The following is a 228,901-nucleotide window of genomic DNA, read 5'->3' on the forward strand; positions in this document are numbered from 1 at the left end:
TTTTTAGTATTTCATTATGCTCTTCAAGGCGAGCCAACTTCTTTTTCAATTCCCGAATTTCTATTTGCTCAGGGGTCATAGGAGAAGCTTTCGGTGTTTTCCCTTGGCGCTCTCCTCTAAGTTGGCGAACCCATTTATCCATCGTGGATTTACCCACATTCATGGCTTGGGCTGCTTCAGTCACTGAGTAGTTCTGGTCTAGGACTAACTGCGCTGCTTCTAACTTAAATTCTGCGCTAAATAGTCGTCTTGTGCGTTTTGTCATAGTGTCACCTGTTAACTTATGAGGTGATGATATCACCTCTAACTAAGTGACCAAATTCACTATGCCACTACAGTAAGAGAGCGTTAACCACTTCTGAGCGGCAACGAATTATTGATATTTGCGGGAGCCCTAGACGCAACTCAGGACGTTATGAGCGAGCTTACTACTTTGAAAGTCTTGATAGATTCTTTGATGTCTATGGAGAGTTTGTTGAGAGCCGCTACCGTAATAATCTGTTAACTCAATTACGGAGCAAAGAGGTACAAAGTAAGTTACTAGCTAGCTTCGATATATTTGAAAATGGTAGGTTCAACGATAAGGGATATATCGAGCTTTCAGATATCGATAAGTTGATTCGATCCAATGAAGCAGACGAAGTTTTTGAGCGATACAGCTCATGGCTAAGAGAGGAGGATGGAGCAAGACAACCAAAAATGGAGTTCATGGACTCAGATGTGGTTTTGGATGATAAAAAGGCCTTCCATTTACTCTATCAACTGTGGTTTCTTGTGCAAAGCGAAACGAGTTTTTACCTATGTAATGAAGAGCCTCATAACATTGCTCAGCTCAGCCACTGTGAAGACATCATAATGACTGGTGAAAAAGTACTGTTAATGAGTAATGAAGGTGAGCTTCGACCCGTAAATGAGCCAGTTTTAGATAAATTTGGTTCTCTTAACCGTTACCCCGATTCATTGAAACCAGAGATTTGGCAAGCCGTACGTGTTGAGTTCTACCTTAGCGAGGAAATGAATTACCACCTATTCATCCAACTCTCACCTAAACGTAACATATCTACCTACCTAGATGTTGAGAAGTATGGGGACAATGCTGCTTATATGGATGAATTGTTCCAGATAGCCGAAGTAGACTCTGAGGACCTTTTGATTGTGATCGAAAACCTCAATGCATCGGCACTTTGGTCGAGTGTCGAGAAGGTGCGTAAATGGTGTGCGTTACCTTCAGACTCAAACTACAAACTGAAGCAGAGAATTGCGAAATTTGGTGGCTATGTCCCTGGAGCTCGTGTTCTTGTTTAATTATCTGCTTATTGAAAGAGTCCATCACTAAATAGTGAATGGGCTCTCTGTGTAGTGGCTAAGCTAAGTGAATCTGGCCTCTACATTAGAGGCTTTGCCATACGTCAAGTAATCCGCTAAATGCTAATTTAGCTATGCATGTAACATAGAGTTGTCCAAAAATGAGTTAGCCCTTAGGTCAATTTAAAGACAATCAGCTGCGAATGAGCACTTTACTCGTAGCTACCTTCTTCTTCAGTTTCATCTAAATCCATCTCTGCCTCAACCAACTCCGCTAACTCATCAACATGCGCAGTATAAGCATCTAACCCTTCGAGTAGCTCTTGTTCGGTATAAGTCTTTTTATCCATTTTTGTAGCCTCACCAGTAAGCGATTTAATAGGAAGTATATCACTGATATGGGATTTACTCTGAAGCTTGACAGGGGCTCTGTGAGGCTCTTTCAGATATGTTCTAGAGCGAAAGAATAAAGTAGGGGGAGTGGGGCTGCGATTTGAGTAGTAGTGAAAATGGGTCTAAGATAGATGAGAGAGAAACTACTGTATAAGTCCACTATTCGTCCACACTTAATCCACCCAGAAATGATGTGGTTATTGTCGGTTCACGTAAAGTGGCGAAGTTTCAGTAAGTTGAAGAGAATTGAGAGCGTTTTTGAGGGCTCAAAAACGGTGAAACCCCGATGTTGGTAGCATCGGGGTTTCGAATTTCTAGACTTCTCGGTTGGTAATTCCGATTATCTTATATGCAAAAGGCTGGATTTTATCCGAATAATTCCTGGTAGGAATTAGATACGGATGAAGTCCATGTGCTCAACTTTTGGCTTGAACGCGTGACGTTGAACGTCTTGTGGCTTAACTTTAACTTCAGCGCCGTCAATTACTAGAACGATACCTTCGTAGAACTCAGGCTTGTCCATTTGGTTGATAACGTCATCGTGCTTAAGAACGATAGATACTGGCGCAGCTTCACCACCGTAAACGATAGCAGGGAATTTACCAGCGTGACGTAGGCGGCGGCTCGCACCTTTACCTAGTTCAGTACGTACTACTGCTTCAAATTTCATAGTATGACTCTCTAAAAATACAAATTGATTTATACGTCCGCAATGCGACCTCGCGGACATTGAACGCTCAAGAGAAATTGGTAGTAACTCCATAAGCGAGCGCGGATACTAACATTCTCTCTCTTTTGCCGCAACTCAAAATCCTCTAATCCCTTTGTTTTAAGGCGATGCACTATCAATTGGTTAAGTCTAAAGCACTGTCTGTATTACGCTCTGATAATAGAAATCTTGCCTATGAGTAAAATGCTGCCTGAAAGTAGGCAAAACCTTGCTTGATTTTAGCGGTTCATGCGCTGGATATCAGCAATAGGCACAAGTTGTTTGTTGGCGCTATCTTTGCAACATCGCGTAGATTCACTAAATGGTCTCGTGAGTTGCGAGCAAAGAAAGGAAGCGTTATGCCAACACTGCATTACCGGATAAAAATTGAAGGGCTAGACGATGATTCGCTGGTAGTTCGACAGTTTTCAGGTACTGAGTCGTTATCTTCGACGCGTTTAGAATCTGGCCAAGAGTGCTGTGGTTATCGTTTCAACATTGATTTAGCCAGCCGACGTCATACTCTTCATCAAGATGATGTTGTTGATCAAAATGTACAGCTCGAGCTGTATCGTAATAATGTTCGCGAGCGAGTTGTACATGGCGTGGTAAGAAGCTTTACCAAAGGCGATACTGGCCATCATCATACCTTTTACTCGATTGTTCTTGTTCCCGCTCTTGAGCGTTTGTCGTTACGACATAATAGCCGCATATTCCAATCGCAGACGGTGCCAGAAATCGTCTCTATCCTTTTGCAAGAGATGGGAATTTCAGATTACGGCTTTGCACTAAAGAAAGAGTATGCAACTCGAGAATACTGTGTGCAGTACAGAGAGACAGATTTGGCGTTTATTCATCGTCTGTTGGCCGAAGAGGGCATCACGTACTACTTCCAGCATGAAGATAACAAGCATAATGTTGTTTTTTGTGATGCCACTGAGTGTCTAATCGAGTATCAGACACCGATTCCTTATAATGCAGTTTCTGGTGGCTCTGCAGATATTGCGCATGTTTTTGGCTTGGCAGAAACCAAACGTGTACAGGTAAGTCACGTTCAAACCGGCGACTACAGTTTTAAAAAGCCAGCTTATCGCTTTTTACAAGATCAACAAGCATCGCAAGTTGAATATCAAAACAGTCACCTTTACGAGCACTTTGATTTTCCGGGACGTTACAAACAAGAGTTAGTCGGTGCTGCGATTAGTCGTACTCGTTTAGAATATTTACGCAGGATGGCGCATTCAGCGGTTGCTCAGAGTAACCATTTACAAATGCAAGCCGGGCTCAAGTTTCAACTTGAAGATCAATTAGAAAACTTTTCTACTAACCTGTGGCAAGTGATTAATCTTGTCGTGACCGGAACCCAACCTCAAGCTCTTGAAGAAGAGGGAGGTAATGGTGCCACAACGTACCAAAATGAACTTATTTTGATTCCAGCCAATACTATTTGGCAAGCAGAGCCGCAAGCGAAACCTAAAGTCGATGGTGCTTGTGTTGCCCTAGTCGTTGGCCCAGAAGCTGAAGAAATCTATTGTGATGAATATGGGCGAGTGAAGCTACATTTCCCTTGGGATCGTTACTCAAATGGCGACGAGTATAGTTCTTGCTGGGTAAGGGTTTCTCAAGGTTGGGCGGGTTCTCAGTATGGAATGGTTGCGTTGCCAAGAGTGGGGCAAGAGGTCATCGTCTCTTTCTTAAATGGCGATCCAGATCAGCCGATTGTTACTGGCCGAACTTACAATGCAACCAACGCCTTGCCTTATCCGTTGCCAGACAACAAGAGCAAAACGGTGATTCGAACTGAGTCACACCAAGGAAGTGGTTTTAATGAACTGAGCTTTGAAGACCAAGTCAACCAAGAGAAAATCTACTTGCATGCACAAAAAGACTTTCAAGCTGAAGTTCTCAATGACGCAAAAACCCATATCCGCAATGACCTCCATGTTCAAATTGATAATGATCAGTTTGACTCAATCACTAACAACTATCATGCAGTGACACAAGCTGAATCAAGGCTGACCGTTGTAGGCTCAAACACGGAAATAGTCGAGAGTAACCTTGAGCAAAAAATTGGCACCTTATTCGCAGCCGAGGCGGGGCGCGAAATTTCATTCAAGAGTGGCGCCAAAATCGTTGTAGAGGCTGGGGCTGAAATTACCCTCAAGGCCGGTGGCAGTTTCGTCAAAGTTGATGGCGGTGGTGTTCATTTAGTTGGTCCTGCGATCAATCTAAACTCTGGAGGCAGTGCAAGTTCAGGCAGCGTCTATAGTGGCAGCGAGCCAATACTACCGATTGATGTAGAGTCGCCGCCAGTTCCTGAAGTTGCAAAAACCATCCGTTACCAATCTCTTTTACAAGCTGAAGAGTCAAGTATTCCAGCGGTGAAAATGTGTCCATTAGCAGGTGATGTTTGATGTTAGCCGCTTATTTACCGTGGAGTGACAGTAACGCCTATTGGTTAGTCGATAGCAAAACGCATCGTCTTGCTGTGAAAGCGCTTGGTTTCGGGTTTGATGAGGCGGTACCACTCTTCTTTGGAGAGAGTTTTGCGCCAGCGATGGACTTATCACCTTGGTTGATCCCCGTAACCGAGCAAGTCACGTCATTGGATGATGTTGTATTGGATCTAGGTATCCTATTACGAAGTGAAAGGCCAGTTGATGAGGTGATTGATCACCTACGCAGCCTTTTAATCGCATCGTTAGACGGTGAAGAAGTCATGTTTCGCTATTACGATAAAAAGGTCCTTCTCGCGATGCTTCAAGCCATGGATGAAAGTGAACGTTATGCATTTATGGGCAATATCGACACTATGATACTCGCAGAGCAAGAAGTTCATGAGTTTAAAAATAACGCGAGTAAGCCTTTTGAGCTCAATGTGGACGTTTGGTGGCGTCTATTGCCGCATCATATGGATGCGCTCTACGACGTTCAAAACCATGCAAAAATTCTTGAAAGACGTCTGTGGGAACTGATACCCAATGCGTTAGCGCAATTCGATAGTCCATCCAATGTGATCATTCATGCGCTTGAAAGTGCTATTGAACGCAACTATGAAAAGTCGCAGCTAGAGTCGTGCGTGATCATTGAAGTGGCTAAACAAGCGAATCTACACCTTTCAGAACTATCAATGCCCCTTCGTTTAACATTTGATGAGCTTAAAGCATTACAAAGCATTAAGGAGACTTGGTCGTGAGTAGTGAAACAGGAACCAGTCCTTACTGCTATCCGTGTGAAAACAGTAATCACTGGATTGAAATCCTTGTTCGGGATGAGTTCAATCAGCCCTTTTCAGGCGTGAGTGGCGTTTTAACTGACGGCGCTGGTAATGAATTTCCAATATCACTAGGTGAAGCCCCAATTTTATTGGAAGAGCTCGCAGCGGGTGTTGCCACTCTTAAGCTAGACAGTCAATCTTGGTTGATTGAAGCCCAAGGTGACAAGCGCACACCGAATTCAGAAGCCAATCCGACAAAAGAGTTCGCCAGTGAATATCAGGGACATCAAGATTCTACACCAAAATACGTCGAGATAACCGCCGGAGATGTAACCGAACTTGCGGAAGGGGAAGTTCTGCCTTCTCGCCATCAAAAAGGTAAAGCAGACAGCTTAAAGTTGGTAGTAGATAATAGTTATGTACTGCAAGTACGCGGCTTTAACTTTATTACTCTCCGTGTAGGGATGTTCTTTGATGGAACCGGTAACAATACGTACAGCGCCCAGTGGGGTAAAAAGCAGTTAGAGAAATACTATACCAAGTGGCGTAACAAGCACATTGTACATAAAGATAAACCAGTCACTGAGTGGCCGGATGAGATGTTCGAATACCCTGACGACGAAAAGTTTCATTTTTTCTGGGAAGAGGACTTTGTCGTAGACGGAAGTGCAGCAAATGAACTGACGAACATCCAGAAGTTACATGATTTGTATTTGAGGGACGAATACCTAAAAGAAAGCCGAACATTTGTTCATCCAGAATATGTTACAGGTATAGGTACAGGGAACGAAGTTGATAATACTCAGCCCTCAGACGAATCCGTTGTGCCAGGACAGGCATTTGGAACGGGTGACTATGGCGTAGTAGCAAAAGTTGATACTGGTATAAGTGCACTGTGCGATAACCTCAATCAGATTCGTCAATCTCAAGCTTATGTGGAAGCTATGGCTGATGGCATATCTAAATTGGAACTCGATGTTTTTGGGTTTAGTCGAGGTGCGGCAGCAGCGAGGCACTTTAGTAATGATGTAGTGGATGGTGAGAAAGGAACATTTGCGACTAAATTTACTCAGGCTTGTAAAGCAAACTCAATCGATATGAAAGCGGGATTTGATTGGGGGGATAATGAATCGTGTTGCATTAAGTTTGTTGGTCTGTTTGATACTGTTGCCGCTATTTTTGACCCATGGAGCGGCGATTTTACCCCACACAATGATAACAATGGTGACATAAGGCTTTGGCTCGACCCTGAACGGATTGACAAAGTAGTTCACATGACCGCGCATAAGAAAACCGAGTATCGATATAACTTCTGTTTAAATAAAGTCAATCCGAATGGAAAGTTTGATGAGTATGTTGTTCCTGGTGCTCATTCTGATCTTGGTGGCGGCTACCAGTCCACACTGGCCTATGACACACTCGCCGGACAAAGCCAAGGCCGATACAAACTACCACTACTAGAGAAAAAACCGATTAAAAGATTGCGTCGAAATGTCAATCGTTGGAACTACGATAAGGTCAAAGCTTCACTAGATGAAAGGTTCAAAAAAGTTATCGACCATGAGTTGTGTTTAGGTTGGAATGCAAATGATTATATCATTGACTACAAGACAGTTGCCCGAGGGGGCAACGATCAAACTTACTTGGAAGGGACACTTCACAACAAGCGAGTTGTAGAAGGGGACTTATCGCGTTTATATCTGCGTGTTATGTTTGGTCTTGCTGAAAATGCGGAAGTTCCTCTGGATGATCAACAAGGTAAAGTTTGGGATGAGCAAGGAGACAGCTATTACTCGGTTCCAAAAATAATAGGTGGATATGAATTTGGCGAGCTCTGTGAAAAAGCGTTATCTGCAGCCAAGAGTGGGAAGATGTTAAGTGCGCTAAACGTGAAGAGTGTTGAAGAAGTAAAAGATAGCGCTATTATGTCGAGTTTTATGAAAGCGAATTTGATTCATCACTCTGCTGATTGTTCTATAGCCAATAAACCGCACAAATCTGGAGATACCTTTGTTCGTGAAATATTTGAATGCAAAAAGGAAAGCTAAGATGAAACAATTAATGGCGACAATGCTGCTCATAGCGCCAGTCGCTTCCAATGCATTTGCAAAAGTACCTAGCGTTCCAGAAGACATGCCTAAATGGCGCATTGGTTATGCCATGTCTTCATTGTATCCAGCAAAGGTGACTAAAGCTTATGGTGTTAATAATGAAGCTGATTGGACGTCATTAATTCACAACGATCTACAATTTATTCGTAGAACAGAATTGGATAGAATTTTAGGTAAGCTACCAAACTATAATGGCTTTGGTATTCCGCTAGGTTCGGCCGTTGGGATCTTTCCTCAGGTAGCAGGGACCAAAACACTACCAGACAGCGTATTTATATATTGGGCATCAATAAGTAATGCAAGATTCTTTGTGACTAAATTTGACTTAACAAAAGAGGTTAAATCATTGATGGTTACAAAAAGGCAAATGACTACATGGGATGGTGCTGTCCTAGATTGCTATCAAAATGACATTGTTTTTGGATTTTTGCCCAATGGAAACACTAAGGTTTGGTTAGATGGCTGCGGCGAGTATAAATACGTAACAGAACTAATGCCAGATGCTGAGCTTGAAGCAGACTCGCGTGGTAACAATGCCGAAATTTACAAAGCTAACTATGGCGCACGAATTACTAAAAGAACAGAAGAAGTAGGTGAGACTTTAGACCCAATCCCATGGGACAAAGTGAACAAAGTGTACTTCAGCGAAAAAATCAAACAAGTAAACTGATGTGTTGTAGCCGGTTACTCATCGGGTTGCCGAAAGTGGTGATAGTGCAAAAATTATTGTCTAGCGTGTTGGTGATGTTGCCGATGGCCTCTTATGCATTTACAAAAGTACCGAGTGTTCCTGAAGATATGCCTAAATGGCGTATTGGATATGCTATGTCTTCGTTGTATCCGGCAAAAATAACCGAAGCTTATGGAGTGAATGAGGAAAAGGATTGGACATCGTTTGTTCACAACGATATGCACTATATGCGCAGAACAGAGTTGAGTAGGATAAGGCAAGATATAGCTGATTATGATGGTTTTGGTCTAGTTCTAGGGACACCTGTAACTAAGATTGGTCAGGTCGCTGGCACCCAAACATTACCGGACAGTATCTACATTTACTGGGCTTCCATTTCAAACCAAAGATTTTTCACGACTAAATGGGATTTGTCACCCAATATCAAGACGGTGATGAGTACCAAAGAAACGTACACCAGATGGGATGGTGTTGTGAGAGATTGCTATCGCACCGATATGATTTTTGGTTTTTTGCCCAACGGGAACAGTAAAGTTTGGTTGCGTGGTTGTGGTGAATATAAATACATCACCGAGATAACACCAGATGCTGAGCTTGATGCTGATACTTTTGGCAATAACGCTGAAATTTATAAAGCGAACTACAGCGATAGAATTGCTGAAAGAGCTAAACAAGCGGGTGTGTCGATAGATCCCATCCCTTGGGACAAAGTCAATAAAGTCTACTCAGACATCAACTAGTTAAGTTCATTTAGTTAATCAGAGTCTCGGCAGTGCTTTTCGTGGTTAGGCGGAAGCTTCAATGATAGAGTGACTTTTAGTCCACCTAAGTGACTCGTAGAAAGCGACAGCTTACCACGGTAACTATGAGCCATTTCGCTGACAATATTGAGGCCAAGACCGCTGCCGGGTGTTGTTTCATCTAACCTGACACCGCGCTGCGTGACTTGATTAACATCCTCGTTAGGAATTCCCGGTCCATCATCTTCAATAATAATATTAATGTCGCCGATTTCACCGGGCTCGGAGTAAACACGAATAATCGTATTCGACCACTTGTAGGCGTTCTCAAGTAGGTTGCCGACCATTTCATCTAGGTCGGTTTGCTCTACAGCGACATCGATTTCAGAATCTAACTCGTTAACCAAAGTGATTTGACGGTTCGCATAGAGCTTGTCAAATGCCATCGAAATCGCATCGACCCTTGATGCTACGTTGCTACGCACGGAAAGAATATTCTTCGATCCTGCCATGCGGGCTCGGCCAAGATGATAATCAATCTGGCTTTGAATTTGTTCGACAGAAGGCAGTAAGTGCTGTTGAGTATTAGAGTCCAAGTTATTGATTTCGTTTTTGAGTACCGAAAGGGGCGTTTTTAATGCATGGGATAAGTTACCACCATGATGCCGAGCGCGTTCGAGTAACTCTTGATAGTGGAACAGTAGCGCATTGAGATCAGAGACGACGGGCGAGACTTCTTTCGGATAGTCTTGGTCAAGGCGTGTTTTATCTCCGCTGCGCAGTTGAGCCAACTCTTTTTGCATTTTGGTCAATGGACTCAGCGACCACTGAACTTGCAACATGATGACGAGAAGTACGCCAAAATAGAGTAGCGCAAGAATGACCCACAACTGACTCATAAGGTCGCGCACCGTATCTTTAATCGGTTGCTCATCGATACCAATTAGTACTTGAATTGGCCCTTTGTAATCGGGGTAATAGAGATTCGTTTTGACGAAAATTAGTGTCTCACCGCGCGCGCCGAGCATCTCTTTAGCGTTACGTTCAGACACCATGGTTTTATCCCACAATGAGCGCGAACGCAGTAAATCAGAGTCAGTCTGAGCAGACCAATAAAGCCCGCTGTAAGGTCGATTAAAACGCGGATCAGAAAGCGCATTAGCCAGTGTGATATTGCCGGTTTCATCCGCCTCAATCGACGCGGATATTTCGTCGATAAATAGATTTAATTGTCCTTTAGTGTCATCGACCATGTAGTTGAGTACTTGGTTCGGGACACTGATTCCAGCAGCAAAAACCATCGCGGTTAGCCACACAATGGCAGCCAGTACTAAGCGACTTTTAAGGCTCAGGCGCTTGAGAGTTGGACGTATTTTATTTGGCATTCAATTGATACCCTAAACCGCGGACAGTCTTTATTACTTTAGGGGCGATTTTTTTTCGGATTCGGCCAATGAAGACTTCAATTGTATTTGAGTCACGATCGAAATCTTGTTTATAGATATGCTCGACGAGCTCAGTGCGTGAAATGACTTTTTCTGGGTTATGCATAAAATAGGCAACAACTTTATATTCCAAGGCGGTTAAGCTTACCGCTTGTCCTTGCCACATTACTTTTGACGTACGAGTATCTAGGCTCAAGTTGCCGACTTGTAGAATAGGTGAAGCACTGCCTGAAGCGCGGCGCAGTTGAGCACGAATACGAGCGGTGAGTTCGACCATCTCAAATGGCTTGGTAAGGTAGTCATCGGCGCCAGCATTGAGACCTTCAACGCGCTGAGTCAAGGTGTCACGGGCGCTCAAAATAATCACTGGGGTATTGATGTTTTCATCGCGAATGCCATTTAATACAGTTAAACCATCCAGTTTTGGTAACCCAAGATCTAATACAATCGCGTCCCACTCTTCAGATGTCGCGCGGTATAAAGCATCAATGCCGTCTTGGGCAAGTTCTGGCACCCAGCCCGTCTGTTCCAGTGACTCAATAATTTGTTGGCCTAAACGTGGGTCATCTTCAACAACAAGAATTTTCATAAGCGTTAGTCTTCTGTATTTTTAAGTGCTTGTCTGATGTTTCTGCCTTTAATTTGCAGCATTTCCAACGTCTGGGCGTTGTATTCAACTTTCAGAATGTTGTTATTGTGGTTTAGTTTTAGCTCGTAAATCCACATATCATCATCCTCTTCAAGTTCAACCTGAATAATTCGACCATGCAAGTCGCGCTCAACCACGGCGTACATTTCAGAAAATGGCTGAATATAGCCTTTTTTTACGGCGTCGTAGACTTCGTCTTGGTCCTCATCGAATTCAATACGAGTGCCCGGTTTGTGGACGTCTTGAACTAATGCATGACCATCATAGTCGTCGTGATCTTTTGCTATCGTAGGCCAAGCGAACAGTGTACATACCATCAAGACTATAAAATGTGTAATTGGACGTTTAGACACAATGGTACCCCTTTAAAGTTTCTCAATATGAGTATATGGACTCAAATATGAACGCCAAGTGAATTATCGATTACTGGGTTAACTCATCGGCGAAGATTTTGTCGCGCATTTTCCAAAATCGGCCAGATTTTCTGGCAATAACAAATTGTGGCGGTCGAAAGCGGTGTTGATTGTTCACCACTTTAGTTGGTGAAGCGTCTTCAAATGGGCGGTGTTTGTCAGCAAGATGAGGACGAACAAACTGATCTTTAAAGCGCTGTTTCTGATTTTTAGTTGTGAGTGACCAAAATTCGCTGACTTTAGCCTGATTTTCGCCGATATAACAAACCTTAAGACTACTTTTTCCCTTGTCATCTTTATGCACGGTTAAATCCATCTCGATGCACTCGAAAACCAAGGCATCTTTTAGATTTAATGCCTCTTTAAGCTTTTTGTCAGGGTCGACTAAGGTTGCGTCACATTCATGACATATACGCGCGGCAATGTCATTGTCTGCGCCACATTCACCGCAGTATTTGGCGCGAAAACGGTAGTTGCAATGCTCACGCTCTCCCGTTTCATCGTCTTCGAGAAAGCCCTGACATTTACGACCAAAGTGTTCGATAAGAAAACCGTTGCTATCAAGCTTGCCCCAAAAGTTATTATTGAACCCGCAAGCAGGGCAGGGAATGGTAATGATTTCGCTGTCAGAATCGGGTTTGGGATCGCCAACTTCAGGCTGATAAAGATCGTAACTGTTACCCGCATAATCAAGCACTAAACACTCTTTTTTTCCGGGAGATAACCGTAATCCACGCCCAACAATTTGCTGATAGAGGCTAATTGATTCGGTTGGGCGTAAAATAGCAATGAGATCAACGTGGGGGGCGTCAAACCCAGTCGTCAGTACTGAGACGTTAACCAGAAACTTAATCTGACGCTGTTTGAATTGGTCAATAATGCTATCGCGTTCGGGTGTCGGGGTATCACCGATAACAATGGCTGTTTGGCCGCTGGGTAAAAGCTGATAAATCTCTTGAGCGTGCCTGACGGTAGCGGCAAAAATCATCACACCTTGTTTCTCTTTAGCCATGCTAATGATCTGCTCAACAATTTGCGGGGTGGCTCGCTTGGCCTTGTCGATCACCATGTCGAGTTCTGCCTCTTTGTAGCGTCCTGTGCTTGCAGGTTTAAGCTGCGAGAAATCGTAACTTAACACGGGAGTATCCATCATTTTCGCGGGCGTCAGGAACTGTTCGTCAAGCAGGTAACGAATCGGCAGTTCAAAAATGCAATCTTTAAAAAACCGAGGTTCTTCACTACGCACTAAGCCGCGTGTGTGGTATTGGTAAATCCATCCCATGCCTAAGCGATAAGGGGTGGCCGTTAAACCGAGTACTTTGATGCCAGGGTTCTGTTCGCTGAGATGCTGAATGACTTTCTGGTAACTGGTGTTTTTGTCATCGGGAACGCGGTGGCACTCATCAATCACCAGCAATGAGAATTGATTTTTGAACTGTTCAAGGTTACGAACGACCGATTGAACCGAGGCAAAGACCACTTGTTGATCGGTCTCTTTGCGGCCAAGTCCAGCCGAGAAAATGGCCCCTTTAAGATCATACCCTTCGTATTTTGCGTGGTTTTGTTCCACCAATTCTTTGACGTGGGCGAGAACAAGCACGCGTCCTTTGGCTAGCCGGGCGAGTTCTGCAATCACTAAGCTTTTGCCCGCTCCGGTAGGAAGCACCAATACCGCAGGTGTCGAGTGTTTACGAAAGTAATGGATGACAGCTTTGACAGAGTCAGCTTGGTATGGGCGAAGTGTATACATAAATTGTGTGAAATAGCTCAACTATTTGGTCCAGTCGCACTATAATACCTCACCTAAGAAAGATGAGGTATTCATGCGTTTAGATAAATATCTATGCGACGCACTTGGTGCGACGCGAAAAGAAGCAACAAAAATCCTTAAAAGTGGTGAAGTCACGGTGAACGACGTCGTGCAAAAAAGTGGGGCGTTCAAAGTGACCGATGACTGCTGCGTAGAGTGGCAGGGCAGAGAAATTCACAAACTGGGTCCGCGCTATATCATGTTATTTAAACCAGATGGTTTTGTGTGCTCGCATGAAGATGGCTTCAATCAAACGGCATTTATGTTGCTAGATGAAGTGAAAATGGACGAACTTCACTTTGCTGGACGATTAGACGTTGATACCACAGGTTTGGTTTTAATTACCGATGATGGTCAATGGTCACACCGTATTACATCACCAAAACACAAGTGTGAGAAAACCTACCGTGTTTGGCTTGTTGACCCGATATTAGATGATTACGTCGAAAAATTTGCCGAAGGCATTCAACTGCGGAGCGAAAAAGATCTGACGCTTCCTGCCAAGCTTGAGATTGTGGATCGTGAAGAGAACCAAGTATTACTGACCATTACCGAAGGTAAGTACCATCAAGTGAAGCGTATGTTCGCGGCATTGGGCAATAAGGTCGAGCATTTACACCGAGAGCGAATTGGTGCTATCGAATTATGTGATTCTCTAGAGCCTGGTGAATATCGCTACCTCACTCAAGATGAAATCGACTCTGTTTGGAAATAATTCTAGGTTTAGGAAATGGTTTATTTCCAAATAGGAACTAGTCTTTTTGCTTTAAATGTTTGAGGATAGAACGCTCAAATATCTTTTTTAGGTGTCGATCGTCATGTGTCTTCGCGATGAAGATACACGGCACCGTGATTCCATTCTGTTTGGTTGTAGCAAGGAGGCTGCACCTAATCCACAGCCGAGTAGGAGACTTATGTCCGAGAATACCTCACCGCCATCTAATGTTAATGCGCCACAAATCAATTTGCTTTTATTTATTGTTCTCGGTGCCATCGGTGCACTAACGCCTCTGGCGATTGATATGTATTTGCCAGCGATGCCAACGATTGCTCGCGATCTTGGTGTGCAACAAGGCGCTGTTCAGATTACGTTGACCGCTTATACGGCCGGTTTTGCTATTGGGCAGCTTATTCATGGCCCACTTGCAGATAGCTACGGGCGACGCCCAGTATTGATTTTAGGTATACTGTTCTTTGCTTTAGCATCCGTTGTCAGTGCAACAACCGAGGGTATTGAAGCATTGATGTGGATTCGTACCGCGCAAGGCTTTGCAGGAGCAGCCGCGGCCGTTGTGATTCAAGCGGTCGTACGAGATATGTTTGATCGCGAAGACTTTGCACGAGCGATGTCATTTGTCACTTTAGTGGTCACGCTTGCTCCTTTGGTCGCGCCAATGATTGGTGGTTATGTTGCTATTTGGTTTGGTTGGCGAGCCATTTTTTGGATATTAGCCGGCTTCTCTTTGGTTGTGATTGCTTTGGTATTGTGGAAGATCCCAGAAACATTGAGCGCTGAGAATAAGCAACCGTTCAGATTGCGAAATACCTTAAGAAACTATTCACGTCTGTTCCAAAACCCTCAAGCGCTTGGTTTGATTTTCTCGGGGGCGTTTTCGTTTGCAGGTATGTTTGCCTTTCTAACGGCGGGCTCGTTTGTTTATATTGATATTTATGGCGTGCGTCCTGACCAGTTTGGTTACCTGTTTGGTATGAACATCATTGCGATGATCGTGATGACAAGTATTAATGGACGTTTGGTTAAAAAGGTTGGCTCACATACCATGTTGCGCTTTGGTTTAGCGGTGCAATTGTTGGCCGGATTCGGATTGTTCGCGACATGGTTATTTGATTGGGGACTGTGGGGGACCGTGATTTTTGTTGTGATGTTTATTGGCACACTATCAACCATAGGTAGCAACAGTATGGGGCTACTTTTGAGCGGATACCCAACCATGGCAGGCACAGCATCTTCACTGGCAGGCACATTGCGTTTTGGTACCGGTTCGATCATTGGTGCCGTTGTCGCATGGTTGCCAGGCGGTGTAACATGGCCAATGGTATTAGTTATGAGCGCGTGTTCGATTATTTCGGCCGCGTGTTATTGGATGTATGGAAGAAAGGCGTGATGTCGCAATATACCGTAGAAATACAAAAACTCGTGGATCAAGCACTAGAAGATATTGCTAAAGAGCATAAAGCGGGCAGGCTAAGCAATGGCTCGGTGGCTAACAATCTCTATCTGGTACGTTGGGTGACTAAAGCAATTAAATCGCAGCAGTTTCCGCGTATTGTTGTTGATGATCTTGTTCGTTGGCAAAAAATGGGTCGCTCAAAAGGCGATCAGGCCGGATTGATGACAACCTTCCAACGGATCTCGACTTATTATCAGCAGTTTTTCCCGCAAGGTGAACCAGAGCGTGTGATCAAAGATAAAGAGATCGATGCTTTTCTCGATATGATGGAAGCAAACGGTTGGGAAGTGTCGACGTCAGAGCCTTTGGTTGGCTGTGGCAAGGTGCAGATATTTATCGAAGGTTCTAATTCGTTGGCGCTTTGCTCGGATCAATGTGACGACTGCTTTGATGGTGAAGAACTGGTCAAACCGATGAATTGGTTTGTTCGTGGTCACCATGCTGATTTTATTGAAAAAGCATCAGCGGCAGGTTTTATGGTGCATAAAGTGACCGACTACAAATCAAATGTGAAATATCATGGTGAGTACCTGATTTTTCCTGCCAACCGCGGTAACCAGTTAGCTGAAATTCCCCTGAGCTTAACGGTCTAGCTGAAACGATAAAAGAGCTTCCATTACGGAAGCTCTTTTGCTTTACGCACAATGGCTTTAACCATACCTTTAAAAATAAACAGGTGCGCTGGCATCATCGCAAACCAATAAAGTAATCCTTTAAAGCCTTGTGGGTGCCACCACGCGGTGACATTCAACGTTCTTTTATCGCCAAGATCTTGAATAGTGAATTCGAGTCGGCCAAGCCCCGGCCCTTTCATGCCAAATAAGAGTGAGATAAATGCCTCGTCTTCACAACGAATAACTTTCCACGAATCAATAAAATCGCCCACTTTTAGTTCCGGGCCTGGCGGGGTGCGTCTGATAGGTTTACCGCCGCCAAAGAAAATATCGAGCCATTCACGTGTGCGCCAGAGGCTATTAGCAAAGAAGTAACCTTGTTCTCGGCTACCAATTGTTTTCACGATTTGCCATAGTTGTTTCGCCGTTAAGTCCGTGGTTATTTCAGCACCAGTTTGTTTTGGATAGTAGCCAAATCCGGGTTGCCAACGTGAAAATGCTGCAGGGTCGAACCCCCAGACATTGCTGCGAACAAAGGTTCCTTCGCGCTGAATACTGTTGTTGACCATCTGCTCGAATCGAATCAAAGGCTGTGGGTATTTAGCTTGAATATCTTCGCAATTAGCAATGAAGTCATGCTCTAGGCCTGACAACAAAGCAGCGCCGATACTGGAAGGTACCGAAGTCACAATCCCCAACCAACGTGATGCCATTTTAGGTGTCAGTAGTGATGTTGGCCAAATCGTGATCGGCTTATTGACCGCTTTAGCGATTACTTTAAATTGATCGCGGTAGCTAAGGGTGTCAGGACCGCCGATTTCGTATAGCTGATGAGTCGACGGCTGCTCTTGAGCGATTTCAAGAAGGTAGTGATTAAGATTTTCTAGGGCGATAGGATTGGCTCTAGAGTCGACCCATTTCGGTGTGATTAATATCGGCATGTTATAAACAAAATCGCGCATTATTTCGAATGCTGCCGAGCCAGGACCAATGATCACTCCAGCGCGAAGTTCTGTAATAGGGATATTGGCTTGGCGGATGATGTCACCGGTCATACGCCGAGCTTTCAAATGATAAGAATCGCCAGTTTGCGGTTGAATCGCACTAAGGTAGATCACGTGCTTAACCGAGCTTTGCAGCAACGCTTGTTTGAAGTTCTCTGCGAGTGAGATTTCGTAGTCGAGAAAATCATGTCCATGGGCCATGCCATGGACAAGGAAATAAACTAAATCAAAGTTTTGGATAAGCGTTTGAGTAGCTTGCTTGTCGGCTAGATCAAGATATTTCAGTTGCAGGTTCGGATGAGGAACAACCCGAGCGCGCAAATAGTCTATTTGACGTGCGGCAGCCGTGACATTGTAACCTTGGGCGCACAGTTGGGTAAGCAATTGCGAGCCGACATAACCAGAAGCTCCTAAAACCAGCACATTCTTCATCACGACCCTCTGTTATTTTATTGGTTTCATATCAGGAGTGATCATATAATAGTCGGCCGCTTTTTTCTCTTTTTTCATGCTGTTGCAATTTAAGGTACGGTCACTACGATGTTTTCACAAGTGTTACACCACACCCGTGGTGATTTTATTCGCCGTTTGATTGCGATCGCGATGCCAATAACGCTACAAAGCATTATGTTTTCGAGCCGTAGTTTGGTTGACGTTTTAATGCTCGGTCAGCTCGGCGAGGCTGAAATTGCCGCCGTTGGGGTAGCCGCTCGAGCCACGTTTGTGACGACCATTATGCTGGTCGGCGTCACCACAGGTGGTGCAATGCTGACGGCGCAGTATTGGGGAGCCGGCGATCGTCAAGGGGTTCGTGAAAGTACGGCGCTCACTTGGTTAGTTTGTACACTCTTTGCCGCGTTGACAGCGATTTTGTTTATTTTGTTCCCTACACAGATAATGGGGCTTGCGACCAACGATCCTGAAGTGAATCGCTTAGGCAGTGAGTACTTGGTGATTACTTCTGTGACAATGTTTGCAGTTGCGAGTGTTGCCAGTATGTCTGTTGGGCTACGAGCTATGCATCGGCCTGGTATTAGCACCTTCTTTAGTGGTATCGGGATTGTATCGAACATTTTCCTCAACTGGGTATTGATCTTCGGTCAGTTCGGTATACCTGCAATGGGAATCAAAGGTGCTGCGATGGCGACGGTATTGAGTGGCGCGATAGAAGTGACGACACTTTTTGGCTATCTGTACGCTAAAAAACATCTTCTCGCGTTTGGCCTTGATGATATTCGCTCGGTCATTGAGTTACCACGAGTGATTAAATTTCTTAAACTCTCGCTACCGACTACGTTTAATTTTCTTGCTTGGGCTGGAGGGTTGTTTGCCTACCATGCGATCATGGGGCAGTCGGGTGTACAAGGTTTAGCGGCACTGTCGGTAATGACTCCGGTTGAGTCGATTTCCTTGGCACTTTTGATTGGTATGTCTAATGCTGCTGCGGTGTTAGTGGGAAATCAGATTGGCGCCAAAAATTACGAAGCGGTGTACTACCAAGCGATTGGTGTGACGTTACTTAGCTTAATCGTCGGTATTGTGGTCGCAGTAATACTCTATTTTGTGCAGGGTAGCGTGTTGGATGCCTTTAGTGCCTTAACCCCTGAAACCAGAGCGCTGGCTGAAAAGTTTATGATTGTGTTGAGCTTGAGTATTATTCTGCGTTCCGTACCAATGATGACTATCGTTGGCATATTGCGTGCTGGCGGCGATGTGAAGTTCTGCCTCTATCAAGACTTGGTTGCGCAATGGCTGATCGGAATTCCATTAGCGGCGTTCGCCGCGATCGGGCTAGGTTGGGAGCCGCAGTGGATTTATCTGCTGTTTTTAACCGAAGAGCTTATCAAGTGGTTTGGTTCACTTTATCGCACCCGTACTCGCAAATGGATTCGAAATTTGATTGAAAATTAGACGTTAGGCGTGATTTTATATCACTTGAGTGCATATCCTGTGATCTAGAGTCCAAAATACTTTCTTGAGAGTGAGATTTAGTGTAGATTCACAGCCTAAATTTACGTTATTGAGAGTTTCAATGTTACAACTGACAGACCTATGTAAAGGCTATTTAGACGGGGGAGAATTCCACCCAGTTTTACAAGGTGCTGAGTTGTCTTTGAAGCAAGGTGAGCAAATCGCTTTGATGGGTGAAAGTGGGTCAGGTAAAAGTACCTTGCTTAACTTGATCGCAGGTCTTGATACGGTCGATTCTGGTGAAGTGCTGTTTCCGGACTTTTCGATGCATCAGGTCACCGAAAACAAACGTACAGCTTATCGAAGAAATAATATTGGTCTTATTTTTCAGCAGTTTAATTTACTTCCGACTTTGAATATCGCAGACAATATTCGTTTTTGTCGTCAGTTAAAAGGGCTACCTGAAGATCAAGGCTTAGGGCGTCAGATTCTCTCCTCACTCGATTTGATGCCGCTGCTGGGTCGTTATCCTGAAGAAGTCTCAGGTGGGCAGCAACAACGAGCGGCGATTGCACGCGCACTGTATATGGAACCCAAACTGCTATTAGCGGATGAGCCTACTGGCAGTCTCGATGAACGTAATGCCGAAGCAGTGATGCGCTTGTTGACATCACTAACCAAACAGCTTAATTGCACACTGTTACTGGTTACTCACAGCCAACGTGTGGCAGAGCACATGGAAGGAAAAGTGAGGCTGCAAGGAGGGCAATTGCATGTTATGGCCCGTACTTAAGGCGTTACTGGGTCACTATCGACGTTATCCGTTGCAAATATTGCTGGTGTGGCTGGGTTTGACACTTGGCGGCTCATTGCTTGTTGGTGTTACTTTAATTAACGACCATGCTCGTGCCAGTTATGAGCATGGTGAAAAACTGTTTGATAACCCTCTTCCTTACCGAATTCGTTCTAAGCACTCTCCTAACAAAATACCTCAAGGTTTTTACGTTCAACTACGTCGCGATGGTTTCCAGCAATGCGTGCCGTTTGATAATGTTCGGGTTAAAACCGTCGATGGGACCGATATTACTCTAATGGGTATTGACCCTGCGGCCATGATGCATTTCAAGCAAGAGGCTCAACTCAGTCAATTTAAGTCTTTGGTTTTGATGCGCCCTCCTTATCCCATTATGGTCAGTAGCGAGTTAGCTGCGCATATGGGTTGGAAGGCAAATGACGCCATCCAATTGCAAGACGGTCGCATGATAGGCCCTATTGTCATTGATTCGGAAGGCGTGATCTCTGGAACCCGCATCGTGGCGGATATTGCACTACTACGCATGATAGAGCGCAGTGCTGGTATCTCTTTTATTGCTTGTAGTGAAATGCCACAAGAGAAGTTGGCAAGGCTTAGAGCTATGTTGCCAAACGGGATAGAGATCAGCCATAGTTCGCGTATGGAGCTTGAGTCTCTTACCCAAGCTTTTCATATCAACCTCAGTGCGATGGGGATGCTGGCATTTCTGGTCGGACTGTTTATTTTTTATCAAGCAATATCACTCTCTTTGACTCAACGTCAGCGTTTGGTCGGCTTACTTAGACAAATGGGCGTTTCAGGCTGGCAGCTTGCTCAGGCGCTGTTTTTAGAGCTGATTGTGTTGGTCGTTGTCAGTTGGATGTGCAGTAATTTGTTTGGTATGTTGCTCGCCAAGCAATTGATTCCTTCTGTATCGGCAAGCTTGGCCGATCTCTATGATGCCAATGTCGGTTTGTCAGTGGCTTGGAGTTGGCACGCAAGTTTGTATAGTCTAGCGATGTCGGCATTGGGCGCTGTAACCGCTTGTGCATGGCCATTGGTTCGTCTGCTGCGTTCACCGCCTTCACGGTTAACCACAAGGCTGTCGCTGACTCGCTTTACTGGTAAAGAGTTTACCTTCCAAGCATTACTCGCATGTGTTTTTTGTGTCTCAGCGGTGGCTATCTATCAGGCGCCAAGAAGCCAGGAGTTGGGCTTTGTAATCATCGTGCTGATGCTGCTGAGTGTGGCACTGTTTACGCCCTACATTATCTGGCGGGTATTTGAAGGTTTTTCTTACTCGCTTCGTTGGGTTAAAGCACGTTGGTTTTTTGGTGATGCGGCTGCGAGCATGAGTTATCGCGGGGTTGCGACGATGGCTTTTATGTTGGCGATGGCAGCCAATATTGGTATCGAAACCATGGTCGGGAGCTTTCGAGATACAACCGACAAATGGCTGAGTCAGCGTTTAGCTGCCGACTTGTATATCTATCCAAATAGTCAATCAGCGACAAGAATAAGTGCTTGGTTAACCGAGCAACCTGAAGTTAATTCGGTTTGGTGGCGCTGGGAGAAAGAAATATCAACCGATAAAGGTTTGTTGCAAGCGGTGAGCACTGGACCATCAGAAGGCGAACTTGACTCGTTAACGGTTAAGCTTGGAATTCCTAATTATTGGTATTATCTTCATCAAGCCAAAGCCGTGATGATCAGTGAATCGATGGCGCTTAAAATGGACATACGTCCCGGTGATATCATTAACCTCAATGGTGAGTTGGGTGATGGCTGGTTGGTGAGCGGAGTTTATTACGATTATGGTAACCGCTATAACCAAATACTGCTTTCTCATCGGAATTGGCTTTATGCTTTTGGTGGCACTGGCAGTATTGCCTTAGGTGTTGTGCTTGACCCTAAAGCAGAGACAAAAGCATTGCAGCACCGCCTCGAAAACCTGTTCAGAATCGACTCTCAACGCATTTTTGACACTGGCTACATTCATGATCAAGCAATGCGTGTATTTGATAGAACCTTCTCTATCGCAGATTCTTTGGGCAACATTACTTTGGTGATTGCGGTGTTTGGTATTTTCTTTGCGACAGTGGCCGGGGAAATCTCGCGTCAACGGCATATTTCGTTATTGCGCTGTTTGGGAATGTCTGGACGAGAGCTGATCGTGATGGGCAGTTTGCAGTTGTTTGTCTTTGGCGCAATCTCAATACTGATTGCGATGCCTCTCGGGCTGGCTTTGGCGAGCCTTGTGGTCGACATTATCATCAAGCATTCATTTGGTTGGACCATTGAGCTGCAATTTATTCCTCAAGAGTACTTTTATTCGGTCACACTAGCGATGGGCTCTTTGATGCTGGCAGGTGCAATCCCCGTTTTAAGAATGGTTCGAAACACACCCATGAAGTCTCTGCGAGACTCGTTGTAAATGGAGGTTGTGGTGAAGAGGCGTTTAGTATCCACCTTGGTTGTGATAACCATCATCGTCTTAATCGCTGCCGCTTTTCAATCGCGCTTTTTTGATCTCTTTGCACAAAGTCACGACACTGCTGTCAATGAAGACATCTACCTACCTAATGGCAATGTATTCGAGCCGGTTTTACCTGATAATCCTGTCGTTCTACCGCGTGATTTCGCTTTTCATTATGAATATCAACATAGCTGGTGGCACTTTTTTGCTAACGTGTTTGATAAACAAGGTAATCAATACTCAGTGCAATGGAGTTATTTCCGGATTGCCAATCATGATACTAACCTTAAGGGGTGGTTAAATTCACAGCTCTATATTGCTAACGTTGTGATATCAAACCAACAACAGGTATGGCGTGAGCAGAGAATTGCCCGAGGTGGTATTGGACAAGCGGGAATGTCACAGAAACCTTTCAAGATATGGATTGATAATTGGTATTGGCGCTCACTTGGTTTAAATCCATTCCCTGGCATGCTGAGCATTGAGACCGACCAGTTAAAATTAAGTTTGCATACCTCAACATCGGGTCCTTTGGTTGTACCTGGAGAGCGTGGCTATGTACAGAAACACGATTTGCTGCCCGTGGCGTCGCACGCGATAACCGCGCCCTTTTTGTCAGTACGTGGTGAACTGCAACTGAATGACGGCCAACCTTTTCAAGTGGAAGGCAAAGCATGGATGAGCAAAGAGTGGGGAAGTGGTCTGCTTGGTCAAGGGCAACAAGGATGGGATTGGTTTGTTATCAATTTAGACAATCAAACCACATTATCTGTCAGTCGGTACAGACAAGATAAGCAGATACCCTATCTGTTTGGGACTCTTGCCAGCAACGACGGTAAAGTGATTGAACTTAATAATGAACAATTGACTATCGTACCTCTTAACACAACGGTTATCGCTAACGAAAAATCGATTCCCACTCAGTGGCAAATTGCTGTACCTGAGTATGGAATTAATGTCGAGGCGACGACACTGAATGACGAGCTTTGGCTACCTTTTGCCCTTCCTTATTGGCAAGGCCCCATCGAAACGCAAGGCAGTCACCAAGCGCAAGGCTTTATGCAGCTAGTTGGTTACTAGTACAACGTTGTAGAGCAGTATTTAAACGAGCCACAGGTCAGGAAATGACAAGTGGTTTTTGACTTGCCTAGGGAAAATGGTCAATATTGCCTATAATTACTGAAAGAAAATAAGTGGTTTAAAGTTGTTTGTATCGGTTTTTCCGAAGTTACAACTCTAAACAAGCGATTATTATCAAGGTGGCTTACTCTATACACTCAGAGTTATTCTTTGCTACTCGCTTATGTAAATAATTAATATAAGGGCAATATCATGACTGATGCTATTCGCGATTTTTTCAAAATGGAGTCTGCCGGAGGCATACTTCTTGTGATAGCTGCGGCTATCGCAATGACTATCGCAAATACTGATCTCAACGATGCATACCAAGGTTTTCTGCACACTTACTTACTGGGTATGTCAGTTTCTCATTGGATTAATGACGGCTTAATGGCTGTGTTTTTCTTACTTATTGGCTTGGAAGTAAAACGAGAGCTGCTCGAAGGGGCGTTAAAATCTAAGGAAACCGCAATCTTTCCAGCCATTGCCGCAGTCGGCGGTATGTTGGCTCCGGCCCTCGTATATGTTCTGTTTAACTATAACGATCCACAAGCCATTCAAGGTTGGGCAATTCCAGCAGCTACTGACATCGCGTTCGCACTTGGTATCATGGCATTACTAGGTAATCGTGTTCCTGTTAGTTTAAAAGTATTTTTACTCGCGCTTGCGATCATTGATGATTTAGGTGTGGTCGTCATTATCGCCTTTTTCTACACAGGTGATCTTTCTACCACAGCGCTTGCGGTAGGCTTCGCGATGACGGCGGCGTTAGTTTTACTCAATAACAAAAAAGTCACTAAGTTAACTCCGTATATGATTGTCGGTGCGATTCTCTGGTTCGCGGTTCTCAAATCTGGTGTGCACGCGACCTTAGCGGGTGTTGTGATTGGTTTTTCTATTCCATTGCAAGGCAAGGAAGGGGAGCACTCGCCGCTTAAACATATGGAACATGCGCTGCACCCTTACGTCGCTTTCGGTATTTTACCTTTGTTCGCTTTTGCTAATGCTGGTATTTCTCTTGAGGGCATTTCGATTGATAGTTTAGGTGCTGCGCTGCCTATCGGTATTGCGCTTGGCCTGTTGATTGGTAAACCATTAGGTATTTATACCTTCAGTTGGGCGGCAGTGAAGCTGGGTATCGCTAAGTTACCTGAAGGGATTAACTTCAAGCATATTTTTGCGGTATCTGTGCTGTGTGGTATTGGCTTTACGATGTCAATCTTCATCTCTTCACTGGCCTTTGGCCAAGCGAACGCTGAGTTTGATACCTATGCTCGACTTGGTATTTTGATGGGATCGACGACGGCTGCCGTGCTTGGTTATTGCTTGTTACGATTGTCACTACCAAAGAAAGCCGTTAATGTCGCTCAGTAGGTAGTTCCGAGCAACAATCATCGTGCTAATTCCTAGACGAAACAAGCGCTCCAACTGGAGCGCTTGTTTATTTTCAAATGAACATTATGATTTATTTTTCGATTACAGTGAAAATTGTCCACTCTTCTATCACCTCTTCTTTCAGTCCAACCACTTTTGCTGTAACTCTTCGATTTAGAGCGTGAGAGGTTTCATCGTCACCCTGAGCTTCGAGCCTATTTTCGCCATAACCAACAATGGTCACCCGTTTGGGAGCAACATCATAAGAGAGCAGTTGATCTTCGACCGCATGTGCGCGTTTCTTCGATAGCTCAAGGTTGTAATCTGGGTCACCTACTTGACTGGCATAACCTTGAATTTGGATTGAAGCGGATTTATACCTTTCAAGAAACTCTGCCATGGTTTGGATCTGGTTGGCGAAGATAGGATTAATCTCATAAGAATCATTAGCAAAAAGAATTCTTAGTTCACGTTCCTCTTGCGCATTGACCGCAGCACCACAACCATCGTTATCAACTTGCGCACCCATTGGTGTTCCAGGACAGATATCGCGCGCATTAACAACGCCATCTTTATCATCGTCTGTAAGATCAGAAATCTGGTCAGCGATGGGTGTTTCTATATAACGGTACTCATCTTTCGCGTTCACCATAACGAACGGTATGCTTGCGATAAGTGCACAAGGAATCAGTTGTTTGATTTTCATGTTAATACTCCACTGGCTCTGCCCATTCTTTTGGTGTGTCGACCAATAATGCATCAAGCAGCCCGCCGCTCGCGTTCATCACACGATACTTTGCATATTGCTCAGCGTAATGCGCATCAAGGTAGTCTTTTCTCGCTTCAAAAAGTTCGTTTTCGGTATTAAGTAGATCCAGTAGGGTACGTTGGCCGATACCATACTGTTTCTTATAGGCAATAACGGTTTCTGATGCCGAATCGACGTGGTCAGCAAGGAAGTTCTTTTGTTGTAGGGTTAAGTCTAATGCGCTCCATGACAGTCTTAGGCTCTCTTCAACTTGTCGATAAGCGTCGTCTCTGAGATCTTTCGCTTTATTAAGTTGGTAGGCTGATCTTTCAGATAAGTCACTGTCAGTACCACCGTTGTACAAGTTGTAGCGCATTCGAAGCATGGCTAAGGTTTCTTCACTTTGTCCTCGATCACCGCCTGCATCATCGCGCCATGTCTGGCTGGCTTCAATTGAGAATGTTGGAAAATAGTTGCCTTTTGATTGCTTATATTGGAAGCGGGCTGCATCCACATCAACCATAGAGATACGAATAACAGGGTGTTTATCGAAGGCTTCGACTAATGCGTCCGATAATGACAGCGGCAGTTTAGACTCATCGGCACGAGGATAAATAAGGCCAAGTGGGGCTTGTCCCACCAAACGTTTAAACTGGGTGTGAGTGTCGATGAGGTTATTCTGCGCGGCCAGAAGATTACCGTGCGCTTTGGCAATACGGGCTTCAACTTGGGTTACGTCAGCTGTTGAGCCAATCCCCGAAGTCGCTCGTCTCTTGATGTCGCGATAGATATCTTTATGCACAGCGAGGTTACTCTCTGAAAGCGCCAGTACTTCAGTCGCCTTTACTGCGTTAAGATAGATTTGAGTAATTTGCAGCGCAAGATCGGACGCATTCGATAAAAGTTGATAGCGAATTGACTCGGCGTCTGCGGCGGTTCTATCCATATCATTTAAGGTGGCGTTACCATCCCACAATAATTGGGTAAGGCTGATAGTTGCTTCTTTTCGAGTTAAGTCTGTGTCGTTGCGCCCAGTCGAGGAAGCAGGATCAATGCCTTCATAGCCAATACCGGCGTCTAAGTCTAGGCTTGGAAGATAAGCACCGCTGGAGGCATCGGCTTGTTTGACCGCACTCTTAAACTCGTTATAAACACTTTTAATTTCGGGGTTGGTTGCTAGGGCAATAGCGACGGCTTGTTCGAGTGTTTGCGCGTACGATGGCGCATGAGTCGCCATAATGACACTGCATGCTACAAGTGACTTTTTCCAGTTCAAGGTGGCCTCCTTACTATAGTGCCAAGACTTAGTCCGCTTTAATGAGGGCAGAGAAATCCCCAAAGCCAGCTAGGTAAAAGAAGCTGGCTAGGTAAAAAGATCTTAGTTGACTTGGGGATGTTTTGTGAGCTTGTTGTCAATAAAATGTTCTAAAAGTTTTAAACCCGCGACACATTTCGTTAGGACTTTCTTGTTATTAACTAGATTGTCATTAGTAACGGGTCTAGTTTTTAGCATGTAGAGGTATGCGAATTTTTCATTCTCATAGGGTAGAAGGAACTATTTAGCATAGACGCAGCAGGGGAACTGGGTTATGAATGCGAAAAGTCTAGCGACATTAATGCTCGCTAATACCAGCGTGGTTATTGATGTAAACGGGGAAATCCGCGCGCTACTTCCGGGTGAGGTGCCAGCGCCGGGAGAAGTAGTCGTAACGGTGGGACAAGATACGACAGCAGAAGTTGGAAGCACGATTGATGCTCAGCTATTTGGTAATAACGTTGATGGGATTGGTTTAGATCTCGATAACGAAATTGCGTCAATAATTGAGCAAATTGAACAAGGGGTCGATCCAACTCAGAATGATGAATTTGCCACTGCCGCCGGAGGACAAAATGGGTCGAGTCCTACCAATACGGGTGCGATTGAGCGAACAGGGGCAGAAACCTTAGCGCAAACTCAGTTTGACACCGCGGGGCTTGAGTCACAGGGGCTGTCAGAGACACAAAGTTTGGCCGTATTGGATCTCGTCACGGCGCAATTGATCTCTGAAGTAGAAGCTCCGCAATTTGATTTAGACAGTTACAGCTTTTCCTATGATGAAAACTCACTAGCGGGTGCTGTTGTTGGCACTGTTTCCGCAACCGACCTTGAAGGGGATAGTGTTACTTACTCACTCGTTTTTGAAGACGGTAATCCCCTTGCTGATTTCTTTACCATCGACCCTGTTTCGGGAGAAATTTCTCTAACATCAGCAGGCGCTGCCGCTTACACCAATGATTTTGAAGATCAAGGCGCTATCAATACGCACCAGCTAGTGGTGCAAGCAAGCGATGGCAATAACATTTCTCAAGTGCTTGTCACTCTCAATGAACAAGATGTCAATGAGCCGCCGACGTTCCAGCCTCCAGAAGATGAAGAGCAAGGCTATGTGTTTAGCTATCCGGAAAATAGCCCAGCCTATGATGAGAACGATGTCGAGGGCACTCGAATCGCGTCTGTGTCAGCAAGCGATCCTGAAGGAGTGACAATTAGTTATCGATTAGATTTTGCTGAAGGTGATCCACTCGCGGATTACTTCATGATTGATGACAACGGCAATATTTTCCTCACCGAGGCGGGCGCGGAGGCGTTCACCAATGATTATGAAGATCTCAATGTATTAAATGAGCATGGGTTAACCGTGGTCGCCAGTGATGGGGTCAACGACACCTCGATCAACGTGGCGTTAAGAGAAACCGATGTCAATGAGCCGCCGACGTTCCAGCCTCCTGAAGATGAAGAGCAAGGCTATGTGTTTAGCTATCCGGAAAATAGCCCAGCCTATGATGAGAACGATGTCGAGGGCACTCGAATCGCGTCTGTGTCAGCAAGCGATCCTGAAGGAGTGACAATTAGTTATCGATTAGATTTTGCTGAAGGTGATCCACTCGCGGATTACTTCATGATTGATGACAACGGCAATATTTTTCTCACTGAGGCGGGCGCCGAAGCGTTCACCAATGACTATGAAGATCTCAATGTATTGAATGAGCATGGGTTAACCGTGGTCGCCAGTGACGGGGTCAACGACACCTTGATCAACGTTACGCTCAAAGAAGAAAACGTAAACGAATTGCCAGTGTCGGAAGATTTCAATATTGATGCGGGTAATGCGGTATTTGTACCGATTGTGTTTGATTCAGATGATCCAGCCCTTGACCACATTTCAGATGAGGATGATGATTTTAATAAGGTTGATTTGAATGTCATGATCACCTCTTTACCTACATACGGCACTTTGCTCTACACCGATGATTTCGGCGAAAGCCGTGTGATCACCACTGAAGACTTGCATGTAGTAGGACAAGAGATTGATGCGGCTAAACTATTTAACCCGGATAACTTCACCTACGTACCCGGAGAAGGAGAACCGTTCGAAATTGGTTACAGTGGCGATCCTGAAACCATCATTGGTAGTCTTGATGATGATGGATTTTATAACTGGGGGGCTTACGTTAGCGATACCGAGCGCCTGATAACACTCGATAATGGCAACACCATCGGCGTAGCATTACTCGACAATAACGATAAGGAGCTAGTTCAATATCTCGGTGGTACACCACACACCGGATTCGGTATTGGTGATGAAGACGGCCAAGGCCTGAATATGCAAGAAACACTGGTGTTAAATTTGTCAGATAATCCTCTAGGCGTTGTTACCTTCGGACTAGATGGCCTAGGAGGCTCATTTACTACTAACAGTGCAGTATATGTTGCGGTCACTTATACCTTGGCCGACGGTTCTACTCATATAGAACACTACCAAAAAGATGAAGGTGATGTAGGTAACAGTGAAACGTTGTACGAATTTAGCTATTCATCACCAGACAATCCAGTTGTCGAAATGGAAATGACATCGACAGGTGGCAACTGGGTATTAAGCTATCTTCAAGGCACTCAGGAGATAACTGAAAATGACAGCTTCGATTATGTTGCCGTAGATTCAGACTTAGCAGTGAGTAACGAATCTTCAGTCTTCATTGATGTCTCTGATTCGCCTGAATACAGTGTTGTTAGTGCTGATGATACAGGTGAGGTTAACGCTGAACTTGGTAATCAAGTCATGTTAGGTGATGAGCAAGATAATGTATTTGTTTGGTTAGATGACATTATCGATAACGGTAGTGATGTGGTCGATAACTTTATCCTCGGAGAAGACTTACTCGACTTACGCGGGATTTTAGAAGAGGCGGAGAGTGTTGATCTTGAAGATCTGGTTGGCAAGATTGATAGCGAAATCGTTGATGGCGATATCGTGTTAACGGTTATCGACAATGAGGTGGAACAAAGCATTGTACTTGACGGTGCTGCAAGTGATCCAAGTTTCGCTGTCTTCATTGATAACGGCACACTTAACGAGATGGAGATGTTAACGCAAATTCTAAAGACTGATACTGTGTAATCTCGACGGCAAAGTGTAACAAAAGCTGGCCTCAATTAGGCCAGTTTTGTTTTGATAGTTAGATAAAAATTTTGCTTCTTGACTACAAATTATTATTGCCAGTGCGTCGCATTTTATGATAATTTTCGCCGCAATCTCGGAGATGAGTCGAAAAGATATTCTGGGGGATACGCGTGATGACATTCGGGCTGAGTGAGCATCACGTAGGGTAGGTATCGACAAGTCCTTTTGTCGATAGACGGGATACTAATGTCGCTTAGCGGCATGTGAATGGGAAACCCAACATTGAATTCACATAAAAAACAACCATTAATCAGCTTCGTTCTTCCTCAATGCCCTGTTCTACAAGACAGTTGCATTACTGAACCTTGATTTAATTACCAGTATATAGTCCATCTTTGATGGAGCGATTTGTCGTACACGCTACTTTATTTTAGTGCGTGACTCTTTGCTTTGCCCTCATTCTAGAATCGGTTTCTGAATAGGGAAATAAAACTATTTCAAGGGATTACATCATGAGCACCGCCTTTGAAGTCGATAATTCATTTATCGCAACACCTTTTTCTACTCAGGTTCCCGTTCTGGAAGGTATTTACGATCTTACTCCAGACCAGGTTCTTCTTGACCAAGAGCAGCATGAATCTGCCGTTCGTTCATACCCTCGTCGACTCCCTATTGCTATTAAACAGGCATACGGGGCGCTCGTGGAAGATACGCGTGGTCAATTATTTCTCGATTGTTTGGCTGGAGCTGGCACGTTGGCAATGGGTTATAACCACCCAGAGATCAACCAAGCGCTTAAAGACCAACTTGACAGCGGTTTACCATATCAAACATTGGACATCGCCACTGAAGCGAAAACCAAGTTCATTAAGGCCGTTAAAGACTTTTTGCCTGAGCAATTGGGTAATCACTGTGTGATTCAGTTTTGTGGCCCATCAGGCGCAGATGCGGTTGAAGCAGCGATTAAACTGGCTAAGCAGACGACTGGGCGTAATACCATGTTTGCTTTTCGTGGTGCCTACCATGGTATGACCAATGGTACCATGGGAATGATGGGGAATTTAGGTACAAAAGCACGTCGTACAGGTTTGATGTCTGACGTCCACTTTATGCCATTCCCATATAACTTGCGTTGCCCGTTTGGTTTAGGCGGAGATGAAGGCGCTAAAGCGAGCATTCGTTATATCGAACGTCTTCTTCACGATGATGAAGCAGGAATAATGAAGCCTGCCGCTATCGTGGTAGAGCCCGTTCAAGGCGAAGGCGGCGTTATCCCTGCTCCAGCGTTCTGGCTGCGAGAGTTGCGCCGCATTTGTGATGAGCATGGCATCCTACTTATCTTTGACGAAATTCAGTGTGGCGTTGGCAAAACAGGTTACAACTTCGCTTTCGAAGAAGCAGGTATCGTACCCGATGTGCTCTGCTTATCGAAAGCGATCGGCGGTGGTATGCCGATGTCGCTATTGGTGATTAAAAAAGATCATGATACGTGGAAGCCTGGTGAGCATACGGGTACGTTCCGTGGCAACCAACTTGCGATGGTTTCAGGCGCCAAGGCTCTTGAAATTATTCAGCGTGATAACCTTGTTGAGCATGCCAATATTGCTGGTCAATATTTACGTCATGGTCTTGAAGCGATCCAAAAACGTGTTGACTGTATTGCTGAGGTCCGAGGCAAAGGGTTGATGCTGGGTGTTGAAATCCGTAAGCCGGGCAATGAACTGAACAAGTTTGGAGAGCCTGCATCGGATGGTGAGCTTACCCTAAGAATTCAACGTGCGGCGCTAGAGCGTGGATTGATGATCGAAAAGGGTGGTCGTGACGGCTCGGTGATTCGTTTCCTTGCGCCTTTGATTATCTCTTTTGAGCAGATCGACTTTGCACTGCGTGTGATTGAAGAGGCTATGTTAGTCTCAGGCGCCAATAAAGTCGATGCTGAGCAGGCCAATCAAAGTTGGAAGCAGCACTTTATCCATACCGGAGAGATGGGAAGTCACGAGTTTGCTAAGGTGATGAACCACACCACGGCGACAATGAAGTCGGTATTTGAACAAGTAGACGCGCCATACTCTGGTCTTGATCCTAAGCTTTTGCAAAGTGCGATCAACGCCGTTGACCTCGATAACAAGAATGCTTCGCTTATCGATGTGATTGGCGAAACAGCAGATCTTGTGGCGAAGAATGCTATCTTTACCCAACATCCCAACTGTATTGCGCATTTGCATACTCCGCCGTTAATGCCAGCCGTGGCAGCGGAAGCAATGATTGCGGCGTTAAACCAATCGATGGACTCTTGGGATCAGGCGTCATCAGCGACCTATGTCGAGCAGAAAGTCACCGACTGGCTATGTGAAAAGTACGACCTTGGCGAGCAGTCAGACGGTATTTTTACCAGTGGCGGCACGCAAAGTAACCAAATGGGACTCATGCTCGCACGCGACTGGATTGCCGATAAGTTATCGGGACATTCGATCCAAAAGCTTGGTCTTCCTGACTATGCAGACAAACTGCGTATTGTGTGTTCAAAGAAATCTCACTTTACGGTACAAAAATCCGCCTCTTGGATGGGATTAGGTGAAAAAGCGATTTTAGCAGTAGATGCCAACGTAGACGGTACGATGGATGTCACTCAGCTTGACGCAGCCATTGAACAGGCAAAAGCTGAAGGTTTGATTCCTTTTGCTATCGTGGGTACCGCTGGTACAACCGATCACGGAGCGATTGACGATCTTGATTTTATCGCTGATATGGCTGACAAGCATCAGATGTGGATGCATGTTGACGGCGCGTACGGTGGTGCATTAATTCTAAGTAGCCACAAGAATCGTCTTAAAGGCGTTGAGCGCGCAGCGTCGGTAAGCGTTGATTTCCACAAGCTGTTTTACCAAACAATTAGCTGCGGTGCTTTACTGGTCAACGACAAAGCTAACTTCAAGTTTCTTCTGCACCATGCAGATTACTTGAACCGTGAACATGATGAGCTGCCAAACTTGGTCGACAAGTCTATCGCGACAACTAAGCGCTTTGATGCATTGAAAGTGTTTATGACAATGCAGAATGTTGGCCCAGACACTTTAGGTGAAATGTACGATCATCTCTTGGCCCAAACTCAGCAAGTGGCATATTTAGTGCGCAGTAATGACAGTTTGGAGTTATTGGCAGAACCTGCTTTGTCGACAGTTTTGTTCCGCGCAGTGCATGGGAATACCGACCTAGATGAACTCAATAAAACTCTAAGACTAGAAGCGCTAACACGTGGTGTAGCGGTACTTGGAGAAACTGTTGTGGATGGCAAATCGGCCCTTAAATTCACAATACTAAACCCTTGCTTGAAGATCTCGGACTTCGAATCTTTGCTAAATAAAATTAATACTCTAGCGGTTGAGCTAGCGAAATAAAGGTAACGAAAACTATGGCAATTCTACAAATTGGTGCAGGCGGCGTTGGCTGGGTAGTTGCACATAAAGCAGCGCAAAACAACGACGTTCTGGGTGATATCACCATTGCATCACGTACCGTGGGCAAATGTGAAAAAATCATTGAATCTATTCAGAATAAAAACAACCTGAAAGATCCATCGAAGAAATTAGAAGCTCGTGCAGTCAATGCCGATGACGTTGACTCTCTCGTTGCTCTTATTAAAGAAGTTCAGCCTGATCTTGTGATCAACGCAGGTCCTCCATGGGTCAACATGTCAATCATGGAAGCGTGTTACCAAGCTAAGGTATCTTACCTAGATACTTCGGTTGCAGTCGACTTGTGCAGCGAAGGCCAACAAGTACCACAAGCGTACGACTGGCAATGGGGCTACCGCGAGAAGTTTGAACAAGCAGGCATCACAGGTATTCTAGGTGCCGGTTTCGATCCGGGCGTGGTATCCGTATTTGCCGCTTATGCTGTAAAACATCTGTTTGATGAAATCGATACTATTGACGTCATGGACGTTAACGCTGGCGACCACGGCAAGAAGTTCGCGACTAACTTTGACCCAGAAACCAACATGTTAGAGATCCAAGGCGACTCTTTCTACTGGGAAAATGGCGAGTGGAAACAAGTGCCTTGTCATTCTCGTATGCTTGAGTTTGATTTCCCGAACTGTGGTTCGCACAAAGTTTACTCAATGGCACACGACGAAGTGCGTTCAATGCAAGAGTTTATTCCGGCAAAACGTATCGAGTTCTGGATGGGTTTTGGTGACCGTTACCTAAACTATTTCAATGTAATGCGTGATATCGGCCTGCTAAGCCCTGATCCGCTCACACTCCACGACGGTACCGTGGTTCAGCCGTTACACGTTCTTAAAGCACTGCTTCCAGACCCAACGTCTCTTGCGCCGGGTTATACAGGCTTAACGTGTATTGGTACTTGGGTTCAAGGTAAGAAAGACGGCAAGGAGCGCAGCGTATTTATCTACAACAACGCTGACCATGAAGTGGCATATGAAGACGTTGAGCACCAAGCGATCTCTTACACCACTGGTGTTCCTGCGATCACGGCGGCACTACAATTTTTCCGCGGCAAGTGGGCAGACAAAGGCGTGTTCAACATGGAACAGCTAGACCCAGATCCGTTCTTAGAAACGATGCCTGCTATCGGCCTAGATTGGCATGTACAAGAACTAGATCCGAGCCAGCCTGTGATCCACAAGTTGAAATAAGAACGTCACTGCTCTTATTTGAAATCTAAATGTAAGCCGATGCACCTGCGTCGGCTTTGTTCGATTTTATATTTATAGTGCCTTCGTTTACGCGAGGGAGCTTAAGGTATTTAAATGCAACACAACGAACTTAAAACTCCGTACTTCATGATTAATGAAGATAAGTTGATAGAGAACCTAGAGAAAGCCAAACAACTCAAAGAGATCTCTGGCGTAAAGCTTGTTCTGGCGCTGAAATGCTTCTCAACTTGGGGAGTATTTGACATCATCAAGCCATATTTAGATGGCACCACGAGTTCGGGCCCGTTTGAAGTTAAGCTTGGCCATGAAACCTTTGGTGGTGAAACACACGCTTATAGTGTCGGTTACAGTGAAGATGACGTGCGTGAAGTGGCAGACATTTGCGATAAAATGATCTTTAACTCACAGTCTCAACTCGCAGCGCACCGTCACATTGTGGAAGGTAAAGCATCGATTGGCCTTCGTTTGAACCCTGGCGTGAGCTATGCGGGGCAAGATTTAGCCAATCCCGCACGTCAGTTCTCTCGCCTTGGGGTTCAGGCTGATCACATCAAGCCAGAAATTTTCGATGATATCGATGGCGTGATGTTTCACATGAACTGTGAGAACAAAGATGTCGATGCGTTTATTGGCTTGCTCGATTCCATCTCACAGCAGTTTGGTGAGTATTTAGACAAACTTGATTGGGTCAGCATGGGCGGCGGTGTCTTCTTTACTTGGCCTGGATATGATATCAGCAAGCTTGGTTTAGCGCTGAAAGCGTTCGCTGAAAAGCATGGCGTGCAAATGTATCTAGAGCCGGGTGAAGCTATTATTACTAAAACCACTGATCTGGTCGTGACTGTGGTTGATGTGGTTGAAAATGTGAAGAAAACGGCAATTGTTGACTCAGCCACTGAAGCACATCGTTTAGATACTCTGATTTACAATGAGCCGGCTTCGATTCTAGAAGCGTCTGATAATGGTGAACACGAGTACGTTATCGGCTCATGTTCATGTTTGGCGGGTGACCAGTTCTGTGTGGCGAACTTTGATCAGCCATTAGAAATCGGTCAACGTCTGCACATTCTTGATAGCGCTGGTTACACCATGGTGAAACTAAACTGGTTTAACGGTCTGCGCATGCCGTCGGTTTACTGTGAACGTTCAAGCGGTGAGATTCAAAAACTTAACGAGTTTGACTATGCTGATTTTAAGCGTTCGTTATCGCAGTGGTCTGTGACATAACGGGATAAAATGACAAGAGAGCGTTCATTTCGCTCTCTTTGTTGTTGCAGTATTCGCCAAGTCGCGGTTTTAGCTTTCAACAATCACTCGGGTATCTTCGCTAAGAGACTCTAATTCGTTAGCGACATCGTTGATGTCAACTTGTTGGGGAATACGAATGGCTAAGCTGGCAGTAAATAGACTCGAGCTGACGCCACCGCCACCTGCGATAAAGACTCGTTGACAGTCCATATCGAGAATACTGATGCCTTGGTCATCAAGGACGTGAGTAATTTCATTAACGATACCAGCCCTGTCGTTAGAATCGACTCTAACTTGATAGATGGTATCGGCATTGTGACTTGTGGTATCTGAATCGGTAAATTGAACCATCAACTCTGGATGTGAACTAAACGCCTCTTTCACGATATCCATATTGCTTGTCGGCAAATCAACTTTGATCACCGCGGCAACTTGGTCTTCAATAAAGTTAACTTTACTGATAAGCCATTTACCACCATTTTCGTGAGTAATGGTCGCCAATTGTTTAATGGTTGTCGGGGTTGCTCGGCCGACAAAGTTTACGATAAATGTACTGTTCATAGTGGGGCCTCCTAGCGCTGAAGTAGATATTGCAAACCAATCTTTTCAGCGTCGAAAAACGGATTGGTGCCTAACCTCAGTGTAGAAGAGCTCAAAGGCTAAGGTTTGATGTAAATCAACTTTTAAACCTAATGCCTTGTCAGTCTTACCAATATTATACCGCGAGCACAAAAAAGGCGCATCAAGCGCCTTTATTTCACCAAAATCTGTTGTTACGGCGATCAGAAGGTGACCTTCATTTCTACACCATAGAAAATATCGTCGTAGCTCGCACCCGCATCAAGGGCAAATTTGGCTGCATCTTGATTGCCAAACCAAGGATTGCTGCTGTACTGAAATTCTGCACTGCCGCCCCAAGCACCACTGACCCAACCGTGAATATGCCCGACAGGGTTCAAGAAGAAGAGTGTGATATCGCCCATGGTTTCCGAGCCCATGACTTCACCACCAGTGTTGACAATGTTTTGCTCGGCTTCGAACATCATTTCACCGACGATCGCACCAAAGAATGGTGTGATAAAGAGATCTTGCCATGAAGGGATCTCAGCAAAGGCTTCTACACCATATTCCCAGAAGAAAGTAGACATGGTGGCAGAGTAGAGGAAGGATTCAAACTCGTTAAACCCGGCATGGCGCGCTGCCGTGTAATACACGCCACCAAAATAGGGGTGCATAACGTAGTTGAGAAAGTGTTCATCGCGATCCCAAACTGGGCCTGCGGTGACGTTGTCTTTCCATTTTGAGCCTAAACCACTTAAGTTACGGTCTTCTTCATCCCATTTAGTGATAGATTCTGGCAGAAGTGTCATCAATCCGACGGTTGCGACGCTCAAACCTAAAATGGTGTAGGTTTGACCTTTTAAATAATCCCAATCCTTCTCCTCAGACATGGTTAAATATTTTGGTAAGCCTGGTGCTTCTAATTTAAACGTGCTCTCAGTTAGACTTAGAGAATAAGGATCGCTGATCTGATACTGATAGGAGTTGTGAAATATGCTGTCAGGTTGCGCTTGATCTACTTGATACGAAAGCTCAATATGTTGATTCGACTGATAAACATTGGCATTGGCGTAAGTGCAAGCTGACAACATTAAAGCGGAAATGCTTTTTTGGAACACGAAAGACTCCATCGTTATTATTTTTTGATGATCAGGTTCACAATTATCCAACAAAGTCAGCATAATGGGAACTTGAAATTGTCCTAAATAAGAAACTGGGTCCATTTTTCACCAAAACGCATGATTATTATCAGTTAAACTCTACAAATATGTGACAATTTCCCACAAAGGATATAACAATGTTAAAGATAGCAATGCTCAGCACTGGGGAAGAGGTCCTTCACGGCGATATTGTTGACACCAATGCTGCCTGGTTGTCGCAACGCTTTTTTGAACATGGCTATAGCATGACCAAACGTTCAACCGTCGGTGATGAAATGGCGGCGTTAATTGAAGAATTATTAATGCTCAGTTTTAACTGTGACATTGTGGTAGTGAACGGTGGACTAGGTCCAACATCAGATGATTTGAGTGCTCAAGCGGCAGCGCTCGCGCTAGACACTGAACTTGTGCTGTTTCCACAGTGGTTAGAGACATTAGAGGAATTTTTTGCTGCCCGCGGCATTACCATGCCAGAAAGTAATCGCAAGCAAGCAATGTTGCCTAAAGGCTCAATATTGCTAGATAATCCTGTCGGAACGGCATGTGGCTTTAAGCTCACGCTTAACGACTGCGATTTTTATTTTACTCCTGGCGTTCCCAGTGAGTTTAAACTCATGATTGATCAACAAGTGCTGCCTGACATTAAAGCAAGTCACCCTCAAGTGACAGGACAAGATTGCAGCAAGCTTTATACTTTCGGTACGTCAGAATCAGCACTCTCTGACAAACTCGACAAGATCAAACTGCCACCAGGTTATACGCTTGGTTATCGCTCCTACTTACCTTATATCGAAGTAAAGTTGTTCGGTCCCAAAGAGGACTTGGATAATCGCGTCAAACTACTACAAATCATCTTTAAACTTATCGAAGAGCATGTAGTGAGCGTCGATGAGTCGATGCAGAAACATGTTGCTTACTTGATCCAAGAGAAAAAAATGTCTATTTCGACCGCAGAACAATCTACGTTTGGTGCGCTTTCTCAGTGGATCCAGTCAAATGCTTTGGCGGCAGAATTTTGTGGTCATGGTTGGGTCTTAGGTGAGCGAATTGCGGTTGGAGAACAAGCGGATGACAAGCTAGCGGCAGCGTTGGCGTTGGTTGGTGCGACTAAGGACAAATGCGGTACCGATGTAGCGATTGTGACGGGGAAGGTTACCGATAATGCGTTCTGCGTTACGCTTGCTGCGCCAGAAGGTGAATGGGGACAAACACTAACCTTGAAGCGAAATTACTCCCGTGATGAGCAAGCATTGGTGATAACCACTGTCGCCGCCGATATGTTGCGCCGTTATTTGAGTAAGAAACCGATGTTTGTCGGTTACAGCTCATTATCGAGAGTCAAAGAGATGTTCGTGCCTCGTAGCGTAATTAGTGAATAAAAATTCAGCTAGGGCAGTGCGCTAAGTTTGTCAAACACTAACCGTTTTGCGTTCTGTAATAAGTGAATGAAAGCTCTTCTTATTACTCATCGAGCGAGATAATTAATTTTTATTCGAATTTCATATAATAGCTAACTGAATGATTTTTCATAGAAGACGTTTTTGTCTTAGATTTGCAACGTGCATTCGTCAGAATAACCTTTAAAATGACAATTCGGTTGCCAATTGCACAAGGAGGTTAGCATGTTAAATCAGTCCAAGATTTTGGTTTGGTATCAAGTGGCTAGCCAAAAAGTTATTTTGGGTGAAGCGCTGAATAATCAGCACCAAGACTTGATTTCGAGATGGTTGCAGGCGCCAGAGGAGCCTCTCGCTACCGATTGCCTAGGGTACCGTCTTTCTTTATATGATGATGATGGCAGAGAGATTGGTGGTAAGTCAGTATCAATGCTGACAGCAGATGAATTTTTATCCGGTGTTCGAGTGCAGATATAAAAAAGGCCAGCGTTTCTGCTGGCCTTTTTTGAATGATTATGCACGTCTTTCTTTGAGCGTATATTTGACATCTTTGACTTCAATGTCAGATTTTGCACGGCAAATGCACGGCAAAATCTCTTTTTCTTGAGTGTAAGCCATCGCAAAACCAACGTACTCAACTTCTCCAGAAATCAAGGTGCAGCGACAAGCACCACAATGCCCATCGCGACAATTGTATTCTGGCTCCAGCTCTGCCCGCTCTAGAGTTTCTAGAATGGTATTAGACGGGTGGGACTGAATCGTTGTAATTCCGTTAATTTTGATACTGGGCATTACAGTTCGAAATCCTTAAAATCATCGGCGCGAACATCACTGTCGATCTGGCCGACAAGATAAGATGAGATCTCTGCTTCTTGTGGTGCAACTTGGACGTTGTCTGATGATAACCACGCGTTAATCCAAGGAATTGGGTTAGACGTCGCTTCTGGGTAAGCCGTACCTAGGCCAACCGCTTGCATACGAATGTTAGTGATGTATTCAACATACTGGCTAAGAATATCTTTGTTAAGGCCAATCATAGAGCCATCTTTGAATAGGTATTCTGCCCACTCTTTTTCTTGCTCAGCAGCGGCTTTAAACAGATCGAAACACTCTTGCTTACACTCTTCTGCAATCTGAATGAAAGCAAAGTCATCTTGTCCATTACGCAACAAGTTAATCATATGTTGCGTGCCAGTGAGGTGCAGCGCTTCATCGCGAGCGATAAGCTTGATTATTTTAGCATTGCCTTCCATCAATTCACGTTCAGCAAAAGCGAATGAACAAGCAAAACTCACATAGAAACGAATGGCTTCAAGTGCGTTGACTGACATCAGACACAGGTAAAGCTTCTTCTTAAGCCCATGCAGTGAAACCGTTACATCTTCACCGTTGATTTGGTGAGTGCCTTCACCATAGCGGTGGTAGTCGTTGGTCAGCTGAATAAGCTCATCGTAATAGCGAGAGATATCGTCAGCACGCTTTAGGATATGCTCGTTCTCAACAATGTCGTCAAACACCACACCCGGATCATTAACAATGTTACGGATAATGTGAGTGTATGAACGCGAGTGAATCGTTTCTGAGAACGACCAAGTTTCAATCCAAGTCTCGACTTCAGGCAATGAAACCAATGGCAACAGTGCAACGTTAGGGCTACGGCCTTGGATTGAATCCAACAACGTCTGGTATTTTAAGTTCGAGATGAAAATATGCTTTTCATGATCTGGAAGCTTGTTGTAGTCGATGCGATCACTTGAAACGTCGACTTCTTCTGGGCGCCAGAAGAACGAAAGTTGCTTTTCGATCAACTTTTCAAAGATTTCAAATTTTTGTTGGTCGTAACGTGCCACGTTAACGGATTGACCTAAGAACATTGGTTCTTTTAATTGGTCATTTTTATTTCGATTAAAAGTACTGTAAGCCATGATGCCTCAATTCCTTTTATGCCCCTTAATCATAAGGGGCGAATAATTTGTTAAACCTGATAACTGTATAAGGCTATCGATTAGATCTTACAACCGCCGCCTGCACAATCGTCATCTTGTGGTTGTACTGCGTCTTTTTGGTCATCGCTCGCACCATCACGTGTGTTGTGGTAGTAGAGTGTTTTGACACCAAATTTGTACGCAGTCAGCAGATCTTGAAGCAATTTCTTCATTGGAACTTTGCCACTCTCAAAACGAGTTGGGTCATAGTTCGTGTTGGCAGAAATGGCTTGGTCAACGAATTTTTGCATAATGCCGACAAGATGCAAGTAGCCCTCATTTGAACCAATGTTCCACAGCAGCTCATAGTTATTCTTGTATTCAGTGAATTCAGGAACCACTTGCTTAAGAATGCCATCTTTAGATGCTTTAACTGAAACGTAACCACGTGGTGGTTCGATACCGTTGGTCGCATTTGAAATCTGAGAAGAAGTCTCAGATGGCATAAGCGCCGTTAAGGTAGAGTTACGTAAGCCATGAGTCATTATTTCTTGACGTAAGTTTTCCCAGTCATAGTGCAGCGGCTCATCACACACTAAATCGATATCTTTCTTGTAGGTATCGATAGGCAATAGACCTTTTGCGTAGTTGGTTTCGTCGAACAAAGGACATTTACCTTGTTCTTTAGCCAAGCCAACAGACGCTTTCAACAAGTAGTACTGCATTGCTTCAAATGTACGGTGAGTCAAACCGTTGGCACTACCATCCGAGTACTTAACACCATTTTTCGCTAAGTAGTAGGCGTAGTTAATCACACCGACACCAAGAGTACGACGGTTCATACTTGACTTATAAGCGGCCGGAAGTGGGTAGTCTTGGTAATCAAGTAGGGCATCTAGTGCACGTACAACCAGATCAGCCAACTCTTCAAAATCATCCAGTGACTTAATGGAACCTAAGTTAAACGCTGACAGAGTACATAGCGCGATTTCACCTGAGTCATCTTCAACGTTCGTCAGTGGCTTAGTTGGTAATGCAATCTCAAGACATAGGTTTGACTGGCGAATAGGCGCAACTTCAGAGTCAAATGGGCTGTGCGTATTACAGTGGTCAACGTTCTGAATATAGATACGACCCGTTGAAGCACGCTCTTGCATTAAGATTGAAAACATCTCAACGGCTTTTACGGTCTCTTTCTTGATAGAAGGATCGTTTTCGTACTTAACATATAGGCGTTCAAATTCATCTTGGTTTTCGAAGAATGCGTCATACAGACCTGGAACATCCGAAGGTGAGAACAGTGTGATATTACCGCCTTCAACCAAACGTTGGTACATCAGACGGTTCAGCTGTACGCCGTAGTCCATATGACGGACGCGGTTCTCTTCAACGCCACGGTTGTTCTTGAGCACCATTAATGCCTGAGACTCACCATGCCACATTGGGTAGAAAACGGTTGCAGCACCACCACGAACACCACCCTGAGAACAACACTTAACGGCAGTTTGGAAGTACTTGTAGAAAGGAATACAACCAGTATGGAATGCTTCACCGCCACGGATTTCTGATCCTAGGGCGCGGATGCGTCCAGCGTTAATACCGATACCAGCACGCTGAGACACGTAACGAACAATCGAGCTCGCTGTCGCATTGATCGAATCTAGGCTGTCACCACATTCAATCAGTACACAAGAGCTGAACTGACGAGTAGGAGTACGCACACCAGACATGATCGGCGTTGGTAGCGAGATCTTGAAAGTAGATGTCGCATCGTAGAAACGCTTGATGTAGTCAAGACGAGTCTCTTTTGGATACTTCGCAAACAAACAAGCGGCAACTAAGATATAAAGGAACTGAGCACTTTCATAAATTTCACCGCTGACACGGTTTTGGACAAAGTACTTACCTTCTAGCTGTTTAACGGCCGCGTAAGAAAAATCGAGATCGCGTCTGTGGTCGATATACGAATCCAACTCATCCAGTTCCGCCTTACTGTAGTCTTCGACAATATGCTTGTCGTACTTGCCCTTATCAATAAGGCGAGTAACGTGATCATACAGCTTTGGTGGCTCATATTGACCATAAGCTTTTTTGCGCAAATGGAAAACCGCTAAGCGTGCTGCAAGATATTGGTAATCTGGCGTTTCTTCCGAGATAAGATCGGCGGCTGATTTGATGATAGTTTCGTGAATATCAGAGGTCGTAATGCCATCATAGAACTGAATGTGAGCGCGTAGTTCTACTTGTGATACAGAGACGTTGTCTAGGCCTTCGGCAGCCCATGTAATCACGCGATGGATCTTGTCGAGATCGATACTTTCTTTGCGTCCGTTACGCTTAGTAACGGTAAGTTGTTGGTTCATTCTGCTTCATTTCCCTAACAAAACTGATTAAAGCCGATTTTATGTGTAATTCTTGTAAAAATCGTTCCGGCTTTGTGATCAAAGTCTATCTATATATTGTAGTACAAACACAACATATAGGGGTGCACTGCGGTGCGGATTACAAGATAGTGCTATCTCGGGTAGTTTTCAAGTTACAGATCTTGGATGACTTGTGGATAACTAACAAAATTAAAAAAAACAGTAAGTGACTACTAACCGATGAGAATAGTGCTGGCAAGATTGCATAAAATTACCGTTTTAGAATCGGTTTATAACTAACCATAAACAAAAAAAAATACCTTGATCTTTAGATAAATTTGAGACCGTTTTTTAGGTTGTTTAAATTGGAATCAAATCGACAAAAATCGGTTAAAAAAGCACTAAAAAAGGCGGTGAGCTTGTGCTACCGCCTGAATCGTCATCACTTAGAGTAATGAGTGATGGTTGGTTAAAATTTCTGGGTATGGACGATGTAATTTACGTCGACGTTGTGGCCGAGCTTGTAGCTATCGGTGAGCGGGTTGTAATGCAGCCCAGTGATGCCTGTTTCGGTTAAATCGGTTTGATCGACCATTTTAATTAGTTCAGCAGGGCGAATGAACTTGTCATGGTCATGGGTGCCTTCTGGAACGATCTTTAATAGCTTCTCTGCGCCGACAATAGCGAACAGGTATGACTTTATGTTTCGATTTAAGGTCGAGAAAAACACATGGCCACCAGGTTTTACCAACGCTGCACAAGAGCGAACGACCGAAAGTGGGTCAGGAACGTGCTCAAGCATCTCCATACAAGTTACTACGTCGTAGGTACCCGCATTGTGCTGCGCGTGATCTTCGATCGTACTCTGAATGTAAGTCAGTGTTGTGCCTGTTTCTAGTGCATGAAGGCGAGCAACTTCGAGAGGCTCTTTACCCATATCTAAACCTGTCACCTTGGCGCCTTCTTTCGCCATGCTTTCAGCAAGGATACCGCCGCCACAACCTACATCAAGTACTGTTTTGCCAAACAGACCATTACAATTGTCGAGCACATAGTTCAAACGCAGAGGGTTAATTTGATGTAGAGGTTTAAATTCACCCTCTAAATCCCACCAGCGAGAGGCCATATCCTCGAATTTTTTAATTTCATTTGGGTCGACGTTTTGTGATTGGGTCATAACAACTCTGCTAATAAACTGCTTTCCTTAAGATAGGCATTATACCTGACTCGATAAATGAGGCCACTTTTATCCAAATGTGGATAAAATGTAGCCACTTATCAGCAGCATATAGTCCAAATGTGCATTTTGTCGGCGTTTGATTCACAACCAATCTCACAACCTTGTAAAAGGAGAGGGAAAGTGATGCCGAACAAATGAATTCTATGTTATATTTTTGCACCTTAAGCGTATTGTACATACGATCTATAGAATAGAGGGATAATGGCTCTATGAGCGATCTAGCGAAAGAGATCACGCCCGTAAACATTGAAGATGAGCTGAAAAGTTCGTACTTAGACTATGCGATGTCAGTTATCGTTGGTCGAGCTCTTCCAGATGTGCGTGATGGCCTAAAGCCAGTGCATCGCCGCGTATTATTTGCGATGAATGTGCTAGGTAATGATTGGAACAAACCATATAAAAAATCTGCCCGTGTTGTTGGCGATGTAATCGGTAAATATCACCCACATGGTGATAGCGCAGTGTACGACACTATCGTACGTATGGCTCAACCGTTTTCACTTCGTTACATGCTAGTCGACGGTCAAGGTAACTTCGGTTCGATCGATGGTGACTCAGCGGCGGCAATGCGTTATACCGAAGTTCGTATGGCGAAAATCGCCCACGAGCTTTTAGCTGATTTAGACAAAGATACTGTTGATTATGTACCTAACTATGATGGTACAGAACAAATTCCAGCAGTTCTGCCAACAAAAATTCCTAACCTATTGGTCAACGGTTCTTCTGGTATCGCAGTAGGTATGGCAACCAACATCCCACCTCATAACTTAACTGAAGTTATCGATGGTTGCCTTGCATATATCAATAATGAAGAGATCACTATTGATGAGCTAATGGACTATATACCTGGTCCAGATTTCCCGACCGCAGCGCTAATCAGTGGCCGTAAAGGCATCATTGACGCTTATAAAACAGGTCGCGGTAAAGTCTACATGCGTTCGAAAGCGGATATCGAAGTAGAAAAGAATGGTAGAGAAACTATCATTGTCAGCGAGATCCCTTATCAGGTAAACAAAGCTCGCTTGATTGAGAAAATCGCTGAGCTTGTAAAAGATAAGAAAGTTGAAGGTATCAGTGCACTGCGCGATGAGTCAGACAAAGATGGCATGCGTATTGTTATTGAGTGTAAGCGTGATGCAGTTGGCGAAGTGGTACTAAACAACCTGTACGCCAATACTCAGCTCCAAACGACTTTCGGCATCAACATGGTGGCATTGAACAATGGTCAGCCACAACTTTTCAATCTAAAAGACATGTTGAAGTGTTTCGTTGACCACCGTCGTGAAGTGGTGACTCGACGCACTATTTTCGAATTGAAGAAAGCACGTGACCGTGCTCATATCTTAGAAGCTTTAGCTCTCGCTCTCGCGAATATCGATGACATTATCGAATTAATTCGCAGCGCATCAACTCCAGCGGAAGCCAAAGCTGGCCTAATCGCCCGTGGTTGGGATCTCGGTAATGTTGCTGAAATGCTGGAACGCGCAGGTACTGATGCTGCCCGTCCAGATTGGTTGGAAGACCAATACGGCATTCGTGACGGACAGTACTTCTTAACCGAACAGCAAGCACAAGCGATTCTTGATCTTCGTCTACATAAGCTAACAGGCTTAGAACATGGCAAGATTCTCGATGAATACAAAGCACTGCTTGATGAAATTGCAGAGCTAATGTACATCTTGGCAAACACCGAGCGTTTGATGGAAGTGATCCGTGAAGAGCTTGAGCTAGTGCGTGAGAACTATGGTGATGTTCGCCGTACAGAGATCACAGCCGCTAGTCATGATATCGACATGGAAGAGCTGATTGCACGTGAAGATGTGGTAGTGACTCTATCGCATGGTGGCTATGTTAAATATCAAGTACTGAGCGACTACGAGTCACAACGTCGTGGTGGTAAAGGTAAGAGCGCAACTAAGATGAAGGACGAAGACCATATTGAGCGTCTTCTAGTGGCGAATACCCACGATAACATCCTATGTTTCTCTACTCGTGGTAAGACCTACCGTCTGAAAGTGTACCAACTACCATTTGCTAGCCGTACCGCGCGTGGTAAGCCGATTGTTAATATTCTTCCACTTGAGGATGGCGAGCGTATCACGGCGATCCTGCGTGTTGATGAGTTCTCAGAAGATAAATTTATCTTTATGGCAACGGGTGATGGTACGGTGAAGAAAACGCCGCTCAACCAGTTTGCCAACGTACGTTCAAACGGTTTGATTGCGGTTAACTTACGTGATGATGATTCACTGATTGGTGTGGATATCACCAATGGTGAAAACGAAATTATGCTGTTCTCTAAGGCGGGTAAAGTGGTTCGCTTTAAAGAGGCAGAAGAGACACCTGTACTTGATGAAAATGGCAATCCAGTTCTTGATGAGAACGGTCAACCAGAAGTGAAGTTTAAAGGGGTTCGCCCAATGGGTCGTACTGCCTCTGGTGTCCGTGGTATGAAGTTGGCTAATGATGATCAAGTCGTATCACTGATTGTTCCATCGAATGATGGTGATATTCTTACCGTGACAGAAAACGGCTACGGTAAACGTACGACGCTTAATGAGTACCCTACCAAAGGTCGTGGTACTCAGGGTGTTGTATCGATCAAAGTTTCCGAGCGAAATGGTCCGGTTGTTGGTGCGGTTCAAGTCGTAGAAGGCGACGAGATGATGATGATCACCGACGCCGGTACTCTGGTACGCACACGTGTCGCTGAAGTTAGTCAAGTTGGCCGTAATACTCAAGGGGTGACCTTGATCCGTACTGCTGAAGATGAATCTGTGGTCGGTTTGCAACGTATTGAAGAAATTGATGAAGCTGAACTGTTGCAAGATGAAGACAATGCAAGTGCTGAAGAGGCAAGCGTTGACACATCGGCAGAGGCTCCAAGCGATAGCGATGATACTCAAGAGTAATTAAATTTCGTTACTTTGTTCGAACAAATGCCAGACTTTATGTCTGGCATTTTTTTTGTTTTTACTCGCATTATATCTACAAAAACATGCACTTTGGCGTACATCATATACAGTTATAGGAGTGTCTGTTTAGGTTCAAAGCTTAACCAAAGCGATAATATCTAGCGTGGATGTCGAGAACAAGCTCGAAACTAAGAGGGGTAGTCAGTGACAGCTGAACAAATGAATAAGTTTGCTCGGTCAGTACTTATCGCCTTCTTTTTTATATCTGTTTACCTGATCTCGGACACTCTAATCTCTGAGCATAAAATGCTACGTTGGATATATCTGTTGTTTCCGATCGCGCTTATTGTGTGTTTCTTTAGTGCTAACCGAAAAGTGAGAGCCTATTTATCTACGTTGTCACTCCTTATTCTGTTTATCGGTGGACTCTTCGAACCGCTAAATTTTGATGTAATTGAAGAGAGCTTTATCCTGCTGCCTCTTTGTTATGTTTTCTTGTTTCCAGGTGCGTTATGGCCGATTGCGGTTGCGATTGGGTTAGTCATAACTTATTGGGTCAACCTACCGGCTGAGAAATTTGGTGAATTTGTCGAAGATGCAATCGAGTTGGTTTTCATCGCGTCATTTGCGACTGTGATGACTTATTATTATCAAAAGTCACAACGCCAGTCTCTGCGTTACAAAAAAGCCAGTTTGACAGACCACCTCACCAACTTACCCAATCGTAAATCCTTCTTTAATACCACCGCTGATTTACTGGCCGATGAGCAGAACGATCATGCGGTAATACAGTTAGGGTTGGATAACCTCAAGGCAGTGAATGACAATCTAGGTTACGGCTATGGCGATGAATTACTCAAACAGTTTTCGACCCATGTACAAAGCATTGTAGGAGAATTTGGCACAGTATTTAGACTTGGCGGAGATGAATTGGTCGTGTTGGTCTCATTTGCTACAGGAGATAGACAGCCGTTGCAGCAGGTCATCGATAGGCTCGTTCAGCACTATGATACTGTCTGCCAAGTTTTTAATACTTCGCATAGTTTACTTTTTAGCGGGGGAGTAGCGTTACTCAGTGATGCACATAACAATATTAATGTTTGGGGCAAGAATGTTGATGCCGCGGTGGCCCGCGCCAAGAGCAGCGATAATGAAATAATACGCTGGTATGACGAAGAGCTGATGAATGACACTATTCGTGATCATCAGATTGAAGTTGAATTAAAAGGCGCAATTGATAAACAACAACTGAAGTTGGTCTATCAACCTAAAGTCGACACTCGAAGCAATTCGATCGTTGGGGCCGAAGCTCTGCTGCGTTGGCATCATCCTGATCTAGGTATTGTCTCTCCTTTAGACTTTATTTCCGTTGCTGAAAAAACAGCGCAGATTATTCCCATTGGGCGCTGGGTACTTGATCAGGCCATTCAGCAAGCAAAAGAGTGGCAAGAGATAGGCAAGCCAATCTGTGTTTCTGTCAATGTTTCCAGTGTTCAATTTACCCATGATGACATTTATCCTTTCATCGAAGGTTTGTTGGTTAAACATGAACTTGCCCCTCAACAGCTTCAAATAGAAATTACTGAAACGGCGATGATGGATAAACACACTCGGGTAGCGAAAACTTGTGACAAATTGCAACGATTAGGCGTCAGTATTGCGATTGATGACTTTGGTGTCGCGTATTCATCACTCAATTACCTTAAACGGTTACCTATTGATGTGATAAAAATCGACAAGTCTTTTATTGATCACTGTGTTACAGAGAGAACGGATCATATGATAGTCCGCACTATTATTCAGATCGGGCACAACTTAAATAAGGGTGTCATTGCTGAAGGAGTCGAAAATACAAAGCAGTGCGAGTTGTTAAAAAGTGAGCAGTGTTATCTGATCCAAGGCTATGTGTATTCTAGACCAGTCTATTGTCGCGAGTTTACCCACTTGCTCCTTTCTCAAAGTTGATGGCTCATTTCGTGATTGAAAAAAAAGGCCGCAACTGCGGCCACATAACAGGAAGTAATGGATAACGCCAAGAGACAGAGGTTACGGTCTGTTGAACGTTTAATACTCAGTGTAGTCGATTAACACTGTTTAGCGATTTTTATGCATTAATTTATCAATAATAGGGATAATTAGTCGCATATTTGTCGATTTTTGGTTCGCTGTATATTCCGTTTTTGTCTTTAATTTTAGTTGTAAATGTTGTAATTGTTGCCTAGGTGTTTACTAATTCGCTGTTATCTTTGATTTCTGCGTTTTATTTGACTAAAAATGAATTCATCAATTGATCGGTGGCAATGAAGTGCCAATTAGTTGCTAAAGTATGAGATGTGGCTCACATTCGATCTGCCTATTGATGCCAAATCAGCGTAAAATCCCCTCTTCGAAAAACGGTATCTCCGGAAATGAAAATGGATAATAAACTCGGATTAAGCTCTTTAACCGCCATCGTGATTGGCTCGATGATCGGTGCGGGGGTATTTAGCTTACCGCAAAATATGGCATCCGTGGCAAGCCCAGCCGCCGTCATGATTGGTTGGACGATCACAGGGGTAGGGATGATCTTCCTTGCGCTTTCATTTCAAAAACTTGCATTTCATCGACCTCACGTTGATAGCGGTGTTTTTGGGTATGCCAAAGAAGGTTTTGGCGACTTTGTCGGCTTTTGTTCTGCGTGGGGTTATTGGTTGAGTGCGATGTTAGCCAATGTCTCTTACTTAGTGATTGTATTTAGTACCTTAGGAATGTTATTCGATACGCCTGACAATGTAATATTTGGTCAAGGCAATACGCTAGTTTCGGTCGTTGGTGCATCGTGCTTATTGTGGCTAGTGCATGCTTTAGTATTACGCGGTGTACAAACGGCGGCGTTAATTAATATGGTCACCACTTACGCAAAGTTAGTTCCTCTAATTATTTTTATTATTTGTGCAATGCTTGCCTTTAGTTGGAATACCTTCACCTTTGATTTTACCGGTGTTCATTTTGGTGAAGAGTACGATCTGCTCGAGCAGGTGAAAAGTACTATGCTTATCACCGTCTGGGTATTTATTGGTATCGAAGGGGCAGTCGTTGTCTCAAGCCGAGCTAGAAATCGAAAAGATATTGGTCGAGCGACAATTTTGGGGCTGCTCACGGCACTGGCGATTTATATCTTCGTGACTTTGTTGTCTATGGGGGTTGTTAAGCCAGTGGAATTAGCCACATATCAAAATCCATCGATGGCCAAAGTATTAACGTTGATTCTCGGCCCTTGGGGGCAATACATTATCAGTGTTGGGCTGCTGATTTCAGTATGTGGTGCGTTTCTCAGTTGGACAGTTCTGGCATCCGAAGCGCCGTACTTGTGTGCTAAAGAGAAAATGTTCCCGAAGAAATATGCGCAGTTAAACAAGGCTGGTAGCCCAGTGAAACCACTAACCTTAACCAATATATGGATACAGGTTTCGCTGATTTTTGTCATGTTCGCTGGCAGTACTTATGATACTTTGTTGATCATCGCTTCAGAAATGATTTTAGTGCCTTACTTCCTTGTTGGGGCATTTGTATTGAAAATCGCCATCACTGAGAAAAACAGAGGTAGCTTGCTGTTGGTTGGACTTGGTGCGAGCGTATATGGTTTATGGCTACTGTATGCTTCTGGTCTTAACTACCTGCTGCTATCAGCATTGCTCTACTTGCCAGGTCTCTATTTCTACATTCAAGCTAAACGAGAGCAAGGTATCCATCCATTTAAAGGAAGAGAAAGGCTTGGCGCTGGTGTATTGGGTTTCACCGCAATGTTGGCGGTTGGCATGATATGGAGCGGTAGTCTGAACTTAGCATTGTAAATAAAAGCCCCAGTAAATATTTGCTGGGGCTTTTTTCTAGTCCAAATCTGGACGTTACCTCTCACTAGTTTGCCCATCTACACCACGTTGATATTCATCATCATTCACTTTTTATATGGCATGTTTTCTCTTCGTGAGCAAAAGCTTGCTTGAGTGAGGTAGAAAACTGCTTGATTACACTCTGAGCTTCACTTTAAGGTGCTGATATATAATAGTATTAAGTTGGTATTAAGTTTGCTTCTATTGTGCCTCGATAGTTTCTATCAACGGTTAAAGACAAAAGGAAGCCCCGATGCCAACGCTCAACTTCAATATCCGAATCGATGGATTAGCACCAGATACATTAAGGGTGATTGAATATTCTGGATGGGACACTTTTTCACGCCAATCTTTACCTGTTGAGCATGCATGTAATGGTTACCGCTATGAGTTTCAACTTGCGAGTCGTCAGCACACCATTACGCCTCAACAAGTGGTTGATAAAAACGTTCAGTTTGAAGTGGTTCGTGATGGTGTTGTTGTGCAGCGGCTGCATGGTGTAGTGCGTAACTTTGGTAAAGGTGACACAGGTCATCGTCATACTTTCTACACCCTCAGTGTTGTTCCAGCAATTGAACGTCTGTCATTACGCCATAATTCCCGTCTTTTCCAGTACAAAACTGTCCCTGAAATTGTTTCTATCTTGCTGCAAGAGATGAACATCAATGACTATGCGTTTGTGCTAAAAAACGATCATTCGCAAAGAGAGTTTTGTGTTCAATATCGAGAGTCTGATTTAGATTTTGCCCATCGTTTGCTCGCAGAAGAGGGGATTATTTATCATATTGTGCATGACAGTGATAAACATACCGTGGTGTTCAGTGACGCCAATGACAGTTTGGTGAAACTTGGCCAGCCGGTACCGTACAACAACCTAAGTGGTGGCGGAGTTGTAGGCGCGCCTTATATCAACACTTTTGCAACCCATCATACAGCGCAAGTCAGCCATGCCGAGATTCAAGATTACAGTTTTAAGAAACCGGCTTATTCATTCGCACAGAGCGTTCAGGGTACAGAAATGGCGTATCAAATTGAAAATCGCTACGAGCACTTTGATGCGCCAGGCCGGTTTAAATGCGATGACGCAGGCAAGACCATCACCCAAGCACGGCTTGATTATCTAAGGCGAGACGCTCGCTTAGCGACAGGAATAAGCAATCAACCATCACTTTCAGCAGGAGTGAAGTTTGAACTTCAAGAGCACAGTGATACTAGCTTGAATCGAGAATGGGTAGTGGTAGCGACGCAACATGTTGGCAAACAACCGCAAGCGCTAGAAGAAGAGGGGGGCAGCGGGGCAACCACCTATCACAACGAATTTAAACTTGTTCCTAGTGATGTTATTTGGCAAGCAGAGCCTGTCCCGAAACCTCAGGTTGATGGCCCTATGATTGCAACTGTCGTTGGCCCGGAAGGCGAAGAGATATATTGCGATGAATTTGGTCGTGTCAAAGTTCATTTTCATTGGGACAGATACTCAAATGGCGATCAACACAGTTCATGTTGGGTTCGAGTCTCTCAAGGTTGGGCGGGGCATCAATATGGTATGGTCGCGATCCCGCGCGTTGGTCATGAAGTGATCGTCACCTTTCTCAATGGTGACCCAGATCAACCGATTATCACAGGTCGAACTTATCATGCGACCAATGTAACGCCGTACCCTTTACCCGACCATAAAACCAAAACAGTGATTCGCAGCGAGTCTTATCAAGGCGAGGGTTTTAATGAGCTGAGCTTTGAAGATCAATCTGGCCTAGAGCGTGTTTATCTACATGCCCAGAAAGATATTGAAGTTGAAGTGAAGAACGATCACACAACAGAAGTGCATAACGATAAACATCTGACGGTTGAAAATGATCAATTCAGCCTGACAAAGAACAATCGTCACCTAACGATAAATGGTGAACGACGAGAACAAGTCAGCGCCGACAAAACCATCAATATCGGTGAGTCATTACAACAAAAGGTCAAGCGCAAAACGGCGATAGACAGCTCTGATGAAGTTCATCTTAAAGCGGGCAATAAAATTGTTCTTGATGCAGGCAGCGCAATCACAATAAAAGCTGGTGGTAGCTTTGTTACAGTGGATGCTGGAGGCGTACACCTTGTCGGATCAGCGATCAACCTTAACTCCGGCGGCAGCGCAGGTGGTGGTTCTGGTTATGCCGGTGTTGCTGCTGTGTTGCCGAATCAAATGATTGCGGTACCACCTGCACCTAACCCATTACCATTACAACTATCAGCAGCAACCATGTCCACATTGTCTATTGCGAATGTGGCCATAGCAAAAATGTGTCAAAAACAAAGTGATGGGTCATGTCCTCGAGAAGATTGCCCGTGTGAACGAGGTGTCTCATGAGTAAAACCAAGGTCGCTAATTATTGGTTAGTGGTTGATACCATTCGTATTCCTGATGCGATTAATGTTCTTACTCGGAATATGGTCGTTCAGCAGGCGATAGTATTATTTGCGGGTTCAGATTTTGATTACTTGAATGACCAAAGCCCACTAGTCGTCAATTTGGGTAGCGATAAGGCAGTGTTAGATAAATGGTTAACGTTGCCTTATTTTGATTCAAGTTCGGTTATCTTTGAGCTTGATGCGAGCCAAGATGGTTCAGCATTTAATGAGCATTTACAGTCATTACTTCAAGTTAAGATCGACAATAAAGCCTGTTTTTTACGGTTTTATACCAATGCCTTTTGGAATCAGACCGCATCGCAACTTAATGACATCGATATTGTAACCCTTTTGGGTTCAGCTCAAGCTATTCATTGGGTTAATCATGCACATCAACGGCAAACTCTACATCATTCACCTATTAAGCCAGAGCAAAGCCAACCATTTACTCTGACCTCTCCTATCTTTAAGCAGTGGGTATAAACATGTCCAATAATGCCTATACGATTTTAAAAAATGATAGCTTAAGCTTGCTTGCTCAGCGTTTCAATATTCCAATTGATGAGTTGATCAAACTTAACAGCGAACAAATTAAAGATCCTAATCTGATTTATGAAGGTAACGTCTTAAGACTGCCGCCAGATTTAACCAAGCCAATTGAATTTGACGGTTCGCGTATTGAATTGGTTGAGCCGCCAACGGCTTTGAACGGTGGAAATGATACGTGTCAGCCGTCCAAGCAATACGATGATATTTTGTATATTCCTGCTCACCCTAAGACAGGCAAAAAAGCGTGGTATGCACTGACTAAGCAAGCAAAAGAAAAGGTTGAGGAAGAAAGGGCATACATGGCGCAAGCCATTGTCGAGAATGATTCACAAGCCACTATGAAAAATCTCAATAAGTTGGGGTTGATCTCAAAGTTTGCCGCCAAAGTTCACGAACAGTTTATGACTTCAGTCGATGCTGAAAAATATCAGGCCCTGTTGCTTGCTAAGTTAGTGATCAAAAATGAAGCATTCAGAGTAGATGGAACCAATCCGAATGATTATTTGATCACAGTGGCTAGACAGATTGGAGTGCCGCTGGAAGAAACTCGCGAGAAGTTATCTAATCGAGAACAAGCAAAAAACACCCATTTATACTACGGAAAGTTCAGCTCTTTATATCGGCCATCACCCGAAGGCCCTTTGTTTGAAAAAAACATTAATCAACAGTTACGGATACTGGTGATTAAAAAAATTGAAGAAGAGGTCGAAAGACTAGAAAAAGCGGCTGAAAAGGCGGCCAAAAATCATGTTGCAGATGACGGCAGTAAATTTGTTTACGATAAAAAGCTCGAATATTTTACCAGTGCCCATCAAAAAACATTGGCCTTATTGATACAGCAACTGCATCTAAACCGTGATAAATCAGATCAGCAATTGCTGCGCAGCAGTTATCAACACTCTCGGGCTTATTTAAAGCAGTGGCCAACACGGTTACAACAAGCTCTAGAGCAAGGGGCTCGCATGACTTCGCTCGATAGTAAAGAGCAGCAAGCATTTCTTGATAAACAAAAGCAGTTTGTAGCTGCAATGGGCCTAAAAAGCATCAACCACTATGGTTTCGTCATTAAAGAGCAATGTTTAACTATTGACCAATTAGAAGGGGAGTCAGGCGTAGCCTGCGGACCCGAAGCGTTAAAAAAAGTGAAGCATTGGCGAGAATCGGGGGATGCCTTAGACATTATCAATAACAGTCAACTGATCAACGACTTATATGTGGAAACCGCAGGGGACCAATTTGATAATGATAGTGTGGCCGTCGATCTCGATAGAATAGTTAAAGGCCCAGCAGCGTGGTCTTATTTCACAGCAAAAGCATTGATCGCGGTTGTTAATGCCACTGTAATTAAGCATAAAAACGCACTGTCACAAGTTTTGGGTACTAGCAGCTCAACCCCTATTGATGAGTTATTTAGGCGATTGCTTTGGGTTAAAAAAATCGCTCTCGCTCGCTTGAATTATCTAAAATCTTTGGCTCAAAACAAGGCGGCGCAAGGCGCTGGTAGTTTAGAGTTTACGTTGGGCAATGCGGGCCAGATGCCGCCGGCACTTACTTTGTTATGGGATGAAACTACGTTTGAGCCTAAGGAAAAGCATAAGTCGGGCTTTATCAATAAAGCCGGAACCAACGACATTCAAGCGGTGGAATGCTGTTTGCTCTCGGATGGTAAAGTGTTCTACATTCGGGGTCCACACTGGTTAATGCCAGAGAGTAATGGCGATCCACTGTCTATCTTAGCGGCGGGGCACGTTCGAGTCATTACTGAAAAAATCACCTTTAATGCGCCGCAATCAAACGGAAAAAACATTGTGGAAGCAGGGTCTTTGGAGGACGCACTCACAGCGCTCACCAAGCCTGAAAGTAAAGTAGATTTAATGCCATTAAAAGCCAGTGCTGGGTTTGATACTGCCTTTTGGCAAGATAGTTATCATCACCAAGGCGGCATTGGGCCGAATGGTGAAACGTCCGCCTATTCTGTCGATGCTGGTGCGCAGTTGCTGCGTTTATCAACTAAGGCGGAGACCGAACTTAATACCCCTTTAAGCTCCTATCAAACTTTAAGCAAAAAACGGCGTGATATCGGCAGCTCAGGGGCAATATCGGCTCAGTTCACCGCCCTACAAGGTCAGCTCAGTTTTTCATTTTGGCTCCCGCTTGTACCAGAAAATAAAATGGTGAAGGAAGAGCAGGTCGAAAAAGTGAAAGGGTATGGAGTTAACTTAACTTATATCGATAAAAACGGTCATGAACACACATATGAAGCCGGTGATCTGCGGGTTTGTATTGCTGGTTCAGTTTATGGTCTGGCGGCGGCTTCATGTCAATTAAGCGCTAAGGTAGCCATAGGCCCGAGTGATGTGAGTGAGGGTTTTGGTATTAAAGGCAGCACGATAGGGCTTTTAGATGCCAATGTTTATAATGGCTATGCCTTACCCGGAGCGAACCTAGCAAGTGCCAAAGCTGCTGGTTATGCAGGGGAAGCTGCGGTTTCTGTCGATGCGTTTGCTGGAGTGGAAGCGGGAGGCACTTTAGGTGCAACGGTTTACTGGGCACCCCCTGAGGTAAAATATGTTACTCAGAGTAATACACCCAAAGCTGCGAAAAAATTAGGCTCGATTGATGGTAAACTGTCTGGCTCATTTGGTGCCGGTTATCATGCTGAGTTTCGTTTGCTGATCCAAGGTGGGGTTATCATCTTGGTCGCTTCAGCGGGTTTGGTTGTTGGGCCAGGTTGTAGTGGTAAAGTGGCGATTAATCTGGATGCCTACGCCGCCGATGAATTTATTGGTTGCTTACTTGGGGTATTAAAGCAAAGCCATTTTCGCCGTTTAGCGATTTTTGGCGAGGCGGATGCCAACGGGGTCAATGACACGTTCAACGAACTCAATGACCTGATGACTCTAGCGGTAGGCTTAGGTTTGAATTTGGCGCAGGTGCTACTTATGCCGGTGACTGTATTGGCTGGTTATAAGCAACAGGTACTAAGTAAAGAGTATGCGCCGTTTTTAGCAGGACGCATGTTTTCTGATGATCCGTTAATCATAAATCAAACCAAAAAATGGATAACCCAATTACCTCCTGAAACATTAAGTAACTTGTTTATCTCTTTAGTTCAGAAGCAAAGTAGAGGTACTGAACGCTTCACCGCATTAGAAAATAATCTGAAGCAGGCAGAAGCAATTGTGCAAATTATGCAATGGTTAGCGGTGGATAAGAGTGTTGGTGAGGAAGCGAACCAGAGGCAGTGGAAAGAAACTTTGATTGCGATGGGCAAACTTCCCGCAGGCAAAAAAGACCATCAGGTGGAATGGCAAACCTATCAAGCGCAGTGGCTTAATTTGGCTAGGTTTGTGAAAGAATTTGATTTAAGTGAGAATAAGATAACTTCTCGAAATTTTGATGAGGTTAGTGAAAAACTTTGTAAAAACATGGTGCTAACTCGTTATGATGAGTCGTACCAAAGCGGCCTACTAACGGGTATTAAAAAACCAACCGAGTATTTTGCTTACCCGATCGGTCTGGTGCAAAATCCGGTAGTAGGCCAAAAAGCACAAGTGATAAAAGAAACGGGGCTTGCGCCCAATCACTACGATCTCGTACAAACGGATGAAATTATTATCAATTGGAGTATTTATGACGCTTTATCTTAATCGACTTGTCCGTCTTGTCTTACTGCTGAGTGTTATGGTTGGGCTAATTGCTTGCAAGCCTAACCCACAGGATGATATTGCACTTTTTCAGTCATTTATTACCGAAAATATTAATAAAAAATCGGATGATCCTTATATCTCAAGCACCGTAAAGCCGGGAGATAAAATGTATGACATATTGGTTAATATCCAACATGGAGATACAAAGTCAGCCTATGAAAAGTTGATGATTTTAGTTGATAAAAACGATTCTGAAGCCCCTTTTTGGGTGGCAAAAATGATTTACCAAGCGAGTGTTAAGTCTATACCAAGAGCTATTAATCTGTATGAGCTTTCCGCTAATCAAGGGAATCCATATGCGTATTATGAATTGTCACCATTAGGCAAAGGATGCTTGGCGTACTTTGGTAAAAAAACGTGTACGGAAGAAAATTTCAATAAAGCGATCGAGCTTTTTAAAGCCGTCGCTGAGCAAGGCGATCTGCGTGCTCAATATTTTTTACTGAAACAGCAACAGTTAGACCAATCGAAAGAAACTAGGGCTCAGTATATTCAAGAAGTGATTCGATTCTCACAAGCGCATTACTACCAACCCTTGATGGACTACGTAAATACCATTTTAATTTATTCGCCGAGTAAAGGTAAGTCTGAAGCTAAAACACCAGAGCAGTACCAGTTAGCCATCGATTTGTTAACAATTTCCGCCAATAATAATTATATACCTGCCATATATAAATTATCCTCATTGTTAAAGGATACAGCACAGGAAGAGAGTGAGAGATTAATAAATATAGCGTTAAAACTGGGCTCAACAAAGACAGTGGAATATAAATATCTTTATTCTAAAAAAGAATCTGAAGAGAAATACTTCTATAATGCTCTCTATAAAGGCTTGTCAGGACAATATGCTTTTGATGTTCATACTTTGAATGAAGAAGAAAGAGCAAAGGTAAATGAAAAAGTTAAGTTATTCATGAATGATATAACGCCAATGGTATATATCGATGGTTTTACTAGCCGTGATGACTGGGTGGATTGATTACTGACTACACAGCAGTACCTAAACTAACTTCTCAGTGCCCGATGTGTTTACGGGCGTGTGTAAAGCCTAGTATTTTAAGCACTAAGTGCTTCAATCTGGAGCGAAAGGTCAGATTGGTTCATTCATTACGCTGAGTGAACCAAATACCCACACTCAACGCACGTCACTAAAGAAACCAGTGAATTTGTCGATATCAGTCTTAGTATGTTAGATTTATTTGATCAATTATCGGTTCACGCGTAACCGACTATAATTAAGGATAAGCTGTAGCCATGTGTTACGAGGAGTACGACCATGAGCGACATTGAACAGAAGCGTCAATATTACCGGTTGAAATACCCCAAGCGGGCTAGGCCATATGTGCGCTTTGCTGATGAGATGTTTCAAGTGACCGAAGTATCTGAGGGCGGGATACGAATGGTCTTGAATAATTTTACCTCTATGTACAAAGGGTTAACTATGAAAGGCGTACTCAACTTGCATGGTGACCATAGTATTCCCATCGAAGGTGCCGTGCTCCGTTTTGACAACGATGAAGTCGTACTGCAATTGCGTAAAGGGCCGACATTCAAGATTATGGTCGACCAACAGCGCCACATCAGACAAAAGTACCCCTCTTTTTTTGAACGTTTACGCGGGACGGCGGCTTAAGAAAAATTCCACAAAGCCGCACAATTAATCATACTCATCTCTCAAGAGCAGAAACCCGGAAAGGATTTCTGCTTTTTTTACTCTTTTTCAATCTCGTCAACGCGTTATGCTACCTGTATCGAAGATAGATGTAGGAATTCGAGATGTCTGAGTTAGAAAAAATGATGGCAGGCGAACCCTTTGATGGTGCCTCGCACGAAGTTGATCAGATCAGAACACAAGCCGCCAAGACTTTACAGCAACTGAATTTGTGTCTGGAAACAGAGCAAAGACACCAACTACTCACGGCACTGCTTGGGAAAATAGGCAATAGTATGGTCCAGCCACCGTTTCAATGTGAATTTGGCAAAACCATTGAAATAGGTGACAGCACGTTCATCAACATGAATGTCGTGATGTTAGACGGTGCGAAGATCACCATTGGCAACCATGTGTTAATTGGCCCTAGCGTACAGTTCTATACTGCTGGTCACTCTCTGGATTATCGAAGCCGTCGTTTATGGGAAACCTTTTGTTTACCTATCACGGTTGAAAACGATGTTTGGATCGGAGGCAACTCGGTTATCAATCAAGGTGTTACAATTGGTGCACGTTCGGTGATTGCTGCTAATTCGGTCGTCAATAGTGATGTACCCTCAGACTGTTTGTATGGTGGGACGCCAGCCAGGCTCATCCGCCGACTTGATGATAAAACGCCGCTTTAGTAAACCACTTAGTAAACAATCCATACCTGCTCATAGATACGTCAAATCGACTGAAATTGGTCGCCGAATATTCATTCGGCGACAGAGTAATGACGTCAAAAAATAAACATAATAACAATAAGTTATCTTGACCCAATCGTCCTATATTATTGCGTGCATATTCAGCTATTTGATTATAAAATTCGCGCCCTGTCTGTTCCTATTATCAATAAGAAACTCTATGAAACTCACTCTTAAGCAAAAACTCATCGGCTCAAGCCTGTTGGCTGTGGTGTTGATGGCAAGCGCGTTGACTTGGCTGTCTGCTGATCAGCTAAAAAAACAAACTCAAAATGGCGTTCACGCACGAGCAGAAAGCCTAGCGAATGCAGCTTCTGCAGGTATCTCAGATTGGATCTCGATTCGTGAAGATATTGCCTCTGCATTTAATGACTACAGCCAAGAAGTGAACGTTGTTCCTTTTTTGCAGCAAGCACGCAATGCTGGTGGTTTTGACGATATATTTCTTGGTACACCAGAGGGCGGTATGTACCGTTCTCATCCGGAGCGTAACCGTGCCGACTACGATCCTCGTGTGCGTCCTTGGTATATAGATGCGAACAACGCAGGTAAGCAAATTATTACCACGGCGTATAAAGATGCAATCACTAACGCGTTGTTGGTCACCATTGCCGAGCCTATTCGTAGTAATGGTAAATTTGTTGGTGTCGTTGGTGCAGATGTACTGATTGACCAACTCGTCAACGATGTTATCAATCTTGATGCGGGCAAAAATGCTTACGCAATGCTAATTGATACTCAAGATGGTACTTTCCTTGCACACCCTGATAATGCGTTATCGCTTAAGCCGGTCACAACGTTATCGAAGCAGTTTACGCTTCGCGCGATCGAAGATGCGGCTAACTCGGGCAAAATTGAACAGATTGAACGTAAAGGCCAGCAGAAGTTGTACTTCTTCCGTCAAGTCGAAAATACGCCATGGATTTTTGCCATTGAAATGGATCGTGCAACAGAGGAAGCGGCGCAAAGTGAATTGCTGACCAGCCTGATTGTTACGGCCATCATCATTACGTTGATTGTCATTGCCCTTGTTTCTTGGTTGGTCAGCTTCTTATTCCGCGATTTAGGCCGCGTCTCGAAAGCTCTTGAAGAAATTGCTTCAGGTGAAGGCGATCTTACGCAACGCCTTGAACCGCGCAGTGATGATGAGGTGGGCCAACTTGCAACTAACTTCAACACCTTCGTTGGCAACATGCACACCATGGTATCTAAACTAAGCCTCGTTTCTGCCTCACTTTCTGAACAATCAAAGCAGACCGCTCAGCAAGCTGAAGAGCGTAGCTCGCGTATTCGTTTGCAACAAGACGAAATCAATATGGTCGCAACGGCGATTAATGAGATGGCGGCGGCGACGCAAGAAATTGCTGGTAATGCCGACAATACCGCACAAAACTCAACGGAAGCGGTAACGGCGTGTGTGCACGGTGGCGAGCAAGTGGTTCGAACTCAGGGTTCAATTAAGAACTTGGCAACAGAAGTGCAGGTAGCGACAGACGTCATCCAAGAACTAGAAACACATGGACACAGTATTAGTACGATTTTAGGTACCATCCAAGATATCGCTGAGCAAACCAACCTTTTAGCATTAAATGCTGCGATTGAAGCGGCACGTGCTGGTGAGCAAGGTCGTGGTTTTGCCGTGGTGGCTGATGAAGTTCGTGTACTTAGCCAACGTACACACGCTTCGACCAAAGAAATTCAGCAGATGATTGAAACGCTCCAGTCGACCACAGGCAAGGCGGTCGGCATTATGGATGATAGTCGTCAACTGGCAGATACCAGTGTGTCGGATGCTGATTCTGCGGCAGTGAGTTTGACTCAAATTCAAACAGCGGTTGAGCGTATTAGCGATATGGCTACGCAGATTGCTTCGGCGGCTGAAGAGCAAGCATCTGTGACCTCTGAGATCACTCGCAATACGGTGGGTATCCGTGACGTATCGAATGAACTTGCTGATGAAGCGCACGATGCTGCCGCTCAGGCCGCTCAACTATCCGAATTGTCACATGAATTAGAGCAAGAGATTCAACGCTTCAAATTGTAATCTGTTTAACTTTAGTGCTTGTCTAGGCCTCGCTTTCAGTGAGGCCTTTTTATTACCATCAATATCTTAATCGCAAATCATGTCCAAATCGTAACTAGTTTCCAAATTGGAAATATTAGTAGGATGTAATTTCAATCGTGGACATGATGTGGCTGATATAAAATCCATAAAAATTTTAGGGAATTATAGCCATGTCCGATTTATATCAAGCGTTCCAGTCGCGTATTACGTCTATTGTTAACGATCCTCACCTTGGTGTGAAACAGAAAAATCAGTTTTTAGCGCTAGAGGCTGAGGCAAGTTTGCCGTATCTGACTGTTTCACAGCAGGTTAAGAATGCTATGGAGAAAGGCATTCTATGCGATATGTTTGAAGGCCATGCGCCCTTTAAGCCGCGCTATGTATTGCCTGATTATGCCAAGTTTCTCGATCAAGGCTCTGACTATCTTGAATTAGAACCAGCGCAAGACTTTGACGATGCACTTAACCTGCTGACCATTCTCTATCACCATGTACCGTCTGTGACTAATATACCAGTTTACCTTGGACAACTAGACGATGTGTTACTTGCTTATGTTGGCGACCTATCAGAGCAGCAGGTATATCAAAAGCTAAAGCGTTTTTGGATCATGCTTGATCGAACCCTGCCGGATGCGTTTATGCATGTCAATATTGGCCCAAGTGACAATATTATTTGTCGAATGATTTTGCGTATTGATGCTGAGCTTAAGCAAATTGCGCCAAACCTAACGTTTATGTATGACCCAGAGATAACGCCAGATGATCTGCTACGTCAAGCGACCGACAATATATGCGAATGCAGCAAACCCCATATTGCCAACTATCCTATGCATGCCGCCGCTTATGGTGAAAAGCGCTTCGGAATTGTCAGTTGTTATAACTCCTTACCATTGGCTGGAGGTTCAAACACGTTAGTGCGGATGAACCTTAAGCAGATCGCGCAGTTAGCTGAGAACCCGGCACACTTCCTCACGCAATTATTGCCGATGTACAGTGAGCTTATGATTGAGTTGATTGATGCGCGCTCAACCTATCTCCATGAAAAATCGAATTTCTTTCAAGGATTTCTGACCACTGAGGGGCTGATTGAAGAAGCACGCTTTGCACCAATGTTTGGAATTTATGGTATGGCTGAAGCGGTAAATCTTTTGATTGAAAAAGAAGGACGATCGGGACGCTATGGTCATGACCAACAAGCGAACCAATTGGCACATACAATATCATCTAAACTGGCTGAGTTAGTTGATAGTTTGCCAGTGAAATATGGCCTCAATGGTAAGGCGTTGCTGCATGCGCAAGGTGGGATAAGCCTTGATCAAGATGTCACACCAGGTGTGCGTATCCCATATGGAAACGAACCAGATCCGGTTAGCTACGTTCAGGCAACAGCTCAACATCACCAGTACTATACCTCAGGTATCAGTGACATCTTAACCATTGATGAAACGGTGAAATCGAATCGCGAAGCCATGTACAATCTGTGCAAAGGGGCGCTGAATATGGGCTATAGAGAGTTCACCGCTAATGTCGATTCCAATGACTTGGTAAGAGTTACGGGCTACATGGTTAAACTGTCTGATATTGAGAAGTTTGCCAAACAGGGCTCACGTAACAACACCACCTTTCTCGGCACCGAAGCGGCCAAAAATACAGCGATTCTCGATAGAAAACCGCGTGTTGCTAGCTTAGAGAGCACGCCAGTTTATACGACGTCGTGAGCAAGAATTATGACAAAACGCGCCAAAGTTAGCCGCATACTGCGTTTTTCTTGTGTTGATGGACCGGGTAATCGCCTGGTCATCTTCATGCAAGGGTGCAATTTCAACTGTGTCAGTTGCCATAATCCGCATACGATTAACCACTGCAATCATTGTGGCGATTGTGTAGAGCATTGCCCGACGCATGCGTTAACAATCGACAACGATAATCACGTCATATGGGATGAATCACTGTGCACACATTGTGATATTTGTATTAATACCTGTCTTCATCAATCAAATCCAAAAATATCTAGTTACAGCGTCACTGAGTTGCTGGATGTTATCGAAAAGCAATGCGGTTTTATTAGCGGGATTACCGTTTCAGGAGGTGAAGCCACGTTGCAGTTGCCGTTTGTTATTGAGCTGTTTACGCAAATAAAACGCAACCAACAACTTAAACACCTTAGCTGCTTTGTTGACAGCAACGGCTACCTCAATCAAGTCGGATGGCAAAAACTCGCTCCGGTACTCGACGGCGCTATGATTGATTTGAAAGCATGGCAAAACGATACTCACCAATGGTTAGTCGGTCGTGATAACCACCGAGTGATAACATCGATACGCTATCTGGCGAGCCTAGACAAACTGCACGAACTTCGACTTCTTCATATTCCGGGCGTTACTGATCTCGAGGACGAGGTACAAGCCATCGCAGAACTGATCGGCACATTCCCTAAGCAGGTGATCATCCGTCTGAATGCATTTCAACATCACGGCGTTATTGGTCAAGCGCTTGAATGGCCAAAATGCAATGAAGCGCAAATTGAATCATTGCGCGCAAAACTGGCGCAACGAATCTCTCACACCATTATTACTCCAAGCGTCTACACTTAATCCTCGGTGGTGAATTGGGTATGAAGCCAGTTCAGTGCAGGTTCGTTAAGGCTGGCTGGATTCCAGACTAAGCTGTATGCAACTTTACCATAGTCAAAGGGCAGCGATTTTGTGACCAAGCCTTTAGCTTGCAAGGCATGTTGCGCCCACATTTTTGAGCATGTTAAAAGTAACTCGGTTTGATGGCATAACACTGCACCAGCGCCAAAATCAGCGACCGATAAAGCGAGCTTTCTTGATCCATATTGCTGAGTCAGATTTTGCTCAAAATAAGGCTCAGACAGATCTTTGTCTAAGATGCCTATGTGATAACAGCTTAAGTAATGTTCAATGTTCATCGGTTTATCAACCAGCGGGTGCTTCGGGCTCATCAAACATACCATTTCATCTGCAAGCACTTGTTGCCACATAAGATCACGACTGCGAGTTGGTGGTTGACTGACATCATGAGGGAGCAACATAAAATCCACTTGTCCGCGGCTCAGCGCCTCAAAACTTAACTGCTCTTTAGCGAACACATTAAGACAGCGAGAATTCGAAAGTTGTTGAGAAATCTGGACGATTTTCGGTGCAAACAGTTCAAAGGTGCTCTCTCGCATTGAAAGAGAAATGGAACCGGAAAATTGCTGTGGTGAAAAATCACCTTGATGAAGAATGCCATTCATCGCAGATAAAATCTTGTGAATTTCAGGGCCAATGCTTAAAGCAAATTGCGTCGGGATCAGGCTGCCATTATCACGATAGAACAATTCATCATTGAGTTGTGTACGTAATAGAGACAGATTTTTGCTGACGCTTGATGGGGTGACGCACAAGATCTCGGCCGCGCCTGTCACGCTATGAGTACTTAGCAGGACATGCAAAACTGTCAGGTGTTTCAAACTGATACGGGAAAGGGTGATATAGTCCATAGAGTTCAATAATACGAACAACAATAAGCAGTTATAACGTTTTATGCTGTAAATTGATAGAGTGAGATTCTCTAAGCAAGTGTACCCCTAGATTTATGCTAAAGCTCGACTCAATTAAGATATTCTAATTTTGAACGCAATATGGTTTAGATGTCATATTGGTAAATTAATTTTCAACTTTTAAAACTTTATTCGCATTTCATTCGTAAAAGCTGATAAATACAAGTTTTATGTTTATATCTCTGATTACGCTGAAGCGAAGAGGAAACAAAATGAATTTTTTGCTGCGACTAAAAGTGAAAACCCGTTTAGCATTTGGTTTTGGTATCTTAGTACTGCTTTTGATACTCCTAACCACTTTAGGAATACAGAAAGTTAACTTAATTGACTCTTCATTATCTCAAATGACTGACATTAATGCCCAGAAACAGCGTTTTGCGATTAATTTTCGAGGCAGTGTCCATGACCGTGCGATCGCTATTCGCGATGTGGCTATAGCAAGGAATGCTTCGGAACTAACTCAATTGGAAGATCAAATCCAAAATCTTGAGCGTTTTTATGCAGAGTCTGAGATGGGGATGAAATCAATGCTCAATTCAGGAGTTGTCTTTACCGAAAGTGAGCGTTCTATTTTGATGAAGATAGAGAATATTCAGCGAGAGACGCTTCCACTAATAAGTAAAATTATTACTGATAAAAAGGCGAATAAGCAGACTATCAGTATGGTCTTGGATCAAGCAAGGCCAGCATTTGTTGAATGGTTAGCTGCGATTAATCAGTTTATCGATTATCAGGAATCGCTTAACCAACAACTGACGCCAGAAGTTAGAGCGGAGGCGGGAGGTTTTCAGACCTTAATGCTTTGGTTGTCAGGTCTGGCTCTTGTTATTTCGGTAATTGTCGCTCTGCTTATTGAGCGTAGTTTTCAGATTTCACTGGGTGGTGAACCATATGAAGCACAAGAAGCTATTCGGGAAATGGCTTCAGGAAATTTGGCTCACTCATACAAAACCAGTTACCAAGACAGTATTATTGAATCGCTTTCGTTTATGTCACGAACGTTGACCAATATTGTCACCAATATTGTTGGGGCTTCACAGGATATTGCCGCTTCCTCGCAGGAAGTTGCAGATGGTTCCAGCCAAGTATTAGATTCCGCACAACAGCAGGCCTCATTGACTAACAAGACTGTTACTCAACTAGAGGAGATGCGCCATAGCATTGACCAAGTTGCGGATATTGCCAATCAAACGGAAAGCAACTCTTTGATGACGACTGAAAATGCTCGAGAGGGACGTGAGTTAGTTTTTGCTGTTGCGCAGCAGATGGATCAGATAGCAAAAACGGTCAACGGAACGGTTGAACAAGTTCAACTTCTTGAAGCCAAAGTTGGAGATATTGGTGGCATCGTCAATGTGATTAGTGGCATTTCGGAACAAACCAATTTGCTGGCGCTTAATGCTGCTATTGAAGCAGCTCGTGCTGGTGAATCGGGACGTGGCTTTGCTGTGGTTGCTGATGAAGTTCGTCAACTCGCTCAACGTACAGGTGAGGCTACTTCGCAGATAGAATCATTAATCAATCAAGTCCAAGCACAGACTGCCTTAAGTGTTAAGGCTATGGAAGATACCAAGCCACAAGTTGAGGAAGGAAATAGAAAAACATCGCTTGCGAGTGAGCTATTGGTTGATATAGAACGTCAAGCGGAAGATACCCTTAATCGAATCCGAGGAGTTGTTACTGCGACCCATGAACAGGTTAATGTCGTAAGTCATATTGTTTCATCTGTGAATCAAATTTCTACGATGTCAGCTGATTCGATCCAGTTCATGACTATTAATGCACAAGCCAGCCGAGAGCTTAATTCACTGGCAGCACAATTGAAAAAAGAAGTGGACTTTTTCAAATTGTAAGGGCAGTACTTCCTAATTAGGCACCTCACAATACCTTTGACTACGCCTACTCAATTACGGTGTATATGTGATCAAAAAAGCCTCAACATGGTTGAGGCTTCTATTTTTAATTAATCAATGAGTCCGTAGTCACGGGCGAGAATATCGATAATCTCTTGCTTCGGATTGGTGCTGAGTGCGATTGACCGTCCGGTTATTTTCTCTGCGATACCAAGGTAAGTTGTTGAGATATCCATTAAAGCGTCTGTCGGTAGGGCATTGTCGCGAGCCAGTGCTTCACGTTCGGCCATTCGCTCTTTATTGAGCAAGATGTCTGGATCTGGGAAATAGTTAAGCAAAAACTGGCGGAAGCCTTCTTTAGAGTTCTCGACAATCTTGCCTGCATTATACTCATTTTCATCCCAGAGACGTGATGAGTCAGGCGTGCCAACTTCATCCATGTAAATTAGCTTTTCATTACCAGCTGAGTCGGTGACATAACCAAACTCGAATTTTGTATCGACGAAGATTTGGTCAATTTCTGCCAGCGCATTGCTGATTAGAACGAAACCTTCTCGCAATAACTTTTCGTATTGGGCAATATCTTCGGCTTTAGAAAAATTAAATGCAGCGTAGTTTTCTTCAATGTTTTGGCGAGTAATGTTGACATCATCGGCTTCAGGAACCCCAGGAATACCGCGTAAAATGCCTTTGGTTGAAGGGGTCATCAGCAGTTCGGGCAGTGGCTTATCTTTTTCTAAACCTTCTGGAAGCTCAATGCCACAGAAATTACGTTCGCCGTTTGCATAGGCGCGCCACATTGAACCAGTAATGTATTGACGACAAATCGCCTCAATCATGATTGGTTTTGCTTTTTGTACAATCCAGACAAAAGGGTGGGGAATATCTAAGATGTGACTGTCTGCTAAACCGTGTTGCTGAAATAGGCTGAACCAGTGATTTGAAATCGCATTGAGTGCAGCGCCTTTACCCGGAACGCCTTTTAGGCCACCCTCGGCATGCCAAATGCAGTCAAATGCAGAGATTCGGTCACTGATCACCATAATCGCCAACGGCGCATCTTCGGCGACGTCGTAGCCTTTTTCTTTGATCAGACGTTTACTGTCTTGCTCGGTTAACCAATACACAGAGCGGACTTTACCGCTATGAACGGGTTTATCTGTACGAATGGGTAGATCGTCGTTTACAGCGAGTACTTGATCTGCGAGATTCATTTAGACATTCCTATCTTAAGCAACATGGAAATTATCAGAGTCAGATAATTTATTTGCCCCGCATGATACCAGAACTATTTTGCTCTGCCAGTTAAAAAGCAAACGTTTGCTTATTTTTTCTTATTAGAGTCGAATCATGATTTATTGGTTGGGATAGAAAAGAAAACCCCTCGAATGAAGGGGTGTACGACCGTCTATGATTGCTGTGCTTAATTAGTGGTACTGATTAGTTTTGCCCTCAACAAAGAACACTTCACACTGGCATTGAACGGCGAGATCGCAGAGTAAGCTTTGTTCTGCTAGTGGAATTTTGTTTGAAGCAATAACCGCGCTCGCATTTTTTGACTGTATGGCTTTCATGACGATTTCAAATTCGGATTGTTTTTGAGAAGCCTTCATGTGAATAATTTTTTTACAGCTAATACGCGAGGATGCCAGTTGACTATAATCAGGGCGAGGGCATTCGGCAGTAAATAAGATCCACTGCTTTTGATTTGAAAGACCCGCTAAGCGACTCAGTGTCAGTGGATCGATATTCATTGGCTGCGTCGGTTGAGCAAGAACATTGTATTTTGAAAAAGTGCGAGCTGTAGTCTGTGCCTGAATCATGATTACTGTTCCTTTGTGCATGCTGTATGCTTATACAGTAGTTTGGGCGCGGAAATTTATCAAGACTTTTTGGTGCAACTTTTGAGCATAATTTTGTATTGAAAAACAATGAATTTAATTATCTATCTGATTTTTAAATAATTTATTTAATTTGCTTTTGAGGAAAGAATGAGGGCGAAGATTAGATAATGTGACAAATATCACGAGTGTGAATGTAGAGCCATACAGTCGTTCTGTATGGCAGAGGTATACGGACGGTTATTTTACAAAGCGCTGCGGATAGTCGCTAAACAAGGCATCAAGATTCGATAAATATTTTACACGGTGCGGGTTGTTTACTGTGTAACTCCAAACTTTATAACCGAGTGATTGAAGTTTTGCAATCTGCTGCTTGCTAGTCCAACGATGATCAATATTACAGCTAAAGGCCGCCACTTCGGCTAACAATGCATACACCTTGTGTGAAACTCGGCCACACAAAACTGCGCGTCGATACTGCGGTAGCATTTGATGTAACTGACGCATCACATCAGGATCAAAGCTCGATAAGATTATGTTGTCGGTTGTGACGTTTTCTTGATGCAATACATCGGTAAGCAGTTGACAGACAAATTTGGCATCATGCTTGTCGACTTTAATTTCTAAGTTTAACTTCAATCGATGTAATTTAGAGAGATTAAGTAATTCACCCAGCGTCATAATACGCTCGCCAGTAAATCTCTTATCAAACCAATCGCCAAAATCCAATTGTTTAAGTTCCTTTAGTGTGTGTTGATCAACACGGCCATGACCATTACTACAACGATTAATGGTGTGGTCATGACAAACGACAAGCTGGTGATCTTTAGTCGGCTGAATATCAACTTCGACCCACTCCAAGCCCAAGTCAATTGCTGCCATAATACTTACGCGTGTATTCTCGGGATAGTGGCCAGCAACGCCACGGTGTCCAACAATAATCATCAATGCATTTCTCGATAGTAAGCGATTTTGCTTGCCGCTTTTCCAGCACAGTTTACGTAGCCAGCGACGCCAAGATCTGACACTATCAAGTGATAATGAACAAAACAATAATCAACGAGATATAAATTGAACGCGGAACAAAAAGCAACATGGATCTTGATAGCGACCACAGCGTTGGCTGGTTTAGGCTGGATATTTTCTAAACAAGCAATTCAAGGTTTACCACCTTTTGGCTTTGTTGGTTTGCGTTTTCTCGTCGCTTCGATCTGTTTGTTGCCATTCTCAATTAAGTTTTTCAATCAACTGAATGTCAAGTTAGTTATGCAGGCTCTCGGGGGCGGTGCGATTTTGGCGTTGGCGCTGCTAAGTTGGGTGTATGCAATTTCAATAAGTGAAACTTTAGGCGAGGGGGCATTTATTGTCAGCCTATCGATGATTATTGTGCCGATCATTGCTTGGCTGTTGTTTAAAGATAGGCCAAAACGGGCGTTTTGGCTCTCCATGCCTATTGCGGTTTCAGGTCTAGCGATGCTTTCACTAACCGAAGGCTGGAATAGCTCCTCAGGTCAATTATGGTTTCTGGCCAATGCTTTCCTGTTAGCGCTTCATTTCAACATCAATAGTAAGCTTGCACAGCAACTCCCGGTTTTATTGCTCACCTGTATTCAGCTCTTTACCACCGGCGTTATTGCTTTGGCTGCATCGTTATTATTCGAAACGTTTCCACAACACATCGACGATTCTATTTGGGGGTGGTTTGCATTAAGCGCGATTTTGGCTACGAGTTTAAGGTATGTGATGCAAACGCTAGGACAAAAAGGCTGCAACCCAGCAAACGCCGCTTTGATTATGTTGTTGGAGCCTATTTGGACGGTTATTTTGAGTATTGCTTGGTACGGAGAGCAACTCTCAGGTAACAAACTGATTGGTTGTGCCTTAATTTTGTTGGCGCTGATCTTTTATCGTACCGATGGTCGACTGTTTAAAGTAAAGAATTAGTCAGTGGTGTATCGTTTAAACAAGTCGGGGTTTTGACACAGCTTAGCATTGCGACACAACATAAACACAACTAAGTCACAAATTAGAGTGATTACTCTTTCTTGCCAGGCAATCCCTGCTAAAGTCATTTGTTGTGAAATTGTTAAAACGGACGTCAAGCATGAAGATTCACGCTCTTGATGGATACATCCAGACTCTCTATTTAGCGGAATACCCAGATAAATTACTGCTTTTGGATGGAGCGTCGCGAGCGGATATCCCTTACCTAAAGCATTTTATTGTCCACCAACTGCAAAGACCATTCTCTAGCCTGACCGCAGTAGTGGTGACTCATATGCATCCTGACCATGCTGGTGCCGCGCATAAACTGCGCACTCTCACGGGATGCAAAATTATTTCGGCGAAACGCAGTCGAGATTGGTATTCCGGTGTGGATGGGGCATTAATGCATCTTACCGATATTGCTTTGGCACGCTGGGTTGCGCAGCGTAAACGTAAACCAAAACGAAATCTGTGGTACTCACGTAAACTACGACCGGATATCGTCTTATCGGATGGCGAGCCAATACCTAACTTTTTAGATTGGACGGTATTAGAAACTCCGGGACATACAGATAGAGATCTGTCGCTATATCATCCGCAGCAGCAAATACTGTATGTGGCGGATCTCATGGTTGAGGTGAAACAAAAACTGGTGGCACCTTTCCCTGTATTCTATCCGAATCAATATAAAGCGTCCTTAAAACGCGTCTACAACTTAGCGCCTAAAGTTCTGTTGGTCGCGCACGGAGGGCAGGTGGCTTTGAGTCATGAAGTCTATCAGCACCTTATATCAACGGCGCCAAGAACACCCGCGACACACTGGCGAGCGATTAAAGTAAAAGCGAGAAGTTTAGTTGGCGCTTTGCTAGCGGTGGGTGTCACGAAATCCCATTAATTGAAACTCGTAAACGATTTACACAGAGAAATCACTGCTGTTGTTTACGGCAACAGCAGTGAAGCAAAAATAAACGTCGTGCTTTGTATTTAACCAATGATCATTTGTTGTCCATACAGACAAACTCGGCGCGCCAGAATAAGCGGTTTGACTCGTGCATATTGCTGAGTACTTCTTGCCCTGACATCTGTGGAAAAGCGCGCATGACAACAAGGTCGTCGCTTCCATTTGGTTTTTCATAAGCTCTGACGTGGGTAAATGTACTGGCTAGGTTGTTTGACAGCATATTTTTCGACAAACAAATACCAAAAACGTCACGTTTCATTGTCTTTCCCTCTGACATTTGTTCAGTCGACTTTTTATGTTGTTTTATTGTTAAGTCTGACTGGCCGTGTATCAACGCACACTCTATGCGTGCCTAATAATTATACAACCGAATGGATGCTTTCGTACGAAAAATAACCGCCACTTCCTTTGATCTAAATCAAAGGAAATGGCGGAGTTAAGGATGATTTTGTGATTAGTAATGATTGCAATCGTTTGCCCTTTGCTGAGTGCTTTTTTAGTAATCAAAGAGAGCGCGAATTCCTTGTAGGCTTCACAGTTTGTTCTGACACTACTCGGTTGCTTGTTAGCAGGATGTTATTCTGGCGCGAAAGTAGGGAGAGAGTATGAAATGGAGCAGTGTCAGTTTTCGTAAAAGAATGCTGATCATCATGACACTATCTGGGCTGATTGAGCTTTTGATTTTAGTTGCCGCAGGTTTTATCTACATTAAACAAGCGCAAGAAGATGAAATCGGCCATAAAGCACTCGGCGTTGCCTCTTTTTTGGCTCAATCTCCGTACGTTGTGCAAATAATCGAAAGTGGTACGACGCCAGCGAGTCAGCAGCGGTTTAGAGATCTCACCACCTTGATTGGTGCTGCTTTTATTGTGGTTGGTGATAACCAAGGTATGCGTCTTATTCATCCTCTTGACCAACGCTTGGGTAAACCGATGAAAGGCGGAGATAATGAACGAGCTTTGATTGATGGCGAAGCTTATATTTCGTTCGCCAAAGGATCGCTCGGTTACTCAGTGCGAGGGAAATCGGCGGTTTTCAATCAGCAAGGTGACATCATTGGCGTGGTATCAGTTGGGTATTTAATTGACCGACTGCAAGATAGAATTGAACCTTATCTTACTTATTTGATTTTAATGGCGTTCATGGTTGTTGGGGCAAATGCAGTCATCTCTAGTTATGCTTCACGTCGATTTCAGCGAGCAATATTGGGGTTTGAACCTGAAGAAATCGGCCGTCTATATGTCGAGCTAGACGTCACAATGGAAACGCTTAAAGAAGGAATTTTAACTATTGATGACAAGGGAAAGCTGCGTTCGATTAACAGAAGTGCCTGTAACATCTTAGAGTTAGTGAAAGAGCAATGCCTCAATCAACCGCTCAATGAAGTGCTACCCGACAGCGATTTACACACAGTATTGCAAACTGCACGTACCGATCACGACATCAATTTATACCTTAACAAAAAACGCTTAATTGCCAACCGTAGCCCCATTATTGTTGAAGGGAAAGTGGTTGGAGCGGTATCCAGTTTTCGTCTTAAAGATGATTTAACAGAGTTAACTGAACAACTGGCTAAGACCAAAGAGTACGCTGAGATGTTACGTTCACAAACTCATGAACATCGAAACAAACTCAATACGATCAGTGGGATGGTCCAAATGGGTGAACTTGAGGCCGTCCAGCATTTGATTGGCCAAGAAACTGCGCATTACCAAGCCTTAATCGAATTTTTACGTGAAACAATAAAAGAGCCCTTAATCGCAGGAATGTTACTTGGTAAAACAGAGCGAGCACGTGAGTTGGGCCTTGAACTGGTTGTTGAAGAGGGCTCACGTTTAGAGCCATTACCTGAGCAAATCAATCCAGAAGATGTTGTCACTATATTAGGCAATTTGATTGACAACGCGTTTGATGCGGTTCGGGATGAAATTAATAAGGATAAGTACTTTCCACTTAGTCGCCGCGTTATTGAAGTATCGATTAGCGATTTTGGTAATGAAGTTATTTTAGAAGTCATTGATCAAGGATGCGGACTGCCTGATGAATTGAGTTTGCAAGCCTTAGTGAAGCGAGGGGTCTCAAGTAAAGGCTCAACCATGCGTGGTGTCGGCTTGTATCTCACCAACCAACTTGCGATTCGTTATCATGGTGAATTAGAGATGGCTAATAATAAGCAGTATGGAGCGAGAATGGCGGTGTATTTGCCTAAGGAAAAACAGATATGAATGGTGTGACTCAAGTGATGATCATCGAAGATGATCAGGCAATTGCTCAACTGCATCAACGCTATTTAGAACAGATGGGCGGTTACCAGGTGATCGGTATTGCAACTAGTAAGCTGGAAGCGCAAATGCAACTCGATATTTTTGAGCCTGATTTATTGTTGCTTGATGTCTATCTTCCGGATGGAACCGGACTTGAGTTACTCAATGCGTTACGCGCAAAAAGTCTCAGTTGCGACGTGATTTTGATCACTGCCGCAAGAGATGTCGATACGCTTCAGCAGGCAATGCGTGGTGGTGTCGTTGATTACTTATTAAAGCCCGTCGTGTTTTCTCGCTTGGAGGCTGCGTTAAAGAAGTACAATGCACAGAAACTTCAATTTAACCATACTAACGACCTAGACCAGTCGATTGTCGATAAAATGTTACGCTCCAATGATGGCCCTGAGGTCGCGAAAAACCGATTACCCAAAGGAATTGATAGCGTCACCCTAGAGAAAATCCAAGCATTATTTAATGATCACGAAAGTTTGACTGCCGATGAAGCGGGAGAAAAAATTGGAGCAAGCCGAACGACGGCAAGACGTTATTTAGAGTACTTAATTAGTAGCGGTCAATTAGAAGCAGATCTTAGTTATGGTAGTGTAGGTCGCCCTGAACGTACCTATCGAAAATCCGTTTACAGTCAATAACGAACGATAGAAGACTGGACGATTGCGCAAAGCGCTCCTACATTATTAAGTGAATGGTCAATAAATGTGGTTGTTTATGTTATTAAAGGCGCTGTAACGCTAAACAATCATTGCTGCTTTATTGTGCAATGTATTAGTTGGACAAACTGAGTAGGTCGCTAAAAGGAAAGTAAATGAAGCTTTGGAGCATACTTCTTAGTCTTGTCGCGATGCATAGCTTTGCTAAAGATTCATTGACACTAACACTCGCCTCTCAACTTGATAATGGCCATGCTTTTTACCATGAATTACTTTATCAAGCGCTAACTCGTGAAGGGTATTCGGTCGAAATTATCGTTCCGAGCGAGCATATACCACAAAAGAGAGTGGTAAAAATGGTTAAAAGTGATCAACTCAGTTTAACTTGGTTGATCGCGACACCGGAGCGAGATGCTGAGTATACATCGGTTAATGTAGCGTTAACCAATGGATGGATTGGTAAGCGTTTGCTATTGATTCCGCCAGGCTTGCAAAGTCAATTTGACAAAATCGATAGCCTTCAATCTTTGAGAGATTCTAAATTGGTTGCAGGTCTTGGCATCAATTGGTTTGATGTCGATGTATGGAATTTCAATTCATTGCCTGTTTATCAGCAAGATGGTGAGTGGCGCTCGTTATATTGGAATTTGACCGAAAAAGGACCGGTGAATTACTTTCCTCGTGGTCTAAACGAAATCGGTCTTGAAGCGGCGCAGAATCCCCATTTATCGATTGAAAAGCACCTTATGCTCGTTTATCAGCGCGATTTTAAATTTTATTTGTCCCCTCAAATGGCCAAGTATAAACCCGTTTTAGAGCAAGCGCTGCTGCGCGCGCAGCAAGACGGATTGATTGATCAATTGGTTGTTAAATACTGGGGTGAGAGCTTTAAAACATTGCAACCAGAGCAGCGAGTTGTGATAAATCTCGATCTACCCTCTCCGGTCTCTCAAAAACATTAACTCAGGCTTGCTGTCTGGGTGTAAACTCGAATAATTGATGTATGTGATTCATTTAAGGTCAGTTTTAGCCCAATGGAAAGTGTTTTTATTGTCGTTGGCATTTTGGTCATCTTTTTTGTGGTAGTGCAAAAGCGGTTTTTGAAGCAAGATGAGCTCAAGGACAACCACTATAAAAGAAAGGGGCCGTTACTTAATGCAAAAGAATCAGCCTTTTATAACGCTTTGATTGCTGCTGTGGGTCATCACGGTGTGGTAATGAGCAAAGTGAATATGGCCAATGTATTGGCGCCCGTTTCAACAGAAAAAAAACAATGGTTTATCGCCAATAACCGAATTGCTAAAAGCTACTTTGATTATGTGGTCTGTGACCCTCGAACTATGGAAGTACGTGTTGCCATTGAACTCGACAATGGTAAAGAGCTCGACAAAGGTAAGCTTGAGCGTCAAAAGTTATTACTGCACGTGTGTAAGTCAGCAAATATCCCGTTGATTGGTACCAATATTAAACACAGCTACCAAGTAGGGCGTTTACGTCGTCTATTGGCTGCGCATATTGACTTGATCGAGCCTGATAAAGAGGTGCGTTTTTGTAAACGCTGTGGAAGTCCGATGACGATTAAAATTGCGTATCAGGGAGAGCATAAAGGAAGACGTTTCTTTACCTGTAGCCGTCAGCCGCATTGTACGTATACCGAAAATTACAATGTCGTATTTGAAGACGATGAGTAACAGTTAAGAGAAACTGATTACAGAAGATTGGCTGCATACCATGACTTGGTTGCGGCCATTTTTTTTTGCCCGATAGAGCTCTTTATCGGCTTCTTTTAATACCGATTCAAGATTCGCGTAATGGTCGCATTGATAAACACCAATACTTGCCGTAAGTGATATTGGTTCAGACACACTATTGAATGACGATTTCTCAATGGCGCCGCGAATGCATTCAGCTTTTTCCTGAGCGCTTGTAACATCACAGTTATGTAGTGCGACGCAAAACTCTTCTCCGCCAATTCGATACACCAAATGTTCATCACTCAGTGAGTCAATGAGTGCTGCGGTTTCAGTCAAGACCTTGTCACCGACGTCGTGGCCATGTTCGTCATTCACTGCTTTGAAGTAGTCTAAATCGAGGACAAGTAGAGACAAAGGCAGCTTACGACTCTCTTTTCGATAACGTTCAAAGTTGTGCATTAAAGCATGACGATTATAGACACCTGTCAATGCGTCTCTGGATGCCAGTTGGCCTAATGAAGATTCTGATAAACGTCGCTTAACTTCAATAACATGCGCGATGATCCAAATTGAAACAAAGGCAAAAATGAAGTTCCCAACAAGTGGTAAATAGTGACTTAACCCATTAGAAAAAAACAGGTTTGCGATGATACTCATTTGCAGAGTAAAGCCAAAAAATGTCGCGATGAAACCAAAACGTCGCCCTAAAAGAAGGTAGAACACGGCAGGAAATAAGCAGGCCCACATGATGACTCCAAACTCAATTGGTAGCATAGCGGTGGTGAGGTAAGTGACACTGATTAAGCTATAAACGTATAAAGAAACCGTGAACTTAGAGGTGTTACCTTTAAATGCATAATGGGCGATGAAAATAGAAAATAAACCGAACAGTGCCAGAAGGACGTTAATCCCATCGAGTCGACCCACGACAAGGTTATAGATCGTGATCGCGAGCGCTAAGCAGGCCAATAAAGTACTGAGCCAAAACAGCACCGCACGTCGTAATTGCCGTGAAGGATTGAAAATATCTAGCTCCATCCGTGTCGCCTTGGTTAGATTGAAGAATATATGCTCAAGCTTGAATATCGATTTATACTATGCTTTTTTCGGATGGAATCAAGGATATAAATGAACCAGTGTCACACTATGAAAAACAAAATAGCAAGAAATTAACCGATTTTCGCGGCGCGCATTAAAAAGCTAATGAAATGATGTGGGATTGTGTTTCAGAACAGAGAAAGTGTCATGTGTGAACATTCAGTCGCTGATATTGACCTCGATCAGATGTGGCCAGTCGAAATGGTTTCGATATTAATCCACTTACCTGAAACGGCTGCATGCAATGTGTCTTGCCGTGAGCTTCTTGGTTAGCGATTAATGATTTATTACAAATTGACAACTTTTAACTCAATTTGTACTAAAAGCACACTTTTATCAATCTATTCCTTTCATCTACCCCTTTAGAGTAGTTTAAAACTGTAATTGATTTACATCATGTATTAATTTTCTTTCACAAACAACAATGCACCTAGATATAAGAACCTAACCCTTAGGAAGTACTATGAGCAAGTTGAAGCTGGTCGTTGTTGGTAATGGAATGGTGGGCCATCGCTATCTCGAAGACCTCGTTGATAAAACCGATGTTTCACAATACGACATCACCGTTTTTTGTGAAGAACCTCGCGTCGCTTATGATCGCGTTCATCTCTCTTCTTACTTTTCACACCATACCGCTGACGAACTCTCTTTGGTGAAAGAGGGCTTCTACCCAAAACATGGCATCAATGTGCTGGTGGGTGAGCGTGCGATTACTATTAATCGAGAAAAGCAAATTGTTTACTCTAGTACTGGTCGTGAAATCCAATACGACAAGCTGATCTTAGCGACAGGTTCTTACCCATTTGTTCCACCGATTAAGGGCAATGAGAGCAAAGACTGTTTTGTTTATCGAACGATTGAAGATTTAAAAGTCATTGAAGCTTGTGCGAAAAACAGTAAAAGCGGCGTTGTGATTGGTGGCGGGCTGTTAGGCTTAGAAGCTGCGGGTGCATTGAAAGCTCTAGGTGTTGAAACTCACGTGGTTGAATTTGCGCCCAAATTGATGGCAGAGCAACTTGACCAAGCGGGTGGTGATCAGCTTCGCCAAAAAATCGAACGCATGGGGGTTAAGGTTCATACTAGCAAGAACACACTTGAAATCGCAGCGGAAGGTAATAATGCGCGCAATGTGATGCGGTTCGCCGATGGCAGCGAGCTTGAAACCGATTTTATCGTATTTTCTGCTGGCATTCGTCCTCAAGATAAATTAGCTCGTCAAATGGGACTCGGTATTGCGCCACGCGGTGGTATTGAGATCAACGATGTTTGCCAAACCACCGATGAAAACATTTACGCAATCGGCGAGTGTGCTTCTTGGAACAAGATATTTTATGGGTTAGTCGCGCCAGGTTACAAGATGGCGACAGTAGCCGTCGATCACCTGATTGGTAACGAGAGTAAATTTGAAGGCGCTGATATGTCAGCCAAACTGAAATTACTCGGTGTAAAGGTTGGCTCTATCGGTGATGCTAATGGTCGCACTCCAGGTTGCAAAAGTTATGTGTATCAAAACGAAGAGCAGGAAGTGTACAAGCGCCTGATTGTTTCACAAGATAATAAAAAGCTGCTTGGCGCTGTAATGGTTGGTGATACCTCCGATTATGGTGACTTGTTGCAATTAATGCTTAATGAAATCGAGTTGCCTGAGCACCCCGACACACTAATCCTACCGGCGCATGCTGGCGCAGAGAAGCCGACTCTAGGTGCGGATGCTTTGCCAGAAACTGCGGTTATCTGCTCATGTTTTGATGTTACCAAAGGCAAGATCGCTCAAGCCGTTGCAGATGGTCACCATACTATTGGTGATATTAAAGCGGTTACGGGAGCGGGCACGGGTTGTGGTGGCTGTATCCCGCTGGTGACTTCCGTACTCAACGCTGAACTTGCAAAAGCAGGTGTCGAAGTGAAAAACGACGTTTGTGCGCACTTTGCTTATTCACGTCAGGAACTGTTCCACCTCATTCGTATTGAAGAGATCAAGACTTTTGAAGAGCTGTTAGCGAAGTACGGCACAGGTTACGGCTGTGAAGTGTGTAAGCCATTAGCAGGTTCAATCTTAGCTTCATGCTGGGGTGAGCACATCCTCAAACCTGAACTGGTCAAACTGCACGACACCAATGATAACTTTCTTGGCAACATGCAAAAAGACGGCACTTACTCGGTGATTCCGCGTATGGCGGGTGGTGAAGTGACACCGCAAGCGCTGAAAGTATTGGCGGAAGTTGCCGCCGAATACAAACTCTACACTAAGGTGACGGGCGCTCAGCGTATTGGCTTGTTTGGGGCGCAAAAAGACGATTTGCCAGCGATTTGGAAAAAGCTTATCGCGGCAGGTTATGAAACGGGTCAAGCTTACGCGAAAGCACTACGTATGGCGAAAACTTGTGTTGGCTCCACTTGGTGTCGTTATGGGGTACAAGATTCGGTTGGTTTGGGCGTAATGATCGAGAACCGTTACAAAGGTATTCGTACCCCGCATAAAATGAAGTTTGGTGTTTCTGGCTGTACTCGTGAGTGTGCAGAAGCGCAAGGTAAAGACTTAGGTATTATCGCGACTGATGCAGGCTGGAATATGTATGTGTGTGGTAACGGCGGTATGAAGCCTCGTCATGCAGACTTGTTAGCCAGCGATCTAGACCAAGAGACCTTAATCAAATACGTCGACCGTTTCATGATGTTCTACATTCGCACCGCAGCACCACTGCAACGTACATCGGTATGGATGGAAAACCTAGAAGGGGGCGTTGACTACCTTCGCGAAGTGATTGTGAATAACAAGCTTGGTATTAACGATCAACTGGAAGCGGATGTCGCTAAGCTTGTCGAAGAGTACCGCTGTGAGTGGACCGATACCATCAACGATGAGACGCAGCTTAAGCGCTTTGCACATTTCATCAACTCGGATGAGCGTGATGACAACGTGGTTTTTGTTTCAGAGCGTGCGCAGCACCGCCCAGCAACATTTACTGAAAAACACCCAGATGTGAAGGGCGATATCCTTCATGTTGAACTTGTTTAATTAGGGGCATCATCATGGCATTTACCAAAGTATGTAATATCGACGCAATCATCCCAGGCACTGGTGTGTGTGCTCTAATCGAAGGTGAGCAGGTCGCGATCTTCAGACCGAGTGAAGAGCAACAGGTGTTTGCAATCAGCAACCTAGATCCTTTCTATCAATCCAATGTGCTATCACGTGGTTTGATCGTTGAACATAACCAGCAACTATGGGTAGCTAGCCCGTTGAAGAAGCAGCGCTTTAACCTTGTTACTGGTGAGTGCATGGAAGACCAGCAATTCAACGTCAAGGCTTACCAAGTCCGTGTTGTCAAAGGCACTGTTGAAGTTGCTGCTTAGACAGGCGTTAAACGAGATTAAATAGCTTAAAGGCTTGCTGTTTCACTATCGGGGGACAGGAGAAACCGCGAGCCTTTCACTATTTGATTTCAACTTTTAACTTTCACTTTTGGATAAGGACACATTCATGTCTACTGATTTTAAACCTGCAGAATTCGTGCAAACCATGATCAATGTTGGTGAAGCGAAAACAAACACCAGCGCTCGCGATCTTCTACTGCGCGGTACTATGGCTGGTGTTATTCTTTCGTTAGCGGTTGTGGTGGCTATTACAGCTATTACTCAAACAGGAATTGGGCTTGTTGGTGCACTAGTGTTCCCAGTGGGTTTCGTTATTCTCTCGGTAATGGGCTACGACTTGGTAACCGGCGTATTTGGTCTTGCGCCGTTAGCTAAATTTGAAGGATGTCCAGGTATCACTTGGGGACGTATCTTTCGCTGTTGGGGCTTAGTGGGGCTTGGTAACCTAATTGGCTCATTGTTGGTCGCTTATCTTGTTGCGGTTTCATTAACAGGTAACTTTACGCAAGAACTCAATGGTGTCGCGAAAACCTTTATTGGTGCCTCTACTGCTCGTAGCGCAGGCTTCGAGGCAATGGGTATGGACGGCTGGATCACTTGTTTTGTACGCGCTATCTTCTGTAACTTGATGGTGTGTCTCGGTGTGATTGGTAATATGACGGCTCGCACAGTGGCAGGTCGTGTGATGATGATGTGGTTCCCAATCTTTATCTTCTTCGCGCTCGTGTTTGAACACACGGTAGTAAACATGTTCCTGTTCCCACTAGGCATGTTGCTAGGCGCTGATTTCGGTATCGCGACGTGGTTGAACTTCAACTTAATCCCAACCATTTTAGGTAATATTGTTGGTGGCTTAGTGATGACTTGTATTCCACTTTACCTAACGCACGCAAAAACGGCGCCTTCTATCAATGTTGAACAAGAAGTAAATGCGCAGCCTGCTATGGCTAAATAATCATTGATTATGGTCCTGCCTTTGATTAGGTGGGACCGTTTTAATCTTTTCTTCCTCCTCATCTTTGATTGGTTTAGCGATAAAAAGTAATACTCTTTGCTGGCTTGTTGAGCGTTACTCTTTATATCTAAATTTTCGATAGGCATTGATATGACTACTTATCACGACTCTTTGAACAACGGTTTTGTTTCCCTTGTGGGCGCTGGACCGGGCGATCCTGACTTGTTGACGGTAAAAGGGTATCGGGTCATTCAACAAGCTGACGTAGTGGTGTATGACCGCTTGGTCTCGGCCGAGATTTTGGCGCTCGCTGATAGCAAAGCCGAGATGATTTATGTCGGTAAAAAGCTCGACTTTCACTGCGTGCCTCAAGAGCAAATTAATCTAATTCTGGTTGAAAAAGCCCAACAAGGTAAAAGGGTCGTGCGCCTCAAAGGAGGAGACTCCTTTATTTTTGGCCGAGGTGGTGAAGAACTTGAAGAGCTTGTCGATTACGGAATCAGCTTCGAAGTCGTGCCGGGAATTACCGCAGCAGCCGGAGCAACGGCTTATGCTGGTATACCATTAACTCACCGTGATCATGCGCAAAGTGTTCAATTTATTACTGGCCATGTACAAAAAGATGGCCGTGAAATTGAGTGGGCATCCTTGGCGCAGTCAAATAACACCTTAGTATTTTATATGGGGTTGAAGCAAAGTGGCCATATCAGTCAAAAGTTAATCGACACTGGGTTAGACTCGTCAATCTCTTGCGCGATTATCGAAAACGGAACGCGTCGCGAGCAACGCGTATTTACTGGCGAACTAAAAGACCTCGCGACGATGGCGAAACAGGCGCTTAGCCCCGCGTTAATCGTGGTTGGTAGCGTGACGTCGCTGCATAATAAATTAAAGTGGTTTAATGAATCTAGATGAGACCACACGGACGTGGTGATCAGCAGACAGCTCGTAATTTTTCATCGCAATACAGTAATTAACTGCCAAGCGGTTCAATCGTTGTTAGAATAGCTCGTTATGTCACTCACCTATGGGCTTACGATGGAAAAAGTCGCAATTTTTGTCGATGTGCAAAACATCTACTACACCACTCGAGACAAGTATCGAGCTAACTTTGACTACAACCAGTTTTGGTATGTGGCAACGACAGATGTCGAAGTGGTGGAAGCAAACGCCTATGCGATTGCCTCACAAGATCCTAAACAACGTCAGTTTCATCATATTCTTCGAGGTATCGGGTTTAACGTCAAACTTAAGCCCTATATCCAAAGACAAGATGGCAGTGCTAAAGGGGATTGGGATGTCGGCATCGCGCTTGATGTTTTTGAGTCAGCAGCCACGGTAGATCGAATCATTTTGCTTTCAGGCGACGGTGACTTTGAGCTGCTGGTAGAAAGAGTCCAGCAGCGTTTTGGCGTCAAAGTTGATGTTTATTCTGTACCGGGATTGACGGCTCAAACCCTGATTGATGTGTGTGACCGATTTGTACCGATCGAAGAAGAGTTATTGCTCAGAAGGTAGTGTCTGTTGCTCATCTTGATTGGCAGCGGTGTCAACGTCACTCTGCTCAATAGCTTGTTCTGCTTCGTTTTTTTCGCGTTCTGCTTTTGAAATGTAGCGCGGTTTATTGCTCTTATGCAGTTTGGCGTTTTGCTTTTTGAGTTTAGATTTTAAGATGCTATTGATCTTTTTCTTACGGTTCATGATTTAGTCCAAAACGAATCGAACGCGAATAGTATCAGAAAAAAAATCAACCAAACACCTGATTCTCTTCAATGGTTGTAGCTACGATGTAAAAAGTTAACTCGGTTATCGATACGACAATACGACAACAGCCTGAGTAGTACTTGTAGCTGCACCTATCATTTAAGGAAAAAGCGATGAAAGATCTCAATAAACAACTGGCAGAAATTAAAGTAGTTCCTGTGATTGCTATTAAAGATGCAGGTAAAGCGGTGAAGCTTGCACAAGTGCTGATTGAAAATGGCCTTCCATGTGCAGAAGTCACTTTCCGAACCGAAGACGCCGCGCTTGCGATCAAAAACATGCGTGAAGCTTTTCCCGATATGTTGATTGGAGCAGGGACAGTGTTAACCAGTGCGCAAGTTGATGAAGCGATTGAGGCTGGCGTAGACTTTATTGTTAGCCCTGGTTTCAATCCAACGACAGTGAAGTATTGTCAGCAACGTAATGTGACCATTGTTCCAGGTGTAAACAACCCGAGTCTCGTTGAGCAAGCGATGGAGATGGGTCTGCGTACGCTAAAATTCTTCCCAGCAGAGCCATCAGGTGGCGTTGCAATGCTAAAAGCACTGTCAGCGGTTTACCCAGTGAGCTTCATGCCCACAGGTGGTGTGAGCCCAAGCAATGTCAAAGATTACCTGTCTGTTCCCTCAGTCTTAGCGTGTGGTGGTACCTGGATGGTTCCTGGTGATTTGATTGACAATCAGCAATGGGATGAACTGGGACAGTTGGTACGTAAGGTTGCTGGTATCATTAGTTGATGAAACGTGTTGTTGTTTTCACTTCGCGCAAAACCACATCTTAACTGAGAACTGGTCACCGATTTTGAGGCTAAACGGTATCTTTTGACACCGTGATATCGTCGGTAGCCTCAAGACTGTACTCGTCGTTAAGCGCGGTTTTTAAATTAGCAAACTCACTTAGGCTGCGCTGTAAAATCTCATTTATCGTTTTAAAATTGACCGCTTCGTTGTATCGGACTTCTTGCTCAAGCTCAGCCATCAACTCACTTAACTCATCAGCACCAATTTGGCTGCATAGTCCTTTTAGTTTATGGGCCCAATGCGCAATTTGGTCAATATCCTGATGATTAATCACTGCCTCTAATGTTTCTATGTATTCAACCGAAGATTGTTGGAATATCGACACGATGTGTTCTAACAATTCGTCATCGCCTTCCATTCGCTTGAGTGCCGCCTCTTTATTCCATCCTGAAAAACGTGAAGGCGCTGGGTGGACAGGCATGTGGTTTAAGCCCTGCGTAGTATTACTGCTAGGGTGTTTTCGAGTCCAACGAGCAATTTTGTCTATCAAAAGCTTAGCGATTACAGGTTTGGTGATGTAATCGTTCATACCATGAGCAAAACACTTCTCTTTTTCGCCAGAAAAGGCATTCGCCGTCATCGCGATAATAGGTGTATTTACCACGTCATAATATTGCGAGCTAAAGCGTAATGTCTTCGAACATTCGTAGCCGTCCATCACAGGCATCTGGCAGTCCATGAGGATACAGTCGAATAGGGTGTTATTAAGTATTGCTTGCTCGATTAAATCGAGCGCTTGTCTGCCATTATCAGCTGTTTTGACGTTCGCTCCTAATGGAGCCAGAAAACCTTTTGCTACCTCTTGATTAATCTCATTATCGTCTACAACAAGTACATGGACGCCTGATAAGTCGACAGAAGTGGGATTGAAGTCATTTTGCGTGTCATCATGTGAAGTGTCGTTTGATGTATCGAGTTCGCCGATTAATGCGGTAATTAAATCATGACTGATTAAGGGCTTGGCGACCAAAATAGTACTCAATTGATCAGAGACTCTATGAGGAGGTAGAACGCTACTCGAACTGAGTTCAATAACGTTGGGTAACTCTGGGTGGGTGACTCGGTGGCTCTCGATTGCTTCGATAATAGTCTTAAACAGAGGTGAGTCTTTCTCTGTGACCACGGTATCGAGATCGCTGAGCCAGATATCCAGTGGTTCATCTACGGCTTTAGATTTGCCGCCGAAATTCTCAACCGCTTTGGCCACCGCTTGAGTTAAATCTGCGTTGGCCAGTGAGATTCCCACCGTTACACCATCTAATATACACTCAGAAGGCATGGCTTCACATTCTGAGGCATTGATGTCTAGATAAAAATTAAATTGACTGCCAACGCCTTGCTTAGACTCAAAATCGATATATCCATTCATAAGCTCACACAATTGGCGGCAGATAGACAGTCCTAAACCGGTTCCCCCATATTTAGTGGCGGTGTCGGCCCCCTCTTGAGAAAAGGGTTGGAACAAACGATGCTGGTTCTCTTTTGCAATGCCAATTCCAGTGTCGGCGACTTCGATTTTGAGGCGTACCATATCATCCAAACGTTCCGTTGATGCGATGATTTTAATCGTGCCGCTCTGCGTAAACTTAATGGCGTTATTCATTAAATTATTGAGGATTTGCTTAAGTCGGTTCGGATCACAAGTTATCGATTTATGGCGTATTTCGGTGGTGTCTAGCACCACTTCAAGTCCCTTTTTAAACGCTTTAACTGACGTTGACTGAACCATACTTTCAATAACATCACGGGGAGAAAATCGTTGGTTATGCACCTCTAATTTGCCCGATTCTATTTTCGATAAATCTAAAATATCGTTGATTAATATGGATAAGGTATTGACAGAATTCTCTGCCATGGTGAGGTATTTTTTTTGCGCCGTATTCAACGAATCATTACGGATCAAGCTGAGTGTTCCCACCATACCATTTAACGGGGTGCGCATTTCGTGGCTGATTGTTGAGATAAAATTGCTTTTCGCTTGGCTCGCTTCTAACGCTTTGTTACGGGCTTCTTCCAATGCTTTACTATGCTGTTGAAGTTCTAGCGTTCGCTTATCGACCTCGTTTTCCAGCTCGGTATTGTATTGTTTAAGTTTTTCCTGAGCTTCAACCATCTCGGTCACGTCTCTTGCGGAAATTACGTACGAATCAATCTCATCGATGTGATTGTTCATTACTGGTGAGATGATGATATCGAGGTACAGATGCCGATTGTTGCTGAAAAAAACAATATCTTGAAACTTCATTGTCGATTTACTGCTTTTGCACCGTTCAATCTGATCCATCAAATCGAGAGAATTCAATGACACTAAGGTCTCAATGTTTCGATTTAACGCCAAATTAGCTTGGACGTTAAATAAATGAGCTGCGGTACTGTTCCACGTTTTTACCAATCCAGAGGGGGAGATACAAATGACCGCATCTGTTGAGCCTTCAACGATAGCTTGAAATATCAAGTTGGCTTTATTAAGTTTCAAGCTGGCGGCATAGGAGCGATAGAACATCGAGAGAACGATGAACACAATCGACATCGCCCCAAGTGTTAACAATAAAATTTCGTTGAATCTGCGGTTGACCTGATCCAGTACTTTTGATTTGTCTATCAAGCCATAAACAAACAGTTTTTGCTGGGTGTTCGTCCCTGTTAAAAGCGTACTTCTGTATCCAAACCAGTGTGTCTGAGCGCTATCTTTGCTCACCATCTCTACGATGTCACTGTGAGCACTGCTACTTAAAGAGAAGACACTGTCAAGTGTGATTTCCGGCGCAAGTTGGCGTGTAAACGAAAAACCATCAACCGGGGAAAAAACGATGTAACCGTCGTTGTCCACCACCCAAAATGCATCCAGAACCGAATTATCAGCATTGAGAGCGCTGAGTAATGGTGACGCATCAATATTCATAATGATAAAACCGAAACGCGCTCCCGAAGCATAAAAAATCGGAATCGCCAGGCGATAGGTCGGCTGCAAAGGGTAGGCAATATTGCCGTACTCTTTATTTAAGTTAATCGGGCCGACGTAGACTTGATTGGGCTGGAGAGTCGAAGCGGCTTCGTAATAGTTCTCTTCGCTCTTATTTTGTAACCGAGTGGTCGGTTGAATCGTGACTCTGCCGCCTTCTCTGTCAACGCGCAAAAACTCTTGACCTGCATCTTCGACGGATATCACTCTCAATTGCCCGATAGAAGCGTCATTTTCGATGAGTGCTTTGAAGATGGTAGAGAGTCGATGTTGCCATTGATCTAACGTGGTTTTATCAAGGTTATCAATTCCACCGTTCGATTGCGCCCGTGTTATTCCTGAAATTGGCGGCGTCGAATGAAGAAAGCGTATTTGATCAATGTTGCGCGAGATACTTTGTTGTATCACCGCGACTTTCTCTCTAGTTTGAGATTGTAAGGTGAAAGCGGTGTGATCATAAACAGTACGGATAGAATTGTGTCTGTAGGTGTTCAGCGCATAGACGACAAGCACAATGAGCAAGGGAATAGACCACCACCAGATTTTTTTTATTCTCATAAGGGTTCCTGTAATAGTTGTCAGCCCTACTAACCGCTACACATGATCAAACACGACTTTACCTTTGGTGTGGTGTAGAAAGCATATGCAACTCTTAACCTTGAATAAAAATATTAGCACAGTCTTAAAGGTTCAACGTTCTAATGCATTGATATTGATTAAACATTGTTAACGATATCGTGTGAGCGAGGGGGGATTTAGCACAGAGACTTGAAGTCAAGTTAGGGGTATATACGACATTAAGCTTGGAAACAGGCTACGAGCGCTTTCAATACTTGAAGTGATTTTTGTTGGGCTAATTGCAGCTTGAGCTGGCGTTAAATGAGATTAAATAGTTTGGTGGCTTGCGGTTGCACTGCCTAGGCCGGGAGAAACCGTTTATACCGGCATGCCATCAACACACCGCAATGATCGAAAACTGAACACGACGTGTACCGTGCACTTAAGGCGTATTAATTAACGCGATACATTTGAGTCATCAAATCTATGAAAGTTCTAACTTTTGCAGATGAAAAATGGCTCTCTCGATGGATGATGTGTATCGGTAAAGCTAATGGTTGGAATGACTCAAGTATGTTAACAAGATGGTTATTTTCACATTCTTCAACGACTTGATAGGAAATTGCTCGAGTTATTCCTAATCCGGCCTTAGCGGCATCTATTGCTGATTGATTGGTTGTTACTGTAAGACGAGGCTGAATATGAAGCCTCGTCTTTTGACCATTGTGGGTAAATTGCCAGTCGCGAGGAAAGTTATTTGACGAAGAGCTAATCAGTGTGTGTTGTTTTAAGTCTGCGGGCGATGTAGGTATACCATGAACGTTTAAATAGCTCGGTGATGCGACAAGCATCAGTTTAACTTCGCCAATTTTTTTTGCTCTCATGCTTGAGTCTGCTAAGGTTCCAATTCGAATGCCCAAGTCAAACCCCTCTTCTAAAAGATTGACAGTTCTGTCCAAAAATACCGCGTTAACATTGACCATAGGGTAGCGACGTAAATACTCGACTACCACTGGCATAACGTGTTTTTGCCCAAACATCACAGGGGCGGTTATGCTCAGTTCACCTTTAGGCTCAGAGTTAATACCAATAGCCGTTTGATTGGCAAGTTCGATATCGTGCAAAATTTGACGTGTATCTTCTAAATATCGCAAACCAACATCTGTTGCTCGTACATGGCGTGTGGTTCGAATCAACAGTCTCACACCAAGTTGTTGTTCTAACGATAAAACCGCTCTAGTGACAGCAGGTGGTGACATATTTAAATGCCGAGCTGCGGCGGCAAAACCTTGTTTTTCTGCGACGGCGACATAAACGCGCATAAGATGTAGTTGATCCATACAATCAATTAATTATTCCGCTAAGTGGAATAATCAATTGTGCTTGATGGGTATTCTTTACTCAATCACTTTTTGACACACTGTTTTCGTCGAGTGAGGAGAACCTCTTATCGAGCACTTACACCTTTTGGGTGATTTAGATGTATAACCATTGATTAAAAAGGAAATAGTATGAGCCGCATCAATATCGTTTTAGAACAACATGCCGACAGTGAACAACAAGAACTTTATTCGGCGATTCAATCTCAGTTAGGCATTATTCCTAATTTTCTAAAAGTTTTTGCCAATTCCCCAGCAGCACTCAAAGCTTTTCTAGGTTTACACTCCATCGCAGGCGCGGGCTTTTTAGATGAACAAACCCGAGAAAGAATTGCGCTTGGCTTAGCCCAGAAAAATGCGTGTCAATACTGTGTATCTGCTCATACAGCTATTGGCCGAAAAGTAGGATTATCGGATAGCGAGATGGAAGAAAACAGAAAAGGGGGCAGTCAAGACAGTAAAGCGGCTGTTGCCGTCAAATTTGCCCAATCATTAGCAGAGAAAAATGGCGAGGTATCAACTGCAGAGTTGTTACAAGTACGTAATGCAGGATATAGCGACGCCGAGATTGTCGAAGTAATTACGCATGTCGGTATGAATATTTTAACAAACATTTTAGGTAAAGCTAGCCGAGTTGAAATCGATTTCCCGAAGGTTGACTTACACACAAAATAGTCTGCTGTGTTGAGCTTTAGTTCGAGTTCTTAGTCACCCAGATGCTAGGAACTCGGATGCGATAAAATTTATAAGGAGGCGCTCATGCCGCATAAGTACGCAGAGTTGATGTTTACCGATGACGTTAAACACTTTCAACAAGAAATGGGCAGCCGAACTAGCTATAAATCTATGGAGCACGGCGAAGATTACAATTTTATTCTTTCGGAAGTTGAAGCATCATTTATTGAACAACGTGATAGCGTATATATGGCAAGTGTAAATAGTTCGGGGTGGCCATATGTCCAGCATCGCGGTGGCCCTAAAGGTTTTATCAAGGTATTGGACAATAATAAGCTTGGCTTTGCGGATTTTAGTGGTAATCGACAGTACGTGAGTGCAGGAAATTTTCGAGGCAATAATAGGGTGTCTCTCTTTTTTATGGACTACCCCAATCAACGTCGACTCAAATTGAGTGGTCGGATTGAGCAAGTTGCTGACGACGATTGGGATACTTTAGCGCATTTAGAAGTGGCGGATTACCCAGCACCAATTGAACGCGCCTTCATTATTAGTGTTGAAGCATTTGATTGGAATTGTCCCAAATATATAACGCCTAGGTTTACAGAGTTGGAAATTTCACATTTTCAGACCTCTTTGCAAGCAGAAAGTAAGACGTTAAATACAGACAAAAAACAGACAGAAAGCTTAGGTGATGGAAAATTGCCCTTGGTTGTGACAGGAATACGACAGCTGACTCCCAATGTACGTGCGTTTGAATTTCGCCACCGTGATAATCTTCATCTGCCTGAAGTATCCGCTGGTGCCCATCTTTCTGTTCCCATTACTATTAAAACTGGGGACTTAACTACTCGTCGATACTCGATTTGTTCTAATCCCAGTCGGCGAGATATTTATGAAATCGCAGTGCAGTGTAAAAGTGATGGGACCGGAGGGTCGAAAGCGATTTATGAACAGTTCACACTTGGCTTACGGCTTAACTGCGAGCATCCTGAAAACTATTTTGAGATGCACAACGACTATCGGCCAAGTGTATTGGTTGCTGCAGGGATCGGTATTACACCAATCAAACCAATGGCCCAGAAACTGGCTGAGCAGGGGCGGAATTTCGAACTTCATTATACTGGTAAACGACAAGAGCAAATGCCATTTCATGATCGGTTATCAAGGGAGTTTGGTGATAAAATTCAATGTTACTATACTGAGGGCTTACAACGTCTTAACTGTCAAAAAGTGCTAACGCAAGCACCAGAACAGAGCGTATTTTACGTGTGTGGGCCTGAAGCGTTGATCGATGAAATGTTAGTAACGGCAACTAAGCTAGGCATAAATACGAACCGAATTCGATATGAACGTTTTTCAGCGCAAACTGCGAACAACTGGCAAGCTTTTTCTGCGCGATTAATTCAATCGAATCTGACAGTCAATGTCGCTAACAACCAGACTTTGTTAAATGCAATTATAGAGGAGGGCGTGTCTATCCCAAGTAGTTGCCATAGTGGTGAATGTCGCAGTTGCGTTGTCGAAGTTGAGCAGGGTCTAGTGGACCATAGAGACAACTGCCTGACCGAGAAAGAGCGTCAACATTGGATGTGTCCATGTGTGTCACGTGCCAAAACGGGTATTCTCAAGCTTAAAATTTAGTGAGATATGGAAGAGATTTAAATCGAGCAAAAATGGGAAGATTCAAAAACAATAAAGCCCGCTAAAAAGCGGGCTTTATTGTTTTGTTCACAAGGAACTAAATTTGGTGGGTCCGACCAGATTCGAACTGGTGACCCCTACCATGTCAAGGTAGTACTCTAACCAACTGAGCTACGGACCCAAATTTTGTGTTCTTGCATTACTGCACTCTAGGGAGTGGTGGGTCCGACCAGATTCGAACTGGTGACCCCTACCATGTCAAGGTAGTACTCTAACCAACTGAGCTACGGACCCATTCCCTAAGAACGAGATGGATGTTACCGAGAGTTATTGATTCGTGCAAGTGCATTTTTATCGATTTAAACTCGTTTGCTCTATATCTAGGCGAATTGTTGACAATTTATTCGCCACTGACTAGAAAATGTGCTTTAAATAACGAACATATCGAGTGAGCCCCATTCACTATCGGCCTCGTCCATCAAACATCACGATGATAGTTTTAGTGATAATGCTCAAGTCCATATTCAACCATGATCTCATTGAACATAGTGACAGGGCATAGCTGTGGTCATAACCCACTTTGCGTCGCACATCATCAATGCAAGTATCATAGCCTTGGTTAACCTGAGCTAATCCGGTAATACCTGGCATAACACCGTAGGTACGATCGGCGAAATAAGGAATCGCATTTTCTAGCTTATGATAAAAACTCGGGCGCTCTGGTCTAGGACCAATTAATGACATATCACCCAAAACCACATTCAACAGCTGAGGAATTTCATCAAGGCGGGTTTTGCGTAAAAATCGACCCACTGGCGTGATACGAGGATCGTTTTCTGTCGCCCAAACCGCTCCAGTGCGCTGCTCTGCATCCTGATACATGGTTCTGAATTTGATAATCTCAAAAAACACCATTTTCTCTGGGGTCGATTTACCGACACGTAACTGTTTGTAGAATACAGGTCCAGGTGAGGTGAGCTTAATCGCGATGGCAATAAATGGCATTACGGGTAACAGCAATAAAAGTCCGAATAGCGCACCAAAAAGATCGAATAAGCGTTTTGCAAGCCAGATAGGGTAGTAGCGTTTTACATTGTTCATAATCGTTCCTTATTGATCTACGCGAGACCATTTTCCTGATTCAAGTCCAAAGAGGTAGCGTAAGCCGCCGATAAGGTTGGCCCAGTGCCCTGCAACCACATAGAGCACCAACTTGCACACCTTGTGACAGAAAACATGGGGGAATTGATAACTTAAAACCGCCATCGTATAGAGTAAAACTTGGCAATAAAAAGCCAGCATTAAAATCGCGTTGTTTAACATCGCAGCGGATGACGCAAAGCAGAGCAGTAATAAATAGGGAGTGAGGAGTCTGAGGCCTTTCCCCGAAAAGAAAGCGAAGGCCACACCACGGTATTTAGGCAAAAACATATCGAATAGCTGAATGGCTTGTTGCATGTTGCCTGCTGAGATACGCAAACGGCGACGAAAATCATTGCTTTGAGTCGTCGCTTCTAACTCTAACGCCATAATTTGTGGTTCGTGAATGGCCACATAGCCACGGCGAACAATTTGCATCGGAATGACAAAGTCATCATTGATGGTATTCGCGTCAAGGGCGGTAAACAAATGGGTGCGAAATAAATAGAAAGCCCCATGTGCGCCAATAGTAGAACCAAGCTTGGCTTCATTCATTTTTACTTGGCTTTGATACTGCCAGTACTGATTTTCACCTGAATCTTCGGCTGAAAATAGCTGATAGTGACCGTTGACGACGCCAACATTACTGTTGTTGAAATGCTGATTAGCCAGCCAAAGTGCATCGATAGATATAAGCGCAGACACATCACTGAGCGCGGCAATATCACTATCAATGGTTCTGATTTGTTCATTGAGAACGGTAACCTTACCGCGATTATCTGCAAAAGCTCGGATCTCAAAGTGCGTGTCACTACAAATCGCTTCTTGTATGGTCTGTTCGGCTATATCGACGGTACTGTCACTGCAACCGTCGCAAACAATGATGACTTTCAATTTGTCGCGAGGGTAATCGAGGCAAGCGAGGTTGCGAATTTTTTCAGCAATCCATAACTGTTCATTATAAGCGGGCACTAAAACAGTAATCGAAGCGCAGTCGCTATCATGTTTCGCGCTCTTATAGCCACGACGAGACGTGAATACATCATAGTTAGGGTGCTGTTTTGAATACCAAGATAGCAACAATGGATACACTAGGTGATGATAGAGAATCAGGCCACTCGAGACGCCAAATAAGGAGATTAAGATAATACTACTCATGCTTGTTTCTCCCCGCTTAGCTGGTTGTAGGCTTTAATCATTGTCCGTATGTCATTGTTTTTAATTACAAAACTTCGAGGCGATGTTACTGGCGATTGCTTTAGAGAAGCCATGATGCCGTCCGCTAACGACTCTGGGCAGCCTGGCTTGACACAGATGCCGGATTGAGGACAAATGGTCTCTTTACTGGCACCCACATCGGTTACCACTGTGACAACGTCACACGACTGTGCTTCTAGAGTCGACAATGGAAATCCTTCACTTCGAGAGGGCAAGCAGAATAAGTCGAGGGCTTGGTAGAAACGGGTCATATCGCATAATAAACCCGTGAAAGTGACTCTGTGCTGAATGTGTAATTGGTGGGCTAGCTGGATTAACGAATGACGCTGTGAACCATCGCCTGCGATCACTAGATGAATATGATCTGGTAAATTGACCATGGCTTTTAATAGAAGATCGTGGCCTTTGACTGGTTCGAGTCTTCCTGCGCAGCCAATTAAGGTCACGTCGGTGGGCAGATTGAGTAATTGTCTAGCGAGGTGCTTAGCGCCGGGCTTAAATTTTTCACAGTCGATGCCGTTTTTGATCACGCTTACTGAATGATGGTGAAAATGTTGGTTGATTTGCTCGCGAACCAGTTCGGCATCAGCAACCCATTGAGGTTGGGCAATACGTAGAGCTAGGGACTGTAACCTGCGATGTTTACTTTGGTTTAAATGCCAAGCATCGTGCTCGGTATGAATTCGAGTCGCAACACCAGCAAGTCTCGCTGCGATTCCCGCATAAAGCACCGGACCAATATGATGAGTATGTACCACATTTGGGTTTAATGATTTAAACAACTGACGCAATGTTACGATAGTGCTCAGGCTGAAACCTTGTGGCTTGTCGAGAAAAATCAGCTGCTCACGATACTGACTAAGTCTGGGCCAATGTTCGATGGCTTGAGATTTTTCTCCTTCAAGGCTAATGATCAAGCAGCGTTGTTCGGTGGAGGAGAAGGTAAGCATATCGAGTGCCAAAGACTCTAGCCCGCCTGGGGCAAGGTGCTGAACCACGTGCACGATAAGTTTGGTTGATTTGATCATGGACACTCCTGATAGAAAGTTATCTTTGGATTGCTAACTTATTATTTATATAGAGTTTTGCATGGAATGTGCCAGTAATTTAGTTATTTAAAATCAATCAGTTAAATTGTTTGTTGGTAAATTCTTATCCTGATTGTCAAATTGAGTTTTAATTGACAAGACGAGGTCCGATATTGGGAATATAGGTAATAACTGGCGCACCAGTGATGACTTCGATTTCATCTTTACGACGTACTGAAGAGTCAAATAATTCAACCAAAGTAGCAATTCCGACACCTAATCCAATTCCCGCGACTATTCCGGCAATGATGAAAATGATCAGTGGTAGGTTGGCTGGACGGCTAGGTGTATAAGGGAGGTCAATAATTTTGACGCGTTTATTTTGTTCAAATACCCCAAGTGAACCTGTGAGTTGGGCCATTTCATAACGCTGAATCAATTCATCATATAACTGACGCTTGAGCTCTGCATTGCGCACTAAACGGTGCATGGTTTTGGCATTGTCGCCAAATTGATTGGCCTCTTGTTCAAGGCTTTCAATCATGGAATGGAGGCTTTTGGTTTCTTCACTTAGCGACTCATACCGACTGCGTACTAGCTGTAGGCTTTGCAACTGAGTGACAAGAAGAGGTTGCATCTCGCTGATGTCACCTAACTGGTTGCTGCTGGCAATATCCCATAATTGATCACTGGTGATGTTAGGTTGTTCCATATTGAGCAGTAATTTACGCTCGTTTTCTAATCGGCGCAGTTCACGATCTTTGCCCTGAATTAAGCTGTGACTGTCGGTGTAACGCGCCTTAAGTAAGGTTAATTGACTTCGAATTTCTATGATTTGGTCTTCGATTTTTCCGACCACAGGGTTGGTCTTAGAAAGCTGTTGATCCAGTGAACCTAAACTACGCTCAACGCCAGCTAATTCGGCTTTTTTCTCGGCATAACTTTGTTTGAGAGAGGCCAGGCGACCTAAAGACTGAGATTGCATTTCTGGAGTTACGGAGGCGAAGCGGTTTTTGAAGTCTGCAAGCTCGTTTTCAGCGACATCGAGCTCTTCGCGGCGTTTCTCAATATGAATCGCCAGAAATGCAGCCGAGTCTTGAATCGACGAACGTTCCGGTGCCAAAAGCTGCTCGATAAAATGGTCGCTGATCGATTCAAGCATCTCTTTCATACCAGCTGGTTTTGGCGCAGAGAGTGAAATTTTAAGAAAGTCTTTACCAGGTTGAACAATCGTTAAGTTATTGGACAGTTTATTGATGACGTAATCTTTTGCCTCTGGCGACATGTCATCGTTGATCAAGTTATGCTCTTTCGCGACGGCAGTAAGAACATGACGACTTTTTAATAAGGTGCTCAGTGCATTCAAGCGTTCTTTGAGCATGGTTGATACCGCTATGTCCTCTAAAAAAGGGTTCATCTTAGCGGTTTCTTGGATCAACATTGATGTGTGGGAAACATAGTTAGTTGGCGCCATTTTTCCGATCATCAAGCCGATAAACGGCAATATGAGGATCGGCACAACAATAACGTAACGTTGACGCCAAGCTGCGTTTAACAGCACGATTAACCTTTGTTTCAAGTCGTTCATAATGACTCCAATAGCGTCGTTAGTTGCGCTGAACGATAGTCCCAGCTGTGATCAGAAATATTCACGCTTGTCGGGTTGATAGTGTGTTGCTCAACTTGCTTTAGTGCCTGTGAAAATTGCGCCGCGTTATCGACGACAGAAATGCATTGTTGGTAGGGCGTCAATGCAGGAAAAGACGTACTGATCACACGACTACCCGCACTGAGGTATTCGAGTAATTTTAATGGGCTGCATGAGGCAATTTGCCCATTATTGATAAAGGGCAGCAAGCTCACATCCCAATGTTGGCTATAACGCGGCAATTGACTGTGTGGTTTTGGCCCCAAATAGTGAACATTTGCTAATGACGGTAAAGGGTTATGGCTGAGCTCTATTGGCCCGATAAAAACAAATTGCCAGTCCGGATTTTCGCGACAGACCGTATCAAGTAACGAGTAATCGAGCCAATTGGATATACTGCCGTAAAAGCCAGCAATTTTATGCCCTTGATGAGGTAGGTCTTGTGCGCGCTTCGCAGGGCGGCTAAACAGTGCAATGTCGACACCATGCGGCAGATAATGCGCTTTCGATTGAGGAAATTTGGTTAGCAACTTAGCACTGGCGGCTAAAATTAAATCAGCCTTAGCGGCCAGCTTTATTTCATGTTGCTGCACCGTTTGATGGTCAACGCCAGCCAGTGATGAAAAGTCATCGCCGCAATAGTAGACAACCGATGACTCACCTAAGTGTCCACATAGGTCGGCGGTGGTTGGCAAAGAGCTCCACAGAATCGGTTGATGCAGTTCAAGACGTTGAATCACGGGTAAAAGCTGCTGACACATCATTATACGTGCGAGTTTCCGTGCAATCCCAGACTGCGGTGCGGGAATGGTTTTGATATTGACGATAGTCATATTTGTCGGGAGTTCGCAGTCAATCCGATAACCACCTTTGCCGCGACCGAGCAGTTTGAGTACCGCGCGCTTAATATCTTGTCGATTCCACTTTGGCTGTCTTAGGCCGATTGAGTTAACCCACAGTACTTTCCTTTGCTTGGCAAGACGAGTGATAAGGTGTTGAGTGCTCGAAGGGAGCCCGCCGAAATCTTCCCCAAATACAATAAGATCACGCATGGTCTGCTCCTTGTTCGAGTTGGCGAATCACACGCGCTGGATTGCCTGCAGCCAACACAAATGCGGGTAAGCTTTTCGTTACGACACTGCCTGTTCCGACGATGGTTCCTTGACCTATGGTGACATTAGGACAAACCGTTACATTGGTTCCGAGCCAAACATCTTGCTCAAGAGTTATCGGGCCAACATCGGTGTCTAAATCGCCATCGCCGGCAGCGCGGCGTTGGGCATCAAGTGAATGGCCAGAATATCCAAACAAGAAAGCGCGGCCAGCAATTCGAACATTATCTTGAATTTCAATTCGGGTTCCTACAGCCAGAGTGCTTTGCCAACCAATGTCAACGTTATTGCCAATAATCAATAGTGGTTGATTTGATTGAGGCCTTGCACTAAATGTTGTATGACCAGAAACACGACAATTGCGACCAAGTTTGATCGTTAACGGCCCAGAAACAAAGGGAACCCCGCCGAATAGATAAAGTCCGCGGCCACATTGTGTGGCGCGGCCTTTAAAGGCTGGGGTATAGATGAAGATGCGTACGAAATTGCTCGCACTTGTCATCACGACACTGTAGCAGGCGTAAACGAGTTGATTAAACCATCTGGGAGTGGGGAAATCGCAAGCTCGGATCGTTTTCAAAATGACAAACAATTTGCGATATGATGAATTGTCGTGGCATTGCAGCCAAACCTTAAAGTGGCTGAGGTGTTGTGCAATCATGGTGCTTTCCTAATAACGTAACGATATTAGGTTGTTTCACTTTATGTGCCATAATATAAAGTCAATAAAATCAGAAGTTTAATTTTATACTTGTGCGGTTTTCTCAATTTGAGAATAGTTTTGCGTGATACGAGAAATCGCGATACACAGCGCCGCCAAGATATAAATTGGCCATGTAAATCCTTGGGTTAGAAAGGTGCCAGAGACAATTGTGCCAACAATACCAGCGTAAACCGCTAAGGCCGTTGCCATTAGGTAGGGTGAAGTTTGGTGCTGAATCGATGTTAATAAGAGTAAACTTTCACGGCTAGTTTTGACTAACGAAACGATAATACCAACAAATACCGCCAAGCCTAAAAATCCAGTTTCGGCCAGTACACCAAACCAGGTGCTGTGCACCGCATGATTGAGACCATCCCAATGAGGGCTATAAAAGTAATAGTTAGCATAGAAATTATTCAGTCCGACCCCGGTTAATGGGTTATCAATGGCCATTTTAAACGCAGCTTCCCATGCGTATAAACGTCCCATCGCCGATGCGTCTATCCCTTCTTCGGCTGCGCCGCCCGATTGGCGCTCAGAAATACCTGCAACCGCGAACAGCAGCGACAAACCAATAATGGCAATCATAATGAGTAAAGATTTTGAGCGAATTAAACGTAAGCCGAATATGCCAAATACCGCGACAGAGCCGAGCAGCCCACCACGACTTTGAGTCGCTATCACCGCTGACATGGCGAGCACGAGACCAATGGCGCCAAGCAGACGCGAAAAACCAATGCCTTTGGTGGTCGCAAAACTAAGGGCAAACGCGAGTGGGAACATCAATACTAAGGAAAGATCGTTGGGATCGCCAAGCACCGAGCCAAGTTGTCGACCAATCGTCACTCGGCTGCCTTCCACCAAGCCTATGCCTGCTGCCGAATTATACAGAGCGACAATGCCAATCAACGAACCAGCCAAAATGATCAGCGTGGCAATTTTTCTCACTGCGATTTGACTGTCGACTAACCAAGCGATCGCGAGAGTCATGATGATGATTTTCCAGTAGATATTTTTAAAATAAGTAATTGCCAAACCTGGGTTAGAAGAGAGCACGGCGCCAATTACGACCAATAACCAAAATACGGCTAGCCAGGTAAAACTTGGATGCCAGAATGGACTTATTTGACGACTGATCAGGGTGTGCCACATTAATGCAGATAGAGCGCCAAGTGACAATAACAACGGGATTTTAAGCGAATAGAGTGCAGGAATCGCTTCATGAATACGGAAAAATGAAAACAGCACAAACAAACTAACCAGCCAAAAGGTTTGATTAAGTACGAATAGAGCACCAAGCGGTAGAAAACAGATCACCACAATTAACGCAGGATGTGGCATTAGATACCATAGGGCAGCTAACGCGAAACACAGCATGGTCATCAATATGATGGCTTTACTCCGGACGCTGTTTATCATGATGCTTTCCCAGCATAGCATTGAAGTTGGATTATCATCTCGCGGACGACATTGACTTTGAGTATGTCACAACGAATGGCGTACCCAATCAAAATGGCGACTTGTAGTGCAAGCATCAATAAGGATAGCCCAAGATGTGATGCAAGGTGGCTAGTCATAATAAACAAACTAGAAAGTAATAATAAACCAATGATTTTATTAAGGCTGTAGTTCAGCTCAATTGATTTTTGACTGTAATAATAAACCAGAGTCAAACGGGTGATTTGACCGATCAGTAGCGCAATTAAAATAGCGTAAACCCCGTAGGTAAAAGTGACGATACCGACGATCAAAGCAGTCATGGTCGAGGCGAGGTTAATGTATAACAACTGAGGGGTTTGACGTTGATAAAGTAATCCAAAATTTGTCAATTCGACCATCTCTTTAAACAGCATCATGATGATGGTAATAGCGATAAAGGGAATCGCATTGCTATAGTCAGATGGCAGTGCAAAAGTCACAAATAGCTGGCTTACCCAACACACAACAACGGAAATAATACACAGCAAGACCATGCCTTGATTGGCAGTATTCGCGACATAATCACGACCACATTTTTCCATTGCTTCGAAACGCTTTGGCATCCACCACATATGAAATGGTTGAATTGCAATACCAACGGCAAGCGAAAATTTCGCCGCGATGGCATATAGGCCAAGTGTCGTAAGGTCGCCCACTGCGGCAATGATCCAGCGTTCAGCGCCACTGAGTCCAAAGGCGACGACACCTGACAGCATAAGTGGTGCTGAATAGGCTAAATAGTGTTTAAGACGTTTACTGCTTAACCAAGTGAATGGGAAGTTTAGGTATCGGTGCAACACCAAAAACTGAGCAAAGGTACAAAAAACATTAACGGCAAAGATCGTGGTGATATCGGGTTGATTGTACAACACGGTGATGAGTAGGATGACTTGGGCAGTCACCGTCAACATGCACAGTTTAAAAAAGAACCTCGCTTGATTGTGCAAACGCAGCCAAGCTAAACCAATCGCAAGTGGCGCTTCAAAACACAACACTAACGCAATGAGTAGGACTTGATTGTGTTCAAAAGGGGTGTGAGTCGAAACCACAAGTTGGTAACCACCGAGCAGCGCAATACTAGTGCCTATCGATATCAATAGCGCCGCGCTATACAACCTCGCGGCTTTGGCTTTGCGTAATTTTGGCCATTTTATGGTACCAATGAATCGGTAGAGGTTTTCATGCATGGCAAGGCCAACCACTAAGCTGAGGAAAACAGTAGTAATGCCTAACAGCTCAAGTTGACCAATCTCACTCGGTGTGAGGAAATGTGTCATCAAAGGTAAAGTGAACAGCGACATCCCTTTGACCAAAACAAGGCTCATTGCATAGAGACTGATGTTTTTTAGATTCGATAAGCTCATCATGTCACCTCTATTATGAGTAAACACGCATCGTTTTATTGATTTGTGCATCGTTGAGACAGTGAGTAAATTCAAGGTATTGCGACTCTGCACGATACTGGAGTGCAAGTTGGTGGGCGTTGGCCTGGCAGCGCAACATCAACTCCCTGTTATTGATAACGTCGAGTAGTGCATGGGCTAAGCTGCTAGCGTCATTCGGCTGGTATTTAATGCAATCGATATTATGTGTTAGCTGTTGATCCCAATACGCGTCATCTTGTGGGATCACAACACACATACCTGCCGCGAGCGCTTCCAAAATCGAGAGACCAAAAGGCTCATTATGACTGGTTGAAACAAAAATACTCGATTGACTACGTATCTCATCAAGATTACTAGGATCTTCCCACCATTGGGTATACGAGAGGTCGACTGGTGCATGGCTAACTGGTAGGCAGATATCTTTCGGACGAATGTAGCAGATATTGATGAGTAGCGGCTGATATGGCGCACATCTCTTGGCCGCGTCAATAAGTAAATCCAAGCCTTTCCATTTCAATAAAGATGCGGCCCAAAAGCACACTGGCAGTGTGTCTTGACATTTTGATGGCCAGCGAGAGGCAGGAATGCCATTGGTAAACGTTTGATAACTTGAAGCTGATAAATAGTGTTCTGCGACCGCTTCGCTATCATCAATACCGAGCTTGTCCGTTAAATAGGCTTGCAGCGCGAGACGAATGCTCGCACGTGCACAAGGCAGATAAAAAACACGATCCGCGTTGGCCAAACAATAGCCGATTGAACGCGATAGCCCAACATTACCGTGAATAAACTGGATAACGTCAATGTTGATGAGTTTTTGTAATCCGTATAGCGCCATATCAATCCCCGGTCCTGATGCGCCAATGACTTTTTTTACCTTATGGGATCCGATGATAGTTTTGAGTATCAAGAGCAAAAGATAGGCTTGATTGAGCCAGTAGCCTAAGCCGTGATGTTGACGCATTAGCCAAGCTATAGAAGGCAACTGGACGCATTTAACTTTATGATTACGATAAAAATCTGTCTGTAGCCAGAAGTCAGGTTCGATGGTAAGAACGAGGAAATGAGTGTCACTGACTGGCGCACAATTAAGAGCATCACTAGTGGCAATTTTTGAGCCGCCTTTGAATGGGATCGGGTCAAAAATGAGAGTTGTTGATGTGTTAGCCATGTTGGCCCCCTATCGGCAGGCGCTGTGAAAGAAACGTTCTGACTGGTGCAAAGGTTGATATTAAAGAACGCGTTTCAGAAGGTTGTGTGACAAGTTTTTGGTAAAGATGCTCAATTTTTTGGCAGCTAACGGACACATCGTGATATGACTTAATATGCTGATAGGCGTTGCGGGCGTATTTGTCACAAAGAACGCGGTTGTTAATTAAGATCCGCATCGACTTCGCTAACGGAGCAGCCCCTTTATTTGGGTAAAGAATACCGGTCTCGCCATGCTGGATGAACTCGGGTATCCCACCTTCAAATGGTGCGATAATGGGTAGTTTGGCTAAAGCCGCTTCGGCTAAAACTAACCCAAACGCTTCACTGCGTGCAGCACTGACGAAACCATCACAACCTTTAAGCCAACCAATAACATTACTTTGTTCTCCAGTAAAATAGACACGATCTGCAAGATAAAGGTATTCAGATTGGCGCATAAGTTTTTGTTTCAAAGGTCCATCGCCAATGATAACCAAGCTCACATTAGGGTATTCAAAAGCAACATGACGAAGTGCAGTAAGAATTCGGTCGACTCCTTTACGGTGAATAAGCGAACCTACCGTGGCGAAAACGAAGTCTTGCTGAGGAATACCGAGCGTTTGTTTAACGTTGACGCACTGTTGCTGTTCAAGTCGAACCGTATCAATGCCATTATGAATCACCGACAATTTACTTTTTGGGTAGCCGTCTGAAAGTAGTGTTTTAGCCACATGGTGACTGACCGCAATGATGTGTGGTGACAAGTGGATGCCAAGTGTGAGCCGATCACGAGCCGGGTAGGGACAGTGCAGTTGTGTTACGCAGGGCACACCGCACCATTTGGCTGCCGCTAACATCCATTGACACGGCGCTGCACTATTAATGTGTATTAGATCAATGCGGTTTTGCTTGATGAGCGCTTTGCCGTAGTTGACGAGTGTTTTCCATCCTTGGATATCAAGTCTTGGTGCCCGCCAACCAAGTAACAGTGGGAAGTTATCTAATCGGTTGGCAACACCTAACTCATCAAGCTGCGAGGTCAACTCTTGATTATTAGTCCAAACGAAAGGACGGTATTGGTGACGAGATACATATTGCACCAAGTCGAGCAGGCATTTTTCACTGCCTCGGATCCAGTCGTCGCCATAATGTACAAATAAAATACGTTTACTCATTGCTCGCCTCTCAGTTTGCCACTCGATTGAGCTGTGGTTAGTTGTAGTAGATAAGGCAAACGCAATGCCAATAATGACATCGGTTTAAGTTACTGAATTTTAGTGTTATTTTTTATTTTAGAAATGGTGTGTAGTCACTTTCTCAATATGACAATCACATTGCGATGGCTAACAAGAGTAGAGTTGGCGTATTTGTGGTATCACCGCTTGGGGAGAATAGTGATGATTGACGGTAGTGATGGCATTGTCTTTAAGCGATTGTCGTTCGGTCGGAGTAAGGCTTAAGTACTGGTGGATTGATTGCTGTAATTGGGCCATTGAAGACGCAATATACCCATTGCGACGATGTTCAATCAATTGACTCATGTTACCGACATCTAAGCTGATCACGACGATGCCACGACTCATTGCCTCTAATGCGGTCATTGGCAATCCTTCAAATCTTGAACAGATGATTAATAGACCGATAGACGGCCATATACTATCCATATGACTTTGATGGCCGTGAAAGCAAACATTATTGACACAACAAGCTTGAAGTTCGTTCTCCATTGGGCCAGACCCGTAAACATCAAAGCTTAACGCAGGGTTAAGCTGTGCTAACTCAATGAAGCGATCGGGGGCTTTTTCATAGCTAAGACGCCCAACGAAAGAAATTTGTTCGCCATCAGCGGGTTGAGTTGAGTCAACACTGACAAAGTTATTAAATACAACCGCCTTAGCTTTGACCTTGGCAGCAACTTTGTTACTGACCGCGATGGAATGACAAGAGATAAAGGCACTGTAACGGTCGAAGAGATCATATAGCCACACTTTGCCGGTTGGCGTTTCACCTGCATGATAAGTGCTGATTTGAGCGACACCGGTCAATAGCCGCATTGCTTTACCAATCAAACTGGCTTTGTAACCATGGCAATGGATAACCGTGGGGGGCTGCTGCCTGATGCGGCTAAGGAGTGTGCGAAAATAGTGGCCTTCAGTGTCAAGAAACTCAACTTGGATCTTAGCATCGCTAAGCTTATCAGCGACTAAACTTTGTTGTTGGTAGCGACGCAATAATAAGACTTTGACTGACACATTGGCTTGCTTGAGCCCGTGGGCCAGTTCAACGACGTGGGTCTCTATACCACCAAAAGTGAGGCTATCAATCAACAGCCAAACTTCATCACACCAGTTGTTGCTCATCTTCCGCTTCCCAGGCTTGCTTCTTACGATAAACGGTCGAAGGACTCAATTCGAGCAAAACGGCGGCATTAAGTACATTGCCATCGCAATAATCTATAGCTTGTTGAATCGTTTCGCGCTCTATCTGCCACATTGGTCTAATTTCAGCAGGCTTAGCGTTCTCTGCAAGGGCAACGTTATTTGAAATGTTGTTTGAGATATTGTGCCCACTTTGCGCTGAAGCTGAAGTAGGTTGGTGCGAAACACTCTCAACTTCACGACTGGTGTGTTGCGGATGCTTGGCCCGCTTGGAGTAGGTCACTTGCTCTGGCAGGTGTTGCAGACGCAGAGAGTTATCATCATTGAGTACCACAATATTACGAATAATATTTTGTAATTGTCTGACGTTACCCGGCCATGCGTAACGTTTTAGCGCAGGTTCTGCATCGCGATTAATGACATTGAATTTTTTGCCATCTTCTTTGGCGTAAAGTTTAACGAAATGGGTCGCCAGCGTAATGATGTCGTTGCCACGTTCGCGAAGGGCAGGCATTTCAATCGGTACCACATGCACGCGATAGTAGAGATCTTCACGGAAACGGCCCTCTTCAACTTCAACTAGAGGATTGCGGTTGGTGGCGCAGATAATTCGTACATCCACTTTGCTTTCTCTGCTCGCCCCAAGAGGGGTAAAGGTGCCTGTTTGGAGAAAACGCAGCAGTTTTTTCTGCATCTCAAGTTCCATTTCACACAATTCATCAAGGAAAAGAGTGCCACCATGGGCCATTGATGCCGCGCCTTTACGATCGCTTGTTGCACCAGTGAATGCCCCTTTAACATGACCAAAAATCTCACTTTCCATCAAATCCTTGGGGATTGCGCCGCAGTTGATGGCGATAAAGGGCTTATCGCTGCGTTTGCTTTCTTTGTGGATAGCTTCGGCGCACACTTCCTTACCTGTACCGCTTTCGCCGACAATAAAAACACTGGCTGAAGTGGGCGCAACCGCATCAATGATTTTGTATACTCCTTGCATTGGTAAGCTTGAGCCGATAAAACCGTGGAATCGATTACGATCAAACTTACTTTCAATGCTTTCGACAAGACTTTCAAGTTTGCACTGCTGTAGATGGAGGGCTATTGAGGTTTTTAATCGATCGGCATTGATGGGCTTTTCAAGAAAGTCTTTGGCTCCTTTTTGTACCAAGTTAACCGCCAAATTGACAGAGCCATGCGCCGTCGCGATCACGACCGAAGTGGGGACTTGATTCTCGTTGATCCAATCGAGGATCTCCTCGCCATCCATGTCGGGCAGTTTTAAGTCGAGAATCACTAACTGTGGGATATTTCTTTCAATAAATGCGATCGCTTCTCGACCCGTTTCGACATGAAACAGATCGTATGGTTCGTCTTTAACATACTGCTTGTACAAAATGGCTAGTGAAGTTGAGTCTTCAATGAGTAGTACTTTTGCTTTCATCGCCAACGTCCTTGGTTTTTATCTTTAAAGTTCAGGTGACTCGCTAAATCCTTGCTGCTTACGCTTCTCTAGGGCTTGCAAAGAGCGTATCGCGGTCAACTCTAATTCTGTTTTCAACTGGTAAGCTTCTTTTTCTCGACCTTCTAGACACAAGTGTTCAATTTTTCGTGAAAGTAGCGATAGGGCGCGGTTGCCGAGTGCGAGTGAAGAACTACCCAAAGTATGAGCCTCGAACTCGAGTACATTTTTATCTTCATTTGTCATCGCCACGGCGATCTTTGCCAATCGTTGTTGTGACTCTTCTAAGTAATGTTCAATCAGCATCGGCATGATGTCAGCACTAGTGTCTTCAATCATCTGCTGGAGGATGGTTTCATCAACTAAATCCACATTAATACCTTTCTCATTGGCAACATCTTGTTTGTCTACGGATAATCTGTAGGCTATGGATTGCCTATTGTTCGGTGACGATGGCTCAAATGTCGTGTTTGAAGTCTCATTTAAGAATAGATTAATTTTTTCAATTAGTTGTGACAATCTCAACGGTTTTGACAGGTAGTCGTTCATTCCTGATGCAATGAATTTCTCTTTGTCACCCGCTAGAGAATGGGCGGTTAGCGCGATGATAGGTAGGTTGGCACTCGACGGATCATTTAGCGCTCTAATCATTTCGGTGGCTTTCATTCCATCCATTTTTGGCATTGAGATATCCATAAAAACCAAGTCATATTGATAGTTTTGTATCATCTCGACGGCTTCTAAACCGTTTTGAGCCATGTCGATCTGCAGACCAACACGCTTAAACATCTCTTGAATGACTAACTGGTTGGCGCGGTTATCCTCTGCGACCAGTATTCTGGCGTTAGGGCAGAGCAATTCGTGGTTGGCATCGGATTCGATTATGGTGTCGTGTTGGTCATCACAGACCTTAAGTTGGATTGTAAACGTAAACGTACTACCGACCTCCGGCACGCTAACCACACTGACTTCACCATCCATTAAGTGGCAAAGTCTGCGGCAGATTGCAAGCCCCAATCCAGAGCCTTCCTTGCTGCGAGAGTAGGTCTGATCAACCATAGTAAACTCATCAAACAAGTAGTCTAGTGCGTTTTTTTCGATGCCGATCCCAGTGTCTTGAATATCAAATTGAAGCTTTACCTTTTCGCCAGACAACGCTTCACTGGCTATTTTGACAGTGACGCTGCCTTGTTGAGTAAATTTGAAAGCATTACCAAGCAGGTTAAGTAAAATTTGTTTGATACGATTGTGGTCGCCTCTGACCTTGGTCGGTATATCGCCTTGGAAATAACAATGAAAAACCAAATCTTGACTCGCGGCGGTGGGAGAAAATGAGTCAACAACACTTTCAACGCAATGACGAAGATCGAACGGTTTATCTTCTAAAATCAGTGTATTAGATTCCATACGAGTAAAGTCGAGAATGTCATTGATTACTGAAAGTAAAAAGTGGCCCGACTCCGTCGCGGTTGAAACCATTTTACGCTGTTCTGCAGTGAGATTGGTTTCCTCGAGAATATTGAGGATGCCAAGTACGCCATTCATTGGGGTACGTATCTCATGTGACATTGAAGCGAGGAAACGACTTTTTGAGTCGTTAGCTTGTTCAGCACCTTGACGCGCTTGAGTGAGGTGCTGGTGATCTTTGGCTAATTTAGCGGACATTTCGTTAAACGCTTTCGATACCTGACCTAACTCGTCTGTGGGATGTTGTTCGAGCTGATAACCGGGGCCATGAGTGCCTAAATTGTTTACTGCTGTCGTTAAACGAGTCAGGTGACGCGTTAAATACGTTCCCAGAGTAAAAGACGCTAAAGCGACTAAGAAAACTTCAACAGCGGCAAGGCCGACAATGGCTTGTTTAGCTTCAGCCAACATCTGCTTGATAGGCGAGGTTGCAAAACCAATATCGACATAACCAAATACCTGCTCATCACTAACAATCTCGGTTCGTAAGTCAAACACACCATCGTCAACGGATGCCAAACTTGTGTCAGTGATGAACGCTCTACTGAGTAAACTTTCGTCACCTGCAACCGCAACATCCTGACCATCATGAGAGACGCGAACATATGCCACATCTTCAATGGCCATTAAGGTGTTTACTAAGTCATTAAGCGTGACGAGATCGGTTGAATTGAGCGCATCTTTGGCTGCGTGTGCAAACATAATGGCACTGGATTGGGCACGTTGCAGTAGCTGCTTCTCGTTCGAGTCAGCAAGAAATTGCATCGCGCTAAACACTAATGTGATCAGAACGACAATCTCAATCAGTGCAATGCCGAGTATCGTCTTAAAGCGAAGTGTCATCACAACTCCTAGGCTGACTGAGCTAAAAATTCATTGGTCAGGATTTTTTGGGCCCATTTCTTACGCCAGTTTAGGGGAATAAAACGCAAACGGTTAAGCTCACGTACCATTTCTTCAGCTAAGGTTGCTTGCTGTTGCAAATTTAGCACCGAACCTAATAGTGAGATGGTGTTGCTATCGAGCATCTGAGTCGCTTTATGCAGTTGTCCCGAAGAGGTTTTACCGCCCATGACGACCAAAGCGGTTTGATCGCAGGCGCTTGCGACAACTTGCGCAGGTATGTTGCTGCGATTGATTTGCAATATCGGTGAGGTATCGCAAAGAATGCGGTCAAACTCATTTAGCCAACCAGACATCACTTTAGTTAATTGGCTGGGATCTTTGTAGGCCAACAGAGCAGACTGATTGCTCGGTACGGTTAATCCAGTAAATAACTGATGGGTTGAGGAGTGCTCAATTAAGTGACCAACTTGATTATGTTGATTCGGTGTAATGTCAACGGCTTCAAACGCGGGGTGGAATGTATTTAAGTCAACCACCAAGGTTTTGTGGCCTGCCAACATGTAACGCTCGGCCAACGCTGATACTACTGAAGTGACGCCGTCACCAGATTGACAAGCCGTAATACAGAGTGAGCGACACTGCTTCATCTCGGCGGCAAGATAAATTTGTTCAATTTCGGTATGCGTTGCAGGAATCGTCATTACAGCGCTCCTATTAATACGATGGTGGTGGTGAGGCGCAAGATATCCTCGAGACCAACACGGGCTTTTTCCATGAAACTGTCATTACGGTCAGGAACATAGATGGTGTCACCGGCGCGAAGTACAGGCAGTTGGTAGATGTTAGCGGTTTTACTGAAAGAGACTAAGTCGAAGGTACGTGCCTGCCCTTGGCAGCATGACATGTTGACGATGGATATTTTCTCTAAATAGGCACGTTCAGAGGGGCCGCCGGCTTCGGCGAGTATATCTAATACCGTCATGTTGTCATCAAAGACATAGCGACCTGGGCTATTGACCGCACCAAGCACGCGCACCGTGGACTCTTTAGAACGGTCTAACCAAATCTTATCTTTTTCTGGGATGTAAATCGTATCACCCATAGTGACTTTAGGAAGTAAACGCTCATCGCCCGTTTCAAAATAGAGGGATAAGTTAAGTTTACTGACCTTTGCGTACTTTTTGTCTCGATGAGTGATGCGAATGTTGTGTATATCAGCATCTTTGGTTGGTCCATCTGCGGCAGATAGAATGTCGAGAAAGTGCATATCTTTGGTAAAGCGGTAGCGACCTGGGGCGTTGATTTGACCGAAGACATAGATAGAAGCATCGGAACTCTGGCGTACCCATTGTGATTTGTTGTCAGAAGGGTCTTGTGGCAGATCGTGGACGCGAACAATAGCACCAGCCGTTACAGGCGGTAAGTCGGCCGATGGGGCACCAGCAAGAATAAAGGCATCTAAGTCAAAAAGATGTAACTTATTCCCTGCGCTTACAACCTCGATTTTTGATGTGTCGGCTCGTAATGTTGGGCCTCCAACATGGGACAGTAAGTCCATCAAGTCCATTTCATCTGACCATTCCACTCGACCAGGGCGCACGACTTCGCCAATCACACTTACTGCGCGATCAGGTGAAATTTTGAGCCATGATTTTTCGTTCATATCGGTTTTTTCTGGAACAAAAATAGCGTCACCAGCGTCGATATTTGGCGTTTTTTGTTTGGTTAACCCTTCGGTGAACGCGGTAAGATCGAATTTCACGACGTTACCGTTAGCCTTGATAATGCGTATTTGGCGTGATTCTGCGTAGCGTGTTGGGCCGCCAGCGTTGGCCAATATATCCATAAATGAGGCGTTCTTTTTGCCTTCATAGGCGCCAGGCCGAGCGACTTCACCCATGATGTAGACCACATTGGCACCCGCTTTTATTTCATCTTCTTGTTTAGGCACAAAAATGGTTGTGCCAGGGGTTAAAGTCGGAAGGAGTGATATATCGCCACTGTCGAGATAGGTTTTAAGGTTGAATAGCTTAGGACTATTGTCCGAGATGACACGAATTTGCTCGACAGAGGCGTAACGAGTGACGCCGCCAGCTCGCATAATGATATCGACTAAATCAGATTTAGCTTGATAGCTAAACGAACCTGGGGCGTTGACTTCACCAAAGACTTTAATCGCAGTACGTCCATCGGCACTGTCTCCTGAATCGGCGAGTTTACTTGCGTCGAACTCTTGCTCTATGTTGCCGACTAAAGGCGAAGCAGGGACGAAAACAGTATCAAGCGATCGTAGTGGCGGTAATAACGATTCGTCGCCAGTATCAAGAAAAGCTTTGTAATTGAAGTTGAGTTTGTCTTTTCCTCGTTTGATAAAAAGATTATTGAGCTGGGCGCCAGAGCGTAACCCTCCTGCGGCATGTATGGCCATTTGAATATCGGCGCTTTTGGCTAAAGTATATTCTCCGGGTGAATTTACATAGCCTTGTATCGAAACCAAGATCTGCTGTTGAGCGATGTAAACAGACGCTGAGGATAAGTCACGATAGACTTTTTCTAATGATTCTTTGACGGCATGTTCAAGCTGAACCTCGCTATAGCCCGCGACATATAAGGCGCCAACTTCTGGGAGGGTGATTCGGCCCCGTTTATCAACTTGAAAACCTTTATTTAAAGTCGATTCACCGGGCAAGTTCACCTGTATAAGATCGCCAATTTGCACCCGTTCCACTTCAGTTTGTGCGTAAGTAACCATACAGAACAGCCACAGCGCTAAGCATAAGCTAATCCTTTTCATAGTAGCCCCCTTGTTGGCTAGCCTTGGTCTTTTCTTGGCTATCAAGTACTTCGATACTGACACGGCGGTTAGTTAAATGAGTTGCGGCAGACTCTCCTTGATATAGTGGTAGGTCACTACCAACAGATAAAGTATTAATACGATCCGGCGCAAGGCCAAAGATGGTTAAGTAGCGTTTGACTTGCTGGGCTCTGCCCATCGCCAACTCAATATTACTTTGTGGATCACCGCTTGAATCGGCGTGTCCGGTGACGGATAGAGTGAGCGTTGGATTTTGTTCTAGGACATTGGCCGCACGTGCCAAATGTCCCATGTATTTAGGGTTTACTTCTGTTGAGTTTAAAGCAAATTGATTGTCGATATTCAACAAGTCATAGAGCCTTTCTATCACGGCTAATCGTTGTTGGAAGGCATTTTCGTCAACAGGAGCCACGCATCGTGATTGCGAAGTCACGTAATCAAGCTGTAACTCAAGTTCATTGAGCCTGTTGCGTTGAATGACTAGATCATTGGCCGCATCAAGCAAAAGACCACCCTCAAGCTCACGTGCAATACGATTTTGTTTTTCTAACGCTTGGACTACGGCTGCGGGGAAGCACCATCGCGCGCCCTCACGAATGAGCGAGTCGAGATGAAGCTTAGCCAATTGCCAATCAAATCTTAAACCATGCTCAGGGCCAAGAGGTTCATCGGGCATGATAGGAGTAAAACTTGATTGAATATAGGATTCAGCTAAGCCACCACGTCCTTGCTCAGGATAACTAGAGCATCCGCTAATCACGGTGATCAAGACTATCTGAGCAAAGAGTAATAGAGTTAATTTCATGCCAACGTCCTTTATTAATATTATTATTTTTAAAAAGTTTGCGAGTTAACCGGAATCGCTTGATTAATACGAAGGAGGTTCATAATCTCAAGTGGTTGACCTGACGCGTTCTCAATACGCATGCTCCGCTGACGTTCAACCAAACGTTTATATAAATAAACGATAGCACCCACACCAGAAGAATCGAGGAATTGGACCTGACTAAAGTCAATTTCAATATCTTGCACAGACTCTTGTGCGATCAGCTCATCGATATGAGGCTGAGCAAATCGACTGCCATCCGCATCTAAATTGCCATTAATGAATAAAGTGATGTTAGTGTCGCTTGCTTGTACTTTACGTAGTTCCATGAGATTGCTCCTTTTGCTGTTCTATAGCAGAGAGCATGGAATGTGCCAAAATTATAGTTATTACAATTCAATGGCTTAGTTAATGCCCTTGTTGTTTTCTCAATTTGACACATTCGCTTTCTCAAATTGAAACAAGAATTCTGGTGATCTTGACGCATTACGCGAGCGCAACGGGCATGCAATGAAATCGGCTTGTAAGATGATGATGAAAGACATCAAGTTAAACGAGGTTTTACGACTGTTTGACTAGAGAATACAACACTGTCATGAATAACTAGGGGTATTATTGGCTTATTGGGACAACAAGCGATGCAAATGCGCCTGACTTGTATTGCGCTGGCGATCACGGCCTTCAGCGCGCAGTCAAACACTGAAAATATTTATCCGTTGCAGAAGATCAACGTCACTCTTGCCAACGAATACTCGGCGGCGGCGGTACTTTCTCACTATTGGGTGAGTGAAAAACTTGATGGTATCAGGGCAATTTGGGATGGAAGCATCCTAAAAACTCGCGGAGGTAAAGAGATTTATGCACCTAGTTGGTTTACCGCAGCCTTACCTAGTTTCCCTGTAGAAGGGGAATTGTGGGCAGGAAGGGGTAAATTTACTCAAGTTCATACTACGGTATTGGACCACAACCCGAGTGAGGCCGCGTGGCAAACGATACGCTTAATGTTATTTGATTTACCCAATAGCATTGGCAGTTATCAACAACGTTATGCAAAACTGAGTCAATTCATTGAGAACAATTCAAATCCGCACATTGATGTCATAGAGCAAAATGCCATTACTACGGAGTCTGAGTTATTGGCAAAACTTGCTTCAGTAACGGCAGAGGGAGGAGAAGGGTTAATGCTGCGCCACATTGAGAATGCGTATCAAGGTGGACGTAGTGATGATCTTTTGAAGTTAAAGCAATATCAAGATGCAGAAGCGATCGTGGTGGGCTACAAGACAGGAACAGGCAAGTACAAAAATCAAGTCGGCTCATTGTTAGTTAAGATCGCATCTGGACTCGAATTTTATATCGGCAGTGGGCTTTCTGATGCACAAAGGCAATCACCACCGCCACTTGGCTCTTCCATCACATTTCGCTATAACGGTCTAACGAGCAACGGGATTCCAAGATTTGCCCGTTACATTCGTCAACGTAATAGCATTGAAAATTAAAAAAAGGCCAGACAACTGGCCTTTTTCTTATTTACTGGCTAAAGCGAGTTGTTGATCATCGCTTTGGGTATGCAGCCATTTCAAACGCAAACCCAATAGTAAAGCGGCTGAGGATAAACCAATAATAAATCCAATCCAAAAACCATGCGCACCCATAGGTTCGACGATCCAGTCTGTCATGGCTAATACATAGCCAAGCGGTAAGCCTAAAACCCAATAAGCGACAAAGGTACGGTTAAAGATAGCAGCCATGTCTTTATAACCGCGCAGAGCACCAGCAGCGACAACTTGAATCGCGTCGGTCACTTGATATACCGCAGCAAGAACGAGCAGTTGCATTGCCAGTTCGATAACCGCGCGGTTGTCAGTATAAAGCAGTGATACTTGTTCGCGGAATAACAAGGTCAATAGTGCCGTGAAAAGAGACAAGCCGACCGCAACAAAGAGACCAACACGTGAGGCAACCGTTGCACCATGCACATTTGACTCACCCAATCGATGACCAACCCGAATGCTGGTCGCTGCGCCAATACTCATTGGCAGCATAAACACCATAGTTGAGAAATTGATCGCCACTTGGTGTGATGCAACAACCAGTGGACCTAATGGAGCCACTAACAGGGCAACAACCGCAAACAGAGTAACTTCGAAAAACAGCGCTGCTGCCACAGGAAAGCCGAGCTTGAACAGACGGATTTGCGCTTTCAATTCTGGCTTATATAGCTGTTGAAATACGTTCACTTTTTCTAAGCGTGGAGAGGTCAATACATAGAACAATAGCAGGGCGAACATAATCCAATAAACAATCGCGGTTGCAACGCCACAACCGACACCGCCTAGCTCGGGCGCGCCAAACTTACCATAGACAAACATCCAGTTAAGAGGAATGTTGAGGAGCAGACCGATAAAGCCAATGATCATGGCTGGCTTGGTCAATGACATACCGTCGGTAAGGCTTCGTAGAGTTTGGAATAGCAAAAATGCTGGAACCGCATAGATTACCGCATCCATATAACCGATGGTCTTAGCGCCCATTAGAGCCTCTACATCCATTAGGTTAAGAATATTCTCTGTTTGCATTAAAACCAGACAAGTTGGCACAGAAAGAAACAGTGCCATCGCAATACCTTGCTGAATTTCAAACGGGACTTTTTGTTGTCTACCCGCACCATTGAGCTGTGCCACCACAGGGACCAAAGCCATTAGCATGCCAATCCCAAACAAAATCGTAGGCAACCAAATACTGGATGCAATAGAGACAGCGGCCATATCAGTAGCACTGACGCCACCGGCCATCACAGTATCGACAAAACTCATACCAGTTTGAGCCACTGACGCAATTAATACTGGAGTGGCGAGTTTTATCAGTTGATTTGCTTCGTGTTTATAATGTTGCAAGTAGATAACTCCAGCTACAAGGGAAACTAAAGCGCTTTGAACGAGCGGTTAGTAAGAAGAAAGATGTTGTGTCGGATAATAAAGAAATGTCACACTAAACACCATTAAAAACTGATGGAAAAAAGAGAATGTTCACTGGCATAGTGCAAGGTATGGCTGAAGTGGTCGCCATCGATAAAAAAGAGAAATTTCAAACGCATACACTTTATATAAGTGATGAAATGAAACAAGGCCTAATGATTGGCGCTTCAGTCGCTCACAACGGGTGTTGCTTAACCGTGACACAGATTAATGGTAATCACGTCGACTTTGATTTGATGCAAGCGACCCTCGAACTGACTAACCTTGGCGGTATTAACGTCGGTGATAACATCAATATCGAGCGCGCCGCCAAGTTTGGTGATGAAATTGGTGGTCATTCGATGTCGGGTCATATTTCGCTGATGGGTGAGATTACACAAATCATCGATACACCCAATAACCGCACAATTTGGTTTGAGATACCGCAACAAATGATCAAATACGTGTTAGTCAAAGGCTATATTGGCTTGGATGGTTGTTCGTTAACGATTGGTGAGGTTAAAGACAATCAGTTTTGTGTCCATCTTATTCCTGAAACCTTAACCCGGACATTGTTCAAAGAGCGCAAAGTCGGTGATAAGGTCAACGTTGAGTTCGATCCGCAAACCCAAGCGATTGTGGATACGGTTGAGCGCGTTTTAGAGAGCCGCGCTCACGAATCGACCTTCAAGATTGATTAAAATATCTGTTCGTCATCAGCATCGATAACTAATTCGATGGTATCTCTTTGTTCGTCAACACTCATACTCAAGTGAATGGCATGACAGCAAGCTGGGCAGTCATCATAAAAGTTTTGGCTGCCATTGGATGCATCTAGTGTGATGCCAATTGAATGGCCACAGTGAGGGCATGACACCATTTTCTCTGTGTAGTTTTTCATAATTCTGTCCTCTACATCTTTACCAATTACGTCAAGTCCAATAACTAGATTGGCTTGTCATAATAATAGTAAGGCTAAAAGTTTGTGTTAGACATGAATTAAGTATAAACCTTGATTAAGGTAAGGAAATGGCGACTTACCTTAATCAAGCGTCACCTTTACGATTAAAATCAGTTGACACGTTCAATGTAACAAAATGTAAATCACTGTTAGCTAAGGAAATATTTAACATTAAAAGCAAAGTATTCGCTTAATCATTTGGTCGGCTTTCTCTAAGTAATGTCCACCAAACTGATTGTAATGATTGAGCAAATGATAGAGATTATAGATGTCTTTGCGCTCAGCGTAGGTAATATCGAGTGGAAAAACGCTTTCATAACCTTGATAAAACTCGGGCTGAAATCCTTCAAATAGCTCTGTCATGGCTAGATCGCATTCTCGGTCCCCCCAGTAACAAGCTGGATCATAGCAAATCGGGCCAACGACAGAGTTAGCGACATTACCGTGCCATAAATCACCATGCAACAGAGATGGTTTGGGCTGGTGGCTAGCTAACTTTTCATGGATCAATTGGGTAAATTCATTGATATCGACAAGATTGATGCCTTTTTCCCGCATTAATTGTAATTGCCAACCAATTCGTTGCTCGGCGAAGAAACGAGACCACTTTTTGTCCCACTTATTCGGTTGGAGTGTCGACCCAATGTAGTTGTCTTGATCAAAGCCATACTCTTTCTGTTCACTCCACATATGTAAACGGGCCAGTTGTTGACCAAATGCGTAGCTATTTTTATTATCGTCCAGTGGCTTAGTGGGTAAGAAATTGAGGATAATAAAAGCGTGTTGTTTAGACGTGCCCGTCATAATCAGTTCAGGAACAAACACCGTGTTACTTTCACGTAGAATACGGATGTTCTCTGCTTCGATTTCAAATTTGTTGATAAAGTCACGCTGGTTTACTTTAACGAAATAGCGCTGTTGACCATCCGAGATCATATAGCAATCGCTAATATCACCACCGTTGACTTTCTCTTTTTCGTTGATCTGGAAAGTGAACAGCAGAGTGTCAGAGAGCTGTTTTGCAATAGCTTGCCACATAATTCATTCCATCATTGGATTACAATATTGTTAGTTTAGATGATCGTAGAGCAAGATAATGGCTACTAGTGCAAAAAATTCAATCGTTTAACTGAAACAAAACGTTATACATTTAAAGTGTGACTTGGGTCGCTGGTTATTGGCCAAAATGCTCTATTATTCGAATCAGATTGATAAATTTTTGCCAATTTCAAACTTTTGATTGGAAGTTGTGTTAGCTTTTGTAAGTGGAAGTTGACTCAAATTGTCGAATAAATCAGCAACCATAACTGGTTAGGTTGTGTAACGTCCTTGATATGTCTTAGTATTAAAGGTGTAACTCTACGTATGTATTGAATGGAGATAAACTGTGGTTGTTGAAACCGATGGTTACCTAGCTCTTATTGAGCACTTAGCTTTTAACTTAGATGTATTTGCTCGTGAAGATAGTGATACAGGGACAGAGAGCGTTGAAGATGTTGTGACAGACATGGTTGCGAGTAACATCATGGCCATTTTTGAGCAAAATCCAGAACTTCATTCAAGTGTTCGTTTTCAATTATTAAAAGAAGCGGATTCAGTAGTAGAAGATCTTGGTGAAGTGCTTGCTGGGGTTTGGGGTAAACCTGCTACCAATGAGCAGATACTGTTTTTGGATGAATATATTGCGCTCGTAAAAAACTTATTCGACTCTGCCGTCGCGACATACGATTAGTTGATATACGACCAGCCTTAGTGGGGTTCAAACGAGAAACTGACTCGCCTAATGTGCCAGTATTTAGACGCCCAGTAAGGGTTGTCTAACCTAGAAATAATGACCCCCTTAGAGGTTGACGCGTGCATAAATTGCTTATTACCAATATACACGCCAACATGACGCACTTTGGGCGAGGTTTTAAAAAAGACCAAGTCGCCTACGCTTGCCTGTTGATATGAGATCTCGCGTCCGATCTTGACTTGTTCTAGGGTTGTTCTTGGTATTTGATAACCCATTGCCTGTTGATAGGCTGTTTGCACAAACGCCGAACAATCCACGCCATTGAGTGAGCTGCCACCCAATCGGTATGGAACACCCTGCCAAACGTTATATATCTCCATCAATGAGCGCTTCAATTGCTTCTCTTCACTAGATAAGGGCATTACGTGTTGCTGAGTGAACTCAAAATTCGGTTGAGAACTACATCCGATTAATGCTGAACATAACAGCAAAGCTTTGAACTGACTCGCACAAGATAACCACTGACTCATTAATCCCTTCCATGAAATCTAAACGTAATAAACGCCTCATACCATGCCTGCAGTGAATCTAAGCTGTAGGAAAACCATTTCGTATGAACACGCTGAATAAAGGCCGATTTAAACTGTCATTGATTCAAACCATCAGTACAGTATTTATTACTATTACCTTACTGGTTGTTCTACTCTCTGCGACCAGTATTAAGGGTCTAGAGCGTATCGGTCAACAATTTTCCGATTTGTCACAACGCGCACTGCCTCTTGCCATGACCAACGCTAGTCTGACACAAACTATATTAGAGCAAGTCAAACAGTTAAGTTATGCAACGCAAACTCGCGGAAAACCAGCACTTAATGTGATATCGACTCAGATCGAACGTTTAAAACAAGATACAGACTCATTGATCCAACAAGTGCGTTTGATTGCCAGTGATTACGATACGGCGATCGATAACCAACAAATAGACACCTTGTTTACCCGGATCACTGAGCTTAATCAATTCAGTGCGACTGTGATGAAAACACAAGGCGATTTGCTGCAACGCCAAGCCGATATCAATCAGGAGTTGGATGGGTTTCGATATGGCCTAGGTTCTATCGGTCCAGAAATGAGCCGAATTAGCTCGTTTTTAAGTGGGGACAACCCAGAATCAGCGGATGCGGCCAACCGTTTTATCGCTAATGTTAGTTCGATGGAAAGCGCTTTTGTTGAACTAATGATGCAGACCGATTTAACCAAGGCACAGCAAGAATACCGTGAAATGAAAAATCGTTTGGCAGGCGTGAGTTTGGCCTACGATGATTTTAAGCAATGGCACCCTGACGTGGTTGATTTTGCAAGCTTAACGGCGGGTTATCAAATGGTTGAAGAGGGCTTTAAGCCTTTGGGAATCGTTGATCAAATTCTTAATAAGCTTGAATTGGCCAACCAACAGATGAATGAAGTTGAACAGGTCACGATGCTTGCCAGCCAAACCATCGAACAATTAAACCACATCTCTTATCAAGCACAATCTCTGATTAATGCCAGTCAACATGTGGTGGGCTCAACCATGGATTTGGTCAAGTCGATTTTATTGGTCAGTGGCGCTGTGCTGGTGTTTGCGGTTGTATTGACTTGGTTGTTACTGCGTCGTTGGATTCATCGAGGCTTAGTGAATATTTTGTCCAACCTTAATCACATGACGCAACACGATTTGACGGCGACAGTCGAATTGATTGGCCCATTAGAGATGAAAGAGGTCGCCGTAAAACTCAATCAAGTGATCGCGTCGACGAAAGAATCGATCAGTACAGTCACGAGAAACTGCGAAACGTTATATCAAACGGCTGAAATCAGCCATGGTGCTGCTGAGCAATCTAACCAAAGTCTTACCGAGCAAAACGAATCTTTGGCGAGCATGGTGACCACAGTCAATCAACTCGAAGCATCGATAAAAGAGATTGCATTAATCACTAACGAATCTTATCAAGAGTCGACTACTGCCAGCGAACACTCTGCTAGCGGAGTATTGGCGATTGAAGAAAATCAGACCCGCTTACGTAGGCTAGAGGAAACATTGAACGCCAACGAAGGTTCGATGGTAGAGCTTGATAAGCGTGTCAAACAAATTCGTGAGATGGTTGACTTAATTTCAGGCATCGCAGAGAGCACCAATTTATTGGCTTTGAACGCGGCAATTGAAGCGGCGCGGGCAGGTGAGCAAGGACGTGGCTTTGCCGTTGTGGCCGATGAAGTACGAAAACTCGCCAGCGATACCTCGAGTCAAACCATGAGTATACGTGAGCGGATGAATCAATTGGTTGCTGCCGCTGAGCGCTCAAGAATGGCCGTTGATGAGTCACGTCAAGAGATGGCCAATGCGCTCGATTCAAGTGAGTTAGTCAAATCAACATTTGTCGATATTGAAACGGCGGTAATGCATATTCGCAATCGAGTCGAGCAAATTTCTGTTGCAACCGAACAACAACAAAGTGCCACAGCGTATGTCAGTGAGTCGATAACACGGGTATCGGATCAAGGTACTCAAACTAAGCTGCAGCTCGAATCGATGGTTGAAAGTTCTGAACAGGTCGCGGATATTGCTGGTCACCAACAGGCAATGCTACATAAGTACGTAGTCTCATAAACAAACACCGCTTCAGTATCCAAACGCTTCGAGAATCTAACTAGCGATTGCGAAATGGTTGCGACAACATGTTATCCAACCGCTGTTCCTTAGCACTTTGAAAGAGTGGAATACCAATTTTAACCCGTTGGTGGCCAAGCTTAGGTTGGGCACGATAGGTATGAAATAAACGGTCCCAAACCGACAGGAAAAAGCCAAAATTAGAATGGGTTTCTTGTGTGATAACAGAATGGTGAACACGATGCATATCTGGGGTGACGATGATTTTTCGCAGTAATTTATCCAGCTTTAGCGGTAGGTAGCCATTACTATGATTGAACATAGCACTCACATTCAATACGATTTCGAAGACAATAATGGCCAGTGGCGAAATACCTAGCATTAACGTACAGGCGATTTTAATCCACATCGACAAGAGAATTTCTAGTGGGTGAAAGCGAGTACCAGTCGTGACGTCAATATCTTGATCGGCGTGGTGCATTCGATGTAGACGCCATAGCCAAGGGACACGATGAAAAACTAAGTGCTGGAGATATATAACAAAATCTAAGATGATGACGGCTGCGAAAATCTCTACAATAGCGGGCAGTTGCCATTGATTAAATAACCCTAGCTCGTGTTGCTCTGCATAATGGGCCATCCCGAACGCGACAATCGGCATGAGCAAGCTTAAACAGAGCGAGTTGAAGCCAATCAATCCTAAATTATTGAGCCAACGATAAGTTTTATTTTGCGTTAACACTTTGCGCGGCATTTTCCATTCCCACACCGCACATAAAACTAATGTGGTGATAAAAAAGCTCAAACGAATCAGTTCGGCATCTTGCATTATAATGTCCTTGCAACGTGAGTAACGCTAAGTAAACTGGCAGACCCTAACATTATTACGATCTGTTATGAGAATCCACGCCTTTCATCACCTCTATCAGCAGCGACTAGAGCGTTCAACCAAGCCTTTTAACGCCAGAGGCAGCAAAATCGAACGTTGCCAATATTGCCAAGTCGCACAACAACACTGCCTGTGTCCACACCAACCCAATATCGATAGTAAGTTGGCAGTCATGTTGCTGTTATCCGAAAATGAGGTGTTCAAACCAAGTAATACTGGGCGACTCATCTTAGATACTGTCCATCAAGGCTACGCGTTTCAATGGAGTAGGACAGACCCTGATCAAGCGATGCTTGAGCTATTGGCGAACCCTAACTATCAACCGTTGGTGATCTTTCCCAAAGAGTACGTCGATGATGATACCCGATTGGTGGGGGAAAATGTGATAACACGATGCCAAGGCAAAATCCCCTTATTGATCTTTATTGATGGCAGTTGGCGCGAAGCGAGGCGTATTTTTAGAAAATCGCCTTATCTCGACCGTTTGCCGGTGGTGTCTATTGAACCTCAAGCGGTTTCTCGCTACTTGATGCGTCGTTCTGACAACGAACAACACTTAGCCACCGCTGAAGTGGCGACACTGGTTTTTGAGCAGTTGGGAGAGACGCATTTATCACAAACTTTAGCAATGTGGTTTGACGTGTTCAAAGAGAGTTATATGCACAGTAAAAGTCGTGCGAAGTCTGATGATGGCAGGCCAATACTGCAACGCTTTATTGAGCGAAAAAGAAACGAGAAATCGCTCTAATTATTGGCTTTTGGTTGCACACACACTGTCCAATCAGGCTCACCCCACGGCTAAATCAGTGATATGTCACAGTTTGTAGGCGTAGCTATATGGATAATAGCTCGATTATTTGAATTTTATTTTTGTTTTTCTGGGAGAGATTGAGATGTACTACGGTTTTGACGTTGGCGGTACCAAGATTGAGTTTGGTGCGTTTAACGATAAATTAGAACGAGTTGCAACTGAGCGCGTTCCAACGCCAACCGACGATTACGCGCTATTGGTTGATACCATTGCAGGCTTAGTAAGTAAGTACGATCAACAGTTTGATTGTGAAGGGAAAATTGGTCTTGGTTTGCCAGGTATGGAAGATGCTGACGATGCGACTGTCCTGACGGTTAACGTGCCCGCAGCAAAAGGTAAGCCATTACGTGCAGACCTTGAAGCCAAAATTGGCCGCAGCGTAAAAATCGAAAATGACGCTAACTGTTTTGCCTTATCTGAAGCTTGGGATGATGAACTTAAAGATGAACCCTCAGTGATGGGCTTGATCCTTGGTACTGGCTTTGGTGGCGGATTGGTTTATAACGGCGCAGTATTTTCTGGTCGTAACCACGTTGCCGGTGAATTGGGTCATATGCGTTTACCACTCGATGCTTGGTTCCATTTAGGCGAGAATGCGCCGTTATTAGGTTGTGGCTGTGGCAAACAAGGCTGTTTGGATAGCTACTTATCTGGTCGTGGTTTCGAACTTATTTACAACCATTACTTTGCCGAAGACAAGAAAGCAATCGACATCATTAAATCTTATGAAGCGGGTGAACCGCAAGCATGCGAACATGTTGAGCGCTTTATGGAGTTACTGGCTATCTGTTTTGGCAACATCTTTACCGCAAATGACCCACACGTTGTTGCGCTTGGTGGTGGTTTATCAAACTTTGAACTTATCTATCAAGAGATGCCAAAACGCGTGCCGAAGTATTTGTTATCGGTAGCAAAATGTCCAAAGATCATTAAAGCTAAACACGGTGACTCTGGCGGTGTCCGTGGGGCAGCCTTCTTAAATATTAAGAAGTGAAAGTAATAAATTGACGACTAACGGGAGCACATTGCTCCCGTTAGTGTTTTACTGAGTAGTGCTACCCAAATCGATGATGATATCTTCAATCCGTTTTGGCTTGCTAATAAAATAGCCTTGGATGTAACGACAGTTTAGTCGGCGTAGTATTTCTAGTTGTTGCGCCGTTTCAATACCTTCAGCGATCACCGTTAAACCAAGTTGTTTAGCGAGCAAGTTAAGTGATTGAATGAGCACAACGTTATCTTGGTTATGTTCAATGTCGACAATAAAAGATCGGTCTATCTTTAAAATATCGATGGTGTTTTTCATCAGGTTTGAAAAGGATGCGTACCCCGTACCAAAGTCATCGAGCGCCACTTGAACGCCTTGCAGCCTTAAAAATTTGAGTAACTCTTGAACGTGAGGCTTGCCGTCTAATGGAATGGATTCCGTCACTTCAATCACAATATCACCATCATTGAGACCATGGTGCCGAATGATCTCAATAATAGAGCAATGGGTAAGGCTCTCTTGGCTTAACTCATCGATAGAACGATTGACACTGATCGAGATTTGGTCGAACCCGAGCTGTTTGAGCTGTACTAAGTCATGGCAAGCTCTCTCTAACACCAATTGACCTAGCTGGAAGATGTAACCAAACTCTTCAGCAATGGGGATAAACTCATGTGGAGGGATCGACTCATTACCATCATTCCAGCGAGCCAACGCTTCCAGTTTAACCACGGAGTCAGTCTCAAGGTCGTAAATCGCTTGATAAGCTACATCGATATTTTTCTCTTGGATCGCCTTTTTCAAACGGATACTCAAGTCATGTCGACGGGTAACTTGTTGTTCTAATTGATGTGAGTAAGCGATGGTTGCGGTTGTGGTTGCCTTTTTAGCATGAGTCAAAGCGTAATACGCTTGTTTGATCGGATGCGTATCGATATTCGAAAGGTGCGCAGAGTAGCCGATATTGACCATCAATTCGATGGCGTGATTATCAATGCTAAAGGGTGACTCAATGACGTGTTTTAATCGGTCGATCAACTGAGGCAGTAGGTGTTCAACTTGAGGGGCAATACTCAAAGCAAATTGATCAGCTCCGTAGCGACAGATGTTGACCGTGTCACTATTAAAGTTACTGTGGAGAAGCTGGCCAACATGAATCAGAAGTTTATTACCGAACGATTCACCATACATGTTGTTATATGAAGAGAAGCGTTTGATGTCGACGATTACGATCGTTCGTTCATGGTCGTGTTCAAGTTGGTTGATAAACTTGTCGCGTTTCATTAATCCAGTGAAATCACATTGATTTTTGTAGCGTGATAACTCATTTTCAATCGATTTTTGCAGACTGATATCTTCAAAAATTCCAATGTAGTTTTGCACTTCACCTAAATAATTGCGTAAGACAAACACCGATAACTGCTCTGGATAAACCGCGCCACTTTTGGTCTGGTTCCAAACTTCACCTTTCCACAGATCATCTTTTTGAATGCTCGACCACATCGAATAATAAAATTCAGCAGGATGAAGGTTTGAGCTTAATACACCAGGCGTTTTGCCCTCAAGCTCTTGTGCCGAATAACCGGTAATGGACTCAACGCGAGTATTGCACTTAATGATACGGTTGTACTTGTCGGTAATTAATACCCCATTAGGAGATAGGTCAATGACTTTTTGCGCCAAACTGAACTCTGCTTCTAGCTCAGAAATGTCAGTAACATTTTTTATATTGCCAACAATCTCAGTTAAGGTCCCATCGAGTGCATAATTACGCGAGTAACTAATTTCTAACTGCAATCCACTTGAACTCATTTCCTTGAAAACAGTTACGGGCATGACTGGCTTTTTGCTCAGTAATTGGGCTTTGAAGTGCTCAAAATCATTAAGTCTTTGGAAAATATAGTGGCTGAAAAATGAATCAAAACAGAACTGGCACGGATGATCAGCGGTCAGCAAGTGGATAAGGTTATGCGAACAGGTTAAATGATCGTTCACTACATCCCAAGTCCAGGAGCCACTATTGGTCAGCTGTTCAGAACGATCAAATAGGTTTAATAAATGATCTTTTTGGTGGCCTAATCTTTGCTGAAGGATAGTTTTGCCAATCAGATAGCCCAGAGTTTCTAACCAATCTTTGTCAAATGACATATTTGGTAGGTCAGTGTTATACATTAAAGCAATAACACCAACGACTTTGTGAGTGCGTGATTGAATTGGGATGCCAAGATAACTCTGCGCATCAATGACTTGCAATATTTCATCTTGAGGAAACTGCTGTTGAATCTGGGACTCGTAGATACAGATATCGACGCTATCTAGCACCTCTTCACATGGTGTTCCGCCAAGAGAATAACGGATATTGTCGGCAAGTTTTCCTTGTACAAGATAACAACGGGTTTGCGCTGTGCGATGCTCTAAGTTGTATTCTGCGATCAAACAGTGATCGGGTTTGTAACGCAGAAAAACTTCATGTAGGCAACGTTGGTACAGTTCCATATCATCTTTCGAATCAATGATTTTTTTGATCAGCGATTCCATTGAAAATCGGTCATCCTTGGCTTGGTGAAATAATCATCAAAATAAGGAACGATAGTCACACAATTGACTATCGAAGTATATTGTACGTTTGACGATTTGTGACCAGAGATATGAAAAAATGTTAATGAAGAAGTGAATAGATATCCATTAATATTCACTAATCATTCTTCTTGCCCACTCCGCGATTTTCTTTCTGTTTAAGCGTTATTTTGCTAAAGCCGAGCTTTCTAAAATGGTTATCGCGATAGTTGCGCACTGCTTTGGTATCAGAGATGGCTTCTATTTGCTGTTCCATTTTCAAATACCCTGAAATATCAATGCCTTCAGCTTCAGCTACCGCTTCATGTATAGAGTGATGTTGTTGATAAGAAAAGGTAAGCGTTTTTTCTTCATCTTTGTAGGTATAGAGAATGGTGCGAGACATAAAAAAGCATCCTAGATATTAATAAAACAGACCAGTGACACACTGGTCTAACATTTAGTAGGCTAGATTCTGCCTTGAAGTGGGATGATTGTCACGCTTTCTCCCGGCTTAACCGTATCGATAGCAGGGGAGATTTCAATCAAGCAGTTGGCTTCACTCATTGATCGTAATATTCCCGAACCTTGTTTACCTGTGGTGCGTACTGTTAATTGACCCAATGGATTGATTTGATAAATACCACGGCTAAACTCTGTGCGTCCTTGACGAGAACGAAGAGACTCTTCAGCAATAGCGTTGACTTTGAGTGGTTGCCAGTTTATTTCGCCTTGCATTTTACGCAGTGCAGGTTCGACAAAGTTAATAAATGAAACCATGACCGCTACTGGATTGCCGGGTAAACCGAAAAAAGGTTTCTTGTTGATATGACCAAAGGCGAGGGGACGGCCTGGCCTCATGTTGATACGCCAGAAGTCAATGTGACCAAGTTGTTCTAAAGCCAATTTAATGTAGTCGGCATCGCCAACAGAAACACCACCAGACGTAATCACCACATCGGCGTCATGAGAGGCCTTTTCAAGCGCAGACATAATCGCTGGTTGATTATCTTCAAGAATGCCCAGATCTAAGACCTCGCAACCAAGCTGTTGCAGCAGCGCCATAATGGTAAAACGGTTGGAGTCATAGATTGAGTTTGCTTGCTGTTCACTCCCTGGAGCTTGCACTTCGTCACCAGTTGAAAATACCGCAACCTTTAACGGCTTGAATACCGAGCAATGAGCAAATCCTAATGAAGCCAACATGCCTGCTTCAGCTGAAGTGACACGTTGCCCTTGCTTGAATACATGGCTACCGATCTCAAGGTCTTCACCCGCTTGACGAACGTTTTGCTGTGGTTTAATTAATGCGTTAAATGTGACGCTGTCACCTTTACTTTGAGCTTGCTCGCGCATGACAACAGTATCGGCATTGATAGGCATTGGAGCGCCAGTCATAATCTTCACCGCTTGCCCTTCGAGTAGCGGTTTATCGTAGGCATGCCCAGCAAAGACCTCAGCGATAACCTGATAAGATTCACGGCCTATATCTGTACTGCGAATGGCATAACCGTCCATGGCCGAGTTGGTGTACTGAGGAACATTGACGGGTGAAATAACGTCAGTCGATAAAACACGTCCATATGCATTTTCAATTGCACAGTTGTCTTTAGCTTGGACGGGCTCAATCAAGGCAAGGATTTTTTGCAGCCCTTGTTCCACCGACAAAAAGGCCGGAGATAATACATCACAACATGTCGCACTCATTTTGTTGTGTTCAGAAGAATGATTCGCGACATAATTGATAATGAACTGACTGATTGTCTCAAGATCGTTAATGTCCATCTGAGGCAAATCAGAATCGGTCACTTCGCTGTCAGCCGCAATAGCGATAATATTATCGTCATAGGGATACAGCCAAGGTTTATCGAGTGCTTGGCGATGAAGTTCAAGTTTAGGAAAGGCGACATTCTTGCACCCTTCAACCAAAATAATATCAAGGCAATCACAATCAAATCGGCTCAGCAGATAGTCAAAACTTGACTCTTGCTGCGGGGTTTCTGTCATCAAAGCAAAGCGGTTGCGTGATGAAATTAACATCTGGGTTGCTCCCGCCTTGCGCAGGCGATAGCTGTCTTTGCCCGGTTTATCGACATCGAAGTTGTGGTGAGCATGCTTAAGGATACCAATGCGCAAACCCGCATCGGTCAATTTCGGCAGTAACGCCTCGAGTAATGTTGTTTTACCAGTACCCGAATAGGCAGCGAAACCTAACAAAGGGATAGGGAATGGGTAAGTCATAAGTTCAGCGTTCCAAATTGAGAGAGTTCTTCAGGTGTATTCAAATTAACAAAGCAGTCAGCAGAGTCACTAAAGTCAACATAGTGAGTATTGCACTCTTTGTAGAGCAATATAATCTTACGATCGCCACGCTCAAGAAATGCGGTTAACTTAGGTAATACACGTTTGTGATAAAGGGTAAAGACAGGTTGTTGATGTTCACCGTCGTGAGCAACCAAAATATCACTCTCTGGTGTCACGGCTGCACAAAAACGAGCAACTAAATCGTGATTAATTTGCGGACTATCGCACGGAACGAATCCAACCCAGTCAGTCGGCGCATTAAGTAGGCCAGCATGTATACCACCCATCGGCCCTGGGTATTGTTTAAACTCATCGCCAAACACTTGACCAAATTGAGCGTACTCTGCTTGATTACGGTTAGCGTTGATTAAAATCTGTGATGTTTGTGGGGTAAGACGATCAATGACGTGTTGGATTAACGGTTTATTGTCTAACAGGATTAGACCTTTATCATTGCCACCCATGCGGCTAGCTTGACCACCAGCCAAAATAACCCAACTAGTTTGCGTTGGAAGAAGCATAACTATTCTTTATCTCTTTATCGGTGATGACTTGCAGCAGCGGTGCCTCTATTAAAGTGGTTTCTTTGATCCACCATTGTTTCCGGCACAGGCCAGTCAATGCATTTTTCTGATGACTCGTAATCACTAAACTTGATCCACGGTTTAATAGATCTTGCGCCATTACGACTAAGCGATCAATTGATTCTTGATCAAGTGAAGCACTCGGTTCATCCATCAATAAAATAGAAGGCTTTAAAATCCAGGCTCGCGCCATGGCCACGCGCTGTTTCTCTCCTCCTGATAAAACCGAAATATGTTCATCAGCAAGGGTTTCTAAGCCTACCATACGCAGAGCAGTAATTACTTGAGCTCGCTTATCTTTTAACGGCTCTTTTTGATAGCGAATACCGTAAGCGATGTTTTCGTAAACAGTACCATCAAATAAATAGGGGGATTGGTGCAGATAAATGACTTGGTTGCGACCGCTGCGTGGGAAAACACGTTGTAGCCAACTATCGTTGGGTGCGTTGACTTTCCCAGTGGTGGGCTTAATAAGTCCAGATAGAATTTTAAGCAGCGTCGTTTTGCCCACACCATTGTCCCCTTTGAGGTAGATGGCGTCATTCGGGCCGATAGACAGCGTTGGGATATGGAACAGAACTCGATCCTTGAAACGCATCGACAGCTGTTGAGCAGTCATTTTTATCGTCATGTACTACGTCCTTAAATAGCCTTTTCCACGCATGCTAGTGAGAAAGAAATTCAGTACCAAGGCTAACGTGAGTAACACCATGCCTAAAGCGACACCTTGAGCAAAGGCGCCTTTGTGGCTTTCCATGGCAATGGCAGTAGGAATATTGCGCGTAATGCCCATGATGTTTCCGCCGACCATGGTCGAACAGCCCACTTCGGTAACAATACGCGAAAACGCCGCGATCGCGGCGGCCATCAACGGAAAACGCGTTTCCCAAATCATGGTAGCGATAATACGTGGCACGCTGGCACCTAGTGTCACGGCGGTTTCTACCGCACGACGGTCGCTAGATTGCAATGCCCCATGCATCATTGAAACCAAGACAGGAAAACCAATTAACATTTGGCCAACGATCATCGCTTTTTGAGTAAACAGCATTTGCCAATCGCCGAGTGGCCCTGATCGCGACAACAACATATAAAGCAACAAGCCAATTACCACGGTTGGAATCGCTTGTAGAGTGTTGATGAGAGACAACAAAACCCACTTACCTTTGAACTCAGTATAGGCGAGCAGAAATGAGAAAATAATAGCTGGAAACAACACTATCGAGATCGCAGACAAAGAGACACTAAAAGAGACCGCAACAATTCGCCAAAGCTCTTGATCAAAGCTGACTAATAAAGCGAGTGCATCAAGGGTTGTTTGCCACAAACTGATCTTCAATTACTGCTCATCAGCATTGGCAACAAACAGTTGGGTGCCGTTGAGTGAAAAGCTATTAATTAACTGCTGACCTTTAGGGTTGACCAACCAATCGCTGAATGCTTTTGCTCCTTGGTAGTTGATATCTGGATAGCGCTCAGGGTTAACCAAAATCACCTGATAGGGGTTAAATAAGCTCTTGTCACCTTGAAATAAGATTTTAAGGTCAAGTTTGTTGGTGTAAGCAAGCCAAGTGCCTCGATCTGTCATCGTGTAACCTTGCATTTCGTTGGCCATATTAAGTGTTGGGCCCATACCTTGGCCTACACTGCGATAGCCACCGAAATTGGGCTCTATTTGGGCTTGTTGCCAAATGGCTTTTTCTTTTTTATCTGTACCAGAATCATCACCACGAGAAACAAAGGTTGCATTGCTGGTCGCAATCGACTTAAACACCTCGGTAACGTTTGTTTGCTCAGTTACTTTAGCTGGATCGGCGTCTGGGCCAACAACAACAAAGTCGTTATACATTAGTTGACGAGGCAAAATGCCATAGCCTTGCACAACAAAGTTAGCCTCTGCTTTAGGTGCATGAGTCATAACGAGATCAACATCGCCATTCTCGCCCATCTTGAGCGCTTTGCCTGTTCCCGCTGCAATTACATTAACTTTGTAACCTGTGTCTTGTTCAAACCTTGGTAAAAGATAATCGAGCAATCCAGAATGGTAAGTACTGGTTGTCGTGGCTAAGCGCACGTGGGGCTTCTCATCCGCTGCTAGGGCAGAGTAACTGACAAGGGCGAGTGACGTTGTTGCAAATATAATCGTTGTTGCTTTCATATTATTATCATTCCATTTCTTCGCTTATAAAACCGCAGCCTATGCCACGGTTCACCGACATTTAGTCTTGATTTATAAGTTGGCACGCATATTAAGCAATCTTAATGCCAAAAATATGTGCATGGTTTCAAATGAAATATCAACAAGTTAAAGCATTAAACTATGACGAGGGACAAAATGTCCCACATTGATTAAGTCAGCGGATAAGAAACTTGGTACACTCTGACCCAACTCATCATCAATAGAAATAATCGTTATGCCTCCATCACTTGATCCTAATAAAGCGTCGCAATATCAAGCCTTTTCCGTTCTCGTCGTTGATGATGAAGTCGGAATGCAGACGATTTTAGACAAAGCACTGAGTAAGTGGTTCTCTAAAGTCGATTGTGTCGGCAGCATTGAAGAGGCGGAGGCACTGCGCATTGCCAATCATTACGATCTGATCGTGCTCGATATAAACTTACCCGGACGTTCAGGCATTGATTGGGAAGAAGCATTTAACGATCCTGATAAAAAGGCCGACGTTATTTTTATGACGGGTTATGCCGATTTAGAAACTGCCATCTGTGCCCTTAAGCTGGGTGCCTCTGATTTTATCCTGAAGCCATTCAATCTTGGACAAATGTTACAAGCTGTGCAGCGCTGCATGGATAAGCGCTTAGAGTTACGTCATCAGTACGCACTTCAACACGACTTTAACCGCCATATCACCACCGATATTGTTGGTGGCTCAGAAAAGACCAAGCAGTTAAAACAACTGATCACGCAATTCGCGCCATCACGTGCTTCGGTATTGATTGAAGGGGAATCTGGCACTGGCAAAGAGTTGGTCGCCCGTGGCGTGCATGAAGCGAGTATGCGCAGTGGGCCCTTTGTTCCAATTAACTGTGGGGCCATTGCCCCTGAACTGTTAGAAAGTGAACTTTTTGGCCATAATGCTGGTGCTTTTACTGGGGCAAAGAAGAGCCGTGAAGGCTTGTTTCGCGTTGCCAGTGGCGGCACCTTATTTCTCGACGAAATCGGTGAAATGCCACTTGCCATGCAATCAGCGCTGCTTCGCGTGTTAGAGCAGCGAACCATTCGCCCAGTTGGTTGCGAAAAAGAAGTCAGTGTTGATGTTCGAGTGGTGGCTGCAACCAACCGCAATCTTCAACAAGAAGTCAGTAATGGCAACTTCAGACAGGATTTGTTTTATCGACTCAATGTGCTCAAGATTGAAGTGGCGCCTCTTCGTGAGAGAAAGGCCGATCTGATAGAACTTGTGCCATTTTTTACCAAAATGCTTTCCTCAGAATTGGGTATGCCGGATCCACAATGGGCGCACGAAGATATTCTCGCGGTGAATGAATACGATTGGCCCGGCAATATTCGTGAGCTAAAAAATCTCATTGAGCGCTGTATCTTACTTGGCAAGCCCCCAGCGCATTACTGGCGAGACAATCATGGCGACACTTTTAAACCATCGGTTACGATGACAGTGTCAAATGGCGCCGAACTGATTGAATTGACATCAAATGGTCACCAACAGCAAGGTTATCCAAACGATTGGGATCTTAAAGAGGTTGAGAAAGCGCACATACAACAGTTGGTCGATTACCACAGCGGTAACAAGTCGGCGGCCGCGCGCGATCTTGGTGTGGCGCGTAAAACGTTAGAGCGAAAATTCAAAGAGTGGGAAAATGAAGAGTCAAGCTATGTCGATTAACGCGACTTTTTGGTCAAAATGGCGTTATCGCTTTAAAACCATGGTGCGTTATCGCTTGATGATTCTGACTTCGGCGCCGATTGTATTAACTCTGATTGCTTTAATCGGTATAACGATTTATTGGTCGATACATTACACGTGGCAAAGTGCACTGGTGGATGTTTCAGAGCGTCTAGGTGTGGCTGAAAACAGTATTGAACTGATCCAAGAAAAACAAGCTAATCATGTTCAAGCTTTTGCTCACTCCTATGAATTTGTTAAACGCTATCGTGACCCTGTCACTGAGCTCGGTGATTTACAACACTGGGTTTCTCAACAGCGTCATCACTATAAACTTGATTTTCTGCGCTTTCATCGTGTTGATAACATAGAGAGCAAATTTCGCTTTATGGATTTGACTCGGCGCGAATCGTTTTTTGATGTACTGACGACGCAAGAGTTAAGCGAATTGGGTGACGATTTAGTCAAGCGTGCGCAGACGCCAATCCTCAACAGCCATCAGGTTGAAGGGCGTGGTTTGGTGAGTCGAACGGTTATTCCCATTTACAACCAAACAAGTGACATCATTGGTTTTCTTGATGGTGGTTTACTGCTCAATAACAGCACCAATTTAGTCGACGCTATTCGCGACCTCATCTATCCGACAAAGCAAGACAGCCTAAGGCCTGTTGGGACGCTAACCGTTTTTCTTGATGACTTGCGCGTTAGCACCAATGTCCCACTCGACAGTGATGATCGATTGGGGCGCGCGATCGGCACTCGGGTATCCGATGAAGTAAGGCAAACGGTACTCGTTGATGGTCAAGAATGGGTTAACTTAGCCTTTGTTTATGACGCCTGGTATATCACCGCTTACAAACCACTGTATGACCAATACGACAATGTCATCGGCATGCTTTATACCGGTTATTTGATGTGGCCCTTTGTCACCACGTACATGACTAATTTGGCGGAAATATCCGTGACCACATTAGTGCTGCTGTTGTTATCAAGTTTGCTGGTTTATCGAGGCTCACGCGATCTGTTTATTCCGATTGAACATATACACCGCGTGGTCAAAATGATTCAACTCGACAAAGAGACCCGGATCGGTCACTTAGGGTTAGACGAGAATCATGAATTAGCCCAACTGGCCAAACAGTTCGATAATATGCTTGATCTGCTAGAACAACGTAAAAATGAGTTGGAGCGCGCGGCAGGTGAGCTCGAGAGTAAAGTCAATGACCGTACCATCAGCTTAAAAGAGAAAACCGAACAACTTGAGCTACACATTCAACTGCTTAACCAAACGCGAGACAAATTGGTTGTTAATGAAAAGCTTGCGGCACTGGGCGAGTTGACCGCAGGTATCGCGCACGAGATCAATAATCCAACCGCAGTGATCCTAGGAAATATTGAATTGATTCAGTTTGAACTGGGGGACGAGTCACAACGTGTCGCCGAGGAAATTGAGGCGATTCACGTTCAAATCGATCGTATCCGCAATATCACCCGCAGCTTATTGCAATACAGTCGCCATGGCGGTGTACAGGACGAAATTACTTGGCAGCATGTTAACCCCATCATTGAAGAGAGCATTACACTGGTCAAAACTGGCTCAAAGAAACGTGATGTGGTGTTTCATACTGAGTTACAGGCTCATCATTGTGTTGAGATCAACCGCCATCAGCTCTTGCAGATTTTGGTTAACTTACAGATCAATGGTATCCACGCCATGCAAGGCAAGGGCGAACTGACAATCACGAGTGAAGATTGGATTGATAATGGTGAAGTCCGTGGTGTGGTGATTCATGTCCAAGATCAGGGCTGCGGTATCAAACCCGAAAACCTAAACCGAGTGTTTTCCCCTTTCTTCACCACTAAGCGTGATGGAACTGGTTTAGGCCTGTCGGTATCGCAAAGTATTTTAAGCCAATCAGGTGGAGAACTCACGGTTGAATCAACGTTGGGGCAGGGTAGCCGCTTTTCGATATACCTGCCGGAACGGGCACATGTTGAATTGCTGGTGACAAATCTATAGGTCGAAATAAAAACAAAGCTTGAAGTTAATCGCAGTAATCAGTAGTGTGGCGCCGTTTTTGATATTAAATAGGTACTGACATTGATTTCCACCAACAACATCACACAACAATTTGGGGCTAAGCCACTATTTGAAAATATTTCAGTTAAGTTTGGTGAAGGTAACCGTTATGGCCTGATCGGCGCAAACGGCTGTGGTAAGTCAACCTTTATGAAGATTTTGAGCGGCGAGCTTGAACCTTCAGGTGGTAATGTCAGCTACGATCCCAATGAACGTGTCGCAAAACTGAACCAAGACCAGTTTGCCTATGAAGAATACACCGTTATTGATACCGTTATCATGGGCTACAAAGAGCTGTGGAAGGTAAAGCAAGAGCGTGACCGCATCTATTCACTACCAGAGATGAGTGAAGACGAAGGCATGCAGGTTGCGGATCTTGAAGTGCAATTTGCCGAGATGGACGGTTACATGGCAGACTCCAAAGCGGGTGAATTATTGCTCGCCGTGGGTATTCCTGAAGAGCAGCACTACGGTTTGATGAGTGAAGTGGCTCCAGGTTGGAAACTGCGTGTACTATTGGCACAGGTTCTGTTTGCTGACCCGCATATCATGCTACTCGACGAACCAACCAACAACTTGGACATGGATACCATTCGCTGGTTGGAAGATACGTTGAACCAACGTAACTGCACCATGATCATTATCTCGCACGACCGTCACTTCTTAAACTCTGTGTGTACTCACATGGCGGATTTGGACTACGGTGAATTACGTCTATACGCAGGAAACTACGACGAATACATGACGGCTGCGTATCAAGTTCGTCAACGTCTTCTGACCGATAACGCTAAGAAGAAAGCGCAAATTGCCGATTTGCAAACCTTCGTTGCTCGCTTCTCTGCTAACGCATCGAAAGCTAAACAAGCGACTTCTCGTGCTAAACAAATCGACAAAATTCAACTTGAAGAAGTCAAAGCGTCGAGCCGCCAAAACCCATTCATTCGTTTTGAGCAATCAAAAGAGCTATTCCGTAATGCGCTTGTGGTTGAAAACCTCAGCCAAGGTTTTGACGACGATCTGTTTAGTGACTTCAGCGCTATTTTTGAAGTCGGCGAACGTGTTGCGATTATCGGTGAGAACGGCGTGGGTAAAACAACCTTGCTTAACACTCTCGCTGGCAAACTTGAGCCTCGTCACGGCGAATACAAGTGGTCTGAAAACTCAAACATTGGTTATTACGCTCAAGACCATGCGCATGACTTTGAGCAAGACATGAACTTAATGGATTGGATGGGACAGTGGCGTCAAGCTGGCGATGATGAGCAAGTGCTGCGTAGTTTCTTAGGTCGTATGTTGTTCTCACAAGATGATATTAAGAAGTCAGTCAAAGTGCTGTCCGGTGGTGAGCAAGGTCGTATGTTGCTCGGTAAGATCATGATGCACAAACCTAACATGCTATTGATGGATGAACCGACCAACCACATGGATATGGAGTCTATCGAGTCACTCAACAATGCCCTTGAGCAGTATAAAGGCACTCTGTTCTTCGTTTCTCATGACCGTGTATTTGTTGACTCACTCGCAACACGAATCATGGAAATCAAAGACAACAAGATTACTGATTTTAAAGGCACTTATGCCGAGTTCTTAAAATCTCGCGGTGTAGAGCAGTAATTGATTCGATTGTGTTAGTAAAAAGCCCGCGAATGCGGGCTTTTTTGTACCTCAACAGCCAACGCTAGTAATTCTGAATAAAACTCAAGGACGCGTTTTGGTATTTGTCAGCATGGAGCATTTTCTGCATGCCAAGTAAGGTATTGTAGGGTTGCGAGACGGATACCAAGTTCACAAGCCATGCGGGCAGCGTGCCGCCTGGCTCAGTTAGTACTTGATAGGATAGGTGCGTGGTCTCGCTATCAATTGGGGTTAATACCCAACGAGATTTTAAGTACGGGATCCTAACTACTTTATGATCGCTGGGGTGCGGAAGATAATCCGGTAATCCTTGCTGTTCAATCGTCACAGTGAGCGTTTTATCGTCTTGGCTTATGTGATTTTCTACAATTGCTTCACGGTCAGCAACTGGCCAAGGCGCTTTACTGTAAGTCTTAGTTATTGAGTGGGTTGGGTCAAAGTGTTCGATCTCTTCCATCTGATCAATGTTCTCTACCCATTCGGTCCCGACGGATGTATCAAGGAAAAGCGCAATAATACTGGTCAAGCTGGCATTGATGTCAGCTTCTGAACGGAACTCTTTAAAGTCGCTGCCTTCAATACTGCGGTTATAAACTTCAATACCAAGTTTGTCACGAGCGAGATGCCAATCTGTCTGATCAGAGCTGGCCTGGCTGGCAAATGATATAAAGATGACAAATAAAGAGAGAATGGGTTTGATCATGTTAACGCTCTGCCTTTCCACATTAATTGTTTGTTTTTTGATAATCGGTAACTATTTAACACTAAAGCGCTTTGTATGCTGACGCCGAAGGGCACAAGTAGGGCGTAGTGTATTGGGACAAATAGCGCCTTTGCTAACAGGATATAAGTAACGAACAAGCACACAGCGGTAATAGCATTAATACCGACTGACCAAAGGTTTATCAGCGAAGGGTTGGTAAAATAGACCATCGATGAGATGATCAATAACAATGGGGTTGACCATGCGATAATATTTGCTTTGATGAAAATAGCACTGGCATCGAACAAAGAGCGGCAACCCACAATTCGATTCATATTCTTAGAAAATCCAGACCAAATAGTATTAAGCCCGGTATACATGCGAGTACTCATCAACTGATCCGCAAATGCCCAGAAAATAGTATGACCAGTGAGTTTCATTACTTGTGCAAACGCGATGTCTTCGGAAACTTGATCTGCGACTGCGCTATGCCCGCCAACATCTTCATACGCCGAGCGTTTAAACAGCATTGCTTGACCATTAGCAATGGCCTCATCTTTGGAACTATCGTTAGAGTCTCGAAAATTCATATAAGAGGCAATAGAGAGAAAAACGCCCGGTAAAATCGCTTTTTCAGCACGAGATTCAAGTTGTTGCTTTGGGTTAAATGAGAGAAGATCGATAGCCCTAGACTCTGAGAACTGAATGACGGATTTCAACATCGCGGGTTCAGATTTTGTATCAGCATCGATAAAGTACAAGTAGTCACCAGTTGCAGTTAATGCGCCTGTCATACACGCATTACTTTTTCCTAACCACTCAGGCGGCAGTGAGCGACCAGAGATACAGCGAACGGAAAACGGACTCTGTTTGGCCAGTTGTTCAACGATGGCGCGCGTATTGTCAGTCGAAAAATCATCAACCACGATAATTTCCAATTTATCTCTGGGGTAATCTTGTGTGAGCAAAGAACCTAAGCTAGTAGCAATGTTCTGCTCTTCGTTTCTTGCAGGGATAACAACACTAACACTTGGCCAATTCACTTGGTCTGAACCTAACACCGTCGGAATGTGAACTCGATTTCGATCCAATCGTGCAAGTTTGAGTAAAAATGCTAAAACAACGATTGTGCAAAGAATAGAAAGGGCAAATAACTCCATATGGCCTGCTTATTTTTATGGATAATATAATGCTGGCAAGAGTAGCAGAAACGTGTCGGAACCCAGGTATCTGTTATGAAGGATGAAATCATTCAATGGAAAAAGAACCAAATAAAAACAGCCAGTAGGCAAAGTTTATTAGCTATTTTTACTGTGCGTGATAACGGCGCAGCAGCATAGACGGATAGTCTATCTGGTTGTGATAGACATTAAGCCTTGCAAATATGCTGGGCTTTTTTGTCCATGAGCCTCTTTCAATCCATACACGCGATGTTTGGGGATGCATCCTGAGTGAGCCACTTCAATATGCATATTATCACTCACTTGATGGTGCTGAATGCATTCACCATCAATATATGCATATTGTTTGATATTTGTTTGGCTGAGATAATTCTGCTCCTAATTCTACAGATGAACAAACTATAAAGCGGGCGCTTTATAGCTATATTCATTACAAATATTGGAGCTACTCATGTCATCTGTTACAGAGCAGATCTCATTCTACCAACCTAAAGCGCTGTACAGTGGTCTTGGTTATCATTCACGTTCAGTTACCCAAACCCTGTATCCCAAGACCGACAAAGAACTGCAACAATATATTCAACATGCATTTACCGTCAGTCAACCCGTTTACCCAATTTCAAAGGGCAACAATTGGGGCTATGGCTACAAAACACCAGCAAGTGACGGTTGTACTTTATTGGATTTGAGTGCAATTAACAAAATCGTCAGCTTTGATGAAGAGTTAGGTGTCATTGAGGTAGAGCCTGGTGTTACCCAAGGGCAAATAGCCCAGTATCTGCAACATACAGAGTGGATGCTTGATTGCACAGGTGCAGGTCCCGATACAAGCGTGATGGGTAACGTACTCGAAAGAGGCTTTGGGCATGGAGTGATGGGTAATCGTAGCCAACACTTTACGATCAGTGAATTGATCCTTGCCAATGGTCAGCTTCTCAGGCTGAGTAAAAGCACCCGTTACTGTGGACGAGCCGGCTTAGCGGCAAATCTACATGAGCTGTTCACTCAAAATAATATTGCCGTTATTAGCAAAATTAAGTTTGAGCTTATGCGCAGGCCAGAAATGAGCTTACGGTGCTTAGTTCGGCTCAAGTCGAATCACAACCTAGCTGCTTATATAGATATCATGCGGCAATTAAAATCTGAAGGCACAATTGATGGGCTTCCGCATCTGGGTAATGCTTATCGTATGTTGACCATGATGCAACAGTTCGATTTCGAAAAGTGGGATCCTTCTATTGGAGCAAATAAAAATGATATCAAACAATTATCTCAGCAATACCGGCTCACAAACTGGTCTGGCGCATTTGTTATTACTGGCACGAAAGCGGTCGCTAAGGCGAAAGCAGCACGCATAAAACATAGCCTCAAGCCAATTGCTCAAGTTGATATTATCAGCCTTGCAACGCTTAAGAAAATTAACCAAATTACTCAAGCCCTGAAACTGATATTTGGCCGAATTGCCGCATACCGACGTTTAGAAAAGAGTCTTGCCGATTTTACTGAAATGATGGATATGCTTGAAGGGAATCCAAAAGACATGGCACTGAAAGGTTGTTATTGGCGGTATCGCAAGGCTATTCCTGTAAAAATGAATCCGGTAGATGATGGCGCAGGATTTTTTTGGATCGCCCCTACGTTACCCATGATCGGCGAGGAAGTTGGAAAGTGTATGCAGCTTTCCAAGCGCGCTTTTGATAATGCTGGCTTTGAATTTGGCGTAACATTGACAGCGGTCAATGCCTATATGTGTCAGGCCATAATCAGTATTTACTACGATGCCAGTAACCCGAAAGAGGTTAAACAAGCAACCGAACTGGTTAGCACACTACGCGTGCTTTACCGTACCCATAAATGGCCTTGTTATCGTCGCTCAGTGGATGAAATGCCATTTAATGATGTTGATGAACTAGAGCAAGATGCTCTGAAACTTCGAAGCCTAATTAATAAGGCATTCGATCCTGCGGATATCATTGCGCCTGGACGCTATCAAATGGATGGAGTATTCGATATTCCGGGGGCGAAACAGTGATCCTTACTCGCAAGCACCTGACTAATGATCAGGATATTTTAGAGTTCATCAAACAATACCAACAGGTTTCAGGGCATCAGAATACGATAGAACAGCTTAAAAGCAGAACATGCGTATGCGCTTTTTACACCGATAGCGGAGAAATGTGTGCCGGATTTACCATCAACAGCCATGAGCCTTTGGTTTATCTTGCCGACTTACCAGACTGCGTTGTTGAACATCCATTACAACAACTAAAGGGAGAGATCGTGGAAGGGGGCGGACTTTGGGTAAGTCGAGATCTGACTGACTTTGAGCGAGGCTATGTGTTCATTTGTGCCAGTTGGGAGGCGTATAAATCCAATAAGTGTTATTTCATGAGTGGCGCAAAAAATCCTAAAGTTGCTGAACGGCAAAAATACATTTACCCCAACATTTTATTTGAGGGTCCAACAGACAAGTTTGATTATGTCTGCATGCTTTATTGCAAACGTCAGTACATTTTTGTGCAGATAGCTCTGTTTGTTTCACGTTATTGGTTTTCGCAACCGTTCAAAAAGATTCTAAGACGCCTAACGCGAGCTCCAGCCTAACTTTCTAGTGCATACAGTATATGGAGGAAGAAGCGGACAATATTTCCTCCTCCATGACAGAAACAGTATTAACCTGGCGAGTAGACTGGGACTTCAGTCTTGCTGTTCACCTTTGACATCGAACTGGATCTTAGTCGCACCGGTAAAAACCTGAAAGCGCAGCCCTTTAGCTCTGGCAATCGTCGTGATTCCAAATTGCTGGGCAAGATCTAACCCCATTTGCGTCACGCCACTGCGTGAAAGCAGTACTGGTATACCCATTTGAGCAACTTTAATCACCATCTCGCTGGTCAAACGCCCGGTTGTGTAAAATATTTTATCCTTGCCTTCTTCACCATTGAGCCACATTTCACCAGCAAGTGTATCAACGGCGTTATGGCGGCCGACATCTTCAACAAAAGAGAGCACTTGATTGCCTTTGCATATCGCGCAACCATGAACCGCTCCGGCTTTTTTATAGGTATCGTTGTAATGGGTCAGGGCTTCGAGCGCTGCGTAGACTTCGGACTGTTTAAGCTTAACTTGCGGAACCTGATAACCTTCTAATTGTTTCATCACGTTGCCGTACATGGTGCCTTGACCGCACCCTGAGGTGACCGTTTTCTTCTTCAGTGCCGCTTCGACTTGCTGAATATCCTCCTTGGTAACCACCGCAGCACTATCGGATTCCCAATCGATGATCACCGATTCAAGCGCATCAGGATCGCTTAAGAAGCTCTGATTCTTCAAGTAGCCTAAGACTAAGGATTCAGGACGCGACCCTAATGTCATTAAAGTCACCACTTCTTTCCAGTTCAACAGTACCGTCAGAGGTCGTTCACAGGCAATTTGCTTTGTTAAACGTTCGCCGTATTCGTCAAAAACTTCAACTTCAATGGTTTGTAAAGGATTCTCACTGGTTTTAATTATCGTTGGCTTGGCCACAAACGTTTCCTGTTTTAGTGATGGATTGATGGTTAATGGACTAGTGCAAGCAATTACTGTTCCTAACTTTTAGCGCTAACTAAATAGATCGGAGATTCTCAACCTTGAATCTAACCCTCGACTACATTGATAAAAGAGGGTTGGTGATAAATATTACTGTCTCTTGGCCTGTAGGTACAAAACTTGCTTTGTATCGTTAAGTCATTGCAATGTTTGGTTAGATTGTGCTGCACAATTCAACCAGAACAATGTTTACATTTAATCACATATTTCATATTGGTGAACCATGTCAAAACAACAATCTGTGACGGCGAAACTGCATAAAGATCAGGCGCTCTGGTCTATTGAGTGCAAATTGGTCGCTCATGAAATTGCAACCGGTTTATGGACAACCACTCAATGGCAGTTGACCCATTTTGATTTGCAACCGAGCGAGTTGAATTCATTCGTTAGTATTTTGCAGCTGCACCGCGACGAGCGCACAGATTATCGATTCAACCTCAGCTCTAACCAACCTAAGCTGTTTTTAATTTTGGATGACATGGATTCAAACCAGCAGCCTACCATTGTGACCTTAACAGCTTCTCAAAGCGTAGCAAGCCAGTATATGGACGGTGACTATTTGGTTCTGTCAAACGATATGCCACTCGCCGTACAGGCTTGGATCGAAGCCTTTATTGGCCGACATGGCGAACTGTTAGAGCAGCGCCGTAAGAAACGCAAAGGGGCAGGGCGAGCCAGTGGCAACTAATTTTATCCATCGTTGGTCAAAGCGAAAACTTGAGGGTGAGCTTGAACAAGATTGCGTACCTCCAATAGCAGAGTCGCCATCTTCGCCAGAGCCTCTAATCCCAGAGCAAACTGACGAGACCCAAGCTAGTGATACGAGCGTTGCAAGCCTGTTGGCTTCACAAGCTGAAGCCGCTGTAAAAAAGGCGGCACTAAGACAACTATTTCTCTCTGGCGAATTTAGCGAAATCGATGGACTCAACGATTACGACCATGACTACAAAGCGGTAAAATCACTCTCTAGCGAGGTGGCCGAGAAGCTGCGTGACTGGATGAATACCGAAGAGGAGCCGCTGACTGACACGCCACCGCAACTTGATCATGAAAACGATGACGTTGCCACTGATTCAACCTGTGATGCAGTGCAAGACCCTTTAGAAACGGTAGCAAACGATGATGGAGCGGTTTTAGTCGTGGGACAAAATATACCACACAAAAAATAGGTACATTTTGACTAACTCAGTGATTTATCAAGTGGGACATTTTGTCTCACTTGATTTTTTAAACGATGAATAACTCAATAATCAAGACTAATTTACTGATTTGTAAGTACTAAAAAGTTGGTACAGCAATTGCTAATACTCACCAGAGTGAATATTCGGTTCTAATGGAACAGAGCAATGTTAAAACAGCAACTACGACAATCAGTCACACAAAATGGCAAGGCGCGACTTTATGCCTTTGAAAACACGGTTGAGCTAACCAACCTGATCCCCCCGACAGTCAGTTATGAAAGCGGCGGGAACACCCTTATCGTTGGTCCTACGTCAATAATCGAGAGTGCCGCTCAGCAACTTGAGCAGATGAGCAGTATTACACTTCTTTCGACAGATGGTGAACGCAGTACGTGCGACAATCTCTATTTCGCCAGCTCGGTGCAAATTAATGGTTTTCTTGGCGCCTTCGATGTGGTGACCGAAAGTCACGGTCGTGAAATTAACCTGGCTAAAGTGGCACTGAATCATGACTGCTTTGATATCGTGCTCGATCTTTGTCTAAACAGTTGTATGAGCGAAGAGATGCCCGTTCCCGGTTATTATCCAGTGGGTAGAGGCTATCCGAAATTAGCGCAAGCGCTTGAAGAAATTCCGACACTAATGGGAACGTTCGATAAGCCTAAGTTTTTCCGCCTTGATACCGATTTATGCGCACACAGCTCGCGAGGAGTAAAAGGCTGTGAGCGTTGTGTCGATGCTTGTCCTGCCGGTGCGTTATCGAGTGTAGGTACAGACAAAACGGGCCATAAAATCGAAATCAATCCATACCTCTGCCAAGGTGTGGGAACCTGCGCAACCGCTTGTCCAACTGAAGCGATTCATTACGCGTTGCCGAATCCACAAGATACGCAGAAATTTATCGAACGCACGTTAGCCAATTATGAGTCTCAAGGTGGGGTGAATCCCATCATCTTAATCTGCAGTTCTCGTCACGAATCGTATAACGTGATGGCACTAAGCGCACTTCCTGACCATGTCATCCCAATTGTGGTTGAAGAGCTACCATCGGTCGGGATTGATTCATGGTTTGCAGCGCTAGCTAACGGCGCATCTCAAGTTTTGTTCGCCGCTAGTCAACATATGCCTGCCACTATTTTGCGTATTCTTAATAGTGAAGTGTCGTTAGCTCAAACCCTACTAGAACAGTTGGGGATTGCGAAAGAGACCATCGACATTATCTATTTAGAGTCATTACGCGAAGGGGCACCGACACTTTGCACTGAACACTTTGATTTGGCATTAGGCGATCTGGAAGGTGATAAACGTCAGCGCTTATTTACCTCTCTTGATGCGCTAGCACAAGCGCGAATTCCGGTTGAAAACGTGGTCGAACTGCCGTTAGGCGCGCCGTACGGCAATATCTCATGCGAAAGCAACGACTGCACACTTTGTATGAGCTGTGTAGCGGTTTGTCCTACTCGGGCTCTGCATACCGATGGTACTTCACCATCACTCAAGTTTATTGAGCAAGATTGTGTCCAGTGCGGTTTATGCGTTAAGGCCTGCCCAGAGCAAGTATTAACCATGACGCCAAGAATGAATTGGGAGCAGACAAGTCGTCAGCAAGCACAAGTCATTCATCAAGAGAAAGCGGCAGAATGTGTTCGCTGTCATAAACCATTCGCTCCGCAATCGATGATTGACATGCTGCAAAATAAGTTACGTGGTCACTCTCATTTCTCTGATGATGCTGCGCTAAATCGGATTGCAATGTGTGAAGACTGCCGGGTGGTTGACATGTTCGAAGCCATGGCTGATGACCCGACCAAACAACTAAATTATTAAGCGTGAGAATGATAGATGGATAACCAACAACAAAGCATTCGCAGTGAAATCTACTTAGTTCTGGCGACATTATATCGCCAAGCACCAAGCGCTGAGATGATTGAGTTTCTTGCGCAATTAGAGACTGAACCAAGCAATAGCGCAATGAAAGTCGCATGGGACAAGCTTAAAAACGCCGCATTGGCTAGTGATACACAAACCTTGACTGACGAATATCAAGAGTTGTTCATTGGTATTGGGCGCGGTGAAGTGATGCCTTTCGCTTCATGGCACCTCACAGGATCTTTGATGGAAAAACCCCTAGCGGCGATACGACATGACCTAACGCGCCTTGGTTTCGAAAGAGCCGAGTCAGTGAAAGAGCCAGAAGATCATATCAGTGCACTGTGCGAAGTGATGGCTGCACTGGTGAGTGAAGAAGAAAACCTTCAACAAGCTTTTTTCAATACCCACATTGCGCCATGGTTTGAGTCGTTGATCAAACAAATTCTACAGGCGAAGCATGCCTCGTTTTACCTCTGTGTTGCTGAGCTCACACACGCGTTCCTGACAGTTGAGCAGGTCCGGTTTAGTGAACACCACTCAAGCAATAAAACCACATTAAAAATTGATGTTAAGAACGTTACTGAGTACGAGCAACCTCAGTCTTAAAACGTCACATCGAAAGTCATACCTCCAAAAAGGGTAAGGAAGCAATAATGAAAGAGAACAAAGCGCTAAATCAAAGTCGAAGGGATCTCCTTAAAGGCTTAACGACGGCTGCTGTTGCGGGTGCTGTTGTCGCTGGCGGTACAAAAATAGCCAACGCATCAGAAACGGATCAACCAAAACAAGACGTCAAGAAAACCGGCTATCACGAAACCCAACACATTCGTGATTATTACGACACGCTATAGGAGCTAAACCATGAAATTAGTCAAACGCTCCGATAGCGTGAATAGAGAACAGAATCAGCTGGGTGTTTCTCGACGTGCCTTTATGAAAAACAGCTCGCTTGCGGCGAGCGGCGCAGTTGTTGGTGCAGGGCTTTTTGCGCCTGGCATGATCAAGAAAGCTCAAGCAAAAGCGGTGGATCCATCAGCAGAAACTGAAGTAAAACGCACCATTTGTTCACACTGTTCCGTGGGTTGTGGCATTTACGCCGAGGTACAAAACGGCGTATGGACGGGTCAAGAGCCCGCATTTGATCACCCATTTAATGCTGGTGGACATTGTGCTAAAGGTGCAGCGCTACGTGAACATGGCCACGGTGAACGCCGGCTTAAATACCCAATGAAGCTCGAAAACGGCAAATGGAAAAAACTCTCTTGGCAACAAGCGATTGAGGAAATTGGCAACAAAGCGTTAGAGATTCGACAGCAGTCTGGCCCAGATTCAGTTTACTGGTTGGGCAGTGCTAAGCACAGCAATGAACAAGCGTATATGTTCCGTAAAATGGCGTCATTGTGGGGGACGAATAACGTCGACCACCAAGCGCGTATCTGTCACTCAACCACGGTGGCGGGGGTGGCTAATACGTGGGGCTACGGAGCGATGACCAACTCGTTCAATGACATGCACAATTGTAAATCGATGCTGTTCATTGGTTCGAACCCTGCTGAAGCGCATCCAGTCGCGATGCAGCACATCTTGATTGCCAAAGAGAAGAACAACTGCAAGATCGTGGTGGCTGACCCTCGTCGTACCCGCACTGCAGCAAAATCCGATCACTACGTCTCGCTTCGTCCGGGTTCAGACGTTGCTTTCATCTGGGGTGTCTTGTGGCATGTTTTTGCTAACCAATGGGAAGACAAAGACTTTATCCGCCAACGTGTTTTCGGCATGGATGAAATTCGTGAAGAAGTTGCGAAATGGACGCCTGCAGAAGTAGAGCGTGTCACTGGTGTTACTGAAGCTGACGTTTACCAAACCGCTAAACTGCTGGCGGAAAACCGACCAGGTTGTGTCGTATGGTGTATGGGTGGTACTCAGCACACCACGGGTAATAACAACACTCGTGCTTATTGTGTGCTTGAATTAGCACTCGGTAACATGGGTAAATCTGGTGGTGGTGCCAACATTTTCCGCGGCCATGATAACGTCCAAGGCGCGACCGATTTGGGGGTGCTTTCTCATACTTTACCAGGCTATTACGGTTTGTCTGACGGCGCTTGGAAACATTGGTCTAAGGTGTGGGATCTTGATTATGAATGGGTCAAAAGCCAGTTTGATCAAAGTGAATATCGTGGCAAGAAACCAATGAATAATATGGGTATTCCCGTCTCGCGTTGGATTGATGGGGTACTTGAAAACAAAGATAACATCGAGCAAAACGATAACATTCGTGCCATGTTCTATTGGGGACATGCCGTGAACTCGCAGACCCGTGGCGTGGAAATGCGTAAAGCAATGAAAAAGCTTGATATGATGGTTATCGTTGACCCATACCCAACCGTTGCCGCTGTGATGAATGATCGCACCGATGGTGTCTACCTATTACCTGCCACGACGCAATTTGAAACCTACGGTAGTGTGACAGCGTCAAATCGCTCGATTCAATGGCGTGATAAAGTGGTTGAGCCTTTATTTGAGTCTAAACCTGATCACGAAATCATGTATCTGTTGAGCAAGCAACTCGGCTTTGCTGATCAATTGTTCAAGAACATCAAAGTTGAAAACGATCAGCCGTTGATTGAAGACATTACCCGTGAATTCAACCGTGGAATGTGGACCATCGGTTATACAGGGCAAAGCCCAGAGCGTCTTAAAGCACACCAACAAAGCTGGCATACCTTCCACAAAACGTCACTCGAAGCCGAAGGCGGCCCTGTGCATGGTGAAACCTATGGTCTTCCTTGGCCGTGTTGGGGAACGCCGGAAATGAAGCATCCGGGAACCCACATCCTATACGATACCTCGAAACCCGTTGCTCAAGGTGGCGGTAATTTCCGTGCCCGTTTTGGTGTTGAATTTGAAGGCACCAATTTGCTCGCCGAAGATAGCTATTCAAAAGGTTGTGAAATTCAAGATGGCTACCCGGAGTTTAGCGATAAGCTGATTAAAGCTCTCGGTTGGTGGGATGATTTGACTGGCGAAGAGAAAGCGGCGGCTGAAGGTAAAAACTGGAAAACGGATCTGTCGGGTGGGATTCAACGAGTTGCGATCAAACATGGCTGTATGCCTTTCGGTAATGCCAAAGCTCGCGCCGTGGTTTGGACGTTTCCAGATCGAGTACCACTGCACCGTGAACCACTGTACACCCCACGTCGTGACTTGGTCGCTGATTACCCAACATGGGATGACAGTGAGTCTATCTACCGCTTACCGACGATGTACAAATCTATTCAAGATCAAGACAAGTCGGGCGAGTACCCCATTATTCTAACTTCGGGTCGTTTGGTTGAATATGAAGGGGGCGGTGAAGAGACACGTTCAAACCCATGGCTTGCGGAACTGCAACAAGAGATGTTTGTTGAGGTTAACCCGAAAGATGCCAATGATCTTGGCTTCAAAGATGGTGAAATGGTCTGGGTTGAAGGGGCAGAGAAGGGCCGAATCCACGTTAAAGCAATGGTAACACGTCGCGTTAAACCGGGCATGGCCTTTATCCCGTTCCACTTTGGCGGCAAATTCCAAGGAGAAGATCTACGAGATAAATACCCTGAAGGAACCGATCCATATGTGATTGGTGAGTCTGCCAACGTTGCAACGACCTACGGCTATGATCCGGTCACGCAAATGCAGGAAACGAAAGTCACCCTATGTAACATTCGCAAAGCGTAAGGAGTCAACTGATGGCTAGAATGAAATTCCTATGTGACACCAAGCGCTGCATTGAATGTAACGGCTGTGTCACTGCATGTAAGAACGAAAATGACGATGCGTTAGAGTGGGGCATCCAGCGCCGCCGAGTGGTCACGCTGAATGACGGTGAGCCGGGCGAAAACTCGATCTCAGTCGCCTGCATGCATTGTACTGATGCACCTTGTATGGCGGTTTGTCCTGCAGATTGTTTTGAGCACACAGAAGATGGCATTGTTCTTCACAATAAAGACTTGTGTATTGGCTGTGGTTATTGTCTGTTTGCATGCCCATTTGGCGCCCCTCAGTTTCCCAAACAAGAAGCGTTTGGTGAACGTGGCAAGATGGACAAGTGTACCTTCTGTGCCGGTGGTCCTGAAACAGAAGCGGGTTCAGTCGAAGAGCGTCAAAAATACGGAGCTAACCGTATTGCTGAAGGCAAGTTACCTATGTGTGCGTCACTATGTTCTACCAAAGCGCTATTGGCGGGGGATGCAGAGAAAGTGTCTGATATTTTCCGTCAGCGCGTTGTTGAGCGCGGCGCAAAAGGGGCTGGCTGGACTGATGGCAACGATCTGTCTTACGATGCAACCAAAAGTTAGAGTTGGAGAGAGTCATGTTTTCAATACTTAAACGTGCATCTCTCGCAATGCTGTCGTTAATGACAGCATTGTTGCTTGCTTTGTCGTTACCTGTGCATGCTGAGCAAAACGAGTCTCAAGTTGCACAACGTGAAATGACTCAGCTAGCCGGTGCGGATTTTTGGCGCCAGGTTCGTCAAGGTGAAGAGGGTTATACCACCTCTCAGTCTGCCGAGCATGGCGTTCTGATCAGTACGCCAGGTCAAACCTGGTATATTCTGAAAGAGAAGTGGATGTCTCCCGCTGGCGCTGTCGCTATCTTCGGCAGTATCGCATTGGTTACTTTGATGTACGTCGCCATTGGCCCTTTGATGTTGAGTGCCCCAAGAACGGGGAAGAAAATCAAACGTTGGTCGCGACTCGATAGAGCACTGCACTGGAGTATGGCGTTTACCTTCTTAACGTTAGCTTTCAGTGGCTTGATGTTGGTGTATGGCAAACACTTCCTTAAACCTTACATTCCATCCGAGCTGTGGGGCTTCATTGTGATGCTGGCCAAACAGTATCACAACTATATCGGACCGATTTTCTATGCCTTACTGTTGTGCGTTTTGATCAAATGGTGGCGTAAATCGATCTTTAAAAAAGTCGACTTCGATTGGTTTATTAAACTTGGCGGTATGGTTGGCAAACATAAAGGGACGCACCCCTCTGCGGAATTTTCTAATGCCGGTGAAAAAGCGCTATTTTGGATGCTCATCATTGTTGGCAGTGTTGTAGCCTTAAGTGGGCTGATTCTTGATTTCCCGATTTTTGGTCAAACACGCCGAGACATGGAAATGTCGAACCTCGTCCATATGATTGCAGCCTTAATCCTTATCTGTGGATTTATTTTCCATATTTATATCGGTCTGTTTGGTATGGAAGGGGCGCTTGAAGGCATGGTCACTGGTGAAGTCGATGAAACGTGGGCCAAAGAACACCACGATCTTTGGTATCAACAAGTTGCCGAGAAAGAGCAAACATTTACTGAGTCTTCTGAGATTAGCCAACAGAGAAAAGGAGCACAAACCAATGAACAAACCTCATAAAGGGATTTGGGTTGCGTATATCCTAAGCTGTTTTACTCCGTTTACCTGTTTGATCTCTGGCGTTTTGGCGATTGTTTATGCGGGTTACCGATTAGATAAAGGAGAAGATGGCGATATTCTCGATTCCCATTACTATGGTTTAATCCGCACCTTCTTCTTGAACTTAACCTACTTTGTGGTCCTTATTATCACGGTAGCGACATCAAATGGGGTGCTTTCTGGCGTCAATGACTACTGGTACAAGAGCCCAGTGATTGATCAAATCGCTTATTACATCCCCTATGTTGGTTTTGTTTTTGGTTTAGTCGCCATCGTTATCTGGTTTATCAGGATGTATCAGGGAATGAGCCGATTGAAAGACAATCAACCCTTTAGTTTTTCAAAAGGGCCCAATTTATAGCGATGCCATTTGCTTAATAAAAGCCCTAGTCTCTAGGGCTTTTTTGCACCACAAAAGCACGCTTTAATCTAGTGCAGTCTCACCATGTTAGTGCAATTAAAGCGTTAATTAAGCTTGCCTTAAAACAATCTTTGTTATCCACAATATAATACTACATTATTTCAATGACTTAATGTTAGTTGATAATGGTGTCATTCGCTGGCACATAACTTGCCGTAACACCTCTTCATACCGATTCACCAAGATGGTGATTAGTGTAAATTGATGCACATAAAAAGTGCGCGACAATCAACATGGAGACATTACGGATGAGCGTAACAGCCAGTCAGGTTCATGGAGCAGTACAAACCTTGACCCAAAGTTCCGATACATTATTTCTTTTACTCGGCGCCATTATGGTGTTCTTGATGCATGCAGGCTTCGCTTTTCTCGAGGTTGGCACCGTCAGACATAAAAACCAAGTGAACGCTTTGGTGAAAATTCTGGCTGATTTTGGTATTTCTGCACTCGCGTATTTTTTCATCGGTTATTGGGTCGCTTATGGCGCTAACTTCTTTGCCGATGCGCAAACCTTGTCGCAAGGAAATGGCTATGAGTTAGTGAAATTCTTTTTCTTACTGACCTTTGCAGCAGCGATCCCGGCGATTGTATCCGGTGGTATTGCTGAACGTGCGCGTTTCTACCCAATCTTAGTGGCAACTTTTTTTACCGTCGGTTTGGTTTATCCGCTCTTCGAAGGAATGATCTGGAACGGTAATTTTGGCTTGCAAGCTTGGTTTGAAAGCCAATTTGGTTATGGATTCCATGACTTTGCAGGTTCAGTCGTCGTCCATGCTGTCGGTGGTTGGATAGCACTTGTTGCGGTTATTTTCTTAGGCATGCGTAAAGGCCGTATTCGCGCAGGCAAACATACCAACTTTGCACCGTCTAATATTCCGTTTCTTGCCTTAGGTGCTTGGATTCTGTGTGTTGGCTGGTTTGGTTTTAATGTGATGTCAGCCCAAACCCTCAACGGCATTAGTGGCCTTGTTGCAATGAACAGCCTAATGGCAATGGTCGGCGGTATTGTCGCCGCATTGATTGTGGGTAAAAATGACCCGGGTTTTATTCATAATGGTCCATTGGCAGGGTTAGTGGCCGTTTGTGCAGGATCGGACTTGATGCATCCTATCGGTGCTTTAGTCACAGGGGCTATCGCTGGGGCTCTGTTTGTTTACTTATTTACTTATCTACAAAACAAAACCAAAATTGATGACGTACTGGGCGTATGGCCTCTGCATGGCGTATGTGGTGCATGGGGTGGCATCGCTGCGGGAATCTTCGGTCAAACGGCATTAGGTGGTTTAGGTGGCGTCAGTCTGAGTGTGCAACTATTAGGTACAGTTGTCGGCATTAGTATCGCACTGATCGGTGCTGGCATTGTTTATGGTGTGATTGATAAAGTGTCTGGCTTACGACTGTCAGAGGAAGATGAGTTCAATGGTGCCGACTTAGCCATCCATAAAATCTCGTCAACCAACGAAGACTAATGAGTCAACAACCATCAAAGGTGGCGTTTAAGCCGCCTTATTGGTTTGCCACACAAAATAGGTTTACCTCACAAAAACAGCGTTAAGTTACGCCATTTTCGACCATGGTCTAACCCAATTTATTAGGGTGTGAGCCTTGCCAATGCTAAGCTAACAACATCAATACTAAAAAGGATGTGGTATGAACTTTCCTTATCGTAACGTTGTGGTCTTAACTGGCGCGGGTATCTCGGCAGAATCGGGAATTCAAACCTTTCGAGCTCAAGATGGGCTTTGGGAAAACCATCGTATAGAGGATGTCGCAACGCCCGAGGGTTTTGAACGCAACCCTGATTTAGTTCAAGACTTTTATAACAAGCGTCGTCTCAGTCTGCAAGATTCAAAGATTAAGCCTAATGCGGCTCATGTAGCGTTAGGCAAGCTTGAAGAGCAACTTGAGGGTAAGGTAACCATCATTACCCAAAATATTGATAATCTTCATGAGCGCGGAGGCAGTGTGAATGTCATTCACATGCATGGTGAATTGTTGAAATCACGTTGCAGTGTTTCTAATCAGGTCATTGAAGAGAAAGGTGACATCAACACAGGTGACCTGTGCCATTGTTGTCAGATCCCATCACAGATGCGCCCTCATGTGGTTTGGTTTGGTGAAATGCCACTGAGAATGGGGGACATCTACGCAGCACTCGAAGAGGCCGATTTGTTTGTTTCGATTGGTACCTCAGGCGTGGTTTATCCTGCTGCTGGTTTTGTTCATGATGCGAGGATGCACGGCGCTCATACTATTGAGATAAACTTAGAGCCGAGCGCGGTAGAAAGTGAATTTGAAGAAAAGCGTTACGGCAAAGCGAGTGTTGAAGTGGCGAAACTGGTCGATGAAATACTCTCGTTACAACAGCCTGATATCAAGCATGCCTAACGGCAACAACACCTTTGAACACGCTTAATGCTTACGTTGAGCGTTTTTCATTTCATACATCGCCTTATCTGTGCGCTCTATTGATTCAAACACGCTCGAACGGGTAGAGTGCTCAATCCCGTAACTAAAGGCGATGGGATCTTTTTGCAGTTGCTGTTTCACTTCGGTAATGAAAGTTTCCGCGCGTTCAGGCAAACAAACCACGACAAACTCATCACCACCAATGCGAAATGCTTGTTCAGAATCGATGGTGCAGTTTTTTAGTACAGTAGCAAACCGAACAATCACCGTGTCACCCATCAAATGACCCTGGGTATCATTGACCGCTTTTAATCCATCTAAATCAATAAATACCAATTCAAATGGATCGAGCTCGACATCATGGAGTTTTTTACGGTTGTATAGCCCTGTTAACTCGTCTGTTGTTGCACTCTTTTGAGCCGAGTGAACCAGCTTAGTAATGCCAAACGCTAAAAGTAAAAAGGAAAGTTGTAACATCCCATCTTCCATCAATGAGTCAATCATCGGGTGATGGTCTGCTATCTGGTTGAAGTAGTTGAATTCGGTAACGACCTCATAAAAGCTATTGATGATGAGTAAACCGATGCCGTATAGAATCATCGCATTGGATTTAATCGTGTTTAATGAAATGTTCGCAAGGTAAATAACCAGAATGAGTGTGTTCGTTTCAAACAGTAAATCGTAGCGAGAATCAATGGCAAGAAAATGACTAATGATGAGCATGATGAGATGCGCACCAATAAGAATTGAAATAAAAAAGAGTGTCGCTCTATACATGCTTCTCCAGATATAAATAAAGCGGCTTGTGCCGCTTTATTAAGTGTAAAACAAATTGTTTAGTTATCTACTTTTAGTTTTTGGAAATACTCATCGTAAAGAACACTGGCTTCACCAACTTCATCTTGCCAAGTACCGCTGTCCATTACCGCTTGCGGTGGGAAAATGTTCTGATCTTCAGTGAACGTTTTCGGCAATAGCTTGTGCGCCGCCGCCACTGGAGTAGGGTAACCAATCTCTAACGCAATTTTCGCTGCGTTTTCAGGACGTAGTAGGAAGTCGATCATCTTATGCGCCGCTTCAATGTTTTTCGCACCTGATGGAATTGATAGGCTATCCATCCAGAAAACAGTGCCTTTTTCTGGCCAGATAATGTCGATTGAAGCGCCTTCTTGACGAGCGGCGTAGGCTGAACCATTCCACAACATACCTAATGAAACTTCACCGCCTAAGTAAGGTACCGCTGGGTTATCAGAATTAAATAGCAGCACGTTTGGCATCAGTTTTCTTAACTCTTCGTACGCCGCTTTGATTTCATCTGGATTGGTTGTATTTGGCGAGTAGCCCAATTTTGTTAACGCAATATGGAATACTTCACGTGAGTCGTCCATTAGCATCAATTGGCCTTCCCACTTGCTATCCCAAAAGTCATCCCATTTGGTTACTGATGACTTATCAAGCATATCAGAGTTGATACCAATACCGGTTGCACCCCAAATGTAAGGGATAGAGTAGTTGTTACTTGGATCAAAAGGTTTGTTTAGGAAGTTAGTATCCAAGTCGGCGAAGTGAGATAGCTTAGTTTTGTCGATTTGTTGCAGCATTCCCTCTTTACGCATTTTAGACACAAAATAGGTTGACGGCACAACGAGATCGTAACCAGAGCCTTGAGTCTTTAACTTTGCGTACATGCTTTCGTTTGACTCATAAGTGGAATAAATCACTTTTATTCCGGTCTCTTTCGTAAAGTCTTCAAGAACTTCATTGGGAATATATTCAGACCAATTGTAGAAGTAGAGTTCTTGATCAGCCGCCATTGCAGGCGTCGTGAATAGCGTCGCTGCGCATAGCGCACTTGCGTAGAATTTACTTTTCATTTGATTTCCGTTTTTTATCTATGAACGCTCAAAAGCCTGTCTCTTCTGAGTGAGCCTGATGATTGAATCTGCTTGTCATATGACAAACCTAGCAACGGATTAGTATATCAGCCATAAACGAAAATAGGCAGCGAACGCTGCCTATTTTTGCTGAACTTCGGCTTATTGGCCGGCTTTCAACTTCAAGAAATACTCTTCGTATTTCGCCGTTAAATTACCCACAGAATCTTGCCATTCAACGCGGTCAAGATCGTGTTGCGATGGGAATAACGGAGCAACATCTTTAAACTTCGCATTCGATTCGGCAACCGCGGTGAGATACCCCGTATCACGAGAGATTTGCTCAGCTATTTCTGGACGTAGGAGGAAATCAATCATCTTGTGCGCAGCGTCAACGTGCTTTGCACCTGAAGAGATCGCGAAGTTATCAACCCAGCCGATCCCGCCTTCTTTTGGGAAGACCAGTTTTAGATTCATGCCTTCGTTTTGTGCAGCGGCGGCGCTACCATTCCAAAGCATACCGACACCTACCTCGCCAGACATGTAGGGTGCTCCAGGATTGTCGGAATTAAACACCAGTACATTGGGCATCAGTTTTTGCAGCTCGGCGTATGCTTCATCAATCTGTTTTGGATCGGTAGAGTTACCCGAATAGCCAAGCTTACGTAGCGCAATATGGAACACTTCGCGTGTGTCATCCATCAGCATCAATTGGCCTTCAAGCTCTGGGTTCCATAGATCAGCCCAGCTTTGAAAATCATTCGGATCGTACATGTCGGCATTAACCGCTAGCCCTGTAATAGCAACAACATGGGGAATAGAGTAGTCATTGTTTGGGTCATAAGGCTTGTTTAGATAGTTTTTATCTAAATTGTTAAAGTTAGTCAGCTTAGTTTTATCAATTTTTTGCAACATACCTTCATCGCGCATTTTAGCAACAAAGTAGGTTGATGGCACAACAAGGTCGTAACCCTGATTATGCGTCTTTAGTTTGGCATATAAGGTTTCGTTCGACTCATAAGTAGAATAGATAACCTTAATACCCGTTTCCTCGGTAAACTGTTCTAGGATATTACTGCTGATGTAAGGCCCCCAGTTCATAAATACCAATTGTTTGTTTTCGTCCGCTGTTACTGAACCTGAGAACAGTGAAAGCGCACATGCACTACCAGCTAATAAAGTAGCCCATTTTTTCATTTACGTTAGCTCCAAACCAAACGTTGCCGCATAATGAAAGTCATTAATTGGCACTAGATAGAAAATAGAATGGCGACATGCCATCCTATTTAGTGAAATCGAACGTGATACTACTGTACTTTTTCTCTTGCCAACAATTGAGAGACGATAACAAGAAATAATGAAACAATTAACATCACGGTTGCGAGCGCATTGACCTCGGGTGAAATACCGACCTTAACCATTGAGTAAATTTTTAATGGCAAGATTTCGTATGTTGGCCCAGTAACAAAAGAGCTGATGATGACGTCGTCAAGCGATAGGGTAAAGCTCAATAGCCATCCTGCAGCTACGGCAGGTTTGGCAAGTGGCAGAATGATTTGCTTCAAAATCGTCCACTCGCTTGCCCCGAGATCTTTTGCAGCCTCAAGCATTTTTACGTCAAAACCATTTAAGCGACTGTAAACAGTCACCACGACAAACGGTAAACAGAAAGTAATATGTGCAATAAGCAAGGTGATGAAACCGAGCTGAGCTCCTAGCACCAAGAACAAAGCCAATAGCGAGATCGCCATTACGATGTCTGGTGACATCATCACCACGAACAGCATACCGTTGACCGCACGTTTGCCTTTAAAGGTGTAGCGAAATAGGGCTACGGCGGTCAAGCTACCGATAATCGTCGCTGCGGTAGCAGAGAAAACGGCAACATTCAGTGAATGCCACGCTGCCTGCATTAAGCTGTCATTGTTAACTAGGGTTTCATACCACTTGGTGGTGAAGCCGCCCCATTTCATACCAAATTTGTTGGCATTAAATGAGTTAACGATCAACACGATAATTGGCAGATACAAAAACGCGTACACTAACGCCATAAAGCTAAATCGAACTGTTCGTCCCATCAGTCTAGCTCCGCTTTTTTATTCAACAGTTTGCCTGCACGGTAGTAAGCATAAAGCATAATCGCCATCGCAATGGTTAAGGCAATGCTAGTCGCCGCGCCAAAAGGCCAATCTCGCGCATTCAATACTTGGCTCTTAATCACGTTACCAATCAATAGATTCTTCGCCCCACCTAATAAGTCTGAGATGTAAAACATCCCCAAAGCGGGCAACAGCACTAATAAGCAGCCGCCGATGATTCCCGGCATAGTCAGAGGCAAAATTATCTTAGTGATGGTTTGCAACTTATTGGCCCCTAAATCTTTAGCAGCTTCAATATAAGTGTGATCTAGCTTCTCAATAGCGGAATAGAGCGGCAAAATCATAAACGGCAAAAGGATGTAGACCAAACCGATCATCACCGCGGTTTCGGTGTACATCAGACGTATCGGTTTATCGATAATTTCCATTGCCATCAGTGATTTATTTAAAATGCCTTGCGTACCTAAGACTATTTTCATTCCATAGGTACGAATCAATGAGTTAGTCCAAAAAGGAACAATCACCAAGAACAGCATAATAGGGCGCCATTTAGGCGGCATTTTTGCAACGATATACGCGAATGGATAGCCAATCACTAAACACAACAACGTCGCGATAATGGCCATATAAAAAGAGTGCAACAACACCTTGGCATAGAGCGGATCGATCAAACGGACATAGTTATCCAACGTGAATGTCAGCTCAATGAGATTGGATTCATCACGCGTAAGGAAACTGGTTGCAATGATCATCACGTTTGGGATCAGCACAAACAGCGTTAACCAACCGACAATCAGGGCAATGATCGCATTTTGTAGACTAATCGTCTTGGCTTTCATTGAGGACGACCTCCCAACTTTCAACCCAAGTGATAGCAACTTTTTGTCCTAAAGAGTGGTCCACGTCGGGATCGTCTTCATTGAAAAATTCGCTGACCATGACACGCATACCAGACTCAAGTTCGATCACTGAATCTAGCGTCATGCCTTTGTAAGTCCGTTCCATTACGTGACCTACAATGCCTCTTTGCTCAGACTCTTTGATCTCTTCGATGCGAAGATCTTCTGGGCGCAGTAATACTTGCAGCTTATCACCGCTGTTGGCGGATTTATTGCAGTAGACAACCGAGTCAACGCCTTCAATATTGGCGCGAATGCGTTTGTTGTCGGTGCGTTCAAGCATCGTCGCGTTAAAGACGTTGATCTCGCCAATAAATTTGGCAACGAATAGATTTTTTGGCTCTTCATAGATTTCGCGTGGAGAGCCATCTTGCTCAACCACACCATCACGCATCACAATAATGCGGTCAGACATTGACAAGGCTTCTTCTTGGTCGTGAGTCACGAAGATAAAAGTGATCCCAAGCTGACGTTGAAGTTGCTTTAGTTCAATTTGCATCTGCTTGCGCAATTTGTAGTCGAGTGCAGACAATGATTCATCAAGCAATAAAACTTTGGGCTTATTCACAACCGCACGCGCTATCGCGATACGTTGTTGCTGACCCCCAGACAGTTGGTGTGGTTTACGCGCAGCCATCTTCTCGAGTCGAACCATTCGCAGGGCTTCCATGACGCGAGGCTCAATATCTGCAGCATTCACTTTTTGCATCCGTAAACCAAAGGCAACGTTTTCAAACACGGTCATATGGGGAAATAGTGCATAACTCTGAAATACAGTATTGACGTGCCTTTGCTCTGCAGGAACTTGAGTGACATTCTGATTGGCTAGGGTGATTTCACCGCTATCAGCGGCTTCAAAACCCGCAATCATCCTCAATACGGTCGTTTTACCACAGCCGGAAGGACCTAAAATTGTAAGGAACTCACCATGGTTAACATCCAAATTCAAATTCGAGATGATTTCCTTGCCATCAAAACTTTTACTTATGCCAGTTAGACGTACAACTGGTTGTCCTGCATGTTTAGTAGCGTTCAACGTCTGTTTTTCTCCCATTTGGGGCGTCACTGAAACCTAAGTTCAACGACCGATTGTTACACAAATTCGAGGCGCGCATCATAATCACCAATAGTGTGAAATCAAAGCATTTTCTCATCTTGAAACAGAAAAAAATTTGTCGATAAAAGTAAACATTCCTTACCATACACTTTCTATTTACCGAGAGTCGTACTTATGTAAGAAAAATCTCTTTGTTTTTATTGGGATATAAACACTTATGCGCTGCGTTTAGTGCTTAATTATCAACCAATCAGACAGGAAAGCAAGCGGATGTTCGAGAACTGATTTTAGACTTAGCTTGGTTGACGTATAATACTCGCAACTTTTTATCAACAGGTTAGCTTAGTGGCATTGTCATTAAGCATTGGATTCAAGAATGAACAATGACATTGAAAAAGACTTCAACTTAGGCGGAAGTGTCGACCGAGCACTGTCTGGCGACTACGAGCTCAAAGCTGGAGAGGTGTTTCGTGAAGCTTGGCAACATACGCTCAAGAACTTCCTCTCGTTTTCACCATCGATTGTAATTTTGATTGCTTTACAGTTGGCCATTTTCTATGCCGCGTTGAAACTGCAATTGGGGAATCCTGGCATCATCATTGACGCTTTTATTAATCCAGAAGCGTTTGACCCAAGTATTTTCAATGCCATCATGGTAGCTAACTTCAGTTATGAAGTGATTAGCGCACCAATCTACGCTGGGATTAGCCTTATGGCGATGAGCCATGCTGCTGGGCTTGCGACCAAACCTCGTCATATCGGTAAAGGCTTACAGCACACTGTCCCTGTCATCTTAGCCACGTTATTTAGCTTACTGTTACAAGGTATCGCGGGTATGATTTTTCCCCTGCTATCCCTTTACCTCTCGCTAGCCTTTAGTAACGCTATTTTGCTGATTTGTGAAAAGAAGATTCCACCAATGCAATCCTTATTGCTCTCGCTTCGCGCAGTGAATAAGAAAATTTTTGTTTTATCCGGAATCTACTTATTTATCTCGATTATGTTCGTAATTAGCGCCATGTCTTACGGTATTGGCTTGATCATTGTTTTACCATTCTTTTTCCATGTAAAAGGGATTATTTACCGCAACATGTTCGGTATTAAATTAAAAATTGTTGCAACCGACCGCCCACAAAATAAAGATGATAACGATGACGATCCACAAGTGTTCAATGCGTAAGAGTGAGTTTGCCGCAATTGCTGTCGCAGCGGTCATTGCTGGTTGTAGTTTTTATAGTTATGAACTAAACGTTCAACAGCATACAGCGCCGACGGAGCCAACGACTGGTTCGATTGAAAAGTCGGTTGGTGATGCACCTGATTTTGCTGCAATTAAAGATGTAAACCAGAAGAAACAAGCCTTTTTTGATTACTTAAGGCCTGGTATTGCTCTAGAAAACAAACGCATTATTGATGAGCGTAAGTGGTTGGAGTCGATCGCAGATCATTTTAATAGTCAAACACTCTCTGCAAGTGATATCAACTACGCTAAGCGACTTGGCCAACTATACAACGTTGCGTTGCCAACCCAAGGAATTAACCAAGCTTGGCTAGACGATATGCTGCACAGAGTAGATGTCATTCCTGAGGCTTTGGTTCTGGTTCAAGGCGCCAATGAATCGGCTTGGGGGACGTCTCGTTTTGCCACACAAGCAAACAACTATTTTGGTCAATGGTGTTATACGTCGGGATGCGGTTTAGTGCCAATGCAAAGAGGCGAGGGTATGACTCATGAAGTGGCTAAATTTGGTTCAGTCCAACAATCTATTAACGGCTATTTTATGAATGTCAATCGTAACAAGGCGTACGAACAGTTACGTGAAATTCGTTACCAACGTCATTTGGCCGGACAAAGTTTAACCGATACTGACGCTGCAATGGCGCTGACCAATGGATTGTTAAGATACTCTGAGCGCGGTGAGGCATACGTCAATGATTTACAAGCGATGATCAGGCAAAATAAGCGGTTCTGGGAAACTCCCTCAATAAATCAATAAGAAAGAAAACAATGAAGAAAGTATCGTTAGCAATTTTAGCCGCTATGCTCAGTAGTTCCGTGGTTATTCCAGTGCAAGCTCAAGAATATATGTTTACCTACTCAAAGCTTTTTTCGCACATGAAGCAAAATGCTAAAGAGGGGCACGACGATGTTAAAGTCGGATTTTTCTTTTTAAATGCCAATACTAAGCAACTGTGTCATATCGAAAAAGCTTGGATGGAGAAAGAGGAGCACTACGAAGAGTTACAAGTTTCGCCTTACCAGGAAGTACTGGTACCGCTCGATGACAACTTACGTTCCGCTAATCCACTGGTATTTGTGCAAACGCCAATGGATCAACGTTGTGACTTTTCAATGGTTGTCATGACCAAGGCGCCGTTGTCAGGTAGCGTGAGCTATGATGAAATCAAAGTATTGTTACCACAAATGCAAACTATCTTAGAAGAGTTAGGAGGAATGTTCGCCAGTTGGTTTACGCCAGATGTCGAAGGCGTGACACTAGAATTCCCGGACAAGCTTAACTCGCAAATTGTGTTCTCTAATGGTCAAACAAAACCCATCATTGATGGTAAAGCTCAGGTCGCTCTATCGGAAATAGGCCAGGGAGGCACCATGATGCTTCCAGCTGAAACCTCGCGTGTACTGCCTTACTTACCCAAAGCGAATTAAGTCAAAAAGAAACGTTGCTCGTTATATAAAAGGGTCGCATTTGCGACCCTTTATCAATTAGAGATTGGTGACATTGAGCTGTAGGCTGGGATCAAACTCTTGAACTAAATCTTGCGCTGGTGACGCTTGGCTAGGTAGCTCTTCTTTATCAAAGCCAATATCACCACCGTCAATAACACCAGAGTCTTTGTCGATCGACTTAAAGTCAAACAACTCGAAGTCCGCTAGGTGACTCGGGACGACATTTTGCAAAGCGCTGAACATTGACTCAATACGACCAGGGAAGCGCTTATCCCATTCATTGAGCATCTGCTTAATGTTTTGACGTTGTAAGTTTGGCTGAGAGCCACACAAGTTACATGGAATGATCGGATATTCACGCATAGCAGAAAACTTGATGATGTCTTTTTCACGACAATACGCCAACGGACGAATTACCACATGCTCGTCATTATCCGAGACAAGCTTAGGTGGCATGCTTTTCATTTTTCCACCATGGAACATATTCAAGAATAACGTTTCGAGAATATCATCGCGATGATGTCCAAGTGCTATTTTTGTTGCCCCAAGCTCTTTTGCCGTGCGGTACAAAATACCCCGTCTTAAACGTGAACACAGTGAGCAGGTTGTTTTACCTTCTGGGATCTTGTCTCGAACAATCGAGTAAGTGTCTTCTTCAACGATTTTGTATTCAACGCCCAAAGACTCAAGATACTCTGGAAGAATATGCTCTGGGAAACCTGGCTGTTTTTGATCGAGATTGACCGCGACCAAAGAAAAGGATATTGGCGCACTTTTCTGCAAACTCATCAGAATTTCAAGCATGGTAAAGCTGTCTTTACCACCAGAGAGGCAGACCATAATTCGATCGCCATCTTCAATCATGTTGAAGTCTTGGATCGCTTGGCCTGTATTGCGGCGGATGCGCTTTTGTAGCTTATTAAAGTTATATTGTTGAGCTTTAGTACGCTCTTGAGTTTGCTCAGTCATTGGCTTGCAGTCTTCGTCAATCTTCAATACAAAATGAAGGGGGTATGATACGGATAAATAAAGCAGATGCCAGATCTATTGATGAACGAAAGACAAAAAAATCCCCTTAGCGCGGCCAAGGGGAGTATTGATTTAGTTAGATTGCCGTTTTAGGGTCAAGAGGGCTGACATAGCCTTGTGGTTTAAGTGCAAGGACATCGCAGTTGATCTTATCGATGACATGTTCAGCGGTATTGCCAATAAAGACTGCAGACAAGCCAGTTCGGCCAGTGGTGCCAATAATAACCATAGCCGCGTTTAACCTTTCTGCGGTATCTGGAATGACATCTTCGGGTAAGCCTTGCTCAACAACCGTTTGTTCTTCATCATAACCGTGTTTTTGGCGTAGTGCTTTCATCGCTGTCAGATGATGACCACGAACCGCATCAGTGTACATTGCAGGATCAAACTCAGGAAGTTCAATGGTTATATTGGCAGGCGTAACCGGATAAGCGTTAACCAAATAAGGTTTAGCACCTAATCGTTCAGTTAAGCTATTTAATTGCTCAACCATGGCATCATTTAAGCCTAAATGTGTATCGTTTTCGGAGCCAACGTGTACTGAGGCTAAAATGCTCGCATCTTTAGGCCAGTCGGTATTCTTTACTAGTAGTACAGGACATGGGCACTTACGCAATAAATGCCAATCTGTTGGTGTAAAAATAACCGACTCTAATACATCGTGCTTTCGAGTGCCTTTAATCACAATGTCATGTTCACCGGCAAAAACTTCAGCAATAACCGCTTCATACGGTCGATTGTGCCAAACCACACGCACATCGAATTCAACACCATCAAGCAGGTAGTCTTTGGCAATCTTGTGCATCCACTGTTCGCGCTGATGGATAACGCCACGACGCATGGCATCACGTTCATCAACAGACAGCATTGATGTCATGTCGTAAGAAAAATCATAGATAGAGAGGAAGAAGGTAACGTGACTTGGTGAGCGACTTTTTTCCGCCAGTTGCATCGCACGAGCAAGTGCAGGTTGTTCATCTTTATTGATGTCAGCAACGACCAAAATCTTATTATAGATACTCATATGTTCTCCTTAGAGACGAGGAGGGCTATATGATTAATGTAGCTTACTTAAGAGGAGAGTTTTAGCATTATTTGAAGGATTATAAGAGAAGTATGATGTAGCTCTATTTCAAAATGAATAACGAGCTACATCATTGAAAGGTATTACGATTCTTTAGACACGCCAGCCAATGCCATTAGTGCGTCGTGATCTAAGATAGTGATATATTTGCCTTTAACACTAAGAATTTCTGACTTCTGAAAACGACCTAAAAGACGAGAAATAGTTTCAACGGTGAGGCCAAGGTAATTACCGATATCACCACGAGTCATGGTCAAACGGAATTCACGAGGGCTAAAGCCGCGCTGAGAGAAACGGGTTGAAAGGTTGTATAAGAACGCGGCAAGACGCTCTTCTGCATTCTTTTTGGAAAGCAGCAATATCATCTCTTGATCGCCTTTGATTTCATTGCTCATCAAACGCATGATCTGCTGACGTAGTTTAGGCATTTTGCCTGAAAGATCGTCAAGAATTTCGTAAGGAATTTCACACACCATTGAGGTTTCTAGTGCTTGTGCAAAGCTTGGGTGCAAATCACCAGTGATCGCATCAAAGCCAACTAAATCACCGGCAAGATGAAACGCAGTAATTTGCTCATCACCTTGTTCAGTAATGGTGTAACTCTTGATTGTACCTGAACGAATTGCGTAAAGAGACTTGAGTTCATCTCCCGCTTTAAACAGTTCTTGTCCTTTCTGGATTGGCTTTTTACGCTCAATGATTTGGTCAAGCTGGTCGAGCTCAGACTCATTAAGTGTAAACGGAATACAAAGCTGACTAATGCTACAATCTTGGCAGTGGATAGCACAACCGCCGGATTGAACGCGCTTTGTTGCAGGCTTTTCAGAAATCATAACAACCTTTCACTATTTGATATACATCAATATTTTAGCACCCATTAAGCCTAAAGGGTAGTGTAAAAAGCCCCGTAAAAACAGTTAACTAAAAGTTAATTGATAATAGACTTAGCACGCCGTAGCCAGTATAAACGCCATAGAGCAGGATTATAACCGCAACAATGTGTCGGAATGTGTAAGATGATTGCAACTTATGCAAAGAGGTTGCCGCGTGGCCAACCAAGAGCATTGCAGGCAGCGTTCCTAAGCCGAAAGCTAACATGACTAACGCGCCATTAAGGGCACTCCCCGACACCGCAGACCAAGTTAGCATTGAGTAAACCAAGCCACATGGTAGCCATCCCCATATAAAACCAAAAGGTAAAGCATGGATGGGTGAACGAAGAGGCAACAGGGATTTACCGGCTGGAGAAATCACCCGCCATAAAGATTGGCCAAGTTTTTCAATATGCAGTAAACCTTGCCACCAACGGCCAATATAACCAGCAAGCAAAATCATAAATAGTGCAGCGGCCAGTCGCAACCAAGCCAAAACGTCATTAAGGTGACCAATTTCAGTCAACGTTGATACCGCACCACCAACCAGAGCGCCAATCACCGCATAACTGGTTAATCGACCAAGGTTATAGAATAGCGGCGTTAACTTTGACGGGTGTTTTTGTCCCATGGTGAGCATAGAAGCGATGCCACCACACATCCCCATACAATGGCCAGCGCCAACTAATCCTATCAAAAATGCACCAACCCAATCAGGTGTCATTTTGGGCGCTTCTCTTTATTTTCGTCATCATCAAAGAGAATACTGTGCCCTTGACGTTCCAAATCTTCAAACTGTTCGCTCTTCACCGCCCATAAAAACACTGCGACGGCAACACACACCAATACAATTGCGATTGGGATAAGGATATAAAGGCTTTCCATCTATTTACCTTTTTCTTTGAGCAGACGCAGAGAGTTAGATACTACAATAATTGAACTCGCAGACATACCAACGACTGCAAAATAGGGGGCGACGAAACCCAATACGGCCAACGGTAATATAAGTACGTTATAACCTAACGACCAGGCTAGGTTCTCGCGAATGATCTTACGAGTTTGCAGTGCAAGTTGACGAGCTTCAAGAATTCTATCAAGTCTGTCACCAAGTAAGACCATATCGGCTGACGCTTTCGCCACATCAGTACCGCTACCCATTGCTACCGACAAGTGCGCACCCGCTAAAGTTGGTGCATCGTTGATTCCATCACCAATCATCATTGTAATATCATTGGCATCAACATTTTGCAGATAAGTCAACTTATCTTGCGGCTTAGCACCAGCCACGACATTCTCAATGCCAATCTGATCGGCAACAATTTTAGCGTTATGTTCGATATCGCCTGTCAGCAATGTGACTTTAACGCCAGCGCGTTGGAATTGCTCAATAAATTGTTTCGTTTCTGAACGAATCGGATCTTGGTAGATGAAGGTCGCGACATGCTGATTATCTATCGATAGATACACGGAGTTGGCTTGAGCTAAGTCCGCGTTGTCTAACACAAACTGGGCACTGCCAATCTTTACTTGCTGGCCAGAAAATAAGCCTTGGATACCAGAGCCAATCACGTTTTCAACTTCTGTCACCGTTACATCATTATCTGCGTAACGCTTAAATGCTCGAGCGATCGGGTGATTCGCATGCTCTTCAAGTGACGCGGCAATGGCGAGAGCTTTGTCTTTGGTTAGTTCGCTGTGTAATTGAACATCATCAATAACAATATCACCATGGGTTAAGGTGCCAGTCTTATCAACGATAAGATGATTGACCTTACATAAGGTTTCAAAAACGTGGCTTTTACGCAGTAAAATACCTAAATTACCCATACGTGACGTGGCACAAGTCAACGCTGTTGGGGTCGCAAGAGACAACGCGCAAGGGCAGGTCGCAACCAGTACTGACAACATAATCCAAAACGCATCATCTGGACGAGCTTGATACCAGAAAAACCAAGTACCAGCAGCAATGACCAAAATGATGGCGACAAAGTAACGCGCAACAATATCTGCAATTTCAGCGATCTTGGGCTTGGATAGCTGCGCTTCATCTTGCAAGCGGACGATATTAGAAATCATTGAATCGATTTTCGAAGATGTGACTTCAAGCTCAAACGCTTCCTCGCCGTTAAGCGTACCTGCAAAAACCATGTCATCAACCTGTTTAACCACAGGTAGGGATTCGCCTGTTAACATTGACTCATCAATGTGAACACGACCAGTAATGATCTTACCATCGGCAGGAACATGCTCACCGGGTAAGACGCGAATTTGGTCACCGACCTTGAGTGTCTTGACCGGAACTTGTTCTCCATCTAGGCGATTGGCAATTGCTGGGATAAGTTTCAGTAAATTACCACTGGCCGCTGCTGCTTTACGACGGGCGCGCATTTCAAGAAAACGTCCAACTAACAAGAAGAAGGCAAACATTGAGATAGACTCAAAAAAGACTTCCCCTTGTTCTGTCACCGTCGCAACTAGACTTGCGCAGTAAGCAAAGATCATCGCAATCGAGACAGGTACATCCATACCCAGAGTACGGCTGCGAATACTTCGCCATGCATTGAGGTAAAAGGGTAAGGCAGAGTAGAGCATCACCGGAGTAGCAAAAATTAAGCTCACCCAACGAAAGTAGTTTTTAAACTCAGGCTCTAGGTCGCCAAACACTTCAAGATAAAGCGCTACCGCGAGCATCATCACTTGCATGGTCGCAAGACCTGCAATCCCCAAACGATAGAGGTATTGCTTCATTTGCTCGTGATAGGCCGCTTCTTGTTTATCCGCTTCAAATGGTGCAGCTTTGTAACCAAGCTTGTGAATTGAAGAGAGTAATTCACTGAGCTTAGTTTGAGTTTTATCCCAGGCTAATATCGCACGGTTGGTCGTCGTATTAACACGAATAGAAACGACACCTTGTTTAGTCGACACTTGTTTTTCTATCAACCAAGCGCAAGCTGCACAAGAGACACCATCTAGTGACAATGTCACTTCTGCGTAATTGTCGCTGTTGCGAACGAACTCCGATTGTACTTCATCATTATCATAATGAATGAGAGCCTGAAGCTGCTCAGGAATAAGGTCGGCTTTTTCTGCCGGTGCGGTTCGATATTGATAATAAGAGACGAGGCCGCTATCAACGATAGTCTGAGCGACGGTTTCGCATCCTGGGCAACACATTTCTCTGGTTTCACCGAGAATATCTACTTGGTAGTCCGTGTTGGCTGGTACATCTTCACCACAGTGATAACACGATTTGCACATAGATTTTGCTTAGTTGGATAGTGGGACAAATGACATAGTAGGGAACTCTACTCGGCCTTGAATTAACCATTTTTCATCATGTGGAGTTAACTCGATAAACCACGGACCTTGCAGCTCATTCTCAAGAGTTAAACGGTAATGACCACGTGCATCGGATGTGATCAGCTGAGTGAAGTCTCTATCGGGTAAGGTGCGATGGGCAAACATAGCGGTAATAGCAGGGTAGTGATCGAGCTGCCCCTTTTCAAACTGGACCACAATTGTGTTGCCTTCAGAAGAAACTGCAGCGCTCAGGCCCAGCTCTTTCGCGGTGCTAACACGAGATATATCAACGTTAATACCCTTACCTTTTTTATAGTAATCCTCAGTAACAAGATGAACTGATTGATTTGTGAGTATTAACACTCTGACTACCGTTAAAAGAGATACACCGACGGTAAGAGTAATCAGAAACCACGGCCAAAACTGCTTATACCAAGGCTGTTCCATAAAAAAGTTCTCAATAAAAAATGAAAGAAATTAGGGCTTTAATTTAAAAGAAAGACAGCCCCTTGAATAGGGGCTGTTATTGGAATGTTACTTATTATCTGAGTTGCTTAGGCTCCAAACATAGGCTGAAACAAGTTGAATTTTGTCTTCACCAAGAATGTCTTTCCAAGCCGGCATTACACCAGAACGACCATTCATTACTGTTTCAGTAACGTCAGCTCGTGAACCACCAAATAGCCAGTATTGATCTGTCAAGTCAGGAGCACCCACAGCTGGGTTACCTTTACCGTCAGTACCGTGACAGGCAGCACACACAACAAAGCGAGCTTTACCTGCTTCTGCTTCACGTGCGTTGACACTACGACCAGACAAACTCAGTGTGTAGCTTACTACTTCGTTCACACCTTGTTCACCAAGCGCATCTTTCCAAGAAGGCATCTGGCCGATACGGCCTTGCATCAAGGTTGTCACGATAGCCTGCGGCTCACCGCCGTATAGCCATGCATCGTCAGTCAGGTTAGGAAACCCTTTCTGACCGCGGGCATCAGAGCCATGACACTGAGAACAGTTTTGCAAGAACAGACGTTGACCCACTTTTACTGCTTCACTATCCGCTGCAATTTCAGGGATAGGGCGCAGCTCAGTTGAGCCATCGACGTACGCAAGTTTCTTAAATGCTTCGCCAAAGTAGGTTTCTGCATCATCAAGCTCTTTCGCGTATTGAACCAACTGTTTATTCTGTTGAGCAGCAGCGATAGACGCTTTTGATTCCTCAATAGAACGCACAGTTTGGTCAGAACTCTGCCAACCTAGTACACCTTTGAAACTACCTAAACCTGGGTACAGAGTTAGGTAGATCGCAGCGAATACAAACGTACTAACGAACAGGTAAGTCCACCACTTAGGTAGTGGGTTGTTCAGTTCACGAATACCATCGTACTCGTGTCCCATGTCTGCACCTTCTTCAACGCCCATCTTATCTTTTAGGCACCAAAGCAGAAGTGCAGCACAGCCGACAAGAGTACCGACGGTGATGATGATTATCCAAAGACTCCAAAACGTCGTCATTGCTTAGTCACTCCTTGTTCTTTTTCAGGCGCTTTCTGCTCATCAGCGAAAACAAGGTTCGCGGCTTCGTCAAAGCGAGCTTTTCGGCTTTTACCGTAAGCCCACCAAACCACACCAAGAAAGCTAACAAACAGCACTATGGTCCAAATACTGTGAATAGTACCGATATCCATAATTTAACCCCTTTAATTACTTCATTGCGTGACCAAGAGACTGAAGGTAAGCAATGATGGCATCCATCTCTGTTTTCCCTTCGACATCTTTAGACGCGTTTGCGATTTGCTCATCAGTGTACGGAACACCAAACTGATCTCGGAATATTTGTAGCTTTTTCTGTGTGTCCTTACCATCAAGGACATTGTCAGCAAGCCATGGGAAACCAGGCATGTTTGACTCAGGAACTAGCTCACGAGGATCAAGTAGGTGAACACGGTGCCACTCATCAGAGTAACGCCCACCAACACGCGCCAAATCAGGGCCAGTACGCTTAGAACCCCACAGGAACGGGTGCTCATAAACGCTTTCACCTGCCACTGAGTAGTGACCGTAACGCTCTGTTTCCGAACGGAATGGGCGAATCATTTGGCTGTGACAAACGTTACAACCTTCACGGATGTAAACGTCACGACCTTCCATCTCAAGCGCAGTATAAGGACGTAAGTTCTCTACTGGTTCAGTGGTTTGTTTTTGGAAGATCAGAGGAGTGATCTCTACGAGAGCACCCAGACTGATAGCAAAAACGATCAGAATCGCTAGCAAACCGACATTGCGTTCAACAATTTCGTGGCGATTGTTAGAATTAGAACTCATTCTTTAAATCTCCTTATGCCGGCTGTGGGATAGCTTTTAAACTATCTTTTGGCGCTGTTACCGTTTTGTACGTGTTGTATGCCATTAAGAACATACCAGCTAGGAAGATAAATCCACCTAAGAAACGTACGAAATAGAACGGGTAAGATGCTTGTACAGATTCTACGAAGCTGTAAGTCAATGTACCGTCAGAGTTAACTGCACGCCACATCAGACCTTGCATTACGCCAGAGATCCACATTGCTACGATGTAAAGAACCGTACCAATTGTTGCCAACCAGAAGTGAGTATTGATTAGACCTACTGAGTACATACGTTGTTGACCAAATAGTCGAGGAACTAAATGGTAAACCGAACCAATCGAAACCATCGCAACCCAACCAAGAGCACCAGAATGCACGTGGCCAATAGTCCAGTCAGTGTAGTGAGACAGTGCGTTAACTGTCTTAATCGACATCATAGGACCTTCAAACGTAGACATACCGTAGAACGATAGAGATACGATGAGGAAACGTAGGATAGGGTCATAACGAAGTTTGTGCCATGCGCCAGACAGCGTCATGATACCGTTAATCATACCACCCCAAGACGGTGCGAATAGAACCAGTGACATCACCATACCTAGCGATTGCGTCCAATCTGGAAGCGCAGTGTAGTGTAAGTGGTGAGGACCTGCCCAAATGTACAAAGAGACTAATGCCCAAAAGTGAACGATTGACAGACGGTAAGAGTATACTGGGCGTTCAGCTTGCTTAGGTACAAAGTAGTACATCATACCTAGGAAACCAGTCGTCAGTAGGAAACCTACTGCATTATGACCATACCACCACTGAACCATCGCATCGACCGCACCAGAATAAATCGAGTACGATTTACCCATAGACACAGGGATTGCCATGCTGTTTACGATATGAAGCACCGCAACAGTGATGATAAAGGCACCGAAGAACCAGTTTGCTACGTAGATGTGTGAGGTATTACGCTTAATCAATGTTCCGAAGAACACAACCGCATAAGAGACCCAGACAACTGCGATGGCGATATCGATAGGCCACTCTAGCTCAGCGTACTCTTTACCCGATGTAAAACCGAGCGGTAGAGTAATTGCTGCTGCTAAAATAATGGCTTGCCAGCCCCAGAAGGTAAAGGCGACAAGAGGGCCACCAAATAAACGTGTTTGACAAGTACGCTGAACAACGTAATAGGACGTTGCGAATAGGGCACTTGTACCAAACGCGAAAATAACCGCATTAGTATGCAGAGGACGTAAGCGACTGTACGTCAACCACGGCGTATCAAAGTTTAGCTGTGGCCAAACTAATTGAGCGGCAATCAAAACACCAACAGCCATGCCAACAATACCCCAGAGAATAGTCACTAAGGTAAACTGACGGACGACTGTATAGTTGTAGTTTTGTTCAAGCTGCTTTTCTTGGCTCATTTGCATGCTTCCAATTTCTAATTAACTACACTTTACTTCCAACACGACACATGTCGTAATGCCACCCAAACCTTAAAGAAAAATAGAACCGTATCAGTCGGTTAATAATTCTTGCCGATTTTTAAAAAAAGTGGCATTTTCAGCCGCCAACTATACTGCATTTAACAATTCAATGACAGAGTAGTAACCTTACAGTCGGTCAGGTTTTGACCTTTTATTTTAAAACTTTGAACTTTGTTACACGGAGAACCCCTCAAATGGCCGCTGAAAAACTCACTCGTGGACGTTTTGTTCAAATAATCATCATGTTAACCCTACTGATTAGTGCGTTTATTTGGCGTACTGTCGTGCATACGTCACAAATTTCAGTGACCTGTGAGGAGACTGCAGAGTGTGTCTTTTTTGTAAATAACTCTCGGTTTTTTGCTCAAATAACCAGTGATGAGTTACAGATTCGTACCGATGCCCCAGGAGTAACGATAAAGGCACAATTTTCACCCTCGGAGCTGACTCAAAAAAACGACACTTGGACATTTTCTTACCCAGAGTCATTAAATGAGTTTGAGTTAACTGTTAACGTAGTAAATCAAACTCATCAGGTCATTATCGTCAAAAAATAATAATGGATTTTAAAACTCATATTACTCATCAATTAAATGAGCAGTTTGCAGTTGAAGAACTGGTTGCGAACTTGAGTACTAAAAACTTGGCTAGTGTCGTCTGTTACTTTACGCAAAATTATGGTGCCGAGAAACTGAGAAAAGCCTTCAAACATGCACTACCTAACGTATCTATCATCGGCTGTTCAACCTGCAAAGGAATGATGACTGAACGTGGCGTTCACTTTGGCTCTGTTGTTGGCATCATGGCAATTTATGACACAAACTCACAAGGCTATGGCTCGGGATTAATGCCATTCGATACTCCGTCAGAATCGATTGCGGCGACAAAACAAGCGATTGAGCTTGCACTGGTCAAAGCAAACCGAGTAGGAGAAGTGCCGAGATTTGCTGTTGTTCATAGTACGCCTGGGGTAGAAGAGACATTGATAAAGTCATTTGACGAGGTGTTCAAAACTCCGGTTCCCATCATTGGTGCCACTGCAGCTGACAACGCAATCAAAGGGCAATGGTCGGTTTTTACCGAAGACGGTTCGACTCATCAAGGCCTGGCCGTTCAACTGGTATTTGCATCAAAACCACTGGCGACAGGCTTTAGTTCCGGGTATTCACCGACCGAGTTTTCCGGGGTGATCACTAAGGCTAAAGGGCGTGAACTGATTGAAATCAATGGCAAACCTGCCCAACACGTTTATCGTGAATGGATATACCAGCATAGCCAAACACAAGTGCCTGAATATTTTCAATTCGAGCTAGTGACGCGTTACCCATTAGGACGCATTGCTGGCCAACTATATGATCAACCTTATTATAAACTCTCTCACCCAGTATCAGTCACCCCCTCAGATGGCATTCTGCTGTTTACCGACATTCATACAGGCGAACAAGTCACCTTAATGTCAGGTGACAAAGCTCAGCTAATCGCAAGGCCAGCACGCGTTATTAAAGAAGCTAAGCGACAATTTGTCGAAAATGGCCGTTTATCAGGCGCTGTTTGTGTGATTTGTGCTGGAGCGATGCTTTATTTAGATGATGACATCAAGTTAGTCCATGACATGATAAAAGAAGAAATAGGCGATTTACCGTTCATATGTCCATTTAGCTTTGGCGAGCAAGGCCGCTTTATCAATGGCGAGAATGGACACGGTAATTTAATGATATCTTCTGCGACCTTTTATGCGGATTAGGCGATAAATGAGTTTAGAAATTAGAGAACAGCTCAACGAAGCCTTGATTGAACTCAAACAGAGTCAAGAGCGCGAAGCAAGGTTGAACGCTGAAAACCGAGCGATTTTAGATGCAATTTCAAGTATTACCAGTGCAGCGAATAAACAACAGATCTTTACAGAACTGCAAAAGGTATTGGGCTTATATATTGATTTTTCGCACTTTATAGTAATCGGGAAGACACGCGATCAACACCAATATCACACCGTATTAAGCTCTGACCCCAGCTTCAAACACACAGTGTGGGGCTGTGGTGATAAATTTATTAGAGCCCTTAATGGAGAGTGTATCACGTTGTTCGATCCGGCTTCATTGGGTGAATTTTCTTCACTAAAATCACACCATACTAAACAGCTTAGCAGTGCGTTGATCACCGGAGTACAAACCGCCACGTCAGATTCCGTATTGATCATGATCGGGCACAGAGCAGGGCAGTTTAGCCTTGAATCAAGTGACACCCTGTCACGTTTTAGACCTCTTTTAGAGCGTGCACTGATCGATATTGAACACAAAGAACAATTACAACGTTTAGTTGATATACGCACTAAACAGCTCAAAAAAGCTCAACTGAAAGCCGAGAACGCCAATGAAGCTAAATCAAGATTTTTAGCAATGATGAGCCATGAATTGCGCACGCCGCTCAATGCTGTTCTTGGCTATATTGATGTCTTATTAGGTTACCCATATCAAAAGGATCAAGTAGAAATTCTGGAAAAAATGGAATGTTCAGCAGAGCTTCTACTAGTTTTGATTGATGATATCCTCGATCTTTCACGAATTGAAAGTGGCGAGTTTCCGATAAAATATCAGTGGGTTAACCTGAAAACAGAATTGTCGCAAGTGTTGGAGCATTTTCGTGAATTAGCCCTTAGTAAAGGGTTACAGTTAGATTTACACATCGCACTCGATAAACATGACTACATTTGGGTCGACCGTGCTCGAGTCATGCAAATCGTGTTCAACTTAATTGGCAATGCGATTAAGTTTACAGAACACGGGAGCGTCTCGCTTCAGGCCCAGTTGAGTGACTCTAAACTACAGATTAAAGTCGACGATACAGGGATTGGTATTGAACGTTCACGTCTTAAAGCAATATTTAGTCAATTTAAACAAGCCGATGATTCGATTACCAGAAAATACGGCGGCAGCGGTTTAGGCTTAGCCATTTCGCAACGATTAGCTAAGCTTATGAATGGCACCATCGAGGTAAACAGTGTGCTAGGTTTAGGCGCCACATTTGTGGTTGAGCTGCCAGTTTCAATTCAGCGTCAGCAAATGGCACCAACCATTGACAAAGTCACTAATCAACATAAGCCATTAGACATTTTGGTCGTCGAAGACACGGAAACGAACCAAATGGTGATTAAGCTAGTGTTAGAGCGATTAGGCCACAATGTACTCACTCTAAATAACGGTAAAGAGTCCGTCGAGTACCTAAAGCAGAATATCGATCGTATAGATGTGGTTTTCATGGATATTTCGATGCCAGTAATGGATGGCATTACAGCGACAGAAAAAATTCGTCAGTTTTGCCAACAAACGCCAATTATTGCGTTAACTGCACATGCTCTAGCGCAAGACAAGAAAGCTTGCTTAGACGCTGGCATGAATGCCTTCATCTCTAAACCAATTCGTAGTATTGAGATACAAAACTCATTGACTGAAGTGATTGTTAATAACCATATTCAGTAATCTCTGATTAACTGATATATGGTTATTAGGTATTTTATGGTAAATACGATTATGTTCAATCCTACGCGAAAAGTAACTAGGGTAGGATCGTTAAAAGCAGCGCATTTCAATCTAGCAATGCCTTATTTAACATAAGATAGATAATACGCACTGAAGGGTTTGGCTTATTTAAGCCGTGATAGCTTGGAACATTTGTTCTTGCTCGTACTTTAATGCTGCGCAAACTTTCAAACTGACTACTTTATAGCGAATTCTTATGCTTGCCTTTGGCTCTGAAGCCTTGATGAGGAAAAACGTTGCGAATACGTTGTTGTACTTTCTTTGGTATCTGTTTAGAAAGAACCAATTTCGTGCCGGTGCGCTGTTGGTAAACTTTCAGTTCTCCGCTAAACGGAGTTCGCTCAGCGATATCGAGCACGTTATGTTTAAAGCTCGGAGGAAAATGGCCTTTTTCTTGGGTGACTTTTCCGTCGCAAAACACCACCTTCAGTAACGGTCTGTCTATAGCAACGAGCCAGAAGACGACAATTGCAGCAATTAGAATCACATATAACATAGAATAGCCCCCGTATTAATCAAGTAACTTACTCAAATCTTCTTTTAAACTGGTTACTGCTTTGCTTGCTTTTTCGCTTCGTGACGCTTCTGACAACAGATATTCGATCGCGTCCGACAAGGTACATCCCAACTCATTAGCTCGATACGATAATTTTTCCCAAACGCGATAGTCAAGATCAATGGATTTCTTTTTCGTATGGACTTGCTCTGCGTTGAAATGACGTTTGCGTTTTGCTCTAATCGCCTGCTTAAGTTTATTCTCAAGCTCGGGAGCCATATGCAACTCAATCCACTCCAGCACTCTCGTTGGTTGATGCTCTAACTGGCGAAGCTCATTAACGGCGGCATCGGCTTCACTGGTATCAATGTATGATGTGATGGACTCGCCTGCTTTCCATTTATTAATCAAGTAATTCCATTTCCAACCGCACTCTAAGTTTTCAAGCTGTTGATATTTCATTGCGAAGCCATTCCGTTAACGTTATAGGTGACAGCGTAACCCTATACTAAGAAAGTTACAATCCCCATTGTAATCGAAAAGAGACCAAGATCATTAGATAAATTATCTATATATACTGATTGGCTTTTTCTATATAATTCACGTCTACTTAGCGGACACAAAACGATATTAATGAACCAAGAAAGCTGGCACGCCGTTACCCCTCAGTATTCTCAATACGACTCTCAGATTCAACGCTTCGATACTTTAGAGTTGGTTGATTTTTTCGACATCCAAGCTCGACTCAAGCATACATTAACAACCTTTTGTCATTTAGATGGCCTAAGCCGCTTGCTGATCGTCAACTCGCTCGATAACTCTTTTTATCGTCAGTTAATAAAAGACGGCATCAACCGCATTGATCGTAATAAGCCAGTATTCTCGACAGAGTCTTTAAACATCGCCACTCTATTAGGCTCCTACACATGCAATGATAAAGGTGACATTGTCACCTCTAGTGTCGGTCTGTTAGATAAAGCGAATAATGGCTATTTAGTGATTCCGGTAAGTTTGGTACTTGCCAACCCAGCTAGCTGGCAGATGTTGAAATCCGTTCTTCTTGGTCAAGGCGTTAGTCCAATCAATGCGAACCCACATAAAATTGCGACTGAACAGCCAGTAAACCACTACCAAATAAAAATTGTTATTGTCGGCGACCGCCATCAAATCGCAGACTTTGAGTACATAGAACCAGAAGCTTATACTGGCCTTGCCCTGTTTACTGAAGTTGAAAACGAGTTTGCCTTAACGCCGCAGAGCGTAGAAGCTTATTTTGGCTTTATCGCTTGGTTGGTCAAAACGCATCAGTTACCTCCCCTGTCTTTCGGTGCGCTTCATCGGTTAATGATTGCCGGTGCGCGCTATACTGAAGACCAACACTACATGCCTATTGAGGTGCTGTGGTATCTTTGTTTGTTTCAAGAAGCCAAACTTACCTCAAACGGTAAAGTACTGTCAGAGCAAGATCTTGATGCCGCTCTAGACAGCAAGTATTTCCGAGAAGCTTATCTACCTGAACGGGCATTGGCTGACATCACCGATGGGCAAGTCTTGATTGAAACCAAAGGTGAAAGTGTTGGTCAGGTAAACGGATTAACCGTGATTGATATACCAGGTCACCCTATGTCATATGGTGAACCCGCGCGAATTTCATGTGTTATCCACTTCGGCGATGGGGATATTTCTGATGTAGAGCGAAAAGCGGAGCTTGGTGGTAACTTACACGCCAAAGGCATGATGATAATGCAAGCGTTCGTCAGTAGTGCACTTAGACTCGACGAGCCGTTACCCTACTCTGCATCCGTTGTTTTTGAACAATCTTACAGCGAAGTCGATGGTGATAGCGCGACGCTTGCCGAACTATGCTCGTTTGTCAGTGCTTTGTCGGAATACCCAATAAATCAACAAATTGCAGTTACTGGTGCTGTTGATCAGTTTGGACGAGTACAAGCTGTTGGTGGCCTCAATGAAAAAATTGAAGGCTTTTACCATGTTTGTAAACACCAAGGCTTAACTGGCGAGCAAGGTGTCATTTTACCAAAATCAAACTTAAAGCATTTAGCGCTCAACAAAGATGTCGTTGAGAGCATTAAAAACAATCAATTTCATATCTGGTCAGTATCAACCGTTGATGAAGCCGTCCCTATCTTAATGGGTAAGCCATTTCGTGGTGATGATGACGAAAGCGTAATCAGCAAGATTGCGCAACGTATTGAAAACTTTGAAAGACATGAACATCCGCAAGGAATTGTGGAGCGCATCAAAAACTGGTTCGTTTGAGTAAAAAATGGCCACAAAACGACTGATCGGAGTTGTTTAGCGTACACCTGTTCACTAACATGCTGCTATCAAAATCTGGAGTAATTGATAATGCAAAACAAACGTGATTCTTATAACCGTGATGATCTTCTAGCCTCAAGCCGAGGAGAACTGTTCGGTCCTGGTTACCCACAACTACCAGCACCAAATATGTTGATGATGGATCGCATCTCTAAGATGTCAGAAACAGAAGGTGATTTCGGTAAAGGTCTTATTCTAGCAGAGTTAGACATTACTCCTGATCTATGGTTCTTTGATTGCCACTTCCCTGGTGATCCGGTAATGCCAGGTTGTCTAGGCTTAGATGCCATGTGGCAATTGGTTGGCTTCTTCTTAGGCTGGGTTGGCGGTAAAGGTCGAGGCCGAGCTCTGGGTGTTGGTGAAGTGAAATTTACCGGCCAGATTCTGCCAACGGCGAAAAAAGTAACTTATGAAATCCATATGAAGCGTGTCGTTAATCGCAAACTGGTTATGGGTCTTGCTGATGGACGTGTACTGGTTGACGGTAAAGAGATTTATGTTGCTAAGGACCTGAAAGTTGGCCTTTTCCAAGATACGTCAGCGTTTTAACTGTTTCTTATATAGTAAAGCGACTCTCTAGAGTCGCTTTTTTGTTGACAATGCATTTAGTTATAGTGCACCAGGTGGCTATTTAAAAGCCCCTTACGGGGCTAAGTTCCTATATCGTATGTGGATTGAGTGTTATTTGTAGAGACCAGAGTGTTTATCTTCTCTGGCATCGCGCCAACCACCAAGCCAATTGGATCGAACATCCATCTGTTGGTACGGACATGCCTCCATCGAGCGGCCATTTAGACCTGCTTTGTAACCTTGAGATTGAGCTCTTTCCAAGCGGTCACGCTTTTGTCTCTTCATAGTGTCGTCCTCATACATAAAATGTTTCTTAACGTACTACTTAAAACACCTCACTCCATTCATCGTTTACACAATGACGTAACGAGTAGATGTGAAGCTTTTATGACTTCACCTTTAAGATTCGATCAAAAAAGAGCCAAATTCAAGCGAAAAAAAAGCACAGATCCAAAAATGTGAACCTGTGCTCTTGTTTACAATTTAATCTATTTTCTACGGAACCCAAGTAAGCCGAGTAGAGTCAGTGCTAAGAACCCTAATGTACCACCTTGGCGCTCTACCGTACTCTGTTCGATTGGACGTTTAGAGATACTGGTAGCATCTTGAATAGGTACAAGTTCCACAGCTACTAATGATGCCCCAGCACTACAAGCGGCGTTAAACGCTTCACTGTCCCATCCACCAGCGCAGTAATATGCCGTTGCCGCAATGACACCCGCATCATTAATATCTGCCGCTTGAACGATACGATATTGATTATTGTCTGAGGAAGCTCCAGAACCATATGTTAAGTCATCTAGATAACGAGCTTGACCACCGATTGGCGCTGAGCCAGATGTTACACCCAGATTAGTGATAAATGCACGTTGCCCACGAGGCTTACCATTAGTTTCAGGATGTTGATCATAATCTATGGTACCAACTACATCATTATGATTATTGATACTTCCGGCTTTACCGTTCGCGCCTGAAAAAAAGATACTGCCACTGAATGCTTTATATGAAGGTGAATCCAAATCATTCACATAAAATAGCGTATTAGAATATGCCCCGTTTAGTGGCTCATCAAGCTTAGCTGTACCAATTGCTATCTTGTTATCGTTAACCGCCTTCAATGTTTGATTCAAGTACCGTTCTGAATCATAAGGAAAGTTGTTAACCTGCACAGGTGTCCAGCTTACACCACTGTCTGTTGATTTAAAGACCGTCGCCTTAAACCTTATATCATTATCTGAGTTATACCCCACGGCATACAAATTGGCACCGTCTTTAATGATATCGCGCGCACTTGCATGAGCACGTCTATCGCCATTGTTCGCGCCACCAAACCAACTAATTGGTTGCTGCAATATTCCATTTATCCATACAGCGGCTTTTGAGTCGTTATCACTTGAAGAATGATTGTTGGTTCTAGTAACGCTGCCGACAGTATAGTAATTGACTCCATCATAGAGTGTCTTCCATGCATGCGACTCAGCATATGTGGTACTTGCTGTATCCGTTAAAGAAAGATCAGAAACCGTACTGCCATCAGAACTGGTAAACGCAACATTTCTCGGTGTACCACCAATGGTTCGGTTACCAGTAGCAAAACCGCTATCAATACTATTAACTACTGTATTTTCTGAGTAAAGTGATACACCATCTAGATACGCGATAGAACCCGCATAATTACCACTCTGCTCATTGGCGTAGCCATTAGTGTATTGCTGGGTTGCCCATCTTTCACACAGCGTATCCGAATAACCTAAGAAACGATAACAATAGCTACGAAAGCCTTCCCAGTTGTCATCTAGATAACTCCAGCCAAATGGTGAGAAAAACGGAGCTTCGTCGCGATACTGAAAACCTTCACGATAGCGTTTTACTTCCGTTGCCATAACAGAAGTGTTTTCGTTACAAACATTGTTCCAACAAACCGAAGTTTCAGGCGATATTGCTACACCATAAGTTTGCAGGTCTGTGCTCGCACCTTCAGGCGCACTCTGATACACATTGTAAAGCGCAGCATTGGCGCTAAAAGAAGCCGCAACCATCGCGGCTAATGTGGTGACTTTTAATATATTACGACTCATTAAATTTAACTTTCCTGTTGCATTGCTTCGAGCTCTTCCCAGCGCTCGAAGGCAATTTCAAGCTCCTGCTCTAGAGCAGCAAGCTTTTCTAATACGGCTTGTGTCTGATCGACGGGCTTTGAGAAAAACTCAGCGCTGTTAACTTGCTCTTGAAGAGATTCGATGTCAGCTTCGAGCTGTTCAAGTTTGGCCGGAAGTACTTCCAATTCTCGCTGCAGTTTATAAGATAACTTCTTCGGCTTGTTGTTCACTGCACTCGTTTTGGGAGTTTCCTCAACCTGTTGGACGGTTTTCGTTGTTTTTTCGTTCACTCGCGCTTTATGAGACTGCGCACGCTGTTGCTGAGCATCATGATAACCACCAACGAACTCTTCGATGACACCTTCTCCCTCGAAAATCCAGCTTGTCGTTACCGTGTTATCAACAAACTGGCGATCATGGCTTACTAATAAAAGCGTACCTTGATAGTTGGCAAGCAAATCTTCTAAAAGTTCCAATGTTTCGATATCTAGATCGTTGGTCGGCTCATCGAGAACTAGCAAGTTATTCGGTTTAAGGAAAATACGTGCGAGTAGTAAACGGTTCTTCTCACCGCCTGACAGTGCTTTTACTGGTGTACGTGCGCGTTTAGGAGCGAAGAGGAAATCTTGCAAGTAACTTAAGGCATGGCGTTGACGACCGCCCACCATCACTTCTTGTTTCCCATCAGCTAAGTTATCAATCACCGTCTTCTCAGGGTCGAGAATTTCACGATACTGATCGAAATACGCCACTTCAAGTTTAGTCCCACAATGCAAGGTACCCGATCGTGGCTCAAGCGTGTTCAATAGAAGTTTAAGTAGTGTACTTTTGCCGCAACCATTTGGCCCGATTAGCGCAATACGATCGCCACGCATGATATTGAAAGAAAAGTCTTTAACAATCGATTTATTTTCAATCGAGTAACTCATATTCTTAGCTTCGAATACGATCTTTCCTGAGCGAGAAGCGTCATCAATCTGAATGTTCGCTTTGCCCTGCACTTCACGACGGTCTAGACGTTCGTCACGCAGTTTTTTCAAGGCTCTAACTCGTCCTTCATTACGCGTTCTACGCGCTTTGATACCTTGACGAATCCAGACCTCTTCTTGCGCTAATTTTTTATCAAACTCGGCATTTTGCATCTCTTCGACACGAAGCATCTCTTCTTTTTCGATCATGTAATTATCGTAATTACCAGGGAACGAGGCCAACTTACCACGATCAAGATCGACGATACGCGTTGCCATTGACTTAATAAAAGCGCGATCGTGAGAGATAAAGATAATCGAACCGCGAAAATCCTTTAGGAAATTTTCCAACCATTCGATGGTGGTCACATCAAGGTGGTTGGTCGGTTCATCAAGCAATAGCACATCAGGGTCACACACTAGAGCGCGCGCCAATGCAGCCTTACGCTGCCAACCGCCCGATAAATCAGTCAGCTTGACATGCCCATCTAGCTTCAGTGCAGCCAAAACATTCTTAATTCGGTCTTCGTAACGCCATGCACCGGAATGCTCAAGCTGCTCTTGGATACGTGAAAGCTTATTAATATTTTGCTCTGATGGATCGACCGCGATGAGATCGAGCAGATCTTGATAGATCTTAATTTGATTGCCGATTTCCGCAACGCCACCAGCAACATAATCAAATACAGTTCCTTCTTGATTACGCGGTGGATCTTGCTCTAAGCGCGATACCACGACATCTTGAGTCACGGTAAGTTTGCCATCATCGAGCAGTACTTCGCCCGCGATCACTTTCATTAACGTCGATTTACCGGCACCATTACGGCCAACTAAACAAACGCGTTCGTTCTCTTGTAAGGCGAAGTCCGCGCTATCAAGCAAAGGATGGTCGCCATAGGCTAACAGTCCATTATTAATTGTAAGTAATGCCATTGTTTCCTAACCAAATCTGTAACTGTTGTAAATCAAACGGCCAGTTTAGCTCACTGCCGTGATAATGTAGCACTGGAATAGTGACGCCGTAACGAGAAAATAACTCATCATCAAACGCGATATCAACGATGGTAATAGATTCGTTGATATTAAGCTGTTGGGTGAGAGTCAGTGCCATCTCACATAGATGGCAGCCCTCTGTACTGAATAATGTAATCACGGCTCACCTATTAGTGTTTGTGCTTAGTGTTTGTGCGCAAGAACCCAACAATTGTGGATATGCTTATTACGTGCAAAGTCCAGTGGTAACGTTTGGTGCGAGATATTATTTGCAACCAAACCAATCTCTTCTAACGCTGCCTGATCCATTTTGAAATGACGTTTATTATTTGAGAACACGATAGTACCGTCCGCTCTCAACAAGCGTTTAAGATTTCTCATCAATTGGATGTGATCGCGTTGCACGTCAAAGCTTTGTTCCATACGTTTTGAGTTAGAAAACGTTGGTGGGTCAATAAAGATCAGATCAAATTGCGCCGTCGATGTCTCAAGCCACTGCAAACAATCCGCTTGCTCGAAACGATGCTGACGACCAACTTGGCCATTAAGCTTCATGTTCTCTTTGGCCCAATCGAGATAAGTGTTAGACATATCAACCGTCGTTGTTGATTTTGCCCCACCACAAGCCGCATGCACGGTTGCAGAGCCTGTATAGGCGAATAGGTTAAGGAAATCTTTACCTTGCGCCATTTCACCTAACTTGCGTCGAGTGAGCTTGTGATCAAGAAATAAGCCAGTATCGAGATAATCGTGCAGATTAACAATTAGCTTAACACCGTACTCATTGACGGTTAGCGTTTCAGACTCTTGTGATAGCTTTTGATATTGAGAGCGGCCTTTCTGTTTCTCTCGAACTTTGAGTACCACTTTATTAGCATCAATGCCCGTCACTTGAATCGCTGCACGAATAATATCGGTAAGGCGACGTTTGGCTTTCTCTTCTGGAATATCTTTTGGTGCAGCGTACTCTTGAATCACTAAGTTATCGAGGTAGATATCAATGGCAACGTTATACTCTGGCAAGTCAGCATCGTAAATACGGTAGCAATCCAGTTGTTCTTTACGTGCCCATTTCCCTATCTTAGCGATATTCTTTTTTAAACGATTCGAAAAGTCAGGAGCAATCAAAGATTCAGTGACATTGTCACCTGTTGCTTGCGAAGAACGCTCACTGATTGAATAGTTTTTTTGGTGACAAGGTAACGCGCCGTTGTTGAGCTTGAACTGTTTATCTGCACGCATTCGCAAACAGCTAAGTAATTCATCAGAACTTGAGAAAATAGACGCCTGACAACCACCAAATTCAGCCTTGAGCTGGGCGCCAAATGCGGTATAGAGCGCGATTAAACCTGGATGAGTCCCCAAACGCTCACCATAAGGCGGGTTAGAAACAATAACACCAGCTTCAAAGCCTTTTGGACGTTTTAGTTTTGCCGCATCCGCCAATTCAAATTCAATCAACGAGTCCACACCCGCACGGCGAGCATTGTCACGTGCAGTTTTGAGTACCCGTTCGTCGTTATCAAAACCGAAAAATTTAGCGTCAACTTTTTTGACGCCGCGTTTTGCCTGTACTGATGCTTCGGATTTAACCTCAGCCCACAACTCAGGTTGAAAATCTTCCAGTACTTCAAAGCCCCATTTAGGACGATTAACACCAGGAGCCATATTCGCCGCCATCATAGCCGCTTCAATCAATAAAGTACCTGAGCCACACATCGGATCGAGGAATGATTTTTCATGCGTCCAACCACTGCGAAGGATAATTGCCGCCGCAAGTGTTTCTCTTAAAGGCGCGCGCCCCGACTCAGGACGATATCCACGTTGATGAAGGCCACCTCCAACCATATCAACACCAAGAATCGCTTTATCTCTGTGTAAACGAACGTGAATGCGAAGATCAGGTTGATCTTTACTGATCGACGGTCTAGGTAGGTTTTTCTTTTCAAAACTATCGACTATCGCATCCTTTACTTTCATGGCGCCGTATTGGCTATTACGGATTTCTTGGTTAGTACCGTTGAAATCAACAACCAACTTGTTTCGGCTGTGGAACTGATTCACCCAGTTAACAGCCGATGCGGCCAAGTAAAGATCCATATCATTGTTACAAGTGAATTCTGATAGCACGCGTACGAACCTTGAAGCCAAGCGGCTCCACAAGCAGACTCGATAGATCTGTTCATTTGTCGCTTTAAAGCGAACCCCTGCTTGCACGGGTTTGGCGTTGCTAATTCCAAGCTTGGTCAGCTCGTCTACCAATAGGTTTTCAAGGCCATTGGAGGTAACGGCAAGATATTGATGCATAGTGATGTTTTGATTCTTTAAAAAAATGACCCCGCATTATACCTGACTCGCTTAGTTACTGTTAGCTCAATCCCTTAATTCACCCTTTTTCTCTCTTCAATCGTTCAATTAATCATCAACATCTCGTGTCGTATTTTAACGTCATGCCAATGGAGTAGCTAAAACCAATTCTGTTATTCGATAAGCAATTAGAGCGAAGTGAATACTTATTCTTGCCAAAACTGGTCTATACCAGTCATTAATTTTTACGTAACAAAGCAACAGAAAATCGTCAAATGAGGAATTATTGGGGGATTACGCGAGATTTAAAGGACAGATATGAGGATAAAGACATTGCTTTGTCGGTGAAATTTTGAACTCATCTCACAATAGAGACACACGCTGCTGACGATGATTCGAGCAGCTCGTCTCATTTAGGACGTAAATGATAGACAAAAAAAAGCCAACTTTTTTAAAAAGCTGGCGGAAAATGAAACAAAGGAACGATAATTGGGCTTACGCCTATCCTATCCAACCATTGAGATAGGTTGAACATGGAAATGGTGATTACATAATTGAATTCGGTCGTGCATAACTTTAATGGCTTGGCCAAACTCTAGGCACTTAGAACTATTGAGCCAAAACGCTTCTAAATTGACAGAGGCACATAAGCTGGCGCTCTCACCCACTTCAAGCACTAAGAAGTAGCCATCACTGTAAGAGTTGTTAAGACGAATTAGGTCCCCTTCCTCAGGCTTTAACTGACCATCGGAGAGTGAATCAAAGAACCAGCTTTTAGGCTGAACAGGTTTATGAAAGCGTTTTGCAGCAACACAATAGAGCGTCAGTTCTGCTTGTTTTGGCTCACTGAGACCCAGTAATGAGATTTGCTCTTTGTATGTCATGTAAGCAGAGGCGTCATCAACTGAAAATTCATTGATACCAATCGCGCACTCGACAATCAACTTACGAGCAAGATTGGTTCTAAATACCATGTTATCACCCAGATCAAGCATCAAGTGCTGCTCTGAGTCATCATAGTACCAGGTCCATTTGTCACTGGGTTTAAGCATCGTTCCATCTCTTTATTTGTAATGAATGTCGGTAAAACGCTTAATTACCTCGCCAATCAATACTCAGATTCTATGCGCTAATAGACGAAAAAAAAGAGGAAATGAAAGCTCATTCCCTCTTCTCGAGTGCTTAAAATTGCTGTATGTGTCCCTAGTGACAATGTCACTTAAGCGATTAATAATACTAACTATTAAATGTTTTTAACAATATCTCGTACTAATCCAGGACCTTTATAAATAAAGCCTGAGTAGACCTGAACCAGATTTGCACCAGCCATCATCTTCTCTTTTGCCGCAACATATGAATCTACACCACCAACACCAATTATCGGGATTTGGTTATTAAGCTCTTGATGCAAACGGCGAACCACTTCGGTACTACGTAATTGCACAGGTCGACCACTTAAGCCCCCTGCTTCGTTCGAATGTTTCATACCTTCGACAATTGAACGGTCTAGTGTAGTATTGGTCGCGATCACTCCATCAATCTGATTTTTGATCAATGACTGGCAAATTTGGCTGATCTCATCATCACTAAGATCCGGTGCGATCTTTAGAGCAAGAGGGACATATTTATCATGCTGCTTCGCTAACTCGGCTTGTTTTGCTTTTAACTCAACAAGAAGTTCATCTAATGCTTCACCATATTGTAGTGAACGCAATCCAGGTGTATTCGGTGATGAGATATTAACGGCGATGTAATCGGCGTACTGATAGACTTTATCCATACAGATCAAATAGTCTTCTGCACCCTTTTCGATTGGTGTGTCTTTATTTTTACCAATGTTGATACCAAGAACACAGCTGTATTTGGCTTTCTTAACATTTTCAATCAGGTTATCGACACCTAAGTTATTGAAGCCCATTCGATTGATGATGCCTTCTGCCTCAACGAGACGGAATAAACGTGGTTTGTCATTGCCTGATTGAGGTCGCGGCGTGACCGTTCCTACTTCAACAAAGCCAAAGCCCATCGCATCAAAAGCTTCTATGCATTCACCATTTTTATCAAGCCCTGCAGCAAGTCCAACCGGATTACGGAACGTTAGCCCCATGCATTCGACTGGGCGATGTGGTAGCTGTTGACGATAAAGAAGATCGAGTGGTGTACCCGTAAAACGTTTGAAGTTTTGAATTGCAAGATCATGTGCCTTTTCGGCATCAAGTTGGAAAAAGCCAGTTCTGGCTAGACGGTAAAGCATTGTGCCTCCGAAAGAAAAAAGCCCCGTGTAAACGGGGCTGTATTATTCAATGTTTTACCGAAAAATTCAACGAATTAAAGCAATCGTTTACTCATTGGCTGAACAATTCAAGTTAAGCAGCATGAGTTCACGCAGTGCAACAGAGAACTTAGCGAATTCGTGCACTGAACCGACTTTGAATTCGTTGAGGATGTTTTCCCAACGGTGCAACGAAATTTCGTTGGTCACAATCCAGTCATCTAGTGCTTTCATCACATCGAGATCTTCAGGTTCACAAGCACAGTTCAATACCTGACCTGTCAATTGACGTTGTTGCCAATCGAGATCTTCACGGAATGCAGCACGTGCAAGTGCTTGCCAATTATTATCGACCGCTTGGCCGTTAATCTGCTTCAAGAACCAATGCAACGACAAGCGATCACCAAGGTTGAAGTACAATTTCGCGGTCTTCTCAATCCCTTTTCCTGCTTCTCGAGACACGGTTGATATGTCAAGAGCTGAGTAGAGACTAGAAAGTCGAGCAACGTAATTCGCCAGTTCGGTACTAATTCCCTGTTCGATCCACGCTTGTGCCATATCGTTATGTTCTTCAACTTCCGATGGAACCAGCATCTGATCAAGATGTGTTTTGATAGTATCAACATCAGCTTGATAAAGCTCAATTAGGGCTTTAACTGACTGTTTACCCTTGCGGTTGCGCAATAACCAACGTGACAAACGACGTAGAGTACGACGCACATAAAAGATCATGCTGTATTGTGCTTGAGTTGTAGCCTCATTATCTAGCGCACGAACCTGTTCTAACACTTTACCTAGGCCAAATATTTCACGAGATGCGGCATATGCATTGCAAATATCGACCACGTTTGCCCCGGTCTCTTCTTGCAGACGCGTAACGAAGTTACATCCCATTTCGTTAACCATTTGGTTAGCAAGTGCTGTCGCAATGATTTCTGCTCTCAACGGATGGTTGTTCATCTGCTGAGAATAGTTACGGCGTAACTCTGTTGGGAAGTAGTTAGTTAACTGCTCAGCATGGAAATCGTCATTGGCAATGTCTTCATGAACTAACTGCTCTTTCAATACCATTTTAGCGTAAGCCACAAGCACTGACAGCTCAGGACGAGTAAGTGCCATCCCTTGTTTTTCACGTTCTAATAACGTTTCATCATCAGGAATATACTCTAAGGCACGATCAAGATAGCCCGCTTTCTCCATTGCATGAATAAAGCGAATTTGTTCTTTGACCAGTGACGTACCTTGCTGCTCAGTCACAGAGATTGACTCGGATTGGCAGTAGGCATCATCAAGAACGATTTCGCCCACTTCTTCTTCCATCGACTCAAGGATCTTGTTGCGCTGTTTAACGGTAAGATCACCGTTTGCAACCAAGCCATTTAAGAAGATCTTAATGTTTACTTCATTATCCGAACAGTCTACACCGCCAACATTGTCAACGAAGTCGGTATTAACACGGCCACCATTGAGAGCATATTCAATACGACCGAGCTGAGTCATACCTAAGTTGCCGCCTTCTCCGATCACTTTCGCTTTCAGATCACGACCATCGATACGCAATACATCGTTGGCACGGTCACCTACGTCGGTATGAGTTTCAGTTGACGCTTTAACATAAGTACCAATACCGCCGTTCCAAAGTAGATCAACCTTCATCGAAAGGATCATCTTAATCAGATCATTCGGTGCCACTGATGCTTTCTTAGTACGGAGCATTTTTTGGATTTCTGGCGTCAAGGCAATCGATTTTGCACGACGTGAGAAAATACCACCGCCCTGTGAGATAAGTTTTGGATTGTAATCTTCCCAACTTGAACGAGGCAGATTGAACAAACGGTTACGCTCTTCCCAACCAGACTTTGAATCAGGGTTTGGATCAATAAAGATGTGCATATGGTTAAATGCAGCTTGCAAGCGAATATGCTTAGAAAGCAACATACCATTACCAAATACATCACCCGCCATGTCACCCACGCCAATCGCAGTAAAGTCGGTGGTTTGACAGTTGATGCCCATTTCACGGAAATGACGCTTAACCGATTCCCAGCCACCTTTCGCCGTGATACCCATTGCCTTATGATCGTAACCGTTAGAGCCACCGGAGGCAAAAGCATCACCTAGCCAGAAGTTATATTCTGCTGAAACAGAGTTAGCTAAATCGGAGAAAGTTGCTGTCCCTTTATCAGCGGCAACCACCAAATACGGATCGTCTTCGTCATGACGTACCACACCGGTTGGGTGTACCACCTCACCTTCAATGATGTTGTCAGATACATCAAGTAGTGCGCGGATAAAACGTTTATAACAACGTTGACCTTCAGCAAAGATTTCATCGCGACCACTGAACGTATGTTGACGCTTACAGACAAAACCACCTTTAGCACCAACCGGAACTATGACCGTGTTTTTCACTTGTTGCGCTTTCACCAAGCCTAAAATCTCGGTGCGGAAATCTTCTTGGCGATCCGACCAACGCAAGCCACCGCGAGCCACTTTACCACCACGCAAGTGAACACCCTCGATGTCGGGGGCGTAAACGAATATTTCAAATGCTGGTACAGGTTGCGGAATATCAGGGATTTCACTTGGCTTCATTTTGAGTGCTAGCCAAGGTTTATGCTGCTTATTGTCGTCAACTTGATAGTAGTTGGTACGTAACGTAGCCGTGATCATTTCCATGTAGCGGCGAATAATTCGATCATCATCCAAGCTTTCAACATGATCTAGCTGCTCTGTCATCTTATTGATCAGATCGGTTTGACCTTTCTGACTACCCTTAGATTTTGGCTCAAAGCGCTTAGCAAATAATTCCACCAGCCCTTTGGCCAATTCTGGATAATGACTAAGGGTGTCTTCAATATATTGTTGACTGAATGGGAAACCGACTTGACGCATATAACGAGCATAAGCACGAAGAATAGAAATCTCGCGCCCCGTTAATGAAGCACCTAATACTAAGCGGTTAAAGCCATCACTCTCGAGTTCTCCCGCCCAAATGGCGGCAAATGCTTGTTGGAAACGATCACGAGCTTCACGAAGATCGACCGTTTTGTCGCTCTTATGCAGCATCGAGAAATCTAAAATCCAATAGACTTGACCATTCGCCTTACGCACTTCATATGGCGATTCACCAATAACGCGCAAACCGAGATTTTCTAGCATTGGCATCACATCGGATAGATGGATGGGCTCGTCACGGTGGTATAGCTTGAGTCTCACTGATTTAGAATCAGCGCCTAATTCTTGTGGACGGTAAAACAACATTCCCAGCTTGTTGTCATCATTGAGCTTCTCTAAGCGCTCAATGTCTGCCACTGCTGAACCAGGCAAAACGTCTTCTTTGTAGGAGCGAGGGAAAGCGCGCAAATACTCTTTCGATAGCGGTAGGCCTTTACTTTCACCAAAGTTTGCCACGATCGCTTCGGATAGACGATCATCCCAAGTTGAAGATGCTTCCATTAAGTTTTGCTCAATCGTTTTAACGTCAACGTCCATATTGTTATTATCAACACGAACAATGTAATGTGTGCGAGCCAACGGACTCTCAGAAAAGTAAGTGGTGAACTCCACTTCTTGCTTACAGCCAAAATACTGTTTAAGAATGCGCTGGGTGTGGCGTCGAAGCTCGGTGTTATAACGATCTTTCGTTACATAAACCATGCAGCTGAAGAAGCGCCCAAACGGATCTTTACGCACAAAGAGGCGCAATAGATCGCGGTCTTGCATCTGTACAACACCCATTCCCACTTCAAGTAACTCATCTTCTTTCGCTTGTAGAAGTTCGTCACGGGGGTAGTTTTCAAGAATATTGTGCAGTGCTTTGAAAGAGTACGAGCCTTCACGGTAACCGCTCGCGTTAAGAATTCGCTCTACTTTTTCACGAATAAGTGGAATATCCGCCACACTCTGGTTGTACACCGCTGAGGTATATAGGCCAGTAAAGCGATGTTCACCAATCACTTTGCCATTCTCATCGAATTTTTTAATGCCGATATAATCCGTGTACGCAGGTCTATGAATTCTTGATGGGCGATTGCCTTTAGTCACAATCAGCAAGAACGGTTTTTTCACTTCAAGACGCGCTGAGTCGGGAAAATCGTTAAGATTAACGGTACGCACTCGTTCTCGGTTGGCAAATAAGCCTAAGCCTTTATCAGGGGTTGGCCTTAGTTCGGTATCGCCATCAACGGTCACTAAGTCATACTCTTTGTAACCCATAAAGGTAAAGTTATGATCACCTAACCAACGTAGGAACTGGATAGATTCATCATAACGATCACGTTCGATCGCTATTTTGCCCTTTTGAGCTTCGACCACAGAAGTCACTTGCTCAAGTTTTTCGACCATCAATAACCAGTCTTGCACAACCAGTCCTGCGTCATTAAGAATACTTAACAACTCTTGCTTGAGTGACGTCATGGCTTCTTTGTCACTAAGGCGATCGACCTCAATGTGGAACAGAGACTGTAGTGCGCCCTCTCCAGCATTGATTGAAACAATCTCTCCCTTTCCAGTGCGAGCAATTTGCGTCGGTCCGTGGAGCATTAAGTGTGATGAAAGATCTAAACGGCTGAGAGCCATTTTTACTGAGTCGACTAGGAAGGGACAATCGGGTACCACAATCTCAACGATGGTATGAGTAGATTGCCAACCTTGGCGACTTACCGTCGGGTTAAAAACTCGTACAGAGAGTTCATCAGCTTTTTTCTCATTAATATGGTGCCATAGAGAAATAACGGCGCCATACAGATCTGATTCATTACGTTCGATAAGATCGTCTTGAGAAATGTTGCTAAAGAGATGTTGAGCAAGTTGGGTGACTAGGGGTTGATGAGCAAGCTCGAGTTTGTCTTGAATAAGCTTGTAAACTTTTTCAAGCAGAACCGGCATCAATGTTTCACGCGCGGTCATAATCACACTCCACAATTAGAATTGTATGTATTTTTGAGGGATGTTGTAAGCATAGTGCTTAACACGGGTAATGCCGCTTCATTGTAAAAGCTTTATTGATAAATAGTTAATTCTTTTGGGAGTGGTAAGAGGTGAAATGTTTGATATTGTGACTAAGGTTCTATTTAAACTTCTATAAAATCAGTTGCTCACAGAAGTTCCAACTTTATAAACTTATTTTTTTGGTCAGTTGTTAATCTGAAGCGCCCTTTTAGACCAATTTGACTAACAAAGGGCCTGAAACGAGATGCAGGCAATTGTAAGCGTAACCCACTGTCAGTTATAACTAAAATGTTGCTTGCGACACCATTGTAGTGTGACAAGAAAGTTTGATAAGAAATATTGAGAGTAAAATAATAATGGTTCATAAATTGGTTAAAAAAGTAACGTTATTGGCTTAGCCCCAAAATCACTGTATAAATAACCAGTAGCACTAAAAAGTGCTACTGTTTTACTGCGCTTGATTAGGATTCGAGTGCTTTATTCACTTTCTCAAATAGATCGTTAGCAAGATTATCCATTGCTCGTAACTCTTCTAATTGCTGCTTGATAAGTAGTTGACGCGTTTCATCATACTTACCAAACTTAAGTAATGGATCAATTAAACGCGACGCCACTTGTGGGTTGCTGCTGTTAAGTTGACGTAGAATTTCCCCAGCAAACTGATACCCTTCACCACTCTTGGCATGAAAGCGGACCGGGTTCATATTCAAAAACGACCCTATTAAGCTACGGGTACGGTTGGGGTTTTTCAGACTGAATGCCTCGTGACTCATGGTCTGCTTTATCACCTCAAGCGCATTTTCAGCTGGGTTAGCACCTTGTAGTGCAAACCATTTATCCATCACCAAGCCATCGTGCTTCCACTGGTTACTGTAGTCAGCCATCAATGACTCACGACAAGCCAACTGAGCACTATTGGCTGCGTTCATCGCGGCAATAGTGTCTGTCATGTTGTTGGCACTGTCATACTGAGCTTTAACTAAATGATTACCCTGCGCAGTATACGCAAGTAAGCCCAACGCACTATTACGTAGCGATCGTTGACCAATCGATGCGTGGTCAACCGTGTAATCGGCTTGTTTTAAGCTGTGGTATAGCGCGCTCAACTCATCCTCAAGTTCAGTCGCTAAAATCACTTTGAACGCTTTCAACACTTGAGCAATTGCATCAATATCTGCTTGTTTATACCATCCCATCACTTCATTGTGACTTGGCAAGGCCATCATTTCGGCAATAAATGCTGGCTCCAGCTGATCGGATAATAGTACACCACGGAAGGCATCAACCACTGCTGGCGGCAATGCAACGTCTCGTTGTGCTTGCACGTCTGCTACGCCATCACGAATGTATTTTGCCAACAGCATTTGTCCTGCATCCCAACGAGCAAATTCATTGCGTGCATGAACCATCAAGAAAATGAGCTCTTGGTCGCTGTAGTCATATTCAAGTTTTACTGGGGCCGAAAACTCGCGCAATAATGAAGGAATAGGCTGCTCGGTAACATTGTCAAACACAAAGCTTTGCTTGGCCTCGGTGACACTGAGTACATTATTGATTGGATTTCCGTTACATTGTAACTCAATCACTTCACCGTTATTCGTGTACAACTCAACGTCGAATGGAATATGTAGAGGTTGTTTGTCTGCCTGATCTTGTGTCGGTTCCGTAGATTGTTCAATCGTTAACGTGTAAGTTTTCGCCGCCTGATTGTACTCACTTGACACGCTAACCGTTGGTGTCCCCGATTGGCTGTACCATAAACGGAATTGTGTTAAATCAACACCTGACGCATCTTCCATCGCCGCGACAAAATCTTCGCATGTCGCTGCTGTCCCATCATGGCGCTCAAAGTACAATTTCATGCCTTTTTGGAAACCTTCTTCACCCAATAGAGTGTGCATCATACGAATGACTTCGCTGCCTTTCTCATACACGGTCAAAGTGTAGAAGTTGTTCATCTCTATCACTTTTTCTGGGCGGATCGGATGTGACATCGGGCTTGCATCCTCAGCAAATTGAGGACCACGAATAATACGTACATTATTAATACGGTTCACCGCACGAGAACCTAGATCCGAAGAAAACTCTTGATCGCGGAATACCGTTAGACCTTCTTTAAGACTTAGCTGAAACCAATCTCGACAAGTCACACGGTTGCCTGTCCAGTTATGGAAATACTCATGACCGATAACCGCTTCGATACCCAGGTAGTCGGTATCCGTTGCGGTTTTTTCATTGGCGAGAACAAATTTAGAGTTAAAGATATTGAGACCTTTATTTTCCATCGCGCCCATGTTGAAAAAGTCGACCGCAACAATCATGTAGATATCTAAGTCATACTCAAGGCCAAAACGTTCTTCATCCCATTTCATTGAGTTAATAAGTGACGTCATCGCATGTGGCGCGCGGTCTAAATTACCTTTATCAACGAATATTTCGAGATCAACGTTACGCCCAGATTGAGTTACAAATTTATCGCGCAAGACATCAAAATCACCAGCCACTAAAGCGAACAAATACGCAGGTTTCGGATGTGGATCTTGCCATTGAACCCAATGACGACCACCTTCAAGTTCACCTTGGGCAACACGATTACCATTACTTAGTAAGTAAGGGTATTGGCTCTTATCAGCAATAACTTTGGTTGTGAACTTCGCCAATACATCGGGGCGATCAAGATAATAAGTAATGCGGCGGAAACCTTCTGCTTCACACTGGGTACAGAAAGCGCCACCTGATTTGTACAACCCTTCTAATGCGGTATTGGCTTCGGGGTCAATGAGAGTCACGATTTTTAGCTCACATTCTTCAGGCAGTTGATTGATTTCTAAACCACCCTCGACTTGTTTAAAAGCACTCCAAGCTTCACCGTTAACATGAATACTTTTTAGCGTTAACGCTTCACCGTCAAGCTGGATGGTTGTTGATTCTTTTAGCTGTTTAACGCGGGAAACGGCACTAACCGTTGTTTGGTTATCGTAAAGATCAAAGGTCAAATCGATATCAGTGATGGTATGCGATGGAGACTGATAGTCTTTGCGGTATTTGGCTTGTGGAGTCTGAGCCATGTCTAAATCCTTCTGACTAATTAGAGATGAAAAGCGCACTGCTTGTGCAGTTTGAACTCGCGTCGTAAAGACGTCGAACCATTGCGTATTAGCTTACCTGTCTCGATACAAAAAAACGAGGTTCCGCTAAGAAATACCTCGTTTTTTGTCTACAGCTGGTGTCGAATTCAAACAATTTGTCTAGATTATCGTCAAAGTTCACGCTAATTGGTTATGACTTATCGTATACGGTTCAATACCGCATAGAGCGCGCCTTCCTCCATTTCTAACGTCAAGATATCTCGATTAAGAGTGTACTTAGTTTCGTGCTCACCATTTTCGTATAACAACACCAAATGTTCACCTTCGGTATAGTACACACCGCGATGAACAGCCTCATCGCCCTCATCATTACTGACTCGAAACATGAAGACAAAATCAGGCTGTAGGATCAAATCGAGCCGATTGACATCATTTGAGTCGATATCATCGCCTGCCAATTGAGCACTGGACCACATTCCTGCGAGTGCATTAGATAACGCTTTGGTGAAGGTGACACCGTTGAGATTAAGTAGATTATGATTGGCAGAATATTGATAGACCTGTGGCTCATCACTATTGAGACCAAGAATAATGGTATCATCATTGGCCGTATACAAACCTTCCCAATGATCGACGGAATAATCATGCTTTTGTATATCGATTTTAAAAGTGTAGTTGGAGTCAAGTGAGAGTTTAATCGCTAAAAACTTCTCTTGCGATTGTTCTGGCTGTGTATTGACCAAATACCAATCACCAAGTAAGAATGGCTGATCAAATTGGGTTAAATCGCTATTGTCGCGCGCCTGTTCCGCAAACACACCACTGGTGAACAAAAGTAAAAATAAGGCCATCAATCTCATAGCGCGCTCCATACTCTTTTTCTTAAGCTTAGGCGCCATGCCGATAACACGCTAAAAAAATTGATCTAAATCACATTAATTATTGGCAAAAAAAAAGCGGACTCATTGAGCCCACTTGATAACTGCATGATGTTACTAGGATTTCAGCATATCGACCATAATTGCGACCGATTCATCCAGATAAGCATCTGGTGCTTGATAATCTTTAGGAACATCATCGAGCGTTTTAAATAGAGCTTCGCCCATCGCTTTTTGACGCTGATTAATTCGCGCTAAGCGTTGAATATCCGCCTGCTCACTTTCAGCCTTGCGTGTCTTCTCATTCAAAGACAATGCATTGTCGTCTTTCTCTGCTTTGTATTTGGCAATATCTTCAGCAATAAAACCAAATTCGAGATCTTGAGCAATACGGGCTTGGTGAGCCGTTGTTAATTGTTCAACTTGAACAGGGTTACGTTGTAACACTTGATATTCAGCCGGTTCAATACTATCCCAAGGCAGCGCATTATCTTCGACACTTTCACCAGTCTCACTCGGCTCAACTGCGGTTGGGAAGGCAATATCGGGTGCCACACCACGATTTTGCGTACTACCACCATCGATACGATAGAACTTTTGGATTGTGTACTGCACGTAGCCAAGTTCTTTATCAAATAAATCATAGATATGATTAAGTGAACGGTGCTGCTGCACTGTCCCCTTACCGAACGAGTTTTCACCAACAATCAATGCACGACCGTAATCTTGCATTGCCGCAGCAAAGATCTCAGAGGCCGAGGCACTGTAACGGTTAACCAGCACGGTCATTGGCCCGTCGTAACTGATTTCACCATCAGTATCACTATTGACATTGACACGACCATAGCTATCACGCACTTGAACAACAGGGCCACTGGTAATGAACAAGCCCGAAAGCGCTGTGGCTTCAGTTAAAGCACCACCGCCATTATTACGTAGATCAACAATAATACCGTCAACGCCTTGCTCTTTTAGCTCAGAGATAAGCTTGTTAGTATCTTTTGCCAGTCCTACATAAAAGCTTGGAACTTCAAGTACACCGATTTTTTTGCCATCTTTTTCGATAACTTCTGATTTCACCGCCCGATCTTCCAAACGGATCTTATCGCGAACAATGGTGATCACTTCGGGTTTGGCGTCTTTACCTTCTGGCAAAATCTGCAGATAAACTTTGGTGCCTTTTGGACCTTTGATTAGCTGTACCACATCATCAAGACGCCAGCCAATCACATCTACAATAGCTTCACCATCTTGCCCGACACCAATAATGCGGTCACCTTCAGCCAATTGCTTACTGCTTGAAGCCGGGCCACCAGCAACAAGTGAACGGATAACAGTGTAATCGTCGGTCATTTGTAGCACCGCACCAATCCCTTCGAGCGACAAATTCATCTCGGTTTGGAATTGATCGGCGCTGCGAGGTGAAAGGTAACTGGTGTGGGGATCCACTTCTCGCGCAAACGCGTTCATGTAAAGTTGGAAAACATCTTCACTATGAGTTTGGCTAAGACGCTTAAGCGCGTTGTTATAACGCTTACCGAGCATCTCTTTTATCTCATCCCACTCTTTACCCGTCAGTTTAAGGTTGAGCGCATCGTATTTAACTCGCTTACGCCACAGTTCATCTAACTCAGCGGTATCTTTTGGCCAAGCCGCTTCACTTCGATCTAACTCAATGAACTCATCTGTGTCGAAGGTCATCTCTTTGTCGAGAAGTCGAAGGGCATATTGGAAGCGCTCATAACGACGTTTCATCGAAAGATTATAAACATCAAACGCAATCTGATTGTCACCGGATTTCAACTGGTCATCAATCAATGTAGACCATTTATTTAATGTGGCGATGTCTGCTTGAGTAAAAATATTGCGATTGTAATCAAGCATTTCGATATAACGTTCGAAAATGGCTTGAGAGAACTGGTCGTTAAGTGAGAAGTGTTTGTAGTGGGATCGAGTAAAGCGCGATGTGACACGTTTGCTTGCGGTCTCATGCTGAGCTTCTGAAGAGAGAACGGGTAAGTCCTCTAAGCTGATGTTTGCCTCTAACGCGTTAGCGGTAGACGCTGCTAGCCAGAGGCTAGCAGCAATCAGCGACAATTTTGAACGGCATTTCATGCGTAGGAGTATCTCCTTTAAGCGCGCAAGTGCTCCGCTTTCACAACCATTTGTAGGCCGTTAGACAGTTGAACACGCACATCTTCCTTATTGATTTCAACGATAGTCGCAGCCATATTTCCTTTGCCCATATTAACGTTTACTTGATTGCCGACTGTCATATCGTCAGCAGTCAGAGCACGAGTTTCTACTGGCTTATTGGCTTTTTGTACTTTGTTTTGTTGCGAGCGACGGCCTTGAGGCTTGTTCGCCGCTGGCTTAGCTTTCGCTTTGCCTTCTTCACGGGCTTTTTGTGCTTGCTCTTTACGACGAGCTTGTACTTTCGCTTTGCTCTCAGCTAGTGCTGCTTTCGCATGTTCAACATGCTCTTCGTCAAGCTCACCTGCTGGGTTGCCGTCTAAATCTACACGAACTGCACCAGGCTTAACTCCGTGAAGGTAGCGCCATGATGAAGTGTACTGTCTTAACGCTGCACGAAGTTGAGTTTTGCTAACTTTCGGGTCGTCAGATAGACGCTCCGCAAGATCTTGAAAAATACCAATTTTAAGTGGTTTTGCTTCACCTTCTAAAGTAAAGCACTTAGGGAAACATTCAGCAACGTACGCGATAACTTCTTTGCTGTTTTTTAACTTTTCAGTGTTTTCCATGAGGATTCCTGGTTATTGCGGCTTGTCCGCGAGCATTTAGTACAAATATTTGAGGTATTATAGTGACCTGCAAGCGAAAAACCACACTCAATAATCAATTTATGCCTTGATAGCGTGTGAATTAAGCAGCTTTTCTACTTCACCCATCAAAAATACCAGCCCTTGCTGATCAATTTCATTAAATCGACCCACATTTGGACTATCAATATCGAGTACGCCCACCACTTGACCATTAATAGAGAACGGAATCACGATCTCGGCGTTGCTTTCCGCGTCACAGGCAATGTGCCCATCAAACTGATGTACATCTTCAACTCTTTGCACGGTATTGGTCGCCGCAGCGGTACCACAAACACCGCGACCAAGTGGAATTCTCACACACGCGGGTTTGCCTTGAAACGGTCCTAAAACTAGCTCATCCCCTTGCATTAAGTAAAAACCTACCCAGTTGAGTTGTTCAAGTTCCATATTCAATACAGAACTTATATTGGCTAAATTCGCAATAAGATCAGGTTCAGACTCAATTAACGCGATGACTTGCTTGGTTAAGCGTTGATAATGTTCTATTTTCATACTACTTCCATTTGAAACTGGAGACTTCTATCATGAATCTACGTACAATACGTACAAAGAATAAATAGTAAGCATTCTCATTATAATGACTGACAATCCCAACACTATTAGCCGTTCTTGGTTGATAACTCAAGTAAAAAAGCATAAATCTAAGCTGATCTTTGCCAATATAATCGCTTTGATTGCAACCTTGATCAGCGTGCCAATCCCGCTATTAATGCCTTTGATGGTTGATGAGGTACTTCTCAATCAACCAGGACAAGGGCTTGCAGCAATGAACCTCCTTTTGCCTGACTCAATGCAAACACCGACTGGTTATATTTTTTTAACGTTGATGTTGGTTGTCTTAATGCGCAGTGTAAGCCAAGCACTCAACATTTTGCAAAGTCGTCAATTTACTCTTGTCTCCAAAACCATCACTTACCAGATGCGCAGTCAAATGATTGATAAGTTGGGGCGAATCAGTATCCGTCAGTATGAAACGCGCGGCAGTGGTGGCGTGAACGCCCATCTGGTTACCGATATTGAAACGATCGACCAGTTTATAGGCTCGACGTTGAGTAAATTCTTGATAAGTTTGCTCACCGTTTTGGGCACTGCTGGAGTGCTATTGTGGCTTGACTGGCGCTTGGGTTTATTTATTTTATTGGTTAACCCCATCGTCATTTACTTTTCTCGAAAACTTGGCAGTAAAGTAAAACATCTTAAAAAGCGTGAAAATCAATCTTTTGAACAGTTCCAAAATCGTTTGGTTGAAACCTTAGATGGCATCTATCAACTTCGCGCTGCCAACCGTGAACGAGAGTTTCTTCGTGAACTGAAGCAGCAAGCCAATCAAATACGAATTGATGCAGATAAATACGCCTGGCAATCAGAAGCGGCTGGACGCATCTCCTTCTTACTGTTTTTACTCGGCTTTGAACTGTTTCGCGCGGTCGCAATGTTAATGGTGCTGTTTAGCGACCTCACCATCGGTCAAATATTCGCCGTGTTCGGTTATCTGTGGTTTATGCTCTCTCCGGTTCAAGAGTTACTGGGGGTTCAATTCTCTTGGTATAGTGCTAAAGCCGCTTTAAAACGGATCAATGCCCTACTTGACTTAGAAGAGGAAGCTCGACCTGTCAGTAAGGTTAATCCGTTTAATGATGATCGCGAAGTCGAAGTCGTGGTTGATAAGGTCAATTTCTCGTATAACGCCGAAGCGCACGTACTACGTGATCTCTCTCTAACTATCCCAGCAGGAAAAAAAGTGGCTCTGGTTGGTGCTAGTGGTGGGGGGAAATCAACCTTGATTCAACTGCTTATTGGTGTGTATCAAGCGGATTCCGGTACTATCCGCTTTAATGGTGAGAAATGCGAAGATATCAGTTTTGAGATTATTCGTGAGCAAATAGCTGTGGTATTACAACAGCCTATACTCTTTAATGATACTTTAAGGCATAATCTGACCTTGGGCGCTGAGTTTGATGACTTACAACTGTGGCGTGCACTCGAAATTGCCCAAATGCAAGACGTCATCAAACAACTCAGTGACGGCTTAGAGACACAAATTGGCCGCAGTGGCATTCGTTTATCTGGTGGACAACGACAACGTTTAGCGATTGCTCGAATGATATTGAGTAACCCAAAATTTGTTATTCTTGACGAAGCAACTTCCGCACTTGATACCGCAACAGAAGCGGCATTACACAAAGCGTTGACAGACTTCTTACAAGGACGAACCACGTTAATAGTCGCCCATCGACTGTCAGCGGTGAAACAAGCCGATCTGATTTATGTACTTGAAGATGGTCAAGTCACACAAACAGGTACGCATGGAGAGTTGGTTGAACAACAAGGCTTATATCAAACCTTATATGGCAGTGTGCAATCACACCATTAGTCATATTTTTTCAACAAGTAATGGAGAGTTGCAATGAGCAACTCTTCTGCTTCACACGCCCATCCATCGAGGCTCACATCGGTGCGACTTTGTCACGGTTGCGAACTTCCGGTTGATTTAGTCTCCGTAGAGCGCGGAAAAAGTGCTTTCTGTCCTCGATGCAATACCTTGCTCTATCGAGGTGGAACACCGTCACTCTCGGGTAACTTGGCATTGGCGATTACCTGTTTAGTATTATTTATCCCTTCGCACTTTTTCGACTTTATCAGTATTCGTCTTTTTGGCGTGATGATACCGGCCACCCTTCCATCCGGGATATTTACTCTGGTCGATGAAGGGTTTGTACTCTTAGCCATGTTGATTTTTTTCTGCAGTTCAATTGCGCCATTGCTGCTTTGCAGTGCGGTTGTCGCCGCCCACTTTGCACTAAGCACTCATTCATTTCGCATCCTGAAATTATCACTATTGCTAATACAGCGATTAAAACCTTGGGTTATGATCGATGTCTTTTTAGTTAGCATTGCAATCTCGTGTTTTAAGCTGCAAGACTACTCTGACATTTTTGTTGGCCCCGGATTGATTGGTCTCGTTCTACTGCAACTGACAACAGTACTACTGCTGACACGTGTCAATGTTAGACGTTATTGGGAAGTTTTCGAGCCGGAAGACACTTATCCAATCAATGTTAAAACGCTACACTGTCACCATTGTCATCTGTCACAACCTGATGGTGAGCACTGCTTGCGCTGCCAAAACCCAATTCATCATAGAAAGCCACGTTCAATTCAAAAAACTTGGGCTTATTTGATTGCCGCCAGTATTGCTATTTTTCCAGCTAACTTGATCCCGATATCGATTCTGCTGACTAATGGCAAACGACTTGAAGACACGATTTTTTCAGGCGTGGCATCGCTAATCAACAGCGACATGACGGGGATCGCGATTATCATTTTTGTCGCCAGTATCGTTGTGCCTGTGGCGAAAATCCTAGGGTTGTCTTACCTGCTCCTCGCAATTCAATTCAAGCGTAAGATCTATCATAAACACCGCATGCTAATTTACTTTGTGGTCAAATGGATTGGTCGCTGGTCGATGATGGATCTTTTTGTTATTTCAATCATGATGACCTTAGTCGATCGCGGTCAAATACTCGACTTTACCCCCGGCTATGGTGCTGTCGCATTTGGTATTGTCGTAGTATTGACGATGCTCGCAGCCGAAAGCATGGACCCGAGACTAATTTGGGATAACTACCCTGATGCAATTAAAAAGAAAGAGCCTATAAATGAGTAACCCCTCTCCGACGCAAAACTCATACTCACCTAAAGTGAAACGCAATAAAGGTGTCTCGCCATTGTGGCTGCTGCCAATTTTAACGATGGTGCTCGCTGGTTGGTTGGTCTTTAGCGCAATCCAAGACGCAGGGCAACGGGTACAGATTTACTTCTCCGATGCACAAGGTTTGATTGCTGGACGCACCACCATTCGCTACCAAGGGCTCGAAGTCGGTATGGTTAAAGACATAAACCTAGCCGAAGATCTGCAAAGTATTTATGTTGATGCTGATATTTACCCTGAAGCTACCAAGTTGCTGACCAAAGGCGCACGTTTCTGGATGGTTAAGCCCACTGCCAGTCTTTCGGGTATTTCTGGATTAGATGCATTGGTGTCGGGCAACTATATTGCGATTTCTCCGGCGACTGCATCGTCTGAACCCGAAACAAAATTCACTGCACTCGAACGCGCCCCTTCTGATCTGCTAAACAAAGAAGGCCTTAGTATTTCGCTTAAGTCACGCGATCTAGGAGGCATTTCCGTTGGCTCACAAATTGTCTATCGTAAAATCCCGGTAGGTGAAGTCTACAGCTATCAACTCGATGCTGATGACAAAAGCGTCATTATTAATGCGAGCATTGACGAAGAGTACCGCCACATCATCACGGATGATAGCCGTTTTTGGAATGTGAGTGGTATTGGTGCCAATATCGGCTTTGCTGGCGTCGACGTGCGTTTAGAGAGCTTGAGTGCTTTGATTGGCGGTTCAATTGCGGTCGACTCCCCTGACGGTGGTGAGCCAGTGGCCGAAAATACCCAATTCAAACTCTACCCCGACATCCAAACCGCGGGGCGAGGAATCGCGATAAAAATCACCTTACCGGACGATAATAACGTCAGCGCCGCTGGAGCACCTATTGTTTATCGTGGTATAGAAATTGGCCAAATTACCGATCTCGAACTTAGCCAAGGCCGTGAACGTATTCTTGCCTCTGCTGCGATTCAGCCCGCTTTCAGTGACATGCTAACCACAGGCAGTCAGTTTATCTTGCAAGAGGCTAAAGTCTCTCTGTCTGGTATTGAGAACCTAAGTAATCTTTTCAAAGGCAATTACCTGACCATTGCTCCCGGTGACGGCGACCGCTCACGCCACTTCACCGCGGTCAGGCAAGATGAGTATAAACGCGAACAAGCGCAAACCGTGGCACTACGTTTAACCGCAGATAACTCTTACGGTCTCGAGAAAGGGGCGAGCATTTTATATCGTGGTATTAGTGTGGGATCGATAACTGCGGTTGCACTTGTCAAAGATAGCGTACAATTTGATGCGCTGGTTGATAGTGATTATGCCCACTTAATTAAGTCACTCAACCGTTTCTATGTAACGGGAAGTGCCAGTGCAGAACTGACAGAGTCGGGACTCAACATCAATGTCCCACCCGCGAAGCAACTGTTAACTGGATCGATCAGTTTTGTCAGTGAAGGTCAAAGTAAACCACGCGTCACCTATCAACTTTACCCAAGTAAGTCTCTCGCTGAACTGGCCAAATACAATATGTCGGGGTCGACTAAACTTACCCTGTTTTCCTCAGAGCTTCCGCCGATCAGTAAAGGCAGTCCACTGTTATATCGCAACTTACAAGTTGGAAGTATTGCGGACTTCTACCTCGTTGATGGCGGTGTCATTATCATGGCGAGCATTGAAAATCAGTATAGTCATCTTGTAACTGAACAGACGGTATTTTGGAATCGTTCCGGTGTAGAGATTGATGCCAGTCTTGCCGGTGTGAATATTAAGGCCGCCCCGCTGACCTCCTTAATTAAAGGCGGAATCGCGTTTGATTCGTTGCCAGGTGTCGACAACAAGCAAAACGAAAAGTGGTTACTGTACAAAGACTTTAAAACCGCACGCAAATTTGGCCAGGTGATCACCCTCTACTTTGATGGAGAGAACTCGCTCTCCGAAGGCGCGGACATTCTTTATAATGGTGTCAAAGTAGGCGAAGTCACGCTGGTTATCCCTGACTTTAAGCGCAGTCGTATTGAGGTTAAAGCGCGTATACTGCCAGAATATACACAACAGATTGCGGTAGAGGGTTCTTTCTTCTGGCTTCCTCAAGCCGAAGTAGGCTTAAGCGGCGTTAAGAATGTACGACATTTGCTTTCTCAAGCAATCAACGTGATCCCAGGTCATGGCCAAGCGCGTCAAAGCTTCGTCTTAAATGAGAGCCCAAAGGTTGCCCATGGTGTTCAATTCACGTTGCAAAGTGAATCGCGCGGCTCTATTACACAAAATACCCCAGTGTTATATCGCGAAATGGAAGTCGGACAAGTCACTCATGTTGAGCTTGGTGAGTTTGCTGACCGCATCGTTTCAACCATAATGATTAAGCCAGAATACGCCTATTTAGTTCGACGTAATACGGTGTTTTGGAATACATCTGGTGTCGATATTTCTATTGGCCTTTCAGGTGCCAATATCAAAGCAGGCACGCTCGGTAGTATTGTACGTGGCGGCATCACGTTTGCGACACCAGAACAGAAACAGCTCGAAGCGATTGCCCCGCCAGGTATGTCTTTCTATCTCAATGAGCAAGCAGAAGAGAGTTGGAAACAATGGCGAACCGCCATACCGAAACCTTAAGCAAGTGAAAAACGCAGCAAAAAAGCTGCGTTTTTTTGTTTGACCATAGTATTTCTTGTTGAACCTTAGCTATAATCGCCACCTTTCACGCTAGCAGAGACACCGCCGTGCATCATAACGTTTTTCTACCCGAAGCCTTTCTGAAAGAGATGGCAGAGATCCTCCCAAAGCATCTTAATATGGATGACTTTATCGCCGCCTGTCAGCGCCCTTTGCGTAAGAGTATTCGAGTTAATACTCTAAAAATATCGGTCGAAACGTTTATGCAGCGTGCCCAAGATAAAGGCTGGGAACTAGAAGCTGTTCCTTGGTGTAAAGAAGGTTTCTGGATTGAGGCAGATGAATCACAAGTTCCGCTTGGTAATACCTCAGAGCATATGTCAGGGCTATTTTATATCCAGGAAGCCAGTTCGATGATACCAGTGTCGGCTCTGTTTACCGATGAAGATCGAGTCGCTGCAAGCGTGCTTGATATGGCGGCTGCCCCTGGTTCAAAAACCACCCAGATTGCAGCAAAAATGGCCAACAACGGCGTATTGGTTGCGAACGAATTTTCCGCCAGTCGCGTCAAAGTACTTCATGCTAATATTGAGCGCTGTGGCGTACGCAATACGGCGTTGAGTAATTTTGATGGGCGCGTCTTCGGCGGATGGCTACCAGAGCAGTTTGACGCAGTACTAATAGACGCCCCCTGCTCTGGCGAAGGTACAGTCCGTAAAGATGCCGATGCGATGAAAAACTGGGATAAAGCATCCGTTATTGACATCGCCGAAACGCAAAAAGACTTGATTGAAAGTGCATTCCACGCCTTAAAACCGGGTGGCATTATGGTTTACTCAACCTGCACTCTAAGCATCGAAGAGAACCAACAAGTTTGCCATCATCTCAAACAGACATTTACCGATCAGGTTGAGTTTGAAAGTTTAGCTGACTTATTCCCAGCCGCAAAAGAGGCGCTTACTGAAGAAGGATTTCTTCATATTTTCCCTCAAGTGTATGACTGTGAGGGTTTCTTCGTTGCTCGCATTCGAAAAACAGCGTCCGTTGACGCACCGAAAGTTAAAAAGCGACTGGGTAAATTTCCGTTTGAAAAAGCGAGTGCCAAAATTCAGCAAGAGATCACTGAGCAACTAAAACGCACTCTTGATATTGACCTACCAGAACAAGCCTGTGTTTGGCTACGCGATAAAGATGTGTGGTTATTCCCATCCGCTTTAGAGCCTATGCTTGGTGAACTGCGTTTCTCACGGATGGGCATCAAAATCGCTGAAACACACAAAAAAGGTTACCGCTGGCAGCACCAAGTCGCAACGGCATTAGCGACCGGCAAAGAACAAATGTGCGTAGCACTTTGTGTCGAAGATGCACGTGAATGGTATATGGGACGAGATGTCCGACCTGAGGGAATATCAGGACAAGGTGAAGTACTAGTCACCTACGATAACGATGTGATTGGATTGGGAAAATGGGTTGGCAATCGAATTAAAAATGGTTTACCGCGAGAGCTCGTGCGCGATAAAAACCTATTTTAATCGGTCATGCTAAGGCATGAATTACACGTCGAAGCGCGCATAACCAGTAGAATGAACTACAATTAAGCATGTAAACAGGCAAGAGTAATTAAATGATTAGCGCAGGCTCTCACTGAGCCCTTCCCCTAGGCCCAAAGCAGGATCAGCAATGGGCCTTTTTTTTCAGTCATTCATTTTAATTAGCTTAAACGAATGCCCTCTTTTTCAATTACAATTTTACCTTGCTTGTACAAACCGCCAATGGTTTTCTTAAACGTGCCCTTACTGGTACGAAAAGCAGCAAAAATTTCTTCAGGGCTCGACTTGTCATTGAGTGGTAAGAACCCACCTTTTTTCTCAAGTAAATCGAGAACTTTTTGGCTCAGATCATCCATCTTACTCACGCCAATCTTTTGCAAAGAGAGATCGATTTTGCCATCTTCGCGCACGCTCTTGATGTAACCCTTGAGTTTTTTACCAACAAATAGCTTACCAAATACGTCCGAGGTAAATATCATTCCCCAATGTTGCCCTTCGACAATAGCTTTGTAGCCAAGATCACTGCGCTCCGCGATAATCAAGTCAACTTGTTGATTTTTTTCATAGTTAGCCGGCGTTTTATCAAGCAGCTTATTAAACTTGGTGGTGCCTACAATGCGACCAGAGGCTTTGTCGGTGTAAACATAAACCAGCACGTTTTGACCTTCAGAAAAACGCGCACGCTGCTCACTGAACGGGATCAAAAGATCTTTCTCTTTAATTCCCCAGTCAGCAAAAGCGCCCGTCGCGTTGACTCCTTGGATTTTCATTAAACCCCACTCGCCTACTTGTGCGATCGGGGTTTCAGTTGTGGCGACTAACTGACTGTCAGAATCAAAGTATAAAAAAGCATCGACATAACCGCCCACTTGAGTACCTTCAGGTACATGACGATTAGGCAGTAGTACGGTGCCATAATCGCCCGCATCAAGAAATACGCCAAAATCGGCTTTTTTTACAACTTCTAAGTGGTTAATCTGACCAACTTTAATCATTTCAACTGTCTCTCATTAAATTTGCGGTGATTATAGCGAATCTCTGATATGCTTGCGCAAGATATTTGGTACTTTTTTCAGGAGCACTTTTTTGTTAACTGTTGATAAGCAGGACGGCATTACTCTTAAAATTTCACATGCAATGGATGCCACCAAAAAGTCAGATCTCGACCTGTACTTTTTTATTCCTGGCGAGCTGGGTTTAACACCAGACGTGCTGAAAGAGAGTGAGTTTTACTACGAATCTATTACACAGCAACGTGCTTACTACAGTGACAAAACTCTACTTCCTCTGGTGCACAGTCGCCTAGCCAAACGTGGTCGTCTCTCTTCAACCCAATACCGAGTCAGCTTAAGCCTATTCGCATATCAATATGTAATTGCGTTAGATAAAGCCGTCAACGAATTAAACAAACACAACAAAGAGTCGGTCACCATCGATGAGGTAGACGAAGTTATCTACCTGTCACTCGATATTCTTAAAAAACTTCGCCGAAGTATACCATACGAAGAGAGCCTCAAGCGTTACTATGCCAATATCGACAATTATCTGTCTTGGTATACTGGTCAGCGCCTCATGTCGCTGGTGGCACATATGCCGCGCGACAGTGAGTACAAGAGTTTAAAAGAGAGCTTGCTCGCTATTGTTGAAAAAGAGGCCGCTCACCGTAAGCTTAATAACTACAACTCAAAACATGTTCGCGATGATGTTACACGCCTAAGCAACAAGATGCGTTTGCTGCGTCGCTTAATTGAACACCCTGTCGTTTTGCAAGAGAAAACACAATCACTCGGCAACAACATGAAACGTGCGGTGAAAGGCAGTGCGACAGGCTTCGTGATGGTTTTTGTTACCATTACGGCAATTTTGGCTCGTGACTACTGGGGTGAAATCACCGTATCTTTTATTGTGTTAATGTCGTTCGTTTACGCCTTGCGTGAGATATTTAAAGACGATTTACGCGATGTCATGTGGCGTTGGATTCGTAAAGGTCGGCCCAAATGGCGTAAGATGTACTTAGATCCCACCACCAAAAAGGCCGTAGGACAGAAGCTTGAATGGCTCGACTACAAAATGTTCGACAAATTGCCTGATCGTATCAAGCAAATTCGGAAAAAGCGCGTCGTGCAGCGCGAAGAACAAGTATTGCACTACAGCTCGAAAACCGAGATGTCGACCTCCAAGTTTATGAGTGGTTATGAAGAAACGCGAGAGTCCATGTTGGTCAGTATGCGCGCGATAACCCGTTTAATGGATAAAAGCTCAAACAAGATCTATATCAATAATAATGGCCAAGTCAGCCGCGAATCAGTCGAAAAGCGCCACCTGGTCAACCTGATTGCACGCGAGAACAATTATGACGGCAACCCCAAATATTATCGCTGGAAGATCGTGCTAAACCGGAGCAAAATCGTTGCCGTCGAGGAGATTGAGGTCGAAGATGTTAATCACCCATTCTCTTCAGTGAAAGAGTCAACATAAATTCCGCCATCGGTTCATCGCCATGTAATGATGGGCAAGTAGCGGTTATTTTGACCGCTTGATTGACACGTTCGCCAGTCTTAAAAGTTTCGGCAAGCATTTCATCAATCAACGGTCCATCCTCACAAATAAAATGCACATCCGCTTCTGGCCGTTTTAAAAATTGCCCATCCACCGCTTTAAATGCCAAAGAGACTTTCTGACCGCACTGTTGCGCTTTATTCATCGCCATAAATCCGCCAGCAACATCCGCTCCAACTGCGAGTACACCAAAGTACATGCTATTGAGATGATTTTTAGTTCGGCGTTTGAGTGGAATTTTTACTTCAACTCGGTTTGAGTCTAGCTGTAACAATTTTGGCCTTGCTAACCAGATAAAAGGAACTTTGAAAAAACCAAACATGTTGAGGTAGAGATTTGCTTTAGTAAGTGGTGATAACATTGAACTTGTCCGACCAGTAAGATTCAATCTAGTTCATAACGAACAACGCCCAATGTCAACATATCATTAACATTGGGCGTGTAAAGAGTGATATGGTACCGAACAGGTGTTACACCGTCACAACAACATCTGCCTGACCGTGCTCGGCAAGATACTCTTGCAATTTCGGATAAGCGACTAGACCACTGCTGGTTACAATCACTGGTTTATGCGTGTTTAATGCTGACGTCACCGCTTGTTCAATCAATTGCAACACCGCTTCGCTTTGTGGATCAAACAAGTAATCAAGAGGCTCGCTGAGTCTGTCGATCCCCAACGTAAATTGGGTTAAGTTTTCAAGATTGATGACCAAACCATCGAAATAATGCAGCAATCGTTCCGACAACAGAGCCGCCGAAGGAACATCAATACGATAAAAAACCTTAAGACCGTTAAGACCACGTGGCAACCCTTGTTCAGCAAGCAAATCAATGATCTTCGCCGCATCAGATAAGCTACGCACAAAAGGCACAACGATATCGATAATGTGCCCCTGCTCTTGAAGCGCTTTAATCACTTGACACTCAAGAGCGAATTGCTGGCCTAACGCTTGAGTCGCATAACGAGAGACGCCACGAACACCTAATGCTGGATTCGCTTCTTGTGCTTCGCATTGCCCCCCTAACAGTGAGCGAAAACTGTCACTATCAGCGCAACTTAAACTAACGCGAATCGCCTGATGACTTGGCTGAATTGCGTGTTTGATTTTGTCACTTAAGGTTTGAACAAAATGAGACTCCGCCTCACGATCACCTAAAATTGCATTGATTGATGCTTGTTCCCTCTCATTCAGAGTAGAGTCACCTACGTGATGTAGGGGGTGGTAAAAAATATGCTCTAAGATCATCTCAGACAAAGAGACATATAGGTGACTATCACCACTTGGCTCTTCAGGGCTAGGAAGTGACTGACCCAAAGTGAGTGCTGGATGCAAACTGCTTGAACTGTTTAAACTCATTACTGCTCCGTGCAAAGGTTTTATTGTCTTCTATCCACTCAACATAACGCCCGACTTTAGGGAAAACAAGAGCAAAAAGCATTTTTAACCTACTAAAATGCATAAAATTTCACTTTTACACTCAAGCAAGAGCAAGAATCCAGATAAGTAGTTTATTCCTCGGTTGGTTTCCGTTATCTTTACCGCTTCGCAATAAAAAGAACAGGCTGTGGTATGCCACTGAAAACCGATGAATTAAGAACCCAACCTTTGGGGCCCATGCCAACTCCGGCAGAATTAGGTCAAGCTCATCCTATTACCGATGAAGTCGCTGAGCGTATCGCACAATCTCGTCGTCAAATTGAAAATATCCTAACCGGAGAAGATCAACGTCTTCTGGTGATTGTTGGGCCATGTTCAGTTCATGACACGGCCGCGGCCATCGACTACGCACAGCGTCTCGCCGCTGTCCAAGAGCAGTATAAAGATCAACTGTTCATCGTCATGCGAACTTACTTTGAAAAGCCGCGCACGGTTGTAGGCTGGAAAGGATTAATTACGGATCCGAATCTTGACGGATCTTACGCACTCGAAGCCGGATTGAATAAAGCACGTAAACTACTTTTAGACATCAACAAGTTAGGTCTAGCAACGGCGACTGAGTTTTTAGATATGATCACAGGTCAGTACATCGCTGACTTGATTACTTGGGGTGCTATTGGAGCGCGCACAACTGAGTCACAGATTCACCGTGAGATGGCTTCTGCTCTTTCGTGTCCTGTTGGCTTTAAAAACGGCACTAATGGCAATATCAAAATCGCAATTGATGCTATCCGCGCGTCTCAAGCTTCGCATTATTTCTACTCGCCAGATAAAAATGGCCGCATGACGGTATATCGCACCAGTGGCAACCCGTATGGTCATGTAATTTTACGTGGTGGCGAAAGCGGCCCTAACTTTGATGCTGCGTCTGTTGATGCTGCCTGCAAACAATTGGCTCAGTTTGGATTGCCGCAGCGTTTAGTCGTCGACTTCAGTCATGCTAACTGTCAGAAACAGCATCGTAAACAACTTGATGTGACAAAAGACATCTGCGAGCAAATTAAGTCAGGTAAGAATCAAGTCGCTGGTATTATGGCCGAAAGCTTTATTCTTGAGGGCAACCAACCTATGGATGATCTCGGCAACCTCACTTATGGCCTGTCTATCACCGATCCTTGCTTGGGTTGGGACGATACTGCCACTATGCTCGCAATGTTAGCGGATACTGTGAAATCACGCGGTTAATATAAGGATACTAAGATGCCATCATTTGATATCGTTTCAGAAATCGATACTGTTGAACTGCGCAACGCTGTAGACAATGCCTCGCGAGAGCTTACTACACGTTTTGACTTTAGAGGCGTAGAAGCGTCATTCGAGATGCAGAAAGACGAATCGGTCAGAATGAACGCTGAGGGTGATTTTCAACTCAAACAGATGCGCGACATTTTACGCGCAAACTTAGCCAAACGTGGTGTTGATGCCAACGCGATGGAAGCCAAACAAGAAGAGGCGTCAGGGAAAAACTGGCACCAAATTGTGGCTTTCAAGCAAGGTATCGAAACCAGTATGTCGAAAAAGATCGTTAAGCTAATCAAAGACAAAAAGATGAAAGTTCAAGCCTCTATTCAAGGCGAGAAAGTGCGAGTCACTGGTAAAAAACGTGATGACTTGCAAGCGGTGATGACAGTGATCCGCGAAGCTGAGCTCGGTCAACCTTTCCAATTTGAAAACTTCCGCGATTAAGCCCTACTGATCGCTTAAATAAAAAAGGCTGATTCTTCAGCCTTTTTTATTACTGGTTAGGCACTGCCTAGTGTCAATACGCTATCACTCGCTTGAATAAAGGTCACTCGGCTTGCGGTCGGAGCAATAAAAACCACCACTCTTAATTGCTCAGATTTAGCGCTCTCAAGGGACTCAGAAAGCTGAGCTTCACTCGTGTATTCGATACGCTCGGCATCACGACGCACTAAATCCACAAAACCAAACGGACATGAGTGGTCATACAGCACCACTTCTGCTTGCTGCATTAATCTTAATGCCTTGAGAGTCAGTAATTCGACATCAACGCCGTACTCTATCCAAGTCACGCTCCCCTTATCATCTACAACCATTTCTAGTGCTTGTTGATAAGCCGTCTCAAGTTCGCTATTGGCCTGAGCTCTATCGACGTCAACGAGCGCAAAAAAACGCTCCCAGAACTTTCTACGCTCATCTACAGAGGGGAGTTTTTGTTTAATGTCATTGCGTTTGGATGCGGCAAAATCCGCTTGAAGCCCGAGGTTCTGAGGCAAAATACTTTCTAACTTTTCACGTACATTGCGAATAAGTACTGGTGCGGCACCACCGCTAGAAATCGCGAGTTGGATGCGCCCACGATTTATAATAGAGGGGGTAATAAAGTCGCAGAACGGTTGATCATCAACAACATTAACCAATATCCGCTTGCGTTTGGCATCATGATGAACTTGATGATTTAAGCTCGGGTTATCCGTCGTCGCCCATACTTGCACATAATGAGGCTCGAGTAAGTCTGCCGAATAAAAGCCTTGTATCCACTGACAATGAGCATCGTTGATCAAACCCATTAAGTATGGCTCAACCTGAGGCGAGACAATCGTGACCGCCGCACCAGCTCGAATTAAGCTGTCAACTTTTCGGCAAGCGACTTCTCCGCCACCCACAACTAGGACGGGTTTATTCTTTAGATCTAGAAACAGTGGAAAATATTGCATTTCATTCCTTGAATTAAAAATAACGACTTTGCGCACGATACTACCAAAAATGGGGCATGACATTCATGTGATTTCGATCATAGCCATAATTAATCACCAAATTTCACATTATTTGCAGTCATATAAACCAGATCGTGACACCCATTCAACTTTCAAAATCTATAAGTATTGATAATTTTGTTACACCATCCTGTCGCACCAGAACTGTGAAGTGTTGCACTATTTACATTTAAGCAACATTTAGCCATTCTAGTGTCTGTCAGGAATTGTGAGTTCTCTCAAAAATCTTTTTAAATTATATATTTGAGAAATCACGAATCCTTTCCTACGCTTATAACTGGTTGATTTACTTAAGACTCGATAACGAGCAATAGCAACCTAATAATGAATGAAACACAACACTTTCAATCGTTGAATCAGGGGAAACCCTGAACAAACATGGATCATACAGGAAGGATACAAATGGCACATAAACTAACACTTCTTGCTTCAGTTGTAGCTGCATCTACTGCATTGATGTCTACAGGCGCTTCTGCAGCAGAGAGCACGCTGGATAAAGTAACTAAACAAGGATTCATTACTTGTGGTGTAAGTACTGGCTTGCCAGGTTTTTCTAACCCTAACTCAAAAGGTGAATGGGAAGGTATCGACGTAGAGTACTGTAAAGCACTAGCTTCAGCGGTTCTAGGCGATAAAACAAAAGTGAAATATGTTCCACTAACGGCGAAAGAACGCTTCACAGCACTTCAATCTGGTGAGATTGACGTTCTTTCTCGTAACACAACATGGACGCTACACCGCGATACAGCACTCGGTCTAAACTTCGTAGGCGTTAACTACTACGATGGTCAAGGCTTCATGGTCAAAAAAGAGCTTGGTCTGAAAAGTGCTAAAGAGCTAGATGGTGCATCTGTGTGTGTTCAATCTGGTACCACAACTGAACTTAACCTTGCTGATTACTTCCGCAACAGCGGCATGTCATACAAGCCAGTGGTATTTGATACGGCAGCTCAAACATCTAAAGGCTTCGATGCTGGACGTTGTGACGTGCTAACGACTGACCAATCAGGTCTGTACGCACTTCGCCTGAACCTAGAAAACCCATCATCAGCACAAGTATTACCAGAAATCATTTCCAAAGAACCTCTAGGCCCAGTAGTACGTCAAGGTGATGACCAGTGGTTCAATATTGCTAAGTGGACGCTTTCTGCAATGGTTAACGCCGAAGAGTACGGCATTACATCGCAAAACGCAGACCAAATGCTTAAATCAACCGATCCAAACATCAAACGTATTCTTGGTGTTGACGGTCCTAAAGGTAAAGGTCTAGGTATTCGTGATGATTGGGGCTACCAAGTTATCAAGCAAGTCGGTAACTATGGCGAAAGCTTTGAGCGCACAGTCGGTGAAGGATCTCCTCTACAGATCTCTCGTGGTGTAAACGCACTATGGAACGCTGGCGGCTTCATGTACGCTCCACCAATCCGTTAACGATAGGTTAGTTAAGTAACTACAAAAATGGGCGGTCTAGGCCGCCCTTTTTAAAAAATGGATTTGAGGTTATAGCTGTATGAAACCTACTAATGTTACGACGAAGCCGGAGAGCAGACCGGCTTCAAACGTTAACCTTTTTTACAATCCCACCTTTCGAGCGGTTGTCTTCCAAATAATTGCGATTGCAGCGCTTGTTTTTTTCTTTTACAACATTATCAACAATGCTCTTACCAACTTAGAGTCTCGCGGTATTGCTACTGGTTTCGATTTCCTCAATCAAGAAGCAGGGTTTGGGATTGGCCTAACACTGATTGAATACGACGAAACTTTCTCTTATGGCCGTACCTTTATTATCGGTCTACTAAATACTGCACTCGTATCATTTTTTGGCATCATCCTAGCGACCGTTATCGGTTTTATCGTTGGTATCGCGCGTTTGTCGTCTAACTGGTTGGTTAGTCGCTTTGCCGCCGTTTATATCGAAATATTCCGAAACGTCCCTTTGTTGCTGCAAATTTTCTTTTGGTACTTCGCCGTACTTCAAGCTCTGCCATCAACACGTCAAAGTATGAGTTTAGGTGAGGCCATCTTCCTCAACGTTCGAGGGCTGTACTTTCCTGCTCCTATTTTTGAACAGGGTTCGTCGTTTGTAGTTGGTGCATTTGTACTGGGCGTGATAGCGACAATTTTCATTGGTATCTGGGCTAAAAACAGACAAAAACTCACTGGCCAAATCACGCCGATGGGGCGTATTACACTTGGTTTGTGTGTTGGTTTGCCCGTTGTCATCTATTTTATCATGGGCGCTCCTATTACCGCCGAATACCCTGAGCTTAAGGGTTTCAACTTCCAAGGTGGTATTAGTATTATTCCTGAGCTTGCAGCCCTATTGCTTGCATTGAGTATCTATACTGCATCATTTATCGCAGAGATCGTACGTTCAGGCATTAATGCCGTTAGCCACGGTCAAACTGAAGCAGCAATGTCGCTAGGTTTACCACGCTCACGTACGTTGAAGCTGGTAGTGATCCCGCAAGCACTGCGTATTATCATCCCTCCTCTTACGAGCCAATACTTAAACCTTACTAAAAACTCATCACTCGCGATGGCGATTGGTTACCCAGATTTGGTTTCTGTATTTGCAGGGACAACGCTAAACCAAACCGGTCAGGCAATCGAGATCATTGCAATGACGATGGGCGTGTACCTAACACTCAGCCTACTCACATCCGCGCTGATGAACCTGTACAACCGTAAAGTGGCCTTGGTGGAGAGATAATATGAGTGTACATCAATTTCAACCCGACCTTCCGCCACCTGGTAACACCGTAGGTGCTGTCGGTTGGTTGCGTAAAAATCTATTTAATGGTCCGATTAACTCAATCATTACCATTATTCTTGCCTACTTCTCGTTTACTTTGCTTTGGAATATTTTTGACTGGGCATTATTGAAAGCGGATTGGGTCGGCACTACTCGTGATGCCTGCAGTCGCGAAGGCGCATGTTGGGTGTTTATTAGTGTGCGTTGGGAGCAGTTTATGTATGGCTTCTACCCACAAGAAGAACTGTGGCGCCCTCGCCTGTTCTATGCCACCTTAGCGATCTTCACCGTATTATTAGCGTATGAAAAAACGCCTAAACGTACGTGGATTTGGTTATTTTTCGTTAACATCTATCCGTTTATAATTGCTGCACTTTTGTATGGTGGTGTATTTGGTCTAGAAGTAGTCGAAACCCACAAATGGGGCGGCTTACTTGTTACGTTAATCATTGCGCTAGTCGGGATAGTGGTTTCATTGCCTATCGGTGTCGCATTGGCGTTAGGACGCCGCTCAGAAATGCCAATCATCCGCAGCATGTGTACCATCTACATTGAGGTTTGGCGTGGCGTACCATTGATTACCGTACTATTCATGGCCTCAGTAATGTTGCCTCTTTTCCTCGCTGAAGGTTCAGAGACAGACAAACTGATTCGCGCGTTAATCGGTGTGGTGATGTTTAGCTCGGCGTATATGGCTGAAGTAGTTCGTGGTGGTTTACAGGCAATTCCAAAAGGTCAATACGAAGCCGCGGATGCCCTTGGTCTGAGCTATTGGAAGAAAATGGGATTGATTATTCTGCCGCAAGCATTGAAGATCACTATTCCATCAATCGTCAACACCTTCATTGGTTTGTTCAAAGATACCAGCCTAGTGCTTATCATCGGCATGTTCGATGTACTGGGTATCGGTCAGGCTGCCAATACCGACCCAGAGTGGTTAGGTTTTGCAACAGAAAGTTATGTATTTGTCGCGTTAGTGTTCTGGGTATTTTGTTTCGGCATGTCGAGGTATTCGATTTGGCTAGAAAACAAACTCCATACCGGTCACAAACGATAATTCGTACCAATGCCGTCGGTCATCGACTTGATTGACGAAATTGGTAGCAAAAAATTCAAGGACGTATTATGACGCAACAACAAGATTACATGATCCAAATTAAGGATATGAACAAGTGGTACGGCGAGTTTCACGTACTAAAAAACATTAATTTAAACGTAAAGCAAGGCGAGAAAATCGTTATCTGTGGCCCTTCAGGCTCAGGTAAGTCAACGATGATCCGTTGTATTAACCGTTTGGAAGAGCACCAAAAAGGTCAGATTATTGTCTCTGGCAACGAGCTAACAGAAGATTTAAAAAATATCGAAGCCGTTCGCCGTGAGGTAGGAATGTGTTTCCAACATTTCAATCTGTTCCCTCACCTAACGGTACTCGAAAACTGTACCTTGGCGCCAATTTGGGTAAAGAAAATGCCTAAGGATGAAGCCGTAGCAGTGGCAATGAAATATTTAGAACGCGTTAAGATCCCAGAACAAGCCGACAAATATCCAGGTCAACTCTCTGGTGGTCAGCAGCAACGTGTCGCTATTGCTCGCTCTTTATGTATGAATCCACAAGTGATACTGTTTGACGAGCCAACCTCGGCACTTGATCCTGAGATGGTACGTGAAGTATTGGACGTTATGGTTGAGCTCGCAGAAGAAGGCATGACCATGCTTTGTGTAACTCACGAAATGGGATTTGCGAAAGAAGTGGCTGATCGGGTTATCTTCATGGATGCGGGTGAAATAATCGAAGAAAACAACCCGGTTGATTTCTTCGAAAATCCACAGTCAGATCGAACGCAAAACTTTTTGGCGCAGATTCTGCACCATTAATAGTACAGTTTGCTCAATGGGCGGCTTCGGTCGCCCTTTTTAGTTGTTATATTGTGTTACATCTTTCAAAATACATAAGCATCTATTTCTATTATTATTTTACTAACGACTAATCTCGTTGGGGCTTGATCTTTTGGTTAATCGGCCTCATATATGTTGGTATAAACATAAAACCTTACGAGGAAGATTATGAACAGTCCTATGTTTACCCGCACTTCAACACAAGAAAGTGCTCTGCAAACGAATAAAGTATTGCGTAATACCTACGCTCTACTGTCAATGACACTGCTTTGGTCTGCGGTTGTTGCTGGTGTTTCTATGGCGATGAACCTTCCTCGTCCTGGAATCATCATCATGCTCGTCGGTTTCTACGGCCTGTTATTTTTGACTGAAAAGAACCGCAACAACAGCATGGGTCTAGTATTCACATTCCTGTTTACTGGTTTCATGGGGTACACCATTGGCCCAATTCTTAATGCTTACATTGGCGCTGGGATGGGTGATGTTATCCTAATGGCACTTGGTGGAACCGCACTGTCGTTTATGGCGGCATCGGCTTACGCTCTAACAACTAAACGCGATCTTTCGATGATGGGTGGCTTGATGCTATCACTATTCGTTGTGCTTGTTGTTGGTATGATTGCGAGCTTCTTTATTCAGTCAACGATTCTTCATCTTGCACTGAGCAGCTTGTTTATTGTGTTCTCCACCATGGCTATTTTGATGACAACGCAGGGCATCATTCGCGGTGGTGAGTCAAACTACATCTCAGCGACCATCACGCTGTATGTATCAATTTACAATATCTTCATCAGCCTACTAAGCATTTTAGGCATTATGAACGACGACTAATCACTGTCGATTTCAGATGAATCAAAAGCCCGAAAACCTGATTTTCGGGCTTTTTGCTACTTGTCATATTGTTTCTTCAAGGTAAGCTGCGCTACCCTAACTGGTATCATTGGTTTTAGGACAAAAAGATGTTTGAGTACAACGGCAAGCAAATCGAAACTGACGCTCAGGGCTACCTACTTGACCATACACAATGGCAAGAAGGCATGATTGAGATATTAGCCGAGCAAGAAGGAATTGAACTCACCGACGCACACCTTGAGGTCGTGCATTTTGTACGTAAGTTTTACGAAGAGTTTAACACCTCTCCGGCAGTACGCATGCTCGTGAAAGCGATGGAAAAAGCGCACGGGCCCGAGAAAGGCAATAGCAAGTATCTGTTTAAACTTTTTAAGCAAGGGCCAGCCAAGCAAGCCACCAAACTTGCAGGTCTACCTAAACCAGCCAAGTGCTTGTAGCCTGCCTGTCGCTATAGAATTTTAAAACCCTTATAAGGTTTATAACAGATGGACTCCCGCACCACTGAGTCAACTCGTGAGGTGCGTGGTCCATCTTTTAGCCACACTGACAAGGCTTCGATTTTATCTGGGTTTCCTGACGCAACCACTTCGACATTACCGTTATTTAAATTCATCGCATAGCCGACTAAGCCAAGCTGCATGCCCTGATGCGCCGTGTGATAACGAAACCCTACTCCTTGAACATGTCCAGATACTGTGAACTTCTCACAACTTTGGTCCATAAGCATTACCTCAATTAATCCGTCAATGATATATTTATCAGGTTCTATTCTCACCCACAATGGATAGATGGGTCTCCATATCGGATATAATAATTATGAAAGAAATACCATTTCGTTGGATAGATAAATATCTTATTCATCTCAAAATTCAAGAAAAATTCTATTTACTGTTCTTATTGCCATTGATTGCTTTAGTTGTACTCACCTTAGTATTAGATAACACTGCTGATCATATGCTGCAGTTACTTTATCAAGAAGAGCTCGGTTTGATGCGCGATCTCATCGAAGCAGGTAACTTATCGCGAGATCAAGTTTCGGCGATTATTCATAATTCTGACTCAATCAGGTTTTCCTCTGAAGCTGGCGCTGTCAGCATTAACAATGGCGCGTTCAGTATTGCAGCAGTGCATGAGCAGAACTTGTGGGCATCAATGTCAACCACACATGGCGTCATCATTCTTGTTACATTGTCACTGATTGCGTTGGGCGTGTATTACATTATGACCTTTATCGGTGGTGCGATGTTTACGATGAACAAAGCATTAAATACCATTGCCAATGGTGATCTCACCAGTCGAATGAATTTCTTTAAAGTTCGCGATGAGTTCAGTGAAATTGCGATTACGATAGATAAAGTCGCTGAACGTGAACAAAACATGGTGATTTCGATTCAAGAATCCATTGCGCTTATGCAGCAAATTAGTTCAGACTTAAATCAATCGAATCAGCAAAGCGCCGAGGTATCTGGTACCCAGCAAGAACATTTGAATTCGTTGGCCAGCGCAACAGAGCAGATGGCATCGACCATTCGCGAAGTCGCAAACCTTGCTCACGACTCAAGCACCCAGACCGAAGATGCGCGAAGTGTCGCGAAACAAGGCCAAGCTAAAGTGGGCCACACTTTAAGTTCGATTTCTCAATTATCGCAAGAGATCCTGTCGGCCTCACAGGCTGTCACAGAACTGGATGCCAATGCGGCACAAATCGACGAGGTGGTCAGTACTATTCGTGGTATTTCTGAGCAAACCAATTTACTTGCACTCAATGCCGCGATTGAGGCAGCGCGCGCTGGAGAACAAGGCCGAGGCTTTGCCGTTGTTGCAGACGAGGTTCGAGCACTAGCAGGTCGCACTCAGCAAGCCACTGTAGAAATTCAGTCGATGATAGAAGCATTGCAGCGCAACAGCCAGTCTTTGACGAAGCTAATGGAAACAACGGTTGCTAACGCCGCTGACGGCCAACAGCTTATGTCTGAAGTCGATATCGAGATTGGCTCTTTGGCCGAGAAAAACCAATCAATATCTGACAGCAGCATGCAAATTGCTACTGCGGCTGAAGAGCAAGGTGTCGTTGCCGATAACATCGCCGCCAGTGTTGAAGAGATTCGAGTCCAAGCAGACAATGTCCACAATATGATCAACGCAACCAACTCGAACATCACTCAACTTCGTAGCCAGAGTGACCAAATGGAAACCTTACTCACTGGGCTAAAAGCTTAAACTAGCGAGCCGCTACTCAGCGGCTCTTTTATTTGCTTTTCCAAGACACATCTTACAAAATACCCCTCCTTTCAAAACAGACAATTGAGCAGTGCAATGACTCCAGCTATCTATCTCGTCAAAGGCCGTGATAAATCTCTTCGCCGCAAACACCCTTGGGTATTTTCTCGTGGTGTTCACAAGGTGGAAGGTGAGCCAAAACTCGGTGAGACCGTTGATGTCTTTACCCATGACGGAAAATGGTTAGCAAAAGCGGCTTACTCACCAAACTCGCAAATTCGCGCTCGTGTATGGAGCTTTAAAAAAGAGTCGATAGACACCGCATTCTTTGTTAAACGTATTCAGAATGCTCAACTGCTGCGCGAAGACATTATTCAACGCGACGGTTTAACTGGCTACCGACTTATTGCCGCAGAGTCTGACGGTTTGCCTGGCATCACCATTGATAAGTATCAAGATTATCTAGTGTGTCAGCTACTAAGTGCGGGCGCGGAGTTCAATAAACAGTCATTAATTGACGCATTAGTACAAGTGTTTCCTCAATGCAGTGTATATGAACGCTCTGATGTGGCTGTGCGCAAGAAAGAAGGACTTCAAGAGACGACAGGGGTTCTACATGGTCAGGAGCCTCCTAAATCAGTCGTTATTGAAGAGAACGGCGTCCAAATTAGTGTTGATATTATCGGTGGTCACAAGACAGGTTTCTATCTCGATCAGCGCGACAGTCGTCAACAATCAATGAAGTACGTACAAGATAAAGAAGTGCTGAACTGTTTCTCTTACACCGGAGGCTTTGGGTTATACGCTCTAAAAGGCGGGGCAAAGCGCGTGATCAATGCCGATGTTTCTCAGCCAGCACTTGATACCGCTAAATACAATGCTGAACTCAATGAATTTGATATCTCAAAAAAGCGTGCCGTGTTCTTAAATGCCGACGTATTCAAGTTGCTACGTGAATATCGCGATCAAGGCACTCAGTTTGATGTGGTTATCATGGACCCACCTAAGTTCGTTTCAAGTAAGAACAACTTAACGTCAGGCGCTAATGGTTATAAAGATATCAACATGTTAGCGATGCAGATCTTGAAACCTGGCGGCACCCTACTGACCTACTCTTGCTCTGGCCTGATGAGTGGCGACTTATTTCAAAAAGTGATTGCTGACGCTGCCTTAGATTCAGGACGCGAGGTGAAGTTTATCGAACGCTTCGAACAAGCCGCCGACCACCCTACCGACAGTGCATATCCAGAGGGTTTCTACCTTAAAGGGTTTGCTTGTAAGGTGTTGTAAGTACAAGTGACCAACAACGAATATAGAAAAACCACCTTATCAGGTGGTTTTTTATAGGCGTAATAAATCAGCCGGAGTTCAGAAATGACTCCGACTGTCGTTATTTTAGTACTTTAAATGTTCTAAGCTATCTACCAAACTATTAGTGATATCTGTAGCGGAAGCACCATTGAAATCGATGGTTAACGTATCAGCACCCTTTTCAATCGTCATGGTTGATGTGCCACTTGCTTCTGTGACCGAAATTTTAACACTATCTGTCTCACCAATATGATCAGAACCAGTCACAAGCTCATCCAATAACTCAGTAATGTCCTCTTTTGATACATCGTTAAACAAATCGGCCAAATCAAGTTTATCGTTTTCGGTTGCATCAAAGTCGGTAACGCGATCATGCTCTGTCGCCATATCTACCCATTTGAAGATGTCGGCGCCATCATCACCAACTAAGATATCATCGCCCAATCCACCAATGATAGTATCGTTACCCGATCCACCACGGACAGCATCATTTCCTTCACCACCATCTAAGATGTCGTTGCCTGTACCACCGAAGATAATATCTGAACCACCTTCACCGTAAATTTGATCGTTCCCACCACCGCCGTGGGCGATATCTAACCAAGCGTCAGAACTGCCACTTACCGTTAGTGCTCCATCTTCCGTGGTTGTAGTCAGCTGCTCGACTGTCTTGTTGATGAACCCATTAATAGCACTAGTTTGAGCTGTATCATTCAAATCCTGGCCTGGAGAATGACTTTCACCAAGGTAAATTGTATCGGAGCCTCTACCCATAAGGACATCATCACCAGCAATACCTGTATCGATCATTGCACCTACTGATTCATCGTAGTTAATCAGCGAATGACCTGCACCTTCGTATATTGTTGCCGCCGAATATGCCCACTGGTAGTCTGGATGTCCTTCACGTATAGCAACATGGTCAACACCACCTCCTGCGCCAGAGGATTGTAAAACAGTCGATGCATCAATAGTAACAGTCCCTGCAGTTGGGCTCACTTGGTTGTCAGAATCCACTGCCCAGTATTTGAAATCGTCATTGACTTCAACTTCACCGGAAACCACCATATTCACACCAGCAATATTGAAACCAGCGCCTTGACCACCATTATTAGTATTAACTACAACCAGCCTAACCTCATCAAAAGTCACAGAAGATGAAACAGTTGCTGTTCCCGAGTGGTCAGGATTTGGATGCGGAACAGTTATGTCTAAGTCGAATGGAGTACCTACGCTTTGACCGTTGTCGAATAAGTACGCGACTACCTTGGCATGTGAATTCGTCCCAAGTAACCCCTGCAAGCTAACAAGATGGAGTGTTGCTTCTGAAATATTACCTTTATCAGAAGCAATCGAAATAAACTCGCCAAAACTCGTTTCCTCTCCCAAGCCTTCATTGTGGTCGGTACTTACAAAAACGCCTTCTTGCTTATTGGTTGGATCATACTCTATCGTAGCGTTACCTTTTTCAAATTCACCACCGTCAAAAGTACCACCACTTATAAATATACCATTGAGGCTTAGCTCACTAACCCCGCTAGTTCCTGCTAGCTCAGAGTTTGATATTGCACGTGTAACCTGAGCATCTTGGTCTACAACGTAGTAAACTTCTGTATCATCTCTGAACTCTACATCGCTTGTATCTAACATCTCTTGGGTTATCTTAACGAAGCTGCCGCTTTCTGCATCTTTGTAATAAAGATCGCCATTGGTTGGCAGGCTTTCAAGTCTGACGCTCGTGACTTTATTATCGTCTGCAAACACATCGTCTTGTACATCAGTGGCATTTGGCGCGAAGTTCACTTTAACAACACTGTGATCAGAATCTAAGTCAAAGTCTTTAGCTATTGGTAAGTCATCATTATTGCCACCATCGCTTGTATCCGTAACACTAATTACCGTTTCCGCTGCTGCTGAAACCTGACCTTTATCATCAGTTACTGTTACTTCAATAACGCGATCTGTGTTGTCTGGGTCATCACTAGTATTGCTGAATGTAATGGCTTTGAGTGCCGCTTCAAACTCATCTGCTGCTAATGAACCGCCGTTTAGCGCAGTAATGACGAGTAAGCCGGTGATAGGGTCATTAGTGACCGAGAACTTACTTCTATCTACTGCCGAGTCATCAAACTGGTCTCCAGTTTTACCATTGGTGAGTTTGATTGACATTGAAGAGATAAGATTGTTGTCATCAAAGATATCCGCATCGACATCAGCAATAGCAGCACCACCTTGACCTTCAACATAATTGGTAGAGTAGTCAATTCCATCGTCCACTGGATGTATTGAGATTACAAGATCGTTATAGTCTTTATCACCATTATTAACTGGTAGGTCTTCAATCTTAATTTCAGACTTATCATCAGAAATCTGGAATTGTGATTTATGTGCATCAACATGGCTAAAGTAGGCAGTTTGATCACTTTCACTATCATTGATAAATAGCTTACCGTCTGCATCAACCGTCAACACATCATTTGGTTCAACGGCGTTAGCTCCGTCGGACAATAGGAAAAACTCTACATTATCTAGAGAGTTAAGTAGCGCTAGTGCTTGCTTATCTACAACACTGTTGGTATTGCCAATAAGAACATTAAGCTCAGCTGTCCCTGTGTTGCTGTCCCAGATATAGTAGCCGAACACGTTGCTATGACTAGCACTTTCCGAAACCATATCGATCTGGTACTGCGTACCATTTAGGTCAACTTCTGGTCGATCGTCATTCAAGATATCCCCAGATGCCGCGACACCGCCGACCTCAATGTTGTAGTTTTCTGTAGGCTCGACCTCACCATCTAGTACAGTTGGGATAACAATGTCGAAAGAGTCTACATTCGGCGGTACAAACAATTCGCCTGTGTAGGCATTGTAAGTAACACCATTGGTAAAGGTAGCATTGCTTAAATCTACATCTTGATTGTCTGCATGGCCTACTTGGTTAGGTTTTACACCAAACTTAACCGCTAACAATTGAGAAAGCGCAGAGCTTTCAGATATGTTCACTGTAAAGCTCAGTGATTCACCCTCGTTAACTTTGGTAGCGTTAACATCGATAGAGACAACATTTACCGTTGGAACGTCTGGATTGACGATGATCGTAATATTTGCCGTATCAGAGCCGCCATTACCATCTGAAATAGTATATTCAAACGACGTTTTTCCGCTGAAGTTATCATCAAAATCAAAGACAACATAATCACCATCGATAAAGGCTTTTTGGTCACCAAAACCAGTAATTGTGATCTCGTCACCATCTAAGTCGATATCATTAGAAAGAATCTCTGAGATCGGAATACGAATTTCACCTTCGCTTTGATTAACAGCGTAAGCACCCGTGCCGGTCGCTTCAAAACCGACCAGGAAGTAGTCTGATGAGTCAGTCTGCTTAGCTTCGCCATCAACAAAATCAGTCGCTTCAAAGACCACAGTATCAAACGCAACATCACCTAGGTCGATTTTAAATGAGCCTTCATGCCCGGAATCAAGGCTAAAGACACCGCTTTGAACTGGCTTACCATCAAGGTAGGCAGTCCACATACCTTGCTCACCCGCTGCACCTTCACCTGAAACAAGATGAGATACGGCAAATGAAAAGCTTGACGCTGGTTTAGGAAGATTGATAGCAATCTTCTCAGACTCGCCAGTTTCACGGTTGTACTGGAGCTGAGCAGCTGGACCACCGTTAACGTCACCCTCAACACCTAACTCGTACCCGTTAGTAAAGGTAAGTTGATGATCAGATTTATCACTGACATTTTCGCCAAGTTTACCAACATCAGCCTTGATGTCGACTTGATCAAATTCCCAACTATTTCCAGCTACGAACGTGCCAAGTTTAACAGTAAAGGTTTGTGGATCATCACTGGCAACTGGAGCATCGTTAACTGGAGTGACATTAAGCGTCACTGTAGCATCGTCATAACCTCCATTACTGTCAGTAACTGCGTATTTAAACGTAGCTTCGCCGTTATAATCTTTGTCTGGAGTGAATGTTATTACGCCATTTTCGTAGTCAACTTCTATCTTACCGTTGGTAGGTGAAATAATTGAATCACGAACAATCAACAAATCGTCTCCATCGATATCTGTGTCATTCGCTAACAATTCAGCAAACGTGATTTCAATTGCGATTTCTTCTTCAGTAGTAAGAACCGGTTTATTGATGCCTGTGACAGTAATATTGTCTAAAAGAGCCCCGTAACTATCAGAATTACCCGCACCAGCAAAGCTCAAATCAGCACTGTCGTTTTGCACATCAAACTCAGCGGTAACGTTATACCAACCATTGGAGTCTGGGCCGTTGATACTAACCTTAGAAGTATCCCCTCCCGAAACAGTCCCATCAGCATGAACAGTGATTATTTCGCCACTAAAAGAAAACTTCATATCGGATGATGAATCACCATCACGGCGAGGGTTGTAATCGAATTCAACTCGAATACTGTCTTGACCAGCGGTATTTATGGTAGTGGTAATCGCTGTGTTTTGATGTGCATCAAGCTCTGCGATGTAATTGCCATCGGTAGCTTTTGCAATTAAGCCATCACGTTGGATTTCTAGGCCGTTAGTTGCATCCCAATCGCCTACCTGATCACCGTTGACAACGGTCCAGCGACCAGTATTGGTCATATGTTCAAATGACTCTCTAAACAGAAGTGTTTCACTACCTATCGTGTAAGTATCATCGAGAGCAATTGGACCATCGTTGGTGCCCGTGACGGTGATTGTCGCGGTCGAGGTAATTGGTTCGCCACTCTCATCACTCATCGTGTACGTCACCACCACTTGCTCTGTCACCCCGTCTGCCAGGTGATCAAAGTCCGCACCTGTCGCTTCGAACACTAGTTTGTTGTCGACGATGGTGACCAAGCCTTTCTCCGACGCCACTTTATCCAATGTAAACTGAGCATCGTCATCCAAGTCCGTGTCGTTCGCCAACACATCCACCGTTACGCTGCTGTTTTCATTCACTGCGCCAGTGTCCACTTTAGCGACTGGAAGGTCGTTGGTGCCCGTGACGGT

General features: G+C 44.1%; 189 protein-coding genes and 2 tRNA genes. 93 read left to right on the plus strand and 98 right to left on the minus strand.

Annotation, left to right across the window (positions count from 1 at the left end; all coding sequences use genetic code 11):
• A partial coding sequence (locus BS19_RS08235; protein WP_038174553.1) for an IS3 family transposase occupies positions 1 to 265 on the minus strand: 265 nt, incomplete at its 3' end.
• A gap of 443 nt (positions 266 to 708) precedes the next feature.
• On the opposite strand from BS19_RS08235, the gene BS19_RS08240 reads away from it, so the two are divergent.
• Positions 709 to 1,305: a hypothetical protein gene (locus BS19_RS08240; protein ID WP_157631156.1), complete on the plus strand. Its 597-nt coding sequence runs from the start codon at positions 709 to 711 to the stop codon at positions 1,303 to 1,305.
• A gap of 212 nt (positions 1,306 to 1,517) precedes the next feature.
• Here the strand turns inward: BS19_RS08240 and BS19_RS20385 are convergent, their stop codons facing one another.
• Complete coding sequence (locus BS19_RS20385; protein WP_169739008.1) at positions 1,518 to 1,655, minus strand: hypothetical protein; 138 nt, start codon at positions 1,653 to 1,655, stop codon at positions 1,518 to 1,520.
• Positions 1,656 to 2,089: 434 nt separating this feature from the next.
• Positions 2,090 to 2,368: a 50S ribosomal protein L25 gene (rplY, locus tag BS19_RS08245; RefSeq protein ID WP_038174579.1), complete on the minus strand. Its 279-nt coding sequence runs from the start codon at positions 2,366 to 2,368 to the stop codon at positions 2,090 to 2,092.
• A gap of 398 nt (positions 2,369 to 2,766) precedes the next feature.
• Here rplY and BS19_RS08250 point away from each other — a divergent pair, with 398 nt between their 5' ends.
• Genes BS19_RS08250 through BS19_RS08270 form a run of 5 tightly spaced genes read left to right on the plus strand, consistent with a single transcriptional unit; the run spans position 2,767 to position 9,166 of the window.
• A complete protein-coding gene (locus BS19_RS08250; protein ID WP_038174580.1) occupies positions 2,767 to 4,821 on the plus strand; it encodes a type VI secretion system Vgr family protein in 2,055 nt (684 codons plus the stop codon).
• A complete protein-coding gene (locus BS19_RS08255; RefSeq protein WP_038174581.1) occupies positions 4,821 to 5,603 on the plus strand; it encodes a DUF4123 domain-containing protein in 783 nt (260 codons plus the stop codon). The genes BS19_RS08250 and BS19_RS08255 overlap by 1 nt, the downstream gene beginning before the upstream one ends.
• The gene (locus tag BS19_RS08260) at positions 5,600 to 7,672 is read left to right on the plus strand and encodes a DUF2235 domain-containing protein (protein ID WP_038174582.1); all 2,073 of its coding nucleotides are present in this window, start codon (positions 5,600 to 5,602) and stop codon (positions 7,670 to 7,672) included. Before BS19_RS08255 ends, BS19_RS08260 begins: the two co-directional genes overlap by 4 nt.
• 1 nt (position 7,673) lies before the next feature.
• Positions 7,674 to 8,405, plus strand: coding sequence for a DUF2931 family protein (locus BS19_RS08265; protein WP_038174583.1), 732 nt, complete (start codon positions 7,674 to 7,676; stop codon positions 8,403 to 8,405).
• Complete coding sequence (locus BS19_RS08270) at positions 8,351 to 9,166, plus strand: DUF2931 family protein (protein ID WP_245609263.1); 816 nt, start codon at positions 8,351 to 8,353, stop codon at positions 9,164 to 9,166. The genes BS19_RS08265 and BS19_RS08270 overlap by 55 nt, the downstream gene beginning before the upstream one ends.
• A 14-nt stretch (positions 9,167 to 9,180) precedes the next feature.
• On the opposite strand, the gene BS19_RS08275 is transcribed toward BS19_RS08270, so the two are convergent.
• The 4 genes from BS19_RS08275 to radD form a co-directional block, all read right to left on the minus strand.
• On the minus strand, positions 9,181 to 10,551 hold the full coding sequence (locus BS19_RS08275) for an ATP-binding protein (RefSeq protein ID WP_038174584.1): 1,371 nt from the start codon (positions 10,549 to 10,551) through the stop codon (positions 9,181 to 9,183).
• Positions 10,541 to 11,200 (minus strand): response regulator transcription factor, encoded by a 660-nt coding sequence (locus tag BS19_RS08280; RefSeq protein ID WP_038174585.1) that lies wholly within the window; start codon positions 11,198 to 11,200, stop codon positions 10,541 to 10,543. Before BS19_RS08280 ends, BS19_RS08275 begins: the two co-directional genes overlap by 11 nt.
• A gap of 5 nt (positions 11,201 to 11,205) precedes the next feature.
• The gene (locus BS19_RS08285) at positions 11,206 to 11,577 is read right to left on the minus strand and encodes a PepSY domain-containing protein (RefSeq protein ID WP_100752410.1); all 372 of its coding nucleotides are present in this window, start codon (positions 11,575 to 11,577) and stop codon (positions 11,206 to 11,208) included.
• A 106-nt stretch (positions 11,578 to 11,683) separates the two neighbouring features.
• Positions 11,684 to 13,423: a DNA repair helicase RadD gene (gene radD, locus BS19_RS08290; protein WP_038174588.1), complete on the minus strand. Its 1,740-nt coding sequence runs from the start codon at positions 13,421 to 13,423 to the stop codon at positions 11,684 to 11,686.
• A gap of 73 nt (positions 13,424 to 13,496) precedes the next feature.
• Between radD and rsuA the strand changes: the two genes are divergently transcribed.
• The 3 genes from rsuA (at position 13,497) to BS19_RS08305 (ending at position 16,268) form a co-directional block, all read left to right on the plus strand.
• On the plus strand, positions 13,497 to 14,198 hold the full coding sequence (gene rsuA / locus BS19_RS08295; protein WP_038174589.1) for a 16S rRNA pseudouridine(516) synthase RsuA: 702 nt from the start codon (positions 13,497 to 13,499) through the stop codon (positions 14,196 to 14,198).
• A gap of 199 nt (positions 14,199 to 14,397) precedes the next feature.
• Positions 14,398 to 15,609, plus strand: coding sequence for a Bcr/CflA family multidrug efflux MFS transporter (locus BS19_RS08300; RefSeq protein ID WP_038174590.1), 1,212 nt, complete (start codon positions 14,398 to 14,400; stop codon positions 15,607 to 15,609).
• Positions 15,609 to 16,268, plus strand: coding sequence for a DUF2913 family protein (locus BS19_RS08305; RefSeq protein ID WP_038174591.1), 660 nt, complete (start codon positions 15,609 to 15,611; stop codon positions 16,266 to 16,268). Before BS19_RS08300 ends, BS19_RS08305 begins: the two co-directional genes overlap by 1 nt.
• A gap of 23 nt (positions 16,269 to 16,291) precedes the next feature.
• Here the strand turns inward: BS19_RS08305 and BS19_RS08310 are convergent, their stop codons facing one another.
• Positions 16,292 to 17,725, minus strand: a complete 1,434-nt coding sequence (locus tag BS19_RS08310; RefSeq protein WP_038174592.1) for a DUF2867 domain-containing protein — start codon at positions 17,723 to 17,725, stop codon at positions 16,292 to 16,294.
• Positions 17,726 to 17,833: 108 nt separating this feature from the next.
• Between BS19_RS08310 and BS19_RS08315 the strand changes: the two genes are divergently transcribed.
• From BS19_RS08315 to nhaA, 5 genes are all read left to right on the plus strand, one after another.
• On the plus strand, positions 17,834 to 19,204 hold the full coding sequence (locus BS19_RS08315) for an MATE family efflux transporter (protein WP_038174593.1): 1,371 nt from the start codon (positions 17,834 to 17,836) through the stop codon (positions 19,202 to 19,204).
• A 121-nt stretch (positions 19,205 to 19,325) separates the two neighbouring features.
• Positions 19,326 to 19,997 carry an ABC transporter ATP-binding protein gene (locus BS19_RS08320; RefSeq protein WP_038174594.1) on the plus strand — a complete coding sequence of 224 codons (672 nt, stop codon included), beginning with the start codon at positions 19,326 to 19,328 and terminating at the stop codon, positions 19,995 to 19,997.
• Entirely contained in the window at positions 19,978 to 22,431 is a 2,454-nt protein-coding gene (locus BS19_RS08325) for an FtsX-like permease family protein (RefSeq protein ID WP_038174595.1), read from the plus strand. Before BS19_RS08320 ends, BS19_RS08325 begins: the two co-directional genes overlap by 20 nt.
• Entirely contained in the window at positions 22,432 to 23,553 is a 1,122-nt protein-coding gene (locus BS19_RS08330) for a lipocalin-like domain-containing protein (protein ID WP_038174596.1), read from the plus strand.
• 252 nt (positions 23,554 to 23,805) lie between these two features.
• A complete protein-coding gene (nhaA, locus tag BS19_RS08335; protein ID WP_038174598.1) occupies positions 23,806 to 24,966 on the plus strand; it encodes a Na+/H+ antiporter NhaA in 1,161 nt (386 codons plus the stop codon).
• Between the two features lie 91 nt (positions 24,967 to 25,057).
• On the opposite strand, the gene BS19_RS08340 is transcribed toward nhaA, so the two are convergent.
• Both BS19_RS08340 and BS19_RS08345 read right to left on the minus strand, forming a co-directional pair.
• Positions 25,058 to 25,672: an OmpA family protein gene (locus tag BS19_RS08340; protein WP_038174599.1), complete on the minus strand. Its 615-nt coding sequence runs from the start codon at positions 25,670 to 25,672 to the stop codon at positions 25,058 to 25,060.
• Between the two features lies 1 nt (position 25,673).
• Positions 25,674 to 26,990, minus strand: coding sequence for a TolC family outer membrane protein (locus tag BS19_RS08345; RefSeq protein WP_038174600.1), 1,317 nt, complete (start codon positions 26,988 to 26,990; stop codon positions 25,674 to 25,676).
• 313 nt (positions 26,991 to 27,303) lie between these two features.
• Here BS19_RS08345 and BS19_RS08350 point away from each other — a divergent pair, with 313 nt between their 5' ends.
• The 4 genes from BS19_RS08350 to nspC all read left to right on the plus strand — a co-directional run bounded on the left by BS19_RS08350 (position 27,304) and on the right by nspC (position 36,061).
• On the plus strand, positions 27,304 to 30,153 hold the full coding sequence (locus BS19_RS08350) for a cadherin repeat domain-containing protein (protein ID WP_038174601.1): 2,850 nt from the start codon (positions 27,304 to 27,306) through the stop codon (positions 30,151 to 30,153).
• 515 nt (positions 30,154 to 30,668) lie between these two features.
• Positions 30,669 to 33,554 (plus strand): pyridoxal phosphate-dependent class III aminotransferase, encoded by a 2,886-nt coding sequence (locus BS19_RS08355; RefSeq protein WP_038174602.1) that lies wholly within the window; start codon positions 30,669 to 30,671, stop codon positions 33,552 to 33,554.
• 14 nt (positions 33,555 to 33,568) lie between these two features.
• Positions 33,569 to 34,813, plus strand: coding sequence for a carboxynorspermidine synthase (locus BS19_RS08360; protein ID WP_038174604.1), 1,245 nt, complete (start codon positions 33,569 to 33,571; stop codon positions 34,811 to 34,813).
• A gap of 114 nt (positions 34,814 to 34,927) precedes the next feature.
• Positions 34,928 to 36,061 carry a carboxynorspermidine decarboxylase gene (nspC, locus tag BS19_RS08365; protein ID WP_038174607.1) on the plus strand — a complete coding sequence of 378 codons (1,134 nt, stop codon included), beginning with the start codon at positions 34,928 to 34,930 and terminating at the stop codon, positions 36,059 to 36,061.
• Positions 36,062 to 36,130: 69 nt separating this feature from the next.
• Here nspC and BS19_RS08370 read toward each other — a convergent pair whose 3' ends face one another.
• Positions 36,131 to 36,643: a glycine cleavage system transcriptional repressor gene (locus BS19_RS08370; protein ID WP_038174608.1), complete on the minus strand. Its 513-nt coding sequence runs from the start codon at positions 36,641 to 36,643 to the stop codon at positions 36,131 to 36,133.
• A 221-nt stretch (positions 36,644 to 36,864) separates the two neighbouring features.
• On the minus strand, positions 36,865 to 37,773 hold the full coding sequence (locus BS19_RS08375; RefSeq protein ID WP_391090291.1) for a DUF3943 domain-containing protein: 909 nt from the start codon (positions 37,771 to 37,773) through the stop codon (positions 36,865 to 36,867).
• A 167-nt stretch (positions 37,774 to 37,940) separates the two neighbouring features.
• Here BS19_RS08375 and BS19_RS08380 point away from each other — a divergent pair, with 167 nt between their 5' ends.
• Positions 37,941 to 39,182 carry a CinA family nicotinamide mononucleotide deamidase-related protein gene (locus BS19_RS08380; protein WP_038174609.1) on the plus strand — a complete coding sequence of 414 codons (1,242 nt, stop codon included), beginning with the start codon at positions 37,941 to 37,943 and terminating at the stop codon, positions 39,180 to 39,182.
• A 243-nt stretch (positions 39,183 to 39,425) separates the two neighbouring features.
• Positions 39,426 to 39,677: a hypothetical protein gene (locus BS19_RS08385; protein WP_038174611.1), complete on the plus strand. Its 252-nt coding sequence runs from the start codon at positions 39,426 to 39,428 to the stop codon at positions 39,675 to 39,677.
• A 36-nt stretch (positions 39,678 to 39,713) separates the two neighbouring features.
• Here the strand turns inward: BS19_RS08385 and yfaE are convergent, their stop codons facing one another.
• The 4 genes from yfaE to ubiG all read right to left on the minus strand — a co-directional run bounded on the left by yfaE (position 39,714) and on the right by ubiG (position 44,665).
• Positions 39,714 to 39,992, minus strand: a complete 279-nt coding sequence (yfaE, locus tag BS19_RS08390) for a class I ribonucleotide reductase maintenance protein YfaE (protein WP_038174613.1) — start codon at positions 39,990 to 39,992, stop codon at positions 39,714 to 39,716.
• Positions 39,992 to 41,125: a class Ia ribonucleoside-diphosphate reductase subunit beta gene (nrdB, locus tag BS19_RS08395; protein ID WP_038174614.1), complete on the minus strand. Its 1,134-nt coding sequence runs from the start codon at positions 41,123 to 41,125 to the stop codon at positions 39,992 to 39,994. Before nrdB ends, yfaE begins: the two co-directional genes overlap by 1 nt.
• An 80-nt stretch (positions 41,126 to 41,205) precedes the next feature.
• Positions 41,206 to 43,488 (minus strand): class 1a ribonucleoside-diphosphate reductase subunit alpha, encoded by a 2,283-nt coding sequence (gene nrdA / locus BS19_RS08400; protein ID WP_038174615.1) that lies wholly within the window; start codon positions 43,486 to 43,488, stop codon positions 41,206 to 41,208.
• A 469-nt stretch (positions 43,489 to 43,957) separates the two neighbouring features.
• Positions 43,958 to 44,665: a bifunctional 2-polyprenyl-6-hydroxyphenol methylase/3-demethylubiquinol 3-O-methyltransferase UbiG gene (gene ubiG / locus BS19_RS08405; protein WP_038174616.1), complete on the minus strand. Its 708-nt coding sequence runs from the start codon at positions 44,663 to 44,665 to the stop codon at positions 43,958 to 43,960.
• Between the two features lie 272 nt (positions 44,666 to 44,937).
• Between ubiG and gyrA the strand changes: the two genes are divergently transcribed.
• From gyrA to BS19_RS08465, 12 genes are all read left to right on the plus strand, one after another.
• A complete protein-coding gene (gyrA, locus tag BS19_RS08410) occupies positions 44,938 to 47,640 on the plus strand; it encodes a DNA topoisomerase (ATP-hydrolyzing) subunit A (RefSeq protein WP_038174617.1) in 2,703 nt (900 codons plus the stop codon).
• Between the two features lie 207 nt (positions 47,641 to 47,847).
• A complete protein-coding gene (locus BS19_RS08415) occupies positions 47,848 to 49,608 on the plus strand; it encodes a putative bifunctional diguanylate cyclase/phosphodiesterase (protein WP_051686515.1) in 1,761 nt (586 codons plus the stop codon).
• Positions 49,609 to 50,057: 449 nt separating this feature from the next.
• Positions 50,058 to 51,476 carry a basic amino acid/polyamine antiporter gene (locus BS19_RS08420; RefSeq protein WP_038174618.1) on the plus strand — a complete coding sequence of 473 codons (1,419 nt, stop codon included), beginning with the start codon at positions 50,058 to 50,060 and terminating at the stop codon, positions 51,474 to 51,476.
• Positions 51,477 to 51,768: 292 nt separating this feature from the next.
• Complete coding sequence (locus tag BS19_RS08425; protein WP_038174619.1) at positions 51,769 to 53,874, plus strand: type VI secretion system Vgr family protein; 2,106 nt, start codon at positions 51,769 to 51,771, stop codon at positions 53,872 to 53,874.
• The gene (locus BS19_RS08430) at positions 53,871 to 54,398 is read left to right on the plus strand and encodes a DUF4123 domain-containing protein (RefSeq protein WP_038174620.1); all 528 of its coding nucleotides are present in this window, start codon (positions 53,871 to 53,873) and stop codon (positions 54,396 to 54,398) included. Before BS19_RS08425 ends, BS19_RS08430 begins: the two co-directional genes overlap by 4 nt.
• Positions 54,399 to 54,400: 2 nt before the next feature.
• Complete coding sequence (locus BS19_RS08435; protein WP_038174621.1) at positions 54,401 to 58,114, plus strand: LysM peptidoglycan-binding domain-containing protein; 3,714 nt, start codon at positions 54,401 to 54,403, stop codon at positions 58,112 to 58,114.
• Positions 58,098 to 59,153, plus strand: coding sequence for a tetratricopeptide repeat protein (locus BS19_RS08440; RefSeq protein WP_038174623.1), 1,056 nt, complete (start codon positions 58,098 to 58,100; stop codon positions 59,151 to 59,153). Before BS19_RS08435 ends, BS19_RS08440 begins: the two co-directional genes overlap by 17 nt.
• Before the next feature lie 297 nt (positions 59,154 to 59,450).
• A complete protein-coding gene (locus BS19_RS08445) occupies positions 59,451 to 59,807 on the plus strand; it encodes a PilZ domain-containing protein (RefSeq protein ID WP_038174624.1) in 357 nt (118 codons plus the stop codon).
• Positions 59,808 to 59,950: 143 nt separating this feature from the next.
• Positions 59,951 to 60,511, plus strand: coding sequence for a sugar O-acetyltransferase (locus BS19_RS08450; RefSeq protein ID WP_038174625.1), 561 nt, complete (start codon positions 59,951 to 59,953; stop codon positions 60,509 to 60,511).
• Positions 60,512 to 60,731: 220 nt separating this feature from the next.
• Positions 60,732 to 62,615 carry a methyl-accepting chemotaxis protein gene (locus tag BS19_RS08455; protein WP_038174627.1) on the plus strand — a complete coding sequence of 628 codons (1,884 nt, stop codon included), beginning with the start codon at positions 60,732 to 60,734 and terminating at the stop codon, positions 62,613 to 62,615.
• Between the two features lie 191 nt (positions 62,616 to 62,806).
• A complete protein-coding gene (locus tag BS19_RS08460) occupies positions 62,807 to 64,354 on the plus strand; it encodes a YjjI family glycine radical enzyme (protein ID WP_038174629.1) in 1,548 nt (515 codons plus the stop codon).
• A gap of 9 nt (positions 64,355 to 64,363) precedes the next feature.
• The gene (locus BS19_RS08465) at positions 64,364 to 65,230 is read left to right on the plus strand and encodes a YjjW family glycine radical enzyme activase (RefSeq protein WP_038174630.1); all 867 of its coding nucleotides are present in this window, start codon (positions 64,364 to 64,366) and stop codon (positions 65,228 to 65,230) included.
• Here BS19_RS08465 and BS19_RS08470 read toward each other — a convergent pair.
• Positions 65,227 to 66,141, minus strand: a complete 915-nt coding sequence (locus tag BS19_RS08470; protein WP_038174631.1) for a LysR family transcriptional regulator — start codon at positions 66,139 to 66,141, stop codon at positions 65,227 to 65,229. The two genes, BS19_RS08465 and BS19_RS08470, sit on opposite strands and share 4 nt — an antisense overlap.
• Before the next feature lie 272 nt (positions 66,142 to 66,413).
• Here BS19_RS08470 and BS19_RS08475 point away from each other — a divergent pair, with 272 nt between their 5' ends.
• On the plus strand, positions 66,414 to 68,054 hold the full coding sequence (locus tag BS19_RS08475) for a methyl-accepting chemotaxis protein (RefSeq protein ID WP_038174632.1): 1,641 nt from the start codon (positions 66,414 to 66,416) through the stop codon (positions 68,052 to 68,054).
• A gap of 110 nt (positions 68,055 to 68,164) precedes the next feature.
• Here BS19_RS08475 and BS19_RS08480 read toward each other — a convergent pair whose 3' ends face one another.
• The 3 genes from BS19_RS08480 to BS19_RS08490 form a co-directional block, all read right to left on the minus strand.
• A complete protein-coding gene (locus tag BS19_RS08480) occupies positions 68,165 to 69,268 on the minus strand; it encodes a phosphoribosylaminoimidazolesuccinocarboxamide synthase (RefSeq protein ID WP_038174634.1) in 1,104 nt (367 codons plus the stop codon).
• A 213-nt stretch (positions 69,269 to 69,481) separates the two neighbouring features.
• Positions 69,482 to 69,877 (minus strand): 50S ribosomal protein L7ae, encoded by a 396-nt coding sequence (locus BS19_RS08485; RefSeq protein ID WP_038174635.1) that lies wholly within the window; start codon positions 69,875 to 69,877, stop codon positions 69,482 to 69,484.
• Positions 69,878 to 70,135: 258 nt separating this feature from the next.
• Positions 70,136 to 70,840 (minus strand): glycerophosphodiester phosphodiesterase family protein, encoded by a 705-nt coding sequence (locus BS19_RS08490; RefSeq protein WP_038174636.1) that lies wholly within the window; start codon positions 70,838 to 70,840, stop codon positions 70,136 to 70,138.
• A 126-nt stretch (positions 70,841 to 70,966) separates the two neighbouring features.
• On the opposite strand from BS19_RS08490, the gene BS19_RS08495 reads away from it, so the two are divergent.
• Together BS19_RS08495 and BS19_RS08500 are read left to right on the plus strand one after the other, a co-directional pair.
• Positions 70,967 to 71,839: a DMT family transporter gene (locus tag BS19_RS08495; RefSeq protein WP_038174638.1), complete on the plus strand. Its 873-nt coding sequence runs from the start codon at positions 70,967 to 70,969 to the stop codon at positions 71,837 to 71,839.
• Positions 71,840 to 71,999: 160 nt separating this feature from the next.
• Positions 72,000 to 72,776 (plus strand): MBL fold metallo-hydrolase, encoded by a 777-nt coding sequence (locus BS19_RS08500; protein WP_038174639.1) that lies wholly within the window; start codon positions 72,000 to 72,002, stop codon positions 72,774 to 72,776.
• 100 nt (positions 72,777 to 72,876) lie between these two features.
• On the opposite strand, the gene BS19_RS08505 is transcribed toward BS19_RS08500, so the two are convergent.
• Positions 72,877 to 73,101 (minus strand): hypothetical protein, encoded by a 225-nt coding sequence (locus BS19_RS08505; RefSeq protein ID WP_038174640.1) that lies wholly within the window; start codon positions 73,099 to 73,101, stop codon positions 72,877 to 72,879.
• A gap of 346 nt (positions 73,102 to 73,447) precedes the next feature.
• Between BS19_RS08505 and BS19_RS08510 the strand changes: the two genes are divergently transcribed.
• From BS19_RS08510 to BS19_RS08525, 4 genes are all read left to right on the plus strand, one after another.
• Positions 73,448 to 75,067, plus strand: a complete 1,620-nt coding sequence (locus BS19_RS08510; protein ID WP_038174641.1) for an ATP-binding protein — start codon at positions 73,448 to 73,450, stop codon at positions 75,065 to 75,067.
• Positions 75,064 to 75,756 (plus strand): response regulator, encoded by a 693-nt coding sequence (locus tag BS19_RS08515; RefSeq protein WP_038174643.1) that lies wholly within the window; start codon positions 75,064 to 75,066, stop codon positions 75,754 to 75,756. Before BS19_RS08510 ends, BS19_RS08515 begins: the two co-directional genes overlap by 4 nt.
• 173 nt (positions 75,757 to 75,929) lie before the next feature.
• Positions 75,930 to 76,736, plus strand: coding sequence for a hypothetical protein (locus tag BS19_RS08520; protein ID WP_038174644.1), 807 nt, complete (start codon positions 75,930 to 75,932; stop codon positions 76,734 to 76,736).
• Between the two features lie 72 nt (positions 76,737 to 76,808).
• Positions 76,809 to 77,465, plus strand: coding sequence for a DUF2726 domain-containing protein (locus BS19_RS08525; RefSeq protein ID WP_038174645.1), 657 nt, complete (start codon positions 76,809 to 76,811; stop codon positions 77,463 to 77,465).
• A 3-nt stretch (positions 77,466 to 77,468) separates the two neighbouring features.
• Here BS19_RS08525 and BS19_RS08530 read toward each other — a convergent pair whose 3' ends face one another.
• Positions 77,469 to 78,506, minus strand: a complete 1,038-nt coding sequence (locus BS19_RS08530) for a GGDEF domain-containing protein (protein ID WP_038174646.1) — start codon at positions 78,504 to 78,506, stop codon at positions 77,469 to 77,471.
• Positions 78,507 to 78,713: 207 nt separating this feature from the next.
• On the opposite strand from BS19_RS08530, the gene BS19_RS20690 reads away from it, so the two are divergent.
• The 6 genes from BS19_RS20690 to BS19_RS08555 all read left to right on the plus strand — a co-directional run bounded on the left by BS19_RS20690 (position 78,714) and on the right by BS19_RS08555 (position 84,417).
• Positions 78,714 to 78,839: a hypothetical protein gene (locus BS19_RS20690; protein WP_281170127.1), complete on the plus strand. Its 126-nt coding sequence runs from the start codon at positions 78,714 to 78,716 to the stop codon at positions 78,837 to 78,839.
• 190 nt (positions 78,840 to 79,029) lie between these two features.
• Positions 79,030 to 81,585 carry a nitrite reductase large subunit NirB gene (nirB, locus tag BS19_RS08535; protein WP_038174648.1) on the plus strand — a complete coding sequence of 852 codons (2,556 nt, stop codon included), beginning with the start codon at positions 79,030 to 79,032 and terminating at the stop codon, positions 81,583 to 81,585.
• A 14-nt stretch (positions 81,586 to 81,599) separates the two neighbouring features.
• Complete coding sequence (gene nirD, locus BS19_RS08540) at positions 81,600 to 81,923, plus strand: nitrite reductase small subunit NirD (protein ID WP_038174649.1); 324 nt, start codon at positions 81,600 to 81,602, stop codon at positions 81,921 to 81,923.
• A 127-nt stretch (positions 81,924 to 82,050) separates the two neighbouring features.
• Positions 82,051 to 82,899, plus strand: a complete 849-nt coding sequence (locus tag BS19_RS08545) for a formate/nitrite transporter family protein (protein ID WP_038174650.1) — start codon at positions 82,051 to 82,053, stop codon at positions 82,897 to 82,899.
• Positions 82,900 to 83,049: 150 nt separating this feature from the next.
• On the plus strand, positions 83,050 to 83,814 hold the full coding sequence (cobA, locus tag BS19_RS08550) for a uroporphyrinogen-III C-methyltransferase (protein WP_038174651.1): 765 nt from the start codon (positions 83,050 to 83,052) through the stop codon (positions 83,812 to 83,814).
• A gap of 123 nt (positions 83,815 to 83,937) precedes the next feature.
• The gene (locus tag BS19_RS08555; protein ID WP_038174809.1) at positions 83,938 to 84,417 is read left to right on the plus strand and encodes a LabA-like NYN domain-containing protein; all 480 of its coding nucleotides are present in this window, start codon (positions 83,938 to 83,940) and stop codon (positions 84,415 to 84,417) included.
• On the opposite strand, the gene BS19_RS08560 is transcribed toward BS19_RS08555, so the two are convergent.
• A complete protein-coding gene (locus BS19_RS08560; protein WP_038174652.1) occupies positions 84,400 to 84,600 on the minus strand; it encodes a DUF2986 domain-containing protein in 201 nt (66 codons plus the stop codon). The genes BS19_RS08555 and BS19_RS08560 overlap by 18 nt on opposite strands.
• Positions 84,601 to 84,776: 176 nt before the next feature.
• Between BS19_RS08560 and BS19_RS08565 the strand changes: the two genes are divergently transcribed.
• The gene (locus BS19_RS08565; protein WP_038174653.1) at positions 84,777 to 85,400 is read left to right on the plus strand and encodes a bifunctional 4-hydroxy-2-oxoglutarate aldolase/2-dehydro-3-deoxy-phosphogluconate aldolase; all 624 of its coding nucleotides are present in this window, start codon (positions 84,777 to 84,779) and stop codon (positions 85,398 to 85,400) included.
• A 70-nt stretch (positions 85,401 to 85,470) separates the two neighbouring features.
• Here BS19_RS08565 and BS19_RS08570 read toward each other — a convergent pair whose 3' ends face one another.
• Positions 85,471 to 88,983 carry an ATP-binding protein gene (locus BS19_RS08570; RefSeq protein ID WP_038174654.1) on the minus strand — a complete coding sequence of 1,171 codons (3,513 nt, stop codon included), beginning with the start codon at positions 88,981 to 88,983 and terminating at the stop codon, positions 85,471 to 85,473.
• A 452-nt stretch (positions 88,984 to 89,435) separates the two neighbouring features.
• A complete protein-coding gene (locus BS19_RS08575) occupies positions 89,436 to 90,323 on the minus strand; it encodes a LysR family transcriptional regulator (RefSeq protein WP_211252994.1) in 888 nt (295 codons plus the stop codon).
• A 171-nt stretch (positions 90,324 to 90,494) separates the two neighbouring features.
• On the opposite strand from BS19_RS08575, the gene BS19_RS08580 reads away from it, so the two are divergent.
• Positions 90,495 to 91,037, plus strand: a complete 543-nt coding sequence (locus BS19_RS08580) for a carboxymuconolactone decarboxylase family protein (protein WP_038174656.1) — start codon at positions 90,495 to 90,497, stop codon at positions 91,035 to 91,037.
• A gap of 84 nt (positions 91,038 to 91,121) precedes the next feature.
• The gene (locus BS19_RS08585; protein WP_038174657.1) at positions 91,122 to 92,681 is read left to right on the plus strand and encodes a 2Fe-2S iron-sulfur cluster-binding protein; all 1,560 of its coding nucleotides are present in this window, start codon (positions 91,122 to 91,124) and stop codon (positions 92,679 to 92,681) included.
• Positions 92,682 to 92,785: 104 nt separating this feature from the next.
• On the opposite strand, the gene BS19_RS08590 is transcribed toward BS19_RS08585, so the two are convergent.
• The 19 genes from BS19_RS08590 to BS19_RS08680 form a co-directional block, all read right to left on the minus strand.
• Positions 92,786 to 92,862, minus strand: a tRNA-Val gene (locus BS19_RS08590).
• A 36-nt stretch (positions 92,863 to 92,898) separates the two neighbouring features.
• Positions 92,899 to 92,975: transfer RNA gene (locus BS19_RS08595), tRNA-Val, on the minus strand.
• 168 nt (positions 92,976 to 93,143) lie between these two features.
• The gene (locus BS19_RS08600) at positions 93,144 to 93,782 is read right to left on the minus strand and encodes a sugar transferase (RefSeq protein WP_038174658.1); all 639 of its coding nucleotides are present in this window, start codon (positions 93,780 to 93,782) and stop codon (positions 93,144 to 93,146) included.
• Positions 93,783 to 93,791: 9 nt separating this feature from the next.
• Entirely contained in the window at positions 93,792 to 94,979 is a 1,188-nt protein-coding gene (locus tag BS19_RS08605) for a glycosyltransferase family 2 protein (RefSeq protein ID WP_038174659.1), read from the minus strand.
• Complete coding sequence (locus BS19_RS08610; RefSeq protein WP_038174660.1) at positions 94,976 to 96,067, minus strand: glycosyltransferase; 1,092 nt, start codon at positions 96,065 to 96,067, stop codon at positions 94,976 to 94,978. Before BS19_RS08610 ends, BS19_RS08605 begins: the two co-directional genes overlap by 4 nt.
• A gap of 148 nt (positions 96,068 to 96,215) precedes the next feature.
• Entirely contained in the window at positions 96,216 to 97,655 is a 1,440-nt protein-coding gene (locus BS19_RS20550; protein WP_038174662.1) for a GumC family protein, read from the minus strand.
• Complete coding sequence (locus BS19_RS08620; RefSeq protein WP_038174663.1) at positions 97,652 to 98,767, minus strand: glycosyltransferase; 1,116 nt, start codon at positions 98,765 to 98,767, stop codon at positions 97,652 to 97,654. The genes BS19_RS20550 and BS19_RS08620 overlap by 4 nt, the downstream gene beginning before the upstream one ends.
• Positions 98,760 to 99,488 carry an acyltransferase gene (locus tag BS19_RS08625; RefSeq protein ID WP_038174664.1) on the minus strand — a complete coding sequence of 243 codons (729 nt, stop codon included), beginning with the start codon at positions 99,486 to 99,488 and terminating at the stop codon, positions 98,760 to 98,762. Before BS19_RS08625 ends, BS19_RS08620 begins: the two co-directional genes overlap by 8 nt.
• 84 nt (positions 99,489 to 99,572) lie before the next feature.
• Entirely contained in the window at positions 99,573 to 100,913 is a 1,341-nt protein-coding gene (locus BS19_RS08630) for an O-antigen ligase family protein (protein WP_425425008.1), read from the minus strand.
• A 32-nt stretch (positions 100,914 to 100,945) separates the two neighbouring features.
• Positions 100,946 to 102,376 (minus strand): lipopolysaccharide biosynthesis protein, encoded by a 1,431-nt coding sequence (locus BS19_RS08635; protein ID WP_245609264.1) that lies wholly within the window; start codon positions 102,374 to 102,376, stop codon positions 100,946 to 100,948.
• Between the two features lie 10 nt (positions 102,377 to 102,386).
• Positions 102,387 to 103,565 carry a glycosyltransferase family 4 protein gene (locus BS19_RS08640; RefSeq protein WP_038174667.1) on the minus strand — a complete coding sequence of 393 codons (1,179 nt, stop codon included), beginning with the start codon at positions 103,563 to 103,565 and terminating at the stop codon, positions 102,387 to 102,389.
• Positions 103,558 to 104,760 carry a glycosyltransferase gene (locus BS19_RS08645; protein WP_038174668.1) on the minus strand — a complete coding sequence of 401 codons (1,203 nt, stop codon included), beginning with the start codon at positions 104,758 to 104,760 and terminating at the stop codon, positions 103,558 to 103,560. The genes BS19_RS08640 and BS19_RS08645 overlap by 8 nt, the downstream gene beginning before the upstream one ends.
• Before the next feature lie 168 nt (positions 104,761 to 104,928).
• Positions 104,929 to 105,945 (minus strand): glycosyltransferase family 4 protein, encoded by a 1,017-nt coding sequence (locus BS19_RS08650; protein WP_038174669.1) that lies wholly within the window; start codon positions 105,943 to 105,945, stop codon positions 104,929 to 104,931.
• Positions 105,926 to 107,404, minus strand: coding sequence for a sigma-54-dependent transcriptional regulator (locus tag BS19_RS08655; protein ID WP_038174671.1), 1,479 nt, complete (start codon positions 107,402 to 107,404; stop codon positions 105,926 to 105,928). The genes BS19_RS08650 and BS19_RS08655 overlap by 20 nt, the downstream gene beginning before the upstream one ends.
• Before the next feature lie 24 nt (positions 107,405 to 107,428).
• Positions 107,429 to 109,732 carry a response regulator gene (locus tag BS19_RS08660; protein WP_038174673.1) on the minus strand — a complete coding sequence of 768 codons (2,304 nt, stop codon included), beginning with the start codon at positions 109,730 to 109,732 and terminating at the stop codon, positions 107,429 to 107,431.
• A gap of 8 nt (positions 109,733 to 109,740) precedes the next feature.
• Positions 109,741 to 110,436, minus strand: coding sequence for a P-loop NTPase family protein (locus BS19_RS08665; RefSeq protein ID WP_038174675.1), 696 nt, complete (start codon positions 110,434 to 110,436; stop codon positions 109,741 to 109,743).
• On the minus strand, positions 110,436 to 112,487 hold the full coding sequence (locus BS19_RS08670) for an SLBB domain-containing protein (RefSeq protein WP_245609266.1): 2,052 nt from the start codon (positions 112,485 to 112,487) through the stop codon (positions 110,436 to 110,438). Before BS19_RS08670 ends, BS19_RS08665 begins: the two co-directional genes overlap by 1 nt.
• A gap of 28 nt (positions 112,488 to 112,515) precedes the next feature.
• Positions 112,516 to 113,355 carry an OmpA family protein gene (locus tag BS19_RS08675; protein ID WP_038174677.1) on the minus strand — a complete coding sequence of 280 codons (840 nt, stop codon included), beginning with the start codon at positions 113,353 to 113,355 and terminating at the stop codon, positions 112,516 to 112,518.
• Between the two features lie 29 nt (positions 113,356 to 113,384).
• Positions 113,385 to 113,705, minus strand: coding sequence for an STAS domain-containing protein (locus tag BS19_RS08680; RefSeq protein WP_038174678.1), 321 nt, complete (start codon positions 113,703 to 113,705; stop codon positions 113,385 to 113,387).
• Between the two features lie 309 nt (positions 113,706 to 114,014).
• Between BS19_RS08680 and BS19_RS08685 the strand changes: the two genes are divergently transcribed.
• Positions 114,015 to 114,875, plus strand: a complete 861-nt coding sequence (locus tag BS19_RS08685; protein WP_038174679.1) for a DNA ligase — start codon at positions 114,015 to 114,017, stop codon at positions 114,873 to 114,875.
• Between the two features lie 27 nt (positions 114,876 to 114,902).
• On the opposite strand, the gene BS19_RS08690 is transcribed toward BS19_RS08685, so the two are convergent.
• Complete coding sequence (locus tag BS19_RS08690) at positions 114,903 to 116,273, minus strand: MATE family efflux transporter (protein WP_038174682.1); 1,371 nt, start codon at positions 116,271 to 116,273, stop codon at positions 114,903 to 114,905.
• A 128-nt stretch (positions 116,274 to 116,401) separates the two neighbouring features.
• Between BS19_RS08690 and BS19_RS08695 the strand changes: the two genes are divergently transcribed.
• Positions 116,402 to 117,034 (plus strand): riboflavin synthase, encoded by a 633-nt coding sequence (locus BS19_RS08695; protein WP_038174684.1) that lies wholly within the window; start codon positions 116,402 to 116,404, stop codon positions 117,032 to 117,034.
• Here BS19_RS08695 and BS19_RS08700 read toward each other — a convergent pair.
• On the minus strand, positions 117,031 to 117,234 hold the full coding sequence (locus tag BS19_RS08700) for a CPXCG motif-containing cysteine-rich protein (protein WP_038174685.1): 204 nt from the start codon (positions 117,232 to 117,234) through the stop codon (positions 117,031 to 117,033). The two genes, BS19_RS08695 and BS19_RS08700, sit on opposite strands and share 4 nt — an antisense overlap.
• A 231-nt stretch (positions 117,235 to 117,465) precedes the next feature.
• Entirely contained in the window at positions 117,466 to 118,332 is an 867-nt protein-coding gene (locus tag BS19_RS08705) for a fructosamine kinase family protein (RefSeq protein ID WP_038174687.1), read from the minus strand.
• Positions 118,333 to 118,681: 349 nt separating this feature from the next.
• On the opposite strand from BS19_RS08705, the gene BS19_RS08710 reads away from it, so the two are divergent.
• Positions 118,682 to 119,026, plus strand: a complete 345-nt coding sequence (locus tag BS19_RS08710) for a DUF3802 family protein (RefSeq protein WP_038174688.1) — start codon at positions 118,682 to 118,684, stop codon at positions 119,024 to 119,026.
• Between the two features lie 17 nt (positions 119,027 to 119,043).
• On the opposite strand, the gene BS19_RS08715 is transcribed toward BS19_RS08710, so the two are convergent.
• Positions 119,044 to 119,559, minus strand: coding sequence for an NlpC/P60 family protein (locus BS19_RS08715; protein WP_038174690.1), 516 nt, complete (start codon positions 119,557 to 119,559; stop codon positions 119,044 to 119,046).
• Between the two features lie 83 nt (positions 119,560 to 119,642).
• Between BS19_RS08715 and BS19_RS08720 the strand changes: the two genes are divergently transcribed.
• Positions 119,643 to 121,676 (plus strand): methyl-accepting chemotaxis protein, encoded by a 2,034-nt coding sequence (locus BS19_RS08720; protein WP_038174691.1) that lies wholly within the window; start codon positions 119,643 to 119,645, stop codon positions 121,674 to 121,676.
• Between the two features lie 40 nt (positions 121,677 to 121,716).
• On the opposite strand, the gene BS19_RS08725 is transcribed toward BS19_RS08720, so the two are convergent.
• Complete coding sequence (locus tag BS19_RS08725) at positions 121,717 to 122,508, minus strand: sterol desaturase family protein (RefSeq protein WP_211252995.1); 792 nt, start codon at positions 122,506 to 122,508, stop codon at positions 121,717 to 121,719.
• A gap of 64 nt (positions 122,509 to 122,572) precedes the next feature.
• Between BS19_RS08725 and BS19_RS08730 the strand changes: the two genes are divergently transcribed.
• Complete coding sequence (locus BS19_RS08730) at positions 122,573 to 123,313, plus strand: tRNA-uridine aminocarboxypropyltransferase (RefSeq protein ID WP_038174695.1); 741 nt, start codon at positions 122,573 to 122,575, stop codon at positions 123,311 to 123,313.
• A 145-nt stretch (positions 123,314 to 123,458) separates the two neighbouring features.
• Positions 123,459 to 124,370, plus strand: a complete 912-nt coding sequence (gene nagK, locus BS19_RS08735) for an N-acetylglucosamine kinase (protein ID WP_038174696.1) — start codon at positions 123,459 to 123,461, stop codon at positions 124,368 to 124,370.
• Positions 124,371 to 124,418: 48 nt separating this feature from the next.
• Here the strand turns inward: nagK and BS19_RS08740 are convergent, their stop codons facing one another.
• The 7 genes from BS19_RS08740 to BS19_RS08770 form a co-directional block, all read right to left on the minus strand.
• Positions 124,419 to 126,902, minus strand: coding sequence for a putative bifunctional diguanylate cyclase/phosphodiesterase (locus BS19_RS08740; RefSeq protein ID WP_038174698.1), 2,484 nt, complete (start codon positions 126,900 to 126,902; stop codon positions 124,419 to 124,421).
• 157 nt (positions 126,903 to 127,059) lie between these two features.
• Positions 127,060 to 127,326, minus strand: a complete 267-nt coding sequence (locus tag BS19_RS08745; RefSeq protein ID WP_038174699.1) for a DUF2960 domain-containing protein — start codon at positions 127,324 to 127,326, stop codon at positions 127,060 to 127,062.
• A gap of 62 nt (positions 127,327 to 127,388) precedes the next feature.
• Positions 127,389 to 129,161 carry a bifunctional molybdopterin-guanine dinucleotide biosynthesis adaptor protein MobB/molybdopterin molybdotransferase MoeA gene (locus BS19_RS08750; RefSeq protein ID WP_038174700.1) on the minus strand — a complete coding sequence of 591 codons (1,773 nt, stop codon included), beginning with the start codon at positions 129,159 to 129,161 and terminating at the stop codon, positions 127,389 to 127,391.
• On the minus strand, positions 129,158 to 129,745 hold the full coding sequence (gene mobA, locus BS19_RS08755) for a molybdenum cofactor guanylyltransferase MobA (RefSeq protein WP_038174701.1): 588 nt from the start codon (positions 129,743 to 129,745) through the stop codon (positions 129,158 to 129,160). The genes BS19_RS08750 and mobA overlap by 4 nt, the downstream gene beginning before the upstream one ends.
• The gene (locus tag BS19_RS08760) at positions 129,723 to 130,439 is read right to left on the minus strand and encodes an energy-coupling factor ABC transporter ATP-binding protein (RefSeq protein ID WP_038174702.1); all 717 of its coding nucleotides are present in this window, start codon (positions 130,437 to 130,439) and stop codon (positions 129,723 to 129,725) included. Before BS19_RS08760 ends, mobA begins: the two co-directional genes overlap by 23 nt.
• Positions 130,440 to 130,442: 3 nt before the next feature.
• Positions 130,443 to 131,141 carry an ABC transporter permease gene (locus tag BS19_RS08765; RefSeq protein WP_038174812.1) on the minus strand — a complete coding sequence of 233 codons (699 nt, stop codon included), beginning with the start codon at positions 131,139 to 131,141 and terminating at the stop codon, positions 130,443 to 130,445.
• Between the two features lie 6 nt (positions 131,142 to 131,147).
• Positions 131,148 to 131,966, minus strand: a complete 819-nt coding sequence (locus BS19_RS08770) for an ABC transporter substrate-binding protein (RefSeq protein WP_038174704.1) — start codon at positions 131,964 to 131,966, stop codon at positions 131,148 to 131,150.
• A 256-nt stretch (positions 131,967 to 132,222) separates the two neighbouring features.
• Between BS19_RS08770 and BS19_RS08775 the strand changes: the two genes are divergently transcribed.
• The 3 genes from BS19_RS08775 to BS19_RS08785 all read left to right on the plus strand — a co-directional run bounded on the left by BS19_RS08775 (position 132,223) and on the right by BS19_RS08785 (position 137,365).
• Entirely contained in the window at positions 132,223 to 133,671 is a 1,449-nt protein-coding gene (locus BS19_RS08775) for a sigma-54-dependent transcriptional regulator (protein ID WP_038174706.1), read from the plus strand.
• The gene (locus BS19_RS08780; RefSeq protein WP_038174813.1) at positions 133,661 to 135,691 is read left to right on the plus strand and encodes a sensor histidine kinase; all 2,031 of its coding nucleotides are present in this window, start codon (positions 133,661 to 133,663) and stop codon (positions 135,689 to 135,691) included. Before BS19_RS08775 ends, BS19_RS08780 begins: the two co-directional genes overlap by 11 nt.
• Positions 135,692 to 135,772: 81 nt before the next feature.
• On the plus strand, positions 135,773 to 137,365 hold the full coding sequence (locus BS19_RS08785) for an ABC-F family ATPase (RefSeq protein WP_038174707.1): 1,593 nt from the start codon (positions 135,773 to 135,775) through the stop codon (positions 137,363 to 137,365).
• A gap of 64 nt (positions 137,366 to 137,429) precedes the next feature.
• On the opposite strand, the gene BS19_RS08790 is transcribed toward BS19_RS08785, so the two are convergent.
• Complete coding sequence (locus BS19_RS08790) at positions 137,430 to 138,089, minus strand: START domain-containing protein (RefSeq protein WP_038174709.1); 660 nt, start codon at positions 138,087 to 138,089, stop codon at positions 137,430 to 137,432.
• Positions 138,086 to 139,249, minus strand: a complete 1,164-nt coding sequence (locus BS19_RS08795) for a glycosyltransferase family 2 protein (protein WP_038174711.1) — start codon at positions 139,247 to 139,249, stop codon at positions 138,086 to 138,088. Before BS19_RS08795 ends, BS19_RS08790 begins: the two co-directional genes overlap by 4 nt.
• A gap of 472 nt (positions 139,250 to 139,721) precedes the next feature.
• On the opposite strand from BS19_RS08795, the gene BS19_RS08800 reads away from it, so the two are divergent.
• Both BS19_RS08800 and BS19_RS08805 read left to right on the plus strand, forming a co-directional pair.
• The gene (locus BS19_RS08800; protein ID WP_051686516.1) at positions 139,722 to 141,302 is read left to right on the plus strand and encodes an FAD-binding oxidoreductase; all 1,581 of its coding nucleotides are present in this window, start codon (positions 139,722 to 139,724) and stop codon (positions 141,300 to 141,302) included.
• Positions 141,299 to 141,874 (plus strand): hypothetical protein, encoded by a 576-nt coding sequence (locus BS19_RS08805; RefSeq protein WP_038174712.1) that lies wholly within the window; start codon positions 141,299 to 141,301, stop codon positions 141,872 to 141,874. Before BS19_RS08800 ends, BS19_RS08805 begins: the two co-directional genes overlap by 4 nt.
• A gap of 93 nt (positions 141,875 to 141,967) precedes the next feature.
• On the opposite strand, the gene fdhD is transcribed toward BS19_RS08805, so the two are convergent.
• Positions 141,968 to 142,798, minus strand: coding sequence for a formate dehydrogenase accessory sulfurtransferase FdhD (gene fdhD / locus BS19_RS08810; RefSeq protein WP_038174713.1), 831 nt, complete (start codon positions 142,796 to 142,798; stop codon positions 141,968 to 141,970).
• A gap of 286 nt (positions 142,799 to 143,084) precedes the next feature.
• Here fdhD and BS19_RS08815 point away from each other — a divergent pair, with 286 nt between their 5' ends.
• From BS19_RS08815 to cobB, 11 genes are all read left to right on the plus strand, one after another.
• On the plus strand, positions 143,085 to 143,549 hold the full coding sequence (locus tag BS19_RS08815) for a DUF3305 domain-containing protein (RefSeq protein ID WP_038174715.1): 465 nt from the start codon (positions 143,085 to 143,087) through the stop codon (positions 143,547 to 143,549).
• The gene (locus BS19_RS08820) at positions 143,539 to 144,030 is read left to right on the plus strand and encodes a DUF3306 domain-containing protein (protein WP_038174716.1); all 492 of its coding nucleotides are present in this window, start codon (positions 143,539 to 143,541) and stop codon (positions 144,028 to 144,030) included. The genes BS19_RS08815 and BS19_RS08820 overlap by 11 nt, the downstream gene beginning before the upstream one ends.
• Positions 144,031 to 144,207: 177 nt before the next feature.
• Positions 144,208 to 145,869, plus strand: coding sequence for a 4Fe-4S dicluster domain-containing protein (locus BS19_RS08825; protein WP_038174717.1), 1,662 nt, complete (start codon positions 144,208 to 144,210; stop codon positions 145,867 to 145,869).
• A 15-nt stretch (positions 145,870 to 145,884) separates the two neighbouring features.
• On the plus strand, positions 145,885 to 146,520 hold the full coding sequence (locus BS19_RS08830) for a TorD/DmsD family molecular chaperone (protein ID WP_038174718.1): 636 nt from the start codon (positions 145,885 to 145,887) through the stop codon (positions 146,518 to 146,520).
• A gap of 47 nt (positions 146,521 to 146,567) precedes the next feature.
• Positions 146,568 to 146,765 (plus strand): twin-arginine translocation signal domain-containing protein, encoded by a 198-nt coding sequence (locus tag BS19_RS08835; RefSeq protein ID WP_038174720.1) that lies wholly within the window; start codon positions 146,568 to 146,570, stop codon positions 146,763 to 146,765.
• A 10-nt stretch (positions 146,766 to 146,775) separates the two neighbouring features.
• Complete coding sequence (locus BS19_RS08840; protein WP_038174721.1) at positions 146,776 to 149,631, plus strand: formate dehydrogenase subunit alpha; 2,856 nt, start codon at positions 146,776 to 146,778, stop codon at positions 149,629 to 149,631.
• Between the two features lie 11 nt (positions 149,632 to 149,642).
• Positions 149,643 to 150,251 carry a formate dehydrogenase FDH3 subunit beta gene (fdh3B, locus tag BS19_RS08845; RefSeq protein ID WP_004745954.1) on the plus strand — a complete coding sequence of 203 codons (609 nt, stop codon included), beginning with the start codon at positions 149,643 to 149,645 and terminating at the stop codon, positions 150,249 to 150,251.
• Positions 150,252 to 150,265: 14 nt separating this feature from the next.
• The gene (locus BS19_RS08850) at positions 150,266 to 151,321 is read left to right on the plus strand and encodes a formate dehydrogenase subunit gamma (RefSeq protein ID WP_038174722.1); all 1,056 of its coding nucleotides are present in this window, start codon (positions 150,266 to 150,268) and stop codon (positions 151,319 to 151,321) included.
• Positions 151,305 to 151,721 carry a membrane protein gene (locus tag BS19_RS08855; protein ID WP_038174724.1) on the plus strand — a complete coding sequence of 139 codons (417 nt, stop codon included), beginning with the start codon at positions 151,305 to 151,307 and terminating at the stop codon, positions 151,719 to 151,721. The genes BS19_RS08850 and BS19_RS08855 overlap by 17 nt, the downstream gene beginning before the upstream one ends.
• Before the next feature lie 308 nt (positions 151,722 to 152,029).
• Entirely contained in the window at positions 152,030 to 153,250 is a 1,221-nt protein-coding gene (locus BS19_RS08860; protein ID WP_038174725.1) for an ammonium transporter, read from the plus strand.
• A gap of 181 nt (positions 153,251 to 153,431) precedes the next feature.
• A complete protein-coding gene (gene cobB, locus BS19_RS08865; protein WP_038174727.1) occupies positions 153,432 to 154,169 on the plus strand; it encodes a Sir2 family NAD+-dependent deacetylase in 738 nt (245 codons plus the stop codon).
• A gap of 24 nt (positions 154,170 to 154,193) precedes the next feature.
• On the opposite strand, the gene BS19_RS08870 is transcribed toward cobB, so the two are convergent.
• From BS19_RS08870 to potA, 6 genes are all read right to left on the minus strand, one after another.
• The gene (locus BS19_RS08870; protein ID WP_051686517.1) at positions 154,194 to 154,967 is read right to left on the minus strand and encodes a GGDEF domain-containing protein; all 774 of its coding nucleotides are present in this window, start codon (positions 154,965 to 154,967) and stop codon (positions 154,194 to 154,196) included.
• 59 nt (positions 154,968 to 155,026) lie between these two features.
• Positions 155,027 to 156,064, minus strand: a complete 1,038-nt coding sequence (locus BS19_RS08875; protein ID WP_038174729.1) for an extracellular solute-binding protein — start codon at positions 156,062 to 156,064, stop codon at positions 155,027 to 155,029.
• A gap of 162 nt (positions 156,065 to 156,226) precedes the next feature.
• Positions 156,227 to 157,261: an extracellular solute-binding protein gene (locus BS19_RS08880; protein ID WP_038174730.1), complete on the minus strand. Its 1,035-nt coding sequence runs from the start codon at positions 157,259 to 157,261 to the stop codon at positions 156,227 to 156,229.
• A gap of 110 nt (positions 157,262 to 157,371) precedes the next feature.
• On the minus strand, positions 157,372 to 158,142 hold the full coding sequence (potC, locus tag BS19_RS08885; RefSeq protein WP_038174731.1) for a spermidine/putrescine ABC transporter permease PotC: 771 nt from the start codon (positions 158,140 to 158,142) through the stop codon (positions 157,372 to 157,374).
• A complete protein-coding gene (gene potB, locus BS19_RS08890; protein ID WP_038174732.1) occupies positions 158,142 to 159,002 on the minus strand; it encodes a spermidine/putrescine ABC transporter permease PotB in 861 nt (286 codons plus the stop codon). The genes potC and potB overlap by 1 nt, the downstream gene beginning before the upstream one ends.
• Positions 158,983 to 160,116: a spermidine/putrescine ABC transporter ATP-binding protein PotA gene (gene potA, locus BS19_RS08895; protein ID WP_038174733.1), complete on the minus strand. Its 1,134-nt coding sequence runs from the start codon at positions 160,114 to 160,116 to the stop codon at positions 158,983 to 158,985. Before potA ends, potB begins: the two co-directional genes overlap by 20 nt.
• Before the next feature lie 379 nt (positions 160,117 to 160,495).
• Between potA and BS19_RS08900 the strand changes: the two genes are divergently transcribed.
• The 3 genes from BS19_RS08900 to BS19_RS08910 are packed head-to-tail and all read left to right on the plus strand — an operon-like array spanning position 160,496 to position 162,787.
• Positions 160,496 to 161,299: a DUF2189 domain-containing protein gene (locus BS19_RS08900; RefSeq protein WP_038174735.1), complete on the plus strand. Its 804-nt coding sequence runs from the start codon at positions 160,496 to 160,498 to the stop codon at positions 161,297 to 161,299.
• Entirely contained in the window at positions 161,292 to 162,116 is an 825-nt protein-coding gene (locus tag BS19_RS08905) for a glucosaminidase domain-containing protein (RefSeq protein ID WP_038174737.1), read from the plus strand. Before BS19_RS08900 ends, BS19_RS08905 begins: the two co-directional genes overlap by 8 nt.
• Positions 162,117 to 162,127: 11 nt before the next feature.
• Positions 162,128 to 162,787 carry a DUF2987 domain-containing protein gene (locus tag BS19_RS08910; protein ID WP_038174738.1) on the plus strand — a complete coding sequence of 220 codons (660 nt, stop codon included), beginning with the start codon at positions 162,128 to 162,130 and terminating at the stop codon, positions 162,785 to 162,787.
• A 57-nt stretch (positions 162,788 to 162,844) separates the two neighbouring features.
• Here BS19_RS08910 and ttcA read toward each other — a convergent pair whose 3' ends face one another.
• From ttcA to ccoN, 11 genes are all read right to left on the minus strand, one after another.
• Complete coding sequence (gene ttcA, locus BS19_RS08915; protein ID WP_038174739.1) at positions 162,845 to 163,777, minus strand: tRNA 2-thiocytidine(32) synthetase TtcA; 933 nt, start codon at positions 163,775 to 163,777, stop codon at positions 162,845 to 162,847.
• Between the two features lie 136 nt (positions 163,778 to 163,913).
• On the minus strand, positions 163,914 to 164,861 hold the full coding sequence (gene uspE, locus BS19_RS08920) for a universal stress protein UspE (protein ID WP_038174740.1): 948 nt from the start codon (positions 164,859 to 164,861) through the stop codon (positions 163,914 to 163,916).
• Positions 164,862 to 165,004: 143 nt separating this feature from the next.
• Positions 165,005 to 165,754 carry a fumarate/nitrate reduction transcriptional regulator Fnr gene (locus BS19_RS08925; protein WP_038174741.1) on the minus strand — a complete coding sequence of 250 codons (750 nt, stop codon included), beginning with the start codon at positions 165,752 to 165,754 and terminating at the stop codon, positions 165,005 to 165,007.
• 88 nt (positions 165,755 to 165,842) lie between these two features.
• On the minus strand, positions 165,843 to 166,517 hold the full coding sequence (locus tag BS19_RS08930; protein ID WP_038174742.1) for a sulfite exporter TauE/SafE family protein: 675 nt from the start codon (positions 166,515 to 166,517) through the stop codon (positions 165,843 to 165,845).
• The gene (ccoS, locus tag BS19_RS08935; protein ID WP_038174743.1) at positions 166,514 to 166,678 is read right to left on the minus strand and encodes a cbb3-type cytochrome oxidase assembly protein CcoS; all 165 of its coding nucleotides are present in this window, start codon (positions 166,676 to 166,678) and stop codon (positions 166,514 to 166,516) included. Before ccoS ends, BS19_RS08930 begins: the two co-directional genes overlap by 4 nt.
• Complete coding sequence (locus BS19_RS08940; RefSeq protein ID WP_038174744.1) at positions 166,679 to 169,051, minus strand: heavy metal translocating P-type ATPase; 2,373 nt, start codon at positions 169,049 to 169,051, stop codon at positions 166,679 to 166,681.
• A 9-nt stretch (positions 169,052 to 169,060) separates the two neighbouring features.
• Positions 169,061 to 169,540 carry a FixH family protein gene (locus BS19_RS08945; protein WP_038174745.1) on the minus strand — a complete coding sequence of 160 codons (480 nt, stop codon included), beginning with the start codon at positions 169,538 to 169,540 and terminating at the stop codon, positions 169,061 to 169,063.
• Between the two features lie 87 nt (positions 169,541 to 169,627).
• Positions 169,628 to 170,608, minus strand: a complete 981-nt coding sequence (gene ccoP / locus BS19_RS08950; protein WP_038174746.1) for a cytochrome-c oxidase, cbb3-type subunit III — start codon at positions 170,606 to 170,608, stop codon at positions 169,628 to 169,630.
• A complete protein-coding gene (locus BS19_RS08955) occupies positions 170,605 to 170,781 on the minus strand; it encodes a cbb3-type cytochrome oxidase subunit 3 (protein ID WP_004745916.1) in 177 nt (58 codons plus the stop codon). The genes ccoP and BS19_RS08955 overlap by 4 nt, the downstream gene beginning before the upstream one ends.
• Before the next feature lie 16 nt (positions 170,782 to 170,797).
• Positions 170,798 to 171,418 carry a cytochrome-c oxidase, cbb3-type subunit II gene (ccoO, locus tag BS19_RS08960; protein WP_038174748.1) on the minus strand — a complete coding sequence of 207 codons (621 nt, stop codon included), beginning with the start codon at positions 171,416 to 171,418 and terminating at the stop codon, positions 170,798 to 170,800.
• Between the two features lie 13 nt (positions 171,419 to 171,431).
• Positions 171,432 to 172,859 (minus strand): cytochrome-c oxidase, cbb3-type subunit I, encoded by a 1,428-nt coding sequence (gene ccoN / locus BS19_RS08965; protein WP_038174749.1) that lies wholly within the window; start codon positions 172,857 to 172,859, stop codon positions 171,432 to 171,434.
• Positions 172,860 to 173,116: 257 nt separating this feature from the next.
• On the opposite strand from ccoN, the gene BS19_RS08970 reads away from it, so the two are divergent.
• From BS19_RS08970 to BS19_RS08980, 3 genes are read left to right on the plus strand one after another with little or no spacing between them, the layout of a single operon-like run.
• Positions 173,117 to 173,479, plus strand: coding sequence for a hypothetical protein (locus BS19_RS08970; protein WP_038174750.1), 363 nt, complete (start codon positions 173,117 to 173,119; stop codon positions 173,477 to 173,479).
• A 2-nt stretch (positions 173,480 to 173,481) separates the two neighbouring features.
• Positions 173,482 to 174,666 (plus strand): FIST signal transduction protein, encoded by a 1,185-nt coding sequence (locus BS19_RS08975; protein ID WP_084185953.1) that lies wholly within the window; start codon positions 173,482 to 173,484, stop codon positions 174,664 to 174,666.
• A gap of 7 nt (positions 174,667 to 174,673) precedes the next feature.
• Positions 174,674 to 176,398, plus strand: coding sequence for a response regulator (locus BS19_RS08980; protein ID WP_038174751.1), 1,725 nt, complete (start codon positions 174,674 to 174,676; stop codon positions 176,396 to 176,398).
• A gap of 241 nt (positions 176,399 to 176,639) precedes the next feature.
• On the opposite strand, the gene BS19_RS08985 is transcribed toward BS19_RS08980, so the two are convergent.
• Positions 176,640 to 176,954, minus strand: coding sequence for a DUF3634 family protein (locus BS19_RS08985; RefSeq protein WP_038174752.1), 315 nt, complete (start codon positions 176,952 to 176,954; stop codon positions 176,640 to 176,642).
• 15 nt (positions 176,955 to 176,969) lie between these two features.
• A complete protein-coding gene (matP, locus tag BS19_RS08990) occupies positions 176,970 to 177,416 on the minus strand; it encodes a macrodomain Ter protein MatP (protein WP_038174754.1) in 447 nt (148 codons plus the stop codon).
• A gap of 171 nt (positions 177,417 to 177,587) precedes the next feature.
• Between matP and BS19_RS08995 the strand changes: the two genes are divergently transcribed.
• Both BS19_RS08995 and fabA read left to right on the plus strand, forming a co-directional pair.
• Positions 177,588 to 179,234 carry a S16 family serine protease gene (locus BS19_RS08995; RefSeq protein ID WP_038174755.1) on the plus strand — a complete coding sequence of 549 codons (1,647 nt, stop codon included), beginning with the start codon at positions 177,588 to 177,590 and terminating at the stop codon, positions 179,232 to 179,234.
• Positions 179,235 to 179,324: 90 nt separating this feature from the next.
• A complete protein-coding gene (gene fabA, locus BS19_RS09000) occupies positions 179,325 to 179,843 on the plus strand; it encodes a bifunctional 3-hydroxydecanoyl-ACP dehydratase/trans-2-decenoyl-ACP isomerase (protein WP_038174756.1) in 519 nt (172 codons plus the stop codon).
• Positions 179,844 to 179,975: 132 nt separating this feature from the next.
• Here the strand turns inward: fabA and rmf are convergent, their stop codons facing one another.
• From rmf to BS19_RS09065, 14 genes are all read right to left on the minus strand, one after another.
• On the minus strand, positions 179,976 to 180,149 hold the full coding sequence (gene rmf / locus BS19_RS09005; protein WP_038174819.1) for a ribosome modulation factor: 174 nt from the start codon (positions 180,147 to 180,149) through the stop codon (positions 179,976 to 179,978).
• Between the two features lie 203 nt (positions 180,150 to 180,352).
• Positions 180,353 to 181,942 carry a DUF3466 family protein gene (locus BS19_RS09010; protein WP_038174757.1) on the minus strand — a complete coding sequence of 530 codons (1,590 nt, stop codon included), beginning with the start codon at positions 181,940 to 181,942 and terminating at the stop codon, positions 180,353 to 180,355.
• 5 nt (positions 181,943 to 181,947) lie between these two features.
• Positions 181,948 to 183,864 carry an ABC transporter ATP-binding protein gene (locus tag BS19_RS09015; protein WP_038174758.1) on the minus strand — a complete coding sequence of 639 codons (1,917 nt, stop codon included), beginning with the start codon at positions 183,862 to 183,864 and terminating at the stop codon, positions 181,948 to 181,950.
• The gene (locus BS19_RS09020; RefSeq protein WP_084185954.1) at positions 183,845 to 184,084 is read right to left on the minus strand and encodes a glutaredoxin family protein; all 240 of its coding nucleotides are present in this window, start codon (positions 184,082 to 184,084) and stop codon (positions 183,845 to 183,847) included. Before BS19_RS09020 ends, BS19_RS09015 begins: the two co-directional genes overlap by 20 nt.
• Positions 184,085 to 184,107: 23 nt before the next feature.
• On the minus strand, positions 184,108 to 186,231 hold the full coding sequence (rlmKL, locus tag BS19_RS09025) for a bifunctional 23S rRNA (guanine(2069)-N(7))-methyltransferase RlmK/23S rRNA (guanine(2445)-N(2))-methyltransferase RlmL (protein ID WP_038174761.1): 2,124 nt from the start codon (positions 186,229 to 186,231) through the stop codon (positions 184,108 to 184,110).
• Between the two features lie 506 nt (positions 186,232 to 186,737).
• Complete coding sequence (locus BS19_RS09030) at positions 186,738 to 187,283, minus strand: cell division protein ZapC (protein ID WP_038174762.1); 546 nt, start codon at positions 187,281 to 187,283, stop codon at positions 186,738 to 186,740.
• Positions 187,284 to 187,474: 191 nt separating this feature from the next.
• A complete protein-coding gene (pyrD, locus tag BS19_RS09035; protein ID WP_038174764.1) occupies positions 187,475 to 188,485 on the minus strand; it encodes a quinone-dependent dihydroorotate dehydrogenase in 1,011 nt (336 codons plus the stop codon).
• A gap of 87 nt (positions 188,486 to 188,572) precedes the next feature.
• Positions 188,573 to 193,414, minus strand: coding sequence for an NAD-glutamate dehydrogenase (locus BS19_RS09040; protein ID WP_038174765.1), 4,842 nt, complete (start codon positions 193,412 to 193,414; stop codon positions 188,573 to 188,575).
• 188 nt (positions 193,415 to 193,602) lie between these two features.
• Positions 193,603 to 193,821: a DUF2835 domain-containing protein gene (locus BS19_RS19785; RefSeq protein ID WP_084185955.1), complete on the minus strand. Its 219-nt coding sequence runs from the start codon at positions 193,819 to 193,821 to the stop codon at positions 193,603 to 193,605.
• A gap of 96 nt (positions 193,822 to 193,917) precedes the next feature.
• On the minus strand, positions 193,918 to 196,524 hold the full coding sequence (gene pepN, locus BS19_RS09045) for an aminopeptidase N (RefSeq protein WP_038174767.1): 2,607 nt from the start codon (positions 196,522 to 196,524) through the stop codon (positions 193,918 to 193,920).
• Between the two features lie 218 nt (positions 196,525 to 196,742).
• A complete protein-coding gene (locus BS19_RS09050; protein WP_391090280.1) occupies positions 196,743 to 197,396 on the minus strand; it encodes a hypothetical protein in 654 nt (217 codons plus the stop codon).
• Between the two features lie 144 nt (positions 197,397 to 197,540).
• Positions 197,541 to 199,538 (minus strand): carboxy terminal-processing peptidase, encoded by a 1,998-nt coding sequence (prc, locus tag BS19_RS09055; RefSeq protein WP_038174771.1) that lies wholly within the window; start codon positions 199,536 to 199,538, stop codon positions 197,541 to 197,543.
• Positions 199,539 to 199,555: 17 nt separating this feature from the next.
• A complete protein-coding gene (gene proQ, locus BS19_RS09060; RefSeq protein ID WP_038174772.1) occupies positions 199,556 to 200,185 on the minus strand; it encodes an RNA chaperone ProQ in 630 nt (209 codons plus the stop codon).
• A 99-nt stretch (positions 200,186 to 200,284) separates the two neighbouring features.
• Complete coding sequence (locus tag BS19_RS09065) at positions 200,285 to 200,758, minus strand: GAF domain-containing protein (RefSeq protein WP_038174773.1); 474 nt, start codon at positions 200,756 to 200,758, stop codon at positions 200,285 to 200,287.
• An 85-nt stretch (positions 200,759 to 200,843) separates the two neighbouring features.
• Here BS19_RS09065 and BS19_RS09070 point away from each other — a divergent pair, with 85 nt between their 5' ends.
• From BS19_RS09070 to rsmF, 4 genes are all read left to right on the plus strand, one after another.
• Positions 200,844 to 202,640 carry an ABC transporter ATP-binding protein gene (locus tag BS19_RS09070; protein ID WP_038174774.1) on the plus strand — a complete coding sequence of 599 codons (1,797 nt, stop codon included), beginning with the start codon at positions 200,844 to 200,846 and terminating at the stop codon, positions 202,638 to 202,640.
• A gap of 33 nt (positions 202,641 to 202,673) precedes the next feature.
• Complete coding sequence (locus BS19_RS09075) at positions 202,674 to 203,933, plus strand: paraquat-inducible protein A (RefSeq protein WP_038174775.1); 1,260 nt, start codon at positions 202,674 to 202,676, stop codon at positions 203,931 to 203,933.
• A complete protein-coding gene (locus tag BS19_RS09080) occupies positions 203,926 to 206,559 on the plus strand; it encodes a PqiB family protein (RefSeq protein WP_038174777.1) in 2,634 nt (877 codons plus the stop codon). Before BS19_RS09075 ends, BS19_RS09080 begins: the two co-directional genes overlap by 8 nt.
• 107 nt (positions 206,560 to 206,666) lie before the next feature.
• The gene (gene rsmF / locus BS19_RS09085) at positions 206,667 to 208,091 is read left to right on the plus strand and encodes a 16S rRNA (cytosine(1407)-C(5))-methyltransferase RsmF (protein WP_038174779.1); all 1,425 of its coding nucleotides are present in this window, start codon (positions 206,667 to 206,669) and stop codon (positions 208,089 to 208,091) included.
• Positions 208,092 to 208,270: 179 nt separating this feature from the next.
• Here the strand turns inward: rsmF and BS19_RS09090 are convergent, their stop codons facing one another.
• Entirely contained in the window at positions 208,271 to 209,104 is an 834-nt protein-coding gene (locus tag BS19_RS09090) for a CvfB family protein (RefSeq protein WP_038174781.1), read from the minus strand.
• 91 nt (positions 209,105 to 209,195) lie between these two features.
• On the opposite strand from BS19_RS09090, the gene BS19_RS09095 reads away from it, so the two are divergent.
• Positions 209,196 to 210,587 (plus strand): hypothetical protein, encoded by a 1,392-nt coding sequence (locus BS19_RS09095; protein ID WP_038174782.1) that lies wholly within the window; start codon positions 209,196 to 209,198, stop codon positions 210,585 to 210,587.
• Here BS19_RS09095 and BS19_RS09100 read toward each other — a convergent pair.
• Complete coding sequence (locus BS19_RS09100) at positions 210,550 to 211,029, minus strand: PaaI family thioesterase (RefSeq protein WP_038174784.1); 480 nt, start codon at positions 211,027 to 211,029, stop codon at positions 210,550 to 210,552. The two genes, BS19_RS09095 and BS19_RS09100, sit on opposite strands and share 38 nt — an antisense overlap.
• Before the next feature lie 109 nt (positions 211,030 to 211,138).
• On the minus strand, positions 211,139 to 212,026 hold the full coding sequence (locus BS19_RS09105; RefSeq protein ID WP_038174785.1) for a putative PEP-binding protein: 888 nt from the start codon (positions 212,024 to 212,026) through the stop codon (positions 211,139 to 211,141).
• Between the two features lie 213 nt (positions 212,027 to 212,239).
• On the opposite strand from BS19_RS09105, the gene BS19_RS09110 reads away from it, so the two are divergent.
• Positions 212,240 to 213,292, plus strand: a complete 1,053-nt coding sequence (locus BS19_RS09110; protein WP_038174786.1) for a 3-deoxy-7-phosphoheptulonate synthase — start codon at positions 212,240 to 212,242, stop codon at positions 213,290 to 213,292.
• A 15-nt stretch (positions 213,293 to 213,307) separates the two neighbouring features.
• Positions 213,308 to 213,793 (plus strand): YajQ family cyclic di-GMP-binding protein, encoded by a 486-nt coding sequence (locus tag BS19_RS09115; protein WP_038174787.1) that lies wholly within the window; start codon positions 213,308 to 213,310, stop codon positions 213,791 to 213,793.
• Between the two features lie 56 nt (positions 213,794 to 213,849).
• On the opposite strand, the gene BS19_RS09120 is transcribed toward BS19_RS09115, so the two are convergent.
• Positions 213,850 to 214,785, minus strand: a complete 936-nt coding sequence (locus BS19_RS09120; RefSeq protein WP_038174789.1) for a siroheme synthase — start codon at positions 214,783 to 214,785, stop codon at positions 213,850 to 213,852.
• Positions 214,786 to 215,247: 462 nt separating this feature from the next.
• Here BS19_RS09120 and BS19_RS09125 point away from each other — a divergent pair, with 462 nt between their 5' ends.
• The 6 genes from BS19_RS09125 (at position 215,248) to BS19_RS09150 (ending at position 220,785) form a co-directional block, all read left to right on the plus strand.
• Complete coding sequence (locus BS19_RS09125) at positions 215,248 to 216,276, plus strand: amino acid ABC transporter substrate-binding protein (RefSeq protein ID WP_038174790.1); 1,029 nt, start codon at positions 215,248 to 215,250, stop codon at positions 216,274 to 216,276.
• A gap of 79 nt (positions 216,277 to 216,355) precedes the next feature.
• A complete protein-coding gene (locus BS19_RS09130) occupies positions 216,356 to 217,558 on the plus strand; it encodes an amino acid ABC transporter permease (RefSeq protein ID WP_038174791.1) in 1,203 nt (400 codons plus the stop codon).
• Between the two features lies 1 nt (position 217,559).
• On the plus strand, positions 217,560 to 218,657 hold the full coding sequence (locus BS19_RS09135; RefSeq protein ID WP_038174792.1) for an amino acid ABC transporter permease: 1,098 nt from the start codon (positions 217,560 to 217,562) through the stop codon (positions 218,655 to 218,657).
• Positions 218,658 to 218,725: 68 nt separating this feature from the next.
• Positions 218,726 to 219,475 (plus strand): amino acid ABC transporter ATP-binding protein, encoded by a 750-nt coding sequence (locus tag BS19_RS09140; RefSeq protein WP_038174793.1) that lies wholly within the window; start codon positions 218,726 to 218,728, stop codon positions 219,473 to 219,475.
• A 189-nt stretch (positions 219,476 to 219,664) separates the two neighbouring features.
• A complete protein-coding gene (locus BS19_RS09145; RefSeq protein WP_038174795.1) occupies positions 219,665 to 220,327 on the plus strand; it encodes a Bax inhibitor-1/YccA family protein in 663 nt (220 codons plus the stop codon).
• Positions 220,328 to 220,455: 128 nt separating this feature from the next.
• Entirely contained in the window at positions 220,456 to 220,785 is a 330-nt protein-coding gene (locus tag BS19_RS09150; RefSeq protein ID WP_038174796.1) for a TusE/DsrC/DsvC family sulfur relay protein, read from the plus strand.
• 11 nt (positions 220,786 to 220,796) lie between these two features.
• Here the strand turns inward: BS19_RS09150 and yccX are convergent, their stop codons facing one another.
• A complete protein-coding gene (gene yccX, locus BS19_RS09155; protein ID WP_038174798.1) occupies positions 220,797 to 221,069 on the minus strand; it encodes an acylphosphatase in 273 nt (90 codons plus the stop codon).
• Positions 221,070 to 221,164: 95 nt separating this feature from the next.
• Between yccX and BS19_RS09160 the strand changes: the two genes are divergently transcribed.
• Both BS19_RS09160 and BS19_RS09165 read left to right on the plus strand, forming a co-directional pair.
• Entirely contained in the window at positions 221,165 to 222,568 is a 1,404-nt protein-coding gene (locus BS19_RS09160) for a methyl-accepting chemotaxis protein (RefSeq protein WP_038174799.1), read from the plus strand.
• 96 nt (positions 222,569 to 222,664) lie between these two features.
• Positions 222,665 to 223,858 carry a class I SAM-dependent methyltransferase gene (locus BS19_RS09165; RefSeq protein ID WP_038174801.1) on the plus strand — a complete coding sequence of 398 codons (1,194 nt, stop codon included), beginning with the start codon at positions 222,665 to 222,667 and terminating at the stop codon, positions 223,856 to 223,858.
• Between the two features lie 105 nt (positions 223,859 to 223,963).
• On the opposite strand, the gene BS19_RS20695 is transcribed toward BS19_RS09165, so the two are convergent.
• Positions 223,964 to 228,901 (minus strand): Ig-like domain-containing protein (locus tag BS19_RS20695; RefSeq protein WP_038174802.1); only part of this gene is annotated, 4,938 nt, incomplete at its 5' end.

The organism is Vibrio pacinii DSM 19139, assembly GCF_000711795.1.
Taxonomy (GTDB): Bacteria; Pseudomonadota; Gammaproteobacteria; order Enterobacterales; family Vibrionaceae; genus Vibrio; species Vibrio pacinii.

Coding starts and splice junctions, on each gene's coding strand:
- BS19_RS08240 (WP_157631156.1), top strand. CDS start 709: ATGGACTCAGATGTGGTTTTGGATGATAAAAAGGCCTTCCATTTACTC.
- BS19_RS20385 (WP_169739008.1), bottom strand. CDS start 1,655: ATGGATAAAAAGACTTATACCGAACAAGAGCTACTCGAAGGGTTAGAT.
- rplY (WP_038174579.1), bottom strand. CDS start 2,368: ATGAAATTTGAAGCAGTAGTACGTACTGAACTAGGTAAAGGTGCGAGC.
- BS19_RS08250 (WP_038174580.1), top strand. CDS start 2,767: ATGCCAACACTGCATTACCGGATAAAAATTGAAGGGCTAGACGATGAT.
- BS19_RS08255 (WP_038174581.1), top strand. CDS start 4,821: ATGTTAGCCGCTTATTTACCGTGGAGTGACAGTAACGCCTATTGGTTA.
- BS19_RS08265 (WP_038174583.1), top strand. CDS start 7,674: ATGAAACAATTAATGGCGACAATGCTGCTCATAGCGCCAGTCGCTTCC.
- BS19_RS08270 (WP_245609263.1), top strand. CDS start 8,351: ATGGGACAAAGTGAACAAAGTGTACTTCAGCGAAAAAATCAAACAAGT.
- BS19_RS08275 (WP_038174584.1), bottom strand. CDS start 10,551: ATGCCAAATAAAATACGTCCAACTCTCAAGCGCCTGAGCCTTAAAAGT.
- BS19_RS08280 (WP_038174585.1), bottom strand. CDS start 11,200: ATGAAAATTCTTGTTGTTGAAGATGACCCACGTTTAGGCCAACAAATT.
- BS19_RS08285 (WP_100752410.1), bottom strand. CDS start 11,577: ATGGTATGTACACTGTTCGCTTGGCCTACGATAGCAAAAGATCACGAC.
- radD (WP_038174588.1), bottom strand. CDS start 13,423: ATGTATACACTTCGCCCATACCAAGCTGACTCTGTCAAAGCTGTCATC.
- rsuA (WP_038174589.1), top strand. CDS start 13,497: ATGCGTTTAGATAAATATCTATGCGACGCACTTGGTGCGACGCGAAAA.
- BS19_RS08300 (WP_038174590.1), top strand. CDS start 14,398: ATGTCCGAGAATACCTCACCGCCATCTAATGTTAATGCGCCACAAATC.
- BS19_RS08305 (WP_038174591.1), top strand. CDS start 15,609: ATGTCGCAATATACCGTAGAAATACAAAAACTCGTGGATCAAGCACTA.
- BS19_RS08310 (WP_038174592.1), bottom strand. CDS start 17,725: ATGAAGAATGTGCTGGTTTTAGGAGCTTCTGGTTATGTCGGCTCGCAA.
- BS19_RS08315 (WP_038174593.1), top strand. CDS start 17,834: ATGTTTTCACAAGTGTTACACCACACCCGTGGTGATTTTATTCGCCGT.
- BS19_RS08320 (WP_038174594.1), top strand. CDS start 19,326: ATGTTACAACTGACAGACCTATGTAAAGGCTATTTAGACGGGGGAGAA.
- BS19_RS08325 (WP_038174595.1), top strand. CDS start 19,978: ATGTTATGGCCCGTACTTAAGGCGTTACTGGGTCACTATCGACGTTAT.
- BS19_RS08330 (WP_038174596.1), top strand. CDS start 22,432: ATGGAGGTTGTGGTGAAGAGGCGTTTAGTATCCACCTTGGTTGTGATA.
- nhaA (WP_038174598.1), top strand. CDS start 23,806: ATGACTGATGCTATTCGCGATTTTTTCAAAATGGAGTCTGCCGGAGGC.
- BS19_RS08340 (WP_038174599.1), bottom strand. CDS start 25,672: ATGAAAATCAAACAACTGATTCCTTGTGCACTTATCGCAAGCATACCG.
- BS19_RS08350 (WP_038174601.1), top strand. CDS start 27,304: ATGAATGCGAAAAGTCTAGCGACATTAATGCTCGCTAATACCAGCGTG.
- BS19_RS08355 (WP_038174602.1), top strand. CDS start 30,669: ATGAGCACCGCCTTTGAAGTCGATAATTCATTTATCGCAACACCTTTT.
- BS19_RS08360 (WP_038174604.1), top strand. CDS start 33,569: ATGGCAATTCTACAAATTGGTGCAGGCGGCGTTGGCTGGGTAGTTGCA.
- nspC (WP_038174607.1), top strand. CDS start 34,928: ATGCAACACAACGAACTTAAAACTCCGTACTTCATGATTAATGAAGAT.
- BS19_RS08370 (WP_038174608.1), bottom strand. CDS start 36,643: ATGAACAGTACATTTATCGTAAACTTTGTCGGCCGAGCAACCCCGACA.
- BS19_RS08375 (WP_391090291.1), bottom strand. CDS start 37,773: ATGGAGTCTTTCGTGTTCCAAAAAAGCATTTCCGCTTTAATGTTGTCA.
- BS19_RS08380 (WP_038174609.1), top strand. CDS start 37,941: ATGTTAAAGATAGCAATGCTCAGCACTGGGGAAGAGGTCCTTCACGGC.
- BS19_RS08385 (WP_038174611.1), top strand. CDS start 39,426: ATGTTAAATCAGTCCAAGATTTTGGTTTGGTATCAAGTGGCTAGCCAA.
- yfaE (WP_038174613.1), bottom strand. CDS start 39,992: ATGCCCAGTATCAAAATTAACGGAATTACAACGATTCAGTCCCACCCG.
- nrdB (WP_038174614.1), bottom strand. CDS start 41,125: ATGGCTTACAGTACTTTTAATCGAAATAAAAATGACCAATTAAAAGAA.
- nrdA (WP_038174615.1), bottom strand. CDS start 43,488: ATGAACCAACAACTTACCGTTACTAAGCGTAACGGACGCAAAGAAAGT.
- ubiG (WP_038174616.1), bottom strand. CDS start 44,665: ATGACCCAATCACAAAACGTCGACCCAAATGAAATTAAAAAATTCGAG.
- gyrA (WP_038174617.1), top strand. CDS start 44,938: ATGAGCGATCTAGCGAAAGAGATCACGCCCGTAAACATTGAAGATGAG.
- BS19_RS08420 (WP_038174618.1), top strand. CDS start 50,058: ATGGATAATAAACTCGGATTAAGCTCTTTAACCGCCATCGTGATTGGC.
- BS19_RS08425 (WP_038174619.1), top strand. CDS start 51,769: ATGCCAACGCTCAACTTCAATATCCGAATCGATGGATTAGCACCAGAT.
- BS19_RS08430 (WP_038174620.1), top strand. CDS start 53,871: ATGAGTAAAACCAAGGTCGCTAATTATTGGTTAGTGGTTGATACCATT.
- BS19_RS08435 (WP_038174621.1), top strand. CDS start 54,401: ATGTCCAATAATGCCTATACGATTTTAAAAAATGATAGCTTAAGCTTG.
- BS19_RS08440 (WP_038174623.1), top strand. CDS start 58,098: ATGACGCTTTATCTTAATCGACTTGTCCGTCTTGTCTTACTGCTGAGT.
- BS19_RS08445 (WP_038174624.1), top strand. CDS start 59,451: ATGAGCGACATTGAACAGAAGCGTCAATATTACCGGTTGAAATACCCC.
- BS19_RS08450 (WP_038174625.1), top strand. CDS start 59,951: ATGTCTGAGTTAGAAAAAATGATGGCAGGCGAACCCTTTGATGGTGCC.
- BS19_RS08455 (WP_038174627.1), top strand. CDS start 60,732: ATGAAACTCACTCTTAAGCAAAAACTCATCGGCTCAAGCCTGTTGGCT.
- BS19_RS08460 (WP_038174629.1), top strand. CDS start 62,807: ATGTCCGATTTATATCAAGCGTTCCAGTCGCGTATTACGTCTATTGTT.
- BS19_RS08465 (WP_038174630.1), top strand. CDS start 64,364: ATGACAAAACGCGCCAAAGTTAGCCGCATACTGCGTTTTTCTTGTGTT.
- BS19_RS08470 (WP_038174631.1), bottom strand. CDS start 66,141: ATGGACTATATCACCCTTTCCCGTATCAGTTTGAAACACCTGACAGTT.
- BS19_RS08475 (WP_038174632.1), top strand. CDS start 66,414: ATGAATTTTTTGCTGCGACTAAAAGTGAAAACCCGTTTAGCATTTGGT.
- BS19_RS08480 (WP_038174634.1), bottom strand. CDS start 69,268: ATGAATCTCGCAGATCAAGTACTCGCTGTAAACGACGATCTACCCATT.
- BS19_RS08485 (WP_038174635.1), bottom strand. CDS start 69,877: ATGATTCAGGCACAGACTACAGCTCGCACTTTTTCAAAATACAATGTT.
- BS19_RS08490 (WP_038174636.1), bottom strand. CDS start 70,840: ATGATTATTGTTGGACACCGTGGCGTTGCTGGCCACTATCCCGAGAAT.
- BS19_RS08500 (WP_038174639.1), top strand. CDS start 72,000: ATGAAGATTCACGCTCTTGATGGATACATCCAGACTCTCTATTTAGCG.
- BS19_RS08505 (WP_038174640.1), bottom strand. CDS start 73,101: ATGAAACGTGACGTTTTTGGTATTTGTTTGTCGAAAAATATGCTGTCA.
- BS19_RS08510 (WP_038174641.1), top strand. CDS start 73,448: ATGAAATGGAGCAGTGTCAGTTTTCGTAAAAGAATGCTGATCATCATG.
- BS19_RS08515 (WP_038174643.1), top strand. CDS start 75,064: ATGAATGGTGTGACTCAAGTGATGATCATCGAAGATGATCAGGCAATT.
- BS19_RS08520 (WP_038174644.1), top strand. CDS start 75,930: ATGAAGCTTTGGAGCATACTTCTTAGTCTTGTCGCGATGCATAGCTTT.
- BS19_RS08525 (WP_038174645.1), top strand. CDS start 76,809: ATGGAAAGTGTTTTTATTGTCGTTGGCATTTTGGTCATCTTTTTTGTG.
- BS19_RS08530 (WP_038174646.1), bottom strand. CDS start 78,506: ATGGAGCTAGATATTTTCAATCCTTCACGGCAATTACGACGTGCGGTG.
- BS19_RS20690 (WP_281170127.1), top strand. CDS start 78,714: ATGTGTGAACATTCAGTCGCTGATATTGACCTCGATCAGATGTGGCCA.
- nirB (WP_038174648.1), top strand. CDS start 79,030: ATGAGCAAGTTGAAGCTGGTCGTTGTTGGTAATGGAATGGTGGGCCAT.
- nirD (WP_038174649.1), top strand. CDS start 81,600: ATGGCATTTACCAAAGTATGTAATATCGACGCAATCATCCCAGGCACT.
- BS19_RS08545 (WP_038174650.1), top strand. CDS start 82,051: ATGTCTACTGATTTTAAACCTGCAGAATTCGTGCAAACCATGATCAAT.
- cobA (WP_038174651.1), top strand. CDS start 83,050: ATGACTACTTATCACGACTCTTTGAACAACGGTTTTGTTTCCCTTGTG.
- BS19_RS08555 (WP_038174809.1), top strand. CDS start 83,938: ATGGAAAAAGTCGCAATTTTTGTCGATGTGCAAAACATCTACTACACC.
- BS19_RS08560 (WP_038174652.1), bottom strand. CDS start 84,600: ATGAACCGTAAGAAAAAGATCAATAGCATCTTAAAATCTAAACTCAAA.
- BS19_RS08565 (WP_038174653.1), top strand. CDS start 84,777: ATGAAAGATCTCAATAAACAACTGGCAGAAATTAAAGTAGTTCCTGTG.
- BS19_RS08570 (WP_038174654.1), bottom strand. CDS start 88,983: ATGAGAATAAAAAAAATCTGGTGGTGGTCTATTCCCTTGCTCATTGTG.
- BS19_RS08575 (WP_211252994.1), bottom strand. CDS start 90,323: ATGGATCAACTACATCTTATGCGCGTTTATGTCGCCGTCGCAGAAAAA.
- BS19_RS08580 (WP_038174656.1), top strand. CDS start 90,495: ATGAGCCGCATCAATATCGTTTTAGAACAACATGCCGACAGTGAACAA.
- BS19_RS08585 (WP_038174657.1), top strand. CDS start 91,122: ATGCCGCATAAGTACGCAGAGTTGATGTTTACCGATGACGTTAAACAC.
- BS19_RS08600 (WP_038174658.1), bottom strand. CDS start 93,782: ATGAACAATGTAAAACGCTACTACCCTATCTGGCTTGCAAAACGCTTA.
- BS19_RS08605 (WP_038174659.1), bottom strand. CDS start 94,979: ATGAGTAGTATTATCTTAATCTCCTTATTTGGCGTCTCGAGTGGCCTG.
- BS19_RS08610 (WP_038174660.1), bottom strand. CDS start 96,067: ATGATCAAATCAACCAAACTTATCGTGCACGTGGTTCAGCACCTTGCC.
- BS19_RS20550 (WP_038174662.1), bottom strand. CDS start 97,655: ATGAACGACTTGAAACAAAGGTTAATCGTGCTGTTAAACGCAGCTTGG.
- BS19_RS08620 (WP_038174663.1), bottom strand. CDS start 98,767: ATGCGTGATCTTATTGTATTTGGGGAAGATTTCGGCGGGCTCCCTTCG.
- BS19_RS08625 (WP_038174664.1), bottom strand. CDS start 99,488: ATGATTGCACAACACCTCAGCCACTTTAAGGTTTGGCTGCAATGCCAC.
- BS19_RS08630 (WP_425425008.1), bottom strand. CDS start 100,913: ATGACCATGCTGTGTTTCGCGTTAGCTGCCCTATGGTATCTAATGCCA.
- BS19_RS08635 (WP_245609264.1), bottom strand. CDS start 102,376: ATGATGAGCTTATCGAATCTAAAAAACATCAGTCTCTATGCAATGAGC.
- BS19_RS08640 (WP_038174667.1), bottom strand. CDS start 103,565: ATGGCTAACACATCAACAACTCTCATTTTTGACCCGATCCCATTCAAA.
- BS19_RS08645 (WP_038174668.1), bottom strand. CDS start 104,760: ATGAGTAAACGTATTTTATTTGTACATTATGGCGACGACTGGATCCGA.
- BS19_RS08650 (WP_038174669.1), bottom strand. CDS start 105,945: ATGAGCAACAACTGGTGTGATGAAGTTTGGCTGTTGATTGATAGCCTC.
- BS19_RS08655 (WP_038174671.1), bottom strand. CDS start 107,404: ATGAAAGCAAAAGTACTACTCATTGAAGACTCAACTTCACTAGCCATT.
- BS19_RS08660 (WP_038174673.1), bottom strand. CDS start 109,732: ATGACACTTCGCTTTAAGACGATACTCGGCATTGCACTGATTGAGATT.
- BS19_RS08665 (WP_038174675.1), bottom strand. CDS start 110,436: ATGACGATTCCTGCAACGCATACCGAAATTGAACAAATTTATCTTGCC.
- BS19_RS08670 (WP_245609266.1), bottom strand. CDS start 112,487: ATGGTTACTTACGCACAAACTGAAGTGGAACGGGTGCAAATTGGCGAT.
- BS19_RS08675 (WP_038174677.1), bottom strand. CDS start 113,355: ATGAAATTAACTCTATTACTCTTTGCTCAGATAGTCTTGATCACCGTG.
- BS19_RS08680 (WP_038174678.1), bottom strand. CDS start 113,705: ATGGAACTACGTAAAGTACAAGCAAGCGACACTAACATCACTTTATTC.
- BS19_RS08685 (WP_038174679.1), top strand. CDS start 114,015: ATGCAAATGCGCCTGACTTGTATTGCGCTGGCGATCACGGCCTTCAGC.
- BS19_RS08695 (WP_038174684.1), top strand. CDS start 116,402: ATGTTCACTGGCATAGTGCAAGGTATGGCTGAAGTGGTCGCCATCGAT.
- BS19_RS08700 (WP_038174685.1), bottom strand. CDS start 117,234: ATGAAAAACTACACAGAGAAAATGGTGTCATGCCCTCACTGTGGCCAT.
- BS19_RS08705 (WP_038174687.1), bottom strand. CDS start 118,332: ATGTGGCAAGCTATTGCAAAACAGCTCTCTGACACTCTGCTGTTCACT.
- BS19_RS08715 (WP_038174690.1), bottom strand. CDS start 119,559: ATGAGTCAGTGGTTATCTTGTGCGAGTCAGTTCAAAGCTTTGCTGTTA.
- BS19_RS08720 (WP_038174691.1), top strand. CDS start 119,643: ATGAACACGCTGAATAAAGGCCGATTTAAACTGTCATTGATTCAAACC.
- BS19_RS08730 (WP_038174695.1), top strand. CDS start 122,573: ATGAGAATCCACGCCTTTCATCACCTCTATCAGCAGCGACTAGAGCGT.
- nagK (WP_038174696.1), top strand. CDS start 123,459: ATGTACTACGGTTTTGACGTTGGCGGTACCAAGATTGAGTTTGGTGCG.
- BS19_RS08740 (WP_038174698.1), bottom strand. CDS start 126,902: ATGGAATCGCTGATCAAAAAAATCATTGATTCGAAAGATGATATGGAA.
- BS19_RS08745 (WP_038174699.1), bottom strand. CDS start 127,326: ATGTCTCGCACCATTCTCTATACCTACAAAGATGAAGAAAAAACGCTT.
- BS19_RS08750 (WP_038174700.1), bottom strand. CDS start 129,161: ATGACTTACCCATTCCCTATCCCTTTGTTAGGTTTCGCTGCCTATTCG.
- mobA (WP_038174701.1), bottom strand. CDS start 129,745: ATGCTTCTTCCAACGCAAACTAGTTGGGTTATTTTGGCTGGTGGTCAA.
- BS19_RS08760 (WP_038174702.1), bottom strand. CDS start 130,439: ATGACGATAAAAATGACTGCTCAACAGCTGTCGATGCGTTTCAAGGAT.
- BS19_RS08770 (WP_038174704.1), bottom strand. CDS start 131,966: ATGAAAGCAACAACGATTATATTTGCAACAACGTCACTCGCCCTTGTC.
- BS19_RS08775 (WP_038174706.1), top strand. CDS start 132,223: ATGCCTCCATCACTTGATCCTAATAAAGCGTCGCAATATCAAGCCTTT.
- BS19_RS08780 (WP_038174813.1), top strand. CDS start 133,661: ATGTCGATTAACGCGACTTTTTGGTCAAAATGGCGTTATCGCTTTAAA.
- BS19_RS08790 (WP_038174709.1), bottom strand. CDS start 138,089: ATGATCAAACCCATTCTCTCTTTATTTGTCATCTTTATATCATTTGCC.
- BS19_RS08795 (WP_038174711.1), bottom strand. CDS start 139,249: ATGGAGTTATTTGCCCTTTCTATTCTTTGCACAATCGTTGTTTTAGCA.
- BS19_RS08800 (WP_051686516.1), top strand. CDS start 139,722: ATGTCATCTGTTACAGAGCAGATCTCATTCTACCAACCTAAAGCGCTG.
- BS19_RS08815 (WP_038174715.1), top strand. CDS start 143,085: ATGTCAAAACAACAATCTGTGACGGCGAAACTGCATAAAGATCAGGCG.
- BS19_RS08825 (WP_038174717.1), top strand. CDS start 144,208: ATGTTAAAACAGCAACTACGACAATCAGTCACACAAAATGGCAAGGCG.
- BS19_RS08830 (WP_038174718.1), top strand. CDS start 145,885: ATGGATAACCAACAACAAAGCATTCGCAGTGAAATCTACTTAGTTCTG.
- BS19_RS08835 (WP_038174720.1), top strand. CDS start 146,568: ATGAAAGAGAACAAAGCGCTAAATCAAAGTCGAAGGGATCTCCTTAAA.
- BS19_RS08840 (WP_038174721.1), top strand. CDS start 146,776: ATGAAATTAGTCAAACGCTCCGATAGCGTGAATAGAGAACAGAATCAG.
- fdh3B (WP_004745954.1), top strand. CDS start 149,643: ATGGCTAGAATGAAATTCCTATGTGACACCAAGCGCTGCATTGAATGT.
- BS19_RS08850 (WP_038174722.1), top strand. CDS start 150,266: ATGTTTTCAATACTTAAACGTGCATCTCTCGCAATGCTGTCGTTAATG.
- BS19_RS08855 (WP_038174724.1), top strand. CDS start 151,305: ATGAACAAACCTCATAAAGGGATTTGGGTTGCGTATATCCTAAGCTGT.
- BS19_RS08860 (WP_038174725.1), top strand. CDS start 152,030: ATGAGCGTAACAGCCAGTCAGGTTCATGGAGCAGTACAAACCTTGACC.
- cobB (WP_038174727.1), top strand. CDS start 153,432: ATGAACTTTCCTTATCGTAACGTTGTGGTCTTAACTGGCGCGGGTATC.
- BS19_RS08870 (WP_051686517.1), bottom strand. CDS start 154,967: ATGTATAGAGCGACACTCTTTTTTATTTCAATTCTTATTGGTGCGCAT.
- BS19_RS08875 (WP_038174729.1), bottom strand. CDS start 156,064: ATGAAAAGTAAATTCTACGCAAGTGCGCTATGCGCAGCGACGCTATTC.
- BS19_RS08880 (WP_038174730.1), bottom strand. CDS start 157,261: ATGAAAAAATGGGCTACTTTATTAGCTGGTAGTGCATGTGCGCTTTCA.
- potC (WP_038174731.1), bottom strand. CDS start 158,142: ATGGGACGAACAGTTCGATTTAGCTTTATGGCGTTAGTGTACGCGTTT.
- potB (WP_038174732.1), bottom strand. CDS start 159,002: ATGAAAGCCAAGACGATTAGTCTACAAAATGCGATCATTGCCCTGATT.
- potA (WP_038174733.1), bottom strand. CDS start 160,116: ATGGGAGAAAAACAGACGTTGAACGCTACTAAACATGCAGGACAACCA.
- BS19_RS08900 (WP_038174735.1), top strand. CDS start 160,496: ATGAACAATGACATTGAAAAAGACTTCAACTTAGGCGGAAGTGTCGAC.
- BS19_RS08905 (WP_038174737.1), top strand. CDS start 161,292: ATGCGTAAGAGTGAGTTTGCCGCAATTGCTGTCGCAGCGGTCATTGCT.
- BS19_RS08910 (WP_038174738.1), top strand. CDS start 162,128: ATGAAGAAAGTATCGTTAGCAATTTTAGCCGCTATGCTCAGTAGTTCC.
- ttcA (WP_038174739.1), bottom strand. CDS start 163,777: ATGACTGAGCAAACTCAAGAGCGTACTAAAGCTCAACAATATAACTTT.
- uspE (WP_038174740.1), bottom strand. CDS start 164,861: ATGAGTATCTATAATAAGATTTTGGTCGTTGCTGACATCAATAAAGAT.
- BS19_RS08925 (WP_038174741.1), bottom strand. CDS start 165,754: ATGATTTCTGAAAAGCCTGCAACAAAGCGCGTTCAATCCGGCGGTTGT.
- BS19_RS08930 (WP_038174742.1), bottom strand. CDS start 166,517: ATGACACCTGATTGGGTTGGTGCATTTTTGATAGGATTAGTTGGCGCT.
- ccoS (WP_038174743.1), bottom strand. CDS start 166,678: ATGGAAAGCCTTTATATCCTTATCCCAATCGCAATTGTATTGGTGTGT.
- BS19_RS08940 (WP_038174744.1), bottom strand. CDS start 169,051: ATGTGCAAATCGTGTTATCACTGTGGTGAAGATGTACCAGCCAACACG.
- BS19_RS08945 (WP_038174745.1), bottom strand. CDS start 169,540: ATGGAACAGCCTTGGTATAAGCAGTTTTGGCCGTGGTTTCTGATTACT.
- ccoP (WP_038174746.1), bottom strand. CDS start 170,608: ATGACGACGTTTTGGAGTCTTTGGATAATCATCATCACCGTCGGTACT.
- BS19_RS08955 (WP_004745916.1), bottom strand. CDS start 170,781: ATGGATATCGGTACTATTCACAGTATTTGGACCATAGTGCTGTTTGTT.
- ccoO (WP_038174748.1), bottom strand. CDS start 171,418: ATGAGTTCTAATTCTAACAATCGCCACGAAATTGTTGAACGCAATGTC.
- ccoN (WP_038174749.1), bottom strand. CDS start 172,859: ATGAGCCAAGAAAAGCAGCTTGAACAAAACTACAACTATACAGTCGTC.
- BS19_RS08970 (WP_038174750.1), top strand. CDS start 173,117: ATGGCCGCTGAAAAACTCACTCGTGGACGTTTTGTTCAAATAATCATC.
- BS19_RS08975 (WP_084185953.1), top strand. CDS start 173,482: ATGGATTTTAAAACTCATATTACTCATCAATTAAATGAGCAGTTTGCA.
- BS19_RS08980 (WP_038174751.1), top strand. CDS start 174,674: ATGAGTTTAGAAATTAGAGAACAGCTCAACGAAGCCTTGATTGAACTC.
- BS19_RS08985 (WP_038174752.1), bottom strand. CDS start 176,954: ATGTTATATGTGATTCTAATTGCTGCAATTGTCGTCTTCTGGCTCGTT.
- matP (WP_038174754.1), bottom strand. CDS start 177,416: ATGAAATATCAACAGCTTGAAAACTTAGAGTGCGGTTGGAAATGGAAT.
- BS19_RS08995 (WP_038174755.1), top strand. CDS start 177,588: ATGAACCAAGAAAGCTGGCACGCCGTTACCCCTCAGTATTCTCAATAC.
- fabA (WP_038174756.1), top strand. CDS start 179,325: ATGCAAAACAAACGTGATTCTTATAACCGTGATGATCTTCTAGCCTCA.
- rmf (WP_038174819.1), bottom strand. CDS start 180,149: ATGAAGAGACAAAAGCGTGACCGCTTGGAAAGAGCTCAATCTCAAGGT.
- BS19_RS09010 (WP_038174757.1), bottom strand. CDS start 181,942: ATGAGTCGTAATATATTAAAAGTCACCACATTAGCCGCGATGGTTGCG.
- BS19_RS09015 (WP_038174758.1), bottom strand. CDS start 183,864: ATGGCATTACTTACAATTAATAATGGACTGTTAGCCTATGGCGACCAT.
- rlmKL (WP_038174761.1), bottom strand. CDS start 186,231: ATGCATCAATATCTTGCCGTTACCTCCAATGGCCTTGAAAACCTATTG.
- BS19_RS09030 (WP_038174762.1), bottom strand. CDS start 187,283: ATGCTTAAACCCAGTGACAAATGGACCTGGTACTATGATGACTCAGAG.
- pyrD (WP_038174764.1), bottom strand. CDS start 188,485: ATGCTTTACCGTCTAGCCAGAACTGGCTTTTTCCAACTTGATGCCGAA.
- BS19_RS09040 (WP_038174765.1), bottom strand. CDS start 193,414: ATGACCGCGCGTGAAACATTGATGCCGGTTCTGCTTGAAAAAGTTTAC.
- BS19_RS19785 (WP_084185955.1), bottom strand. CDS start 193,821: ATGAACCATTATTATTTTACTCTCAATATTTCTTATCAAACTTTCTTG.
- pepN (WP_038174767.1), bottom strand. CDS start 196,524: ATGGCTCAGACTCCACAAGCCAAATACCGCAAAGACTATCAGTCTCCA.
- BS19_RS09050 (WP_391090280.1), bottom strand. CDS start 197,396: ATGGCCTTATTTTTACTTTTGTTCACCAGTGGTGTGTTTGCGGAACAG.
- prc (WP_038174771.1), bottom strand. CDS start 199,538: ATGAAATGCCGTTCAAAATTGTCGCTGATTGCTGCTAGCCTCTGGCTA.
- proQ (WP_038174772.1), bottom strand. CDS start 200,185: ATGGAAAACACTGAAAAGTTAAAAAACAGCAAAGAAGTTATCGCGTAC.
- BS19_RS09065 (WP_038174773.1), bottom strand. CDS start 200,758: ATGAAAATAGAACATTATCAACGCTTAACCAAGCAAGTCATCGCGTTA.
- BS19_RS09070 (WP_038174774.1), top strand. CDS start 200,844: ATGACTGACAATCCCAACACTATTAGCCGTTCTTGGTTGATAACTCAA.
- BS19_RS09075 (WP_038174775.1), top strand. CDS start 202,674: ATGAGCAACTCTTCTGCTTCACACGCCCATCCATCGAGGCTCACATCG.
- BS19_RS09080 (WP_038174777.1), top strand. CDS start 203,926: ATGAGTAACCCCTCTCCGACGCAAAACTCATACTCACCTAAAGTGAAA.
- BS19_RS09090 (WP_038174781.1), bottom strand. CDS start 209,104: ATGATTAAAGTTGGTCAGATTAACCACTTAGAAGTTGTAAAAAAAGCC.
- BS19_RS09100 (WP_038174784.1), bottom strand. CDS start 211,029: ATGTTATCACCACTTACTAAAGCAAATCTCTACCTCAACATGTTTGGT.
- BS19_RS09105 (WP_038174785.1), bottom strand. CDS start 212,026: ATGAGTTTAAACAGTTCAAGCAGTTTGCATCCAGCACTCACTTTGGGT.
- BS19_RS09110 (WP_038174786.1), top strand. CDS start 212,240: ATGCCACTGAAAACCGATGAATTAAGAACCCAACCTTTGGGGCCCATG.
- BS19_RS09115 (WP_038174787.1), top strand. CDS start 213,308: ATGCCATCATTTGATATCGTTTCAGAAATCGATACTGTTGAACTGCGC.
- BS19_RS09120 (WP_038174789.1), bottom strand. CDS start 214,785: ATGCAATATTTTCCACTGTTTCTAGATCTAAAGAATAAACCCGTCCTA.
- BS19_RS09125 (WP_038174790.1), top strand. CDS start 215,248: ATGGCACATAAACTAACACTTCTTGCTTCAGTTGTAGCTGCATCTACT.
- BS19_RS09130 (WP_038174791.1), top strand. CDS start 216,356: ATGAAACCTACTAATGTTACGACGAAGCCGGAGAGCAGACCGGCTTCA.
- BS19_RS09135 (WP_038174792.1), top strand. CDS start 217,560: ATGAGTGTACATCAATTTCAACCCGACCTTCCGCCACCTGGTAACACC.
- BS19_RS09140 (WP_038174793.1), top strand. CDS start 218,726: ATGACGCAACAACAAGATTACATGATCCAAATTAAGGATATGAACAAG.
- BS19_RS09145 (WP_038174795.1), top strand. CDS start 219,665: ATGAACAGTCCTATGTTTACCCGCACTTCAACACAAGAAAGTGCTCTG.
- BS19_RS09150 (WP_038174796.1), top strand. CDS start 220,456: ATGTTTGAGTACAACGGCAAGCAAATCGAAACTGACGCTCAGGGCTAC.
- yccX (WP_038174798.1), bottom strand. CDS start 221,069: ATGGACCAAAGTTGTGAGAAGTTCACAGTATCTGGACATGTTCAAGGA.
- BS19_RS09160 (WP_038174799.1), top strand. CDS start 221,165: ATGAAAGAAATACCATTTCGTTGGATAGATAAATATCTTATTCATCTC.
- BS19_RS09165 (WP_038174801.1), top strand. CDS start 222,665: ATGACTCCAGCTATCTATCTCGTCAAAGGCCGTGATAAATCTCTTCGC.